This window comes from Burkholderia sp. AU30280, assembly GCF_020420125.1.
Taxonomy (GTDB): Bacteria; Pseudomonadota; Gammaproteobacteria; order Burkholderiales; family Burkholderiaceae; genus Burkholderia.
The window spans coordinates 1-230,686 of sequence record NZ_JAIZRY010000004.1; the positions used below are offsets into that span (position 1 = coordinate 1).

The 230,686-nt window shown below is 66.7% G+C and carries 197 protein-coding genes, 11 tRNA genes and 3 pseudogenes (1 of these 211 cut by a window edge); 139 read left to right on the plus strand and 72 right to left on the minus strand.

The features are described 5' to 3' along the window. Positions 1-170: 170 nt before the first annotated feature. Positions 171-261 (minus strand) — tRNA-Ser (locus tag LGN17_RS10235). A 148-nt stretch (positions 262-409) separates the two neighbouring features. On the opposite strand from LGN17_RS10235, the gene LGN17_RS10240 reads away from it, so the two are divergent. The 7 genes from LGN17_RS10240 (at position 410) to LGN17_RS10270 (ending at position 6,495) form a co-directional block, all read left to right on the plus strand. Next, on the plus strand, positions 410-715 hold the full coding sequence (locus LGN17_RS10240; protein WP_226196481.1) for a hypothetical protein: 306 nt from the start codon (positions 410-412) through the stop codon (positions 713-715). A 411-nt stretch (positions 716-1,126) separates the two neighbouring features. Further along, complete coding sequence (locus LGN17_RS10245; RefSeq protein WP_226196483.1) at positions 1,127-2,218, plus strand: toxic anion resistance protein; 1,092 nt, start codon at positions 1,127-1,129, stop codon at positions 2,216-2,218. 20 nt (positions 2,219-2,238) lie between these two features. Next, positions 2,239-2,985, plus strand: a complete 747-nt coding sequence (locus tag LGN17_RS10250) for a VWA domain-containing protein (RefSeq protein ID WP_226196495.1) — start codon at positions 2,239-2,241, stop codon at positions 2,983-2,985. Between the two features lie 46 nt (positions 2,986-3,031). Then, complete coding sequence (locus tag LGN17_RS10255; RefSeq protein WP_226196497.1) at positions 3,032-4,048, plus strand: DUF475 domain-containing protein; 1,017 nt, start codon at positions 3,032-3,034, stop codon at positions 4,046-4,048. A 100-nt stretch (positions 4,049-4,148) separates the two neighbouring features. After that, a complete protein-coding gene (locus LGN17_RS10260) occupies positions 4,149-4,805 on the plus strand; it encodes a TerD family protein (protein WP_174941756.1) in 657 nt (218 codons plus the stop codon). A 51-nt stretch (positions 4,806-4,856) separates the two neighbouring features. After that, positions 4,857-5,729, plus strand: coding sequence for a hypothetical protein (locus tag LGN17_RS10265; protein WP_226196499.1), 873 nt, complete (start codon positions 4,857-4,859; stop codon positions 5,727-5,729). Between the two features lie 145 nt (positions 5,730-5,874). Further along, a complete protein-coding gene (locus LGN17_RS10270; RefSeq protein ID WP_226196502.1) occupies positions 5,875-6,495 on the plus strand; it encodes an HAD family hydrolase in 621 nt (206 codons plus the stop codon). Positions 6,496-6,504: 9 nt separating this feature from the next. On the opposite strand, the gene LGN17_RS10275 is transcribed toward LGN17_RS10270, so the two are convergent. Beyond that, entirely contained in the window at positions 6,505-7,614 is a 1,110-nt protein-coding gene (locus tag LGN17_RS10275; RefSeq protein WP_226196504.1) for a fatty acid desaturase, read from the minus strand. Between the two features lie 205 nt (positions 7,615-7,819). Between LGN17_RS10275 and LGN17_RS10280 the strand changes: the two genes are divergently transcribed. Then, the gene (locus LGN17_RS10280; RefSeq protein ID WP_226196506.1) at positions 7,820-8,857 is read left to right on the plus strand and encodes an AraC family transcriptional regulator; all 1,038 of its coding nucleotides are present in this window, start codon (positions 7,820-7,822) and stop codon (positions 8,855-8,857) included. Positions 8,858-8,918: 61 nt separating this feature from the next. Here LGN17_RS10280 and LGN17_RS10285 read toward each other — a convergent pair whose 3' ends face one another. From LGN17_RS10285 to LGN17_RS10300, 4 genes and pseudogenes are all read right to left on the minus strand, one after another. Continuing rightward, positions 8,919-9,968 (minus strand): lactonase family protein, encoded by a 1,050-nt coding sequence (locus tag LGN17_RS10285; protein ID WP_226196509.1) that lies wholly within the window; start codon positions 9,966-9,968, stop codon positions 8,919-8,921. Continuing rightward, positions 9,955-11,322 (minus strand): MFS transporter, encoded by a 1,368-nt coding sequence (locus tag LGN17_RS10290; RefSeq protein WP_226196511.1) that lies wholly within the window; start codon positions 11,320-11,322, stop codon positions 9,955-9,957. The genes LGN17_RS10285 and LGN17_RS10290 overlap by 14 nt, the downstream gene beginning before the upstream one ends. Positions 11,323-11,623: 301 nt before the next feature. Beyond that, positions 11,624-11,908, minus strand: a pseudogene (locus tag LGN17_RS10295) (helix-turn-helix transcriptional regulator); the annotation flags it as partial. Positions 11,909-11,920: 12 nt separating this feature from the next. After that, positions 11,921-12,157, minus strand: a complete 237-nt coding sequence (locus LGN17_RS10300; protein ID WP_226196516.1) for a hypothetical protein — start codon at positions 12,155-12,157, stop codon at positions 11,921-11,923. Between the two features lie 105 nt (positions 12,158-12,262). Here LGN17_RS10300 and LGN17_RS10305 point away from each other — a divergent pair, with 105 nt between their 5' ends. Together LGN17_RS10305 and LGN17_RS10310 are read left to right on the plus strand one after the other, a co-directional pair. Further along, positions 12,263-12,472 (plus strand): hypothetical protein, encoded by a 210-nt coding sequence (locus LGN17_RS10305; RefSeq protein ID WP_226196519.1) that lies wholly within the window; start codon positions 12,263-12,265, stop codon positions 12,470-12,472. 17 nt (positions 12,473-12,489) lie between these two features. Next, positions 12,490-13,470, plus strand: coding sequence for an acetyltransferase (locus LGN17_RS10310; RefSeq protein ID WP_226196521.1), 981 nt, complete (start codon positions 12,490-12,492; stop codon positions 13,468-13,470). Positions 13,471-13,715: 245 nt separating this feature from the next. On the opposite strand, the pseudogene LGN17_RS36460 reads toward LGN17_RS10310, so the two are convergent. Further along, positions 13,716-13,913, minus strand: a pseudogene (locus tag LGN17_RS36460) (nuclear transport factor 2 family protein); the annotation flags it as partial. Between the two features lie 63 nt (positions 13,914-13,976). Between LGN17_RS36460 and LGN17_RS10320 the strand changes: the two are divergent. Next, complete coding sequence (locus LGN17_RS10320; RefSeq protein WP_226196524.1) at positions 13,977-15,455, plus strand: cryptochrome/photolyase family protein; 1,479 nt, start codon at positions 13,977-13,979, stop codon at positions 15,453-15,455. Positions 15,456-15,477: 22 nt separating this feature from the next. On the opposite strand, the gene LGN17_RS36465 is transcribed toward LGN17_RS10320, so the two are convergent. The 3 genes from LGN17_RS36465 to LGN17_RS10330 all read right to left on the minus strand — a co-directional run bounded on the left by LGN17_RS36465 (position 15,478) and on the right by LGN17_RS10330 (position 17,947). After that, complete coding sequence (locus LGN17_RS36465; RefSeq protein WP_264165899.1) at positions 15,478-15,600, minus strand: hypothetical protein; 123 nt, start codon at positions 15,598-15,600, stop codon at positions 15,478-15,480. After that, entirely contained in the window at positions 15,591-16,820 is a 1,230-nt protein-coding gene (locus LGN17_RS10325; protein ID WP_226196526.1) for an MFS transporter, read from the minus strand. The genes LGN17_RS36465 and LGN17_RS10325 overlap by 10 nt, the downstream gene beginning before the upstream one ends. Before the next feature lie 185 nt (positions 16,821-17,005). Continuing rightward, positions 17,006-17,947 (minus strand): LysR substrate-binding domain-containing protein, encoded by a 942-nt coding sequence (locus LGN17_RS10330; protein WP_226196529.1) that lies wholly within the window; start codon positions 17,945-17,947, stop codon positions 17,006-17,008. Positions 17,948-18,298: 351 nt separating this feature from the next. Here LGN17_RS10330 and LGN17_RS10335 point away from each other — a divergent pair, with 351 nt between their 5' ends. Together LGN17_RS10335 and LGN17_RS10340 are read left to right on the plus strand one after the other, a co-directional pair. After that, positions 18,299-19,339, plus strand: coding sequence for an alpha/beta fold hydrolase (locus LGN17_RS10335; protein WP_226196538.1), 1,041 nt, complete (start codon positions 18,299-18,301; stop codon positions 19,337-19,339). A 156-nt stretch (positions 19,340-19,495) separates the two neighbouring features. Continuing rightward, positions 19,496-20,251, plus strand: a complete 756-nt coding sequence (locus LGN17_RS10340; RefSeq protein WP_226197145.1) for a 4'-phosphopantetheinyl transferase family protein — start codon at positions 19,496-19,498, stop codon at positions 20,249-20,251. Between the two features lie 21 nt (positions 20,252-20,272). On the opposite strand, the gene LGN17_RS10345 is transcribed toward LGN17_RS10340, so the two are convergent. Continuing rightward, positions 20,273-21,193, minus strand: coding sequence for a glutamate/aspartate ABC transporter substrate-binding protein (locus tag LGN17_RS10345; RefSeq protein WP_226196541.1), 921 nt, complete (start codon positions 21,191-21,193; stop codon positions 20,273-20,275). Between LGN17_RS10345 and LGN17_RS10350 the strand changes: the two genes are divergently transcribed. The 11 genes from LGN17_RS10350 (at position 21,192) to LGN17_RS10400 (ending at position 33,827) form a co-directional block, all read left to right on the plus strand. Next, complete coding sequence (locus LGN17_RS10350; protein WP_226196543.1) at positions 21,192-21,347, plus strand: hypothetical protein; 156 nt, start codon at positions 21,192-21,194, stop codon at positions 21,345-21,347. The genes LGN17_RS10345 and LGN17_RS10350 overlap by 2 nt on opposite strands. A 59-nt stretch (positions 21,348-21,406) precedes the next feature. Then, on the plus strand, positions 21,407-22,930 hold the full coding sequence (gene hutH, locus LGN17_RS10355; protein ID WP_226196545.1) for a histidine ammonia-lyase: 1,524 nt from the start codon (positions 21,407-21,409) through the stop codon (positions 22,928-22,930). A gap of 4 nt (positions 22,931-22,934) precedes the next feature. Next, positions 22,935-23,630, plus strand: coding sequence for a histidine utilization repressor (gene hutC, locus LGN17_RS10360; RefSeq protein WP_059578316.1), 696 nt, complete (start codon positions 22,935-22,937; stop codon positions 23,628-23,630). A 39-nt stretch (positions 23,631-23,669) separates the two neighbouring features. After that, positions 23,670-25,358, plus strand: a complete 1,689-nt coding sequence (gene hutU / locus LGN17_RS10365) for a urocanate hydratase (RefSeq protein ID WP_027786936.1) — start codon at positions 23,670-23,672, stop codon at positions 25,356-25,358. 2 nt (positions 25,359-25,360) lie between these two features. Further along, a complete protein-coding gene (locus tag LGN17_RS10370; protein WP_226196548.1) occupies positions 25,361-25,972 on the plus strand; it encodes a HutD family protein in 612 nt (203 codons plus the stop codon). Between the two features lie 4 nt (positions 25,973-25,976). After that, positions 25,977-27,200 (plus strand): imidazolonepropionase, encoded by a 1,224-nt coding sequence (gene hutI / locus LGN17_RS10375; protein WP_226196551.1) that lies wholly within the window; start codon positions 25,977-25,979, stop codon positions 27,198-27,200. Positions 27,201-27,204: 4 nt separating this feature from the next. Next, a complete protein-coding gene (locus tag LGN17_RS10380; RefSeq protein WP_226196554.1) occupies positions 27,205-28,581 on the plus strand; it encodes a formimidoylglutamate deiminase in 1,377 nt (458 codons plus the stop codon). Between the two features lie 59 nt (positions 28,582-28,640). Further along, positions 28,641-29,438, plus strand: a complete 798-nt coding sequence (gene hutG, locus LGN17_RS10385; protein ID WP_226196556.1) for an N-formylglutamate deformylase — start codon at positions 28,641-28,643, stop codon at positions 29,436-29,438. A gap of 758 nt (positions 29,439-30,196) precedes the next feature. Next, positions 30,197-31,003 (plus strand): gamma-glutamyl-gamma-aminobutyrate hydrolase family protein, encoded by an 807-nt coding sequence (locus tag LGN17_RS10390; RefSeq protein ID WP_226196559.1) that lies wholly within the window; start codon positions 30,197-30,199, stop codon positions 31,001-31,003. 12 nt (positions 31,004-31,015) lie between these two features. Beyond that, entirely contained in the window at positions 31,016-32,353 is a 1,338-nt protein-coding gene (locus LGN17_RS10395; RefSeq protein ID WP_226196561.1) for a glutamine synthetase family protein, read from the plus strand. Positions 32,354-32,390: 37 nt separating this feature from the next. Next, entirely contained in the window at positions 32,391-33,827 is a 1,437-nt protein-coding gene (locus tag LGN17_RS10400; protein WP_226196564.1) for an aspartate aminotransferase family protein, read from the plus strand. Positions 33,828-33,858: 31 nt separating this feature from the next. Here the strand turns inward: LGN17_RS10400 and cysC are convergent, their stop codons facing one another. The 3 genes from cysC to LGN17_RS10415 all read right to left on the minus strand — a co-directional run bounded on the left by cysC (position 33,859) and on the right by LGN17_RS10415 (position 35,397). Further along, positions 33,859-34,428 (minus strand): adenylyl-sulfate kinase, encoded by a 570-nt coding sequence (gene cysC / locus LGN17_RS10405; RefSeq protein WP_226196566.1) that lies wholly within the window; start codon positions 34,426-34,428, stop codon positions 33,859-33,861. Between the two features lie 329 nt (positions 34,429-34,757). Beyond that, positions 34,758-34,832: transfer RNA gene (locus tag LGN17_RS10410), tRNA-Val, on the minus strand. An 82-nt stretch (positions 34,833-34,914) separates the two neighbouring features. Continuing rightward, positions 34,915-35,397: an Lrp/AsnC family transcriptional regulator gene (locus tag LGN17_RS10415; RefSeq protein ID WP_174917730.1), complete on the minus strand. Its 483-nt coding sequence runs from the start codon at positions 35,395-35,397 to the stop codon at positions 34,915-34,917. 191 nt (positions 35,398-35,588) lie between these two features. On the opposite strand from LGN17_RS10415, the gene LGN17_RS10420 reads away from it, so the two are divergent. The 4 genes from LGN17_RS10420 (at position 35,589) to LGN17_RS10435 (ending at position 39,876) form a co-directional block, all read left to right on the plus strand. Further along, positions 35,589-36,803 carry an amino acid aminotransferase gene (locus tag LGN17_RS10420; RefSeq protein WP_226196569.1) on the plus strand — a complete coding sequence of 405 codons (1,215 nt, stop codon included), beginning with the start codon at positions 35,589-35,591 and terminating at the stop codon, positions 36,801-36,803. A gap of 32 nt (positions 36,804-36,835) precedes the next feature. Continuing rightward, positions 36,836-37,222, plus strand: a complete 387-nt coding sequence (locus LGN17_RS10425) for a RidA family protein (RefSeq protein WP_226196571.1) — start codon at positions 36,836-36,838, stop codon at positions 37,220-37,222. 70 nt (positions 37,223-37,292) lie between these two features. Continuing rightward, positions 37,293-38,363 carry a porin gene (locus LGN17_RS10430; protein WP_413227018.1) on the plus strand — a complete coding sequence of 357 codons (1,071 nt, stop codon included), beginning with the start codon at positions 37,293-37,295 and terminating at the stop codon, positions 38,361-38,363. A 91-nt stretch (positions 38,364-38,454) separates the two neighbouring features. Further along, complete coding sequence (locus tag LGN17_RS10435) at positions 38,455-39,876, plus strand: amino acid permease (protein ID WP_226196574.1); 1,422 nt, start codon at positions 38,455-38,457, stop codon at positions 39,874-39,876. A 21-nt stretch (positions 39,877-39,897) separates the two neighbouring features. Here the strand turns inward: LGN17_RS10435 and LGN17_RS10440 are convergent, their stop codons facing one another. Further along, the gene (locus LGN17_RS10440; RefSeq protein ID WP_226196576.1) at positions 39,898-40,800 is read right to left on the minus strand and encodes a LysR family transcriptional regulator; all 903 of its coding nucleotides are present in this window, start codon (positions 40,798-40,800) and stop codon (positions 39,898-39,900) included. A 173-nt stretch (positions 40,801-40,973) separates the two neighbouring features. Here LGN17_RS10440 and LGN17_RS10445 point away from each other — a divergent pair, with 173 nt between their 5' ends. From LGN17_RS10445 to LGN17_RS10455, 3 genes are all read left to right on the plus strand, one after another. Next, a complete protein-coding gene (locus LGN17_RS10445) occupies positions 40,974-42,725 on the plus strand; it encodes an acyl-CoA dehydrogenase family protein (protein ID WP_226196578.1) in 1,752 nt (583 codons plus the stop codon). Beyond that, on the plus strand, positions 42,722-43,918 hold the full coding sequence (locus LGN17_RS10450) for a CaiB/BaiF CoA transferase family protein (protein WP_226196580.1): 1,197 nt from the start codon (positions 42,722-42,724) through the stop codon (positions 43,916-43,918). Before LGN17_RS10445 ends, LGN17_RS10450 begins: the two co-directional genes overlap by 4 nt. A gap of 102 nt (positions 43,919-44,020) precedes the next feature. Then, a complete protein-coding gene (locus LGN17_RS10455) occupies positions 44,021-45,436 on the plus strand; it encodes an MFS transporter (protein ID WP_226196583.1) in 1,416 nt (471 codons plus the stop codon). A gap of 138 nt (positions 45,437-45,574) precedes the next feature. On the opposite strand, the gene LGN17_RS10460 is transcribed toward LGN17_RS10455, so the two are convergent. After that, positions 45,575-45,850 (minus strand): oxidative damage protection protein, encoded by a 276-nt coding sequence (locus LGN17_RS10460; RefSeq protein WP_006478357.1) that lies wholly within the window; start codon positions 45,848-45,850, stop codon positions 45,575-45,577. A gap of 51 nt (positions 45,851-45,901) precedes the next feature. After that, positions 45,902-47,281 carry an amino-acid N-acetyltransferase gene (gene argA, locus LGN17_RS10465; protein ID WP_175941547.1) on the minus strand — a complete coding sequence of 460 codons (1,380 nt, stop codon included), beginning with the start codon at positions 47,279-47,281 and terminating at the stop codon, positions 45,902-45,904. 23 nt (positions 47,282-47,304) lie between these two features. Here argA and hrpA point away from each other — a divergent pair, with 23 nt between their 5' ends. The 5 genes from hrpA (at position 47,305) to LGN17_RS10490 (ending at position 55,424) form a co-directional block, all read left to right on the plus strand. Continuing rightward, positions 47,305-51,513, plus strand: coding sequence for an ATP-dependent RNA helicase HrpA (hrpA, locus tag LGN17_RS10470; RefSeq protein WP_226196593.1), 4,209 nt, complete (start codon positions 47,305-47,307; stop codon positions 51,511-51,513). A gap of 179 nt (positions 51,514-51,692) precedes the next feature. After that, positions 51,693-52,682, plus strand: a complete 990-nt coding sequence (locus LGN17_RS10475; protein WP_226196595.1) for a beta-propeller fold lactonase family protein — start codon at positions 51,693-51,695, stop codon at positions 52,680-52,682. 16 nt (positions 52,683-52,698) lie between these two features. Continuing rightward, positions 52,699-53,673: a sterol desaturase family protein gene (locus LGN17_RS10480; protein ID WP_226196598.1), complete on the plus strand. Its 975-nt coding sequence runs from the start codon at positions 52,699-52,701 to the stop codon at positions 53,671-53,673. A gap of 111 nt (positions 53,674-53,784) precedes the next feature. Next, positions 53,785-54,612: an EI24 domain-containing protein gene (locus LGN17_RS10485; protein ID WP_175953564.1), complete on the plus strand. Its 828-nt coding sequence runs from the start codon at positions 53,785-53,787 to the stop codon at positions 54,610-54,612. Beyond that, complete coding sequence (locus LGN17_RS10490; protein WP_175969420.1) at positions 54,609-55,424, plus strand: competence/damage-inducible protein A; 816 nt, start codon at positions 54,609-54,611, stop codon at positions 55,422-55,424. Before LGN17_RS10485 ends, LGN17_RS10490 begins: the two co-directional genes overlap by 4 nt. Positions 55,425-55,539: 115 nt before the next feature. Here LGN17_RS10490 and LGN17_RS10495 read toward each other — a convergent pair whose 3' ends face one another. After that, positions 55,540-56,004, minus strand: a complete 465-nt coding sequence (locus LGN17_RS10495; RefSeq protein WP_175953560.1) for a rhodanese-like domain-containing protein — start codon at positions 56,002-56,004, stop codon at positions 55,540-55,542. 405 nt (positions 56,005-56,409) lie between these two features. Between LGN17_RS10495 and glnA the strand changes: the two genes are divergently transcribed. The 4 genes from glnA to LGN17_RS10515 all read left to right on the plus strand — a co-directional run bounded on the left by glnA (position 56,410) and on the right by LGN17_RS10515 (position 62,898). After that, positions 56,410-57,825, plus strand: coding sequence for a type I glutamate--ammonia ligase (gene glnA, locus LGN17_RS10500; RefSeq protein ID WP_175953558.1), 1,416 nt, complete (start codon positions 56,410-56,412; stop codon positions 57,823-57,825). A 160-nt stretch (positions 57,826-57,985) separates the two neighbouring features. Further along, complete coding sequence (glnL, locus tag LGN17_RS10505; protein WP_226196599.1) at positions 57,986-59,128, plus strand: nitrogen regulation protein NR(II); 1,143 nt, start codon at positions 57,986-57,988, stop codon at positions 59,126-59,128. A gap of 48 nt (positions 59,129-59,176) precedes the next feature. After that, positions 59,177-60,694, plus strand: a complete 1,518-nt coding sequence (gene ntrC, locus LGN17_RS10510; RefSeq protein WP_226196601.1) for a nitrogen regulation protein NR(I) — start codon at positions 59,177-59,179, stop codon at positions 60,692-60,694. Positions 60,695-60,783: 89 nt separating this feature from the next. Beyond that, positions 60,784-62,898 carry a prolyl oligopeptidase family serine peptidase gene (locus LGN17_RS10515; RefSeq protein ID WP_226196603.1) on the plus strand — a complete coding sequence of 705 codons (2,115 nt, stop codon included), beginning with the start codon at positions 60,784-60,786 and terminating at the stop codon, positions 62,896-62,898. Between the two features lie 23 nt (positions 62,899-62,921). Here LGN17_RS10515 and xth read toward each other — a convergent pair whose 3' ends face one another. Next, positions 62,922-63,698, minus strand: coding sequence for an exodeoxyribonuclease III (xth, locus tag LGN17_RS10520; protein WP_175953552.1), 777 nt, complete (start codon positions 63,696-63,698; stop codon positions 62,922-62,924). Positions 63,699-63,875: 177 nt separating this feature from the next. Between xth and LGN17_RS10525 the strand changes: the two genes are divergently transcribed. Next, positions 63,876-63,952: transfer RNA gene (locus LGN17_RS10525), tRNA-Met, on the plus strand. A 97-nt stretch (positions 63,953-64,049) separates the two neighbouring features. Here LGN17_RS10525 and LGN17_RS10530 read toward each other — a convergent pair. Next, entirely contained in the window at positions 64,050-64,742 is a 693-nt protein-coding gene (locus tag LGN17_RS10530; protein WP_226196604.1) for an aspartate/glutamate racemase family protein, read from the minus strand. A 137-nt stretch (positions 64,743-64,879) separates the two neighbouring features. Between LGN17_RS10530 and dinB the strand changes: the two genes are divergently transcribed. Beyond that, a complete protein-coding gene (dinB, locus tag LGN17_RS10535) occupies positions 64,880-66,043 on the plus strand; it encodes a DNA polymerase IV (protein WP_226196610.1) in 1,164 nt (387 codons plus the stop codon). Between the two features lie 60 nt (positions 66,044-66,103). On the opposite strand, the gene LGN17_RS10540 is transcribed toward dinB, so the two are convergent. The 4 genes from LGN17_RS10540 to fixL form a co-directional block, all read right to left on the minus strand. Next, on the minus strand, positions 66,104-68,191 hold the full coding sequence (locus LGN17_RS10540) for a M3 family metallopeptidase (protein WP_226196613.1): 2,088 nt from the start codon (positions 68,189-68,191) through the stop codon (positions 66,104-66,106). A 243-nt stretch (positions 68,192-68,434) separates the two neighbouring features. Then, positions 68,435-69,295, minus strand: a complete 861-nt coding sequence (folD, locus tag LGN17_RS10545; protein ID WP_226196616.1) for a bifunctional methylenetetrahydrofolate dehydrogenase/methenyltetrahydrofolate cyclohydrolase FolD — start codon at positions 69,293-69,295, stop codon at positions 68,435-68,437. 227 nt (positions 69,296-69,522) lie between these two features. Further along, positions 69,523-70,161 carry an oxygen response regulator transcription factor FixJ gene (fixJ, locus tag LGN17_RS10550; protein ID WP_006493245.1) on the minus strand — a complete coding sequence of 213 codons (639 nt, stop codon included), beginning with the start codon at positions 70,159-70,161 and terminating at the stop codon, positions 69,523-69,525. Then, on the minus strand, positions 70,158-72,674 hold the full coding sequence (gene fixL / locus LGN17_RS10555; RefSeq protein ID WP_175953542.1) for an oxygen sensor histidine kinase FixL: 2,517 nt from the start codon (positions 72,672-72,674) through the stop codon (positions 70,158-70,160). Before fixL ends, fixJ begins: the two co-directional genes overlap by 4 nt. 273 nt (positions 72,675-72,947) lie before the next feature. Here fixL and aceE point away from each other — a divergent pair, with 273 nt between their 5' ends. The 3 genes from aceE (at position 72,948) to lpdA (ending at position 79,398) form a co-directional block, all read left to right on the plus strand. After that, on the plus strand, positions 72,948-75,644 hold the full coding sequence (gene aceE, locus LGN17_RS10560; RefSeq protein WP_226196618.1) for a pyruvate dehydrogenase (acetyl-transferring), homodimeric type: 2,697 nt from the start codon (positions 72,948-72,950) through the stop codon (positions 75,642-75,644). A 68-nt stretch (positions 75,645-75,712) separates the two neighbouring features. After that, positions 75,713-77,356, plus strand: coding sequence for a dihydrolipoyllysine-residue acetyltransferase (gene aceF, locus LGN17_RS10565; RefSeq protein ID WP_226196621.1), 1,644 nt, complete (start codon positions 75,713-75,715; stop codon positions 77,354-77,356). A 275-nt stretch (positions 77,357-77,631) separates the two neighbouring features. Next, entirely contained in the window at positions 77,632-79,398 is a 1,767-nt protein-coding gene (lpdA, locus tag LGN17_RS10570) for a dihydrolipoyl dehydrogenase (RefSeq protein WP_226196624.1), read from the plus strand. 202 nt (positions 79,399-79,600) lie between these two features. Here the strand turns inward: lpdA and LGN17_RS10575 are convergent, their stop codons facing one another. Continuing rightward, entirely contained in the window at positions 79,601-80,167 is a 567-nt protein-coding gene (locus LGN17_RS10575; protein ID WP_039364780.1) for a phasin family protein, read from the minus strand. Positions 80,168-80,819: 652 nt separating this feature from the next. On the opposite strand from LGN17_RS10575, the gene pbpG reads away from it, so the two are divergent. Then, the gene (gene pbpG, locus LGN17_RS10580; protein ID WP_226196627.1) at positions 80,820-81,986 is read left to right on the plus strand and encodes a D-alanyl-D-alanine endopeptidase; all 1,167 of its coding nucleotides are present in this window, start codon (positions 80,820-80,822) and stop codon (positions 81,984-81,986) included. A gap of 90 nt (positions 81,987-82,076) precedes the next feature. Here pbpG and LGN17_RS10585 read toward each other — a convergent pair whose 3' ends face one another. Continuing rightward, positions 82,077-82,886: an IclR family transcriptional regulator gene (locus LGN17_RS10585; RefSeq protein WP_175969433.1), complete on the minus strand. Its 810-nt coding sequence runs from the start codon at positions 82,884-82,886 to the stop codon at positions 82,077-82,079. A gap of 183 nt (positions 82,887-83,069) precedes the next feature. Between LGN17_RS10585 and LGN17_RS10590 the strand changes: the two genes are divergently transcribed. The 12 genes from LGN17_RS10590 to iscX all read left to right on the plus strand — a co-directional run bounded on the left by LGN17_RS10590 (position 83,070) and on the right by iscX (position 92,195). Then, positions 83,070-83,792: a (Fe-S)-binding protein gene (locus LGN17_RS10590; RefSeq protein WP_226196629.1), complete on the plus strand. Its 723-nt coding sequence runs from the start codon at positions 83,070-83,072 to the stop codon at positions 83,790-83,792. Between the two features lie 35 nt (positions 83,793-83,827). Beyond that, positions 83,828-85,240, plus strand: a complete 1,413-nt coding sequence (locus LGN17_RS10595; protein ID WP_226196631.1) for a lactate utilization protein B — start codon at positions 83,828-83,830, stop codon at positions 85,238-85,240. 129 nt (positions 85,241-85,369) lie between these two features. Beyond that, positions 85,370-85,597, plus strand: coding sequence for a hypothetical protein (locus LGN17_RS10600; protein ID WP_069248357.1), 228 nt, complete (start codon positions 85,370-85,372; stop codon positions 85,595-85,597). A 101-nt stretch (positions 85,598-85,698) separates the two neighbouring features. Then, positions 85,699-86,181: a low molecular weight protein-tyrosine-phosphatase gene (locus LGN17_RS10605; protein WP_226196634.1), complete on the plus strand. Its 483-nt coding sequence runs from the start codon at positions 85,699-85,701 to the stop codon at positions 86,179-86,181. 114 nt (positions 86,182-86,295) lie between these two features. Next, positions 86,296-86,835 (plus strand): Fe-S cluster assembly transcriptional regulator IscR, encoded by a 540-nt coding sequence (gene iscR, locus LGN17_RS10610; RefSeq protein WP_009691731.1) that lies wholly within the window; start codon positions 86,296-86,298, stop codon positions 86,833-86,835. A gap of 64 nt (positions 86,836-86,899) precedes the next feature. Beyond that, positions 86,900-88,123, plus strand: coding sequence for an IscS subfamily cysteine desulfurase (locus LGN17_RS10615; RefSeq protein WP_175953522.1), 1,224 nt, complete (start codon positions 86,900-86,902; stop codon positions 88,121-88,123). Positions 88,124-88,191: 68 nt separating this feature from the next. Further along, positions 88,192-88,599 (plus strand): Fe-S cluster assembly scaffold IscU, encoded by a 408-nt coding sequence (gene iscU, locus LGN17_RS10620; protein ID WP_006481982.1) that lies wholly within the window; start codon positions 88,192-88,194, stop codon positions 88,597-88,599. Between the two features lie 65 nt (positions 88,600-88,664). After that, complete coding sequence (gene iscA, locus LGN17_RS10625) at positions 88,665-88,988, plus strand: iron-sulfur cluster assembly protein IscA (RefSeq protein WP_011885413.1); 324 nt, start codon at positions 88,665-88,667, stop codon at positions 88,986-88,988. A 97-nt stretch (positions 88,989-89,085) separates the two neighbouring features. Further along, positions 89,086-89,613, plus strand: a complete 528-nt coding sequence (gene hscB, locus LGN17_RS10630) for a Fe-S protein assembly co-chaperone HscB (protein ID WP_175238573.1) — start codon at positions 89,086-89,088, stop codon at positions 89,611-89,613. A gap of 54 nt (positions 89,614-89,667) precedes the next feature. Next, positions 89,668-91,536: a Fe-S protein assembly chaperone HscA gene (gene hscA / locus LGN17_RS10635; RefSeq protein ID WP_226196636.1), complete on the plus strand. Its 1,869-nt coding sequence runs from the start codon at positions 89,668-89,670 to the stop codon at positions 91,534-91,536. A gap of 88 nt (positions 91,537-91,624) precedes the next feature. Continuing rightward, positions 91,625-91,966, plus strand: a complete 342-nt coding sequence (gene fdx / locus LGN17_RS10640; protein ID WP_006478392.1) for an ISC system 2Fe-2S type ferredoxin — start codon at positions 91,625-91,627, stop codon at positions 91,964-91,966. 19 nt (positions 91,967-91,985) lie between these two features. Next, on the plus strand, positions 91,986-92,195 hold the full coding sequence (gene iscX, locus LGN17_RS10645) for a Fe-S cluster assembly protein IscX (RefSeq protein WP_021157676.1): 210 nt from the start codon (positions 91,986-91,988) through the stop codon (positions 92,193-92,195). A 121-nt stretch (positions 92,196-92,316) separates the two neighbouring features. Here the strand turns inward: iscX and LGN17_RS10650 are convergent, their stop codons facing one another. The 5 genes from LGN17_RS10650 to LGN17_RS10670 form a co-directional block, all read right to left on the minus strand. Continuing rightward, the gene (locus LGN17_RS10650; protein WP_226196638.1) at positions 92,317-93,045 is read right to left on the minus strand and encodes a glycine zipper 2TM domain-containing protein; all 729 of its coding nucleotides are present in this window, start codon (positions 93,043-93,045) and stop codon (positions 92,317-92,319) included. A gap of 348 nt (positions 93,046-93,393) precedes the next feature. Then, complete coding sequence (lysS, locus tag LGN17_RS10655; protein WP_175953513.1) at positions 93,394-94,920, minus strand: lysine--tRNA ligase; 1,527 nt, start codon at positions 94,918-94,920, stop codon at positions 93,394-93,396. A gap of 81 nt (positions 94,921-95,001) precedes the next feature. Then, a protein-coding gene (prfB, locus tag LGN17_RS10660; protein ID WP_105749870.1) for a peptide chain release factor 2 occupies positions 95,002-96,106 on the minus strand; the annotation gives its coding sequence in 2 pieces (ribosomal slippage) (positions 95,002-96,024 and positions 96,026-96,106; 1,104 coding nt in all). Positions 96,107-96,255: 149 nt separating this feature from the next. Continuing rightward, a complete protein-coding gene (gene recJ, locus LGN17_RS10665) occupies positions 96,256-97,953 on the minus strand; it encodes a single-stranded-DNA-specific exonuclease RecJ (protein ID WP_226196641.1) in 1,698 nt (565 codons plus the stop codon). 14 nt (positions 97,954-97,967) lie between these two features. Beyond that, on the minus strand, positions 97,968-99,032 hold the full coding sequence (locus tag LGN17_RS10670) for a regulator (protein WP_226196644.1): 1,065 nt from the start codon (positions 99,030-99,032) through the stop codon (positions 97,968-97,970). A 162-nt stretch (positions 99,033-99,194) separates the two neighbouring features. Here LGN17_RS10670 and LGN17_RS10675 point away from each other — a divergent pair, with 162 nt between their 5' ends. From LGN17_RS10675 to ftsB, 9 genes are all read left to right on the plus strand, one after another. After that, positions 99,195-100,448: a lipoprotein-releasing ABC transporter permease subunit gene (locus LGN17_RS10675; protein ID WP_226196647.1), complete on the plus strand. Its 1,254-nt coding sequence runs from the start codon at positions 99,195-99,197 to the stop codon at positions 100,446-100,448. After that, positions 100,441-101,199: a lipoprotein-releasing ABC transporter ATP-binding protein LolD gene (gene lolD / locus LGN17_RS10680; RefSeq protein ID WP_084636025.1), complete on the plus strand. Its 759-nt coding sequence runs from the start codon at positions 100,441-100,443 to the stop codon at positions 101,197-101,199. Before LGN17_RS10675 ends, lolD begins: the two co-directional genes overlap by 8 nt. 67 nt (positions 101,200-101,266) lie before the next feature. Beyond that, the gene (locus LGN17_RS10685) at positions 101,267-102,055 is read left to right on the plus strand and encodes a TatD family hydrolase (RefSeq protein ID WP_226196649.1); all 789 of its coding nucleotides are present in this window, start codon (positions 101,267-101,269) and stop codon (positions 102,053-102,055) included. A gap of 57 nt (positions 102,056-102,112) precedes the next feature. Further along, positions 102,113-104,596: a DNA internalization-related competence protein ComEC/Rec2 gene (locus LGN17_RS10690; protein ID WP_226196651.1), complete on the plus strand. Its 2,484-nt coding sequence runs from the start codon at positions 102,113-102,115 to the stop codon at positions 104,594-104,596. A 240-nt stretch (positions 104,597-104,836) separates the two neighbouring features. After that, positions 104,837-105,682 carry an alpha/beta fold hydrolase gene (locus LGN17_RS10695; RefSeq protein ID WP_226196653.1) on the plus strand — a complete coding sequence of 282 codons (846 nt, stop codon included), beginning with the start codon at positions 104,837-104,839 and terminating at the stop codon, positions 105,680-105,682. A gap of 180 nt (positions 105,683-105,862) precedes the next feature. Continuing rightward, positions 105,863-107,521, plus strand: a complete 1,659-nt coding sequence (locus LGN17_RS10700; RefSeq protein WP_175953495.1) for a CTP synthase — start codon at positions 105,863-105,865, stop codon at positions 107,519-107,521. Continuing rightward, positions 107,518-108,372 (plus strand): 3-deoxy-8-phosphooctulonate synthase, encoded by an 855-nt coding sequence (gene kdsA / locus LGN17_RS10705; RefSeq protein WP_226196656.1) that lies wholly within the window; start codon positions 107,518-107,520, stop codon positions 108,370-108,372. Before LGN17_RS10700 ends, kdsA begins: the two co-directional genes overlap by 4 nt. Before the next feature lie 106 nt (positions 108,373-108,478). Continuing rightward, entirely contained in the window at positions 108,479-109,762 is a 1,284-nt protein-coding gene (eno, locus tag LGN17_RS10710; RefSeq protein WP_011352544.1) for a phosphopyruvate hydratase, read from the plus strand. A gap of 81 nt (positions 109,763-109,843) precedes the next feature. Then, positions 109,844-110,269 (plus strand): cell division protein FtsB, encoded by a 426-nt coding sequence (gene ftsB / locus LGN17_RS10715; RefSeq protein WP_043190303.1) that lies wholly within the window; start codon positions 109,844-109,846, stop codon positions 110,267-110,269. An 89-nt stretch (positions 110,270-110,358) separates the two neighbouring features. Here the strand turns inward: ftsB and LGN17_RS10720 are convergent, their stop codons facing one another. The 3 genes from LGN17_RS10720 to LGN17_RS10730 form a co-directional block, all read right to left on the minus strand. After that, on the minus strand, positions 110,359-110,721 hold the full coding sequence (locus LGN17_RS10720; RefSeq protein ID WP_226196658.1) for a hypothetical protein: 363 nt from the start codon (positions 110,719-110,721) through the stop codon (positions 110,359-110,361). Between the two features lie 134 nt (positions 110,722-110,855). Then, the gene (gene hslO / locus LGN17_RS10725) at positions 110,856-111,806 is read right to left on the minus strand and encodes an Hsp33 family molecular chaperone HslO (RefSeq protein ID WP_226196661.1); all 951 of its coding nucleotides are present in this window, start codon (positions 111,804-111,806) and stop codon (positions 110,856-110,858) included. A 25-nt stretch (positions 111,807-111,831) separates the two neighbouring features. Beyond that, positions 111,832-112,356, minus strand: coding sequence for a gamma carbonic anhydrase family protein (locus tag LGN17_RS10730; RefSeq protein ID WP_175969450.1), 525 nt, complete (start codon positions 112,354-112,356; stop codon positions 111,832-111,834). 148 nt (positions 112,357-112,504) lie between these two features. Between LGN17_RS10730 and LGN17_RS10735 the strand changes: the two genes are divergently transcribed. From LGN17_RS10735 to LGN17_RS10785, 11 genes are all read left to right on the plus strand, one after another. Further along, positions 112,505-113,362, plus strand: a complete 858-nt coding sequence (locus LGN17_RS10735) for a ferritin-like domain-containing protein (RefSeq protein WP_226196663.1) — start codon at positions 112,505-112,507, stop codon at positions 113,360-113,362. 188 nt (positions 113,363-113,550) lie between these two features. Next, positions 113,551-114,441: an alpha/beta fold hydrolase gene (locus tag LGN17_RS10740; RefSeq protein ID WP_226196666.1), complete on the plus strand. Its 891-nt coding sequence runs from the start codon at positions 113,551-113,553 to the stop codon at positions 114,439-114,441. 81 nt (positions 114,442-114,522) lie between these two features. Beyond that, positions 114,523-115,353 carry a 3',5'-nucleoside bisphosphate phosphatase gene (locus tag LGN17_RS10745; protein ID WP_226197147.1) on the plus strand — a complete coding sequence of 277 codons (831 nt, stop codon included), beginning with the start codon at positions 114,523-114,525 and terminating at the stop codon, positions 115,351-115,353. Between the two features lie 73 nt (positions 115,354-115,426). Further along, positions 115,427-116,059: an L-threonylcarbamoyladenylate synthase gene (locus LGN17_RS10750; protein WP_175953478.1), complete on the plus strand. Its 633-nt coding sequence runs from the start codon at positions 115,427-115,429 to the stop codon at positions 116,057-116,059. 49 nt (positions 116,060-116,108) lie between these two features. Continuing rightward, positions 116,109-116,771 carry a site-2 protease family protein gene (locus LGN17_RS10755; RefSeq protein ID WP_226196668.1) on the plus strand — a complete coding sequence of 221 codons (663 nt, stop codon included), beginning with the start codon at positions 116,109-116,111 and terminating at the stop codon, positions 116,769-116,771. 8 nt (positions 116,772-116,779) lie between these two features. Beyond that, on the plus strand, positions 116,780-117,982 hold the full coding sequence (locus tag LGN17_RS10760; protein WP_175953474.1) for a tryptophan--tRNA ligase: 1,203 nt from the start codon (positions 116,780-116,782) through the stop codon (positions 117,980-117,982). A gap of 8 nt (positions 117,983-117,990) precedes the next feature. Next, entirely contained in the window at positions 117,991-118,593 is a 603-nt protein-coding gene (locus tag LGN17_RS10765) for a class I SAM-dependent methyltransferase (protein ID WP_226196670.1), read from the plus strand. A 48-nt stretch (positions 118,594-118,641) separates the two neighbouring features. After that, positions 118,642-119,547: a 4-hydroxy-tetrahydrodipicolinate synthase gene (dapA, locus tag LGN17_RS10770; RefSeq protein ID WP_226196672.1), complete on the plus strand. Its 906-nt coding sequence runs from the start codon at positions 118,642-118,644 to the stop codon at positions 119,545-119,547. A 111-nt stretch (positions 119,548-119,658) separates the two neighbouring features. Then, entirely contained in the window at positions 119,659-120,804 is a 1,146-nt protein-coding gene (bamC, locus tag LGN17_RS10775) for an outer membrane protein assembly factor BamC (protein WP_226196674.1), read from the plus strand. Between the two features lie 4 nt (positions 120,805-120,808). Then, positions 120,809-121,585, plus strand: a complete 777-nt coding sequence (locus LGN17_RS10780) for an MBL fold metallo-hydrolase (protein ID WP_175953465.1) — start codon at positions 120,809-120,811, stop codon at positions 121,583-121,585. A 49-nt stretch (positions 121,586-121,634) separates the two neighbouring features. Then, positions 121,635-121,964, plus strand: a complete 330-nt coding sequence (locus LGN17_RS10785; protein ID WP_226197158.1) for a hypothetical protein — start codon at positions 121,635-121,637, stop codon at positions 121,962-121,964. On the opposite strand, the gene LGN17_RS36680 is transcribed toward LGN17_RS10785, so the two are convergent. After that, positions 121,892-122,137, minus strand: a complete 246-nt coding sequence (locus tag LGN17_RS36680; RefSeq protein WP_075122947.1) for a hypothetical protein — start codon at positions 122,135-122,137, stop codon at positions 121,892-121,894. The two genes, LGN17_RS10785 and LGN17_RS36680, sit on opposite strands and share 73 nt — an antisense overlap. Before the next feature lie 56 nt (positions 122,138-122,193). Then, positions 122,194-123,414: a cupin domain-containing protein gene (locus LGN17_RS10790; RefSeq protein WP_226196676.1), complete on the minus strand. Its 1,221-nt coding sequence runs from the start codon at positions 123,412-123,414 to the stop codon at positions 122,194-122,196. A gap of 32 nt (positions 123,415-123,446) precedes the next feature. Between LGN17_RS10790 and LGN17_RS10795 the strand changes: the two genes are divergently transcribed. Continuing rightward, a complete protein-coding gene (locus LGN17_RS10795) occupies positions 123,447-123,989 on the plus strand; it encodes an FKBP-type peptidyl-prolyl cis-trans isomerase (RefSeq protein ID WP_175953461.1) in 543 nt (180 codons plus the stop codon). On the opposite strand, the gene LGN17_RS10800 is transcribed toward LGN17_RS10795, so the two are convergent. The 4 genes from LGN17_RS10800 to LGN17_RS10815 all read right to left on the minus strand — a co-directional run bounded on the left by LGN17_RS10800 (position 123,969) and on the right by LGN17_RS10815 (position 130,805). Then, positions 123,969-125,216 (minus strand): hypothetical protein, encoded by a 1,248-nt coding sequence (locus tag LGN17_RS10800; protein WP_226196678.1) that lies wholly within the window; start codon positions 125,214-125,216, stop codon positions 123,969-123,971. The genes LGN17_RS10795 and LGN17_RS10800 overlap by 21 nt on opposite strands. After that, the gene (mutS, locus tag LGN17_RS10805; protein ID WP_226196680.1) at positions 125,197-127,854 is read right to left on the minus strand and encodes a DNA mismatch repair protein MutS; all 2,658 of its coding nucleotides are present in this window, start codon (positions 127,852-127,854) and stop codon (positions 125,197-125,199) included. The genes LGN17_RS10800 and mutS overlap by 20 nt, the downstream gene beginning before the upstream one ends. A 211-nt stretch (positions 127,855-128,065) precedes the next feature. After that, positions 128,066-129,688: an NAD(P)/FAD-dependent oxidoreductase gene (locus LGN17_RS10810; RefSeq protein WP_226196682.1), complete on the minus strand. Its 1,623-nt coding sequence runs from the start codon at positions 129,686-129,688 to the stop codon at positions 128,066-128,068. A gap of 313 nt (positions 129,689-130,001) precedes the next feature. Next, positions 130,002-130,805: an inositol monophosphatase family protein gene (locus tag LGN17_RS10815; RefSeq protein WP_039364710.1), complete on the minus strand. Its 804-nt coding sequence runs from the start codon at positions 130,803-130,805 to the stop codon at positions 130,002-130,004. Positions 130,806-131,085: 280 nt separating this feature from the next. Here LGN17_RS10815 and LGN17_RS10820 point away from each other — a divergent pair, with 280 nt between their 5' ends. Both LGN17_RS10820 and cysE read left to right on the plus strand, forming a co-directional pair. Then, positions 131,086-131,910 (plus strand): RNA methyltransferase, encoded by an 825-nt coding sequence (locus tag LGN17_RS10820; protein ID WP_226196684.1) that lies wholly within the window; start codon positions 131,086-131,088, stop codon positions 131,908-131,910. A 302-nt stretch (positions 131,911-132,212) separates the two neighbouring features. Then, entirely contained in the window at positions 132,213-132,986 is a 774-nt protein-coding gene (gene cysE / locus LGN17_RS36685; RefSeq protein WP_319000818.1) for a serine O-acetyltransferase, read from the plus strand. 52 nt (positions 132,987-133,038) lie between these two features. Here the strand turns inward: cysE and LGN17_RS10830 are convergent, their stop codons facing one another. From LGN17_RS10830 to LGN17_RS10845, 4 genes are all read right to left on the minus strand, one after another. After that, on the minus strand, positions 133,039-133,839 hold the full coding sequence (locus LGN17_RS10830) for a UDP-2,3-diacylglucosamine diphosphatase (protein WP_226196686.1): 801 nt from the start codon (positions 133,837-133,839) through the stop codon (positions 133,039-133,041). A gap of 27 nt (positions 133,840-133,866) precedes the next feature. Continuing rightward, complete coding sequence (locus LGN17_RS10835) at positions 133,867-134,358, minus strand: peptidylprolyl isomerase (protein WP_069257039.1); 492 nt, start codon at positions 134,356-134,358, stop codon at positions 133,867-133,869. An 88-nt stretch (positions 134,359-134,446) separates the two neighbouring features. Further along, positions 134,447-135,028 (minus strand): peptidylprolyl isomerase, encoded by a 582-nt coding sequence (locus LGN17_RS10840; protein ID WP_011352517.1) that lies wholly within the window; start codon positions 135,026-135,028, stop codon positions 134,447-134,449. 39 nt (positions 135,029-135,067) lie between these two features. Then, positions 135,068-135,790, minus strand: a complete 723-nt coding sequence (locus LGN17_RS10845; protein WP_226196687.1) for a tetratricopeptide repeat protein — start codon at positions 135,788-135,790, stop codon at positions 135,068-135,070. A gap of 234 nt (positions 135,791-136,024) precedes the next feature. On the opposite strand from LGN17_RS10845, the gene cysS reads away from it, so the two are divergent. From cysS to LGN17_RS10875, 6 genes are all read left to right on the plus strand, one after another. Next, entirely contained in the window at positions 136,025-137,422 is a 1,398-nt protein-coding gene (gene cysS, locus LGN17_RS10850; RefSeq protein ID WP_226196689.1) for a cysteine--tRNA ligase, read from the plus strand. 43 nt (positions 137,423-137,465) lie between these two features. Next, positions 137,466-138,293 carry a DNA-3-methyladenine glycosylase family protein gene (locus tag LGN17_RS10855; RefSeq protein WP_175953444.1) on the plus strand — a complete coding sequence of 276 codons (828 nt, stop codon included), beginning with the start codon at positions 137,466-137,468 and terminating at the stop codon, positions 138,291-138,293. A 103-nt stretch (positions 138,294-138,396) separates the two neighbouring features. Further along, complete coding sequence (locus LGN17_RS10860) at positions 138,397-139,368, plus strand: acetyl-CoA carboxylase carboxyltransferase subunit alpha (protein ID WP_006478433.1); 972 nt, start codon at positions 138,397-138,399, stop codon at positions 139,366-139,368. 46 nt (positions 139,369-139,414) lie between these two features. Continuing rightward, positions 139,415-140,836, plus strand: a complete 1,422-nt coding sequence (tilS, locus tag LGN17_RS10865) for a tRNA lysidine(34) synthetase TilS (RefSeq protein WP_226196691.1) — start codon at positions 139,415-139,417, stop codon at positions 140,834-140,836. A gap of 342 nt (positions 140,837-141,178) precedes the next feature. Next, positions 141,179-142,432, plus strand: coding sequence for an aspartate kinase (locus LGN17_RS10870; protein WP_027787050.1), 1,254 nt, complete (start codon positions 141,179-141,181; stop codon positions 142,430-142,432). Between the two features lie 110 nt (positions 142,433-142,542). After that, positions 142,543-142,636, plus strand: a tRNA-Ser gene (locus LGN17_RS10875). Between the two features lie 551 nt (positions 142,637-143,187). Here LGN17_RS10875 and zwf read toward each other — a convergent pair. From zwf to LGN17_RS10910, 7 genes are all read right to left on the minus strand, one after another. Continuing rightward, positions 143,188-144,663 (minus strand): glucose-6-phosphate dehydrogenase, encoded by a 1,476-nt coding sequence (gene zwf, locus LGN17_RS10880; RefSeq protein WP_226196694.1) that lies wholly within the window; start codon positions 144,661-144,663, stop codon positions 143,188-143,190. 74 nt (positions 144,664-144,737) lie between these two features. Then, on the minus strand, positions 144,738-147,266 hold the full coding sequence (ptsP, locus tag LGN17_RS10885; protein WP_226196696.1) for a phosphoenolpyruvate--protein phosphotransferase: 2,529 nt from the start codon (positions 147,264-147,266) through the stop codon (positions 144,738-144,740). A gap of 52 nt (positions 147,267-147,318) precedes the next feature. Then, positions 147,319-148,557 carry a carbohydrate porin gene (locus tag LGN17_RS10890; protein ID WP_226196698.1) on the minus strand — a complete coding sequence of 413 codons (1,239 nt, stop codon included), beginning with the start codon at positions 148,555-148,557 and terminating at the stop codon, positions 147,319-147,321. Positions 148,558-148,605: 48 nt separating this feature from the next. Beyond that, positions 148,606-150,018: a glycoside hydrolase family 32 protein gene (locus LGN17_RS10895; protein WP_226196699.1), complete on the minus strand. Its 1,413-nt coding sequence runs from the start codon at positions 150,016-150,018 to the stop codon at positions 148,606-148,608. A 1-nt stretch (position 150,019) separates the two neighbouring features. After that, positions 150,020-151,417 (minus strand): sucrose-specific PTS transporter subunit IIBC, encoded by a 1,398-nt coding sequence (locus LGN17_RS10900; RefSeq protein WP_226196700.1) that lies wholly within the window; start codon positions 151,415-151,417, stop codon positions 150,020-150,022. Between the two features lie 129 nt (positions 151,418-151,546). After that, positions 151,547-152,866: a LacI family DNA-binding transcriptional regulator gene (locus tag LGN17_RS10905; protein ID WP_226196701.1), complete on the minus strand. Its 1,320-nt coding sequence runs from the start codon at positions 152,864-152,866 to the stop codon at positions 151,547-151,549. Continuing rightward, positions 152,836-153,096, minus strand: coding sequence for a hypothetical protein (locus tag LGN17_RS10910; protein ID WP_226196702.1), 261 nt, complete (start codon positions 153,094-153,096; stop codon positions 152,836-152,838). Before LGN17_RS10910 ends, LGN17_RS10905 begins: the two co-directional genes overlap by 31 nt. A 483-nt stretch (positions 153,097-153,579) precedes the next feature. On the opposite strand from LGN17_RS10910, the gene LGN17_RS10915 reads away from it, so the two are divergent. From LGN17_RS10915 to cyoD, 5 genes are all read left to right on the plus strand, one after another. Beyond that, positions 153,580-155,109, plus strand: a complete 1,530-nt coding sequence (locus tag LGN17_RS10915) for a complex I subunit 4 family protein (RefSeq protein ID WP_226196710.1) — start codon at positions 153,580-153,582, stop codon at positions 155,107-155,109. 275 nt (positions 155,110-155,384) lie between these two features. Continuing rightward, positions 155,385-156,272 carry a ubiquinol oxidase subunit II gene (cyoA, locus tag LGN17_RS10920; RefSeq protein WP_175953431.1) on the plus strand — a complete coding sequence of 296 codons (888 nt, stop codon included), beginning with the start codon at positions 155,385-155,387 and terminating at the stop codon, positions 156,270-156,272. 3 nt (positions 156,273-156,275) lie between these two features. Next, positions 156,276-158,282, plus strand: coding sequence for a cytochrome o ubiquinol oxidase subunit I (cyoB, locus tag LGN17_RS10925; RefSeq protein WP_175953428.1), 2,007 nt, complete (start codon positions 156,276-156,278; stop codon positions 158,280-158,282). Further along, positions 158,282-158,890, plus strand: a complete 609-nt coding sequence (gene cyoC, locus LGN17_RS10930) for a cytochrome o ubiquinol oxidase subunit III (protein WP_226196712.1) — start codon at positions 158,282-158,284, stop codon at positions 158,888-158,890. The genes cyoB and cyoC overlap by 1 nt, the downstream gene beginning before the upstream one ends. Continuing rightward, complete coding sequence (gene cyoD / locus LGN17_RS10935; RefSeq protein ID WP_006759069.1) at positions 158,891-159,223, plus strand: cytochrome o ubiquinol oxidase subunit IV; 333 nt, start codon at positions 158,891-158,893, stop codon at positions 159,221-159,223. A 49-nt stretch (positions 159,224-159,272) separates the two neighbouring features. On the opposite strand, the pseudogene LGN17_RS10940 reads toward cyoD, so the two are convergent. Further along, positions 159,273-160,152: pseudogene (locus LGN17_RS10940) on the minus strand (efflux RND transporter permease subunit); the annotation flags it as partial. Between the two features lie 306 nt (positions 160,153-160,458). Here LGN17_RS10940 and LGN17_RS10945 point away from each other — a divergent pair. The 6 genes from LGN17_RS10945 to LGN17_RS10970 all read left to right on the plus strand — a co-directional run bounded on the left by LGN17_RS10945 (position 160,459) and on the right by LGN17_RS10970 (position 167,475). After that, positions 160,459-160,800: a hypothetical protein gene (locus LGN17_RS10945; RefSeq protein ID WP_226196714.1), complete on the plus strand. Its 342-nt coding sequence runs from the start codon at positions 160,459-160,461 to the stop codon at positions 160,798-160,800. A gap of 141 nt (positions 160,801-160,941) precedes the next feature. Then, a complete protein-coding gene (locus LGN17_RS10950) occupies positions 160,942-162,813 on the plus strand; it encodes an extracellular solute-binding protein (RefSeq protein ID WP_226196715.1) in 1,872 nt (623 codons plus the stop codon). Between the two features lie 50 nt (positions 162,814-162,863). Beyond that, the gene (locus tag LGN17_RS10955) at positions 162,864-163,907 is read left to right on the plus strand and encodes a microcin C ABC transporter permease YejB (protein ID WP_226196717.1); all 1,044 of its coding nucleotides are present in this window, start codon (positions 162,864-162,866) and stop codon (positions 163,905-163,907) included. Positions 163,908-163,955: 48 nt separating this feature from the next. Continuing rightward, positions 163,956-165,053 (plus strand): ABC transporter permease, encoded by a 1,098-nt coding sequence (locus LGN17_RS10960; RefSeq protein ID WP_226196719.1) that lies wholly within the window; start codon positions 163,956-163,958, stop codon positions 165,051-165,053. Beyond that, a complete protein-coding gene (locus tag LGN17_RS10965; RefSeq protein ID WP_226196721.1) occupies positions 165,050-166,672 on the plus strand; it encodes an ABC transporter ATP-binding protein in 1,623 nt (540 codons plus the stop codon). The genes LGN17_RS10960 and LGN17_RS10965 overlap by 4 nt, the downstream gene beginning before the upstream one ends. 128 nt (positions 166,673-166,800) lie before the next feature. Continuing rightward, complete coding sequence (locus LGN17_RS10970; protein ID WP_175969483.1) at positions 166,801-167,475, plus strand: C40 family peptidase; 675 nt, start codon at positions 166,801-166,803, stop codon at positions 167,473-167,475. Positions 167,476-167,622: 147 nt separating this feature from the next. Here the strand turns inward: LGN17_RS10970 and LGN17_RS10975 are convergent, their stop codons facing one another. Next, positions 167,623-168,549, minus strand: a complete 927-nt coding sequence (locus LGN17_RS10975) for a patatin-like phospholipase family protein (RefSeq protein ID WP_175969484.1) — start codon at positions 168,547-168,549, stop codon at positions 167,623-167,625. A 280-nt stretch (positions 168,550-168,829) separates the two neighbouring features. Between LGN17_RS10975 and gltX the strand changes: the two genes are divergently transcribed. From gltX to LGN17_RS11020, 9 genes are all read left to right on the plus strand, one after another. Then, positions 168,830-170,239 carry a glutamate--tRNA ligase gene (gltX, locus tag LGN17_RS10980; RefSeq protein ID WP_175969485.1) on the plus strand — a complete coding sequence of 470 codons (1,410 nt, stop codon included), beginning with the start codon at positions 168,830-168,832 and terminating at the stop codon, positions 170,237-170,239. Between the two features lie 128 nt (positions 170,240-170,367). Continuing rightward, a tRNA-Ala gene (locus tag LGN17_RS10985) sits at positions 170,368-170,443 on the plus strand. A 141-nt stretch (positions 170,444-170,584) separates the two neighbouring features. Beyond that, positions 170,585-170,660, plus strand: a tRNA-Glu gene (locus LGN17_RS10990). A 79-nt stretch (positions 170,661-170,739) separates the two neighbouring features. After that, a tRNA-Asp gene (locus LGN17_RS10995) sits at positions 170,740-170,816 on the plus strand. Between the two features lie 63 nt (positions 170,817-170,879). Beyond that, positions 170,880-170,955, plus strand: a tRNA-Glu gene (locus LGN17_RS11000). Positions 170,956-171,033: 78 nt separating this feature from the next. After that, positions 171,034-171,110 (plus strand) — tRNA-Asp (locus LGN17_RS11005). Positions 171,111-171,176: 66 nt separating this feature from the next. Beyond that, a tRNA-Glu gene (locus tag LGN17_RS11010) sits at positions 171,177-171,252 on the plus strand. A 73-nt stretch (positions 171,253-171,325) separates the two neighbouring features. Continuing rightward, positions 171,326-171,402 (plus strand) — tRNA-Asp (locus LGN17_RS11015). 354 nt (positions 171,403-171,756) lie between these two features. Next, positions 171,757-172,221, plus strand: coding sequence for a GNAT family N-acetyltransferase (locus tag LGN17_RS11020; protein ID WP_175953419.1), 465 nt, complete (start codon positions 171,757-171,759; stop codon positions 172,219-172,221). Between the two features lie 26 nt (positions 172,222-172,247). On the opposite strand, the gene LGN17_RS11025 is transcribed toward LGN17_RS11020, so the two are convergent. Then, positions 172,248-173,123: an AraC family transcriptional regulator gene (locus tag LGN17_RS11025; protein ID WP_226196722.1), complete on the minus strand. Its 876-nt coding sequence runs from the start codon at positions 173,121-173,123 to the stop codon at positions 172,248-172,250. A 256-nt stretch (positions 173,124-173,379) separates the two neighbouring features. On the opposite strand from LGN17_RS11025, the gene LGN17_RS11030 reads away from it, so the two are divergent. Beyond that, complete coding sequence (locus tag LGN17_RS11030) at positions 173,380-173,793, plus strand: gamma-glutamylcyclotransferase (RefSeq protein ID WP_047850702.1); 414 nt, start codon at positions 173,380-173,382, stop codon at positions 173,791-173,793. A 125-nt stretch (positions 173,794-173,918) separates the two neighbouring features. Here LGN17_RS11030 and aceB read toward each other — a convergent pair whose 3' ends face one another. Next, a complete protein-coding gene (gene aceB, locus LGN17_RS11035) occupies positions 173,919-175,511 on the minus strand; it encodes a malate synthase A (protein ID WP_226196723.1) in 1,593 nt (530 codons plus the stop codon). A gap of 67 nt (positions 175,512-175,578) precedes the next feature. Further along, on the minus strand, positions 175,579-176,340 hold the full coding sequence (locus tag LGN17_RS11040; protein WP_226196724.1) for a haloacid dehalogenase type II: 762 nt from the start codon (positions 176,338-176,340) through the stop codon (positions 175,579-175,581). A gap of 154 nt (positions 176,341-176,494) precedes the next feature. Here LGN17_RS11040 and LGN17_RS11045 point away from each other — a divergent pair, with 154 nt between their 5' ends. Next, positions 176,495-177,400, plus strand: coding sequence for a LysR family transcriptional regulator (locus LGN17_RS11045; protein ID WP_226196726.1), 906 nt, complete (start codon positions 176,495-176,497; stop codon positions 177,398-177,400). A 159-nt stretch (positions 177,401-177,559) separates the two neighbouring features. Beyond that, entirely contained in the window at positions 177,560-177,994 is a 435-nt protein-coding gene (locus LGN17_RS11050) for a universal stress protein (protein ID WP_031399397.1), read from the plus strand. Between the two features lie 199 nt (positions 177,995-178,193). Here LGN17_RS11050 and aceA read toward each other — a convergent pair whose 3' ends face one another. From aceA to LGN17_RS11065, 3 genes are all read right to left on the minus strand, one after another. Then, complete coding sequence (gene aceA, locus LGN17_RS11055) at positions 178,194-179,501, minus strand: isocitrate lyase (RefSeq protein ID WP_175953413.1); 1,308 nt, start codon at positions 179,499-179,501, stop codon at positions 178,194-178,196. Positions 179,502-179,912: 411 nt separating this feature from the next. Beyond that, entirely contained in the window at positions 179,913-181,454 is a 1,542-nt protein-coding gene (locus LGN17_RS11060) for a DEAD/DEAH box helicase (protein WP_226196728.1), read from the minus strand. Between the two features lie 359 nt (positions 181,455-181,813). Continuing rightward, on the minus strand, positions 181,814-182,083 hold the full coding sequence (locus tag LGN17_RS11065) for an acyl-CoA-binding protein (RefSeq protein WP_011352486.1): 270 nt from the start codon (positions 182,081-182,083) through the stop codon (positions 181,814-181,816). 148 nt (positions 182,084-182,231) lie between these two features. Here LGN17_RS11065 and tsaB point away from each other — a divergent pair, with 148 nt between their 5' ends. Genes tsaB through LGN17_RS11085 form a run of 4 tightly spaced genes read left to right on the plus strand, consistent with a single transcriptional unit; the run spans position 182,232 to position 185,479 of the window. Continuing rightward, on the plus strand, positions 182,232-182,999 hold the full coding sequence (gene tsaB / locus LGN17_RS11070; protein WP_226196730.1) for a tRNA (adenosine(37)-N6)-threonylcarbamoyltransferase complex dimerization subunit type 1 TsaB: 768 nt from the start codon (positions 182,232-182,234) through the stop codon (positions 182,997-182,999). Beyond that, the gene (gene rimI / locus LGN17_RS11075; RefSeq protein ID WP_175969496.1) at positions 182,996-183,496 is read left to right on the plus strand and encodes a ribosomal protein S18-alanine N-acetyltransferase; all 501 of its coding nucleotides are present in this window, start codon (positions 182,996-182,998) and stop codon (positions 183,494-183,496) included. Before tsaB ends, rimI begins: the two co-directional genes overlap by 4 nt. Continuing rightward, the gene (locus LGN17_RS11080) at positions 183,483-184,517 is read left to right on the plus strand and encodes a uracil-DNA glycosylase (RefSeq protein WP_226196732.1); all 1,035 of its coding nucleotides are present in this window, start codon (positions 183,483-183,485) and stop codon (positions 184,515-184,517) included. The genes rimI and LGN17_RS11080 overlap by 14 nt, the downstream gene beginning before the upstream one ends. Next, complete coding sequence (locus LGN17_RS11085; protein ID WP_226196734.1) at positions 184,514-185,479, plus strand: DUF1853 family protein; 966 nt, start codon at positions 184,514-184,516, stop codon at positions 185,477-185,479. Before LGN17_RS11080 ends, LGN17_RS11085 begins: the two co-directional genes overlap by 4 nt. Before the next feature lie 18 nt (positions 185,480-185,497). Here the strand turns inward: LGN17_RS11085 and thiD are convergent, their stop codons facing one another. Beyond that, positions 185,498-186,307, minus strand: a complete 810-nt coding sequence (gene thiD, locus LGN17_RS11090; protein ID WP_226196736.1) for a bifunctional hydroxymethylpyrimidine kinase/phosphomethylpyrimidine kinase — start codon at positions 186,305-186,307, stop codon at positions 185,498-185,500. A 58-nt stretch (positions 186,308-186,365) separates the two neighbouring features. Then, the gene (lplT, locus tag LGN17_RS11095) at positions 186,366-187,673 is read right to left on the minus strand and encodes a lysophospholipid transporter LplT (protein ID WP_226196738.1); all 1,308 of its coding nucleotides are present in this window, start codon (positions 187,671-187,673) and stop codon (positions 186,366-186,368) included. Positions 187,674-187,891: 218 nt separating this feature from the next. Here lplT and alr point away from each other — a divergent pair, with 218 nt between their 5' ends. The 3 genes from alr to LGN17_RS11110 all read left to right on the plus strand — a co-directional run bounded on the left by alr (position 187,892) and on the right by LGN17_RS11110 (position 190,763). Then, the gene (gene alr / locus LGN17_RS11100; protein WP_226196740.1) at positions 187,892-188,962 is read left to right on the plus strand and encodes an alanine racemase; all 1,071 of its coding nucleotides are present in this window, start codon (positions 187,892-187,894) and stop codon (positions 188,960-188,962) included. 11 nt (positions 188,963-188,973) lie between these two features. Next, on the plus strand, positions 188,974-190,350 hold the full coding sequence (gene radA / locus LGN17_RS11105; protein ID WP_175953404.1) for a DNA repair protein RadA: 1,377 nt from the start codon (positions 188,974-188,976) through the stop codon (positions 190,348-190,350). 146 nt (positions 190,351-190,496) lie between these two features. After that, entirely contained in the window at positions 190,497-190,763 is a 267-nt protein-coding gene (locus tag LGN17_RS11110; RefSeq protein ID WP_226196742.1) for a DUF2866 domain-containing protein, read from the plus strand. Between the two features lie 164 nt (positions 190,764-190,927). Here the strand turns inward: LGN17_RS11110 and LGN17_RS11115 are convergent, their stop codons facing one another. After that, positions 190,928-192,859: an ATP-binding cassette domain-containing protein gene (locus tag LGN17_RS11115; protein ID WP_226196744.1), complete on the minus strand. Its 1,932-nt coding sequence runs from the start codon at positions 192,857-192,859 to the stop codon at positions 190,928-190,930. A gap of 136 nt (positions 192,860-192,995) precedes the next feature. On the opposite strand from LGN17_RS11115, the gene LGN17_RS11120 reads away from it, so the two are divergent. After that, a complete protein-coding gene (locus tag LGN17_RS11120) occupies positions 192,996-193,475 on the plus strand; it encodes a glutathione peroxidase (RefSeq protein ID WP_226196746.1) in 480 nt (159 codons plus the stop codon). A 63-nt stretch (positions 193,476-193,538) separates the two neighbouring features. Here the strand turns inward: LGN17_RS11120 and cls are convergent, their stop codons facing one another. The 6 genes from cls to dapC form a co-directional block, all read right to left on the minus strand. Beyond that, complete coding sequence (gene cls, locus LGN17_RS11125) at positions 193,539-194,987, minus strand: cardiolipin synthase (protein ID WP_226196748.1); 1,449 nt, start codon at positions 194,985-194,987, stop codon at positions 193,539-193,541. Positions 194,988-195,095: 108 nt separating this feature from the next. Continuing rightward, positions 195,096-196,004 carry a 50S ribosomal protein L3 N(5)-glutamine methyltransferase gene (gene prmB, locus LGN17_RS11130; RefSeq protein ID WP_226196750.1) on the minus strand — a complete coding sequence of 303 codons (909 nt, stop codon included), beginning with the start codon at positions 196,002-196,004 and terminating at the stop codon, positions 195,096-195,098. Between the two features lie 11 nt (positions 196,005-196,015). Then, complete coding sequence (dapE, locus tag LGN17_RS11135) at positions 196,016-197,155, minus strand: succinyl-diaminopimelate desuccinylase (protein WP_226196752.1); 1,140 nt, start codon at positions 197,153-197,155, stop codon at positions 196,016-196,018. Positions 197,156-197,252: 97 nt separating this feature from the next. Beyond that, positions 197,253-197,621 (minus strand): ArsC family reductase, encoded by a 369-nt coding sequence (locus LGN17_RS11140; RefSeq protein ID WP_011352471.1) that lies wholly within the window; start codon positions 197,619-197,621, stop codon positions 197,253-197,255. Further along, a complete protein-coding gene (dapD, locus tag LGN17_RS11145) occupies positions 197,621-198,448 on the minus strand; it encodes a 2,3,4,5-tetrahydropyridine-2,6-dicarboxylate N-succinyltransferase (protein WP_014896723.1) in 828 nt (275 codons plus the stop codon). The genes LGN17_RS11140 and dapD overlap by 1 nt, the downstream gene beginning before the upstream one ends. A gap of 43 nt (positions 198,449-198,491) precedes the next feature. Then, entirely contained in the window at positions 198,492-199,724 is a 1,233-nt protein-coding gene (gene dapC / locus LGN17_RS11150) for a succinyldiaminopimelate transaminase (protein ID WP_226196754.1), read from the minus strand. A gap of 159 nt (positions 199,725-199,883) precedes the next feature. On the opposite strand from dapC, the gene LGN17_RS11155 reads away from it, so the two are divergent. From LGN17_RS11155 to def, 5 genes are all read left to right on the plus strand, one after another. Continuing rightward, on the plus strand, positions 199,884-200,825 hold the full coding sequence (locus LGN17_RS11155; RefSeq protein WP_175953691.1) for a DMT family transporter: 942 nt from the start codon (positions 199,884-199,886) through the stop codon (positions 200,823-200,825). A gap of 139 nt (positions 200,826-200,964) precedes the next feature. Further along, positions 200,965-204,477, plus strand: coding sequence for a chromosome segregation protein SMC (gene smc, locus LGN17_RS11160; protein WP_226196756.1), 3,513 nt, complete (start codon positions 200,965-200,967; stop codon positions 204,475-204,477). 85 nt (positions 204,478-204,562) lie between these two features. Then, a complete protein-coding gene (locus LGN17_RS11165) occupies positions 204,563-205,837 on the plus strand; it encodes a cell division protein ZipA C-terminal FtsZ-binding domain-containing protein (RefSeq protein WP_226196758.1) in 1,275 nt (424 codons plus the stop codon). A 166-nt stretch (positions 205,838-206,003) separates the two neighbouring features. Beyond that, a complete protein-coding gene (ligA, locus tag LGN17_RS11170) occupies positions 206,004-208,079 on the plus strand; it encodes an NAD-dependent DNA ligase LigA (RefSeq protein ID WP_226196760.1) in 2,076 nt (691 codons plus the stop codon). Continuing rightward, the gene (gene def / locus LGN17_RS11175; protein ID WP_226196762.1) at positions 208,076-208,609 is read left to right on the plus strand and encodes a peptide deformylase; all 534 of its coding nucleotides are present in this window, start codon (positions 208,076-208,078) and stop codon (positions 208,607-208,609) included. The genes ligA and def overlap by 4 nt, the downstream gene beginning before the upstream one ends. Positions 208,610-208,710: 101 nt before the next feature. On the opposite strand, the gene LGN17_RS11180 is transcribed toward def, so the two are convergent. From LGN17_RS11180 to map, 3 genes are read right to left on the minus strand one after another with little or no spacing between them, the layout of a single operon-like run. Then, positions 208,711-210,744 (minus strand): pseudouridine synthase, encoded by a 2,034-nt coding sequence (locus LGN17_RS11180; protein WP_226196764.1) that lies wholly within the window; start codon positions 210,742-210,744, stop codon positions 208,711-208,713. 16 nt (positions 210,745-210,760) lie between these two features. Next, on the minus strand, positions 210,761-213,337 hold the full coding sequence (locus tag LGN17_RS11185; RefSeq protein ID WP_226196766.1) for a [protein-PII] uridylyltransferase: 2,577 nt from the start codon (positions 213,335-213,337) through the stop codon (positions 210,761-210,763). 45 nt (positions 213,338-213,382) lie between these two features. Beyond that, positions 213,383-214,198: a type I methionyl aminopeptidase gene (gene map, locus LGN17_RS11190; RefSeq protein ID WP_021159103.1), complete on the minus strand. Its 816-nt coding sequence runs from the start codon at positions 214,196-214,198 to the stop codon at positions 213,383-213,385. 377 nt (positions 214,199-214,575) lie between these two features. Between map and rpsB the strand changes: the two genes are divergently transcribed. The 16 genes from rpsB to LGN17_RS11270 all read left to right on the plus strand — a co-directional run bounded on the left by rpsB (position 214,576) and on the right by LGN17_RS11270 (position 230,209). After that, the gene (gene rpsB, locus LGN17_RS11195; RefSeq protein ID WP_006483818.1) at positions 214,576-215,316 is read left to right on the plus strand and encodes a 30S ribosomal protein S2; all 741 of its coding nucleotides are present in this window, start codon (positions 214,576-214,578) and stop codon (positions 215,314-215,316) included. A 162-nt stretch (positions 215,317-215,478) separates the two neighbouring features. Continuing rightward, complete coding sequence (gene tsf / locus LGN17_RS11200) at positions 215,479-216,360, plus strand: translation elongation factor Ts (protein ID WP_021159104.1); 882 nt, start codon at positions 215,479-215,481, stop codon at positions 216,358-216,360. Between the two features lie 163 nt (positions 216,361-216,523). Then, complete coding sequence (pyrH, locus tag LGN17_RS11205; protein WP_011352459.1) at positions 216,524-217,237, plus strand: UMP kinase; 714 nt, start codon at positions 216,524-216,526, stop codon at positions 217,235-217,237. 91 nt (positions 217,238-217,328) lie between these two features. Beyond that, entirely contained in the window at positions 217,329-217,889 is a 561-nt protein-coding gene (frr, locus tag LGN17_RS11210; protein WP_021159105.1) for a ribosome recycling factor, read from the plus strand. Between the two features lie 47 nt (positions 217,890-217,936). Continuing rightward, the gene (uppS, locus tag LGN17_RS11215; protein ID WP_034207662.1) at positions 217,937-218,719 is read left to right on the plus strand and encodes a polyprenyl diphosphate synthase; all 783 of its coding nucleotides are present in this window, start codon (positions 217,937-217,939) and stop codon (positions 218,717-218,719) included. Then, positions 218,713-219,534, plus strand: a complete 822-nt coding sequence (locus LGN17_RS11220; RefSeq protein ID WP_226196768.1) for a phosphatidate cytidylyltransferase — start codon at positions 218,713-218,715, stop codon at positions 219,532-219,534. The genes uppS and LGN17_RS11220 overlap by 7 nt, the downstream gene beginning before the upstream one ends. Before the next feature lie 15 nt (positions 219,535-219,549). Next, a complete protein-coding gene (locus tag LGN17_RS11225; protein ID WP_226196770.1) occupies positions 219,550-220,746 on the plus strand; it encodes a 1-deoxy-D-xylulose-5-phosphate reductoisomerase in 1,197 nt (398 codons plus the stop codon). A gap of 11 nt (positions 220,747-220,757) precedes the next feature. Next, on the plus strand, positions 220,758-222,128 hold the full coding sequence (gene rseP, locus LGN17_RS11230; RefSeq protein ID WP_226196772.1) for an RIP metalloprotease RseP: 1,371 nt from the start codon (positions 220,758-220,760) through the stop codon (positions 222,126-222,128). Between the two features lie 61 nt (positions 222,129-222,189). Next, on the plus strand, positions 222,190-224,499 hold the full coding sequence (bamA, locus tag LGN17_RS11235) for an outer membrane protein assembly factor BamA (RefSeq protein ID WP_175969519.1): 2,310 nt from the start codon (positions 222,190-222,192) through the stop codon (positions 224,497-224,499). Positions 224,500-224,563: 64 nt separating this feature from the next. Beyond that, a complete protein-coding gene (locus tag LGN17_RS11240; RefSeq protein WP_040144479.1) occupies positions 224,564-225,061 on the plus strand; it encodes an OmpH family outer membrane protein in 498 nt (165 codons plus the stop codon). A 16-nt stretch (positions 225,062-225,077) separates the two neighbouring features. Next, positions 225,078-226,172, plus strand: a complete 1,095-nt coding sequence (gene lpxD / locus LGN17_RS11245; RefSeq protein ID WP_226196774.1) for a UDP-3-O-(3-hydroxymyristoyl)glucosamine N-acyltransferase — start codon at positions 225,078-225,080, stop codon at positions 226,170-226,172. A 129-nt stretch (positions 226,173-226,301) separates the two neighbouring features. Next, positions 226,302-226,769: a 3-hydroxyacyl-ACP dehydratase FabZ gene (fabZ, locus tag LGN17_RS11250; RefSeq protein WP_011352450.1), complete on the plus strand. Its 468-nt coding sequence runs from the start codon at positions 226,302-226,304 to the stop codon at positions 226,767-226,769. Between the two features lie 58 nt (positions 226,770-226,827). Further along, positions 226,828-227,616 (plus strand): acyl-ACP--UDP-N-acetylglucosamine O-acyltransferase, encoded by a 789-nt coding sequence (gene lpxA / locus LGN17_RS11255; RefSeq protein ID WP_226196777.1) that lies wholly within the window; start codon positions 226,828-226,830, stop codon positions 227,614-227,616. A gap of 3 nt (positions 227,617-227,619) precedes the next feature. Beyond that, positions 227,620-228,789, plus strand: a complete 1,170-nt coding sequence (lpxB, locus tag LGN17_RS11260; protein ID WP_226196779.1) for a lipid-A-disaccharide synthase — start codon at positions 227,620-227,622, stop codon at positions 228,787-228,789. Then, positions 228,786-229,430, plus strand: coding sequence for a ribonuclease HII (gene rnhB / locus LGN17_RS11265; RefSeq protein WP_226196781.1), 645 nt, complete (start codon positions 228,786-228,788; stop codon positions 229,428-229,430). Before lpxB ends, rnhB begins: the two co-directional genes overlap by 4 nt. After that, on the plus strand, positions 229,427-230,209 hold the full coding sequence (locus LGN17_RS11270) for a TrmH family RNA methyltransferase (protein ID WP_226196783.1): 783 nt from the start codon (positions 229,427-229,429) through the stop codon (positions 230,207-230,209). The genes rnhB and LGN17_RS11270 overlap by 4 nt, the downstream gene beginning before the upstream one ends. A gap of 78 nt (positions 230,210-230,287) precedes the next feature. Here LGN17_RS11270 and LGN17_RS11275 read toward each other — a convergent pair whose 3' ends face one another. Then, a protein-coding gene (locus LGN17_RS11275) for a pyruvate, water dikinase regulatory protein (RefSeq protein ID WP_006483812.1) crosses the window boundary here: on the minus strand, positions 230,288-230,686 show its 3' end. Its footprint extends 417 nt past the window's final position; the window shows 399 of its 816 coding nt (coding positions 418-816); its start codon lies off the right edge, out of view; its stop codon occupies positions 230,288-230,290.

The window sequence follows — 230,686 nt, forward strand, 5'->3', positions numbered from 1 at the left end:
CAGCAACCCAGTGCCTGAAGCGCCTTGCGATCGAGCAATTCTTCCTCCTGACCTCCTTAAAGTCAGGCGTCAGGTTACGCAATCGCTCTCAAACCCTCCACGATTTTCCGCGATGAACCAAACAAAAAGCCCCGCAAGTCATTGATTTTGCGGGGCTTTTTTGATGTCTCTGGCGGAGAGAGGGGGATTCGAACCCCCGATAGGCGATTAACCTATACACGCTTTCCAGGCGTGCGACTTAAACCACTCATCCATCTCTCCGGAAGACCGAGAGTATAGCAAACTCTGGTGACAGCCCGCCACTCCCTTCCGTGATCGTCAAAAATCCGTCGTCATCGACAGCCACACCGAGCGCGGATCGCCCTGCGTCAAGTATCCGCCGGTTGTCGACGACCAGTACGACTTGTTCGTGACATTGCGCACTCATGTGCTCGTGAACGGCGAGCGTTGCGGCCTCACTGTTTCCGGCTATGTGCTGCTTCGCCGGTTCGAGTCGCCGGCCGCCTATCCGCTAGTCATCGCCTACGACTACCCGTTCGAGAAGGCCGTCACGTTCACGCTCGTGTCGAAGGACCCGTTGAAGCAACTCGCACGGCACACGGTCGGCTCGATGTACGCGTCGTGCTATCTGGACGACATGACGTGGGCCGACGACCGTCATTTCAGCGCGACAGCTCGTCGACATCGACGGGCGACGGGATTTCACGATTCGTGACCGATCGGTACCGTTCGTGTTACCGCGGCTCGGGATGAATCGCGTACAGGGTCGGTAATGTGCGATCGGCGCTTGCGAGTGCGTTGCCCGAGCGTGTGCGCCGTCTGAAACCAGACAAAACGGGCGGTTTCATTTCTCTTTCGCATTGGTCGGACATGTAAGTTTTGATGTGTCCGAATCCTGCACGACCAACGTGCACGGCGGCAGGAACGGCGACGGTCGGCCATTGTGCTCACCCGGCACATTACAAAATGAATGGAAATTGAAAGAATTCCTTCCCTTGACGCAAGGCGCTCGAGCCATTTATTGTCCGTCTGCCGCCCGTGAGAGAGCACGGCGGCAATCGCGGATGCGCGCCTTGCGCGCATGACAACACGCAGCAAAAAGCAGAAAAGGAAACGTGGTAGCCACATGAAGCCGCTATTCGACGACAAGAACGCCAATGCGGTCAGCGATCGTCCTTCCACCCCGTCTTCGTCTCCCGTCGTCATGCCTGCCGCCGCTGTTGCCGTGCCGGCGGCACGCCCGGCGGAGAACGTTCGCCTGATCACCGTCGACGAGATCGACCAGCTCGGTGCGACGCAGGGCACGCGGATCGCTGCCTTCTCCCAGCAGATTCTCGCGAGCGTCCGCGCGTCGGATGCCGACCAGTTCGGCGACAAGCTCAACGAACTGATCGCGACCGCGAAGGGGCTCGATCCGCGCGGCGCCGACAAGGGCGGGCTGCTCACACAGGTCACGCGGCTGTTCCGTTCGACCAAGGAGAAGCTGCTGTCGCAATACGAGTCGGTGAGCAAGCGGATGGACACGCTCGTCGTCGAGCTCGAGAACCATGCGCAGCGCCAGAAGGCCGGCATCGACGAGCTCGAGCGGATGTACAACGACAACTACGCGCTGCACCAGGAGCTGGCGCAGTCGAAAGCGCACGGCGAAGCCGCGCTCGCGACGCTGCGCGCGCATCTCGCGGCCGGCCAGCAGCCGCTGGACGACGCGTTCGCCGCGCAACGCCTGCTCGACGTGAAGCGCAAGGTCGACGCGCTCGAAAGCAAGCTCGACGACCTCGACCGCGCGATGCTGATGTCGAAGCAGCTCGCGCCGCAGATCCGGATGGAGCAGGACCAGAAACGCACGCTGACGTCGAAGTTCATGACGATCAAGACCGTGCTGATCCCCGCGTGGACCAATGCGTTCGCGCTCTACCTCGAGCAGCTCAGCACGAAGCGCGCGGCAGCGCTCGCGAACGCGACGTACGACGCGGCCGACGAGGCGATCCGCGCGCAGGCCGACCTGAACCGCCAGAACGCGCAGGAAGTCGCGAAGCTCGGCCAGCGTCCGGTGATCTCGACCGACACGTTTGAATACGCGCAGCAGCAGCTGTTCGGCGCATTCGACGACATCACGCAGATCATCGCCGACGGCAAGCGCCAGCGCGAGCAGGACGCGCCGCGCCTGCGCCAGCTCGAACAGGACCTGATCACCCGATTCGCTCCGAAGCACAACTGAAAGAACCGAGAGAACTCCGCATGATTACGCTTGAGAAACGCGCGGCGAAGGTCGCGATCGTCCTCGAAAAACGCCAGATCCTGAAGCCGCCCGTCGTGCGCGTCGGCGCGGCGCTCGACATCTCCGGCTCCGCGAAGCCGCTGTACCAGTCGGGCGTGATTCAGGACACGCACGACCGGATCCTCGGCATCGCACTGAAGTTCGACGACAACGGCGAAGTCGACACGTGGACCTTCACCGAAGGCTACGACCGCCTGCCGACCGCGACGCCGGACAACTACGGTTCATACATCTCCGATCACGTGCTCAACGCGCGGATCGACAAGTGGGGCGGCACGCAGTACGCGCCGGTGATGAACGACATCGTCGACTTCTTCTTTCGCGCGCCGGAGCCGTCGCCGAAACGCGAAGAAAAGCGAGGCTTCCTGAGCCGGCTGTTCGGCGGTGCGGACGAGACGCCCGCGCCGGCCGCTTCCGCGCCGGTGAACGGCCATCTGCCCGCGTGGGTGTTGTTCGTCACCGACGGCCAGAACCCGAAGAACGATCGCAAGCGCGTGCGCCAGCTGCTGGCCGAGTCGCAGCACTACCCGCTGTACTGGTCGCTCGTCGGCGTCGGCGATCCGAGCGAATTCGGCTTCCTCGCGGAAGTCGCGGACGAGATGCCGAACGTCGGCTTCCTGCATCTCGAATCGCTCGACGTCAGCGACGAACAGATCTACGAACAGCTGATCACGCAGGAATTCTGCGACTGGGTGCGCGCGAAGTAAGCGCGGCCCGCACGCCTTTTATCCGGAACTCGATTACCCCCCTATCATGTTGAAAGACTTCAAGATCCCGTTGTCGCTCACGGTGCTCGCACTCGTCGCGGCCTATCTCCTCGGCGGCGTGAAGGACATGCTGATCGTCGCGGTCCTGTCCGTGCTGGAAATCTCGCTGTCGCTCGACAACGCGGTCGTCAATGCATCGGTGCTCAAGAACTGGTCGGAGAAGTGGCGCAACCGCTTCATGGTGTTCGGCCTGCCGGTCGCCGTGTTCGGCATGCGGCTCGTGTTCCCGCTGCTGATCGTTGCCGTGATCGGCCACATCGGAATGTGGGACGCGCTGAAGCTCGCGATTGAGTCGCCGGAGCAGTACGCGGCGATCCTCACGTCCGCGCATCACCAGGTATCCGCATTCGGCGGCGCATTCCTGCTGATGGTGTTCTTCAAGTTCATGCTCGACACCGAGAAGGACGAGCACTGGATCGGCTTCCTGGAAGGCCCGATGAGCCACCTCGGCCGCATCACGGCGCTGGAAGTGGCGCTGACGCTCGCGATCATCATCATTGCGTCGCTCTACGTGCCGGCGGTCGAGCAGGTGGGCTTCCTGCTCGCGGGCGCGTTCGGCGTGATCAGCTTCGTGATCGCGCACGGCATCGGCGACCTCATCGGTGGCGAGGAGACGGGCACGCGCGTGGTGCGCGAAGGCGTCGCGGGTTTCATGTATCTCGAAGTGCTCGATTCGTCGTTCAGCTTCGACGGCGTGATCGGCGCATTCGCGCTGTCGAACAACATCTTCCTGATCGCGCTGGGCCTCGGCGTCGGCGCGGCCTACATCCGGGAGATGACGCTCGTGCTGCTGAAGAAGGGCACGCTCGCGCAGTATCGCTTTCTCGAGCACGGCGCCTTCTGGGCGATCGGTGCGCTCGCAACGATCATGTTCCTCGGCGTGAAGTTCGAGGTGCCCGAGGTCGTCACCGGCCTGATCGGCGCGGCGATGATCGCCGCGGCCGTGTGGTCGTCGATCGTCGTGCAACGCAGGGAAAACCGGACGGCCGTGGCGGGCGAGTAATCACGCGCGACGCGCGGGTCGAACACCATCAACGAGGGGCCGCGCAGGGCGGCCCGGCATTGCCGCCGGCGCAACGGCGGTTCCAGCAGAAGAGGTTCAAATGATCAATTTGTCGAAAGGCGGTCGCGTCAACCTGTCGAAGGAAGCGCCCGGCACGCAGAAGTTCCGCATCGGTCTCGGCTGGGACGCGAACGCGACGGACACGGGTACGGACTTCGATCTCGACGTGTCGGTGTTCCTGTGCAAGTACGACGCGCAGAGCAACCCGAAGCTGATCTCGGATCAGCACTTCGTGTTCTACAACAGCGAAGTGCGCACGATGGAGCGCAAAGACACCTTTATCCAGCCGGGCGACGATTTCCCGAAGCGCGGGATGCCCGCGTCGAAGTGCCTGGGTGTCGTGCATAGCGGTGACAACCGCACGGGCAGCGGCGACGGCGACGATGAGGTGATCTTCATCGACGTGACGAAGCTCGCGGCCGACGTCGAGGAAATCTCGGTGGTCGTGACGATCGACCAGGCCGAAGCGCGTCGCCAGAATTTCGGCCAGGTGCGCAACAGCTACATCCAGATCGCCGACGAAGTGTCGGGCGCGGTGATCGCGAAGTACGCGCTCGAGGAAGATTTCTCGATGGAGACGTCGGTGCAGGTCGGCAGCTTCTATCGCCGCGACGGCCACTTCATGTTCAAGGCGGTTGGCGCCGGCTACAACCGGGGCCTGGGCGACTTCGTGCGCGCGTACGGCGGCGCGGTCTGACTGGCGGCAGCCCGGCGGGCGGGATACCGCCGCGCCGGGCGGGAAGCAGCGATGACGAATCCGTCAGACGAGCCGAAGCGGCTCGAGTTCGATACGACGCCCGAGCGCACGCCCGGGCGTCTTGCGTTCGACGCGCCGCCCGCGTCCGCGGCGCCGGTTGCGCGCGGGCCCGAGCGGCCGGCGCCGCAGGCGCTCGACTTCGGGCCCACGCCCGCGTCCGATAAAGCCGTGCGCACGGCACCGGCCGAGGCGGTCGGCCGGGCGGTGTTCGGCGAGTCGAACCATCCGCAGCTCGAAGCGTGCTTCCGCGCCGCGCAGGCCCGCTTCCCGAATCTCTACCCCGACTACGCGCCGCGCATCGAGCGGCACATCCGGCAACTGGTGCCGCTCAAGCTCGCGACGGTCGCGACGATCGGCGACGGCGCGCTGGAGACGGCGGGCAACCTCGTCGAAGCCGTCGCGGCAACGACGCGCGAATTCAATGAACTCGGCGCGGCCGACATGATGGCCGGCATGCTCGCGCAGGCGACACGCAAGGCCGGCATGTTCGAACGCTGGTTCGGCGCGGCGACGGGCCATGTCGACTACCGTGCGGCGATCGGGGCGCTCAAGCAGTCGCTCGGCTTTTTCCCGCGCCGTACCGAGGAGCTTGCCGCGAAGGTTCGCCACGCGGAAGAAAACCTCGTGGTCGTGCTCGCGGCGCTGAGCGCGGTGTCGGATGTCGTGCGCGCGCCGGACGATGCGGGTGTCGAGCGCACGCTGTTCGACCGCCGCAACATCGTCGGGCAGGCGGTGCAGCAGATCCGCATGCAACCCGCGCAATTGCGCGGGCTCGACGAGCGCGTGACCGATCTGCTGTCGCGCGCCGATCACCTGATGAACGTCGTGCTGCCGGCGGCATTGGCGGCGCGGCCGCAGCGCTGAGGGAACGGCGCGAAGGGTACGAACGCGTGCGCCGTGGCGGCGCGCGCGTTCGCTGCGCAGGCCGCGCTGCGTCGCGTCATTTCACGTGCACCGGCGCGAGTCTGCTATCTTCCCGGGCATCTCATCGCTTTCCCGCCGATTCTCCATGACTGACCGCATCGTTGCCGCATTCGATTTCGACGGCACCATCACGACGACCGACAGCTTTCGCCATTTCGTCCGCTATGCGGTCGGCACGCCGCGCTTCGCGTGGGCCGGATTGCGCGCACTGCCGTGGATCGTCGCGATGAAGGCCGGCCTGATGTCGCGCGGCGACGCGAAGGCGAAGTTCGCGTCGTTCGCGTTCGGGCCGGTGCGCGAAGACGCGCTCGATGCGCAGGCGCGCACCTTCGTCGACAGCTATCTGCCGAGCCTCGTGCGTCCGGAAATGCTCGAGCGCATCCGCGAGCATCGGGCCCGTGGGCACGAAGTCGTGCTGGTGAGCGCGTCGCCGTCGCTGTATCTGGAGAAGTGGGCGAAGACGGCCGGCTTCGATGCGGTGCTCGCGACGCGGCTCGCGTTCGAGCGCGGCACCTTCACCGGGCGGCTCGACGGCGAAAACTGCTGGGGGCCGCAGAAGGTCGTGCGGCTGCGCGGGTGGTGGGGCAACCGGCCGCCGAAACAGCTGTTCGCGTATGGCGACAGCCGTGGCGACAAGGAAATGGCCGAGCTCGCGAACTGGTCGTGGATCCGCGGGCAAGGGCCGATGCCGCCGATCGGTGGTTGAGGTGGCGCGTTATGCGTCGGCCCGAGCCTGGCGCGTATCACGCGCCGGGCGATAACCGCCCCAGCGATTCGCCCGCGCGAACGTGCCGGTATCGTTGAAGCGCACGCCGACTTCACGCAGCGCCGCATGCGCGGTGCGCGCGGTCAGCTGGCGGATGTAGAACGGGTCGCGCACCACGAAGTGATGAATCGCGTGCGTGCTGCCGAAGTTGAAGCAGAACAGCTGGAGCGGCAGCATCCACCACGGGTTGAGCACCTGCGTCTGCTGGATCACGTTGCGCGAATCGATGTCGCCGAAGTAATGCATGTTCGAGCTGACGAAGTTGATGCAGAAGCTGCGCACGAAGTTCGGCCCGAGCCACACCACGGCCAGGAAATCGACGACGCGCATCACGCGCTCGACGACGGCCGGCACCGTCACCGGGTAGCCGAACGCATGCAGCGCGAACAGGCCGACGTGATAGACGATGAACGCATGCCACAGCACGTAATACACGTGACCGACCGGCATGTAAGACGATACTTGCTCGACGCGCAACTGCAGGCGCTCGGACGGATCCTGTACCGGCTGCGCGGCCACGTACTGCTTCACCTTGCGGCGCATCGCGGCCGGCCGCAGCACGACGGCGAGCATGCCGTCCGCGATCATCAGCAGGCGCTTCACGCCCCAGCGCTCGCCGTTCGTGATGCCGAATTCCTCGAGATCCGATTCGCCGCCCGATACCTTGTGGTGATGCAGGTGCATGCGCCGCCGCGTCCACGGGTTGATCGTGCCGGGCCGCGTGAGCCAGCACAGCGCCATCATCAGGTGATAGGCCCACGGCGTCTTCTTGAAGTACATCAGGTGGATCAGGTCGTGCTCGAGCTCGTGGATCAGCGACGTGACGAACGCGGCGAGCGGCAGCGCGACGTACCACGCGATCGCGCCGCGCGCATACAGCCACGCGATCGCGAGCATCGCGGCGACCGAGACGGCCATCACGGTCGCGCCGACGAGGTTCTGGTTGTCGAGCAGCGGAAAGCGTGCGCGGATCGCGTCGCTCGCGGCGTTGACCTCGCGGCGGACGTACGCGACCTTGTCCGCGTCGTTGCGAAAGGCGGTTCGTGCGGGTTGGCTCATCGACCGGGATTCCTGCGGAAAGAGTGGGGCGCAATGCCGATGTGACAAGCATAGGCGTGCACCGGAGCACACGCGAGGGCCGCGGGTGCCAATGGTGGTGTCATTTCGGGCCACGATGGCCGGCCGGCGCGGCTAGAGTCTCGCCCCGGTGTCATTGCGGGCCAGCGACGCTACAATCCGCCGAAACCGCTCCGGAGTCCGCCGCATGGTCCTGTCCGTCCCGGATGCCGCCCGCCAGCTGAACAAGGCGACGGTGTCGTCCGCGTATGCGCTGTTCATGCTGATGCTGGCGGAGGAGCGCGGCATCGACGGCAGCCGCGTTCTCGCCGGCTCGGGCGTCGAGCGCGAGCGGCTCGCGCAGCCCGATGCGCGCATCACGCCGCTGCAGCAGGCGGCGATCGTGTTCAACCTGCTCGACGCGACGGACGACCCGTCGATCGCGATCGAGATCGGCCTGCGCAGCAGCCTGACGAAAGCGGGACTGATCGGCTTCGGGCTGATGAGCTGCGCGACGCTCGGCGAGGCGATCTCGCTTGGCATCCGCTATCTGCCGACACGCGTGCCGTTCTTTTCGGTGCGGCTCACGCAGCTCGACGGGACCGTCGACATCGACGTGTTCGAAGCGTTTCCGCTCGGCCGGCTGCGGCAGTTCGCGGTCGAGAACTTCCTGGTCGAGACGGCGATCCTGTTCAATTCGCTGCTGTATCCGGTGCCGGGTCGCACGCTGCAGTCGCGTGCCGAACTCCATTTCGAATGGCCCGAACCGCCGTGGTTCGAGCGTTATCGTGGGCGGCTGCCGCGCTGCCATTTCGACGCGAGCGCGAACCGCATCCGCTGCGACGCCGCGCTGCTCGACGAACCGATCGGCACCGCGAACGCGCACACCGCGCAGATGATCGTGCAGCAGTGCGAGGCCGAACTCGCGCGGCTCGGCTATGCGGAAAGCATCGTCGAGCGCGTGCGCAACCTGCTGATCTGCGGCGAGGGCGGCTATCCATCGGTCGACGACGTCGCACGCGAACTGCACGTATCGGCGCGTACGCTCAAGCGCAAGCTCGCCGAGTACGGCGCGACTTATTCGGCACTGCTCGACGAGATCCGGCTGCGCGACGCGCTGCGGCTGCTTGAGGGGACGCGGCTGCCGGTCGACGAGATCGCCGCGCGGGTCGGCTATACGGATCGCGCTAACTTCACGCGTGCGTTCAAGCGCTGGACGGGCGTCGCGCCGAGCGAGCGGCGCTGAACGCGGGCAAGCGCGCGCCTGCGTGGCGGGCCTGCCGAGTCATGCTCCGCGTGTCACGGCTTCAGATGATCGCGACCCAGTTCGCACCGTGCCCGCCCGGCACGCGCGCGTGCGGCGACAGCGCACCGTCGTCCGGCGCGATCGCATACACCGACACGTATTCCGACTGTTCACCGCAGGCGACGAGCCAGCGCCCCGACGGGTCGATTGCGAACCCGCGCGGCTGCGTCTCGGTGGTCGTCGCGTGTGCGGGCTCGAACGTTCCGTCTTCGGTGCGGCGATAGCAGAGCAGGCGGCTCGACGTGCGTTCGCTGACGTAGGCGAAACGCTCGTCGGGCGTCAGGTGCAGGTCGGCGGCCCAGACGGACGGCTCGGCGGGCGCGGGCGGCCGAGCGTGGCCTTGCGCGAGTTCGGCGACGGCCGGATGGCGTGCGCTCACGCGTGCATCGCCCAGCCGGCCGGTGTCGGGGTCGCGCGCGAACGTCGCGAGCGTGGCCTGGAATTCGCTGACGACGACGAGCTTGCGGCCGTCTTCCGCAAATTGCAGGTGACGCGGGCCGAACCCGGCCGGCACGCGCGTTTCGCCGTGTTCGAGTGCGCGCAGGCCGGCCGCGTCTTCGACGAGCGCGAAGCTGAACACGCGATCCGAGCCGAGTGAGCTGACATAGGCGAAACGATCGTCCGCCGACACGATCACCGAATGTGCGTTCGCGATGCCGCCCGCGACCTGCAGCGGCGTGCCGTCGCCGTCGCGCACGCGCGCGGCGTCGTAGAGGCTCAGCGAATTTCCGCCGTACGACGCGCCGAGCAGCCAGCGGCCGCTGCGGTCGAGCGACAGATAGGCGTGGCTGGCGTCGATCGCGGTCGCACCGATGCGCACGAGCGCGCCGGTGGCCGGCACGATGCGGAACGCGACGATCGTCGGCTGTTCGCCGCGCGTCGCGACGTACAGCCCCGCACGGTCGGCCTGCACGGCGATCGGCATTGCAACGTCGGCCGCCGGGTAGCGGGCGAGCGGCGCGAGCGTGCCGTCGGTCGTGAGGGAGAACGTGGCGAGGTCGCCGTCGGCGGCATTCGAGACGACGACGGTCAGGCGGTCAGTGTTCGGCATGGCGGAGCATCGAAGCGTTCGTGAAGGAGTCGTCGGCCGGCAGGCCGCGCGGCGGGTCGCTGCGCCGGTGGGTGCGCGCGAACAGCGCGGCGACCGCGGCGACGAGCGAAGCGATCGCGAGCGCATACAGTCCGCCCGTGATCGAACCCGTATGTTGCTTCAGGTAGCCGAAAGCCGTCGGCGCGACGAAGCCGCCGAGGTTGCCGACCGAGTTGATCAGCGCGATCACGGCCGCGGCCACGCGCGTGTCGAGATAACCCTGCGGGATCGGCCAGAACAGCGACGCCGCGGCCTTGAAGCCGAGCGCGGCGAAGCAGATCGACGCGAACGACCAGACCGGCTCGTGCGACGTCGACGCGAACAGCCCGCATGCGGCGAGCACGAGCGCGACCGCGAGCCAGCGCTGCGGATGCTTCCACTTCGACGACAGCACCGCGAAGCCGTACATCGCGCCGATCGCGATCATCCACGGAATCGTGTTGTACAGGCCGACCTGGAAATCGGTGAGCCCGCCCATCTTGCGGATGATCGTCGGCAGCCAGAACGTGGCAGCGTAGATCGTCAGCTGGATCGAGAAATACAGGAAGCAAAACAGCATGATCTGCGGATCGCGCAGCAGCGCGGTGGCGCGCACCGGCACGTTCGAGCGGACGTCGCGCGTCGCGCGCTCCTCGTCGAGCGCGTTCTGCAGCGCCGTGCGTTCCTCGGCCGTGAGCCACGTCGCGTCGCGGATATGCGATTTCAGCAGCAGCCAGCTCGCGCCGCACAGTGCGACCGAGAACAGCCCTTCGATCAGGAACATCCATTGCCAGCCTTCGAGGCCGAAGCCGCGGATCGACAACAACGCACCGGTGACTGGCCCGGACAGCACCGACGCGAACGCGGAGCCGCCGAGGAAGATCGCCATCGCCTTGCCGCGCTCCTGCGGCGGCAGCCATTGCGACAGGTACAGCACGACGCCGGGGAAGAAACCGGCCTCGGCCGCGCCGAGCAGGAAGCGCAGCGCGTAGAACGACGTGTCGTTCCACACGAACGCCATCGCGGCCGCGACGATGCCCCACGTCGCCATGATCCGGGCAAGCCATACGCGTGCGCCGTAGCGCTGCATCAGCAGGTTCGACGGCACCTCGAACAGCGCGTAGCCGACGAAGAACAGCCCGGCGCCGAGGCCGTACGCGGCCGCGCCGATGCCGATCGATGCCTCGAGGTGGCGATCGACGAAGCCGACGTTCACGCGGTCGATGTAGTTCGCGATGAACATGATCAGCACGAGCGGCAGCACGTGCCACTTCACTTTCGAGACGGCGGACGCGAGCGGATCGGGTCCGGGCAAAGCGGGCGAGGGCGGGTTCAAGCGTGTCTCCGGTCGGGCGGCGGCGGACGGGGCGGTTGCTCGCTTCTGCGTCCGGGTGGTGGTCTATGTAGTATGTCGTCGTATAACATGGTACGCCTGAGTTCGGAGGAAGGCGTCGCGGGTTTACCCGGTAATTGCCTATATATTGGGGAATTTCTTGAGATGCGTCGGTTGTTCATTCATGTCTGATGACGTATGACATGAAATGAAATGAGAGTTCGCCGGTCACTGGATACCCGATCGCTACCCGCGCGCGGGGGGTATCGACCGGGCGCCCGTTTGGCGACTGCCGTCGCGGCCGCTACGTCATCGACTCGACGCTGTCGAGCAGCGTCGTCACGAGCATGGCCTGCCGCGTCGCGCCCGTTTTCGCGAAGATGCCGCGCAGGTGCGCGTGGGCCGTGTTCTTTGTGATGCCGGTCGCGGCGGCCGCCTCGTCGAGCGTCAGCCCGTCAACGCGTCGCAGCGCGATTTCGATTTCCATCGGCGTGAGCCGGAACAACCGGTGCAATAAGTCACGCGATGTCTGCGGAGACGCCGGCGGATCGCGGACGAACACCGCGACGGCCGGCCGGTGCTGGCGGTCCTCCCCGCCGCGTTAGGGCGCGAGCGGGCGCAGCAGCACGCTCAACGGCATCGCGCCGCCGGGGCGCGGCAGCGTCCTGGCTTCGATGCGTGCGAGCGGGCCCGAGCGGAAATGCTCGAGCGCGGCCTGCAACGCCTTCTGCAGCCGGCGCTCGTCGAGCGGGCACGACCCATGGAGCCGCTCCTGGCGCACGCACAGCCCGTCCGGCTGCTCGATCAACCGCTCGGCAATGCGGTTGCGCTTGATCACGTGGCCGTCCTCGTCGACGATTGCGGTTGCGGCAAAATACCTGGCACGCGAATTCGGCGTGCACGGCATTCGCGCGAACAGCATCCACATGGGGCGATGTGGGGCGTGCCGACCCAGACGTATTTCCGGCAGGCAGCCGCCGAGTCCGGCATGACGGAGGAGCAGATCATCGCGCCGATCGCGTCGAACCTCGCGCTCGCGAAGCTGCCGATCGACGACGATTGCGCGAGGGCCGCGCGGTTCCTTGTGTCGGACTACGCGAACGCGGTGACGGGCGCGACGCTCGGCGCGAACGGCGGCGATTTCATGCGTTGACGATGGAGCAATGGATCATGCAGGACAATCAACACGCGCGGCATTTCTTCGCGTTCAATGGCGATGCGGACGGCCTGTGCGCGCTTCAGCAACTGCGGCTCGCGGAGGGCGAGCACGGCACGCTCGTGACCGGCGTGAAGCGCGACATCAAACTGCTCGAGCGGATCGACGCGCGCGCGGGCGACAGCGTCACCGTGCTCGACGTGTCGCACGACCAGAATCGCGACGCGTGCGCGCGGCTGCTGCGCGATGGCGTGACGGTCCGCTATTTCGACCATCACTTCGCGGGCGAACTGCCCGACGATGCGCGTTTCGACGCGCATATCGATACGACGGCCGACGTCTGCACGAGCGCGATCGTGAACCGTTATCTCGGCGGCCGGCACGCGCGCTGGGCGATCGTCGCGGCGTTCGGCGACGAGTTGCCGGCGCTCGGCAATGCGCTCGCGCGCGAGCACGGGCTGGGCGACGCCGAGCGCGACACGCTCGCCGAGCTCGGGCTCTACCTGAACTACAACGCGTACGGCGAGTGTGTCGGCGATCTGCATTTCGACCCGGCCGCGCTCGCCGACGCGATGCTGCCTTGCATCGACCCGCTCGATTTCGTGCGCGAGACGGCCGTGTTCGCCGCGTTGCGCGACGGCTACCGCGACGACATGGCGCGCGCGTGCGCACTTGTGCCGCTGCGCGAAGTGCCCGGCGCGACGCTGGTCCGGATGCCTGATCATCCATGGGCGCGGCGCGCGACCGGCATGCTCGCGAACGAGCGGATGCGCAACGCGCCGCATGCGGCGCTCGCGGTGCTGTCTCCGCGCGCGGACGGCGGCCTCGTCGTGAGCGTGCGCGTGCCGGACGGTCGGCCGCTCGGTGCCGACGAGTTCTGTCGCGGCTTTCCGACCGGCGGTGGGCGCAAGCGCGCGGGCGGCATCAACCATCTGCCGGAAACCGAGTTCGACGCGTTCGCCGAGCGATTCGAGGCGGCGTTCCGGCTCGATTGACGCAGCGGCCGGCTGCGATGACGCGCACGCCGTGCCGCCATCGCACGGCGTGCGCATCGTGGCCGGATCAACCGGTCGCGTCCGCGAGCGCGGCCCGCGCGTTGCGACCGTAGCAGCGCGCCTCGACACGCTCGGCGATGCGCGAACCCCGTGCGGTGCGCACGAACTGGTCGACGTACCGCAAGCCCGAGACACATCACCTGCGTGCCGCCGTCCGGCAGCGCGACCTCCATCGGATTGAAGCAGATCGTGCGGCGGCGTGCGGTATTGCTGCCGTCAGGTCGGATCGACAGGTTGCCGACCATGTGCCGGTATTGCGGAAGCGGCGGCAGCACGGTGCGCAGCCATGCCTTCACCTCCAGATAGCGGCCGGCGATGCCGCCCATCGCGCGATAGTCGATCGCGGCATCGGGTGTGAACACCGCGTCGTGCTCGTCGAACATCGACACCTCGCAGCGCAGCCGCGACAATACGCGTCTCTTTCCGCTTTCGTCATCGAGGTGCCCGTGCCCGCCAAGTCGTCCATTGCTCCCGCGATCGTCTGGTTCCGCGACGATCTGCGCGTGACCGACCAGCCCGCGCTGACGCGCGCGGTGGCGTCGGGCCGGCCGCTCGTGTGCGTATTCGTCGACGACACGGGCGCCGGCGCCGGGCGGGCGCTCGGCGGCGCGGCGCGCTGGTGGCTGCACGGGTCGCTGGCCGGGCTCGACGCGGCGCTGGTGCGTCATGGCGGACGCCTGCTGCTGTTGCGCGGCGACGCGCCGCGCGAGATCGAGCGCATCGTGCACGACACGGGCGCGGAAGCCGTGTACTGGAACCGCCGCTATGCGCAGCCGCAGCGCGACGCCGACGCGGCGCTGAAGGCGTCGCTCAAGGCGCGCGGCGTCACGGTCGAGAGCAGCAACGGCAGCCTGCTGAACGAGCCGTGGGAGGTGCTGACGGGCAGCGGCGGGCCGTACCAGGTGTTCACCGCGTACTGGCGCGCGGCGCGCCGCGACCGCACGGTCGCCGCGCCGTTGCCGGCGCCCGAGCGGATCGCGTTTCATCCGTGGCCGAAAGCCGTGCGTGACCGCGCGCTGGCGCTGGACGCGCTGGCTTTGCGTCCGCCGGTGCCGGATTGGGCCGGCGGCCTGCGTGATGCGTGGCCCGCGCCCGACGAAGCCGGGGCGCACGCCCGACTCGACGCATTCCTGACGACATCGCTCGCCGGGTATGCGGATGCGCGCGACCTTCCCGACCGTCCCGCGACGAGCCGGCTTTCGCCGTTCCTGCGCTTTGGCAACGTGTCGCCGCGACAGGTGTGGCACGCGGTGCAGGGCGCCGCGAGTGCAGGCGGCGCGGCGGTCGCCGCGGACGCTGACAAATTCCTGAGCGAGCTCGGCTGGCGCGAGTTCAGCTACACGCTCCTGTACCACTTCCCGGCGCTCGCGACCGACAATTTCCGCGCGCAGTTCGACGCGATGCCGTGGCGCGACGATTCCACCGCGCTGCACGCATGGCAGCGCGGGCTGACCGGCTATCCGCTCGTCGATGCAGGCCTGCGCGAACTGTGGACGACCGGCTGGATGCACAACCGCGTGCGGATGGTCGTCGCGTCGTTCCTGATCAAGCATCTGCTGATCGACTGGCGTGCGGGCGAAGCGTGGTTCTGGGACACGCTGGTCGATGCCGATCCCGCGAACAACGCGGCGAGCTGGCAGTGGGTGGCCGGTTGCGGCGCCGACGCCGCGCCGTATTTCCGCATCTTCAATCCGGTCGCGCAGGGGCAGAAGTTCGATCCCGACGGCGCGTACGTACGGCGCTGGGTGCCCGAACTCGCCGGCGTCGACAATGCATCGATCCATGCGCCGTGGGAAGCCTCGCCGCTGGAACTCGACGCGGCCGGCGTGCGGCTCGGCGTCGACTATCCGGAACCGCTCGTCGAGCATGCGGCCGCGCGTGCCCGTGCGCTCGATGCGCTGGCAGCGTTGCCGAAGCGCCGCTGACCTTCTGCTGCGGGTTGCTGCATCAATTGCAGAACGCGACGTGTTCGAGCAGCGCGTACGCGACGCCAGAACCGAAATAGGCCGCGCCGCACCACGCGACGAAGGCGAGCGCGACGGCGGCCAGTGCCGTGCGGATCATGCCCATGCCGCATTGCCCGATGCCGGACGCGCGACGCGCGCGTCGTCGATCGGCAGGTGCAGCAACGCCGCGAGCACGCCGAGCGCGATCGAGCCGATCCACAGCGGCATGTACGAGTGTGTCGCGTCGTACACGAGCGCACCCAGCCAGACGCCGAAGAAGCTGCCGAGCTGATGCCCGAAGAACACGAAGCCGAACAGCGTCGCGATGTAGCGCACGCCGAACACCTGCGAGATCACGCCGTTCGTCAGCGGCACGGTGCCGAGCCACGTGAACCCCATGACGGCTGCGAACACATAGACGCTCGCGGGCGACAGCGGCGCGGCGACGAATACCGCCATCGTGAGCGCCCGCACGAGGTACAGCGCCGACAGCACGTACTTGCGCCGCAGCAGCCCGCCGAGATGGCCGCACGCATAGGTGCCGGCCACGTTGGTCAGCGCGATCAGCGCGAGCGCGACGCTCGCGTGGCGTGCCGCCAGGCCGTGGTCGAGCAGGTAGGCGGGAAGATGCGTCGCGATGAACGCGAGCTGAAAGCCGCACGCGAAGAAGCCCGCGTTCAGCAGCCAGAAGCCGCGATGCGCGAACGCCTCGCGCACGGCTTCGCCGATCGACTGGTCGGGGCCGGCGGTGGCGCCGGCAGCCTGCGGCCGGTCGCGCAGCAGCACGGCGAGCGGCGCGAGCAGCACCGCGACGAGCGCCAGCGCGAGGAACGCATGCCGCCAGCCGATGCCGCCGATCAGCTCCTGCGCGACGGGCACCATGCAGAACTGGCCGAGCCCGCCGATCGCGCCGGCGACGCCAAGCGCCCAGCCGCGCCGGTCGGGCGGAAACAGGCGGCTCAGCGCGCCATAGATCGACGCGAACGCCGAGCCCGACAGTGCGATGCCGATCACGAGCCCCGCGCCGATCGTGAACATGCCGGTCGATGCCGCATGGGCCATCGTGACGAGCCCTGCCGCGTACAGCAGCATCCCGGCGACGATCACGCGCAGCGAGCCGAAGCGATCGGCGACCATCCCCGTGAACGGCTGCGCGACGCCCCAGATCAGGTTCTGCAGCGCCAGTGCGAGGCCGAATGCTTCGCGCGACCAGCCGTGGTCGAGCGACACCGGCGCGAGGAACAGGCCCTGCACGTGGCGGATGCCGAGCGCGGCGCCCATGATCAGGCCGCCAGCCAGGACGGGCAGCCAGCGGCGGCGGACTTCCTGTTCGATCGGGGTCATGCGTGTCTCCGGATGAAGGCGCGGCAAAGCGGCCGCGCTCGATCCGATTAGACGATCGGGCCCGTCGTCGCTCAAGCAATCATTCGGTCAGGTTGGCATGCGTGCAGGGAATGCGATGCGGGGCGTGCCGGGTGAGGCGGGAGCGCTCTGAAACGGTCGGGCTTGTTCGCAAAGACCGCGCCGGCTTACGCCGACGCAATATCGTGCGCACGCATCGCGGCATCGCATTCGGCCGCTTCGGCGAGCATCCAGTCGCGGACGTCGGCCACTTCGCGGCGCGGGGCCGGATCGTGCTGGAACAGCCAGTAGCCGTACGCATCCGACAGTGCCTGCGTGTGCGGCCCGAGCACCGCGAGCCGCCCGTCCGCGAGCATCGGCGCGACGAGCGCGAGCCGGCCGAGTGCGACGCCCTGGCCCGCGATCGCGGCCTGGATCACCTGGTCGTACTGGTTGAAGCGCAGCACGCCTTTCGGGCGCGCGTCGCCGAGCCCGGCCGCGTGCAGGTGCGCGCGCCACTGCAATTGCGGCTGCGGCGGCCCGTCGAATTCGAGCAGCACGTGGTCGGCGATCGCGGCTGCGTTCGTGACGGGCCGCGCGGCGAGCGCCGGATGCGCGACCGGCACGACGATCTCGTCGAACAGGCGCAGTGCGCCGGCCGGCGCGCGGTCGCGCGGACAATAGCGGATCCCGAGGTCGATGCCTTCGGTGCGCAAATCGAGTACCTTGTCGTTCGCGGCGACGCGCAGGTCGATCTCGGGCAGGCGCGCCTGCAGCCGCCCGAGCCGCGGCAGCAGCCACAGTGCGGTGACGCCGATGCTCGCGGTGATCGTGACCGGCTGGCGCTCGCGCGCGGCGGCGAGCGACGCGACGGTGTCCTGCAGGCCGTGCAGTGCCGCATCCGCGACGCGAAACAGCCGCTCGCCTTCCGGAGTGAACGCGATCTTCCGGTAGCCGCGCTGCAGCAGCGCGACGCCGAGATGCGCTTCGAGCGCGTGCACCTGCCGGCTGACCGCCGATTGCGTGACGCACAGGTCCTGCGCGGCGAGCGTGATGCTCATGCGGCGACCGACGGCGACGAAACCGCGGACGAGGTCGAGAGATGGGAGACGGACGAGCGGCGTTGACATGCGCGTGACTCATGCGAACGGAGCAGCAAGATTGGTTGAGAACGCGGGGCGCGTCAAGTTCAATGGAGGCAGGCGTGGGGGGCTCGTCGGTTGACGTCCCGGCCGGGCTGCGAAGCATGGGGGCCGAGTAAGCGCTGAAGCGCTAACTGCGGTCGACCGCCGTGGGGGTGGAGTAAGCGCTGAAGCGCTAACTTCACTCAGCCACGCCATGGAACCGCAGTAAGCGCTAAAGCGCTAACTTCGGTCGACCGCCGTGGGGGTGGAGTAAGCGCTGAAGCGCTAACTCCACCCAACCACGCCATGGGACCGCAGTAAGCGCTTAAGCGCTAACTGCGGTCGACAGGAGACAAGATGACGATTTCGAACGAAGGCAGCGAGACGACACAGGACACCCGCGCGGCGGACGCATTGCCACCCGAGCCGGTGACGCTGCGCGCGGCCGACGGCTACGAATTGCGCGGCCATGTGTGGCGCCATCGCGGCGGCAGCGTCGCGCGGCCCGTCACGGTCATCAATTGTGCGACTTCGGTGCGTTGCGACTACTACTTTCGTTTTGCAGCCTGGCTGTTCGCACAGGGACGCGACGTGCTCGCCTACGACTATCGCGGCATCGGCGGGTCGCGCCCGGCGCGGCTCGCGAAGCTGCGCGCGAACTGGCTCGACTGGGGGCGGCTCGATTGCGAAGCCGCGCTGCAATACGCACGTGACGCGTTTGCCGGCCAGCCGATCGACGTCGTCGCGCACAGCATCGGCGGGTTCGCGCTCGGGCTCGCCGCATCGAACGCTCACGTGCGACATGCGGTAACGGTCGGTGCGCAGTATGCGTACTGGCGCGATTACTTGCCGGCCGAACGGCGGCGCATGTGGTGGAAGTGGCACGTCGCGATGCCGGTGCTCGCGGCCGCGTTCGGCTATGTGCCCGCGAAGCGGCTCGGCTGGATGGAGGACACGCCGCGCGGCGTCGCGTTGTCGTGGGTACGCTCGCGGGCGCGCTTCGAGGAGGGCTATACGAGCGGCCCGCTCGCCGAACCCGCCGCGAGTCGCGCCGCGTTGCCCGCCCGCTTCGCACGGCTGTCGGCGCCGATGCTCGCGATCGGCCTCGACGACGACGGGTTCGGCACGGTCGAGGCGATCGAGCGGCTGGTCGGCTACTACACGGGCAGCGACGTCACGCATCTGCGGATCGCGCCGGCCGACATCGGCGCCGAAGCGATCGGCCATTTCGCGTTTTTCCACAGCCGCTTCACCGATACGCTGTGGCCGCTGGCGCTCTACTGGCTGCAACACGGCGTGCTGCCTGCCGATGCACCGGGCAACGTGCATGCGATTCACCCGGCATCGCGCGGGCGTGGGCATGGCAGCGGTGTGCCGGGCGTAGCCGCGAACGGGTGACAGACGGCGGCCGCGTCGCGCTGGCGCATGCCGGGAGGACAAACGTCAGCGCGGCGCACGGTGCCGGCACCGTTGACGCCGGCGGGTCGCAACGGCTCGCCGCACCGCGTGATCGATTAACATCGGACGTTTCGTTCCACAGGCCGCCGCATGTCGATGCCAGCCCCGCCCGATTTCGCTTCCCCGTCCGACACACCTCGCGCCTGGAGCGTGCACGAACTTGATGCGCCGCCTGCGGCGTCCCACGCCGGCGTGCGGATCGCACGTGTCGATTTCGACTGGCGCGTGCCGCTTGCGTCGCCCGCGTATGCGGCGCTCAGCGATGACGAGCGGGCGCGTGCCGCGCGCTTCATGCGGCATGAGGATGCAGTGCGCAGCGCCACGACCCGTGCCGCGCTGCGCGATGTGCTCGGCACGGCCCTCGGCATCGCGCCGCAGGCGGTGGCGATCGTCGTCGACGCATCGGGGCGGCCGTCGCTGGACGGCGTGCACCGTGCATTGCTCGACTTCAACGTGTCGCATGCGGGCGATCATGCGTTGCTTGCGTGGGCACCCGCGGGCCGCGTCGGCGTCGATATCGAGTGCTGCAATCGCGCGGCCGACTGGCGCGCGCTGACGCGCGAAGTCTGCGCGCCGGCCGAGGCCGCCTATCTCGACAGCCTGCCGGCGGCCGCGCGCGCCGGCGAATTCATGCGCGTCTGGAGTGCCAAAGAGGCGCTGCTCAAGGCGCTCGGCACGGGCATCGTCGGCGGGCTGAGCGCGTTCGCGGTCGTGCCGCCGCGCGATGTCGCGACCCCGGCGACGACGATCGTCGACCCGGCCGCGCCCGCCGCCGGTGTCGCGGCGTTTGAGGCGGCGTGGCTCGACGCGGCGCCCGGCTACGCCGCGTGCGTCGCGTGGACGCGTGCGTGAGCCGGGATCAGCGCGCGGCGCTCATTCGAGCGGCGCGTCGTTCGGTGCCGCGTAGCGCGCCTTGATCGCGTCGTTCATCGCGAAGTCGAACGACAGCCCCTTCGGCGGCACCGGCTTCGTGAACCACTTGTCGTACAGCGCGTCGATCTCGCCGTGCTTCATCAACTGCGTCAGCACGCCGTCGACGAGCGCCTTGAACTGCGGATCGTCCTTGCGCAGCATGAACCCGTAGGCTTCCGACGATTGCGGCGTGCCGACGATCTGCCAGTCGGCCGGCTTCGCGGCGAGCTGGCGCACGCCCGCGAGCAGCACGTCGTCCATCATGTACGCCACCGCGCGGCCCGATTCGAGCGTGAGGCGCCCTTCGCCGTAGTCCTTCGCGCTGATGATCCGCATGTTCATCTTCTTTTCCTCGTTCATCTTGCGCAGCAGGCGCTCGGACGTCGTGCCCTGGTTGGTGACGACCGTCTTGCCGGCGAGGTCGGGAAAGTCGCGGATGCCCGAGCGCGTGCGCGTGAGCAAGCGCGTCGTCGCAACGAAGAAGGTGGTCGAGAACGCGATCTGCGCGTGACGCGCGGCGAGGTTCGTGGTGACACCGCATTCGAGATCGACGGTGCCGTTCTGCACGAGCGGGATGCGGTTCTGCGACGTGACGGGGATGAAGCGCACCTGCAGGTCGGGCTTGCCGGTGCGCGCCTTCATCGCGGCGATCACGCGGTCGCACAGGTCCTGCGAGAAGCCGATGACCTTGCCGTTCGCATCGACGTAGGAGAACGGCACCGACGTTTCGCGGTGGCCGATCGAGATCAGGTTGCCCTGCCGGATCTTCTCGAGCGTACCCGAGAGCGGCTCCGCGGCGAGCGACGCGCCGCATGCGAGTACGCACGCGGTGAAGAGCAGGGGGCGGCCGAACCGGGTGGCAAATCGGGACGGGAAGGACATGGCGGTCTCCGTGGCGGATGGTGATCCGTATGTTGCCAAGTACAAAATAACTGAAACAAATGTTAAGAACCGGATCACGCTGACCGATGCGGCGGGCCGCGCCGGACATCAGGGAAACTCCCGAGTCGAAATCGATGAAAAACGGGTTGTCTAGACAAGTTGGCGTAGCTACACTTCAATCCATTCCGAACTTGTCTAGACAGGATTGCTCACATGATTACGTTGACCCCCGGCCACCTCACCCTCCCGCAACTGCGCCAGATCGCACGCGAATCCGTGCAGCTGACGCTCGATCCGGCCAGCTTCGCGAAGATCGACGCCGGCGCAAAGGCCGTCGCCGACATCGCCGCGAAGGGCGAGCCGGCCTACGGCATCAACACGGGCTTCGGCCGCCTGGCCAGCACGCACATCCCGCACGACCAGCTCGAACTGCTGCAGAAGAACCTCGTGCTGTCGCACGCGGTCGGCGTCGGCGAGCCGATGGCGCGCTCGTCGGTGCGTCTGCTGATGGCGCTGAAGCTGTCGAGCCTCGGCCGCGGCCACTCGGGCATCCGTCGCGAAGTGATGGACGCGCTGATCAAGCTGTTCAACGCGGACGTGCTGCCGCTGATCCCGGTGAAGGGCTCGGTCGGCGCATCGGGCGACCTCGCGCCGCTCGCGCACATGTCGGCCGTGCTGCTGGGCGTCGGCGAAGTGTTCATCCGCGGCGAGCGTGCGAGCGCGCTCGACGGTCTGCGCGCCGCGGGCCTCGCGCCGCTGACGCTGCAGGCGAAGGAAGGCCTCGCGCTGCTGAACGGCACGCAGGCATCGACCGCGCTGGCGCTCGACAACATGTTCGCGATCGAAGACCTGTACCGCACCGCGCTCGTCGCGGGTGCGCTGTCGGTCGACGCGGCTGCCGGCTCGGTGAAGCCGTTCGACGCCCGCATTCATGAACTGCGCGGCCATCAAGGCCAGATCGACGCCGCCGCGTCGTATCGCGAGCTGCTCGACGGCTCGCCGATCAACCAGTCGCACCGCGACTGCGACAAGGTGCAGGATCCGTACAGCCTGCGCTGCCAGCCGCAGGTGATGGGCGCGTGCCTGGACCAGATGCGTCATGCGGCCGACGTGCTGCTGATCGAAGCGAACGCCGTGTCGGATAACCCGCTGATCTTCCCGGATACCGGCGAAGTGCTGTCGGGCGGCAACTTCCACGCGGAACCCGTCGCATTCGCGGCCGACAACCTCGCGCTCGCCGCCGCGGAAATCGGCGCGCTGGCCGAACGCCGCATCGCGCTCCTGATCGACGCGACGCTGTCGGGCCTGCCCCCGTTCCTCGTGAAGGACGGCGGCGTGAACTCGGGCTTCATGATCGCCCACGTGACGGCGGCCGCACTCGCATCGGAAAACAAGACGCTCGCGCACCCGGCTTCGGTCGACTCGCTGCCGACCTCGGCAAACCAGGAAGACCACGTGTCGATGGCGACGTTCGCCGCGCGCAAGCTGGCCGACATCGCGGACAACACGAAGCACATCCTCGCCATCGAACTGCTGGCCGCCGCACAAGGCGTCGACCTGCGTGCGCCGCACCACACGAGCCCGAAGCTCGCGCCGGTGATGGAGACGATCCGCAGCAAGGTGGCGCACTACGAACTCGACCACTACTTCGCACCGGACATCGCTGCGGTCGCGAAGCTCGTCGGCGAGCGCGCGTTCGCGAAGGTCGCACCGTTCTCGTTCGCGTCGGAACAGTAAGCCAATGAGCGCGCCGGTCTACCAGGAGATCAAGGATTTCATCCTGGCCCGCATCCACGCCGGCGAGTGGGAGGAGGGCGACCAGGTGCCGTCCGAGAACGAGCTGGCGCGCGAATTCAAGGTGGCGCGCATGACCGTCAACCGCGCGCTGCGCGAGTTGACGGCCGAGCAGGTGCTCACGCGCATGAAGGGTGCGGGCACCTACGTCGCGCGGCCGAAGTACGAGTCGACGCTGGTGGCGATCCGCAGCATCTCGGAGGAAGTCGGTGCACGCGGGCATGCGTATCGCGCCAGCGTGCTCGGCCTCGACACGATCCGCGCCGACGAGGCGCTCGCCGACGAGATGCAGGTGGCCGTGCGCACGAAGCTGTTTCATTCGCAGGTGCTGCACTTCGAGAATGACGAACCCGTGCAGCTCGAAGAACGATGGGTGAATCCGGCGGTCGCGCCGGATTACGCCGAGCAGGATTTCACGAACACGACGCCGAACCTGTACCTGATGCGCGCGGCTCCGCTGCAGCGCGTCGAGTACCGGATCGAAGCGGCGGCCCCGGCGCCGGAGCGGCGCGAGCAGCTGCGGATGGACGACGTCGAGCCGTGTCTGGTTTTACATCGACGCACCTGGTCGCAGGGCGTCGTCGCCTCGGTGGCGAATCTGTGGCATCCCGGCAGCCGTTATCGCTTCACCGGGCATTTCTGATTCCTATTTGATAGTCATTTTCCTTCGGGAGCAGTCGTCATGAACCATCCGAAACACATCGATCCCCGTCTCGATCCCACGCGCACGATCCGCGCGCCGCGCGGCAGCGAGAAAGTCTGCAAGACCTGGCTGGCCGAAGCGGCCTACCGGATGATCCAGAACAACCTCGATCCGGAAGTCGCCGAGCATCCGCATGCGCTCGTCGTGTACGGCGGCATCGGCCGCGCGGCACGCAACTGGGAATGCTACGACCAGATCCTCGCGTCGCTGAAGGATCTCGAAGAGAACGAGACGCTGCTGATCCAGTCGGGCAAGCCGGTCGGTGTGTTCCGCACGCACAAGGATGCGCCGCGCGTGCTGCTTGCGAACTCGAACCTCGTGCCGCACTGGGCGAACTGGGATCACTTCCACGAGCTCGATCGCAAGGGCCTGATGATGTACGGCCAGATGACGGCCGGCAGCTGGATCTACATCGGCAGCCAGGGCATCGTTCAGGGTACCTATGAAACGTTCTTCTCGGTCGCGAACCAGCACTTCAACGGCGATCCGTCGGGCCGCTGGATCCTGACGGGCGGCCTGGGCGGCATGGGCGGTGCGCAGCCGCTGGCCGCGACGATGGCCGGCTTCTCGATGATCGCGGTCGAATGCGACGAGACCCGCATCGACTTCCGCCTGAAGACGCGCTACGTCGACAAGAAGGCGACGACGCTTGACGAGGCGCTCGGCATGATCGAGGAAGCGAAGCGCACCGGCAAGCCGGTGTCGGTTGGCTTGCTCGGCAACGCGGCCGACGTGTTCGCGGAACTCGTCACGCGCGGCATCACGCCGGACTGCGTGACCGACCAGACGAGCGCGCACGACCCGATCAACGGTTACCTGCCGCAAGGCTGGACCGTCGCGCAATGGCGCGAAGCGCAGAAGGTCGATCCGCAGAGCATCGTGAAGGTCGCGAAGCAGTCGATGGCCGTCCAGGTGCGCGCGATGCTGGCGCTGCAGGAACGCGGCGCGGCGACGCTCGACTACGGCAACAACATCCGCCAGATGGCGCTGGAAATGGGCGTCGAGAACGCATTCGACTTCCCGGGCTTCGTGCCGGCGTACATCCGCCCGCTGTTCTGCGAAGGCAAGGGCCCGTTCCGCTGGGTCGCGCTGTCGGGCGATCCGGAAGACATCTACAAGACCGACCAGAAGGTGAAGGAACTGATCCCCGACGATCCGCACCTGCACAACTGGCTCGACATGGCGCGTGAGCGCATTGCGTTCCAGGGCCTGCCGGCACGGATCTGCTGGGTCGGCGTGAAGGATCGCTATCGCCTCGGCCAGGCGTTCAACGAGATGGTCAAGAACGGCGAACTGAAGGCGCCGATCGTGATCGGCCGCGACCACCTCGATACGGGTTCGGTCGCCAGCCCGAACCGCGAGACGGAATCGATGAAGGACGGTTCGGACGCAGTCAGCGACTGGCCGCTCCTGAACGCACTGCTGAACACCGCAGGCGGCGCATCGTGGGTGTCGTTGCACCATGGCGGCGGCGTCGGGATGGGCTTCTCGCAGCACTCGGGTGTCGTGATCGTCGCCGACGGTACCGCCGAAGCGCACGAGCGTCTTGGCCGCGTGCTGCTGAACGATCCGGCGACGGGCGTGATGCGCCATGCGGATGCCGGCTACGAACTCGCGCAGCAGACGGCCCGCGAAGCCGGCCTGAAGCTGCCGATGCTCGGCCGCTGAGCATGACGGCGCTCCACCAGGCGCCGGTGAACGTGACGATGATCCGCGCTGCGGATCTCGTCGCGTCGCCATGGAAGAACGGCGGTGGCGTGACGCGCGAAATCGGCGCGTTCCCGCCGGGCGCCGCGCTCGACGCGTTCGCGTGGCGCGTGAGCGTCGCCGACGTCGGCACGGCCGGGCCGTTCTCGCGTTTCGACGGGATCGACCGCACGCTGGTGCTGCTGTCCGGCGCGGGCATGACGCTCGCCGAGGAAGGCGGTGCCCGCCACGTGCTCGACGCACCGCTGACCCGCGCGGATTTCGCTGGCGAGGCGGCGATCGACGCGACGCTGCACGACGGCGAGACGCGCGACTTCAACCTGATGACGCGCCGGTCGGCCGCGCGCGGCGCGCTCGACGTGTGGCGCACAGGCGCGCACCGCATCGAGCATGCCGATACCGTGCTGCTGTTTTGCGCGGCCGGTGCGGTCGGCGTTGAAATCGACGGCACGCACTACACACTGGAAGAAATGGACACGTTGCGGCTCGACGGGCCGCGGCGTGCGTTTGACGTCGTCGTGAGCGGCAGCGGCGCGTTGCTCGCCGTGTCGCTCGCCATCGGCGAACGAGACTGAACGCATGAAACCGACTGTCTGGCATCACCTGAGGCTGTGTCCGCACGGCCATCCTGACGAGACGATCGACGACGCGGCGATCGCCGTCGACGAAACCGGCACGATCGTCTGGCTCGGCGCACTGTCCGCGCTGCCGCACGGTTATGCCCACTGGCAGCGCGAGGATCTGCACGGCGCGTGGGTGACGCCGGGCCTCGTCGACTGCCATACGCACCTCGTATACGGCGGCACGCGCGCCGACGAATTCGCGCAGCGTCTCGCGGGCGTCAGCTACGAGGAAATCGCGCGGCAGGGCGGCGGGATCGTGTCGACGGTGCGCGCGACGCGCGCGGCCGACGAGACGACGCTGTTCGTGCAGGCCGCCGCACGCCTGCAGCCGTTGCTCGCCGAAGGCGTGAGCGCGATCGAGATCAAGTCGGGCTACGGGCTCGACCTCGCGAGCGAACGCAAGATGCTGCGCGTCGCACGCCAGCTCGGCGAACGCTTTCCGGTCACCGTCTACACGACGTTCCTCGGCGCGCACGCGCTGCCGCCCGAATATGCGGGCCGTGCGGACGCGTACATCGACGAAGTGTGCGACCGGATGCTGCCGGCGCTGGCCGACGAAGGCCTCGTCGACGCGGTCGACGTGTTCTGTGAACGCATCGGCTTTTCGCTCGCGCAGACCGAGCGCGTGTTCGAGGCCGCGACGCGGCGAGGGTTGCCCGTGAAGCTGCATGCGGAGCAACTATCGAACGCGGGCGGTACGGCGCTTGCCGCGCGTTATCGCGCACTGTCCGCCGACCACCTCGAATTTCTGGACGAAGCCGGCATCGAGGCGATGAAGGCGGCGGGGACGGTTGCCGTGCTGCTGCCCGGCGCGTATTACTTCATCCGCGAGACGCAACTGCCGCCGATCGAGCTGCTGCGCAAGCACGGCGTGCCGATCGCGCTCGCGACCGATCACAATCCCGGCACGTCGCCGCTCGAATCGCTGCTGCTGACATTGAACATGGGCTGCACGCTGTTCCGCATGACGGTGCCCGAGGTGCTGCAGGGCGTCACGCGCCATGCGGCCGCGGCGCTCGGCCGCGCGGATCGCCACGGCGCGCTCGAGGTCGGCCGCCAGGCCGACTTCGCCGTGTGGTCGGCCGGCTCGCTGGCGGAGCTCGCCTACTGGATCGGCCGGCCGCTGTGCGAGCAGGTCGTACGCGGCGGCACGACCGTGTTTCGCCGGATGAATGGATAGCCTCATGACCGACACCACGTTGTTTGCTGACCATGCGTACCTGCCCGATGGCTGGCGCCGTAATGTACTGCTGCGCTGGGACGCGGCCGGCACGCTGACCGAAGTGACGCCCGACACCGACGCGCCGGCGGGCGTCGCGCGCGCGGCCGGGCCGGTGCTGCCGGGCATGCCGAACCTGCATTCGCACGCGTTCCAGCGCGCAATGGCGGGGCTCACCGAATACCGTGCGAATCCGGCCGACAGCTTCTGGAGCTGGCGCGACCTGATGTACCGCTTCGCGCTGAAAATCACGCCCGACGCGCTCGCTGCAATCGCGCGCTGGCTGTATGTCGAGATGCTCAAGTGCGGCTACACGTCGGTATGCGAATTCCACTACGTGCATCACACGCAGGACGGCTCGCGTTATCCGCAGATCGCGGAACTCGGCACGCGCGTGATCGACGCCGCGCGCGCGGCCGGCATCGGCATCACGATGCTGCCCGTGTCGTACCAGTTCGCCGGCTTCGGCGACAGGCCGCCGCGTGACGACCAGCGCCGCTTCATCAACACGCCGGACGGCCTGCTCGAACTGCTCGACGCGATGCGTCGCGTGGCACCGGAGCACGGCGGGCTGCGCTACGGCGTTGCACCACACTCGCTGCGCGCAGTATCCGAGAACGGGTTGCGCGTGCTGCTGAATGGGCTGCCCGACGATGCGCCCGTGCACATCCATATCGCCGAGCAGACGGCCGAAGTCGACGACTGCGTGCGCGCCTACGGTGCGCGCCCCGTGCAATGGCTGCTCGATCGCTTCGACGTCGATGCGCGCTGGTGTCTCGTGCACGCGACGCACGTCGACGCCGCCGAAACGGCAGCGCTCGCGAAGCGTCGCGCGGTCGCGGGCCTGTGCCTGACGACCGAAGCGAATCTCGGCGACGGCGTGTTCCCGGCCGTCGACTATCTCGCGCAGGGCGGCGTGATCGGCGTTGGTTCGGACAGCCACGCGTCGGTCGACTGGCGCTCGGAATTGCGCCTGCTCGAATATGGGCAACGGCTCGTGCATCGCGCGCGCAACGTGCTGGCGAGCGATACGCAGGCGCATGTCGCCGATCGCCTGTTCGACGCTTCGCTTGCGGGCGGCGCGCAGGCCAGCGGGCGGCGCGTCGGTGCGCTGCGCGAAGGGTGCCGCGCCGACTGGCTCGTGCTCGATCCCGATCATCCGGCGATCGCCGAACACGACAGCACGTCGTGGTTGTCGGGTATCGTGTTCGCGGAACACGGCGAGACGCCGGTGCTCGACGTCTACACGGGCGGCGAGCGCGTCGTGAGCGGCCGCCGTCATCGCGACGAAACCGCCGCGTATGCCGACTACCGCGCCGCGCTGGCGCAACTGCTGCGCTGACGCGCGCAACCGGCGCACGCCGCAAGCGTGCGCCGGCAGACCTCCAACGGTGATGTGACATGACTGAACAACCGGCTGTATTCACGCTGAAGCAGGGCACGCTGCCGCTGCTGATCTCGATTCCGCACGCAGGCACGCACATCCCCGCCGACATCGCCGCGACGATGACGGCCGACGCGCGTTTCGTCGACGATTGCGACTGGCATCTCGAACGGCTGTACGGATTCGCGGCCGACCTCGGCGCATCGATCCTCGTACCTTCGCACGCGCGTTACGTCGTCGACCTGAATCGTCCGCCCGACAACGAGAACCTGTACCCGGGGCAGGACACGACGGGGCTCGTGCCGGTCGATACGTTCGACAAGGTGCCGCTGTATCCGGCGAACGCGCTGCCCGGCAACGACGAGGTCATGCGTCGCCGCGACCGCTACTGGCTGCCGTATCACGAGGCGCTGCAAAGCGAGGTGGCGCGCCTGAAGCGCGAGCATGGCCGCGTGCTTGTGTGGGAAGCGCATTCGATCCGCTCGCACGTGCCGCGCTTCTTCGACGGCCGCCTGCCTGACTTCAACTTCGGCACGTCGAGCGGCGCGAGTGCGGCACCGGGCCTGGCAGAGGCGCTGGCCGCACGCGTGCTCGAACATGGCGGCTATACGGCTGTCGCGAACGGGCGCTTCAAGGGCGGTTACATCACGCGTCACTATGGCGTGCCCGATACCGGCGTCGAGGCCGTGCAACTCGAGCTCTCGCAGATCACCTACATGGAAGAGACGCGCCCTTACACGTATGACGAAACGCGCGCGGCGCGGATTGTGCCGCTATTGCAGACGCTCGTCGAGACCGCGCTCGCGCATCGTTGAACGCGGGCCGCTCGGATGCGGCAGCGCGGTGGCGCAGGTGCGCCGCAGCCCGCCGGCACGCAGCCTGCCGCACCGATGCAATGCACCACGCGGCATCGATCCACGGGATCGATGCCGTTTTTTTCGTGTGGCTTTAGTCTGACCGATGTCGTCATCGGCACCTGAAAATTTGACGCCATTTTTAGGTGATATAAGCTGAATGTCAGGAAATCGTCACGCGCGCACGTGCGGCGGGGCCATCGATCGTGGCCGCACCGCGCCGGAATGCGCCGCGAGACGCCTCGCCGACGTGTCGCCGCGCGGCATTGCGGCATGCGCTTCGTTGCGACACGTGTCCTGCATTCATCAGTCAGTCGAGTACGATCGTGAAAGCCGCCAGCCCTTCGATACGCCGGACGCGAAGTCCGTCGGCGGGCGCGCCGCCTCAGGCCGGGCCGATCCGGCATGCTGATCGCGGCACGCGAGCCGCCCCTTTGCGCAAGCCTCGTTGCTTCGCCATTTCCCATCGCGGCCTGCGCCGCTTCAATCTCGTGACCGCGCACGTCTTCAGCGCGGTGCAGTGCGACGGCAGCGCATCGTTGTTGCCCTAGCGTCGTTTTCCGCTTCCGTTCCGAGTCGCACCGCCTGATGCCGCATCGTCCGCGCGGCAGGGTCGCGCATGGGCATGCGTCGCGTCGTGGTGCGCGCGTGCGGCGCCGGCGCGACCCTTCATCGTCCCGCGTGCGGACGTATCGCGCGCGATTACCGGAGAGACACCCATGCGTGCGCGCCCGATCGTAGCCGTCACCGCCGACCGCATCCTGCGCGGTGCGCATCCGAACCACGCGGCGGGGGAGAAGTACCTGGCCGCACTCGTCGACGGCGCCGGCGCGCTCGCCTTCGTGCTGCCCGCGCTCGGCGCGCGCCAGCCGGCCGACGCGATCGTCGCGGCGATCGACGGGTTGCTGTTGACCGGCAGTTATTCGAACGTCGAACCGCATCACTACGGCGGCGCCGCGAGCGCGCCCGACACGCTGCACGATCCCGCGCGCGACGCGACCGCGTTGCCGCTGATCCGTGCGGCGATCGATGCGGGCGTGCCCGTGCTCGCGATCTGTCGTGGCATGCAGGAGCTGAACGTCGCCTACGGCGGCACGCTGCATCAGCGGCTGCACGCGACGACCGGCTTCGACGATCACCGCGAGCGGCCCGCCGATCCGCTCGAACGGCAGTACGGTCCCGCGCATGTCGTGCGGTTCGCGCCGGGCGGCCTGCTGCAGCGGGTCGCGCACGGCGCGCAGGAGGCGACGGTCAATTCGCTGCACGACCAGGGCATCGCGCAGCTCGGCGCGGGGCTCGTCGTCGAAGCCAGCGCACCCGACGGGCTGGTCGAGGCCGTCAGTGTGCGCGGCGCACGCGCGTTCGCGCTCGGCGTGCAGTGGCATCCCGAATGGCGCTACGCGGAACAGCCGCTGTCGCGCGACATCTTCGCGGCATTCGGCGCGGCGTGCCGCGCGCGCATGACGCATCGCATTCATGCAGCCGGTGGCGCGATGCCGTCGCCGGCCGCATCCGACGTCGACTGATAGAGGCCGATCATGCAACCCGAACTGAGCGAATTCCTGCGACAGCACCGCATCACCGAGGTCGAGGCGATCATTCCCGACATGGCCGGCATTGCGCGCGGCAAGATCATTCCGCGCAACAAGTTCGAATCCGGCGAATCGATGCGCCTGCCGCAGGCCGTGATGGTGCAGACCGTCACCGGCGACTATCCGGAAGACGGCACGCTGACCGGCGTGACCGATCCCGACATGGTGTGCGTGCCCGATCCGTCGACGATCTGCCTGATTCCGTGGGCCGTCGATCCCACCGCGCAGGTGATTCACGACTGCGTGCACTTCGACGGCTCGCCGGTCGAGATCTCGCCACGCTACGTGCTGCGACGCGTGCTCGACCTGTACCAGGCGAAAGGCTGGCAGCCGGTCGTTGCGCCCGAGCTCGAGTTCTATCTCGTCGACGTGAACGCTGATCCCGACCTGCCGCTGCGTCCGCCCGTCGGCCGCACCGGGCGTGCGGAGACCGGCCGGCAGTCGTATTCGATCGAGGCCGTGAACGAGTTCGATTCGCTGTTCGAGGACATCTACGAATACTGCGAGATGCAGGGGCTCGATATCGAGACGCTGATCCACGAGGTCGGCGCCGCGCAGATGGAGATCAACTTCATGCACGGCGATGCGCTGTCGCTGGCCGACCAGGTGTTCCTGTTCAAGCGCACCGTGCGCGAGGCGGCGCTGCGCCACAACATGTACGCGACCTTCATGGCGAAGCCGATGCAGGACGAGCCGGGCTCGGCGATGCATATCCACCAGAGCCTGGCCGATGCGCGCACGGGGCGCAACCTGTTCTCCGACGAGGACGGCGCCGTGTCGCCGATGTTCCACAGCTATCTCGCGGGGCTGCAGAAGTACACGCCCGCGTTGATGCCGATCTTCGCGCCGTACATCAACTCGTATCGCCGCCTGTCGCGCTTCATGGCTGCGCCGATCAACGTGCAGTGGGGCTACGACAACCGTACGGTCGGCTTCCGCATCCCGCAGTCGGACCCGTCGGCGCGCCGTATCGAGAACCGGATCCCGGGCGTCGACTGCAACCCGTACCTTGCGTTCGCCGCGACGCTCGCGGCCGGCTATCTCGGCTTGACCCAGCAGCTTGCACCGACCGAGCCGATCGCGTCGGACGGCTACAACCTGCCGTACCAGCTGCCGCGCAATCTCGAGGAGGGCATCTCGCTGATGGCGGCCTGCGCACCCCTGGCCGGCATTCTCGGCGACAAGTTCGTGAAGGCCTATCTGGCGCTGAAGGAAACCGAATACGAAGCGTTCTTCCGCGTGATCAGCTCGTGGGAACGCCGCCATCTTCTGCTGCACGTCTGAGCGTGCACACAACCGAATACGGAATCACGGAGGAAACATGACTTACCGCAACGACTCTGCCTGGATCCAGCCGGCCGCGCCGAGCGCCACGGCCGCAGCGCCCCGCGCGACGCAGGCACGCACGACCGCCGAATACCGCGCGCTCGATGCCGCGCACCACATTCACCCGTTCTCCGACATGGGCGCGCTGAACCGCGCGGGCAGCCGCGTGATCGTGAAGGCCGACGGCGTCTACCTGTGGGATTCGGACGGCAACAAGGTGATCGACGGGATGGCCGGCCTCTGGTGCGTGAACGTCGGCTACGGCCGCAAGGAACTCGCCGACGCCGCGTATCGCCAGCTCCAGGAATTGCCGTTCTACAACACGTTCTTCAAGACCACGCACCCGCCGGTGATCGAGCTTTCCGCGATGCTCGCGGAAGTCACGCCCGCCAGCTTCAACCATTTCTTCTATTGCAACAGCGGCTCGGAAGGCAACGACACCGTGCTGCGCCTCGTGCACCAGTACTGGCGCGTGCAGGGCCAGCCGCAGAAGAAATATGTGATCTCGCGCAAGAACGGCTATCACGGCTCGACGATCGCCGGCGGCACGCTCGGCGGGATGGGTTACATGCACGAGCAGATGCCGTCGAAGGTCGAGCACATCGTGCATATCGACCAGCCGTATTTCTTCGGCGAAGCGGCCGCCGGCGAAACGCCGGAAGCGTTCGGCCTGGCCCGCGCACAGCAGCTCGAAGCGAAGATCCTCGAACTCGGCGCGGAGAACGTCGCCGCGTTCATCGGCGAGCCGTTCCAGGGCGCGGGCGGCGTGATCTTCCCGCCGTCGACGTACTGGCCGGAAATCCAGCGGATCTGCCGCAAGTACGACATCCTGCTGGTGGCCGACGAAGTGATCGGCGGCTTCGGCCGCACCGGCGAATGGTTCGCACACCAGCATTTCGGCTTCGAGCCCGATCTGATCACGATGGCGAAGGGCCTCACGTCGGGCTACGTGCCGATGGGCGCCGTCGGCATTCACGAGCGCGTGGCGCGACCGATCATCGACAACGGCGAATTCAACCACGGCCTCACGTACTCGGGCCACCCGGTTGCAGCGGCCGTCGCGGTCGCGAACCTGAAGCTGCTGCGCGACGAAGGGATCGTCGAGCGCGTGAAGAACGATATCGGGCCGTACTTCCAGCGTCGGCTGCGCGATGCGCTGGGCAGTCATCCGATCGTCGGTGAGATTGCGGGAGCGGGGCTGGTCGCGGGCGTTCAGCTTGCGCGCGACCGGAACCGGCGCGAGCGGTTCGGTGCGAACGTCGATATCGGCACGATCTGCCGCGACTTCTGCTTCAACGGCAACCTGATCATGCGCGCGACCGGCGACCGGATGCTGCTGTCGCCGCCGCTCGTGATTCGCGAGGCGGAGGTCGACGAGATCGTCGACAAGGCGAAGCGCGCGTTCGATGCGACGGCGGAGCGGGTGGGGTAGTCCGCGTGAGTCGTCGTCGCGCCCACCATGGTTACACGTGGTCGTAGCGCTGCAGATCGAATTCGATGATGCGTGCGACGCAAGCCGTGATGGTCGTCGTTCCGGTCTCGAGGACGAGGTCGGCGGAGACAGGTGCTTCGTATGGATCGGAAATGCCGGTGAACTGGCGTGTCTGGCCGGTCATCGCTTTTGCGTAGAGGCGCTTTGGATCGCGGGCAGAGCAGGTCTCGATGTCGGTCTGCAAGTAGATTTCCACGAAGCGCTCGCTGCCGATGATGTCTCGTGCAAGTTGCCGGTCCGCGGCGTAGGGCGAGATCAGCGCAACGATCACCGTGATCCCCTGGGCGTTCGGCAGCTTCGCTATTTCGGCCGTGCGTCGACAGTTCTCTGCGCGGTCTTCGCGCGTGAAGCCTAGATCGGGCGACACGCCCGTGCGGAGTTCGTCGCCGTCGAGAATGCATACGGGAATCTGGTGTTCGCGAAGGTGGGCAGCGACCTGGCGCGAAAGAGTAGATTTGCCGGCGCCGCTCAGGCCGGTTAACCACAAGGTGTGTGACGTGGACAGTGTCTTGGCTTCGTCGGAACGGTGCGCACGGGTCACGTTGTGCCGTGATCCTGCTCACCCGGTCGTGTTGACTGGAGTGGGGGCCGGCGCCGCCTCGGTCGGCCGTTATTGTGGGTCGATTCTATTCAGCCACTAGCAGATAGATGTTACAGATTAGTTACCGCGTATTACGAATACTCGATTGTTGGGGCGACGCGGTGCGGTGCCGCGCAATCGAGAGGTTGGGGATGTGTGGTGTGCGCGTGCGATGCGCGGCGTTCGGCATGAATTGGTGGCGTCGTGCCAACTCGGGCGATCCAGTCATGAAATCAGCGACGCCAAAACGAAAAGGCCCTGCGTCATGAGACGCAGGGCCTTGAATTCTTTGGTGGGCGGTACTGGGATCGAACCAGTGACCCCTGCCGTGTGAAGGCAGTGCTCTACCGCTGAGCTAACCGCCCAAAGAAGCTGAAATTATGTCAGAGCTTTTGGGGTTCGTAAAGCCCTTTCTGCAAATTTTTTCCAGACCCGCGCAACGACCGGTCAGCCGGCCGTGGACGGCTCGACGAGATCGAGGATCGACCCGTCGCGCTTGAGCGTCGCGAGCACGATGCTCGAGTTGATCGACATCACGCCCGCGGCGCGGTGCAGACGGTTGATCACGAAATCCGAATAGTGATCGAGGTCGCGCGCGCGCACCGTCAGCACGTAGTTCGACCCGCCCGTGACGATCTGCGCCGCGATGACCTCCGGCCACTGCTGGATCGCCTCCACGAACCGGTCGTGCCACTCGGGTACGTCCGGCCGCATCGACACATGCACGAGCGCCTCGAACGCGACACCGACCTTCTTCGGCTCGATCGCGCAGCGATACCCGGCAATGGCGCCACGTTCCTCCAGCAGTTTCACGCGCCGCAGGCATGCCGACGGCGACAGTGCGACCGCGTTCGCGAGGTCCTGATTGCTGATGCGTCCGTCCCGTTCGAGGTGCCGGAGGATCCGCATGTCGGTTCGATCCAGGGTCATTTCGCAGAATCCGGTGAATTTTTAGATGAGATCCGCAGACTTTACTGAAATCTGGCAGGTTCGTCATCGAAAAGTGAAGCTCATTCTATTTCGTCCTCGATAACATGCGCCCCATGTCCTGGCCGCTCATCCCGACGCAACGTGATGCCTCCGGTTGTCCCGCCGCCTTCAACCTTTACCGTCATTCCGCCATGTACGAACACATTCCCGCCTACCCGGGCGATCCGATCCTGTCGCTGTTCCAGGCATTCCAGCAGGATGCGCATCCGCACAAGGTCAACCTGAGCATCGGCCTCTACTACGACGACTCGGGCCGGATTCCGGTCCTCGACAGCACCGGCATCGCGGCCGCGCGGCTACGCGAGGCCGGTGCGCCGCACACGTACCTGCCGATGGAAGGGCTCGCCGCGTACCGGCAGGGTGTGCAGCGCCTCGTGTTCGGCGACGACTGCGCGGCGCTCGCGGAAGGGCGCATCGCGACGCTGCAGACGCTCGGCGGATCGGGCGCGATCCGGCTCGGCGCGGAATTCGTGAAGCGTTATTTCCCCGACAGCGCGATCTGGATCAGCGACCCGACGTGGGACAACCACCGCGTGATCTTCTCGGCCGCCGGCCTCGATGTGCACACGTATCCGTACTACGACGCGTTGCGCAACGGCATCCGCGTCGACGCGATGCTCACCACGCTCGATGCGTTGCCGGCGCGCAGCGTCGTGCTGCTGCAGCCGTGCTGCCACAACCCGACGGGGCTCGACCTCGACCGCGACGCATGGCGCGCGGTGATCGACGTGCTCGCGCGGCGCGGGTTGATTCCGTTCCTCGACATGGCATACCAGGGGTTCGGCGACGGTCTCGCCGACGACGCGTGGGCTGTGCGCGCGATCGTCGATGCCGGGCTGCCCGCGATCGTCGGCAATTCGTTTTCGAAGAACTTCTCGCTGTACGGCGAGCGTGTCGGCGGGCTGTCGGTCGTCTGCGCGAACGCGGGCGAGGCCGCGACCGTGCTGAGCCAGTTGCAGGCCGGCGTGCGTCGCACCTATTCGAGCCCGCCGCTGTTCGGCGCACAACTCGTGTCGACCGTGCTGAACGACGACGCGTTGCGCGTGCGCTGGGACGACGAGGTCGCGCAGGTGCGCGCGCGCATCAAGCGGATGCGCGGCGAACTGAAGGCCCGGCTCGACGCGCGGCTGCCGGACCGCGCGTTCGATGCACTCGTCACGCAGCGCGGGATGTTCAGCTACACGGGCATGGCCGCGACCGACGTCGACCGGTTGCGTGCCTCGCACGGCGTCTATCTGCTGCGCTCAGGGCGCATGTGCATCGCGGGCCTGAACGATGCAAACGTCGACCACGTCGCGAACGCGATCGCCGACGTGCTCGGCGGCGCGTCGCGGCAGGCCGCCTGAATTTCTCGACCCCGATCCAAAAGGAGGACACGATGGCTGAAACGATCCCGGTCGACCTGCCGCAACTCGCGCAACCGTTCTCGTGGGCGACCCGCGCGGGCGGGTTGATGTTTACGGGGCACGGGCCGGTCGACGCGTCCGGCGCGATTGCCGGCGACACGATGGGCGAACAGGCGCGCATTACGCTCGCGAATCTCGCGAAGGCCGTCGCGGCGGCCGGCGCGACGATGGACGACGTCGCGCAGGTGCTTGTCTACCTGTCCGACGTGAACGCCATGCCCGAATTCGATACCGAATACCGGCGCCACTTCCGCGAACCGTATCCGAACCGGACGTGCGTCGGCGTACAGGGTTTCGCCCATCCGGCGATGCGCGTCGAACTCGTCGCGTACGTCGCGCTGCCCGCGGCGCGCACCTAGCAGGAACACCGCATTGCGCGGTGTGCATTCACGCAATCATCAATAAACAAGAGCAGGACTGGAGGAGAACATGAGGACAATCAATCGATTCGCACTACCAATGATGACGGGTGCGCTTGCCGCGAGCGGTGCGATGGCGCAGAGCAGCGTGACGCTGTACGGGATCGTCGACCAGAGCATTCGCTATACGACGCATGCCGACGCGTCGAACGATGCCAGCGTGCAGATGACCAACGGCGCGATCACGAACAGCCGCTGGGGGCTGAAGGGCAGCGAGGCGCTCGGCGGCGGGCTGCAGGCGATCTTCCGGCTGGAGAGCGGTTTCGAGCCGCAGAACGGGCAACTCGACGGCGCGCTGTTCGGCCGCGACGCGTATGTCGGCCTCGCGAGCGATTGGGGTACCGTGAAGCTCGGCCGCCAGGCGACCGAGGCGTTCAACCTGTTCGGCGATCTCGATCCGCTGACGGTCGGCAACTACACGGCCAACATGTGGCCGTATTTCCTCACGCAAGGGCGTGCGAGCAACGTCGTCAGCTACGACGGCACGTTCGGCGGGCTGAACGTCGGCGCGAGCTACGGCTTCGGTGGCGTCGCGGGCAGCCTCGGCGCGAATGCGTACTGGGGCACGCACGTGTCGTACACGCAGGGCGGGCTGATGGTCGGCGCGACGTACCAGCAGGTGCGCGACCTGAACAGCCGCGCGCAGCAGGCGTGGGGCGCGGGCGCACGCTACGCGTTCGGCGCGGCGACCCTGTACGCGGGCTATCTCGGCGGCATCGACCGCACGGGCATGCTCGACCAGCAGTTGCTGAACGCGCCGGGCCGCGACGTGACCTACGGTGCATTCGCGGACAACCCGCGTCGCGACGCGATCTTCTACACGGGCGCGAGCGTCAAGGTCACGCCGGCCGTGTCGGTGACGGGCGTCGCGTATTACGACGACATCCGCGACGTCAACGGCGTCGCCGGCAACGGCGGCAAGCGCTATACGGGCGTGCTTGAGGCCGAGTACGCTTTGTCGAAGGCAACGCAGGTCTACGCGACGCTCGACTACAACCGCGTGACGGGCGGCGCGTTCACGGAATTGCCCGGACGCGGCAACCAGACCGGCGTGGCGGCCGGCCTGCGCCACCTGTTCTGAGCACGCGGCGCGCAGCGGCCGGCCGGTCCGGCACCGGCCCGCGCGCCGTCGACGTTCCGACCGGACAATCGCTTTCGAACGAGGTCATTCGATGCAACCAGAAGGGCAATTCCAGCATATCGCGGCGCGCGAGCAGGGCCTGCGTCGCACGCTTTCCGCACGGCAGATGGCGATGATCGCGATCGGCGGCGCCATCGGCACCGGTCTCTTTCTCGGCAGCGGCTTCGCGATCGGCTTCGCGGGCCCGAGCGTACTCGTGAGCTACGCGATCGGCGCGTTCATCTCGCTGCTGCTGATGGGCTGTCTCGCGGAGATGACGGTCGCGCACCCGACCTCCGGTTCGTTCGGCGCGTATGCCGAACATTACGTGAGCCCGTGGGCCGGATTCCTCGTGCGCTACGCGTACTGGGCGTGCATCGTGCTCGCGGTCGGCACCGAGGTCACCGCGATCGCGCTGTACATGAAGTACTGGTTCCCGGGCGTGCCGGGCTGGCTGTGGATCGTCGGGTTCTCCGCGCTGCTGGTGTTCGTCAATGCGCGCAGCGTCGACGTGTTCGGCGCGGTGGAGTACGGCTTCTCGGTCGTGAAGATCGCGGCGATCGTTGCCTTCATCCTGCTCGGCGCCTATGTCGTGTTCGGCAATCCGGGGCTGGTCGGCGACGGCGCCGCACGCGCGGGATTCCACCATTACACCGATCACGGCGGCTTCTTTCCGAAGGGGGCGTGGGGCACGTGGGTCGCGGTGATCGTGTCGATCTTCAGCTACCTGAGCATCGAGATGATCGCGGTCGCGGCCGGTGAAGCCGAGGATCCCGAGCGCGCGGTCACGCGTGCGTTCCGCTCGACGATCGTGCGGCTCGTGCTGTTCTACCTCGTCACGCTCGCGCTGATGCTCGCGATCGTGCCATGGACGGCGGCGGGGCGCGACGAAAGCCCGTTCGTGAAAGTGATGGAGGCGATTCACCTGCCGGGCGCGGCCGGGCTGATCAACTTCGTCGTGCTGATCGCCGCGCTGTCCGCGATGAACAGCCAGCTCTACATCACGACGCGGATGATGTTCAGCCTGTCGCGTGCGGGCCATGCGCCGAAGGCGCTCGGCGAAGTGAACGCACGCGGCGTGCCGTTCGGCGCGCTGATGCTGTCGACGCTCGGCATCGCGCTGGCGACCGTGCTGAGCGTGCTGTATCCGGACGCGTCGTTCACGATCATGATGGCGGTGTCGATGTTCGGCGCGCTGTTCACGTGGATGATGATCTTCGTCACGCACTATTGTTTCCGGCGTCGCCGGGCGGCGCTCGGCTTGCCGGCGCCCGCGTTCCGGATGCGCGGTTTTCCGCTGCTGACGCTGCTCGGCGCGGGCCTGATGCTCGCGGTGATGGTGACGACCTACTTCACGGCGGAATTCCACATGACGCTGATCTTCGGCATTCCGTTCCTGGTTGCGCTGTCGGTCGTGTACGCGGTGTGGTATCGGCGTGCGCAGCCGGTACTCCAGCCCGACGCGAAGTTGTGACGTAGCGGTGGGTGCGTGCGCTCAGCCCGCGAGTGCGGGCAGTGCGTCGATCGACGCGCGGACGTAATCCGCGAAGCGCAGCGCAACCGGTTCAGTGGCGCCGCTGCGCTTCAGCGCGAGCGTGCGCGATTCGAGCGACGCATCCTTCAGCGGCCGGAATGCGAGCCGGTCACTCTTTACCTGCTGCAACACGCGCGGCACGAGCGCGAGCCCCATCCCGAACTCGATCATCGACAGGATCGTCTGCCACAGCCGTGCCTCGTGGCGGATCAGCGGGCTGAAACCGGCGTTCACACACTGCGCGATGATCAGGTCGTGATAATGCGGCGCCGCTTCGCGCGGGAACAGGATGAACGGTTCCGCGGCCAGCGAGGCGAGCGCGACCTGCTTGCGCCGCGCGAGCGGATGCGCGGCCGGCAGGCAGCACACGAACGGTTCCGCATAGACGGGCGTCGATTCGACCTCGGGCGGGAAGTGGCCCCAGTGCGCGTAGCCGAGATCGATCTGGCCGCGCTGGATCGCCTGCACCTGCGACTGGGTGTTCATTTCGCTCAGCACGACCTCGACGCCCGGATAGTCGGCCTCGAAGCGCCGCACGGCATCGGGCAGCCCGCGATACAGCATCGAATGAACGAAGCCGATCCGCAACCGCCCCGCGAGACCCGATGCGGAGCGCACCGTCAGGCGTTCGGCCTCGGCCGCCTGCAGCAGCAGCCGGCGCGCTTCGCGGAGCAGTACCTCGCCCGCGTTGGTCAGTGCGACGGTCTTGTTGGTGCGTGAGAACAGCTGGACGCCGAGTGCGTCCTCGAACTTGCGGATGTCGAAACTCAGCGCCGGCTGCGAGATGAACAGGCGCTTCGCCGCGCGCCCGAAGTGCAGCTCCTCGGCGACCGCCACGAAGTAGCGCAACTGCCTCAGTTCCATGGTGTCTCCTCGCGGCGTCGGTATCGATAAGCGATATCTATCGTACCGGATAAATCCTGTATTGGACGCTTATCGAACGCGCGCCTACGCTCTGCGGAAGGCTTTGCACGGGACTGGCCGGGCGCCGCGGCGCGCCCTCCAGCCGACGTGCAGGCAACCCAGGAGACGCACGCATGAACGACACCGCTCGCACGCCGGACGCCGGCGCATCCAACATCCCCGACAGCCGGGGCATCAATTTCTTCACGGTCGATCCCGATTTCGGTGCGTTGCTGAAGCTGCATCTCGGCGATGCGCACTATGCCGATCTGGAGCCGCAACTGCGCGCGCTCGGCGCACGCGTGTCGGGCGAGCTCGACGAATGGGCGTCGCGCGCGGACAAGCACCCGCCCGTGCTCGAGCATCGCAACCGGCGCGGCGAGGCCGTGCAGCGGATCGACAAGGATCCCGCGTATGTCGCGCTCGAACGCGTCGCGTATTCCGAGCTCGGGCTCGCGTCGCTGAGCCACGGGGCCGGATCGGTGCCGCCGCTCGTCAAATACGCGCTGACGTTCCTGTTCGTGCAGGCGGAATTCGGGCTGTGCTGCCCGGTCAGCATGACCGATTCGCTGACGCGCACGCTGCGCCGTTTCGGCGATCCGGCGCTCGTCGCGCGCTACCTGCCGATGCTTGCGTCGCGCGACTTCGACACGCTGTACCAGGGCGCGATGTTCATGACCGAGCAGGCGGCCGGTTCCGACGTCGGCCGGATCGCGACGCGGGCGACGCGCGAGACGGACGCGCACGGCGAGACCGTCTGGCGCCTGACCGGCGACAAGTGGTTCTGCTCGAACGCGGACGCCGATCTCGCGATGGTGCTCGCGCGGCCCGACGGCGCGCCGGACGGCATCAAGGGCCTCGCGCTGTTCCTGCTGCCGAAGACGCTGCCGGACGGCACGCGCAACCGCTACCGGGTCGTGCGCCTGAAGGACAAGCTCGGCAGCCGTTCGATGGCGAGCGGCGAGATCGCGCTCGAAGGCGCGCAGGCGTACCTGATCGGCGAGATCGGCCGCGGCTTTCACCAGATGGCCGACATGATCAACATGTCGCGACTGTCGAACGGCGTGCGCGCGGCCGGGCTGATGCGGCGTGCGCTGAACGAAGCGCTGCACGTCGCCGCGCATCGCGAGGCCTTCGGTCGCAAGCTGATCGAGATGCCGCTGATGCAGCGCCAGTTGCTGAAGATGCTGTTGCCGGCCGAGGCCGCGCGCGCGATGTTCATGCAGATCGCGCTGCTGCTGCCGCAGGCCGATGCGGGCGACGAGCAGGCCGCGCGCTGCGTGCGGATCCTGACGCCGCTGATCAAGTTCCGCGCGTGCCGCGATGCGAGGCGCGTGACGGGCGATGCGATGGAAGTGCGCGGCGGCACCGGCTACATCGAGGAATGGAGCGACGCGCGCGTCGTGCGCGACGCGCATCTCGGCTCGATCTGGGAGGGCACGAGCAACATCGTCGCGCTCGACGTCGCGCGGGCCGCGCAGCGCGAACAGTCGCTCGATGCGCTGCGCGCGTTTCTCGGCGACCGGCTCGGCGGGGCGCCGCTGCCCGATGCGAGCCGTGCGGCGCTGCGGCGCATTCTCGCGCGCGCTTGCGACGCGCTCATGCGGGTCGCGGCCGAAGGCGACGACGCTCGCGTGCGGCAGGCCGCGTCCGCGCTGTACTACGCGAGCGCTGCGGTGCTGATGGCGTGCGAGGGCGTGCGGCTCGCGCCGGATTTCCGGCGGCTCGCGCTCGCGCACCTGATCGTGCGCCACAAGCTGCTGCCGGTCGATCCGCTTGCGCCGGCATCGCGCGACGACGAATCGGCCGCCTATGGCGCGCTGCTGCGCGGCACGCCGATCGCGCTCGATACCGCGCTCGACCTGCTGCCGGAGGTCGAACGATGAGCACGACGCGTGGCGCACTGGACGGCCTGAAGGTCGTCGACCTGAGTCGCGTGCTCGGCGGTCCGTACTGCACGCAGGCGCTTGCCGACCACGGGGCGACGGTGGTCAAGATCGAGCCGCCGGACGGCGACGAGACGCGCGGCTGGGGGCCGCCGTTCCTCGGCGATACCGCGTGGTACTTCATGGGCGTGAACCGCAACAAGGAAGGGCTCGCGCTCGACCTGTCGCGCGACGAAGGCCGCGCGATCCTGTGGCGCTTGCTCGACGAAGCCGACGTGCTCGTCGAGAACTTCAAGCCGGGTACGCTCGCGCGCTGGGGGATGGACTATGCGCGCGACCTGCAACCGCGCTTTCCGTGGCTGATCCACTGCGCGGTGACGGGCTTCGGCGCGGACGGTCCGCTCGGCGGGCTGCCCGGCTACGACGCGGTGATCCAGGCGATGGCGGGGCTGATGAGCGTGAACGGCGAGCGCGACGGCGACGCGACGCGGATCGGCCTGCCGATCGTCGACATGGTCACGGGCCTCAACGCGCTCGCGGGCATCCTGCTGGCGCTCGCGGAGCGCGAGAAGAGCGGGTGCGGGCAGTCGATCGACATCGCGCTGTACGACTGCGGCGTGTCGCTGCTGCATCCGCACCTGCCGAACTTCTTCGGTTCCGGACGCGTGCCGGCGCGCAGCGGCAACGCGCATCCGAACATCGCGCCGTACGACAGCTACCGCACGGCGACGGTGCCGATCTTCCTCGCGATCGGCAACGACCGGCAGTTCGCGCGGCTCGTCGCGCATCTCGGCGTGCCGGCGCTCGCAAGCGATCCGCGCTTCGTCGACAACCGCAGCCGCTGCGCGCACCGGCCCGAGCTGAAGGCCGAGCTGGAGGCACGGCTCGCCGCGCACGCCTGCGAGCCGCTCGCGCGCGACCTGATGGCGGCCGGCGTGCCGTGCGGCCCCGTGCGAACGGTGGCCGACGTCGCGCACGATCCGCATGCGCTGCACCGGAACCTGTTCGTCGAGATCGGCGCGTATCGCGGCACGGCGTCGCCGGTGAAGCTGTCGCGCACGCCGGCCACCTATCGTTCGCCGCCGCCCGCGCTCGGCGGCGACACGCGCGCGGTGCTCGATCGCCTCGGCGTCGATCCCGCGCTCCAGCAGCAACTGCTCGACGCCGGCGTGCTGAGGGAGACCCCCGGCTAGGCGCCCCCGACTGACACGACGCCGCCGGCCGGCGGCGCGATGCCGGCCACCCGGGAAAGGCGCGCGACAGTCGCGCCCCCGAAACCCAACATGGAGACATCGATGAGCCGTCAGCAATCCCCGACCGCCGCGCCGCAACCGCGGCCCGGCCGTGCCGCCTTCGCGGCGTTCGTCGGCACCACGATCGAGTGGTACGACTTCTACATCTACGGCACGGCCGCGGCGCTCGTGTTCGGCAAGGTGTTCTTTGCGAGCACGATGGATCCCGGCGTCGCGACACTGCTGGCATTCGTCACGTTCTGGGCCGGCTTCGCCGCGCGGCCGCTCGGCGGGATCGTGTTCGGGCATCTCGGCGATCGTGTCGGCCGCAAGACCGCGCTCGTGATCACGCTGGTGATGATGGGGCTGGCCACGACCGGCATCGGCCTGTTGCCCGGCTATGCGCAGATCGGCGTCTGGGCGCCGGCCGGCCTCGTCGTGCTGCGCGTACTGCAGGGCATCGCGGTCGGCGGCGAATGGGGCGGCGCGGTGCTGATCGCGAGCGAGAACGCGCCGAAGCATCGCAGTATCCTGTATGCGGCGTTCGCGCAGCAGGGCTCGCCCACCGGCAACCTGCTGGCCACGGCCGCGTTCTTCGCGCTGAGCGCGCTGCCGACACCGTCGTTCCTGATGTGGGGCTGGCGCATTCCGTTCCTGCTGTCGGCCGTGCTCGTGATCATCGGCATGGTGATCCGGCTGAAGCTCGAGGAATCGGTCGAGATGCAGCGCGTGCTCGCGCGCAAGCGCACGGTGAAGCTGCCGCTGCGCGATGTCGTGCGCGATCACTGGGTGGTCGTGCTGCTCGCGGCCGGCACGCTGCCGGTGATCAACGTCACGTACTTCCGCAGCACGTTCGCGCTGTCGTGGGCGACGAAGGAGCTCGGCTACGCGCAGGGCACGTTCCTCGGCATCCTGTCGATCTCGCTCGTCGTGCAGTTCCTGATGCAGCCGGTCGGCGCGTGGTTCGTGTCGAAGGTCGACATGCGTCGCGCGATGTGCTGGATCCTGATTCCGGAAATCGTGCTGATGCCCGTGATGTTTCATGCGCTCGCGACCCGTTCGTACTGGGTGGCCGTCGCGGGCATGTGCATCTCGACGATTCCGTCAGCGATGTTCTACGGTGCGGTCGGCGGCGTGCTCGCACGCGTGTTCCCGGCGAACATTCGCTACACGGGCCTGTCGCTCTCGTACCAACTGAGCGCGCTCGTCGTCGGCGGCGGCACGCCCGTGCTCGCGCAGGCGATTCTCAACGCGACCGGCAGCATCGTCGGCGTCGCGGTCGCGTCGGGGCTTTACGCGTTCGTGTCGCTCGTCTGCATGCTGGCGCTGCTGAACCGCACCGGGTATCGCGCGGATGAACTGTCGACGGCCGAACGCAGCGACGCGGCTGAATGGGGCACCGAAGGCGGCAACGCGGAAGCCGCGGCCGACGGGCGCGCGCAGCCGGGTGAGGGCGGCGCGCTGAAGCCGGCCGGCTGAGCCGCACGGAATACCGCCCCGCGCGAGGCCGGAACGCGCGGGACGCGCATCCCAAAAGAAAACGGCACCGTGCGAAACACGATGCCGTCTTTCCCGGAGTGCGCGGCCGGCAGCCTGCCGGCCGCGCGCATCGCGTCATCAGCCTTCCGTCGGCGGCACGTAGCCGGACGCCTGGTCCGCGCCGTCACCGAAGAAGTACTTCTCGGTCTGCTTCATCAGGTACTGGCGCGCACGCGGATCGGCCATGTTCAGGCGGTTTTCGTTGATCAGCATCGTCTGCTGCTTCAACCAGCCTTGCCACGCTTCCTTCGAGACGCTTTCATAGATGCGCTTGCCGAGTTCGCCCGGCAGCGGCGGGAAATCGAGACCTTCGGCTTCCTTGCCGAGCTTCGCGCATTGAATCATACGGGCCATCGTGTACTTCTCCTGTAATCGGACTGGGGGAGGGCGGGCGTCTTGCGCCGCTCAGAGCTGCTTCATCAGCACGAGCGACTTGCGCTGCCAGTTATAGAGTTTGCGGCGGTCTTCCGGCAGGTCGTCGACGCTGACCTTGACGAAGCCGCGCTTGAGGAACCAGTGCTCGGTGCGCGTCGTGAGCACGAAGATATGCGTGAGGCCGCGCGCGCGCGCGCGCTGCTCGATGCGCTTGAGCAGGCGTTCGCCGTCGCCCGAGCCCTGCGCTTCCGGCGCGACCGTCAGGCACGCCATCTCGCCGATCTTCTCCTGCTGGTACGGATACAGCGCCGCGCAGCCGAACAGCACGCCATCGTGCTCGATCACCGAGAAGTGGTCGATGTCGCGTTCGATCTGGTGGCGGCCGCGGCGCACCAGCGTGCCGTCCGACTCGAGCGGCTCGATCAGCGACAGGATGCCGCCGACGTCGTCCGGCGTCGCTTCGCGCAGGCTTTCGAGGTTCTCGTACGAGATCATCGTGCCGACGCCGTCGTGCAGGAACAGTTCGAGCAGCATGCTGCCGTCGAGCGATTGCGGGATCAGGTGCGCCCGGGTCACGCCGCCGCGGCACGCGCGGATCGAATGCTTCAGGAAAAACGCGTCGTCGCCCTGGATGTTGCCGGAATCGAGCAGCTCGGCCGCCGCGTCGAGCGACATTTCGCGGATCAGCCCGCCTTCGTCGTCGACGATGCCGGGGCCGTCGGTCAGGAACACGATCTTGTCGGCGCGCAGCGCGATCGCGGCGGCCGACGCCACGTCTTCCATCGACAGGTTGAACGCTTCGCCGGTCGGCGAGAAGCCGAGCGGCGACAGCAGCACGAGCTTGCGGCTCGCGAGCGAATGACGGATCGATTCGGCGTCGATCTTGCGCACGATGCCCGTATGCGCGAAATCGACCCCGTCGAGAATCCCCACCGGCCGCGCGGTCACGAAGTTGCCCGACACGACGCTGATGTGCGCGTGCGCCATCGGCGAGTTCGGCAGCCCCTGACTGATCGCGGCCTCGATGTCGAGACGTACTTCACCGGCCGCTTCCTTCGCGGATTCGAGCGCGCGCGCATCGGTAATGCGCAGGCCGTGCGAAAACTCGGATTCGACACCGTGCAGGCTCAGCTGCTCCTCGACCTGCGGGCGCGAACCGTGCACCAGCACGATCTGGATACCCATCGCCTGCAGCAGTGCGATGTCGGACACGAGCGCGTTCAGCAGCCCCTGCTGCACCACCTCGCCGCCAAACCCCACGACGAACGTGCTGTTGCGGAACTTGTGGATATAGGGCGCGACGGAACGCATCCAGTCGACGAACTGCGCGTGGCTGGCGGCCGAATCGTCGGCGGCCGGCGGCGTCGCGGCGCCGGTCTGGGCGGGAGGGAGGTCGGTTTGGGAATTCATGGGCGGGATTATAATGCGCCCCCATGTCGAATGTACCTAAAAGTCCCGCGCCGACGCGGGCCAAAGCGCCGTCGGCCCGGCACCCGGATGGTGCGGCCGATGCACGCCAGCAGCAGGGCCAGCCGCCGCGCCGGCCGCAGCAACAGCAGGCGGGCCAGCCTGCGCAAGCGCCGCGCGGGCCGCGCGGCGACGAATCGCGCGGCGACGCGCGCCAGCCGGCCGCGAAGGACGCGTCCGCTGCGACGGGCGAGCGCGCGCCGCGCCGCGAGCGTGCGCCGCGCGCCGTCGTCGCACCGAACCCGGTCCCGCCGATCACGTACCCCGAAAGCCTGCCCGTGTCGGGCAAGCGCGACGAAATCGCGCGCGCGATCGCCGGTCATCAGGTTGTCATCGTCTGCGGCGAAACCGGTTCGGGCAAGACCACGCAGCTGCCGAAGATCTGTCTCGATCTCGGCCGCGGCCTCGGCGCCGGCGGCACGGGCCTGATCGGCCATACGCAGCCGCGCCGCCTCGCCGCGTCGTCCACCGGCCGCCGGATCGCCGAGGAACTCGGCACGCCGTTCGGCGAAGTGGTCGGCTACAAGGTGCGCTTTACCGACAACCTCGCGCCGGGCGCGTCCGTGAAGCTGATGACGGACGGGATCCTGCTCGCCGAGACGCAGACCGACCCGTTGCTGAAGGCGTATGACACGCTGATCATCGACGAGGCGCACGAGCGCAGCCTGAACATCGACTTCCTGCTCGGCTACCTGAAGGAAATCCTGCCGAGGCGGCCGGACCTGAAGCTGATCGTCACGTCCGCGACGATCGACGCCGATCGCTTCGCGCGCCATTTCGGCACTGACGAGCGTCCCGCGCCCGTGATCGAGGTGAGCGGGCGGCTGTATCCGGTCGAGATGCGCTACCGGCCCGTGGCCGAGGATCGCCCGGCCGTGAAGAACGCCGAGGGCACGGCCGGCCGCGACCGCGTGAAGACCGCGCGCGAAGCCGAGCGCGACCTGATGGATGCGATCGTCGACGCCGTCGACGAGCTGTGCCGCGAAGGCCCCGGCGACGTGCTGGTGTTCCTGCCCGGCGAGCGCGAGATTCGCGAGGCGGCCGAGGCGCTGCGCAAGCACCACCCGCCGCACACCGAGATCCTGCCGCTGTTCGCGCGGCTCTCGGCGGCCGACCAGGACAAGGTGTTCAAGGCGTCGAACGCGCGCCGGATCGTGCTCGCGACCAACGTGGCCGAAACCTCGCTGACGGTGCCGGGCATCCGCTACGTCGTCGATACGGGCCTCGCGCGTGTGAAACGCTATTCGTACCGGAACAAGGTCGAGCAGCTGCAGGTCGAGTCGATCTCGCAGGCGGCCGCGAACCAGCGCGCGGGCCGCTGCGGCCGCGTGGCCGACGGCGTCTGCATCCGCTTGTACGAGGAAAGCGATTACCAGGCGCGCGCGCGCTTCACCGATCCGGAAATCCTGCGCTCGTCGCTCGCGTCGGTGATCCTGCGGATGAAGTCGCTGCACCTGACGGCGATCGAATCGTTCCCGTTCCTCGAACCGCCGCCCGGCCGCGCGATCGCGGACGGCTACCAGTTGCTCAACGAGCTCGGCGCGGTCGACGACGACAACGCGCTGACGCCGCTCGGCCGCGAACTCGCGCGGCTGCCGCTCGACCCGCGCGTCGGCCGGATGATTCTTGCCGCGCGCGACCAGAAGTCGCTGCGCGAGGTGCTGATCATCGCGAGCGCGCTGTCCGTGCAGGACCCGCGCGACCGCCCGATCGAAGCGCAGGAGCAGGCCGACCAGGCGCACCGCCGGTTTGCCGACGAGCGTTCCGAATTCCTGCAGTGGCTGAAGATCTGGGCGTGGTTCGAAGAGGCCGTCGCGCACAAGAAGTCGAACCGCCAGCTGGTCGACGCGTGCCGGCAGAACTTCCTGTCGCACCTGCGGCTGCGCGAGTGGCGCGACGTCCATTCGCAGCTGCTGACCGTCGTGCGCGAGCACGGCTGGCGCCTGAACGAAGTCGAGGCGACCTACGAACAGGTCCATCTGGCCCTGTTGACGGGCCTGCTCGGCAACCTTGGCCTGAAGGCCGACGACGATCCGCACTATCTCGGCGCGCGCGGGATCAAGTTCTACCTGTGGCCGGGCTCCGTGCTCGCGAAGAAGGCCGGCCGCTGGGTGATGGCGGCCGAGCTCGTCGAGACGAGCCGGCTGTACGCGCGCTGCCTCGCGAAGATCGAGCCCGAATGGGTCGAGAAGATCGGTGCGCACCTGCTGAAGAAGTCGCTGTCGGAGCCGCACTGGGAAAAGCGCCCGGCGCAGGTCAGCGCGTACGAGCGCGCGACGCTGTACGGGCTGCCGATTTATCACCGCCGGCGCGTCGCGTTCGGCAAGCAGGATCCGTCGCGTGCACGTGAGTTGTTCATCCGCGGCGCGCTGGTCGAAGGCGAGTTCGACACGAAGCTTGCGTTCTTCGCGCACAACCGCAAGCTGCTCGCCGACATCGAGCAGCTCGAGCACAAGTCGCGCCGGCAGGACGTGCTGGTCGACGACGAGCTGATCTATGCGTTCTATGACCAGGCGATTCCGGCGGGCATTCACACGGGCGCCGCGTTCGAGCGCTGGTATCGCGACGAGGTGAAGCAGGGCGGCCAGCCCGAGGACAAGCTGCGGCTGCTGTACCTGTCGCGCGACGACCTGATGCGCCACGAGGCGGCCGGCGTGACGACCGAGCTGTTCCCGAAGCGCGCGACGATGGCCGGCGTCGAGATGGCACTGACGTATCACTTCGAGCCCGGCACGCCGCGCGACGGAGTGACGCTCGCGGTGCCGCTGTATGCGCTGAACCAGGTCGACGCGCGCCGCTGCGAGTGGCTCGTGCCCGGGATGCTGAAGGAAAAGGTGCAGTTGCTGCTGAAGTCGCTGCCGCAGAAGCTGCGCCGGCATTGCGTGCCGCTGCCCGAATACGCGGCCGGCTTCGTCGAGCGGATGGGCCGCGAGCGCTTCGGTGCGGGCGGGCTGGTCGAGGCGCTGATCGCCGATGTGCGCGGCGAGACGCAGGTCGCGATGAAAACGGCCGACTTCAAGCTCGAGACGCTGCCCGCGCACCTGTTCATGAACTTCAAGGTGATCGACGAGCACGGCCGCCAGCTCGCGATGGGGCGCAATCTCGCGCAGCTTCGCCAGGAGCTCGGCGCGCAGGCGCAGCAGCAGTTCCAGAAGATCGCGGCGGCGTCGACGATCGCGGCCGGCGGCGATGCCGATGACGGCCAGGCCATGGGCCAGGCGCCGGCGCCGGCCGCCGCGACCGGTACGGCCGCCCGCAACGCGAAGGCCGGCAAGGGCGCGGTGCCGCAGACGGCCGCTGCGGCGGAAGCCGGCGCGACGGCGCTGTACGAGAACCTGACGACGTGGAATTTCGGCAAGCTGCCCGAGCTGCTGGAGATCCGCCGGCGCGGCCAGACGCTGTACGGCTACCCGGCGCTCGTCGATCGCGGCACGCATTGCGACGTCGAAGTGTTCGATTCGCCGGAGGAGGCCGCGCGCATCCACCGGGCCGGCCTGCGGCGGCTGTTCGCGCTGCAGCTGAAGGAGCCGATCAAGTTCCTCGAGAAGAACCTGCCGGGCCTGCGCGAGATGGCGATGCAGTACATGTCGCTCGGCACGCAGGACGAGCTGCGCGACCAGCTGATCGACACGGCGCTCGACCGCGCGTGCCTGCAGGATCCGCTGCCCGACGACGACGCGAGCTTCCACGCGCGCCGCGACGAGGGCCGGAGCCGCCTGAACCTGCTCGCGCAGGAAATCGCGCGGCTGGTCGGGCAGATACTGGCCGAATACGCGGGGCTCGTGAAGAAGCTCGCGCAGGCGAAGCCGTTCGCGCAGGCGCATGCGGACCTGCAGCAGCAGCTCGCCGCGCTGGTCGGCAAGCGCTTCGTGATCGATACGCCCTACGCGCAACTGGCGCACTTCCCGCGCTACCTGAAGGGCATCGCGCTGCGGATCGACAAGCTGAAGGCCGATCCGGCGCGCGACGCGAAGCAGTCGGCCGACCTGTTGCCGCTCGCCCAGCAGTACCAGCGCGCGGTGTCGCAGCGCGGCGGCGTCGCCGATTCGCGGCTCGCGGAATTCCGCTGGCTGCTCGAGGAACTGCGGATTTCGCTGTTCGCGCAGGAACTGCGCACGCCGATGCCTGTCTCTGTCAAGCGTCTGCACAAGGTCTGGGAGTCGATGCAGCGCTAGCGCAACATCGGTTGCCGGGCCCGCACCGGCGGGCGGCCCCGGTCGGCCGCGCGGCGCCTGCCGCGCCGGCCGACAGGGCCGCCGCGGCGTGCGTCGAAGGGGCGCAATGCCGGCTTCGGTCAACCGGCCGGGCCGGTTGAACGTTTTACAATGACGGTTGTTCCACGACGTGAGTCTTCATGCGCACTTTCCTTTCCCTCGGCCGCACGCTCGCGCTGGCCGCCGCCGTGCTGGCGCCCGCCGCACACGCCAATAACGTGATCGTCCTCAATTCGGCCGAAGCGACGCTTTCCCTGATCGACCAGCAGACCCGCCAGGTCGTCGGCACGATGCCGACCGGCAAGGAACCGCATCACCTGATGATCACGCCCGACAATTCGTCGCTGATCGTCGCGAATTCGGTCTCGAACAGCCTGATGTTCCTCGATCCCAAGACGGGCAAGCTGCAGCGCACCGTCGAAGGGATCGACGATCCTTACCAGCTCGGCTTCTCGCCCGACCGCAAGTGGTTCGCGGCCGCCGGCCTGCGCCTCGACCGCGTCGACATCTACAGCTACGACGGCCGCGACCTGAAGCTCGCGAAGCGCGTGCCGCTCGAGGTGATGCCGAGCCACCTCGCGTTCACGAAGGACAGCAAGACCTTGCTCGTATCGCTGCAGGTCTCCGGCGAGATCGCGGCGATCGACCTGCCGACGCAGACGGTCAAATGGAAGATGAAGGTCGGCAAGGTGCCGGCCGGCCTGTGGCTCACGCCGGACGACAAGTACCTGCTCGTCGGGATGACGGGCTCGGATTACGTCGCGGTGGTCGACTGGCGCAACCAGAAGGTCGTCAAGCAGATCGTCACGGGCAAGGGCGCGCACAACTTCCGTTCGCTCGCCGACGGCACGCACGTCGCGGTGACGAACCGGGTCGCGAACACGATCAGCATCATCGACGAGAACACGCTCACCAACGTCGGCGACATCACCGGCCTGCTGCCGGGCCCGGACGACATGGAACTGTCCGCCGACAAGAAGACGCTGTGGGTGACGTTCCGCTTCGCGAAGAAGGTCGGGATCATCGACCTGCCGTCGCGCAAGCTGGTGCAGACGATTTCCGTCGGCCGGTCGCCGCACGGCATCTACTTCTACGACCGTGCGCCGTGGCGCGCGGCGAACGGCGCCTGACGGACGGAGGTTCGCGATGCTTCACCTGATCGATACCTTCGTGTCGAACATCCAGACCTGGCTGTACGTCGACGTCGTGCAGCCGCTCCTCTTCAAGTTCAACATGATGGACTACGACGAGGACACCTACGACGCGCTGTACTGGGTGATCATCGGTGCGCTGCAGATGATCGTGATGTTCGTGCTGCTGCGCCCGCTCGAGGCGCTGCGGCCCCTCGAGGACTGGAAGGACCGCAAGGCCGTGCGGGTCGACGTGATCTACACGGCGATCTCCAAGCTCGGGATCTTCTCGCTGCTGTTCTTCTTCGCGTTCCAGCCGCTGTTCGACAACTTCCAGGCATGGTTGCGCCTGCACGGCATCGCGAACTTCGACCTCGACTACCTGTGGCCGGGCGTCACGTCGCAGCCGATCGTCACGTTCGCGATCTATCTCGTCGTGCTCGATTTCGCCGGCTACTGGTATCACCGCTGGCAGCACAAGATCGGCATCTGGTGGGAGCTGCATGCCGTGCATCACAGCCAGCGCCAGATGTCGCTGTGGTGCGACGACCGCAACCACCTGCTCGACGACGTGATCCAGGCCGGCTTCTTCGCGGCGATCGCGCTCGTGATCGGCGTGTCGCCGTCGCAGTTCGTCGTGCTGACCGCGTTCACCAACTTCATGCAGAGCATCCAGCACACGAATGCGCGGTTGTCGTTCGGCTGGCTCGGCGAGCGCCTCGTCGTGAGCCCGATCTTCCACCGCCGCCACCACGCGGTCGGCTACGGTCACGAAGGCACCAAGTACGGCTGCAACTTCGGCGTGCTGTTCCCGTGGTGGGACATGATGTTCGGCACCGCGTCGTGGAACCGCACGGTCGAGCCGACCGGCATCCGCGACCAGGTCGAAGGCGTGTCCTACGGCGAAGGCTTCTGGGCGCAGCACGGCCTCGCGTTCGTGCGGATTTTCCGGCGCCTGTTCCCTGCCAAGCGCGGCGCGGCATCGGCCTGATCCGGCCATTTTCACGTTGAGCGGCTCTCCCACGCGGCCCGCATGTGCTTTGGCGCATGCGGGCCGCGTGGTTTATCCTTTCCCCGTTTTTCTCCGTCGATACAGGCTCGCATGAACGACTTGCTGCGTTCCTTCGTCCGGGCATTGGCGAGCGCACTGCATCCGCGCATGCTTTGGCTCACCCTGATGCCGTTTCTCGTCTCGGCCGTCCTGTGGGGCGTCGTGCTGTGGTTCTCGTGGCAGACGCTGCTGGATCTCGCACGCGGCGCGCTCGACGGCTTCGTGCTGACGGCCATGCTGTACCGCGCGTTCGACGCGATCGGCATGTCGCAGCTGCACGCGGTCGTTGCGCCGTTCGTGGTCGTGTCGCTCGCGATTCCGCTCATCGTGCTGACCGTGCTGCTGCTGATCGCGACGATTTCGATGCCGGTCGTGATCAAGCACCTGTCGAACCGGCAGTTCGCGGCGCTCGAGCCGAAGCGGGGCGGCACCTTCTTCGGCAGCGTGTTCAATTCGCTGGGGGCGGCGCTGGCCGGCGTCGTCGTGCTGGTCGTCACGATCCCGCTGTGGCTGATCCCGCCGTTCTTCGCGCTGCTGCCGCCCGTGATCTGGGGCTGGCTCACGTACCGCGTGATGACCTACGACGCGCTCGCGCTGCACGCGAGCCGCGACGAGCGCCGGGCGCTCGTGCGGCAGCACCGCTGGCCGCTGATCGGCATCGGCGTCGCGACCGGGTTGCTCGGCACCGTGCCGACCTTCGTATGGGTATCGTCGGTCTGGATGATGGTGCTGTTCCCATTCGTCGCGGCGGCCATGATCTGGGTTTACGCTTTCATCCTCGTCTTCTCGGCGCTGTGGTTCGGGCATTACTGCCTGCGCGCGCTGGAGGACCTGCGTGCGAGTTCGCGCGCCACCGCAATCGACATGGGGCAGGCATGAGCATCGGCATCATCATCATCGGCGACGAAATCCTTTCGGGCCGCCGGCAGGACAAGCATCTGGCGAAGGTCATCGAGTTGCTCGGCGCGCGCGGCCTCACGCTCGACTGGGCCGAATACGTCGGCGACGATCCGGCGCGCATCACGGCGACCCTCGCACGCGCGATCGCGTCGGGCGACATCGTGTTCTCGACGGGCGGCATCGGCGCGACGCCGGACGACCACACGCGCCAGTGCGCGGCCGCCGCGCTCGGCGTGCCGCTCGAGCTGCATCCGGAAGCGAAGGTGCTGATTTCGGAACGGATCCGCGAAACGCACACCGATCCGGCCACGCCGGTCGACTTCGATTCGCCGGAGAACCAGCACCGCTTCAACATGGGTGTGTTCCCGGCGGGTGCGACGATCATCCCGAACGGCTACAACCGGATTCCCGGCTTCTCGGTCGGCGACCTGCACTTCGTGCCGGGCTTCCCGGTGATGGCGTGGCCGATGATCGAATGGGTGCTCGATACGAAGTACGCGCACCTGCATCACGCGACGCCGCACGCGGAGCGCTCGCTGTACGTGTTCGAGCTGCCGGAATCGACGCTCACGCCGCTGATGGAGCGCATCGAGCGCGATTTCCCGGGCGTGCGCGTGTTCAGCCTGCCGAGCGTCGGCGATGCGGAGCGCGGCGGGATCTATGCGCGCCGTCACATCGACCTCGGCGTGAAGGGCGAGCCGGAAGCGGTCGCGGCCGCGTACGTGAAACTGCGCGAAGGCGTGCACCTGCTCGGCGGCGACGTCGTCGAACCCGATACGCCGCGCGCCTGAGCGCCCACTCGATCAGCCGTACAAAAGCCACGGGCCGCGCAACGCGGCCCGTCATCGGCATGTCATCGCCCGGTCCGACGATGGGGTTGTCGTCACCGGCGGGAGCGGCGTGCCGTCAGGCGCCGATCCACGGCAGTTTCCGGAAGCACCAGCCGTCGACCGTCTTGCGGTGGCCTTCGGCGTCCTTTGCGCCCTCGAAGCCTTCGAGCAGATCGAACGCCTTCGTGAAGCCGGCCTGCGTGGCGGCGACCGCGGCGAGCTTCGAGCGCGCGGCACTGCGGCACAGGAACAGGATGGGCGTATCGGCCGGGAGGGCTGCCTTCAGTTCGTTGACGAATTCGGCGTTCGGCACGCCGCCCGGGTAGCGCGTCCATTCGAGGTGCAGGTACTGAGCGTCGCCGACGAGCGGGCGGCCGATCCAGTCGAGTTCGGCGCGGGTGCGCACGTCGACGAGGCGCGCCGACGGATCGAGCTGCAGCAGTTCGAAGGCCTCGGCCGGCAGCAGCGCCCCGGCGTAGTTGAGCGCGGCTTGTGCGCGGCGTTCGTCGGCCTTCGCATAAAGCTGGTCGAGCGTACTCATGGCAGGGAGTCTCCTATCGGTCAAACGAACATTCTAGCGCGGCGTCGCGGCACGGATGGCCGTGTGCGGTACGGTGCGCGCGCCTCACACTCGTTCACCAAAAAAGTGCAGAATGGCACGTGTGCACCAGAATGATTCGGCGGGCGCGGCGCGTTGCTGCGATTGCACCATCGCGGTGCCTTCGGTTGGCAGGCGGTGCGAAGCCGAGCCCCGGAATTGCGCAGCACAGCCCCGTCGAGACGAGCGCTGGCGCGATTCGCGCCAACCTTGCGCATAGGTGGCACGGAAGCTGCTTTATAGGAATCGGTCGAATCGGGGCGCGCTGCGCCAAAGCAAGATCCCGATCAGCTCGATAAACGAGGCGGTTCCCAGTCCGCCGGAATTGTTCAATCAGGAGAAGAGGTTATGAGTAAAACCGTCGCCGACGTCATGCAGCTCGTGAAGGACGAGGACGTCAAGTTTGTCGATTTCCGCTTCACGGATACGCGCGGCAAGGAACAGCACGTGTCGGTGCCGGTTTCGGCGTTTGACGAAGACAAGTTCGAAAGCGGCCATGCATTCGACGGCTCGTCGATCGCGGGCTGGAAGGGCATCGAGGCGTCGGACATGCTGCTCATGCCGGATCCGAACGCCGCATTCGTCGACCCGTTCTATGAAGAGTCGACCCTGGTCCTGACCTGCGACGTGGTCGAGCCGGCCGACGGCAAGGGCTACGAGCGCGATCCGCGTTCGCTCGCGAAGCGCGGCGAAGCGTACCTGAAGAGCACGGGCATCGGCGACACGGCGTACTTCGGTCCGGAGCCGGAATTCTTCATTTTCGACTCGGTCCAGTGGAACACGGACATGTCGGGCTGCTTCGTGAAGATCAACTCGGAAGAAGCGCCGTGGTCGGCAGGCAAGGAATTCGAAGGCGGCAACACGGGCCACCGTCCGGGCACGAAGGGCGGCTACTTCCCGGTCGCGCCGGTCGACACGTTCCAGGACATCCGTTCGGAAATGTGCCTGCTGCTCGAACAGCTCGGCATCCCGGTCGAAGTGCACCACCACGAAGTGGCGGGCCAGGGCCAGAACGAAATCGGCACGAAGTTCTCGACGCTCGTGCAGCGCGCCGACTGGACGCAATGGTCGAAGTACATCATCCATAACGTCGCGCACTCGTACGGCAAGACGGCGACGTTCATGCCGAAGCCGGTCGTCGGCGACAACGGTTCGGGCATGCACGTTCACCAGTCGATCTGGAAGGACGGCCAGAACCTGTTCGCGGGCAACGGCTACGCCGGCCTGTCGGAACTGGCGCTGTTCTACATCGGCGGCATCATCAAGCACGCCCGTGCGCTGAACGCGATCACGAACCCGACGACGAACTCGTACAAGCGTCTGGTCCCGCACTTCGAGGCACCGGTCAAGCTGGCCTACTCGGCACGCAACCGTTCGGCATCGATCCGCATTCCGCACGTGTCGAACCCGAAGGGCCGCCGCATCGAAACGCGCTTCCCGGATCCGATGGCGAACCCGTACCTGTGCTTCACGGCGCTGATGATGGCCGGCCTCGACGGGATCCAGAACAAGATCCATCCGGGCGAAGCAGCGGACAAGAACCTGTACGACCTGCCGCCGGAAGAAGATGCAAAGATCCCGACCGTGTGCGCGGGCCTCGACCAGGCACTCGAAGCACTCGACAAGGATCGCGAGTTCCTGACGCGCGGCGGCGTGTTCACGGACGGCATGCTGGACGCGTACCTTGCGCTGAAGGAGCAGGAGCTGGCGAAGTTCCGCATGACGACGCACCCGATCGAGTTCGAGATGTACTACTCGCTCTAATCGGCGATGGCGCTGCGATTCAGCGCCGTCTTGCCGGTTCGTTCCCGTCGCGCGGCCTGCGGCGGGAACGGCGGAGTCTGAAAGGGGCGGCGTCCAGCCGTCCCTTTTTTGTTCCGGTGATTTTCCTTTTCTGGCCCGTAGAGGCACGACAAGCACGCAGATGGTTCTGAAGAATCTGATCAAGGCGAAAACGGGGCAGCCCGAGCGACTGACGGACGACGATCGGCTCGCACGCTCGGGCCTGCTGGCGGGGCTGGAAGCGCTGCCGACGGTCGTGATCGTGCTCGACCGCAAGACGCTGCGGATCGCGTTCGCGAACCCGTCTGCCGAGGCGATGCTCGACATTTCGCGCCGGCAGCTCGCGCAGCGGCCGTGGGGCGAGATTTTTCCGAATGCGAACGAGCTTGCGTCGACGATCACCGCGATCGGCGAGGAACGCTTTCACGCGACGCACCTCGATACCGTGCTCGACCGGCCCGGCCGCGAACCGCTGCATGTGCATGCGATCGTCGGCTTCCTCGAGACCGCGCCCGATTTCGTGCTCGTCGAGTTGTTCGAGAACGAGCGACAGTCGCGCACCGATCGCGAGGAGCGCATCCACGACCTGACCGCGGTCAACAAGCAACTGATCCGCAACCTCGCGCACGAGATCAAGAACCCGCTCGGCGGCATTCGCGGCGCAGCCCAGTTGCTCGAATTCGAGCTCGGCGAGCGCGAGCGTGGCGAGTTGCGCGAATACACGCAGGTGATCATCAAGGAGTCCGATCGCCTGCAGACGCTCGTCGACCGGTTGCTGGAGCCGCACCGGCATCCGCACATCGTCGGCGACGTGAACATTCATGAAGTATGCGAACGCGTGCGCGCGGTGATGCTCGCGGAATTTCCGCGCGGGCTCACGATCGAGCGCGACTACGACGTGAGCGTGCCGGACCTGCGTGGCGACAAGGAGCAACTGATCCAGGCGCTGCTGAACATCGTGCGCAACGCCGCGCAGGCGCTGCGCGAACGGATTGCGCAGGGCGACGCGAAGATCGAGCTGCGCACGCGCATCGCGCGCAAGGTGACGATCGCGAAGCGCCTGTACCGGCTGGCACTGGACTTGCACGTGATCGACAACGGGCCCGGCATTCCGGAAGAAATCCGCGACCGGATCTTCTACCCGCTCGTATCCGGGCGCGACGACGGCAGCGGTCTCGGCCTGACGCTCGCGCAGACGTTCGTGCAGCAGCACGACGGGATGATCGAGGTCGAAAGCCGGCCCGGACGTACCGAATTTCAGATCCTGCTGCCGCTCGACCATTGAGCGGCGGCATGGCGCGATTCACCAGATTCACCAATATCTGACCGACCTATGAAGCCGATCTGGATAGTAGACGACGACCAATCGATCCGCTGGGTGCTCGAAAAGGCGCTCGCCCGCGACAGCTTCGCGACGAAGAGCTTCGCGAACGTGCGTGACGCGCTGGCCGCGCTCGACCACGAGACACCGCAGGTGCTCGTATCCGACATCCGGATGCCGGGCGGCTCGGGCCTCGAGTTGCTGCAGGCGATGCACGAGCGCCTGCCGGGCCTGCCCGTCATCATCATGACGGCGTTTTCCGATCTCGACAGCGCTGTTGCGGCGTTCCAGGGCGGCGCGTTCGAATATCTCGCGAAGCCGTTCGACGTCGACAAGGCGGTCGAGCTGATCCGACGCGCGGTCGAGGAAAGCCTGCGCGGCGGCGCGCCGCTGGACGAGCGCGTGGCCGAGGCGCCCGAGATGCTCGGCCAGGCGCCCGCGATGCAGGACATGTTCCGTGCGATCGGCCGCCTGTCGCATTCGGCGGCGACTGTGCTGATCACCGGCGAATCGGGCACCGGCAAGGAGCTCGTCGCGCGTGCGCTGCACCGTCACAGCCCGCGTGCGAACGGGCCGTTCATCGCGCTGAACACCGCGGCGATTCCGAAGGACCTGCTCGAATCCGAACTGTTCGGCCACGAGCGCGGCGCGTTCACCGGCGCGCAGACGACGCGGCAGGGCCGCTTCGAGCAGGCCGAGAACGGCACGCTGTTCCTCGACGAAATCGGCGACATGCCGTTCGACCTGCAGACGCGCCTGTTGCGCGTGCTGTCGGACGGGCAGTTCTATCGGGTCGGTGGGCACAACCCGTTGCGCGCGAACGTGCGCGTGATCGCCGCGACGCACCAGAATCTCGAATCGCGCGTGCGGCAGGGGCTGTTCCGCGAGGATCTTTACCACCGGCTCAACGTGATCCGGCTGCGCTTGCCGCCGCTGCGCGAACGCAGCGAGGACATCGCGCTGCTCACGCGCCACTTCCTGCAGAAGAGCGCGCGCGATCTCGGCGTCGAGCCGAAGCGCGTGTCCGACGAAGCGCTGGCTTACCTCACGTCGCTGGCGTTTCCCGGCAACGTGCGCCAGCTCGAGAATCTCGCGAACTGGCTGACGGTGATGGCGCCCGCGCAAACGGTCGAGATCAAGGACCTGCCGCCCGACCTCGTGCCGGCCGGTGCGCCGGTGTCCGCGACGGGCGACGGTGCGGAGGCGCACGCCGGTGGTGGCGATACGGCGTTTTCGCCGCCGGCGATCGGTGCGGCACCGGCGGTGCCAGCGCCTGTCGCGTCGGCGCCGAACGGCAGCGCGCCGGCCGGCTATCCGTTGTGGGAGCATGGCCTGCGCACCGAGGTTGCACGACTGTTGCGCGAGAACTCGGCCGACGTGATGGACGAACTCGCACGCCGTTTCGAGGCGGCCGTGATTCGCGAGGCGCTCGATTTCACGCGTGGCCGCAAGGTCGAAGCCGCGGAACGGCTCGGCATCGGCCGCAACACGATCACGCGCAAGATCCAGGAACTCCATCTGGAGCCCTGAGCACGATTTGCGGCATGCGCGGGTATCGCGCATGCCGCGATCGGACATAATCGCGGTTTGCACGCAGCTTGCCATTCCGCCCATCCGCAATGTCCGATTCCTTCCGCTGGCCCGCCGGGGCCGACCCGTTCCGTTTCCTCGAAGCCCTCGACAGCAAGCGCGCCCGCACGTGGGTCGACGAGCAGAATGCGCGCACGCGTGCCGCGCTGCGTGACGACGACGCCTATCGCGCGCTGACGGCGCGCCTTGCCAAAGCGTACCTGCCGCGCGAGCGCCCGGTGATTCCGACCCGCTGGCGCGACTGGGCCTACGACCTGTGGCAGGACGATCTCCATCCGAAAGGGCTGTGGCGCCGCACGCGCTGGGACGACTGGCGCGCGGGAAAACCGGCGTGGCAAACGCTGCTCGACGTCGACGCGCTCGGTGTGGAGGAGGGCGAGTCGTGGGTGTTCGAGCAGGACTCGATCCTGTATCCGGACGGCGATCGCGCACTGCTGTCGCTGTCGCCGGGCGGCGCCGACGCGGTCGTCGTGCGCGAATTCGATCTCGTCGAACGGCGTTTCGTCGACGGCGGCTTCACGATCGACGAGCCGGGGCATCACACGGTCGGCTGGATCGACCGCGATACCGTCTACGTAAGCTGGGATCGCGGCGAAGCGCATGCGACTGCGGCCGGTTATCCGTATGAAGCGCGGCGTTGGGTGCGCGGCACGGCGCTCGCGGATGCGCCCGTCGTCTTCCGTGGCGAACCCGACGACATCAGCGCGGGTGCGGGCTACGATCCGATCGACAACCGCCACGTCGCGTGGCGCAGCGTCGATTTCTTCGACGCGCATGCGTACCGGCTGACCGAGACGGGCGAGTGGGCGCGCTACGACGTACCGCCCCATGTCGAGGTCGGGTTCTGGGAAGGCTGGCTCGTGCTGGAGCCGCGTCTCGACTGGGATTGCGACGGCGTGCGCCATGCGGGCGGTTCGCTGCTCGCGATCCGCGAGCAGGCGTTCCTGGCCGGGTCGCGCGAACTCACGACGCTGTTCGCGCCACAACCGTCGACGTCCGCGTGCACGTGGACGAACACGCGCACGACGCTGATCGCGAGCTGGCTCGACGACGTGCACAACCGCACGATGCTGTGGCAGCCGAGCCAGGCCGACGACGGCACGTGGACGTGGGATGCCCGGCCGTTCGAGTGGCCGGGACCGGGCGATGCGCAGATCGACGTCGAGCCCGTCGAAGCGACGCTGAACGACGAGATTTACGTGGACGTCGATACCTATCTCGATCCGCCCGAATGCTGGCTGGCCGATCTTGCCGATCGCGCGGACGATGCGCCGTCGCGCCGCGTGCTGCTCGACCGGCCGCCGGTGCAGTTCGACGCGGCCGGGCTCGTCGTGCGTCGCGCGAGCGCGCGTTCGCGAGATGGCACGATGGTGCCGTACACGCTGATCGGGCCGCGCGATGCACTCGACGTGGCCGACGGCGCTGCCCGCGTTGCGCGGCCGTGCCTGCTGTCGGGCTATGGCGGTTTTGCGATTCCGAACCTGCCGGGCTACAGCGATGCGTTCGGTATCGGATGGCTCGAGCGCGGCGGCGTGATGGCGTTCGCGCATATCCGTGGCGGCGGCGAGTTCGGGCCGCGCTGGCACGTCGATGCGCAGCGCGAACATCGCCAGCGTTCGTTCGACGATTTCATCGCGGTGGCCGAGGATCTGGCCGCGACCGGCGTGACGACCGCCGCGCAGCTCGGCATCGAGGGGGGCAGCAATGGCGGACTGCTGGTCGCCGCGTGCATGGTGCAGCGGCCGGAGCTGTTCGGCGCGGTGCTCTGCCGCGTGCCGCTGCTCGACATGCGGCGCTATCCGAAGCTGCATGCGGGCGCCGCATGGCTCGACGAATATGGCGACCCGGACGATCCGCACGAGGGCGCGGCGCTGGCCGCGTACTCGCCGTATCACCGCGTGCGCGACGGCGTCGCGTATCCGCCGTTACTGCTGACGACGTCGACGCGCGACGACCGCGTGCATCCCGCGCATGCGCGCAAGATGGCTGCGCGCATGCATGCGCTCGGTCATGAACGGGTGTGGTACTGGGAGAACACCGACGGCGGCCACGGCAGCGCCGACGATCTGGAACGCGCGGAAGCCGATGCGGCGGAATTCGGGTTCCTGTGGGCTCATCTCGGGCCGGCGCCCGCACGTCGCTGAACGCGCGCGGGCTGCCCGAGCGATCAGCCGACGACCGCGACGACGGGCGTGTGGTCGGACGGCTGTTCCCACGTGCGCGGCGTGCGATCGACTTCGCACGACGTGCAGGTTTCCGCGAGCGCCGGCGACAGCAGCACGTGGTCGATGCGCAGCCCCGCGTTGCGACGGAACGCCATCATCCGGTAGTCCCACCACGTGAAGGTCTTCTCCGGCTGTTCGAAGCGGCGGAACGCATCGACGAAGCCGAGCTCGATCAGTTGCGCGAAGTGTGCGCGTTCCTGCGGCGACACGAGGTTCTGGCCTTCCCATTTCGCGGGGTCGTGCACGTCGCGGTCTTCCGGCGCGATGTTGTAGTCGCCGAGCAGCGCGAGCTTCGGGTAGCGCTGCAGCTCGGTGCGCAGCCATGCCTGCAGCGCGTCGAGCCATTGCATCTTGTAGACGAACTTGTCGGAGTCGGGCGCCTGGCCGTTCGGGAAATACGCGGACACGATGCGCACGCCGTCGATCGTCGCGGCAATCACGCGCTGCTGCGGATCGTCGAAGCCGGGGATGTTGCGCACCACGTCCGACTCGTCGAACGGCAGCGTGTCGCGCGCGAGGATCGCGACGCCATTGTAGGTTTTCTGGCCCGTGAACCAGCTGCGGTAGCCGGCCGCCTCGAGGTCGGCGCGCGGGAATTTCTCGTCCGGCAGCTTCAGTTCCTGCAGGCACAGCACGTCGGTTCCGCTTTGCGCGAGCCAGTCGAGCACATGCTGCTTGCGGACGTTGAGCGAGTTGACGTTCCAGGTGGCGATTTTCATGAACGGGAGTGTGCGTGCGGGGTAAATGCGAAGGCCGCCATCTTACCGCGAGCACGCGGCGCGAACGCGCGCATCGTGCGGGGCGCCGCCGCGCGCGGCGGTTTCGATGGGCCGAGAAGAAATTGTGACAAAAGTATTGACGTGAGTACTCCCTCACCCTATAATTTATTTCTCTGACGCGGGGTGGAGCAGTCTGGCAGCTCGTCGGGCTCATAACCCGAAGGTCGTAGGTTCAAATCCTACCCCCGCAACCAAGCACACCAGACGATGTGCAGCGCATATGACCGATGCGCGCTTCGTCGACAAGAACCCGGCCTCGTGCCGGGTTTTTTGTTTTCCGCGCGGCTGTGATCAGCGCGCCGCCCACTCGACCGCCGCCTTCGCGTGCAGCGCGGTCGTATCGAACACGGGCAGCGGCGAGTCGTTCGCGCCGATCAGCAGCGTGATTTCCGTGCAGCCGAGGATCACGGCCTGCGCGCCGCGCCGGGCCAGTTCCTCGATGATCGTCACGTACGTCGCGCGCGATTCCGGCGAGATGATGCCGTGGCACAGCTCGTCGTAGATGATCCGGTGCACGTCGTCGCGCCCGCGTTCGTCCGGCACGAGCACGTCCAGCCCAAATTTGCCGCGCAGCCGTTCAGCGTAGAACGGCAATTCCATCGTGTAGCGCGTGCCCAGCAGCGCGACGCGCTCGACGCCGGCATCGCGCAGCGCGTCGCCGGTCGGATCGGCGATATGCAGGAACGGCAGCGTCACCGCGGCTTCGATCGCATCGCAGACGCGATGCATCGTATTGGTGGTCAGCACGACGAGATCGGCGCCGGCCGCTTCGAGCTGCCGCGCGGCGCCGGCCATCCGCTCGCCGAGCGCGGCCCAGTCGTGCGTGCGCTGCAGCGCTTCGATCTCGGCGAAATCGACCGTGACCAGCACGCTCTTCGCGTTGTGGTGCCCGCCGTGCAGCGCCTTCGAATGCCGATTGATCATCCGGTAGTATTCGGCCGACGATTCCCAGCTCATCCCGCCGATCAGTCCGATCGTCTTCATCCGTAACCTTTGCGTTTCATGTATTGCGGCAGACGAGTATAGGCGTCGCTGTCCGCGCCCGGCCGGTACGATCCGCGCAAAGCGGGCCAGTACGGCGCCGCCTGGCGAGGCCGCACGAGACAGTTGAAACCGGCACTGTGTTTTTGTACAGTATCGGCACCGTGAACCCGACCATCATTCCGCCTGCCGATCCGCACGTGCCGCCGCCGGGCGACGCGCTGCCGCGCATGCGCAAGATCATTCACTGCGACTGCGACTGCTTCTACGCGTCGGTCGAGATGCGCGACGACCCGTCGCTGCGCAACCGGCCGCTCGCGGTCGGCGGCCGGCCCGACCAGCGTGGCGTGATCGCGACCTGCAACTACGAGGCGCGGCGCTACGGCGTGCATTCGGCGATGTCGTCGGCGCTGGCGATGCGCAAGTGCCCGGACCTGCTGATCCTGCCGTCCGCGATGGACAAGTATCGCGCGGCGTCGCGGCAGATCATGGCGATCTATCGCGACTACACGCCCGAGGTCGAGCCGCTGTCGCTCGACGAGGCGTATCTCGACGTCAGCGGGTCGGAGCGGTGCCAGGGTAGCGCGACGCTGATTGCACGGGAGATCCGCCAGCGCGTGTTCGACACGGTCGGCGTGACCGTGTCGGCCGGGGTCGCGCCGAACAAGTTCATCGCGAAGATCGCGTCCGACTGGAACAAGCCCGACGGGTTGTTCGTCGTGCGGCCGCACGAGATCGACGCGTTCGTCGCGGCGCTGCCGGTGCGCAAGCTGCACGGCGTCGGCAAGGTGACGGCCACGCGGCTCGACCGGCTCGGCATCCAGACCTGCGCGCAGTTGCGCGACTGGCCGCTGATCGACCTGCACCGCGAATTCGGCGCGTTTGGGCGGCGGTTGTACGAACTGTCGCGCGGGATCGACGAGCGGCGAGTGCAGGCCGACCAGGAGCGCAAGTCGGTCAGCGTCGAGACGACCTACGTGACCGACCTGACGACGCTTGAGCAGTGCGCGGCGGAAATCCGCCGCCTCGTCGTGCAACTCGACGCGCGGATCGAACGGGCGGGCGCCGCGCGGTCGATCCGCAAGCTGTACGTGAAGATCCGCTTCGCCGATTTCCAGCGCACGACGGTCGAGTGCGTGGCCGATGCGACGAACGCGGACACGGCCGTCACGCTGCTCGCGAAGGGGCTGCAACGGCGTGCGCAGGCGGTGCGCTTGCTCGGCGTCGGCGTACGCATCGACGAGGATACGGCCGAGCGCCACGGGCAGTTCTCGCTGTTCGACGACGAATCGCCCGCGCCATGAAAAAAGGCACCGCCGAAGCGGTGCCTTTGCTTGCATGCAGCCGAAAAGGCCGGGCGGCGCTCAGCGCGCGGGCGCAGCCATCCCGTTGTGGCGCAGCAGCGCATCGATCTGCGGCTCGCGGCCGCGGAATGCCTTGAACGAATCCATCGCCGGGCGGCTGCCGCCGACCTCGAGGATTTCGCGGCGATAGCGCGTGCCGGTCGCCGCGTCGAGCACGCTGCCGCTCGCGGCGGCCGCTTCCTCGAACGCTGCGTACGCATCGGCCGACAGCACCTCGGCCCACTTGTAGCTGTAGTAGCCGGCCGCGTAGCCGCCCGCGAAGATGTGGCTGAACGTGTTCGGCCAGCGCGAGAACGGAGCTTGCGGGATCACGTGATAGCGTTCGTTGATCTCGCGCGCGAATGCGGTCACGTCGGTGGCGCCCGCCGGGTCGAAGTCGACGTGCAGCAGCATGTCGAACATCGAGAATACGATCTGGCGCAGCGTGCCGAGCCCGCTCTGGAAGTTCTTTGCCGCGATCATCTTGTCGAACAGCTCGCGCGGCAACGCGGCGCCCGTGTCGACGTGCGACGACATCGACGACAGCACGTCCCATTCCCAGCAGAAGTTTTCCATGAACTGCGACGGCAGCTCGACGGCATCCCATTCGACACCGTTGATGCCCGACACGCCGAGTTCGTCGACACGCGTGAGCATGTGGTGCAGCCCGTGGCCGAATTCATGGAACAGCGTGATGACTTCGTCGTGCGAGAAGCAGGCGGGCTTGCCGCCGACCGGCGCCGAGAAGTTGCAGGTGAGATAGGCGACCGGCGTCTGCACGCTGCCGCCGCGCTTCGCGCGCGAACGCGCGTCGTCCATCCATGCGCCGCCGCGCTTGCCTTCGCGCGCGTACAGGTCGAGATAGAACTGCGCGACGAGCGAGCCGTCGCGGTTCTCGACGCGGAAGAAACGCACGTCCTTGTGCCACACCGGCGCGTCGTCCGGCTTGATCTGCACGCCGAACAGCGTCTCGGTGACGGTGAACAGGCCCTTCAGCGCGGCCGGCTCGGGGAAGTACTGCTTGACCTCGTTTTCCGAGAACGCGTAGCGCTGCTGGCGCAGCTTCTCGGCCGCAAATGCGACGTCCCACGGCGCGAGTTCGGCGAGGCCGAGTTCCTTCGCGGCGAACGTGCGCAGCTCGTCCCAGTCCTTGTCCGCGTGCGGGCGCGCGCGCGTCGCGAGATCCTCGAGGAACGCGATCACCTGCTGCGGCGATTCGGCCATCTTCGGCGCGAGCGACACTTCGGCGAAGTTGCGGTAGCCGAGCATCAGCGCCTCTTCGCGGCGCAGCTTCAGCGCGTCGGCGACGATCGCCGTGTTGTCCCATTCGGCCTTGCCGTCGCCGTACTGCGGCCCGAGTTCCGACGCGCGCGTCGCATAGGCGCGGTAGAGCGTCTCGCGCAGTGCGCGGTTGTCGGCGTATTGCAGCACCGGGAAGTACGACGGGAAGTGCAGCGTGAATTTCCAGCCTTCCTTGGCATCCTTTTGCGCGGCTTCGCGGGCGGCCTCGATCGCGTCGCCGGGCAGGCCGGCCAGGTCGGCCTCGTCCTGCACGAAATACGCGTACGCGTTGGTTGCGTCGAGCACGTGATCGGAGAATGCCTTCGACAGTGCGGCCTGCTGTTCCTGCAGTTCGGCGAAGCGCGGTTTCTGGTCCTCGGGCAGCTCGGCGCCCGACAGGCGGAAATCGCGCAGCGCGTTGTCGAGGATCTTCTTGCGTTCGGTGGACAGCGTCGCGTATTCGGCGCTCGCGGCGATCGCCTTGTATTTCTCGTACAGCGCGAGGTTCTGGCCGACGCTCGACCAGAATTCGGTCACGCGCGGCAGGTTCTCGCCGTAGGCGGCCCGCAGTTCGGGGGTATCGGCAACCGCGTTCAGGTGGCCGACGATGCCCCACGCGCGACCGAGCGGCTCCGTTGCGCGCTCGACCGTCTCGACGACTTCCGCCCAGGTTGCCGGCGTCGCGGCCGCGCTTGCCGTCTCGACCGCGCGGTTGGCGGCATCGAGCAGCGTGTCGAGCGCGGGCGTCACGTGTTCCGGGCGGATCTCGCCGAAGCGGGGCAGCCCCGAGAAATCGAGAAGCGGGTTGGTGTTGGCGCTGGCGGACATAAGACTCCCTGTCTGTTGCCGGATGAACCGGAGTGAAAAGGGTAAGGCGCGCAAGGCAACGCGGCGCCCGATATCGACATTATTGGGGCGCATCGCGCGCTTTCCAATCGTTAGTTTCTAACGATGCGATTGACGCGGGGTCGAATGCGGGGCGGAGGCGTCTGACGGCGCGGCCGACGCGGCGCGGTGCGGCCGGCGAGGCACCGGCGCGCGGAATCGCGCGCCGGCTGAACGGGCAGGCGCTCAGGCGGCCGCGTCGGCGGCGCGCTCGGCGGCTTCGATCGTGTTGATCAGCAGCATCGTGATGGTCATCGGGCCGACACCGCCCGGCACCGGCGTGATGTGACCGGCCACTTCCTTCACGCCCGCGAAATCGACGTCGCCGCACAGCTTGCCGGCGTCGTCGCGGTTCATGCCGACGTCGATCACCGTCGCGCCGGGCTTTACCATGTCGGCGGTCAGGATGTTGCGCTTGCCGACGGCGGCGACCACGACGTCGGCCTGCCGCGTGTGCGCGGCGAGGTCGCGCGTCTTGCTGTGGCAGATCGTCACGGTCGCGCCGGCGTCGAGCAGCATCATCGCCATCGGCTTGCCGACGATGTTCGAGCGGCCGATCACGACGGCGTTCGCGCCCTGCAGCGCAATGTCGTGTGCCTCGAACATCTTCATCACGCCGTACGGCGTGCACGGGCGGAACAGCGGCTTGCCGGTCATCAGCGCGCCGGCGTTCGCGACGTGGAAGCCGTCGACGTCCTTCTCCGGCGCGATCGCCTCGAGCACCTTGTGGCTGTCGATGTGCTTGGGCAGCGGCAGCTGGACGAGGATGCCGTGGATCTTCGGATCGCGGTTCAACTCGTCGATGCGCGCGAGCAGGTCCGCCTCCGACAGCGTGTCCGGGTACGCATCCTTCAGCGAGAAGAAGCCGTTGTCCTCGCACGCCTTGATCTTGTTGCGCACGTAGACTTCGCTTGCCGGGTTGGCGCCGACGAGGATCACCGCGAGACCGGGCTGGTGGCCGCGTGCGGTCAGGGCGGCGGCGCGTTCGGCGGCCTGTGCGCGCAGGGTCTTCGAAAGGGCGTTGCCGTCGATGAGGAGGGCTGTCATGGTGGTGGTCCTGCCGGGAAGTTGGAATGCGATCGTGCGGCGCCCGAAGCGTCGCAGCAAAGCACGCGATTATACCGTTCGCCTGCTGCCGTCCGACAGCAAATCAACAGGAAGCGTCATGACCGCGGCGCTCGCGCGCCGGGAGGAACGGCCGCCGCCGCGCGAGTGGGCCGCATCGCGCGGGGCGGCCAGGCCGGGCGGGCAGTGCCGCCGCGGCCCGCGAACGCTCAGGCTTGTTTCTTCGACAGCGCGAGGCGCAGCAGGTCGGCCACCGTGTTGACGTTGAGCTTTTCCATGATGTTCGCGCGGTGCGCTTCGACCGTCTTGATGCTGATGCCGAGATCGTCGGCGATCTGCTTGTTCAGGCGGCCCGCGATGATCCGTTCGAGCACCTGCTGCTCGCGCGCGGTCAGCTTCGACAGGCGTTCGCTCGCGGCACGCTGTTCCTGGACGCTCTTGCTTTCGCTTCGGGCCTTGTCGAGCATCCGCTCGACGAGCTTGCGCAGCTCGGCTTCGTCGAACGGTTTCTCGATAAAGTCCATCGCACCCTTTTTCATCGTCGAGACGGCCATCGGTACGTCGCCGTGACCCGTGACGAAGATGATCGGCAGCGCGGCATTGTCGGCGATCAGGCGTTCCTGCAGTTCGAGGCCGCTCATGCCCGACATCCGTACGTCGAGGATCAGGCACGCGATCTGGCCGGCCTGCTGGGCTGGCTGGTAGGCATCGAGGAATTGCTCGGCGCTCGAGAAGCATTGAACGCGATAGCCGTTCGCCTCCAGCAGCCAGCGCAGCGAGTCCCGTACGGCCTCGTCGTCGTCAACGACAAAGACGGTTTCCTGAGTGGTGGTGACAGGGCTATTCATAGTTCTCCCGTAACGGTATGTGATGCCGATGCCTCGCGCCCCCCTTGGCCGAGATCAGCGGGTTCCCCAATGGGCAAGCTGCAGTGGAACGTTGCGCCGGATATGCGGCCATCCGGCTCGACGTTGTTGACCACCCACAGACGCCCCCGATGCGATTCGATGATCGAACGGCAGATATTCAGCCCCATGCCCATGCCATCGGACTTGGTGCTGTAAAACGGTTCAAACAGGCGCTCGGCGGTCGCTTCGTCGACGCCCGGGCCCTGGTCGATCACGCGGATGTCGACGAAGCCCGCCTCGATGTCGGCGACGACGCGGATCACGCCGTCCGCCGACGCCGGCTTCACGTCGGCCATTGCTTCGGCCGCGTTCTTCATCAGGTTCACGAGCACCTGCTCGATCAGCACGGGGTCGACATAAATAATAGGCATTCTTGCGAGGATTTCCGTGACGATCCGGATCCTGCGCTTCCTCGCCTCGATTTCGGCGAGCCCCACCGCGTCGGCGACGATGTCGGCGACCCGCGCCGGCTGGCGCTTCGGCTCGCTGCGTTTCACGAATTCGCGGATCCGCTTGACGATCATCCCCGCGCGCAACGCTTGCTGCGCGGTCTTTTCCAGCGCGGGCTGGAGCGTCTCCGGCGTGCCGCGGCCGCTCTTCACGAGTGCGAGCGTGCCCGAGCAGTAGTTGTTGATCGCGGCGAGCGGCTGGTTCAATTCGTGAGCAATCGACGACGCCATTTCACCCATCGTCATCAATCGGCTCGTGAACTGCAGCTTCTCTTCCTGCTGGTGCGCGAGTTCCTGCGCCTTCTTGCGGGTCGTGATGTCGGTCGCGATCTGCATCTGCGCGAGGTGGCCGTCCACCCACTGGATGTACTGGCGGCGCACCTCGAACCACTTCTGGATGCTCTCGACGTACACCTCCTGCGCATCGGCGGTGCTGCTCGTCAGCGCGGCGGCCGGCAGGCCCGCGAACGCGTCGACCATGTCGATCGAGTCGGACGATGCCTGCGCACGGTCGAAGCCGCCGCCCGACAGCTCGAGATGGCCGTCCGGGCGAATCCCGAACAGGTGGCGGTAGTAGCGGTTCGCGAACAGCAGCTCGGCCTCGTCGGCAGCCAGCACCGACACCGCGGCGTCGAGGCTTTCGAGCACCGTCGTGAAGCGCTCGTGCGCGGCCGCGAGTTCCTCGCGCGCTCGCTTCGGCTCGGTGATGTCGGTCATCGACGACATCCAGCCGGTCTGGCGGCCCGAGCTGTCGATCAGCGGCGACACGTACAGGCGCGCATGGAACAGCGTGCCGTTCTTGCGCCGCACGCGCAGCTCGAAGCCCGAGCTCGGCGCCTTGCCGCGCAGCGTCATGTCGAGCTGGCGCTGCATTTCCGGGTACGCGTCGCGCGGCCAGTACGGGAACGGCGCGACCTTGCCGACGAGGTCCGTTTCGTCCCAGCCCGTCATCCGGCAGAACGCGGGGTTCACGTGCGTGATGCGGCCGTGCATGTCGAGCACGCGCATGCCGATCAGCACCGAATTTTCCATCGCGCGGCGGAAGAACGCTTCCGCGTACAGCGCCTGCTGCGCCTCGAAGCGCTGGCGCGTGTGCTTCCACAGGCTCCAGAGGCTCCACAGTACGAAGCACGACAGGCCTGCGACGAGCCACACGAGCGTGTTGTTGGTCAGGTTCGTGAGCTGCGGGAATGCGTACACGCGCACGGTCAGCCCCTGGCCGGGCGGATCGAGCGGCAGGTCGTAGTGCGAGTCGCGCGGCAGGCGCGGGCGCGTCGACGTGGACGACAGTTCGCGGTTGTTCGCGTCGGTGATCGAGATCTTGTACTTCGACGACAGCTCCTGCGGGATATCGTGCTTCAGGATGCCTTCGACCGAGAACACCGCGGCGATCGAGCCGAGGTACTCGCGATCGCCGCGCATCACGGGTGTCTGCAGCGTGATGAAGCCGTTGCCGAAGTCGTCGTAGAGCAGCGGCGAATAGGCCTGGCGGCGCGTGCTGCGCGCCTCGTCGTAGGCGCCGCGCACGGCGTCCTGCATCTGCGCATCGCCGGGCTTCGCGAGCCGCTGGCCGAGCAGCGGCGGATGCACGGTCGGCCAGCGCTGCACGCCGGGCGTCGTGTACCAGTTCAGGTAGAGGATTTCCGGATGCGTTTGCATCACGTCCGCGACGGCCATCTGGAACGCGTTCTGATCGAGGCGGCCGGCTGCGAGATCGCGCGACAGCGCCTGGAGCTGTTCCTGCGCACCCGTCATCGACAGGCGAATCTGCTGCTGCGCCCACGCGACGTTACGGAAGAGGGTGTCTTCCTGCTGTTGCTGCTCGCGACGATTGAGGCTCCACAGGATGAGGCTCATCACCACCAGGAACACGAGGATCGACAGCAGTGGCGTCAGCAAATAGGAATTGGACCACCACGGTCCGTGGTGCCAACGGGACGGCTGCGACTCCGCCGGCGGGCCCGACGGTCGCGCCGAGCGTGCGAAAAGCCGATCGGTCAACATGGCAGGATTGTAGCGCAGCGCAATACATGGAAAACCTGTACCGGATATGTTGAACGGAAACGGATTTGTTCAGCGGAGACGCGCCGGAGAGCCCCGGAATATGGGTGCAGCGCAGCAATATTCCGCATTGCGAGAAAAGATCTCACAATTCGAAAATTTTGTTGCGCACGCCCGCGCACGCTCATTACAATCCGTCGGAGCTTGCCCGCAGCCGGTCGCGTCGCGTCGTCTGCACGAGAGCGATCCTCACATTCCAGGACCCAGGAGACGAGAATGTCCGCTGTACCGAACGAAGTGATGAAATATGTCGCCGCCGAACGTGACGACGACCCGCAAGAAACCGTCGAGTGGCTGGAGTCGCTCGATGGCGTGATCTCCTCCGTGGGCACCGGCCGCGCGCATTACCTGATCGAAAAGCAGATCGAGTTCGCACGCATGCATGGCGAGCACCTGCCGTTTTCCGCGAATACCCCGTACATCAACACGATTCCGGTCGAAGCCCAGGCGAAGATTCCGGGCGATCAGGATATCGAGCACCGCATCCGTTCGTACACGCGCTGGAATGCGCTGGCGATGGTGCTGCGCGCAGGCAAGGATACGAACGTCGGCGGCCACATCGCATCGTTCGCGTCGGCCGCGACGCTTTATGACGTCGGCTACAACCACTTCTGGCACGCGGCGTCCGACCAGCACGGCGGCGACCTCGTGTTCGTGCAGGGCCACTCGTCGCCGGGCGTGTACTCGCGCGCGTTCCTGCTCGGCCGCCTGAAGGAAGAGCAGCTCGACAACTTCCGCCAGGAAGTCGACGGCAACGGCATTTCGTCGTACCCGCACCCGTGGCTGATGCCGGACTTCTGGCAGTTCCCGACCGTGTCGATGGGCCTCGGCCCGATCATGGCGATCTACCAGGCGCGCTTCATGAAGTACCTGCAGGCGCGCGGCATCGCGAAGACGGAAGGCCGCAAGGTGTGGGCGTTCCTCGGCGACGGCGAGACGGACGAACCGGAATCGCTCGGCGCGATCGGGATGGCGAGCCGCGAGAAGCTCGACAACCTCGTGTTCGTGATCAACTGCAACCTGCAGCGTCTCGACGGCCCGGTGCGCGGCAACGGCAAGATCATCCAGGAACTCGAATCGGAATTCCGCGGCGCCGGCTGGAACGTGATCAAGGTCATCTGGGGCAGCCGCTGGGATGCGCTGTTCGCGCGCGACAAGACGGGCGCGCTGATGCGCCGCATGATGGAAGTGGTCGACGGCGAATACCAGACGTACAAGTCGGAATCGGGTGCGTTCGTGCGGGAGCACTTCTTCAACACGCCTGAACTGAAGGCACTCGTCGCCGACTGGTCGGACGACGACATCTGGGCGCTGAACCGCGGCGGCCACGATCCGCACAAGATCTACGCGGCTTTCCACGAAGCCACGAACACGAAGGGCGCGCCGACCGTCATCCTCGCGAAGACCATCAAGGGCTACGGGATGGGCGAGTCGGGCCAGGCGATGAACATCACGCACCAGCAGAAGAAGCTGCCGGTCGAGCAACTGAAGAAGTTCCGTGACCAGTTCCGCCTGCCGATCACCGACGAGCAGATCGCCGACGTGCCGTACCTGAAGTTCGAGGAAGGCTCGAAGGAGCTCGAATACATGCGCCAGAAGCGCATGGACCTCGGCGGCTACCTGCCGCATCGCCGCGAGAAGGCGACGTCGCTGCCGGTGCCGGCACTCGATGCATTCGAGCCGCTGCTGAAGGGCACGGGCGAAGGCCGCGAGATCTCGACGACGATGGCGTTCGTGCGGATCCTGAACATCCTGCTGAAGGACAAGGCGCTGGGCAAGCGCGTCGTGCCGATCGTCCCGGACGAATCGCGTACGTTCGGCATGGAAGGCCTGTTCCGCCAGATCGGTATCTGGAACCAGGAAGGCCAGAAGTACGTGCCGGAAGATTCCGACCAGCTGATGTTCTACAAGGAATCGGAAACCGGCCAGATCCTGCAGGAAGGCATCAACGAAGCGGGCGGCATGTGCGACTGGATCGCTGCGGCGACGTCGTACTCGACGCACGGCGAGATCATGGTGCCGTTCTACATCTTCTATTCGATGTTCGGCTTCCAGCGGATCGGCGACCTGGCATGGGCCGCGGGCGACATGCGTTCGCGCGGCTTCCTGCTCGGCGGTACCGCGGGCCGCACGACGCTGAACGGCGAAGGCCTGCAGCACGAAGACGGCCACTCGCTCCTGTGGGCGGCATCGGTGCCGAACTGCGTGAGCTACGACCCGACGTTCGGCTACGAACTCGCGGTGATCGTCCAGGACGGCCTGCGCCGCATGGTGCAGGACCAGGAAGACGTGTACTACTACATCACGGTGATGAACGAGAACTACGAGCACCCGGCGATTCCGCAGGGCGAGCACGTGGCGGCCGACATCATCAAGGGCATGTACGCGTTCAAGAAGGCCGACGCCGACAAGAAGGCGCCGCGCGTCCAGCTGCTCGGCGCGGGCACGATCTTCAACGAAGTGATTGCCGCCGCCGATCTGCTCAAGAACGATTGGGGCGTCGCCGCCGACCTGTGGAGCGTGCCGAGCTTCACCGAGCTGGCGCGTGAAGGCCACCAGGTCGAACGCTGGAACCTGCTCCATCCGACCGAAGAGCGTCGTCTGTCGCACGTGCAGAAGTGCCTGAAGGACACGCAGGGCCCGGTCATCGCATCGACCGACTACGTCCGCGCGCTGGTCGACCAGATCCGCGGCCAGATCGATCGCCGCTTCGTCGTGCTGGGCACGGACGGCTTCGGCCGCTCGGATACCCGCGAGAAGCTGCGTCACTTCTTCGAAGTCGACCGTCACTGGGTCACCGTCGCCGCGCTCAACGCGCTGGCCGACGAGGGCACGATCGAGCGCAAGGTGGTCGCGGAAGCGATCGCCAAGTACAACCTCGATCCGTCGAAGCCCAACCCGATGACCGTTTAACGCACACGCCGTGTGATGCCGTGCGCCGCCTTAGCGAGGGGCGCGCGCGGCCATGGAGACAGAAACAGATGAGTCAAGCGATCGAAGTGAAGGTGCCGGATATCGGCGATTACAAGGATGTGCCGGTGATCGAGATCGGCGTGAAGGTCGGCGATACCGTCGAGCCGGAGCAGTCGCTCGTCACGCTCGAATCGGACAAGGCGACGATGGACGTGCCGAGCCCGGTGGGCGGCGTCGTGAAGGAAATCAAGGTCAAGGTGGGCGATTCCGTGTCGGAAGGCTCGCTGATCATCCTGCTCGAAGGCGCCGCAGCGGCGCAGGCGAACGGCGCGGCCGCGCCCGCACCGGCTCCGGCGGCAGCGCCGGCACCGGCGGCCGCTGCTGCTGCACCGGCGGCCGCACCGGCTGCAGCCGGCGGCACGCTCGAAGTGAAGGTCCCTGACATCGGCGACTACAAGGATGTGCCGGTGATCGAGATCGGCGTGAAGGTCGGCGACACGGTCGAGAAGGAGCAGTCGCTCGTCACGCTCGAGTCGGACAAGGCGACGATGGACGTGCCGAGCCCGGCCGCGGGCGTCGTGAAGGACATCAAGGTCAAGGTGGGCGATTCGGTGTCGGAAGGCACATTGATCGTGCTGCTCGAAGCCGCAGGCGCGGCTGCCGCGCCGCAGGCGAGCGCACCGGCTCCGGCCGCTGCCGCGCCGGCGCCGGCACCCGCCGCTGCTCCCGCGAAGGCCGCGCCGGCACCGGCTGCTGCTGCGCCGGCCCCGGCCGCCGCGTCGGGCGAATACCGCGCCAGCCACGCATCGCCGTCGGTGCGCAAATTCGCGCGCGAACTCGGCGTCGAGGTTGCACGCGTGCAGGGTTCGGGCCCGAAGGGCCGCATTACGAAGGAAGACGTCACGGGCTTCGTGAAGGGCGTGATGACGGGCCAGCGCGCAACGCCGGCCGCGGCAGCCGCGCCGGCAGGCGGCGGCGAGCTGAACCTGCTGCCGTGGCCGAAGGTCGACTTCTCGAAGTTCGGCCCGTTCGAGGCGAAGCCGCTGTCGCGCATCAAGAAGATCTCGGGCGCGAACCTGCATCGCAACTGGGTAATGATCCCGCACGTCACGAACAACGACGAAGCGGACATCACCGAACTCGAAGCACTGCGCGTGCAGCTGAACAAGGAGCACGAGAAGGCGGGCGTGAAGTTCACGATGCTCGCGTTCGTGATCAAGGCGGTGGTCGCCGCGCTGAAGAAATTCCCGACCTTCAACGCGAGCCTCGACGGCGACAACCTGGTGTTCAAGCAGTACTACCACATCGGTTTTGCCGCGGACACGCCGAACGGTCTCGTCGTGCCGGTGATCCGCGATGCGGACAAGAAGGGTCTCGTCGATATCGCGAAGGAAATGGCCGAGCTGTCGAAGGCCGCACGCGACGGCAAGCTGAAGCCGGACCAGATGCAGGGCGGCTGCTTCTCGATCTCGTCGCTCGGCGGGATCGGCGGCACGAACTTCACGCCGATCATCAACGCGCCGGAAGTGGCGATTCTCGGGTTGTCGCGCGGCCAGATGAAGCCGGTGTGGGACGGCAAGCAGTTCGTGCCGCGTCTGACGCTGCCGCTGTCGCTGTCGTATGACCATCGCGTGATCGATGGCGCGGAAGCCGCGCGGTTCAATGCGTATCTCGGCGCGTTGCTCGCGGATTTCCGTCGCATCATTCTTTGATGAGCGGGGAGTGGCTCGCGGGGGCGTGGGTATGTTGTCTGTTATCCACGCTTCGTCGTTGAACTGGCTTTCTTGACGGTCTGCTAGTGTCGCCCCTGCGCGGGGCGGCGGTCACTTTTCTTTGTCTTCCAAAGAAAAGTAACCAAAAGAAAGGCGAGTCCTTGAGCGGACAGCAAAGGTGGTTCTGCTCCGGTTCGCGTTCTTTTGTCAGGCCGTAACAGGGTCATCGCGGGTTTCTCCCCCTCTGTCTGCAGCTAATCAAGAAGGGGACAGTAATGAGTCTCATCGAAGTCAAGGTTCCGGATATCGGCGATTTCAGCGGCGTCGATGTCATCGAAGTCAATGTGAAGCCGGGCGACGTGATCGAAAAAGAGCAGACGCTCATCACGCTCGAATCGGACAAAGCCTCCATGGAAGTGCCCAGCGACGTCGCCGGCACCGTCAAGGAAGTCAAGGTCAAAGCCGGCGAGAAAGTCTCGCAAGGCACCGTCATCGCCATCGTCGAAGCAACGGCCGGCGCCGCCGCGCCCGCGAAAGCACCCGAAGCTGCCAAGCCCGCAGCCGCTGCGCCGGCACCGGCCGCAGCCGCTCCGGCGCCCGCGCCGCAAGCCGGCAGCTACGCAGGTGCCGCCGACATCGAATGCGACATGCTCGTGCTCGGCGCCGGCCCCGGTGGCTACTCGGCCGCGTTCCGCGCAGCCGATCTCGGCATGAAGACGGTGCTCGTCGAACGCTACTCGACGCTCGGCGGCGTGTGCCTGAACGTCGGCTGCATCCCGTCGAAAGCGCTGCTGCATACGTCGCTCGTCGTCGAAGAAGCCGCGGCGCTCGCGTCGCACGGCATCACGTTCGGCAAGCCGGAAGTCGATCTCGACAAGCTGCGGGACTTCAAGGGCGGCGTCGTCAAGAAGCTGACGACGGGCCTCGCCGGCATGGCGAAGGCACGCAAGGTCGAAGTGGTCACGGGCGTCGGCGCATTCGTCGATCCGTATCACATGGAAGTGCAGGGCGAAAACGGCAAGAAGGTCGTGAAGTTCAAGCAGGCGATCATCGCCGCGGGCTCGCAGGCCGTGAAGCTGCCGTTCATGCCGGAAGACCCGCGCGTCGTCGATTCGACCGGCGCACTCGAACTGCGCCAGTTGCCGAAACGCATGCTCGTGATCGGCGGCGGCATCATCGGCCTCGAAATGGCAACGGTGTACTCGACGCTCGGCGCCGAGATCGACGTCGTCGAAATGATGGACGGCCTGATGATGGGCGCGGACCGTGATCTCGTGAAGGTCTGGGAAAAGTACAACGCGAAGCGTTTCGGCAACGTGATGCTGAAGACCAAGACGGTCGGCGCGGAAGCGAAGGAAGACGGCATCTACGTGAAGTTCGAGGGCGAGAAGGCGCCGGCGGAAGCGCAGCGCTACGACCTCGTGCTCGTCGCGGTGGGCCGCAGCCCGAACGGCAAGAAGATCGGCGCCGACAAGGCCGGCGTCGCGGTCACGGATCGAGGCTTCATCGACGTCGACAAGCAGATGCGCACGAACGTCCCGCACATCTTCGCGATCGGCGATATCGTCGGCCAGCCGATGCTCGCGCACAAGGCCGTGCATGAAGGCCACGTCGCAGCGGAAGCCGCACACGGCGAGAAGGCATACTTCGACGCACTGCAGATCCCGTCGGTGGCGTACACCGATCCGGAAGTGGCCTGGGCCGGCAAGACGGAAGACCAGTGCAAGGCCGAAGGCATCAAGTATGGCAAGGCCGTGTTCCCGTGGGCCGCATCGGGCCGCGCGATCGCGAACGGCCGTGACGAAGGCTTCACGAAGCTGATCTTCGACGAGGAAACCCATCGCGTGATCGGCGGCGCGATCGTCGGCCTGAACGCGGGCGACCTGATCAGCGAAGTGTGCCTCGCCGTCGAGATGGGCGCGGACGCGGAAGACATCGGCAAGACGATCCATCCGCACCCGACGCTCGGCGAATCGGTCGGCATGGCCGCCGAGCTGTACGAAGGCGTCTGTACGGACCTGCCGCCGCAACGCAAGAAGTAACGCGGCCGGCTCGGCCGGCAATCTGCCGGCCATGAAAAAACGCCGCCTCCCGGGCAATCCGGGCGGCGGCGTTTTCTATTGCATGCGGCTGGGGCTCAAACGACCGTTCGAGAACGGTCGGCAACGTGCCGGTTCCAGCGTGTTCCGGCATCACCAACGAAAAAGCCGCGCTGGGCGCGGCTCTTTCAGGAGCAGGGGGCGCTTACGCGGCCGGCTTGCTGGTACGACGTGCCGCAGCGGCGGTAGCAGCCTTCGTTGCGACGGCAGCAGCAGCGTTGAAGTTCGTTTCAGCGATTTCGACGGCTTGCTTCGTTGCCTTCTGAACCGTTTCGTACGTGGTGTTCGCAGCGTTCAGAGCCGACTTCAGTGCAGCGACAGCCGTTTCCGAACCAGCCGGGGCGTTCTTCGCGACGTTGTCGACGAGCGCCTGGACCTTCTTGTTCTGCTCCTCGAATTGCGCTTCGGCAACCTTCGCGAACTCGGCTTGCGTCGACGATGCGATTTCATACAGGTGACGGCCGTACGACAGCACTTTTTCCGCGACCGGCTGCGACAGGCTGGCTTGCAGCGCGATCAGTTCCTGTGCGTCCTTCACCGACAGCAGGCGCTGTGCGTTTTCCTGGCCTTCGGCCAGCGTCGACTTCACGACCTGCAGGTTGAGTTCGATCAGCTTTTCGACGCCTTCGAATGCCTTGGTCGTCAGACCGAACAGGCTTTCGAGGTTGGCTTTCTGGGCGGCGGCGATTTGCTCGGGGGTCAGCAAGGACATGTCAAGCTCCTGAAAAGCGATCGCGTCGATCGCAGGATAAAGGGCACTACGCTGGGGAACCTCGGATGCGCGTGCTTTGTGCAACGCAGCAATGAGGCTTATTTTAGGGCAGAGAAAACCATTGTCAAGTATTTTTTGTGCGTTGCACAATCGCGACAAATTATCGATAAAACAACAAGTTATCGTGCCCGCTCGGAATCGGTTTCATGCGTGATCCCAGATGGTGCGCACGGCGGCGGGGCAGGCGCGGCGCACCATGATCACGCACAGGTAAACCTGACAGGCCCGTGGAACGTTATCCTTCTGTTCCTGTCGAAAACGCGCCGTTTCGATGCGCGTACCGTGGCGACATGCCGCCGCCGCGGCCGAGACCGGCGCCCCTGGCACCCCGAGCGCCGGATACGTAGTTTCCCCGCTTTAAATCGCCTCCGAAGTGACGTTATCTCAATTAACCGTGTGTAATCGGGAGACGGGTACTGTCGGGCAGCGCATCCCATGAATTTTTTCGATGGGAGCGGGAGGGTTCATTGGTCAGAGGTTGGCCGACCCTTACATTCCGGTTTAACGACGATCGGTAAGTGCCTAATATTGCTCTTTTTTTCAGCTTTAACTACACTTGCGGAAACCTCCCGCCCGCTTTGTCCAGACCCCAATGAAAGCCGAATCGTTTTCACCGCGCAGATTGTTGCAGAGCATGACGCTCGGCACGGCTGTGTCGGTCGCAGTCGCCTTGCTGGCGACCACCGCGTCCGTCGCGCCTGCTGACGCCTTTGCCGCCACTGCGAAAACCCAGCAAGCTGCCAAGAAAAAGGCTGTCGCTCCTGCTTCGTCCGCGAAGAAGAAGTCGGCCAAGGCCAGCTCCGACAAATCCGCGAAGGTTGCGGCCGCCGACGCGCCGCGCGCGAAGGCGTCGCGCAAGCGCGTGACGCTCGCGTCGAACGTGCACGGCGGCCATCACGGCGCAGTTCGCAAGGTCGCGTTCCAGCCGCGCCGGCCGACCGTCGGCCAGGCTTTCGGCCTGCACGACACGCCGGACGCGCTCGCGCTGCGTTCGAGCGTTGCATACGTCGTCGACCAGAACTCGGGCGAGCCGCTGTTCGACAAGAATTCGCACGCCGTCGTGCCGATCGCGTCGATCTCGAAGCTGATGACGGCGATGGTCGTGCTCGACTCGAAGTCGCCGATGACCGACCAGATCGAAGTCACCGACGAAGACCGCGACTACGAGAAGGGCACGGGCTCGCGCCTGTCGGTCGGTTCGGTGCTGTCGCGTGAAGACATGCTGCACATCGCGCTGATGGCGTCGGAAAACCGTGCGGCCGCTGCGCTGTCGCGCTACTACCCGGGTGGCCGTCCGGCGTTCATCGCCGCGATGAACGCGAAGGCGAAGTCGCTCGGCATGACCGATACGCACTTCGAGAATTCGACGGGCCTGTCGAGCTCGAACGTGTCGAGCGCGCGCGACCTCGTGAAGATGGTCAATGCGGCGTACCAGTACCCGATGATCCGCCAGTTCTCGACCGATCGCACCTACGAGGTGTACACGGGCAAGCGCAACCTGGTCTACAACAGCACGAACGCGCTGATCCGCGGCAACGGCTCGTGGGACATCGGTCTGCAGAAGACGGGCTTCATCAACGAAGCCGGCGAATGTCTCGTGATGCAGGCAACGATTCACGGCAAGCCGATGGTGATGGTGCTGCTTGATTCGTTCGGCAAGTATTCGCGCTTCGCCGATGCGGCGCGCCTGCGCAACTGGCTCGATGCCGGCGGCGGCGAGCGCCTGACGGCGGCCAACACGCCGAACGGCGGGACCTGATCGCACCATGGGCGGCGGTTCGCCGCCTCGCCGGCGGCCAAAAAAAGCCCCGCAATCGCGGGGCTTTTTCGTTGGGAGCGCGGGAGCGGTTTACGCCTGCCGCTGCAGCCCGTCCGTCTCCTTCGCGGGCGCCGGCCGGTAGCCGAGCGATTCCGAAATGGTGAGGGCCGTGCGGCTCAACTGGCCGAGCCATGCATCCTGCAGACGATCGGCCGGCGCCGACAGCGACAGGCCCGCGACGAGCTTGCCCGAATCGTCGTAGATGCCGGCCGCGATACAGCGCACGCCGAGCTCCAGCTCCTCGTTGTCGCGTGCGCACGATTGCTGGCGGACGATCGTCAGCTCGCGCTCGAGCTTCGCGATGTCGGTGATGCTGTTCTGCGTGTGGCCGGATAGCCCCGTGCGCGTCGCATAGGCGCGTACGCGCGACGTTTCGTCTGCCGCGAGGAACAGCTTGCCGACCGACGTGAGGTGCAGCGGCGCACGGCCGCCGATCGCGCGGACGACCTGCATCCCCGAGCGCTCCGAATATGCCCGCTCGATGTAGACGATTTCATCGCCCTGGCGCACCGACAGGTTCACGGTCTGCCCGGTGAGACGGTGCAGCTCGCGCATCGGCATCAGCGCCGCGTCGCGTACCGACAGGCGCGCCTTCACGAGGTTGCCGAGCTCCAGCAGCCGCATGCCGAGGCGGTACGTGCCGGGATCGGAGCGATCGACGAGACGGCAGGTCACCATGTCGTTGAGGATGCGGTGCGCGGTCGACGGGTGCAGCTCCGTGCGCTGCGCAAGCTCCTTCAGGCTGACAGGGTCACTGTGCGCGGCGAGCGCGTCCAGCAACCGCATCATGCGTTCGATCACCTGGATCGACGTTTTTGAATCCGGGGTGGGTTGGCTCATGTCGGGGGAGAAATCGGTTGACGCGTCAAGCGGAGTTGCGCCGATTGTATCTCGTATTGTGAAAAAAGCGAACGCCGTTCGAGGAAGTCCTCGTTTCGTGCAGTGCGGGCTTGCGCGCAAGCCCGCGTTGGTCTTGCCGGCCAAACGGCGGATAATGAGAGCCGTTTTCTCGAAGGAGCACGTATGCGAGTCGGTTTGTTCGTGACCTGCCTGGTCGATCTGATGCGCCCCGAAATCGGTTTTTCGGCGCTCAAGCTGATTCGCGACGCCGGCTACGAGGTGATCGTGCCGCCCGCGCAGACTTGCTGCGGCCAGCCGGCCTACAACTCGGGCGACCGCGCGCTCGCACGCGATCTCGCGGAAAAGACGCTGCGCGAGTTCGAGCAGTTCGATTACGTCGTCGCGCCGTCGGGTTCGTGCGGCGGGATGATCCGCGCGCACTACGGCGACCTGTTCCGCGACGACCCCGAATTGATGGGGCGCTACCTGCGGTTCCAGCAGAAGGTCTACGAACTGACCGACTTCCTGGCGAACGTCGCGAAGGTGTCGCTCGCGCCGGGCGAATTCACGGGGCCCGTCACCTACCACGATTCGTGCTCGGGCCTGCGCGAGCTCGGCGTGAAAGCGCAGCCGCGCGCGCTGCTCGCGCAGCGCGGCATCGCGGTCACCGAGATGAAGGACTGCGAGCACTGTTGCGGCTTCGGCGGCACGTTCGCGATCAAGTACGGCGACATTTCGGCGGCCATCGCGGACGAGAAATGCGCGAACGTGCGCGCGTCCGGTACGGGCGCCGTCGTGCTCGGCGATCTCGGCTGCATGCTGAACATCGAAGGGCGGTTGCGCCGCACCGGCGACCGCGACACGCGCGTGCTGCACGTCGCGCAGGTGCTGGCGGGCGACGTCTGACGCCCGGTTCCGCTCACTTTTCCCCCGATACCGCGATGCAAGTCCAATCGATGCATTTCAAGGCGCGCGCCGGCCAGAAGCTCGCCGACCAGCGCCTGCAGCAGAACCTGAAGAAGCTGTCGACGAAATTCGTGTCCGCGCGCGCCGACGCGATGACCGCGATCGACTTCCCGGCCACGCGCGCCGCACTGAAGACCCGCCGCGACCGCGCGCTGGAGAACCTCGACGTGTGGCTCGAGGCGTTCGAGCGCGAGGCGACGCGGCGCGGCACGACGGTGCTGTTCGCCGAAACGACCGCGGATGCCGCGCGGCTCGTGGCCGACATCGCGCGCCGTCACGACGTGAAGAAGGTCATCAAGACCAAGTCGATGGTGTCCGAGGAAATGCGCCTGAACGCGGTGCTCGCGGAGATGGGCGTGCAGTCGATCGAGACGGATCTCGGCGAATACATACTGCAGATCAATGACAACGAGCCGCCGAGCCACATCATTGCGCCCGTCGTGCACAAGGACAAGGACGAGATTGCCGACCTGTTCGCGCGCACGCACCATCGCGAGCGGCTCACCGAAATTCCGGACATGACGCGCGAGGCGCGCGAGGTGCTGCGCCCGCATTTCATGTCGGCCGACATGGGCGTGACGGGCGGCAACTTCGTGATCGCCGAGACGGGTTCGGTCGCGATCGTGACGAACGAAGGGAACGAGGGGATGTGCACGGTGATGCCGCGCGTGCATGTGGCGGTGACGGGCATCGAGAAGGTGCTGCCGACGCTCGAGGATCTCGCGACCGCGATGCGCCTGCTGCCGCGCTCCGCGACGGGGCAAAAGACGTCGAACTACTTCTCGCTGCTGACCGGGCCGCGCGGGCCGGACGACGAGGACGGTCCCGAGCACAACTACGTGGTGCTCGTCGACGGCGGCCGCACCGGGCTGATCGGCGGCGAATTCCAGGCGATGCTGCGCTGCATCCGCTGCGGCGCATGCATGAACCATTGTCCGGTTTACCAGAAGGTTGGCGGCCATGCGTACGGCTGGGTCTACCCGGGGCCGATGGGGTCCGTGCTGACGCCGAGCTACGTCGGGCTCGATCGCTCGCTCGACCTGCCGCAGGCGGCCACCCTATGCGGGGAATGCGACAGCGTGTGCCCGGCCGGGATTCCACTGTCGCACCTGTTGCGCACGCTGCGCGAGAAGCAGGTCGAGCGGCATCTGCGGCCGTGGCGCGAGCGCGCGGCGCTCGCCGCGTGGGGCTTCGTCGCGCGGCGGCCGATGCTGTACGCGCTGACGACCAAGCTCGCGGTACGCATCCTCGAGCGGCTGGGCGGCAACGGCGGCACGCTGCGACGCCTGCCGATGATGGGCGGCTGGATGGACACGCGCGACATGCCGACGCCGACCGGGCGCACGTTCCGCGAACTGTACGCGGCGTCGCAAAGCCACCTCGGCTGACGACTGTTCATCCGGCGACAACAGTGCGTTCGCTATTTGCATATTTATCTCGATAGATGCGGTCTATAGAATCCCGTCTGTAGTCCCCGGAATTGGGTTCCGGGGTACGGGGTCAAGGAGGTCCGCATCATGAAAAAGACAATATCGATGTACTGGCCGCTGGCAATCGTCGTTCCGCTGGCCGCGGCTGCCTATCTGCATGCGATGGCCGAGGCGCCGTCGCGTGGTCCGCTCGCGGTTCACCAGGCTTCCGCCGAGCTGGCGCGCGCGGTGTCGTTCGGGCTGGTCGGCGACGCGGCGACGCCGCTGCCGGCGGCATCCGGCGACGTCGTGCTCGCCGCGCCGAAGGCGCTGTAACGCATGGCGCCGTCGCTTTGCGCGGCGGCGCGATTTCGGCCGCCTTTGTATAATGGCGCGTTGTTCTCCCACGCGGCTTGCCGCGGCTTTGCGATAGTGCGATGACCCGCGTTTCGATCTGCTTCGTCTGTCTCGGCAACATCTGCCGTTCGCCCACCGCGGAAGGCGTGATGCGTCACCAGGTCGACGCGGCCGCGCTGGCCGACCGGATCGCGATCGATTCGGCCGGGACGGGCGACTGGCACGTCGGCGAGTCACCCGATACGCGTGCGCAGGCTGCCGCACGTGGCCGCGGCTACGACCTGTCGGCGCTGCGCGCACGACAGGTGAGCGCGGCAGATTTCGAGCGCTTCGACCTGCTGCTCGCGATGGACGAGGCGAATCTCGCGGAGTTGCGTCGCCGCTGTCCGCCGCAGTATCAAGACAAAGTGCGCCTGCTGATGGAATTCGCGCCGGATTCGACCGAAACCGAAGTGGCCGATCCCTATTTCGGCGGTGCGCAGGGCTTCGAGCAGGTGCTCGATCAGGTCGAGCGCGCGTGCGCGGGCCTGCTGGAGACGCTCCGGGCCCGCACGGAGCGCTGATCGCGCGGTATTCAGCGGTCTGCGAATACCCTTTCAAAGACATGGATACTTGACTAAAATCGTCAAATATTTATACTTGACCAAAATCGTCAAGATTGCAGTCCCCTAGACACCATGAGACTCACCACCAAAGGCCGTTTCGCCGTCACGGCGATGATTGACTTGGCACTGCGCCAGGAGCAGGGCCCGGTGACGCTTGCAGGCATCAGCCAGCGCCAGCGGATTTCGCTCTCGTATCTCGAACAGCTGTTCGGCAAGCTGCGCAGGCATGAAATCGTCGAATCCGTGCGCGGCCCCGGCGGCGGCTACAACCTCGCGCGTCGCGCGCAGGACGTCACCGTTGCCGACATCATCATCGCGGTCGATGAACCGCTCGACGCCACGCAGTGCGGCGGCAAAGGCACGTGCGACGGCTCGAAGCAGCCCGACGGCCATTGCATGACGCACGAGCTGTGGTCGACGCTGAACCAGAAGATGGTCGAATACCTCGATTCGGTGTCGCTGCAGGATCTCGTCGATCAGCAGCGCGCTCGCGAGGGCGCCCCTGCGGTGCTGCGCGACCGGCGCACGCCGGAGCCCGTCGCCGCGCCGGCCGAACCGGTGCGCACGATGCCGCTCGGCCCCAATTCGGTGTTCAACATCGCGAGTTCGTGAGCGCGAAGGCGCCGCCATACCCCATAACGCACATAGTCCCTGCACAGAATTCCCGGAGCGACAGATGACCCAAGACACTCTCCACCTGCCCATCTATATGGATTACAGCGCGACGACGCCGGTCGACCCGCGCGTGGTCGACAAGATGGTGCCGTACCTGCGCGAGCAGTTCGGCAACCCGGCGTCGCGCAGCCACGCGTATGGCTGGGACGCGGAGCGTGCGGTCGAGGAAGCGCGCGAGAACGTGGCCGCGCTCGTGAACGCGGATCCGCGCGAGATCATCTGGACGTCCGGTGCAACGGAATCGGACAACCTCGCGATCAAGGGCGCCGCGAACTTCTACAAGGGCAAGGGCAAGCACATCGTCACGGTGAAGACCGAGCACAAGGCCGTACTCGACACGTGCCGCGAGCTCGAGCGTGACGGTTTCGAAGTCACCTACCTCGACGTGAAGGATGACGGCCTGATCGACCTCGACGTGTTCAAGGCCGCGCTGCGCCCGGACACGATCCTCGTGTCCGTGATGCACGTGAACAACGAGATCGGCGTGATCCAGGACATCGAGACGATCGGTGAAATCTGCCGCGAGAAGGGCATCGTGTTCCACGTCGACGCCGCCCAGTCGACCGGCAAGGTCGGGATCGACCTCGCGAAGCTGAAGGTCGACCTGATGTCGTTCTCGGCGCACAAGACCTACGGCCCGAAGGGCATCGGCGCACTGTACGTGCGTCGCAAGCCGCGCGTGCGCATCGAAGCGCAGATGCACGGCGGCGGCCACGAGCGCGGCATGCGTTCGGGCACGCTGGCGACGCACCAGATCGTCGGCATGGGCGAAGCGTTCCGTATCGCGCGCGAAGAAATGGCGACGGAAAACGAGCGCGTCCGCATGCTGCGCGACAAGCTGCTGCGCGGCCTGTCGCAGATCGAGGAAACGTACGTGAACGGCGACATGGAGCGCCGTGTCCCGCACAACCTCAACATCAGTTTCAACTTCGTCGAAGGCGAGTCGCTGATCATGGCGATCAAGGACGTCGCGGTGTCGTCGGGCTCCGCATGCACGTCGGCGTCGCTGGAGCCGTCGTACGTGCTGCGTGCACTCGGCCGCAACGACGAGCTGGCACACAGCTCGATCCGCTTCACGGTCGGCCGCTTCACGACGGAGCAGGAAGTCGACTTCGTGATCAACCTGCTGAACAGCAAGATCGCGAAGCTGCGCGAACTCTCGCCGCTCTGGGAAATGCACCAGGAAGGCATCGATCTGTCGACGATCGAATGGGCCGCACACTGAGCGCCGGATTGAACATACCCGCGGGCGGATTCGCGCACGCAGACGTAACGAGTCAAGGAGTCTGAGTCATGTCTTACAGCAACAAGGTTCTGGATCACTACGAAAACCCGCGCAACGTCGGTTCGTTCGCGAAGGACGACGACACGGTCGGCACGGGCATGGTCGGCGCGCCGGCCTGCGGCGACGTGATGAAGCTGCAGATCCGCGTCGGCGCGGACGGCGTGATCGAAGACGCGAAGTTCAAGACCTACGGTTGCGGTTCGGCGATCGCGTCGAGCTCGCTCGTCACCGAGTGGGTGAAGGGCAAGACGCTCGACGAAGCACTGTCGATCAAGAACACGCAAATCGCCGAGGAACTCGCGCTGCCGCCGGTGAAGATTCACTGCTCGATCCTCGCGGAAGATGCGATCAAGGCAGCCGTGGCGGACTACAAGAAGCGTCACGACACCAAGGAAGGCGATCAGGCAGCGGCCTGAGCGGCATCGAGCACGCGAGTGAAGGAACGCGGCGGGCCCCTGTGGCGCGTCGCGGCAAGGACATCATGGCAATTACACTGACCGAAAAAGCAGCACAGCACGTCCAGAAATACCTCGTCCGTCGCGGCAAGGGTGTGGGCCTGCGGCTTGGCGTTCGCACGACCGGGTGCTCGGGGCTCGCGTACAAGCTCGAGTATGTCGACGAGCTGGCTCCCGAGGATCAGGTGTTCGAAAGCCATGGCGTGAAGGTCGTCGTCGATCCGAAGAGCCTGGCCTACATCGACGGCACCGAGCTCGACTTCGCACGCGAAGGCCTGAACGAGGGGTTCAAGTTCAATAACCCGAACGTGAAGGACGAGTGCGGCTGCGGCGAATCGTTCCGCGTGTGACGACGCGGATCTCCGCGCGATGCGGGCAAGAGGCGGCACGGGCCGCCTTTTTAATGTGCGGCGTTTGCCGTGCGACGAACCGGAATTGAACGCGACGATGGTCTCGCTGAAAGACAGCCACTTCGACCTGTTTCACCTGCCGGCGCAATTCGCGCTCGACGAGACGACGCTCGACGCCGCCTATCGGACGGTGCAGACGCAGGTGCATCCGGACCGCTTCGCGGCGGCCGGCGACGCGCAGAAGCGCATCGCGATGCAATGGGCAACCCGCGCGAACGAGGCGTATCGCACGCTGCGCGATCCGCTGAAGCGCGCGTCGTATCTGCTGTCGCTGCGCGGCGTCGATATCGGCGCGGAAAACAACACCGCGATGGAGCCTGCGTTCCTGATGCAGCAGATGGAGTGGCGCGAGGGCATCGAGGATGCCGCGGCCGCCCGCAACGTCGATGCGCTCGACGCGCTGCTCGCCGAGTTGCGCGAAGAGCGGCGCGTGCGCGTGGAGCGCCTCGGCACGCTGCTCGACAGCGGCGCCGATCAGGCGGCCGCCGAGGCCGTGCGCCAGCTGATGTTCATCGAACGGGTCGCGTCGGAAGTGGGCGCGCAGATCGAGCGCCTCGAAACTTAACCGCGTGCCTTGCGGCACGCGCAGCAAACGGGCCGAGCGCCCGAACGAACCAAGATGGCTTTACTGCAAATTTCCGAACCGGGCATGGCGCCGGCGCCGCATCAGCGGCGACTCGCCGTCGGGATCGATCTCGGCACGACGAATTCGCTCGTCGCGGCAGTGCGCAACAGCGTGCCCGAAGTCCTGCCGGACGAAGCGGGCCGCGTGCTGCTGCCGTCGGTGGTCCGCTATCTCGAGAAGGGCGGCCGCCGCATCGGCCATGAGGCGAAAGAGCAGGCCGCGACCGATCCGCGCAACACGATCGTGTCGGTCAAGCGCTTCATGGGCCGCGGCAAGGCCGAGGTCGAAGGCGCGGCGAACGCGCCGTACGAATTCGTCGATGCGCCGGGCATGGTGCAGATCCGCACCATCGACGGCGTGAAGAGCCCGGTCGAAGTGTCGGCCGAGATTCTCGCGACGCTGCGCTATCGCGCGGAAGATTCGCTTGGCGACGACCTGGTCGGCGCGGTGATCACGGTGCCCGCGTATTTCGATGAAGCGCAACGCCAGGCGACCAAGGATGCCGCGCGCCTCGCGGGCCTCAACGTGCTGCGCCTGCTGAACGAACCGACCGCCGCGGCGATCGCCTACGGTCTCGACAACGGGGCCGAAGGCCTCTACGCGGTTTATGACCTCGGCGGCGGTACGTTCGACCTGTCGATCCTGAAGCTGACGAAGGGCGTGTTCGAAGTGCTGGCCGCGGGCGGCGATTCCGCGCTCGGCGGCGACGATTTCGACCATGTGCTGTTCGATCACGTGCTCGCGCAGGCCGGCATCGATGCGAGGACGCTCGCGCCCGAGGACGTGCGCCTGCTGCTCGATCGTGTGCGCGTGCTGAAGGAAGCGCTGTCGTCCGCCCCGCAGGCGTCGCTCGACGTCACGCTGTCGGGGGGCGCGCATCTCGTGCAGACGATCTCCCACGATACGTTCGCGTCGCTCGTCGAGCCGCTCGTGCAGCGCACGCTCACGCCGACCCGCAAGGCGCTGCGCGATGCGCAGGTGACGCCGGCCGACATCAAGGGTGTCGTGCTCGTCGGCGGCGCGACGCGCATGCCGGTGATCCGCGATGCGGTCGCGAAATATTTCGGCCAGCCGCCGCTCGTGAACCTCGATCCGGACCAGGTCGTCGCGCTCGGCGCGGCGATCCAGGCCGACCTGCTCGCGGGCAATCGCGGCACCGGCGACGACTGGCTGCTGCTCGACGTGATTCCTCTGTCGCTCGGTGTCGAGACGATGGGCGGCCTCGTCGAGAAGATCATTCCGCGCAACTCGACGATTCCGATCGCACGCGCGCAGGAATTCACGACCTTCAAGGATGGCCAGACCGCGATGGCGATCCACGTGGTGCAGGGCGAGCGCGAACTCGTCGCCGATTGCCGGTCGCTCGCGCGCTTCGAGCTGCGCGGCATTCCGCCGATGACGGCCGGCGCCGCACGCATTCGCGTGACGTACCAGGTCGACGCGGACGGCCTGCTGTCGGTGTTCGCCCGCGAACAGCTGTCGGGCGTCGAGGCATCGGTCGTCGTGAAGCCGTCGTACGGTCTTGCCGACGACGACATCGCGAAGATGCTCGAGGACAGCTTCAAGACCGCCGAAATCGACATGCGCGCACGTGCGCTGCGCGAAGCGCAGGTCGAGGCCGAACGGATGCTCGAGGCGACGCAGGCTGCGCTGGCGGCCGACGGCGAACTGCTCGATACGGACGAGCGCACGCAAGTCGACACGTTGGCCGCGGCGCTGCGTGCGGTCGCGCAAGGCGACGATACGAACGCGATCGAAGCGGCGACCAAGGCGCTGGCCGACGGCACCGACGAATTCGCGGCGCGCCGGATGGACAAGAGCATCAAGCGCGCGCTGTCGGGCCGCCGGCTCGACGAGATCTGAACTCACGAACTGCGCATCGGCCGGCGACGGCCCGCGCGATAATGAACCGTGCGGCGCCTGGCGCCGCACCCTGACTGACGGAACGGACATGCCTCAACTGGTGGTGCTGCCTCACGTCGAACTGTGCCCGGATGGCGCAGTGATCGACGCGACGCCCGGCAAGAGTATCTGCGACAACCTGCTCGACCACGGAATCGAGATCGAGCATGCATGCGAGAAGTCGTGCGCGTGCACGACGTGCCACGTGGTGATCCGCGAGGGCTTTAACGATCTGACGCCGTCCGAGGAGGACGAGGACGATCTGCTGGACAAGGCGTGGGGCCTCGAGCCGACGTCGCGCCTGTCGTGCCAGGCGATCGTGAAGGAAGATTCGGACCTGGTGGTCGAGATTCCGAAGTACTCGATCAACCACGCGAAGGAAAACCACTGACCGGAACCGGAGGCAGGCGATGAAATGGACCGATTCGCGTGAAATAGCCATTGCGCTGGCTGACAAGCACCCGGACATCGACCCGCAGCGGATCAACTTCGTCGACCTGCGCCAGTGGGTGCTCGAGCTCGACGGCTTCGACGACGATCCGAAGCATTCCGGCGAGAAGATCCTCGAAGCGATCCAGGCGCACTGGATCGACGAATCGGACTTCGACGACGAAGATTGAGCGCGGCGTGTGCCGCCATGGCGCACGCCGGCTCAAATGAGAAAACGGCTCGTGAGCGATCGCTCACGAGCCGTTTTCGTTTTCAGGTCGCTTGCCCGTGCGACGCGCGGGCAGCGGGCGCTTATGCGCCGACCAGCGTGCCGTTCTCGATCCGCACGCGCTGGCCCTGGCCGAACGGCGGCGGGTTGTGGTACGTGAACGTGCGCGTCGCGCCGCTTTCCATCTGTACCTGCACCTGATAATCGGTTTCCGCGCGTACCTGCTTCTCGACCTGGTTGCCGGCGAGACCGCCGCCCAGCGCGCCGATGATCGTCATCGCGGTGCGGCCGTTGCCGTGGCCGAACTGGTTGCCGAGCAGGCCGCCGGCAGCCGCGCCGCCAACGGCGCCGATCCCGGAGCTCTGCCCCGGCGTGCGCGTCTGCGTGATCGCGACGACCGTGCCGCAGCTCTGGCAGTAGGCCGCCTGGGCAGGCGCCGACGGCTGTTGCGCGTATTGCGGCGGCTGCGGCGCCGACGTGTGACGGCGGTGCGTCGTCGCCGGGCGCGGCGCGGGCTTCGGTTCGGCCTGCGCAAGCGCCTTCTGCTGCGCGGCGGCCTGTTCGGCTGCCTGCTGCTGGGCTTGCGCGGCCAGCGCGGCGCTCGCGGCCGCGGCCGTATCGACGGCCGGCTGCGATGCGATCAGCGCGGCCTGGGTCTGGCCGTTCTGTTCGTTGCTGCTGCTGGCCTTCGGGAACACACCGGTGATCGCGGCGGTCGCCGCGAGGCTGGCGACGATGACGGCGCCGGCGGCGGTGGCGATGAGCGGGTGGAGGCGTTGCTTTTGCGGCGTGGTCTGATTCTGGTTGTCCATTTTTTTCTCCGATGTCGATTCGGATCGGCGCATCGGCGCCGGGCCGGATCCCACGCTTCGGGGTCGAGCAGACTCGGCGTTCCGGTGCCTCGTTCTGGTCCCGTGGTCATGCGTGGTGACGCAAAAGGAGTGTCGTCGAGCGGCGACGGGCGCGCCGTATCAAGGTGTAACGAATTGCAGCGGGGCGCGGGCGATCGTTACCGGGAAAACCCGGGGTAGGCCGTCGCAACGAGGGGATAAAACGGGGTAGGATCGAAAGCCGGCGGACGCCGGCGGGCGGGATTTACGCGTCGTTACAAAGCTGACGCGTGCGCGCCGCAGGGCGCGGCGCACACGCGGGCGCAGCGATCAGTCCTCGCGGCGCAGATGCGGGAACAGCAGCACGTCGCGGATCGTCGGGCTGTCGGTCAGCAGCATCACGAGACGGTCGATGCCGATCCCGCAGCCGCCGGTCGGAGGCATCCCGTATTCGAGCGCGCGGATGTAGTCGGCGTCGAAGAACATCGCTTCCTCGTCGCCCGCATCCTTCTGCTCGACCTGCTTCTTGAAGCGCGCGGCCTGGTCTTCCGGATCGTTCAGCTCCGAGAAGCCGTTCGCGATTTCGCGGCCGGTCATGAACAGCTCGAAACGCTCGGTGATGCCCGGCACCGTATCCGATGCGCGTGCGAGCGGCGACACTTCGACCGGATAGTCGATGATGAAGGTCGGCTCCCACAGCTGCGCTTCGGCCGTTTCCTCGAACAGCGCGAGCTGCAGCGCGCCGATACCCGCGTTCAGGAACGCCGGCTGCGAGACGTCGACGCCGAAGCGCTTCAGTTCGGTGCGCAGGAACGCGTCGTCCGACAGCTGGCCGTCGGTGTACTCCGGTGCGTACTTCTGGATCGCCTGCGTGATCGTCAGGCGGTGGAACGGCTTCGCGAGGTCGAGTTCACGGCCCTGGTACTGGATCGTCGCGGTGCCGAGCGCATCGATCGCCGCCTGGCGGATCAGTTGCTCGGTGAAGTCCATCAGCCAGCGATAGTCGGTGTACGCGGCGTAGAACTCCATCATCGTGAATTCCGGGTTGTGACGCGGCGACACGCCTTCATTCCGGAAGTTGCGGTTGATTTCGAACACGCGTTCGAAGCCGCCGACGATCAGGCGCTTCAGGTACAGCTCCGGCGCGATGCGCAGGAACATCTGCATGTCGAGCGCGTTGTGATGCGTGACGAACGGCTTCGCGGCCGCGCCGCCCGGGATCGGGTGCAGCATCGGCGTCTCGACTTCCATGAAGTCGGCCGAATCCATGAACTTGCGGATCGACGCGATCGTCTTGGTGCGCGCGCGGAACGTGTCGCGCGTTTCCGGCGTGACGATCAGGTCGACATAGCGCTGGCGGTAGCGCATTTCCTGGTCCGACAGGCCGTGGAACTTGTCCGGCAGCGGGCGCAGCGCCTTCGACAGCAGGCGCAGTTCCTTGCACTGGACCGACAACTCGCCCTTGTTGGTGCGGAACAGCACGCCACGCGCGGCCACGATGTCGCCGAGGTCCCACTTCTTGAATGCGTCGTAGGTTTCCGCGCCGACGTCGTTCGGCGTCACGAAGAACTGGATCTGGCCCGAACCGTCCTGCACCGTCGCGAAGCTCGCCTTGCCCATCACGCGCTTGAGCATCATGCGGCCGGCGACCGACACCTCGACCGGGTTCGCTTCGAGCGCGGCCTTGTCCGAGTCGGCGAATGTCGTCTGCAGATCGGCTGCGTGATGCGTCGGGCGGAAATCGTTCGGGTAGGCGACGCCTTGCTCGCGCAGGGCGCGCAGCTTCTCGCGGCGCTCGGCGATGATCTGGTTTTCGTCCGCGGTGACGGCGGGCTGCGTTTGGGTCGGTTCGGTCATGATGGTCGGAATTCGGAGTGGTGCGGCAACGCAAACGGGAAGGGCAAGGGGGCGCGACCCGGCAGGGTCGCGCCGCGGCGCTTACACGCCCTGTTTGAGGCTCGCGCTGATGAAGTCGTCGAGGTCGCCGTCGAGGACGGCTCGCGTGTTGCTCATTTCGACGTTCGTGCGCAGGTCCTTCACGCGGCTCTGATCGAGCACGTACGAACGGATCTGGTGGCCCCAGCCCACATCGGTCTTGCTCGATTCGAGCTTGTCCTGTTCGGCCTGGCGCTTGCGCATTTCAACTTCGTACAGGCGCGATTTCAGCATCGCCATCGCTTCGGCGCGGTTGCGGTGCTGCGAGCGGTCGTTCTGGCACTGCACGACGATACCGGTCGGCATGTGCGTGATCCGCACCGCGGAGTCGGTCTTGTTGATGTGCTGACCGCCCGCGCCAGATGCGCGGTACGTGTCGATGCGCAGGTCGGCCGGGTTGATCTCGACTTCGATCGAGTCGTCGATTTCCGGATACACGAACACCGACGAGAACGACGTGTGGCGGCCGCCCGACGAGTCGAACGGCGACTTGCGCACGAGGCGGTGGATGCCCGTTTCGGTGCGCAGGAAGCCGTATGCGTATTCGCCCGACACCTTGACCGTCGCGTTCTTGATGCCGGCGACGTCGCCGTCGGACTCTTCGAGCACTTCGGCCTTGAAGCCCTTGCGTTCGCAGTAGCGCAGGTACTGGCGCAGCAGCATCGACGCCCAGTCGCACGCCTCGGTGCCGCCGGCGCCGGCCTGGATGTCGATGAAGCAGTTGTTCGGGTCGGCCGGGTTCGAGAACATCCGGCGGAACTCGATGTCGCCGACGCGTGCCTCGAGCTTCGCGGCGTCTTCTTCCGACGCGACGAGGGTGTCCTCGTCGCCTTCCTCGCGGGCCAGCTCGAACAGGTCGAGCGCGTCGCGCAGGTCGCTATCGAGCGCGGTGAGCGTCATGACGACGCCCTCGAGCAGCTTCTTCTCGCGACCGAGCGCCTGGGCGTTCTTCGAATCGTTCCAGACGTTCGGGTCTTCGAGTTCCTTGTTGACTTCGGTCAGACGCGCAGCTTTGGCGTCGTAGTCAAAGATACCCCCGGAGCTCGCCTGCGCGGTTGCGCAGGTCGAGCAGGGAGCTTTCGATCGCGTTGAGACGTTCCGCTTCCATGATCGCTCGCTATTCTTGCTTCGTAAAAAAGCGGAATTATAGCCGATCGGCAGGGTTGCCCGGTGGCGCAAACCGTGCCTGCCCGCGCGCGGCGGCGTCCGGCGCGGTGCGCATGCGTCGACGGGCGTCGCGGGCCGGGCGGCCCGCGCTCAGCCGGCTGCGTGTTCGACGATCAGCTGGACGCGCGTGACGCCGTTCCACGTGTCGGCGACGAGGCGGTAGGCGACCAGTGCGCTCTCCGGCAGCGGCTCCGTGTGGTTGAACCAGATCGCGTTGAAGCGCTGCCGGCCGCGTGCAAGCTGCAGCTTCAGGTGCTTTTCCTTCACGAGCGACTGCGACACGACGTCGAATTCGCCCGAGAAAAGCGGGGCCGGAAAACCCTGCCCCCAGACGGCTTCGTCGAGCAGCCCGACGAACTGCGGCGTGAAGTACGCGTCCTCGAGTTCGCCGTCGGTCTCGATCACGCGGGCAAGCGCATCGTCGGACAGCCACTCGCGCGCCACGGCCTCGAACGCGGCCGCGAAGCGTGGCACGTTCTCGGTGTCGAGCGTGAGGCCGGCCGCCATCGCGTGGCCGCCGAACGCGACGATCAGGTCCGGCTCGCGTTTCGACACGAGGTCGAGCGCGTCGCGCAGGTGGAAACCGGGAATCGAGCGGCCCGAACCCTTTACCCGCTTGCCCTCCTCGTCCGCGTGCGCGAACGTGAACGACGGGCGGTGGAATTTTTCCTTGAGCCGGCCGGCGACGATGCCGATCACGCCCTGGTGCCACTCGGGGTTGAAGAGGGTGATCGTGCACGCGTCGGCAGGATCGACATCGGCGAGATCGGCGAGCGCCTGCTGCTGCATGCCGGCCTCGATCTCGCGGCGTTCGCGGTTCATCACGTCGAGCTGCTGCGCGAGATCCCACGCGCGGCCGATGTCGTCGGTGATCAGGCACTCGATACCGAGCGACATGTCGGAGAGCCGCCCGGCGGCGTTCAGGCGCGGGCCGAGGCCGAAGCCGAGATCGAAGCCCGATGCCGTGCGCGCCTCGCGCGCGGCGGCGCGGAACAGCGCTGCGACGCCCGGCTGCATGCGGCCGTTGCGGATGCGCTGCAGTCCCTGCGCGACGAGCACGCGGTTGTTGCCGTCGAGCCGCACGACGTCGGCGACGGTGCCGAGCGCGACGAGATCGAGCAGGCCGTCGAGGCGCGGCTCGGCTTCCTTGCTCGCGAAGGCGCCGCGGCGGCGCAGCTCGGCGCGCAGCGCGAGCAGCACGTAGAACATCACGCCGACGCCGGCGAGGTGCTTGCTCGGGAACGCGCAGCCGGGCTGGTTCGGGTTGACGATCGCGCGCGCGGCGGGCAGCGCGTCGCCGGGCAGGTGGTGATCGGTCACGAGCACGTCGATGCCGCGTGCGTTCGCGGCTTCGACGCCCGCGACGCTCGCGATCCCGTTGTCGACGGTGATCAGCAGGTCGGGCTTGCGCGCGGCGGCGAGTTCGACAATCTCGGGCGTGAGGCCGTAGCCGTATTCGAAACGGTTCGGCACCAGGTAGTCGATCTGCGCGCCGAACATCCGCAGCCCGCGCACCGCGACCGCGCAGGCGGTCGCGCCGTCGCAGTCGTAGTCGGCGACGACGAGCAGGCGCCGCTTGTCGGCGATTGCATCGGCGAGCAGCGATGCCGCGTCGGCGCAGCCTTTCAGCTCGGTGGGCGGAACGAGCCGCGCCAGTGCGGTCTCGATGTCGGCGGGGGACTGCACGCCGCGCGACGCGTACAGGCGCGCAAGGACGGGATGCAGGCCGTGGCGCGCGAGCACTTCGGCGTCGGCGGGCGCGACGGGGCGGGTAACGATCCGGGTCATACGGGGTCTGCTTGTTATTCGAACAGGGAGGCCAGCGCGCGGCGGCGCCAGAACTTGCGCAGGTCGCCGCGCGTCGCGTGCAGCGTTACGGAACTCGTGTCGCCGCACAGCGTGAAATCGACGCTCGCGAGCTCGCCGCTCTGCAGTGCGGCGAGGGCCGGCGCGAACCAGTCGCGCTCGAGCGCGGCGAGTCCGTCGTGCCAGCGCGCCCAGTCCTGCGCGATGAACGGGGTGGTCAGCGCCGGCAGTTCGACGAGCGTCGCGCCATCGGCGGCGGGCAGCGTGCCGAACGCGGCAGGCGGCGCACCGGCGTCGGCGTGCGCGGCGCGCGCGAGGCCGAGCGCCGAGGGCGAGGCCGACAGCACGCGCGCGAACGGCTTGCCGACCGGCTTCAGCGTGCCTTGCGCATGGAACCAGATCGAATTGACGGCCGGCAGGCCACGCGCCTCGCGGGCCTCGTTGACCGGGTGCTGGAACCACGCCATCTGCACTTCGTTCTGCAGCTTCATCCACATCCGCGAGCGCTCGCCCGTATGTGCCTCGTGCGGCAGCCAGATCTCGATGTTGCGGCCGCTCGCGCGCAGCGGCGCGGCGCCGGCGAGGCGGACGAGCTGCTCGCTCGACAGATACCAGCGTGACGGGTTCGGGGCCTCGAGCCGGACGCCGAGTTCCTCGATCAGCGGCCGCGCGACCGCGAGCAGCGCGGCTGCGTCTCCGTCGTCGAGCGCGAGGGCCGCCGGATCGACGAGCACCAGGTGATCGTGCGCGATTTCGACGTGGACGGGCTCGACGCAGGCCCACGCGTGTGCGCCGGGGTCGCCGCCGTCCGCCAGCAGCATGTAGGGCGCGAGCGGCGCCTCGTCGGCGGCGTTGCCGTGGGTTGCGCCGAACTGGCGGGCCAGCCAGCGCTCGTGTGGCAGCGTGCGCTGGAAGTCCTCGCCGGTCACGCGCTCGACGAGGCTCGCGCGGGCGAGCAACTTTTCGAGCGCGGGGCTGTCCAGCGTGTGCAGGGACGAGGCCGCGTCGGCCGCCGACGGCAGCGCGAACGGAACGAGAAAATGGAGGCGTCGGTCGTGCATGATGGTGCGCATTGTATGGCAAACTGCGCGCGTGATCGGGCCGGCTGACGGCCCGTTCGCGTCCGGCGGCCGTTTTTCGACCGTGCCCGGGCCGGTGGCCGCCACCGGGCGGCGGTCCGGCTGCGGGGCGCCTCCCCGCCGTAACCAGCAGAAAGGATTCGCTTGAAACTTCCGTACGAATGGCAGATCGGCTGGCGCTACACGCGCGCCGGCAAACGCACGACCGGTAACGGCTTCATTTCCTTCATCGCGCTCGTGTCGATGCTCGGGATCGCGCTCGGCGTCGCCGCGCTGATCGTCGTGCTGTCGGTAATGAACGGCTTCCAGAAGGAAGTGCGCGACCGCATGCTGTCGGTGCTCGCGCACGTCGAGGTGTTCTCGCCGACGGGTTCGATGCCCGACTGGCAACTGACCGCGCAGGAAGCGCGCCGCAATCCGTCGGTGATCGGCGCGGCGCCGTACGTCGACGCGCAGGCGCTGCTGACCCGCCAGGACGCGGTGAGCGGCGTGATGCTGCGCGGCGTCGAGCCGACGCTCGAGCCGCAGGTGTCGGACATCGGCAAGGACATGAAGGCGGGCCAGCTCGGCGCGCTCGTGCCGGGCCAGTTCGGCATCGTGCTCGGCGATGCGCTCGCGGGCAACCTCGGCGTGACGGTCGGCGACAAGGTCACGCTGGTCGCGCCGGAAGGGTCGATCACGCCGGCCGGCATGATGCCGCGGCTGAAGCAGTTCACGGTGGTCGGCGTGTTCGAGTCGGGCCACTACGAATACGACAGCACGCTCGCGATGATCAACATCCGCGACGCCGAGGCACTATTCCGGATGACGGCGCCGACCGGCGTGCGGCTGCGGCTGAAGGACATGCAGCAGGCGCCGCAGGTTGCGGTCGAGCTGTCGCATACGCTGTCGGGCAGCCTGTACATCCGCGACTGGACGCAGCAGAACAAGACGTGGTTCTCGGCCGTGCAGATCGAGAAGCGAATGATGTTCATCATCCTCACGCTGATCATCGCGGTGGCCGCGTTCAACCTCGTGTCGTCGCTCGTGATGACGGTGACCAACAAGCAGGCCGACATCGCGATCCTGCGCACGCTCGGCGCGCAGCCGGGGTCGATCATGAAGATCTTCGTCGTGCAGGGCGTGACGATCGGCTTCGTCGGCACGGCGTCCGGCGTCGCGCTCGGCTGCCTGATCGCCTGGAGCATCCCGTGGCTGATCCCGATGATCGAGCATCTGTTCGGCGTGCAGTTCCTGCCGCCGTCCGTGTACTTCATCAGCGAGCTGCCGTCCGAACTCGTCGCGAGCGACGTGATCCGGATCGGGCTGATCGCGTTCGCGCTGTCGGCGGTCGCGACACTCTATCCGAGCTGGCGCGGCGCGAAGGTGAAGCCGGCGGAGGCGCTTCGCTATGAATGATCGCGCGACCGCATTCGCGGATTCACGACAACACAACAGACAGGATTCGGCAGGTATGCAGGAATACGTGCTTCAGGCGCGCGGGATCACGAAGGCGTTCGTGCAGGGCGGCTTCAACGTGCAGGTGCTCAACAATACCGAGTTGACGGTACGGCGCGGCGAGAAGCTCGCGGTCGTCGGTGCGTCGGGTTCCGGCAAGAGCACGCTGCTGCATGTGCTGGGCGGGCTCGACGAGCCGAGCGCGGGCGAGGTGTCGCTGCTCGGCAAGCCGTTTACGCAACTTGCCGAGCGCGAGCGCAACGAACTGCGCAACCGTGCGCTCGGCTTCGTGTACCAGTTTCATCACCTGCTCCCCGAGTTCACCGCGCTCGACAACGTCGCGATGCCGCTGCGCATCCGCCGGATGACGACCGAGGACGCACGCGAGCAGGCCCAGGCGATGCTCGAGCGCGTCGGTCTCGGCCCGCGTGCGAAGCACCGTCCGGGCGAGCTGTCGGGCGGCGAGCGGCAACGCGTCGCGATCGCGCGCGCGCTGGTCACGAAGCCCGCGTGCGTGCTCGCCGACGAGCCGACCGGCAACCTCGACGGCACGACGGCCGATACAGTGTTCAACCTGATGCTCGAACTGTCCGAGACGCTCGAAACGAGCTTCGTGATCGTCACGCACGATCCCGATCTCGCCGCGCGCTGCGACCGCATCATGCGGCTGCGCGACGGCGTGCTGCACGAGGAGCCGGCGCTGCCGGTGTAAGAAGCGAACGCGCTTGGCCGGCTGCCGGGTTCGTCCCCGTGCGGCGCCAGGGCGCAGGACTGCCGCCATGTGGATCGACACGCACTGCCATCTCGATGCCGCCGAGTTCGACGCCGACCGCGACGCGGTCGCGCACGCGGCGCGCGCGGCCGGCGTGTCGCGCATCGTGATCCCGAGCGTCGGGCGCGACAACTTCACGACGGTGCGCGAGCTCGCGCAACGCACGCCGGGCGCGGCCTATGCGCTCGGCATCCATCCGATGTATACGCCACGCGCACGCGACGAGGATCTCGACCTGCTGCGCATGGAGATCGAGGCGAGCCTCGACGATCCGCGCTTTGTCGCGATCGGCGAGATCGGGCTCGACTATTTCGTGCCGGGGCTCGACGAAGACCGGCAGCAGTTCTTTTACCAGGGGCAACTCAAGCTCGCGCGCGAATTCGACTTGCCCGTGCTGTGCCATGTGCGCAAGTCGCAGGATCGTGTGCTCGCCGGGCTGCGCCGTTTCGGCGTGCGGCGCGGCATCGCGCATGCGTTCAACGGCAGTTTCCAGCAGGCCGAAGCGTATCTCGCGCACGGGCTGCATCTCGGCTTCGGCGGCAACGTGACCTTCACGCGTGCGCTGCAGATCCGCCGGCTCGCGGCGCAGTTGCCGCTCGAGGCGATCGTCGTCGAGACGGACGCACCCGACATCGCGCCCGAATGGGCCTACAAATCCCGCAACTCGCCCGACCAGGTGCCGCGCATCGGCGACGCGCTTGCCGAATTGCGCGGGATCGACGCCAGTTCACTTGGCCTATCCACTTCGGCTAACGCGCTCGTCGCGTTGCCGCGACTCGCACTTTCGTCCGCATAATCGTTGCCGGAAGGCGCCGTATTCTCTATGGCGGTGCCGGGTCGACGAGGAGGGGCGATGCGCGTGTGGTGGATCGCGTTCGCGCTCGGCGTGGTCGTACTGCAGCGGCAGGCGGCGCTGCCGGGTGCGCTCGCATGGACGATCGGAGCGGCCGTGCTCGCGGGCTGCGTGGTGCTGGGCGCGTGGAGCATGCGCCGCCGGCGCACGCGTACGACCGTCGCGTTCGGACGGATGCTGTGCGCGCTCGCGGCCTGCGTCGTCGGGTTCGGCTATGCGGCCGCGCGGGCCGAATGGCGGTTGGCCGACAGCCTGCCCGTCGAGTGGGAAGGGCGCGACATCGTCGTCACGGGCGTGATTCGAGGGCTGCCCGTGGTCGACGAGACAGGCGCGCGGCTGCTGTTCGCGGTCGAGTCGAACGATGCGGGGCTGGCCCGCTTTCCGCCGTTGATCAGGCTGTCGTGGCGTGCCTATGGCGCAGGAGCGGCACGCGACGCGCTGCCCGATCTGCGCGCCGCACAGCGCTGGCGTTTCGTCGTGCGCCTGAAGCGCCCGCATGCCGAGGCCAATCCCGGCGTGCGCGACAGCGAGGCGGCGTGGCTTGCCGCAGGCATTCGCGCGATCGGGTATGTCAGCGCGCCCCGGCGGGCGGTATTGCTCGATGCGTGCGCATCGGGATGGCGTGCGTCGATCGATCGGCTGCGCGACGCGCTGCGCGCACGTATCGGCGAGACGCTGGGAGACGACGCGGGTCATCGCGGCATCGTCGCCGCGCTCGCGATCGGCGATCAGTCCGGCATTGGCGACGACGACTGGCGTGTGCTGCGCAGCACGGGCACGAGCCACCTGGTCGCGATCTCGGGTCTGCATGTCGGGCTCGTCGGCGCGATCGCGGGCGGGCTCGTGTCGATGGTCTGGCGCCGTCTGCGCTGGCGCGCACGGGCCGCGACCCTCGTGCTGCCGGCACCGTACGCGGCCGCGCTCGCCGCGCTGGCGGCCGCGGCCGGCTACGCGGCGCTTGCCGGCTTCAACGTGCCGGCGCAGCGCGCGTGGTGGATGATCGCGGCCGGCGGCATCGCGTACCTGGCCGGGCGCAGCGTACCGGCTTCCGCAGTGCTGTGCACGGCGCTCGGCGGCGTGCTGCTTGCCGACCCGTGGGCCGTGCTGTCGGCCGGATTCTGGTTGTCGTTCGGGGCGGTTGCCGTGATCCTGCTGGCCGTCGCCGGCTGGCGGGCCGCGCGCGAGGCCGATGCGCAAAGCGAGGAGGACGCCGGCGCGGCCGGTTTGTCGAGCCGATTGCGTGCGTGGGGTGCACGCGCCGGGCGCCGTATCGCCGAGGCCACGCGCGTGCAGTACGCGGTGACGATCGGTCTCGCGCCGTTGACGGCCGCATGGTTCGCGCAGATGTCCCTGTCGGGACCGTTCGGCAATGCGTTCGCGATTCCCTGGGTCAGCTCGGTCGTCACGCCGGTCGTGCTGACCGGCATCGCGCTGCCCGCACCGCTCGATGCGTACGCGTTCCGGCTTGCGCATGCGGCGCTCGAACCGATGATGACGCTGCTCGGGCACCTCGCCGACTGGCCGGCCGGCGTGTTCTGGCTGCGCATGCCCGACTGGCCGGTACTCGCGCTTGCGTGCGTGGGCGTCGCATGGGTGCTGATGCCGCGCGGCTGGCCGTTGCGCTGGGCGGCGCCGCTCACGTGGCTGCCGCTCGTCGCGCCGGCATCCGATGCGCCGCCGCCGGGTGGCTTCCGGCTCACCGTGCTCGACGTCGGGCAGGGCGCGTCGGTGCTGGTGGAGACCGCGCGGCGAACCTTGCTGTTCGATGCCGGGCCGGGAGCGGAGTCGACTCATGCCGGCGCACGGATCGTCGCGCCGGCATTGCGGGCACGCGGCATCGCGGTGATCGATTCTCTCGTGCTCAGTCACGCGGATGCCGATCACGCGGGCGGCGCACCGGCCGTCTATGCGGCGGCCGACGTGCGCCAGTTGCTGGCCGGCATCCCGCCGAAGAGCCGGCTGTGGCGCGAGGCGGCGGCCGCCGGCGTGGCCGACCGTCTGCCGTGCGCGACCGGGCAGCGCTGGACCTGGGATGGCGTCGTCTTCACGATGCTCTGGCCATCGGGCGGCCCGGGGACGGGCGCGTCGAACGGGCAATCGTGCGTGCTGCGCATCGATGCGGGCGGCACGTCCGCGCTGTTGACGGGGGACATCGAGGCACGCGCCGAACGCCAGCTCGTGGACGCCGCACGCGACGCGCTGGCCGCGCAGATCCTGGTCGTTCCGCACCACGGCAGCCGCACGTCGTCGGTCGAGCCTTTCCTCGATTCGGTCGGGCCGCGCGTCGCAGTATTTCCTGTAGGCTATCGCAATCGTTTCGGGCATCCGCACCGCACGGTTCTCGCCCGTTACGCGGCGCGCGGGATTCCGTTGCCGCGCACCGATCGAGATGGCGCGGTGCGGTTCGACGTCGCGCCGGCCGACGGCGGGTTTGCGTTCGAGCGTCATCGTGACGTTCGGCGACGGTACTGGATGGATCGGTGAGCGCGGCGAGAGCCGGCGTATCGGGAAACGAGGCCAGGGCTCCGCGCACGATGCCGAAGCATGGGCCCGGCAGGCCGCGAAGCATAAGACCGGAGTAAGCGCTAAAGCACTAACCCCGGCCGACAGCGAAGCATGGGGGCGAGAGTCAGTGCTGAAGCGCCAACTCCCGCCAACAGCGAAGCATAAGACCGGAGTAGGCACTCAAGCAACCACTCCGGTCGACAAAGGAGACATCGGCGTTTGAAGGACATCCTCCATTTCTCGCATGCGAACGGCTTTCCGGCGTCGACGTACAGGACGATCTTCGCCGAACTGGCCGACGACTACGAGCTGCGCTACATCGAACGGATCGGCCACGACCGCCGCTACCCGGTGACGCGCGACTGGCCGCATCTCGTCGAGCAACTGCTCGACGACATCGGCAGCCGCTACGAGCGTCCCGTCTGGCTCGTCGGCCATTCGCTCGGCGGCTACCTGTCGCTGATGGCTGCGCTGAAGAAGCCGCAATGGGTGCGCGGCGTCGTGATGATCGATTCGCCGATCATCGCGGGCTGGCGCGCCGGCGCATTGCGTGCGAGCCAGTGGGCGGGGCTCGACGAGCGGCTGTCGCCGGCGGCCGCGACGCGCAACCGGCGCACGCGCTGGGCGAGCCGCGACGAAGCCTGGCGGCACTTCCGCGAGAAACCGGCGTTCGCGCGTTGGGACGAACGGATGCTGGCCGACTACATCGACTACGGGATTCCTCAAGCCGGCGCCGACGGCGAGCGGGCGCTCGCGTTCGACCGGCAGGTCGAATACCTGATCTACCGGACGCTGCCGCACACGCTCGGCCCGCGGCTCGCGCGCGGCGCGCCGGTGCCGCTCGGTTTTCTCGCCGGCACGCGGTCGCGCGAGGTGCGCCAGGTCGGGCTCGATGCGACGCGCCGCGCGGCGCGCGGCCGCGTCGAATGGCTGGAAGGCAGTCACCTGTTCCCGATGGAGCGGCCGCTCGAGACCGCCCGCGCATTGCAGCGGATGCTGAATTCGCTGAAGGCGGTCGAGGGTGAAGTGTCACAGGGCGCCACCCCGCTCGCGAAGCGCGCCTGACGCGCGATGCGGCGGCCGGGCGCGCGCCCCGGCACGCACGGTTGCACCGGCCGGCGGGCGGCTTGGCCCCGGCGCGCACGGCCGGTTCGGGTGGGCGGGAAAGGGCGCGATCATCGAGTCAATTGCTGAGAGAAGGGCGGGCTTTACGGTATAATCCGTTTTTCCCGCGAGCATCCAGCGATGACCAAATATGTTTTCGTCACCGGCGGCGTAGTTTCTTCCCTTGGCAAGGGTATTGCCGCCGCTTCCCTCGCCGCGATCCTTGAATCGCGCGGTCTGAAAGTCACCCTCCTCAAACTCGATCCCTACATCAACGTCGACCCCGGCACGATGAGCCCGTTCCAGCACGGGGAAGTGTTCGTGACGGAAGATGGAGCGGAGACCGACCTCGACCTCGGCCACTATGAGCGCTTCATCAGCACGAAGATGCGCAAGGCCAACAACTTCACGACCGGCCAGATCTACGAATCGGTGATCCGCAAGGAACGCCGCGGCGACTATCTCGGCAAGACCGTGCAGGTCATTCCGCACATCACGAACGAAATCCAGGCGTTCATCGAGCGTGGGGCCGCGTCGGCCACCTGCGGTGAGCCGGACGTCGCGATCGTCGAGATCGGCGGCACGGTCGGCGACATCGAATCGCTGCCGTTCCTGGAAGCCGCGCGCCAGATGAGCCTGCGCCTCGGCCGCAACAGCGCGTGCTTCGTGCACCTGACGCTGGTGCCGTACGTCGCGACGGCCGGCGAGCTGAAGACGAAGCCGACCCAGCACAGCGTGCAGAAGTTGCGCGAGATCGGCATTCTGCCGCACGTGCTGCTGTGCCGTGCGGACCGCCGCATTCCGGACGACGAATCGAAGAAGATCTCGATGTTCTCGAACGTGCCGGAAGACGCCGTGATCTCGGTGTGGGACGCCGACAGCATCTACAAGATTCCGCAGATGCTGCACGACCAGGGCCTCGATCGCATCATTTGCGAGGAACTGAAGCTGTCGCCGAAGGACGCCGACCTGACCATGTGGTCGGAGCTCGTCGAGAAGCTCGAGAACCCGAAGCACGAAGTGACGATCGGCATGGTCGGCAAGTATGTCGACCTGACCGAGTCGTACAAGTCGCTGATCGAAGCGCTGCGCCATGCATCGCTGCACACGTCGACCAAGGTCAACATCGAGTACATCGACTCGGAAGAGATCGAGACGAACGGTGTCGACAGCCTGAAGCACCTCGACGCCGTGCTGGTGCCGGGCGGTTTCGGCCGTCGCGGCACGGAAGGCAAGATCGCTGCGATCCGCTATGCGCGTGAAGCCAAGGTGCCGTATCTCGGCATCTGCCTCGGCATGCAGCTCGCGGTGATCGAGTTCGCGCGCGACGTCGTCGGCCTGAAGCAGGCGAACAGCACGGAATTCGAACCGGATACGCCGGAACGCGTGGTCGCGCTGATCACCGAGTGGTACGACCGCGACGGCAAGGTCGAGACGCGCACCGAGGAATCCGATCTCGGCGGCACGATGCGCCTGGGTTCGCAGCGCTGCCCGATCAAGCCGGGCACGATGGCGGAAGAAATCTATGGCAAGGACGTGAACGAGCGCCATCGCCACCGTTATGAAGTCAATAACCGCTTCGTGCCCCAGCTCGAAGCCGGCGGCCTTATCATCAGCGCCCGTACCCCGAGCGAGGATCTGCCGGAAATGATGGAATTGCCGCGTTCGATGCACCCGTGGTTCGTCGGCGTCCAGTTCCACCCGGAATTCACGTCCACCCCGCGTGACGGTCATCCCCTCTTCAAGTCGTTCGTCGAAGCTGCGCTTGCCAACAAGCAAGCGCGCGGAGTGCAAGCATGAAGCTGTGCGATTTCGAGGTCGGTCTCGACCAGCCTTTCTTCCTGATCGCGGGTACCTGCGTTGTCGAATCGGAGCAAATGACGATCGACACGGCAGGCCGCCTGAAGGAGATCTGCGCGAAGCTGAACGTTCCGTTCATCTACAAGTCGTCGTATGACAAGGCGAACCGCAGCTCGGGCAAGTCGTTTCGGGGCCTTGGAATGGACGAGGGCCTGCGGATTCTTTCCGAGGTGAAGCGCCAGCTCGGCCTGCCGGTGTTGACCGACGTGCACTCGATCGAAGAGATCGAGCAGGTCGCGTCGGTGGTCGACGTGCTGCAGACGCCGGCCTTCCTGTGCCGCCAGACCGATTTCATCCATGCGTGCGCACGCTCGGGCAAGCCCGTCAACATCAAGAAGGGCCAGTTTCTCGCGCCGCACGACATGAAGAACGTGATCGACAAGGCGCGCGAAGCGGCGCGTGAAGCGGGGCTGTCGGAAGACCGCTTCATGGCGTGCGAGCGCGGTGTCTCGTTCGGCTACAACAATCTGGTGTCGGACATGCGTTCGCTCGCGATCATGCGCGAGACGGGCGCTCCGGTCGTGTTCGATGCGACCCACTCGGTGCAGCTGCCGGGCGGGCAGGGCACGAGCTCGGGCGGCCAGCGCGAATTCGTGCCGGTGCTCGCACGTGCGGCGGTCGCGACGGGCGTCGCGGGCCTGTTCATGGAGACGCACCCGAATCCGGCCGAAGCAAAGTCGGACGGCCCGAACGCGGTGCCGCTGAACCGGATGGGTGCGCTGCTGGAGACCCTCGTCACGCTCGACCAGGCGGTGAAGCGCAATCCGTTCCTGGAAAACGATTTCAATTAAAGATCGAATGAACCTTGCGACGGCTTCGCGCGTCAGTAGCGAAAGCGGTTCAGGCGCGCGCGCCGTTGCAGTTTGAAGAATCCATCGTCATTCTCAGAGGAAACCCATGAGTGCAATCGTAGATATCATCGGCCGCGAGATTCTGGATTCGCGCGGCAACCCCACCGTCGAATGCGACGTGCTGCTCGAATCGGGCACGATGGGCCGCGCGGCGGTGCCGTCGGGCGCGTCCACCGGCTCGCGTGAAGCGATCGAACTGCGCGACGGCGAAGCCGGCCGCTACAACGGCAAGGGTGTGCTGAAGGCAGTCGAGCATATCAACACCGAAATCTCCGAAGCCATCATGGGCCTCGACGCGTCGGAACAGGCGTTCCTCGACAAGACGCTGCTCGAGCTGGACGGCACCGACAACAAGTCGCGCCTCGGCGCGAACGCGATGCTGGCCGTGTCGATGGCCGTCGCGAAGGCAGCCGCCGAAGAGGCAGGCCTGCCGCTGTACCGCTACTTCGGCGGCTCGGGCGCAATGCAACTGCCGGTGCCGATGATGAACATCGTCAACGGCGGCGCGCACGCGAACAACAGCCTCGACATCCAGGAATTCATGATCGTCCCGGTGAGCCAGCCGACGTTCCGTGAGGCCCTGCGTTGCGGCGCTGAAGTATTCCACGCACTGAAGAAGATCCTGAGCGACCGCGGCATGAGCACGGCAGTCGGCGACGAAGGCGGCTTCGCGCCGAACTTCGGCAGCAACGACGAGTGCCTGTCGACGATCCTGCAGGCGATCGAGAAGGCCGGCTACCGTGCAGGCGAAGACGTGCTGCTCGCGCTCGACTGCGCGGCATCCGAGTTCTACCACGACGGCAAGTACCAGCTCGCGGGCGAAGGCCTGCAACTGTCGTCGGCCGAATTCACCGATTACCTCGCGACGCTCGCCGACAAGTTCCCGATCGTGTCGATCGAGGACGGCATGCACGAAAGCGACTGGGAAGGCTGGAAGCTGCTGACCGATCGCCTCGGCAAGAAGGTTCAGCTGGTCGGCGACGATCTGTTCGTCACGAACACGCGCATCCTGAAGGAAGGCATCGAGAAGGGCATCGCGAACTCGATCCTCATCAAGATCAACCAGATCGGTACGCTGACCGAAACGTTCGCGGCAATCGAAATGGCGAAGCGCGCAGGCTACACGGCCGTGATCTCGCACCGCTCGGGCGAAACGGAAGATTCGACGATCGCGGACATCGCGGTCGGCCTGAACGCCGGTCAGATCAAGACGGGTTCGCTGTCGCGCAGCGACCGTATTTCGAAGTACAACCAGCTGCTGCGCATCGAGGAAGATCTCGGCGACATCGCAAGCTACCCGGGTAAATCGGCTTTCTATAACCTGCGCTAACGCGCTACTATCGGGTTCGTCATATCGACGCCGCTCTGTGCATGTGCGCGGAGCGGCGCTTCTTATATCTGCGGTTCTTACATGCGGCTTGTAACTGTCGTCCTGATTGCCTTGCTGGCGCTCATTCAGTACCCCCTATGGTGGGGACACGGCGGCTGGCTGCGGGTGCATGAATTGCGTCAGCAGCTCGACGACCAGCTCCAGAAGAACGCGGACGAGAAGCTGCGCAACGAGCGCACCGCAGGCGAAGTGCAGGATCTGCAGAGCGGCACCGCGGCCATCGAAGAGCGCGCGCGCTACGAGATGGGCATGGTGAAGGACGGCGAGGTATTCGTGCAGTTCGTGTCGCCGAATGCGCCTGCCGCACCGCTGAACAACACGCCGTCGAATACGTCGACGCGCGGTGCCGTATCGGCGGCACCGGTGCGTGTCGTGCCGAATCCGCAGTCGATCGCGAAGCCGTCGCGGCATCATGGCGGCGACAAGGGCAAGGCCGCGCATCACTGAGCACGATGGCTCGAATCCATTGAAAAAGCGCGGGAAATGCCGCGCTTTTTTATTTCCTGCTGGTAGTCAATCGGCTGAGCGATGCACGCTCACCACCACCATCCCGGGTAGCCGTAGCTGATGCCCGTGCCCCAGCGATTGCCCCATCCGCCGTAATACCCGCCGTAGACGGTCACGGGCGGCGGCGAGTAATAGGCCCACGCGCGCGCGGCGGCCTCGGCTGCCATCGCGTTGTTCTGTTCGCGCAGCACCTGCTGGTCGATCTCGTCATAGCGCTTGCGTTCGGCGCTCGACAGTGCGGGCTGCTGGCCGCCCGATGCAGCGGGTTCGGGCAGGCGGCTCAGGATCGTGGAAGTCGGCGGCGGCATCGCGCAGCCGGCAAGCGCGAGCGTGCCGGCGGCAATGCTCGTCAGGACGATGGTGCGAAACGGTCGATGAAGCGGGCGATTCATGTGTTTCTCCTGCAGCGCGCCGACGACGGGAAGCGGCTTGCGCCGAAGTGCGCGACTTCGGCGCCGGGGCCGTGCGTGCGACGCTCGTGCATGATTATGCGCCCGCGCCCGGACGGCGGGCATCGGGCTCCTGCTCAGTGGCGCTGCTCGGTCGCGGGCGCGATGCCCGTCTCGACGCCGGGTGCCGCGAACAGCTGCGCAACGTCGACCGGATCGAATTCATAGCGCTGATTGCAGAACTCGCAATGGATCTCGACGTGGCCGCGCTCGACGATCACGCTGTCGACTTCTTCACGGCCGAGCATGCGCAGCATCGCACCGACCTTCTCGCGCGAGCACGAGCACTGGAAGCGCGTGCCGGCCGGTTCGAAGTGCTGCACGTTCTCCTGCCAGAATAGCCGGCGGAACACGACTTCCGGTTCGACCTCAAGCAGTTCCTGCGCGGACAGCGTGCCGCCTAGCGTGCAGACGCGCTCCCACGTATCGATATCGGTTTCGGCGTTACGCGGCACGATGCCGCCGTCGCCCGGCAGCTTCTGCAGCAGCATCCCGACCGCGCGGTCGCGATCGGCCGCGAGCCACATCCGCGTGTCGAGCTGCTCCGAGTGATGCATGTAGTGCTCGAGCACCTGCGAGACGGATTCGAGCGGGCCGTCGACGCCGTTCAGCGGCACGATGCCCTGGTATGGCTGCTGGCCCGGCAGCTTGTCGGCCGGGTCGAGCGTGATCACGCAGCGGCCGTGACCGCTCGCATTGACGAGCGACGCGAAGCGCGTGTCGTCGCCGATCGTCTGGGCGGCCTCGCCGGCGAACTTCGCGGTGGCCCGCATCGACAGATCCGAACCGCACTGGACGACCAGCATCTGGACCGGCCCGTCGCCGAAGATCTGCATGATCAGGGTGCCGTTGAATTTCAGGTTCGCGGACAGCAGCGCGCACGCGGCCATCATCTCGCCGAGCACCGTGCGCACGGGGGCGGGGTAGTCGCGGCGGGAGAGCACTTCCTGCCACGTATTGCGCAGCGAAACGATCTCGCCGCGCACGGGCGCCGCATTGAACATGAATTTCTGTAACTGGTCGCTCACTCTTCTTCCTTGAAATCCGTGCGAATCACCCGATCCGCACGAGTTGCTCCTTGAAATGCGCACGCCGCTCGACGTAGGTCTTCGCGTTCGTGCGCAGTCGCGCAATGTCTTCCGCCGACAGCTCGCGCACGACTTTCGCCGGTGCGCCGAGAATCAGCGAGTTGTCCGGGAACGTCTTGCCTTCCGTCACGACCGCGCCGGCACCGACCAGACAGTTGCGGCCGATCACCGCTCCATTCAAGACCACCGCCTGGATACCGACCAGCGAGCCTTCGCCGATCGTGCAGCCGTGCAGCATGGCCTGGTGCCCGATCGTCACGTTGTCGGCGATCGTCAGCGGAAAGCCGGGATCCGTGTGCAGGACCGCACCTTCCTGGACGTTGCTGCCTGCACCGACGCTAATCGTCTCGTTGTCGCCGCGAATCGTCGCGCCGAACCAGACGCTCGCGTTCTCCTCGAGCACGACCTTGCCGATGATGGCCGCCGTATCGGCGACGAATACGCTTTCGTGGATCGTCGGGGCCGTATCGCCCAGCTTGTAGATCGTCACGGAGTCTCCTTGTCTCTTCGATGAAGGGCGCCGGTAGAATGGCGCGTCTGGTTTCCCCGGCGCATTCGCATGCGCCGCGGAACAATCGCCTATTGTAAACCGTCGCGTGCATGCGCTCCCGCGATGCGCGCGCAGGGTGTCCCCGTTTATGAGCATGGAGTCTTCTTCTTCCGGTAACGCGCGTGCCTGCGTGCGTCGCGCCGCGCTTGCCGCGCTGCGTGACGCCGAGCCCGCGACCAAGGCCGCACAGGTGCGCGCGCTCCACGATGCACTGCTGGCCGGGCAGGCGGCGATCGCCCCGTCGCTCGCATTGCCCGAGCCGGCCGATCTGCCCGGGCGCCCGGCGCGGCCGCCGCTCGTCGAGCCGCGCCAGCTCGAGCGACGCAGCATGCGTTCGCCCGAAGGGCGCGCCGTGCTGCTGCACGCGCTTGCCCATATCGAATTCAATGCGATCAATCTGGCGCTCGACGCGGTCTGGCGGTTCGCGGGCCTGCCGGATGCGTTTTATGCGGACTGGCTGAAGGTCGCGGCCGAGGAGGCCTATCACTTCACGCTGCTGTCCGACCGGCTGGCGGCATTCGGGCATGCGTACGGCGATTTTCCCGCGCACAACGGCCTGTGGGAGATGTGCGAACGGACCAAGGGCGATGTGCTGGCGCGCATGGCGCTTGTGCCGCGCACGCTCGAGGCCCGCGGGCTCGATGCTTCGCCGCCGATCCGCGCGCGGCTCGTGCAGGCGGGCGACGAGGCGTCGGCCGCGATCCTCGACGTGATCCTGCGCGACGAGGTCGGTCACGTCGCGATCGGCAACCGCTGGTTCCGGCATCTGTGCGACGAAGCCGGCCGCGATCCGGTGCCGGCCTATCGTCAGCTCGCCGAGCAATACCATGCGCCGCGGCTGCGCGGCCCGTTCAATTTCGATGCGCGTCGCGATGCCGGATTCGAGCAGGCCGAACTCGACGAACTGGCCGCGCTGGACGCCGCGGACGGAAACGCGGCGCGTTAGCCGGATCGTGTCCAGCGGCGTGTCGCCTGCCGCCAGGCCGGCCCGCGCACCCGGCTGATGGCGCTTCCCGGCCGTTTCGTCGGACCTTCGAGCCGCCGCACCGCTAGAGAGGGGACTCGACTGCCGGCCGCCGAAATGGAGGCGGCGCCGCTATAATCGAACGACCATTCTTTTTTCTGGCGGCTGCAATGAGTGCCTCGAGTTCTGTTTCCGATTTCGTCACGGTGCGCGGCGTCCAGCTGCATGTCCGGCGCTGGGGCCGGCCCGATGCGCCGACGCTGTTCATGCTGCACGGCTGGATGGACGTCGCGGCGTCGTTCCAGTTCGTCGTCGATGCACTCGCGGGCGACTGGCAGGTGATCGCGCCCGATGCACGCGGTTTCGGGCTGTCCGACTGGCCGGTCGCCCGGCAGGGCGGCGGTCACTACTGGTTCCACGAATACCTGGGCGACCTCGATGCGCTCATCGACCACTATGCGCCGACCGGCGAAGTCAATCTGGTCGGGCACAGCATGGGCGCGAACGTCGTGTGCCTGTATGCCGGCGCGCGGCCGGAGCGCGTGCGGCGCGTGGTCGATCTCGAGGGTTTCGGGCTGGCGCCCGCGCGGGCCGAACAGGCGCCGCGCCGGCTGCGCGCCTGGCTCGACGAGTTGCGCGAACCGCCGGCCCTGCGTCCTTATGCGTCACTCGACGACGTGGCGGCGCGCCTGACCAAGACCAATCCGCGCCTCGACCCGCGCCGGGCGGCGTTCCTCGCCGCGCACTGGTCGAAGCGCGGCGACGACGGCCTCTACCACCTGCTGGCCGACCCCGCGCACAAGATGCCGGGCCCGCAGTTGTACCGGCTCGACGAAGTGATGGCCACCTGGGCACAGGTACGCGCGAAGGTGCTGCACGTCGAGGCCGTCAATTCGCCGACGCTGGCACATATCGCTGGTGACATCCCGCTGCCGGAATTCAAGGCCCGTTTCAATGCGTTCCCCGACTGGCGCGAGAAGCTCGTCGAAGATGCCGGCCACATGGTGCATCACGACCAGCCCGAGCAGATCGCGGCGCTGATCGAGGCGTTCTGCGCGTAAGCGCACGGCGGCAGCGGCGGAGCAGGCGGGCGGCGCATTGCCGCGTTGCAGTAGAATGAAGCCTTACCTGCCATGCCTACAATGAACGCCGATCTCCACTGCCATTCGAATGTTTCCGACGGGTTGCTGCCGCCTGCCGACGTCGCGCGCCGCGCCCATGCCGGCGGCGTGACCCTGTGGGCGTTGACCGACCACGACGAGATCGGCGGCCAGGCGGCGGCGCGCAGCGAAGCGGAAGCGCTCGGCATGCGCTACCTGAGCGGCGTCGAGATTTCGGTCACGTGGGCGTCGCGCACCGTGCACATCGTCGGCCTGAATGTCGACCCCGCGAATCCGGTGCTGGTCGACGGCCTGTACCGCACGCGCCACGGCCGTGCGGCGCGCGCGGTAGCGATCGGCGAGCAGCTCGCCACGCTCGGCATTCCCGGGGCGTACGAAGGCGCGTTGAAGTATGTGTCGAATCCCGACCTGATCTCGCGCACGCACTTCGCCCGCTTTCTCGTCGAGAACGGTCACGCCACGTCGACGTCCGATGTGTTCGATCGTATGCTCGGCGACGGCAAGCCCGGGTTCGTCCCGCACCGCTGGGCGACGCTGCCCGACGCCGTCACATGGATTCGGGCGGCCGGCGGCGAAGCCGTGGTCGCGCATCCGGGCCGTTACCGCTATACGCCCGTCGAATTCGACGCGTTCTTCGGCGAGTTCATCGATCTGGGCGGCCGCGCGATCGAGGTCGTCACGGGCAGCCACACACCCGACCAGTACCGCGAATACGCGGACGTCGCACGCCGCTTCGGCTTTGAAGCGTCGCGCGGCTCGGATTTCCATGCGCCAGGCGAGGGCCGTGTCGAGCTCGGCAGCCTGCCGCCGTTGCCGCCCGACCTGACGCCGGTCTGGGAGCGCTGGCTCTGACACCGGGCGGCGGCCTGCCACCCGCGTTGCTGTTGGCCGCGCGCACCCGACTTCTCCCCCTTTACGTACCCCCATGTCCCAGTTCTTCAGGATTCATCCGGATAATCCGCAGCCGCGCCTGATCAAGCAGGCCGTGGAAATCGTCAGCAAGGGCGGCGTGATCGCGATGCCGACCGATTCGAGCTATGCGCTCGCTTGCCATCTCGACGACAAGGACGCGGTCGAGCGCGTGCGCCGGATTCGCGGCCTCGACGAGAGGCAGCACCTGTCGCTGCTCGTGCGCGACCTGTCGGAGCTCGCCAACTTCGCGATGGTCGACAACCGCCAGTACCGGCAGATCAAGTCGGTGACGCCGGGCCCGTACGTCTTCATCCTGCAGGCCACGAAGGAAGTGCCGCGCCGGCTGTCGCACCCGTCGCGCAAGACGATCGGGCTGCGCGTGCCCGATCACGCGATTACGCTCGCGTTGCTCGAATCGCTCGGCCAGCCGCTGCTCGGCACGACGCTGATCCTGCCGCCGGACGACGAGCCGCTCAACGATCCCGAAGAAATCCGCATGCGGCTCGAGAAACAGGTCGACCTCGTGATCGACGGCGGCGCATGCCCGCGCGAGCCGTCGACGGTGATCGACCTGACTGGCGACGAACCCGAGCTCGTGCGTGCGGGGCGTGGCGCGCTCGAACCGTTCGGACTCTCGGCGGCGTAAGCGCGCCGTTCCATTTTTTGCGCGAGTGCGCTTGTTACAATAACGCGATATGGATGCTTCCCTGATACAGACCATCGCTGTCTACGCGCTGCCCGTGATCTTCGCGATCACGTTGCACGAGGCCGCGCACGGCTACGCCGCCCGCCTGCTGGGCGACAACACCGCCTACATGATGGGGCGCGTGTCGTTCAACCCGATGCGTCACATCGATCCGCTCGGCACGATCGCGATCCCGCTCGCGATGTATTTCCTGACGGGCGGCGCGTTCCTGTTCGGCTATGCGAAGCCGGTGCCGGTGTCGTTCGGCAACCTGCGCAATCCGCGCTGGGGCAGCCTGTGGGTATCGCTCGCGGGGCCGGCCTGCAACTTCGTGCAGGCGCTGATCTGGGGCGTGCTGACCCTCGTTCTGCCTGCCGTCGGCATCGACGAGCCGTTCTTCACGCGGATGGCGTTTGCGGGCGTCAGCGCGAACCTCGTGCTCGGCGTGCTGAACCTGTTTCCGTTGCCGCCGCTCGACGGCGGCCGCATCCTGGCGGCGCTGCTGCCGACGAAGCAATCGATCGCGCTGTCGCGCATCGAGCCGTACGGTTTCATCATCGTCCTTCTGCTAGTCGCGACGGGCGTACTGACGAACTTCTGGCTGCGCCCGCTCGTCAACGTCGGCTATGCCGTCCTGAGCGCCATCCTGTCCCCATTCGCTTCGCTTCTCTAACGACAATCATGTTCCCTGAACGTATTTTCTCCGGCATGCGACCCACCGGGTCGCTGCACCTCGGTCATTACCACGGCGTGCTGAAAAACTGGGTGAAACTGCAGTCCGAGTACCCGTGCTTCTTCTGCGTCGTCGACTGGCATGCGCTGACGACGCACTACGAGACTCCCGAGGTCATCGAGAAGAACGTGTGGGACGTGCTGATCGACTGGCTCGCGTCCGGCATCGATCCGGCGCAGGCCACGCTGTTCATCCAGAGCAAGGTGCCGGAGCATGCCGAACTCGCGCTGCTGCTCGGCATGAGCACGCCGCTCGGCTGGCTCGAACGCGTGCCGACCTACAAGGAGCAGATGGAGAAGCTGAAGGACAAGGATCTGTCGACCTACGGCTTCCTCGGCTATCCGGTGCTGATGGCGGCCGACATCCTGCTGTATCGCGGCTCGCTCGTGCCGGTCGGTGAAGACCAGGTGCCGCACGTCGAGATGACGCGCGAGATCGCGCGCCGCTTCAACTACCTGTACGGCCGCGAGCCGGGCTTCGAGGAGAAGGCGCTCGACGCTGCAAAGAAACTCGGCGGCAAGCGCGCGAAGATCTATCACGAGCTGCGCAACGCGTATCAGCAGGAGGGCGACGACGAGGCGCTCGAGCAGGCGCGCGCGATGCTGCAGGAATCGCAGAGCCTGTCGATGAGCGACCGAGAGCGCCTGTTCGGCTATCTCGAAGGCGCGCGCAAGATCATCCTGGTCGAGCCGCAGGCGCTGCTGACCGAAGCATCGCGGATGCCCGGCCTCGACGGGCAGAAGATGTCGAAGTCGTACGGCAACACGATTGGCCTGCGCGAGGACGCCGAGACGATCACGAAGAAGGTCCGCACGATGCCGACCGATCCCGCGCGCGTGCGCCGCACGGATCCGGGCGATCCCGACAAGTGCCCGGTGTGGCAACTGCACCAGGTCTATACCGATGAAGCGACGCACGACTGGGTGCAGAAGGGCTGCCGCTCGGCGGGCATCGGCTGCCTCGACTGCAAGCAGCCGGTCGTCGAAGGCATCCTGCGCGAACAGCAGCCGATGCTCGAGCGCGCCCAGAAGTACATGGACGATCCGTCGCTGCTGCGCGCGATCGTCGCGGACGGTTGCGACAAGGCGCGCAAGTACGCGACGGAAACGATGCGCGACGTGCGCGACGCGATGGGCCTGTCGTACAACTGATCGACCGCATGAGTGCATCCGTCATCGCCGCCGCGGGCGGCCACGTCGCCCAGGCCGAGCCGTCGCGCTGGGTCGCGCAATGGTCGCGGCTCGTGCCGTCAGGCGGCGCGGTGCTGGATGTTGCTGCGGGCGGCGGCCGCCATGCGCGCTGGTTCGCGTCGCACGGGCATCCGGTCGTCGCACTCGATCGCGATCTGGCCGCACTGGCCGCATTGCGGGCGATATCGGGCGTCGATGCACGCGACGCCGATCTCGAAGGCGCGCCTTGGCCGCTGCCGGCCGGCGAGCAGTTTGCGGCGGTGGTTGTTACGCATTATCTGCATCGTCCGCTCTGGCCCCATCTGCTCGATGCGGTGGCGCCGGGCGGCGTGCTCATCTACGAAACCTTCGCGCAAGGAAACGAAACGGTCGGGAAACCGTCCAATCCCGCGTTCCTGCTCGCCCCGGGCGAGCTGCTGGACGCCGTGCATGGCCGCCTGCGGGTGGTTGCGTACGAGGACGGGTTCGTCGCCGCGCCGCGCGAGGCGTTCGTCCAGCGTCTCTGCGCAGTGCGCGAGGGCGCGACCCCGAAGGCGGGGGCGGGAATTCCACGTTACGAACTGCCCGGCTAATCCGCTACAATCTCAATGTTTACCGGTACATAACCTCAATCGCGTTTCATGGCTAACGGCACCCAAGACGGCATTCAAATCCGCGGCAGCATCCCCGCGATCGTCACCCCGATGCTCGAAGACGGCAGTCTCGACCTGCCGGCGTTTCGCAAACTGATCGACTGGCATATCGCGGAAGGCACCGATGCGCTCGTCGTGGTCGGCACGAGCGGCGAGTCGGCAACGCTCAACGTCGAAGAGCACATCCTGATGATCCGCACGGCGGTCGAGCATGCGGCGAAACGCATCCCGATCATCGCGGGCGCGGGCGGCAACTCGACCGCCGAGGCGATCGAGCTGACGAAGCACGCGAAGGCTGTCGGCGCGGACGCGACGCTGCAGGTCGTGCCGTACTACAACAAGCCGACGCAGGAAGGCATGTACCGTCACTTCAAGACGATCGCCGAAGCGGTCGATCTGCCGGTGATCCTGTACAACGTACCGGGCCGCACGGTCGCGGACATGGCGAACGAGACGATGCTGCGCCTCGCGGACGTGCCGGGCATCATCGGTGTGAAGGAAGCGACCGGCAACATCGATCGCGCCGCGCACCTGATCAAGGCCGCGCCGAAGCATTTCGCGATCTACAGCGGCGACGATCCGACCGCGATCGCGCTGATGCTGCTCGGCGGCCACGGTAACATCTCGGTGACGGCGAACGTCGCACCGCGTGCGATGAGCGACCTGTGCCGCGCGGCGCTGGCCGGCGACGTACAGACGGCCCGCGCGCTGCACATGAAGCTGCTGTCGCTGCACAAGAACCTGTTCATCGAGGCGAACCCGATTCCCGTGAAGTGGGCGCTGCAGGCGATGGGCAAGATGCAGGGCGGCATCCGGCTGCCGCTCACGGCGCTCGACGAGCGCTGCCACGAAGCCGTGCGTTCGGCCCTCGCCGAGGCCGGCGTCCTCGCCTGATGCCGAGGCGGCCGCGTCCTGCGGCCGCCGGCTCGAACCCTGATCAACCCGCACCGGCCGGCTCCGTCCGGCGCCGCTCCTGACGAGCGTTCTAGCAAGACGAAGGATTTCATGAAACGTTTCGCCTTTTCCTCTCGCGCCATCCAGATGTCGGTGGTGGTGCTGGCGCTGGGCGCGCTCGCCGGCTGCGATACGCTGAACGACTACCTGGCCCCTGACCGGGTCAACTACAAGAACACCGGTTCGGCGCCGCCGCTCGCGGTGCCGAGCGACCTGAAGCCGGTGCCGACGACCCAGCAGTTCGTCGCGCCGCCGACCAACGCCGGGCTCGGCACGCTGCCGCCGCGCGTCACGACGCAGGCCGGCAACGCGACCGACGGCATTCCGAGCGCGCAGGATCCGCTGGGCATGCACATCGAGCGCGACGGCGACCGCCGCTGGCTTGTCGTCGATGGCCGGACGCCCGAGCAGTTGTGGCCGATCCTGAAGGAGTTCTGGCAGGAAAACGGCTTCTCGCTGAAGACCGATGCACCGTCGACGGGCATCATGGCGACCGACTGGGCTGAAAACCGCGCGAACATTCCCGACGACTGGTTCCGCCGGACGATCGGCAAGGTCATCGATTTCGCGTATTCGTCCGGCACGCGCGACCGTTTCCGTACGCTCGTGAACCGCACGTCGGACGGCAACACCGATATCTCGATCACGCACAGCGCGATGGAAGAAATGATGGTCGGCCCGCAGGGCGGCACGTCGTCGCGCTGGGAAGAGCGTCCGCGCAACCCGGTGCTCGAAGCCGTATTCCTGTCGAAGCTGATGCAGAAGTTCGGCCTGACCGATGCGCAGGCGAAGCAGCTGCTGACCGATGCACGTCCCGCGACGGCGCCGGCGCAGGTCAGCGACACGAGCAGCGGCGGGGCGACGCTGCAACTGGCCGAGTCGTTCGACCGCGCATGGCTGCGTGTGGGCCTGGCGCTCGACCGCACCAACTTCGCGGTCGACAATCGCGATCGCGAGAAGGGCGTGTACACCGTGCGCTATGCGAACACGATGGAAGAACTCAAGCGTGACGGCCTGTTCGGCAAGCTGTTCTACGGCGGCCCGTCGGCCGCGAAGCCGGGCAAGGAATTCCTGGTCAACGTGCGCGCACAGGGCAATGGCGGCACGCTGGTCGCAGTGGTCGGCGCAGACGGCCAGGTCGACAACTCGTCGGACGCGCAGCGGATCATTTCGCTGCTCCACGCGCAGCTGAACTGAGCGCGTGCGATTCTCCAGCCTCGGAAGCGGCAGCGAAGGCAACGCGCTGGTCGTCGAGGCCTCGAGCGGCACGACGACCACCCGCGTGCTGCTCGACTGCGGCTTTTCCGCCAAGGAGGTCGAGCGCAGGCTCGGCCGACTGAATCTCTGCATCGGGGATCTCGATGCGATCCTCATTACTCACGAACACAGCGACCACGTCGGCAGTGCGCTGACGCTCGCCCGTCGCGCATCGCTGCCGCTCTACATGAGCTGGGGTACCGCGCGCGCGGTCGGCGCGGACGAGGCGGATGTCGATCTCCACGTGCTGTGGGGCGACGAGACGGCCGCGATACGCGATCTGGCCGTGATGCCCTATACGGTCCCTCACGATGCGCGCGAACCGCTCCAGTTTGTCTTTATGGACGGGTCCAGCCGGCTCGGCGTGCTGACGGACGTCGGGATGGCCACGCCTCACATCACGGCCGTGCTGAGCGGCTGTGACGCGCTGGTGCTCGAATCCAACCACGACACCGCGATGCTGGCCGCGAGCCGCTATCCGCAGTCGCTGAAGGCACGTATTGGCGGCAACCACGGCCACCTGAGCAATGACGCGGCGGCGGACATCCTTGCGTCGCTTGAACGCAGCCGCCTCAAGCACCTGGTCGCGGCGCACCTGAGCCAGCAGAACAATCTGCCGGAGCTGGTCCGTCAGGCGTTTGGCGGCGTATTGGGGACGACCGGGGAAGACGTGGTCGTGGCCACGCAGGACGCGGGCTTCGACTGGCTGGCGCTCGGATGAGCGGGGCAGGGCCGCTGCAGCGGCCGCGTGTGGCTGCCGTGCGACAGACGTGGAAACGGCAGACGTAAAAAAACCGGCCCTCGGGCCGGTTTTTTTTCAGCTGACGCTGAGGCTTACTGGCTTGCGCCCGAAGCCGGAGCAGCCGTCGCTGCCGAAGCAGCCGACGCCACTGCAGCAGCAGCGTCGCTCGCAGCAGCCGTTGCCGACGAAGCAGCAGCCGAAGCGTCGCTCGCAGCACCAGCAACTGCCGAAGCAGCCGACGAAGCAGCAGCAGCCGCGTCGCTTGCAGCCGACGAAGCAGCTTGATCAGCGCTCTTGTTGCAAGCAGCCAGTGCAACAGCAGCCAACAGGGAAGCTACGAGGAGGGATTTCTTCATGATCACGTCCTTTTATGGTTAAAGGTAAGCAACAGCGCGAAACAATACCGGTAATGTGCTCCAACACCGACCTGGGCCGCTGGTGGAGATGCACTTCTAGAGCGTGAATCTTCCCTACGGCTTGGGCGGAAATTATATGCACTTTCCTATCGACCGTCGACAAATGCGGGGTCAATACGTTGTCTTTCCCATACAGAATTTGATCCGTACGGGTATACGGGGCGACTCACACTAATTCCGGCTTCCGACCCGTATCCAGCCCGCACAATACCACTCGTGCAACAAGGCTGTCATCGAGGGAACCCGGGATAGTGTTACAAACCGTTTCGCCTCCATCTTGCGTTGATTGGCCAGTTCGGGCAGCCATTCGCCGGCCTGCTCGAGTGATCCTTCTTCGCCATTAATGAAGTACGAGCGCGCGTTATACATCAATGCGGCCCTTCTGTCGAGACACACGCCGCGACGTGATGCTTGCGCGACGAATGCGGCCTCGGACAGCGGGCGGGCGGGCGGGTCGAAAACGACGTTCGGCTTGGGCTCGCTCAGGTAGCAGCCGAGGAATTCGGCGACGTCCCGCTTGCGCCAGCGGATCGCGTCGACGATCTCGGCAACGCGCTCGACCATCGCCGGCGGCAACTGCGCGGGCGTGTCGACGGCCGGCTGCTTCGGATCGCGGTAAAGGTCGTCGCCGCAGCCGTCGCGCAGGCCGCCACGCTCCGCGAGATAGTACAGGAACTGGGCGCCCAGTTCGCCGGCGGACGGGGCCCGGAAGCCGATCGAGCAGGTCATGCATTCGCCTTCGGCGACGCCATCGTGCGCGATGTGCGGCGGCAGGTAGAGCATGTCGCCGGGTTCCAGCACCCATTCGTCGCTCGGCTCGAAGTTTTCGAGGATCTTCAGCGGCACGTCCGGCTGCAGCGACAGGTCCTTCTGCGCACCGACGCGCCAGCGGCGCCGGCCTTCGACCTGCAGCAGGAATACGTCATATGAATCGAAGTGCGGGCCGACGCCGCCGCCGTCCGTCGCATACGAGATCATCAGGTCGTCCAGACGCGCATCGGGGATGAAGCGGAAGCGGTCGAGCAGTGCGCGCGCGGCATCGACGTGCAGGTCGAGCCCCTGCACGAGCAGCGTCCAGGCCTTGCGCGTGACGGCCGGCAGCGTGTCGGGCTCGAACGGGCCGTGCTTTAGTTGCCACTTGTTACGAAAATGGGTGATCAGTCGCGATTCCGCGTCATAGTCTGCTGCGAGCTCGAACAGCGCGTCGCGCGAGACCGGCGACGCGACGCCGGGGATCGCCTGGCGGATCAGGAGCGGCTTCTTCTGCCAGTAGCCGCGCATGAATTGCGCCGGCGTAAGACCGCCGAGCAGCGGTGTGGGAAGATCGGAAGGCGGCGCGCCGAGCGGGGCGGCAGCGGCATCCCGCGGTTCGGCTTGAGACCGGTTGCGCATCGTATAATGAGAGTTGTATTTGGGAGAATTGGATGAAAATCGCAAAAAACACCGTCGTGTCGGTCACTTACAAGCTGTCGGACGTACAGGGCAATCTGATCGAGGAAAGCGACGAGCCGATGGTCTATCTGCACGGCGGCTATGATGGCACGTTCCCCAAGATCGAGGAACAACTCGACGGCCACGAGCCCGGCTACGAGGCGCAGGTTCAGCTCGAGCCGCAGGACGCGTTCGGCGACTACGATCCCGAACTCGTGAAGATCGAGCCGCGCGACCGTTTTCCCGAGCCGCTCGAAGTGGGTATGCAGTTCGAAGGCACGCCGGAAGACGGCGACGAGGAGGTCGATTCGCTGATCTACACGGTCACCGATATCGCCGAAGACAAGGTCGTGCTCGACGGCAACCACCCGCTGGCAGGCATGGCGCTGCGTTTCGCACTGACCGTGAAGGACGTTCGCGAAGCAACCGAAGACGAAATCGAGCATGAGCACGCGCATGGCGCAGAAGGGCTCGAAATCGTCGACGAGGACGAAGACGAAGACGGTGAAGCGCCGTCAGGGCGCACCCTGCACTGAGCTCGCAGGCAGGCCGGGCGCCGGCCCCGACGCGCCGCCCGGTGCGGCGCTGTCACCCTGCAACGGCGGCGCGACCGACGACGAGTCGGGCAGCGCCGGCAACGCGGGGATTTCCGGCATCTGCGGCAGCGGCACGTCGTCATGCGGCACGAGCGGCAGCGCGGGCGGCACGGGGAGGTTCTTCGGCACCTCCTGCAGGCTTACGTTGAAGATCGTCTGCCGTGCCGGCGACACGCTCACCTTGATCCACTGATTCGCCGGATGGCGCGGTCCGATCGCGACGCGCGTGACGTTTCCTACCAGTTCACCGTCGTCTGCGCGCAGCGGACGGTCGATCAGAAAGCCGTTCGCAAGCGGTTCGCCGCTTGCGTGCATCACGAGTATCGGGCCGCGGAACGTCGCCGCCGCCTTCACCAGCGTTCGTTTCAACTCACGGAAGCCGTCGCGCACGCGCGGCCGGTTGAAGTGCAGCCATGCGAAGCGTTCCGCGCGTTCATAGCGTTCGAACCGTGGATCGCCTTCGAACATCACCACCATCGCGCGTGCCTCGCGCCGCTTCGCGTATTCGGCCGCGTGGTCGATCCAGAAACCGTTCGCGATGATGCGATCCTCGAATTCGCCGTTGCGGCCGCCGGCCGTCAGGTAGTGGTTGTTCGGCGCCGGCGCGTTGAGCGCGACGTAGACGATGTCGTCGCGCATCCAGCGGGTGTTTTCCCGATACGGCCGGAACCGTGCGACTTCGCTTTCCCGCGTGATCTGCAGTGCGCCGGGGCCGGGCAGTGCCGAATCGGCGAGCAGCGTCTGCCGCAGGAAGTCGAGCCGCTCGACCGGGTCGTAGCCGCCGCCGGTCGCGGTGTTGCACGTTACCCAGTCGTCGTGGCCGGGAACGAACACGAGCGGCACGCGTGCCGCGTCCAGGATCGCGCCGCGCTGCGAATACAGCGCATCGCGGCACGCTTCCTTCGAACCCTTGAGATTGCCCGCATAGACGACGAACGCGAGGTTGCGCTCGCGCGCGATCGCATCGAGCAGCCGCTGGGCGGCCGGTTCGTCCGCAGGGGCGTTGATCACACCCGACACGACCGCGAACGAGTAGGGCGCGGTGCCGCGCTTCGGCGGCGCGGCCGAAGCGGTGGCTTGCGCGAGCGCGAGCACGGCTGCGACGAGCGCGGCCGCCGTGCGAGCCGGCACGCCGCGCGGGGCGCGCTTACGCGTGTCCGTCGACATCGTGCGTCCGGACCAGCGTGCGCAATTCGTACAGCAGGTCGAGCGCCTCGCGCGGCTTGAGATCGTCGGGATCGATGTCGCGCAGTTTTTCGAGCGCCGGATGCGGTGTGTCGGGCAGTGCCGGTGCGTCCGCGCATTCGAGATCGTCGGCGGCCACCGGCGGCGCGCTGAACAGGTCGAGTTGCGGCGTGTGCTGCGACGCCGACTGCTGTTCGAGATACGCGAGGTGCTTGCGCGCGGCGCGGATCACGGGCGCCGGAACGCCCGCGAGTTGCGCGACCTGCAGGCCGTAGCTCTGGTTGGCCGGGCCTTCGTTGACCGCGTGCAGGAACACGATGCCGTGGCCGTGCTCGACGGCCGACAGGTGGACGTTGGCCGCTTGCGGGAATTCGGCCGGCAGTTGCGTCAGCTCGAAGTAGTGCGTCGCGAACAGTGTGTAGCACGCGTTGTGCGCCAGCAGGTGGCGCGCGATGGCCCACGCGAGCGCGAGGCCGTCGAACGTCGACGTGCCGCGGCCGATCTCGTCCATCAGCACGAGGCTTTGCGGCGTCGCGTCGTTGAGGATCGCAGCGGCTTCGGTCATCTCGACCATGAACGTCGAGCGGCCGCCCGCGAGATCGTCCGCCGCGCCGATGCGGGTGAAGATCCGGTCGATCGGGCCGAAGCATGCCGACTTGGCCGGCACATAGCTGCCCACGTACGCCATCAGTGCGATCAGTGCGGTTTGCCGCATGAACGTCGACTTACCACCCATGTTCGGGCCGGTGATCAGCAGCAGCTTGCGCTCGGTGCCGAAGCGGCAGTCGTTCGCGATGAACTGTTCGACCTGCGCTTCGACGACCGGGTGGCGGCCCTGTTCGATTTCGATGCCGATCTCGTCGGTGAAGGTCGGTGCGACCCAGTCGAGTGCGCGGGCGCGTTCGGCGAATGCGGCGAGCAGGTCGAGTTCGGCGAGCGCCGAGGCGACGCGCTGGCACTCGGGGATGAACGGCAACAGCGCCTGCAGCACCGAGTCGTACAGCGCGCGCTCGCGCGCCAGCGCGCGTTCCTGAGCGGACAGCGCCTTATCCTCGAAGGTTTTCAGTTCGGGCGTGATGTAGCGCTCGGCATTCTTCAGCGTCTGGCGGCGGCGGTAGTCGTCGGGCACCTTGTCGGTCTGGCCGCGCGTGACCTCGATGTAGAAGCCGTGCACCTTGTTGTATTCGACGCGCAGGTTCGCGATGCCGGTGCGCGTGCGTTCGCGCGCTTCGAGATCGATCAGGAACTGCCCGCAGTTCTCCGAGATGTCGCGCAGCTCGTCGAGCTCGGCATCGTAGCCGCGCGCGATTACGCCGCCGTCGCGCACCATCGCGGCCGGCTCGGGTGCGATCGCGCTCGTCAGCAGGTCGAGGCATTCGGCGGGCGGTGCGAGCGCCGCATCGACACGTGTGAGCGCATCCGCATTCGCGACGATCGCGCTGAGGCGCTCGCGCAGCGCCGGCAGTGTGGCGAACGTGTCGCGCAGGCTCGACAGGTCGCGCGGGCGCGCCGAGAGCAGCGCGAGACGCCCGGTGATCCGTTCGACGTCGGCGATCTGGCGCAGCGCGCTGCGCAGCGCATCGAGGCTTGCGTTTGCCGGTGCGTCGAGCAGCGCACCGATCGCCTGCTGGCGCGACTGCGCGGCGACCGACGCGCGCGGCGGGTGATGCAGCCAGTGACGCAGCAGACGGCTGCCCATCGTCGTGCAGCAGGTGTCGAGCAGCGAATACAGGGTCGGCGACTCGGTGCCGCGCAACGTCTCGGTCAGTTCGAGGTTGCGGCGCGTGGCCGGATCGAGACCGATGTACTCGGTTTCGTTCTCGACCTTCAGGCTGCGCACGTGCCGCAGTTGCTGCCCTTGCGTGGCCGCTGCGTAGAGCAGCAGCGCGCCGGCTGCGCCGCACGCGCTCGTGAGTGAATGCGCACCGAAACCGTCGAGGCTTGCGACATCGAGCTGGTCGCACAGGCGCTGCGTGCCCGACGCGATGTCGAAGTGCCATGCCGGTACGCGCTTGCTTGCGCCCGCGCCCGCGGGTAAGGCGTCGGTCGCGCCGTCCGGCGTCAGGATCTCGGCCGGCCGGATGCGCTCGAGCGCGGCAGCGAGCTGGTCGGGTTCGATTTCGGCGAGGCGCAACGCGCCGCTCGCGAGGTTGAGCCACGCAAGGCCGATGTTCACCGCCACGCCGCGCTTGTTGTGGCCCGTGCACATCGCAAGCAGGTAAACGTCGTTCTTGTCGGACAGAAGCGCGGCATCGGTCAGCGTGCCGGGCGTGACGACGCGCACGACCTTGCGTTCGACGGGGCCCTTTGATGTGGCCGGGTCGCCGATCTGTTCGCAGATCGCGACCGACTCGCCCATCTTCACGAGCTTCGCAAGATACTGCTCGACCGCGTGATGCGGTACGCCGGCCATCTTGATCGGTGTGCCGGCCGACGCGCCGCGTTGCGTGAGGGTCAGGTCGAGCAGGCGAGCGGCTTTCTCCGCGTCTTCGAAGAACAGCTCGTAGAAGTCGCCCATCCGGTAGAAGACAAGCGTGTCGGGATGGTCGGCCTTGATGCGCAGGTACTGCTGCATCATCGGGGTGTGGCCGGCGAAGGCGTCGGGCGACAGCGTGGTCATAAGTCAGGCGTGAAGTTGTTGCTTTGGTTGCCCGAGTTTACCAGTGGCTTCGGCATGCACGCGTGAAGTTCGCCATTCGGCCAGGTTGCCGGAGATTGCGTGACCGGCGGCGGTCGTTCTCATGCCGCTGTCCAACCGCGCTCACGAGCGGCCAAGCGAAAGTCGGCGCCGCTCAGGTCGAGAACCTTTGCGCGCCGACTCGTTTCGTCCATCAGGCCGCGTGCGCCGACGTCATGCTGAGCGCCACCGCCTGCGCGACTTCGATTCCGTCGATGGCTGCCGAATAGATGCCGCCTGCATACCCCGCACCTTCACCAGCCGGATACAGGCCTTCGACGTTCATGCTCTGGTAATCGTCCTTGCGTCGAATCCGGATCGGTGACGACGTGCGCGTCTCGACACCGGTGAGCACCGCATCGTGCATCGCGAAGCCGGCGATCTTCTTGTCGATCTGGGGCAGGGCTTCGCGGATCGCTTCGATCACGTAGTCCGGCAGCGCGGTGCTGAGATCGGTCGGGTTCACGCCCGGCTTGTACGACGGCTCCACGGAGCCGAGCGACGTCGACGGCCGGCCCGCGATGAAATCGCCGACCAGCTGGCCCGGCGCGCGGTAATCGCCGCCGCCGAGTTCGAACGCGCGCTCTTCCCATTTGCGCTGGAACGCGATGCCCGCCAGCGGGCCGCCCGGATAGTCGTCCGGCGTGATGCCGACGACGATGCCCGCATTGGCATTGCGCTCGGCCCGCGAATACTGGCTCATCCCGTTGGTGACCACGCGGCCCGGCTCGGAGGTCGCCGCGACCACCGTGCCGCCCGGGCACATGCAGAAGCTGTAGACGGCGCGGCCATTGCTGCAGTGGTGCACCACCTTGTAGTCGGCCGCACCGAGCTGCTTGTGTCCCGCGAACTTGCCGAAGCGGCTGCGGTCGATCAGCCCCTGCGGATGCTCGATGCGAAAACCCAGCGAGAACGGCTTGGCTTCGATATAGACGCCGCGATCGTGCAGCATCTGGAAGGTGTCGCGCGCGCTGTGGCCCACGGCCAGCACCACGTGGTCGCACCGCAGCGTTTCGCCGTTCGAGAGCTTCAGCGAGCGCACCTTGCCCTGATCGATCTCGATGTCGTCGACCCGCGTTTCGAAACGCACTTCACCACCCAGTTCGTGGATGGACGCGCGCATCTTTTCCACCATGCTGACGAGTCGGAACGTGCCGATGTGCGGCCGGCTCAGGTACAGGATGTCGTCCGGTGCACCCGCCTTGACGAATTCGTCCAGCACCTTGCGGCCGTAGTGGTTCGGATCCTTGATCTGGCTGTACAGCTTGCCGTCGGAAAACGTTCCGGCCCCGCCTTCGCCGAACTGCACGTTGGATTCGGGGTTGAGCACGCTCTTGCGCCACAGGCCGAAGGTGTCCTTGGTGCGCTCGCGCACGGCCTTGCCGCGTTCGAGGATGATGGGGCGGAAGCCCATCTGCGCGAGGATCAGCCCCGCGAACAGGCCGCACGGCCCCATGCCGATCACGACCGGGCGCAGGAAATTGCCGTGCTCGGGCGCCTTCGTGACGAAGTGGTACGTCATGTCGGGCGTCACGCCGCAATGCGGCTTGCCGGCGAGGCGCTTGATCGCGGCCGCTTCGTCGGCGACTTCCACATCGACGATGTACGTGAGCTTGATGTCGGCGCGCTTGCGCGCATCGTGCGCACGGCGAAACACGGTGTAACGGAGGAGCCCGTCCTCGGCCACGCCAAGCTCCGCGAGGCGCTCGCGAATCGCGGCCTCAAGCGCGCTTTCGGGGTGGTCGAGGGGGAGTTTAATTTCGCTTAGCCGTAACATGGGGACTCGGATGCGATTGCCACGGCGTCGTGGCGGTGTTGATACGGTCAGGGGCCGGGAGGCCGGCGGTGTTCTCCGCCGTGCGGGCATGCCGGACGCAAACCATTCGCTGTCATTGCGGGGAAAGCGGTGCAAGCGGCAGTACGACGACCGGCCCGAACCACTCAAGCAACTTCAGGATAGGCGCACGAAGCGACCCTTGTGCGGGAAGATTGTCCCGCCTCCCGGCAACCGGGAGGCGAACGGTGCGCCGTCACGAAGGTGCCCGCGAGCGGTATGCGCGAAAGCCGCGCCATGCAGGCGCGGCCGGGGCTTACTCCGCCGCCGGATGCACGTGGGTGTAACCTTTCAGGATCGGGATCATCTGCGCGTAGATCTTCGGGTTCGCGGCGACGATTTCATGGCGATGCAGGAAATCGGCGTCGCCCGTGTAGTTGCCCACGAGCCCGCCGGCCTCGGTGATCAGCAGGCTGCCCGCTGCCATGTCCCACACGTTGATGCCCTGCTCGAAGAATGCGTCGAGGCGGCCGGCCGCGACGTTCGCGAGATCGAGTGCGGCCGCGCCCGGACGGCGCAGGCCCGTGCAGGCCTGCGTCATTTCGGTGAAGAGGCGCGCGTAGGCATCGAGGCCGTCCTTTTCGCGGAACGGGAAGCCCGTGCCGACCAGTGCGTCCGACAGGCGGTCGCGGCGGCCGACGCGGATGCGGCGGTCGTTCAGGTACGCGCCGCGGCCGCGGGTGGCCGTGAACAGGTCGTTCTTGTTCGGGTCGTAGACGACAGCCTGCGTGACGACGCCCTTGTGCTCGAGCGCGATCGATACGCAGTAGTACGGGAAGCCGTGGATGAAGTTGGTCGTGCCGTCGAGCGGATCGATGATCCACTTGAATTCGGATTCGTTCTCCGACTCGCCCGATTCTTCCGCGAGGATCGCGTGGTCGGGGTAGGCGGTCTTCAGCGTCTCGATGATCGCGTCTTCGGCGGCCTTGTCCACTTCGGTGACGAAGTCGTTCTGCTGCTTCTTGCGGATCTCGATCAGGTCGAGATCGAGGGACGCGCGATTGATGATCTGTCCGGCGCGGCGCGCAGCCTTGACAGCAATGTTGAGCATGGGATGCATGAGCCTGGATCCTGTAGCCGGCGGCATGGGCCGCCACGAAGTGGAACAACCGCCCGGCACGGCGCAAGCGCGGCAGGCGAGGTGAGACGCGAATTGACAAAGAACGGGGTACGACCCGCGCCGCACGGTGCGCGACGCGTAAAGGCATGATTTTACCCGATTTTCGGCGGTTTCAGGCGGCCGGAATACGGGGAAACCCCCACTATCCGTCCGGACGAGTGGGTTTGCCGCGGCGATGGCGATACCATACTGCCATTCTGATGAACCGAGTCGTATCGTAGTGGAAACCCCGCAGATCACCGCCACGCCGTCCGAGCCGGGCGCGGCCTCGTCCTGGCCGCCGTCCGGCGGCTTCACGTCCACCCGTTTCGTGCTCGTCGAGCCGAGTCATCCCGGCAATGTCGGGGCGGCCGCCCGCGCGCTGAAGACGATGGGCTTTTCGCGTCTCGTGCTGGTCGCGCCGCGCGTGCCGCACGTGCAGAGCGATCCCGAGGCGATCGCGATGGCCAGCGGCGCGGACGACGTCCTCGCGTCCGCCCATGTCGTGCCGACGCTCGGCGACGCGCTGTCCGGCGTTCACTGGTCGATCGCGCTGACCGCGCGCACGCGCGAATACGGGCCGCCGCGCCTGGCGCCGCGTGCCGCTGCCACGCAGGCGTGCGCACAGGTCGGCACGGGCGACATCGCGCTCGTATTCGGCAACGAGCGCACGGGCCTCGCGAACGAGCATGTCGAGCAGTGCAGCGCGCTGGCGCATATCCCGGCGAACCCGGCCTACAGTTCGCTGAATCTCGCACAGGCCGTGCAGGTGCTCGCGTACGAGCTGCGTGTCGCGTTTCTCGAACAGGCGAGCGAGCCGTCGACGCAACCGTCGGCCGAAGCCGGCACGCTTGCGCAGAGCGACGAGATCGAGCGGATGTACGTGCACCTCGAGAACGCGCTGATCGCGCTCGATTTCCTCGATCCACGCAACCCGAAGAAGCTGATGCCGCGGCTGCGGCGCCTGTTCGCGCGCACGGGTCTCGAGCGCGAGGAGGTCAACATCCTGCGCGGCGTCGCAAAGCACATCCTGCTGAAATCGGGCAAGCCCGACGGCGACGCGTAAGCGGCCGGCGCACGGGTTGCCGGATGTCTCGGCGCGCGGGGCAACGCCCCGTCGGGCCGGTGCGACGTCGGCCGCCGCAAGCGCCGGGGCCGATCGTTCCACCCGGTCGAGCACCCCCGCAAACTCCGCAACAGCCAAGCGTTTCGCCCGAATACCCTCGCCAGCGGCGGGGTGAACTTGCGAGCTCGTGCGGCCGTTCGTGACTCGCCCTACAATCGCCGAACGTCATAAATAAATTACCTGGCGCGATAACGGCCCGTCATTGTCGGCGGTGCGCGCCGGCCTTTTCCCAGACCACAATCATGTTCACGAGACTGCGCGAAGACGTTGCAACGATTCGCGAGCGGGATCCCGCCGCTCGCAGTGCATGGGAAGTGCTGACCTGTTATCCGGGGTTGCATGCGCTCGTGCTGCATCGTTTCGCGCACGCCTGCTGGCGCGCGAAGCGCTACTGGCTCGCGCGTTTCGTGTCGCAGGCCGGCCGGTTCCTGACGGGGATCGAGATCCACCCCGGCGCGACGATTGGCCGACGCGTGTTCATCGATCACGGGATGGGTGTCGTGATCGGCGAGACGGCGATCGTCGGCGACGACTGCACGATCTATCAGGGCGTGACGCTGGGCGGCACGTCGCTCACGCGCGGCGCCAAGCGCCACCCGACGCTCGAGGCCGGCGTGATCGTCGGTGCGGGCGCGAAGGTGCTCGGCGGCTTCACGGTCGGTGCGGGTGCGAAGATCGGTTCGAACGCAGTCGTCGTGAAGCCGGTGCCGGCGGGCGGCACGGCGGTCGGCAATCCGGCGCGCGTCGTCATGCCGGCGCAGCCGAAGCCGCAGCCTGAACGTGCGGCATTCTGCGCATACGGGATCACGCCGAATGCCGACGACCCGATGTCACTCGCGATTCACGGGCTGATCGATCATGCGGCGAAGGAAAGCCGCCGCGTCGACGAGATCGTCGCCGCGCTCGAGCGGCTCGGTACGCATCTGGAAACGCTGCAGGGCGCCGATGCGGCGCGTCTCGACCTGCGCCGGCTGTCGGCGGTGCTGGAAGGAAAGACGGTCGAGCGCCAGGCGTAATGCGAAGTACGCCCACGGCTACCCGTCGGTACGACGGCAGCGGCGGGCGGCGTCAGTCGAGCGGCATCGCGTGGATGCCTTCCGCGTCGACGCGCAGGTAGCCGCCGCGCGGCCTGCCGTGGTCGAGATCCCAGTCGGGCAGCACCCAGCGTATGCCGCCCGGTTCGGCGTGGCTCGCCGGGCGGTGCGTATGGCCGTGAATGATCACGGCCGCGCGGCTCTTTCGGAACAGTGCGGCCACGCCTTCGCGCGTGACATCGTAGATCGCCGAAGCGGGGCGCATCCGGCCCGCTTCGCTGTTCGAGCGCATGCGTTGCGCGAGCGCGCGGCGCATGCGCAACGGCCACGCGAGAAACAGCCATTGCGCGACGCGGTTGCGTGCGAAGCGGCGGAACACCTGGTAGCCGCGGTCGGCCGTGCATTGCGCGTCGCCGTGCGCGAGCACGATGCGCTGGCCGAACGCCATGATCAGCGAAGGGTCGGGCAGCAGCATCGCACCGGCTGCCTTCATGAAGCGCCTGCCGAGCAGGAAATCGCGGTTGCCGTGCATCACGTAGAGCGCGATCCCGCGTTCCGAGAGCGTGTGCATCAGCGCGGCCATGCGTGCCGCGAACGGATCGTCGTCGAGGATGTCGTCGCCGATCCAGTATTCGAACAGGTCGCCGAGGATGAACACCGAATCGGCGCTGTCGGCGGTGTATTTCACGAAATGCTCGAACGCGGCGACGGTCTTCGGAATCGCTTCGCTCAGGTGCAGATCGGAGAGAAACAGGAACGGGCGTGCGGCTTGCGCGTATTCGCGCTCGCCCGGCACGCCCGCGGAGACGCTTCGCGGCGGACTCTCCTGCAACATCGAAGTGCCTCCGTTACTTGCTGCGCGTCAGACTACGACGGCCTTCTCGATCACGACGTCGTCAGTCGGCACGTCCTGGTGGAAACCAGCGTTGCCCGTCTTGACGCCCTTGATCTTGTCGACCACGTCCTGGCCTTCGACGACCTTGCCGAACACCGCATAGCCCCAGCCTTGCGGCGTCGGCGACGAGTGGTTCAGGAAGTCGTTGTCGTTCACGTTGATGAAGAACTGGGCGGTCGCCGAGTGCGGATCGTTCGTGCGCGCCATCGCGACCGTATAGTTGTCGTTCTTCAGGCCGTTGTTCGCCTCGTTGTCGATCGGCGCGTCGGTCGGCTTTTGCTTCAGGCCCGGCTCGAAGCCGCCGCCCTGGATCATGAAGCCGTTGATCACGCGATGGAACACGGTGCCGTCGTAGTGGCCCTTCTTCACGTAGTTCAGGAAGTTCTCGACCGTCTTCGGTGCCTTCTCGGCGTCGAGCTCGAGCTTGATCACGCCGTGGTTCGTATGCAGTTCAACCATGATGAATTCCTTCGGTGAGGCGGTTTAAATGGCACGCGGCCGGTCGTGCGACGCGGCCGCGTGAGTCGCCGGACGGGCCGGCAGGTTCTTACTTCGAGACGATGCTGGCCGATTCGATCACGATCGGTTGCGCGGGCACGTCCTGCATCGGGCCGCGCGAGGTCGTCGCGACGCCTTCGATCTTCTTCACGACGTCGAGACCCGACACGACCTTGCCGAACACCGCATAGCCGTTGCCGTCCGGGTTCGGGTAGTCGAGGCCGCTGTTGTCGACCGTGTTGATGAAGAACTGCGCGGTGGCCGAGTTCGGATCGCTCGTGCGTGCCATCGCGATCGTGCCCGTCAGGTTCTTCAGACCATTGCGGCTCTCCAGCGGGATCGGCGCGCGGGTCGGCTTCTCCTCGAAGTTGGTCTTGTAGCCGCCGCCCTGGATCATGAAGCCCTTGATCACGCGATGGAAGATCGTGCCGTTGTACTGGCCGGCCTTCACGTAATCGAGGAAGTTGGCGACGGACTTCGGCGCCTTCTCCGGGTAGAGCTCGACGCGGATGTCGCCCTGCGAGGTCTTCAGCTGCACGACGGGGTGCGCGGTAGCCGATTGCGCGAACGCAGGGGCGGTCGCGGTCGCGAGAAGGGCGGCGCCGCCAAGCGCCAGCAACAGACGTTTCATTGCGATCCTCAGGTTGGGAGGGAAAGAAGGCCGCGCCGCTTATTGCGACGGCGCGACGTACGGCGCCGCCAGTGCGCCCGACGGACCGCTGAACTGGAACGTCGGCGACATCGGCAGCGTGGTGGTGCTCACGTTCGCGGCTGCGCGGTCGGAGTAGTCGCGCGTGGCCGGTGCGGCTGCGCGGGCATTTGGCGCGGGCTTCGACGGCGACACGATCTTCTGGAGATCGGCGAGGCGCTGCGCGGTCGCGCCGCTCGTGCGGCCGAGCGATTGCGCACGCTTGTACGACTCGGCCGCGAGGCGCAGGTAGAGATCGCCAAGGTTTTCGTACGCGAGCGAGTAGCTCGGGTTCGATTGCGTCGCCGTGACGAGCGCGGTGCGCGCTTCGTCGTAACGGCCATGCTTCGCGTAAAGCGCCGCAAGGTTGTTGTACGGCTCGGGCAGTTCGGGGTAGGCCTGCGTGATCGCGACGAACTGCTGGATCGCGTCGTCATCGCGGTTCAGGCGTGCCAGCACGGTGCCGCGCTTGAACTGCGCCTGCACGTCGTGCGGGTTCGATGCGATGCGCGCGTCGAGCTGCGCGAGCGCCTGCTTCCACTGCTTGCCGGCGATCGACGAGTCGATTTCGGGCGTGCCGTCGGCGGTGGCCGGGGCCTTCTGCGCATGCGCCGCGGGGGCCGCGAAAAGCGTCAGCGCGACGCCCATGACGGTGGTCGCAACGAGGGTCGCAGCGCTCTGCGCGCGGCCGCGATGAGGTTTCATAGGCGTAAATCGGAATGTTATACTCCGAGCCATTCTAACAAAACGTCTGCGCGTTCCGGCGAGCGGCAGACAGTCTTTCTTTGCCTCTCGTGGCCGTCACCGCTGTGCTTGCAGCCTGACCGCCCCATGTGATATCGAGGACGCTCGGCCTGGTGCCGCAGCAGATGGTCCGTCCGTTTCGCATGCTGGGCGAGCTTCGCCAGGGCGGTTTCCTTCGGCTCACGGTTCATCTCTATGGAATCACTGCGCATCTACAACACGCTCGCGCGTGACAAGCAAGTTTTCGTGCCGCGCCAGTCCGGCGAAGTGCGGATGTACGTATGCGGAATCACCGTATACGACTATTGTCACGTGGGCCACGCGCGCATGCTGGTCGTGTTCGACCTCGTCCAGCGCTGGTTGCGTGCGATCGGTTACCGGGTCACGTATGTGCGCAACATTACCGACATCGACGACAAGATCATCCGCCGCGCGGTCGAGAACGGCGAAACGATCAAGTCGCTGACCGACCGGTTCATCGGCGCGATGCACGACGATGAAAGCGCACTCGGCATCCAGCGGCCCGACATCGAGCCGCGCGCGACCGAGTTCATTCCACAGATGCTCGGCATGATCGAGACGCTCGAGACGAACGGCTACGCGTACCAGGCGACCGACGGCGACGTCAATTACTCGGTGCGCAAGTTCGCGAACTACGGGAAGCTGTCGGGCAAGTCGCTCGATGATCTGCGCTCGGGCGAGCGCGTCGCCGCGAACGACGCAAAGGAAGATCCGCTCGATTTCGTGCTGTGGAAACGCGCGAAGCCGGAAGATCCGGAAGGCGCGTCGTGGGCGTCGAAGTACGGGATGGGTCGCCCGGGCTGGCACATCGAGTGCTCGGCGATGGGCTGCACGCTGCTCGGCGCGCATTTCGACATCCACGGCGGTGGGCAGGACCTGCAATTCCCGCACCACGAGAACGAGATCGCGCAGAGCGAAGGCGCGACCGGCCAGACGTTCGTCAATTACTGGATGCACAACGGCTTCGTGCAGGTCGACAACGAGAAGATGTCGAAATCGCTCGGCAACTTCTTCACGATCCGCGAAGTGCTCGAGCGCTACGATGCCGAAGTCATGCGCTTCTTCATCGTGCGCACGCACTACCGTTCGCCGCTCAATTACAGCGACGTGCATCTCGACGATGCGCGCGCGTCGCTCACGCGTCTCTATACCGCACTGAAAGATGTTGAAGCCGACCCGCTCGCGCTCGACTGGAACGAGCCGCACGCGCAGCGTTTCGCGGCCGCGATGAACGACGACTTCAACACGCCGGTCGCGGTGGCGACGCTGTTCGAGCTGGCGGGCGAGGTGAATCGCACGCGCGACGCGTCGCTCGCGCGGCAACTGAAACAGCTGGCGGGCCTGCTCGGCCTGCTGGGCCGCGAACCGCGCGCGTTCCTGCAGCAGGCGTTGGGCGCCGCGCAGGCGGGCGGGCTTGCCGCCGACGAGATCGAAGCGAAGATCGCCGCGCGCGTCGCGGCGAAGCAAGCGAAGGACTATGCCGAAGCGGACCGGATCCGGGCGGAACTGCTCGAGACCGGTATCGCACTTGAAGACAAACCGGGCGGATCGACCGAATGGCGTCGCGTATGAGCGCGGTGCGTTCCACTGACCGATCCGTCAGGTAGGAGGCAAGATGGCAACGGCCAGAAAAGCGCCGGTCAGGCGCGCGACCCCGGTCGCCGCGCGTCCGGCAGCCAAGCGCGTGCCGCCGGAGAAGACGGACGCGACGCGCGCCGTGCCGAACGGCGCGCTCAACGGTCATGCGCAGCCGGTGGCTGCGCTGCCGGCCGCCGACGCGGCCCGCAAGGCCCGTGCGTCCGAAGCGGACCGCGAGGAGGTCGTCGTGCGTCCTGCATACTGGGACAAGGCATGCGCCGACCTCGTCAAGCGCGACCGGATCCTGAAGAAACTGATTCCGAAGTTCGGTCCCGCGCATCTCGTGAAGCGCGGCGACCCGTTCGTCACGCTCGCACGCTCGGTCGTCGGCCAGCAGATTTCGGTGCCGTCGGCGCAGTCGCTGTGGGCGCGCATCGGGGATGCCTGTCCGAAACTCGCTCCGCAGCCGGTGATCCGGCTCGGCGCGGACAAGCTGATCGCGTGCGGGCTGTCGAAGCGCAAGACGGAATACATTCTCGATCTCGCGCAGCATTTCGTGTCGGGCGCGCTGCACGTCGACAAATGGACGTCGATGGACGACGAGGACGTGATCGCGGAACTGACGCAGATCCGCGGCATCAGCCGCTGGACGGCCGAGATGTTCCTGATCTTCAACCTGTCGCGGCCGGACGTCCTGCCGCTCGACGATCCTGGCCTGATCCGTGCGATCAGCGTCAATTACTTCAGTGGGGAACCCGTTACGCGCAGCGAGGCGCGCGAGGTGGCGGCCAACTGGGAACCGTGGCGTACCGTCGCGACCTGGTACATGTGGCGCAGCCTCGATGCGCCCGACGGCGACGCCTGAGCGTTGGCTATCGGGTTTTAAACATCAATAGTTGAGAGCCGGTTTTGAGCGTCGCCCGCGCGGGTAGAATACGCGCTGCCGCAAGACCCAAGGATTCGAACACATGAAGACCACGTTTCTGGATTTCGAACAGCCGATCGCCGAACTCGAGGCCAAGATCGAAGAGCTGCGATTCGTGCAGGACGACTCGGCTGTCGACATTTCGGAAGAAATCGAGCGGCTGTCGAAGAAAAGCCAGCAACTGACGAAAGACCTCTACGCGAACCTGTCGCCGTGGCAGGTTTCGCAGATCGCGCGGCACCCGCAGCGCCCGTACACGCTCGATTACGTTGCGGAACTGTTTACCGATTTTCACGAGCTGCACGGCGACCGGGCGTTCGCGGACGATCTGTCGATCGTCGGCGGTCTCGCGCGCTTCGGCGGCCATCCTTGCATGGTGATCGGCCACCAGAAGGGCCGCGACACGAAGGAGCGCGCCGCGCGCAACTTCGGGATGCCGCGTCCGGAAGGCTATCGCAAGGCCGAACGCCTGATGCGTCTCGCCGAGAAGTTCGGGCTGCCGATCTTCACGTTCGTCGACACGCCGGGCGCGTACCCGGGCATCGGCGCGGAAGAGCGCGGCCAGTCGGAGGCGATCGGCCGCAACCTGTACGTGATGGCCGAGCTGAAGACGCCGATCATCACGACGGTGATCGGCGAGGGCGGTTCGGGCGGCGCGCTCGCGATCGCGGTGGCCGACACGGTGATGATGCTGCAATTCTCGACCTACTCGGTGATCTCGCCGGAAGGCTGCGCGTCGATCCTGTGGAAGAGCGCCGCGAAGGCGCCGGAAGCAGCGGAAGCGCTGGGCCTGACCGCACACCGGCTGAAGGCGCTGGGCCTGATCGACAAGATCATCAACGAACCGCTCGGCGGCGCGCATCGCGATCCGAAGGGCATGGCTGCGCTGCTGCGCCGTGCGCTGGCCGATTCGCTGCGCCAGTTCCAGGGCATGAGTATCGATGCGCTGCGCGAGCGCCGCTTCGAGCGCCTGATGGCCTACGGCAAGTTCAAGGAAACCACGCCGGGCGCATGACCGGCTGCGTCCTCCATTCGCGCGCCGCTGCGCGCGCATTCCTCTCGTGATTCCGCCAACCGAATTCTCCGCCGACCGCGTCGTCCTCGACGCGGTCGGCGTTGCGCTTTCCGGCATGCCGCCCGATGCACGCATCGCGATCGCGTACAGCGGCGGCCTCGACTCGACGGTGCTGCTCGACGCGGCAGTGCGCGTCGCGGGCGCGTCGCGCTGTGTCGCGCTGCACGTGCATCACGGGCTGAGTGCGAATGCCGACGCGTGGGTTGCGCATGCCGAGGCGAGCGCGGCGCGGCTCGGGGTCGCATTCGAGTCGATGCGCGTCGACGTGCCGCGCGACAGCGGCCTGGGTGTCGAGGCGACGGCGCGCGAGCGACGCTATGCGGCGCTCGACGAGATGTGCGAACGCCACGGCGCGGCTGCGCTGTGGCTCGCGCAGCATGCGGACGACCAGGCCGAGACCGTGTTGCTGCAGTTGTTGCGCGGCGCGGGGATCGCGGGGCTTGCCGCCATGGCGCCGCGTTACCGCCCTGACGGCGTGAGCGTCGAGCGTGTGCGCCCGCTGCTGCGACTGTTGCGAGCGCAACTCGAGCGCTATGCGACGCAGCACGACCTGGCATGGATCGACGACGAATCGAACAACGACACGCGCTACGCGCGCAATGCGCTGCGCATCGACGTGCTGCCGGCGCTGGCCGTGCATTTCCCGGGCTTTCGCGACGCGCTTGGCCGTGCGGCCCAGCATGCGGCGGCCGCACAGCGACTGCTCGACGATCTGGCCGAACTCGACTTTGCCGCGGCCGCGCGCGACGACGGGCAGGCGTTGTCGCGCGACGCGCTGGTCGCGTTCGACGATACGCGCGGCGCGAACCTGCTGCGCTTCTGGATGCGCCGGCTCGGTCTGCCGGGTGCGTCGGCCGCCCGGCTCGCCAACATGATGCGGCAGTTGCGTGCCACACATGTCGCCCATGCGCTGCGCGTCGATCACGCGGGGCAATGCCTGCGCCTTTATCGCGATGTCGTCTACTGGGAAGCGGGCGACAGCAGCGAACCGGCCGATGACGGCACCGGGAGCCCGTATCCGGAAGCGGTGCTCGCGTGGGACGGGCAGGAAGTCTGGCACCTGCCGGGTTGGCGCGGCACGTTCGTGTTCGCGCCGGCCGATCCGGGAAGCGCCGATGCGGTGCCGGAGGCGCTGCTGCGCGACGCGCGGCTCGCGGCGCGTGCCCGCACGGGCGGCGAGCGGATGCGCACGTCGCCGGGCGGCCCGGGCCGTACGCTGAAGAACCTGTTCCAGGAGCGCGGCGTGCCCGCGTGGCAGCGCGACGTGCCGCTGCTGTTCGCTGGCGACTTGCTGATCTACGTGCCGCGCCTCGGCGTGAACCGCGATGCCGGCGTGACCGGTGGCGGGGCGCCCGGCGACGGCGCGTGGCGCCGGATCGAGTGGCGTCCGGACCTGCTGATCGCATGACGGCGGCAGGCCGCCCGCGGCCCGATGGCACGCCGATTTTCACCATTTGGTAAACAGCGCCGGAACGGCCCCGGACGCCGCGAGCGGCTTGTCAAGCGGGCCTCTATCGGGTACGCTCGGTCGTTTGCTCGGCTCGATTTTTGAGCGATTTGTGCAGGTTTTCCGCGTGACGTACCCGGTTTGCGCGGCCTGATCGGCCTTCCGGGCAAAATCCGTCACGCTTGCGTGTTGCGTCCCAGCCGTCCCCCTCGTCGTCCGTCCACAGCCACAAGCCGCGTGACCGAACGGCTACGCGGCCTGCCCAGCGCGCCCGTGCGGTTTCTCCTCCAGTTCAGAACGACAATGGCACTCATCGTACACAAATACGGCGGCACTTCGATGGGCTCGGTCGAGCGCATCAAGAACGTCGCGAAACGCGTCGCAAAATGGCATCAGGCCGGGCACCAGATGGTGGTCGTGCCTTCGGCGATGTCCGGCGAAACCAACCGTCTGCTCGGTCTTGCGAAAGAGATTTCGAGCCAGCCGAGCCCGCGCGAGCTCGACATGATCGCGTCGACGGGCGAGCAGGTCAGCGTCGGCCTGCTGTCGATCGCGCTGCAGGAAATCGGCGTCGAGGCCGTGAGCTACGCCGGCTGGCAAGTGCCGATCAAGACCGACAGCGCGTTCACGAAAGCGCGCATTCACTCGATCGATGACGAGCGCGTGAAGGCCGATCTGAATGCAGGCAAGGTCGTGATCATCACGGGCTTCCAGGGCGTCGATCCGGACGGTCACATCACGACGCTGGGCCGCGGCGGCTCGGATACGTCGGCGGTGGCGGTCGCGGCTGCGCTGGGTGCCGAAGAGTGCCTGATTTATACGGACGTCGACGGCGTCTACACGACGGATCCGCGCGTCGTCGAAGAGGCGCGGCGCCTCGATCGCGTGACGTTCGAGGAAATGCTGGAAATGGCCAGCCTCGGCTCGAAGGTCCTGCAGATCCGCTCGGTCGAATTCGCTGGCAAATACCAGGTGAAGACGCGTGTGCTGTCGAGCCTGACCGATCCGCTGATTGCGCTCGACGAAGAAATGCGCTCGGGCACCCTGATTACTTTTGAAGAAGACGAGACCATGGAAAAGGCAGTCATTTCCGGCATCGCGTTCCAGCGCGACGAAGCACGCATTGCTGTGATGGGCGTGCCCGACAAGCCGGGCATCGCGTATCAGATCCTCGGCCCGGTCGCGGATGCGAACGTCGACGTCGACATGATCATCCAGAACCAGAGCGTCCAGGGCAAAACCGACTTCACGTTCACGGTCGGCCGCGGCGACTACCAGAAGGCGATGGACATCCTCACCAACCAGGTGAAGGGCCATGTGAATGCCGAGCAGGTGCAGGGCGACCCGAAGGTGTCGAAGGTGTCGGTCGTCGGCGTCGGCATGCGTTCGCACGTGGGCGTCGCGAGCAAGATGTTCCGCACGCTGTCGGAAGAGGGCATCAACATCCAGATGATCTCGACGTCCGAAATCAAGATTTCGGTGCTGATCGACGAGAAATACATGGAACTGGCCGTCCGCGCGCTGCACAAGGCATTCGAACTCGACCAGGCATCGTGAATTTTTCGTGATGCATTGAAGAAAATGCATCACGGAAATTGACGGGCGGTTCGAAACCCTATATTATTTCGTTCTCGTCGCACTGCCTCCCTGGTGCGAGCGAAAGTTTGGGAGACGTGGCCGAGAGGTCGAAGGCACTCCCCTGCTAAGGGAGCATCTGGGCCAAAACCTGGATCGAGGGTTCGAATCCCTCCGTCTCCGCCAAAAGCGGTGACAAAGCCCCGCAAGTTCTCGGACTTGCGGGGCTTTTTCTTTTTCAGCCCATCGGTCGCGTCGGCCTATCAGCTTCCAGCGACACGCATCGCTTGAGCTTGAATGGCAGGTCGTTGTCGAGTTTGCTGTGCGCGGCCGGCTGGCTCGGGAAGAAGCGTGCGATGGTGAAAGGCCAAGGTCGGTGGGCGGGACGCTGAAGTTCTCACGCCCGGGACACCGTATTCACGGTCATGCGCCGTCGCAATTGCGAAAAACTCTAACTCACCGCTTGAGCTCGCGAAGGAAGCGCCGCGCGGCAAGGGCGCGACGAAGGGCGCGCGGAGCAAGGCGGGGTAGGGTCGACCGGCGCGGCGCAAGCCGGTGGCCGGCGTCGTCGTCGCGCCATGGGCAGAGCGTATGGCGGCGGCGGTGCGGGCGCGGCGGCTTCGCTCGCCGATGTGCCCCGGAGCGGCGTCGCGCGGCGCGATGCTCCGCCGCTTGCCGCATCCGACAACCCGGCGAGCCGCGCGAGCCGCCTCCACCCCGGCATTGCCGCCGCGCGCTCAGATCTCCTCGGACCAGACCATGTTTTCGCGCGCCATCAGCGCGGACGATGCCGCCGGTCCGAAGGTGCCGGCGATATAGCTGCGCGGCTTGTCGCCGAGTGCCTTCCAGCCCTTGAGGATCGGATCGACCCAGGCCCAGGCCGCCTCGAGTTCGTCGCACCGCATGAAATGCGTCAGGCGGCCGCGAATCACGTCGATCAGCAGGCGCTCGTACGCTTCGGCCCGGCGCCCGGCGAGCGCCTGCTGCAAATCGAGATTCAGGCTGACCGGCAGCACCTGCAAGCCGCTGCCCGGCTCCTTCGCGAGCATCTGCAACTGGATCGATTCCTCGGGCTGGAGCTGGATCACGAGGCGGTTTCCGTGACTGTACGGCCCGCGTGGAATGATCGAGAACGGCATGTCCGCGAACTCGATGACGATCTCCGAACGCCGCTCGCGCAAGCGCTTCCCGGTCCGCAGAAAGAACGGCACGTTGGCCCAGCGCCAGTTGTTGATCTGCGCGCGCAGGGCGACGAAGGTTTCCGTGCCGCTGCCGGCCGGCACGTCGGTCTCGTCCGGGTACCCCTTGACCGATTCGCCGTCCACCGCGCCCGCCGTATACTGGCCGCGCACCGTGTCGCGGGCGATCGTCTCGGGCGTCATCGGCCGCAGCGAACGCAGCACCTTCAGTTTCTCGTCCCGGACCGCATCGGGATCGAGCGAGACCGGCGGCTCCATCGCGACGATGCACAGCAGTTGCAGCAGGTGGTTCTGAACCATGTCGCGCATCGCGCCGGTGTCGTCGTAGAAACCCGCCCGGCTGCCGACGCCGACCGATTCCGCGACCGTGATCTGCACGCTCTTGATATACGGCGTCTGCCACAGCGGCCCGAAGATCGCGTTGCCGAAGCGCAGCACCATCAGGTTCTGCACGGTCTCCTTGCCGAGGTAGTGGTCGATCCGGTAGATGCGGTCTTCCGGGAAGTGGCGCCCGACCGATGCGTTGATGGCCTTCGCCGACGCGAGGTCGTGTCCGAGCGGCTTCTCCAGCACGACCCGTGCGCGGTCGTCGACCAGTCCGCAGCGGGCCAGGTTGTCGCACACCGTCTCGAACAGGCTCGGCGCGGTCGCGAGATAGAACACGCGCAACGCGTCGCCGCGCATCTTCCCGGCGAGATGGCCATACGCGTCCGCGACGCCGGCGTCGACGCACGCGTAGTCGAAGCGCGACAGGAAGCTGTCCCACGCTTGCGGATTCAGCGCGTGATCGTCGACGAACGGCCGCGAGTGCTGCTCGACGAAGTCCAGGTAGCGCTCGCGCGACCAGTCGCTGCGGCCCACCGCGACGATGCGTGTCGCGTCGGGCAGGCTGCCGTGCAGGTGCGCCATGTAGAGCGCCGGCAGCAGCTTGCGCGCGGACAGGTCGCCGGCGCCGCCGAAGATCACCATGTCGAGCGGCTGATCGAGCGCGGATGAAGAAGCGGAAGTAGTCATCGTGCAGGTATTGTCCATGTTGACAAACGGGGGGAGTGGACGCGCGCCACGCGCGTCGTGGCGCGTCCGCCCGGTCAGCTCGCGATTGCGTGGCGCACCTGTGCCGCGCTGCCGAGCGTCAGCGCGTGCCGGGCCAGCGTCCGGCAGGCATCGAAATCGAGCGTCGCCAGTTCTGCCTTGATCGCGGCGATCGCCGGCACGCTGACCGACAGCTCGTCGACACCGAGTCCGACGAGAAGCGCGGTCGCGGCGGGATCGGAAGCCATCGCGCCGCAGACGCCGACCCATTTCCCGTGCGCGTGCGCGCCCGACACCGTCAGGTCGATCATCTTCAGCACGGCCGGATGCAGCGTATCCACCTGCGCCGACAGCTTCGCGTGGCCGCGATCGATCGCCAGCGTATATTGCGCAAGGTCGTTGGTGCCGATCGAAAAGAAATCGACCTCCTGCGCCAGCGCCTCGACGATCGCGACGGCGGCCGGTACTTCGACCATCACGCCGATCTTTACAGGATGCGGACACGTTTGCTGTTCCTCCCGCAGGATACGTTTCGCCGCCAGCACCTCGTCGAGATCGGACACCATCGGGAACATGACGTGGAGATCCCCATGGGGCGCCGCACGCAGCATCGCGCGCAACTGGCTGCGGAACAGATCCGGGTAGGCGAGGCTCACGCGGATGCCCCGCAGGCCGAGAAACGGATTGGTCTCCTTCGGCAGCGGCAGGTAGCGCAGCGGCTTGTCGCCGCCGACGTCGAGCGTGCGGACCACGCACTTCCGGTGCCGGCCGAGTTCGGCCGCGACCGCCTCGTAGGCGGCCGCCTGCTCGTCCTCGCCCGGCGCGGCCGCCCGATCCTCGAACAGGAATTCCGAACGCAGCAGCCCGACGCCTTCGGCGCCGGCCGCCAGCGCCTGCCTGGTGTCCGCCGCGTCGCGCACGTTCGCGACGACCTCCACGCGATGGCCGTCGCGCGTGCTGCCGATCCGGTGCGCGTCCCGCTCGTTCGCGCTGCGCTGCGCGGCGGCGGCGTCCATGCGCCGCGTCACGTCGGCGAGCAGCGCCGGATCGGGATCGATCCGGAGCGTGCCCGCCGTGCCGTCGAGCACCGCGGTCACGCCGTCGCTCAGCGATAGCGCCGCCGTATCGATTCCGCAGATCGCCGGGATTCCCATCGACCGCGCCAGAATCGCCACGTGACTGGTCGGTCCGCCCGATACCGTGCACAGGCCGACGACCCGGTCGCGATCCAGCGCGACCGTGTCCGACGGCGTCAGGTCGTCGGCCAGCACGATCGACTGCGCGTTCAGCACCGGCAGCGCGCGTCGCACGCCGGTCAGCAGGGACGTCACGCGCAGGCCGACATCGCGGATGTCCGACGCCCGTTCGCGCAGCAGCGGGCTCGCATGCGCGGCCAGCCGCCCGGCCACCGCCCGGCATGCCTGGTGCCACGCGCCCGGCGCGTTCGAGCCGGCGCGCAACGCGGCTTCCGCGGCATCGATCAGCGCCGGATCGTCGAGCAGCGCGAGATGCGCTTCCATGATCTCGGCCTGACAGGCGCCGGCTTCGCCGCGACCGGCCACCAGTGCCTGTATCTGCTCGCCCGCCTGCCGCAGCGCCGCGAACAGGCGCGCCCGTTCTTCGTCGAAGGTGCCGCCGGTCTCGTCGAATTCGAGTTCGGCGGCGCGCCACTGCACGATGCGGCCGACCGCGAGCCCCGGCGACGCGGGCACGCCCGCGAATGCGCCGTCAGCCGGATCGGTTGCTGCCGCCGCGCTGCGCGTCGTGGCCAGTCCGGACGGCCCGGCCGCGGCGACGCGCTCGAGACGCTCGCCGCAGCCATCCCGCAGCACGCCCACGAGCCGGTCGAGCGCCTGCGCGGCGTCGGGGCCGCGCGCGCTCAGCCGGACTGGATCGCCTTGCCGCGTTGCGAGCGCCATCACCTCGACGGCCGATTTGGCATCCGCGCCGAGCGTCCCGCACGACAGCACGATGTGCGCGGAGAATGACCGGGCTTCCCTGGCCAGCACGGCGGCCGGCCGCGCATGCAGGCCCGCCGGATTCGGCAGTTCGACGAACGGCGCGTACAGCCACTCGCCGTCCGGTTCGGGCGCCGGACCTTCGTTCCCGCGCGCCGCGAGATGCAGCGTCAGCAGCACGCTCTTGCCGGCTTCGACGAGGCCGTCGCGTTTGTCGATTTGCGATACGCATTCGCCGTTGACGACGACGATTTCCGTCAGCACGCTCGCCGCGTGCGCGGCGACGTGCGCGAAGTCGACGCGCAACAGGGGTTGCCCGGCGCGCACGTCGTCGCCCTTGCGCACGAGCGCCTCGAAACCTTCGCCGTCGAGCATGACCGTGTCGATGCCGACATGCACCATGATCCTGATGCCCCCGTCGCCTTCGATGACGACCGCGTGCCGGGATGCGTGCAGATCGATGACCCGGCCGTCGATCGGTGCCAGGACGATGTCGGTTTCGGGATCGATCGACAGGCCGTCGCCGACCATTTTTTGCGCGAAGGCGGGATCCGGCACGTTCTCGATCGGGACGATTGTCCCGGAGAGCGGCGCCAGCACGGTGACGTGATTCGGTTGAGTCGACATATTGCACTCCAGATGAATTGCATCGTGAATATGAAACTGCTGCATTGACGGATCACCACCAGCTTTCGACCTGAACCCCGAACATGTTTGTCGATTGCCGGCCGGCCGACCACGAACCCCAGTTCGCGCCCTGCGCGTCGAGTGCGGCCTGATTCCACGCAACACGGGTCGCGTAGAACCGCAGTTCGGGGCGGGTCATGAACTCGGGGCCGGTGCTGAACGCGATCGCCGCTGTATATTTGTCGAGCTTCTGCAGCGGGCCGCCGTTGACGCGCAGCGTCGACCAGCCGCACTCCGACAACAGCTTCACGTAGCGCGCGACCGCGTACGACACCCGTCCGCCGAACGAGGTGCCCGTCGTGCTCCCCGAACCATGCGCGCCTTGCCCGCGCTGGTACTCGGCAAGCGCTTGACCGCCGAAGCGGCCGAGCTGCCAGGTCACGGAGTCGAGCAGTCGCACGCTGCGCGTGCCGTTCGGCTGGGTCAGATCGCCGAATCCCGTTTCGAGCGACGCATAGCCGGTGCTGCCTTGCAGCCACACCGAATTCGTGATGCCGGGCAGCACGAAATTGGCCTTGTCGTACTTGAGCGTCAACGCGCTGCCGAACGAGCCGCCGGGGAAATCGCCGCGCAGCACCTCGCCGATCACGCGAAGCTTGCCCTCCGACCCAACGGGAATGTCGTAGACGTCGACGTTCATGCGGGTCGCGTCCTTCCGGTTCAGGGTCGGGCTGTAATGCTGCTGGCTGCGGAACACGCTGACGCCGAGCCGGGCCGACGTGCCGAGCGGAATGTTGGTCGCGCCGATGCCGGGATCGATCGTCGGGCCGCCGACGCTATAGAAGAAGTGATCGACGATATGGACATCCTCGCGCTCGATATAGCGTTTGCCGGCCCAGAAGATCGTCGACGGCGAGAACGCGTAGCCGCTCGTCGTCACGTACGCCTCCTTGGCGAAGTACTGTCCGTGGCTGCTCACGAAGCGGTTCGCTTCGGGATTCCAGTAGGTCGCGGTATACGCGGCGGACCACGTGATGCCGCCGTCGAAATGAAACGTCTTCCTGAGGCCGAGTTCCGTGTACGTATCGCCTTCGTTGCCGAGGCGGAACTCTTCGCCGCCGTTGCCGAGCGCGTATTTATTGACGTCGCCGCCGTTGGTCCTGCGCTCCGATACGAAGCCCGCGCGGACATAGCCGTTGAACTGGAAATCGTCGCCGAGATCCACCGCGAATGCGCTTGCGCACGGGTAAAGCGATACGGACGCGATCAGCGCGCCGATCCACGTTTTCATGTCTGTCTCCAAACCTCTGATGGGTATTGATTGGCGAGAACGGCGTTGCTACGCGTCTCTTTTTTGTAGGGGCCACATACGGGTGTCGTGCAGCGTCAGCGGCCGGGTGGCGGTCACGCGTGGCGACGTTGTTGCCGATGTCGGGTAGCAGCGCGTCGTGAAGACCGCTTCGCCGTCGTTGACGAACAGCTCGACCGCACTGCCGTCGACGAACAGCCGCAGCCGGGTGAGGTCCGATGCGGTTTCATAGGCCGCGTGTTCGTCGAACTGCCCGGCCGCGGGACAGTGCCGGACGAGCGTGAGCCGGCCGCGACGACCGTCTCGAACGACGCGCAATGCTTGCGCGTCGCTGTCGAACAGGTGCAGTACCCAGTCCGCGCCGGCTTCCGCGCGGATCGACATGTCCAGCTCCCACGCCGCGCCCGGTGATGGCGGCAGCGTCAACGATTCGCCGGCGGCAAGCCGGGTCTCCGGCACCCCGACGAGCGGCCCGCGCAGACGCTCGAGTTCGCGCAGCGGTTGCTGCCGCAACTGCCCATTCTCGACGCGCAGTTCGCGCGGGAGCGTCAGGCAGTGCGTCCAGCCGGCCGCGACGGTCGGCGTATCCGGCCGGGACGGTAGCCCCATCCAGCCGATCATCAGCCGACGCCCGTCTGGCGCGTGCAGCGTCTGCGGCGCATAGAAATCGAAGCCGTGGTCGAGCATCCGGAAGCCGCCGTGCGCGAACGTCGCGGCATTCACGTCGAGTCGGCCGACCAGATAGCCGGCCCGATCCTCGCGGTACGAGGCGCCGCTGCGCGCTTCCTCGATCTGCTGGCAGCAGATCAGTACGTGTTCGTCGTCCAGCGCGAACAGATCCGGGCATTCGATCATGTAGCAGGCATCGGTCGGCGCGAGCAGCTCGCCGACGATGCGCCACGCACGCAGGTCCGGGCTCGTCGCGAGCACGACGGTTCCCTTCAGGTCGTTGCGCTGGGCACCGAAGACGGCATGCCATGCACCGTTCTGCCGCCACACTTTCGGATCGCGGAAATGATCGGTGTAGCCGGACGGCGCGCCGTCGATCACCGGCCCGAGCTTCTCGAACCGCACGCCGTCGGACGAGCGCGCGAGGCACTGATGGCTCGCGCGGCCGCCCGAGTCGTCGCGCACGTTGCCCGTGTACATCAGCAGCATCGCGTCGTCCACGTCGATCGCGCAGCCCGAATAGCAGCCCTGCGCGTCGTACGGTTTATCCGGCGCCAGCGCGATCGGCAAGGACTGCCAATGAATCAGGTCGGTGCTGACAACATGCGCCCAATGCTTGTTCTGATGCACGCAGCCGTCCGGATTCCATTGGTAGAAGACGTGGTAAGCGCCTTGCCAGTAAATCAGGCCGTTCGGGTCGTTGATCAGTCCGTACGGCGGGCACAGATGGAACGACGGCCGCCAGCGGTCGTCGCGGATGTCGAGCTTGGTCATGTCACGCACCGGACAGCTCTCCATAGGGCTTCTTCATGCCGACGCTGCGCAGCCAGGTCCCGGCGAATGCGACCGAAAACGCAAGCACACCGCCGATCACGTAGTTGAGCAGGCCATCCGGGCGCACGATCGCGAGCCCGGGCAAAGCCGTCAGGCCGAGCCCCGTCATGCCGACGTGCGTCGCCACCACCCAGCCGCCGCCGACCGCGCCGCCGATCGCCGCGAACACGAATGGCCAGAAGAACCGCAGGTTGACGCCGAAGATCGCGGCTTCGGTGATGCCTGCCAGGCACGACAGCGCGGCGGGTATCGCAACCTGGCGGATCTTGTCGTCGCGCGTGGTGAAGAACACGGCGAGCGCCGCGCCGCCTTGCGCGACATTGGCCATCGACCAGATCGGCAGCAGGAAATTGACGCCGATCGCCGGACTGGCGAGCAGGCCCGCCTCGATCGCATGGAAGCTGTGGTGGATGCCCGTGATGACGATCATCGAATACAGGCCGCCGAACAGGATGCCCGCAAGCGCGCCGCCGTGCTGGTAGATCGCCTGCAGGCCGAACGACAGGCCGTCGCCGAGCGCGCGCCCGATCGGGCCGACCACGGTCAGCGCGATCGCGCCCGAGATCAGCAGCGTCAGGAACGGCGTGAAGATCAGGTCGATCGAGGCCGGGATGCACCGCTTCAGGCCCCGCTCGATCCACGACATCATCCAGACGGCCAGCAGGATCGGCAGGACGGTGCCCTGATAGCCGACCTTCGCGATATGCAGCCCGAACAGATCCCAGTATTCATGGACGCCGGTGCCGAGCGTCCACGCATTCTGCAACTCGGGATGGATCATGATGCCGGCGAGCGCCGCCGCGAGAAACGGCGAAACGCCGAAATCGCGGGCCGCCGAGAAAGCGATCAGGATCGGCAGGAACACGAACGCCGTGCTCGCGAAGATATTCAGGATCTGGAAGCCGGCGCTGTCGCCGGCGACCCAGCCCACGCTTTTCAGCATGCCGAGCAGACCCATCAGCAGGCCGGATGCGACGATCACCGGAATGATCGGTACGAAGATGTTCGACAGCGTGCGCGCCAGCTTCTGTGCCGGGTTTTGCCGCGCCACGGCCTCCTGCTTCAGCGCGTCGAGCGAACCGGCGGCCGACGCGCCCAGCAGCGGCTGCAGGGCGTCGTGGACTTTTTCCACGATGCCCTGGCCAATGATGATCTGAACCTGTCCGGCGCCGCTGAACGACCCTTTCACGAGATCGATCGCGCCGATCGCGCCATGGTCGACCTTGTCCGCGTCGTGGACGACGAGCCTCAGCCGGGTCGCGCAGTGCGAGAGCCGCGCGACGTTCGCGGCGCCGCCGATCAGCGGCAGCAACGCATGTGCGGTTTCGATTTCAGTCATGTTCTCCTCCTTGAGTGGGTCGATGTGGTATCGATGCCATATGGTATCGATACCACATCATCGTCTCCGATGCCCGGATCGGATCGTTCCTCGGGCTTTCAGCCGGACGCCAGTGTTCTGCGCGTCCGGTCAGGTACTCCGGCGCAGCACGAGCCGGTACGGCATCACGGCACGCGACACCTTGGCGTTCTTGGTCTCGCGCATTTCCAGCATCAGCCGGGCTGCCTCCGCGCCCGTGTCGGCGTAGTCGTAATGCACGGTCGACAGGGCAGGGCGCACCATGCGCGCCATGTCGCTATCGCCCATGCCCGCGACCGCCATGTCGTCGGGTACGCGGATGCCGCGGTCGTGCAGGCAGGCCATCACGCCGACCGCGAGCCGGTCGGTCACCGCCAGAATCGCCGTGCAGCGCGCGTCGCCCGTCATCCGCAGCAGGCGTTCCGCCGCTTCCTCGCCGGCCTCGGCCCGGAAACTCGCGCGGACGATCAGCTCCGGATCGACCGGCATGCCCCGCGCCCGCAATGCGTCGCCATAGCCCGCCGTTCGCTCGCCGCCGACCTGGAGATCCTCTTCGCCCACCGTCACGAGCCCGATGCGCGTATGCCCGCGGCCGAGCAGATGCTCGGTCATCTGGCATGCCGCCGAGCGCTCGTTCTGAATCACGCTCGTGATGCCGAGATGGCTCGCGTCCTGCCCGATCATCACGATCGGCAGGCCCGCTTCGCGGATCGCGTCGACGAGGCCGCCGTTGACGGTCGTCCCAAGGTGCAGGACGCCCGCGACCCGCTGCCGGCGGAACAGATCGTAGGCCGCGGCTTCTTCCGCGACCGAGTTGTTCGTATTGGCCAGCAGCATCTGGTAGCGCAGTGGTTCGAGCGTCGACGAGATGCCTGCCACGATTTCTCCCGTGGTATAGGAGTTGATCTTCGGAATGATCACGCCGATCAGCCCCGAGCGATGGGACTTCAACTGCTTCGCCAGTTCCGACGGGGTGTAGTGCGTCTGCGATATCACGGTTTCGATGCGTTCGCGTACCTCGGCCTTCACGTAACCGGAGTTGTTCAGCACGCGCGAGACCGTGGACGTCGACACACCGGCAAGCGTGGCGATGTCGCGAATGGTCAATCTCTTTTGTGGTATCGTTACCATGTGCAGATGGTACGGGACGCGGATCGGTCTGTAAATAGGGGAAACACGGAAGCGGGCGCGGAGGGATCGCCGCGACGGATGCCCGAGGCGCCCGACGGACCGGTTCGGATCGTCCGGGACGATACGCGCGTTGCCCGGCATGCGGTACCGGCATGCGACAGTCGCCAGCATATACGCGTATGGCGAGCGCCAGCAGATCGTGCGCAAGTGTCGAGAGATCATCGCACAGCGTGTCGCGCTGGAGCCCGGCAAGCGTTGCAACTCGTGCTCTATCCGTTTCCTTTCGCGTTCGACACGCACGCCGCGTTGCAGGATGTCTTCATGGCGACGACGCGCTCGTCACGGCGCCCGCATCGAAGTCGGCACAGCTCGCCGCAAGCGGCATGATCGGCGAACTCCATGGCGCCGGAGCGATGACGCTCGCTTTGGCGCCGGTCCATGCCACGCGCGACAGCCGCTTCGTCCAATTTCCTGCGCAACGCGATCATCGTCGCGGGATGACGCTGAACATATGGGATCGCCTGAGTCATCAGCGATCGCGGTCGGAAACATGAAGGCGAGGGTTGAGCAACCGTTCCCACGACCTGCATCGAACAAGGTGAAATGAAATACAAATGAAAGTGTGTGCGTAAGGATTGAGAGCCGCACACGCGCTGTCCCGGCGAGCGTCGATTCGCTCGTTTCGACCCTCAGGAATAGACCGCCAGTGTCAAAAATGCGGCGCTGCGACGAATTCCATGATCGGCGTGGTCGAGCAACACAAAAAATTACTCATAAAAATCATCGGCATAGGCTGTTGCAAAAAAATGATGCTCTGCTGCGCTGCAGAAAATAATCAATCGCCTTATGCTGGTTAACCCGATCGCGTTTGAGCGGCGTCAAGTTTTCCGGTGATGCCGCTTTACATTTTGCCAACACTGGCGATTCACGAAATCTATCTGTCGAATTGATTTCGTTCCTTTCGTCTCGCCTGTCCCCGATGCAGTGCGCGACTTCATCTAGGCCTTGTTGACATGCATGATTTTCCCTTCCTGAGCCTGGCCATCTGGGCTCCGATCCTGTGCGGCGCGTGCCTGCTGCGCGCCGGTTCCGATCATCATCCACGCCGTACGCGGCTGATTGCGCTCGTCGGCGCGCTGGTGGGGCTTGCGGCGGTCGCGCCGCTGGTTGCCGGTTTCGATGCGCACTCGGCCGCGATGCAGTTCGTCGAAAGCCGCAACTGGCTGGCGGCATTCAATTCCGGATGGCGGGTCGGCATCGACGGCGCGTCGCTGTGGCTCGTCGTGCTGACCGCGTTCACGACGCTCGTGGTGGTGGTGGCGTCGTGGGAGTCGGTCACGGTACGCGTCGCGCAGTACTACGCGTCGTTCCTGATCCTGTCGGGGCTGATGGTCGGTGTGTTCGTCGCACAGGACGGGCTGCTGTTCTTCATCTTCTTCGAGGCGACGCTGATCCCGCTGTACCTGCTGATTGGCACGTGGGGGCGCGAGCGGCGCGTGTACGCGGCCGTGAAATTCTTCTTCATCTCGTTCGCCGGCTCGCTGTTGCTGCTGATGGCGATGCTGTACCTGTACGCGCAGTCGCATACGTTCGACATGGCCGTATGGCGCACGCTGCAGCTCGGCTTCGCACCGCAGTTGCTGGTGTTCCTCGGCTTCTTCGCCGCATTCGCGGTCAAGGTGCCGATGTGGCCGGTCCACACGTGGCTGAGCGACGTCTACACCGACGGCCCGACCGGCGCCGCGCTGATGCTCGCGATGCTCAAGCTCGGCGGCTACGGGTTCCTGCGCTTCGCGCTGCCGGTCACGCCCGATGCGAGCCACTTCTTCGCGCCGGCCGTGATCGCGCTGTCGCTGTTCGCGATCATCTATGCGAGCCTGATCGCGCTCGCACAGACCGATCTCGGCAAGCTGCTCGCGTATTCGACGGTCGCGCACATGGGGATCGTCACGCTCGGGCTCTTCCTGTTCAACCGGATCGGTGTCGAAGGCGCGATCGTGCAGCTCGTGTCGTACGGCTTCGTCGCGGGCGCGATGCTGTTGTGCGTGAACGTGCTCGTCGATCGCACGAAGCAGCGCGAGATTGCCGCATATGGCGGCGTCGCGGGCGTGATGCCGCGTTTCGCGACCTTCACGGTGCTGTTCGCGATGGCCAACGTCGGCCTGCCGGGCACGTCGGGGTTCGTCGGCGAGTTCATGGTCATCATGGGCGCGATCCGCTTCAACTTCTGGATCGGCGCCATCGCGGCGCTCACGCTGATCCTCAGCGCGTCGTACACGCTGTGGATGCTCAAGCGCGTCGTGTTCGGCAAGGTCGCGAGCCAGCGGATCGCGAAGCTCGCCGACCTGAACCGTCGCGAGATCGTGATGTTCGCGTCGCTCGCACTGGTCGTGCTGGCGGTCGGCATCGATCCGAAGCCGTTCACCGACGCGATCGATCCGACCGTCGGCAGGCTGATCGAGGACGCGAGCCATTCGAAGCTGCCGACAGGGGACGGCCCCGCGCAGCCGCAGCCGTCGTACATGGCATCGACGCACGGCTGATCGCGGCACGCCGCGCGAGCGGGGCGCATCGCACGGCGGTGCGGCCGTCGTACGCACATCGATCCGATCCTGGCCCGGCGCAGGCGGCGCCGGGCCAGCTTTTGGCTGCGTGAAATTGCCCCGCGACAATCTGTCTCACAGCAGATTCTGCAATGATGATTTTCCGCATTAGCTGGTTTTTCATCGCACTCGCGCGACGTATGATGCGGCCACTTTCGTGGATCGAATGCGCATCGGGCATACGCAAACGGATTCAATGACCCTCGGGCTGTGTGATGAAAAGAAAAGCTTCAAAAGGCGGGGCGGCGCTGATGTCGATCGGCGCGGCTTTGAGCCTGTCAGGCTGTAATTTAGATGTACTAAATCCGAAAGGAAGCGTGGGCGCTGCCGAAAAGGCGCTGATCGCGACGTCCACCTGGGCGATGCTGATCGTCGTCGTGCCGGTGATTCTGCTCACGCTGTGGTTCGCGTGGCGTTACCGCGCGTCGAACCGCAACGCCACCTACGCGCCGAACTGGTCGCACTCGACCGCGATCGAGGTCGTGATCTGGACGGTGCCGACGCTGATCATCCTGTTCCTCGGCGTGCTCACGTGGAAGACCACGCACGAGCTCGACCCGTACAAGCCGCTCGAGTCGTCGGTGAAGCCGATCGACGTCGAGGTCGTCGCACTCGACTGGAAGTGGCTGTTCATCTATCCGGAACTCGGCATCGCGTCGGTGAACCAGCTCGCGATTCCGGTCGGCACGCCGGTGAACTTCCGCATCACGTCGGATTCGGTGATGAACTCGTTCTTCATCCCGCAGCTCGGCGGCCAGGTCTATGCGATGGCCGGCATGCAGACGCGCCTGCACCTGATCGCCGACGAACCCGGCAACTTTGCGGGCACGTCGGCCAACTTCAGCGGTCGTGGCTTCTCCGACATGAAGTTCCGCACGCTGGCCGAGCCGCGCGAACAGTTCGATGCATGGGTGCAGAAGGTGAAGGCGTCGCCGGAGCGGCTCGACGCGACCGTGTACGGCACCGTCGCGCAGCCGAGCGAGAAGGCGCCCGTACGCTACTTCTCGTCGGTCGATCCGCGGCTCTTCCACAACATCATCGCGAAATACAACGATGGCCACGTCCTCGACCTGAAGGACGCCGCCTGCGGCACGAAGGGGTAACGCATGTTCGGCAAACTCACACTCTCGGCGATCCCGTTCGACCAGCCCATCATCATGGGGGCCGGTGCCTTCATGGGGCTGGTCGTGCTGGGCATTCTCGCCGCGCTGACGATCACCGGCCGGTGGAAATGGCTGTGGACGCAATGGCTGACCACGGTCGACCACAAGAAACTCGGCGTGATGTACATCATCGTCGCGCTGATCATGCTGCTGCGCGGCTTCGCCGACGCGATCATGATGCGCATGCAGCTCGCGCTCGCGTACAACGGGCCCGGCTACCTGCCGCCGCACCACTATGACCAGGTCTTCACGGCACACGGCGTGATCATGATCTTCTTCATGGCGATGGTGTTCATGGTCGGCCTGATGAACCTGGTCGTGCCGCTGCAGATCGGTGCGCGCGACGTCGCGTTCCCGTTCATCAACTCGCTCTCGTTCTGGATGACGGCCGTCAGCGCGATCCTGATCAACATCTCGCTCGTGATCGGCGAATTCGCACAGACGGGCTGGCTCGCGTATCCGCCGCTGTCGGAGTTGCAGTTCAGTCCGGGGGTAGGGGTCGACTACTACCTGTGGGCGCTGCAGATCTCGGGCGTCGGCACGCTGCTGACCGGCGTCAACTTCTTCGTGACGATCATCAAGATGCGCGCACCGGGCATGACGCTGATGAAGATGCCGGTGTTCACGTGGACGGCGCTCTGCACGAACGTGCTGATCATGGCGTCGTTCCCGATCCTGACCGCGACGCTCGCGCTGCTCGGCCTCGACCGTTACCTCGGCATGCACTTCTTCACGAACGAAGCCGGCGGAAACGCGATGCTGTACCTGAACCTGATCTGGGCATGGGGGCACCCCGAGGTGTACATCCTGATCCTGCCGGCGTTCGGTATCTTCTCGGAAGTCATCGCGACGTTCGCGAGGAAGCCGCTGTTCGGCTACAAGACGATGGTGTACGCGACCTGCGCGATCATGGTGCTGTCGTTCCTCGTCTGGCTGCACCACTTCTTCACGATGGGCTCGGGTGCGAACGTGAATGCGTTCTTCGGCATCATGACGATGATCATCGCGATCCCGACCGGCGTGAAGGTGTTCAACTGGCTGTTCACGATGTACCGCGGCCGGATCGAATTCACGACTCCCGTGCTGTGGACGATCGGCTTCATGGTCACGTTCACGCTCGGCGGCATGACAGGCGTGATGATGGCGATTCCCGGTGCGGACTTCGTGCTGCACAACAGCCTGTTCCTGATCGCGCACTTCCATAACGTGATCATCGGCGGCGTGCTGTTCGGCTATCTTGCAGGCTTCAACTACTGGTTCCCGAAGGCGTTCGGCTTCAAGCTGAACGAGAAGCTCGGCAAGGCGGCGTTCTGGTTCTGGCAGATCGGTTTCTACGTTGCATTCGTGCCGCTCTACGTGCTCGGCTTCATGGGCATGACGCGCCGGATCAACCACTACGACAACCCGGCCTGGCATCCGTGGCTGCTGGTCGCCGCGTTCGGCGCCGTGCTGATCGCGATCGGCATTGCGTGCCAGCTGCTGCAACTGGTGGTCAGCATCCGCAACCGCAACCTGCCCGAGTACCGCGATACAACGGGTGATCCGTGGGGCGGCCGCACGCTGGAGTGGGCGACCTCGTCGCCGCCGGCCGACTACAACTTCGCGCTGATCCCGCAGGTGCGCACGCTCGACGCGTATGCGGACATGAAGGCACGCGGCGAAGGCCGGCCGAACCCGGCCGCGATTCGCGACATCCACATGCCGTCGAATACCTGTGCGGGCCTCGTGGTGGCGATCTTCAGCCTGGTGCTCGGCTTCGCGCTGGTGTGGCACATCTGGTGGATGGCGATCGGCGGGCTCGTCGGGATCGTCGCGACGCTCGTGATCTACAGCTCGCGCGATAACGACGGCTATTACATCCCCGCGTCGACGGTGCGGAAGATCGAAGACAAGCAGCCGACGAAGCGCGTGGCCGCGCGCGTCGACGACGTGGAACTGGAGGCCAACTGATGTTGCAGAAAACCTTGAGCGCAACCCTGCTCGAGCACGACGACCATCCGCCGTCGCATTCGGTGTTCGGGTTCTGGCTGTACCTGATGACCGACTGCGTGATCTTTGCGGCGCTGTTCGCGACGTTCGCGGTGCTCGGCCAGCAGGTTGCGGGCGGGCCGACCGCGAAAGACCTGTTCGACATTCCGGGCGTCGCGGTGGAAACCGCCGCGCTGCTGCTGTCGAGCATCACGTACGGTTTCGCGATGCTCGCCGCGTACAAGCAGCGGCGCGGTGCGCTGCTCGCATGGCTCGCGGTGACGTTCGTGCTCGGCGCGGCGTTTCTCGCGATGGAGCTGCGCGAGTTCTCGCACCTGATCGCGGAAGGCGCGGGTCCGCAGCGCAGCGCGTTCCTGTCCGCGTTCTTCACGCTGGTCGGCACGCACGGGCTGCACGTGACGGCCGGCCTGCTGTGGATGATCGTGCTCGCCGGCCAGATCGTGTTGCGCGGCGGCGACCTGACCGATCGCGACCTGCGACGCTTGACGTGCCTGAGCCTCTTCTGGCACTTCCTCGACATCGTGTGGATCTGCGTGTTTTCCTTTGTCTATCTCGCGAGCGTGATCTAAATGGCCCATTCGCATTCGTCTCAACTCGAAGAAGGGCACGGCAGTGTCGGCGGCTATGTCGCCGGTTTCATCCTGTCGGTGCTGCTCACGGCCGCGTCGTTCGGCCTCGTGATGGGCGGCGTGCTGTCGCCGCATGCGTCGCTGATCGCGCTTGCCGCACTCGCGTTCGTGCAGATCGTCGTGCACCTCGTGTACTTCCTGCACATGAACGGCTCGTCGGGACAGCGCTGGAACGTGATGGCGTTCAGCTACACGGTGCTGACCGCGGCGATCCTGATCGTCGGCACGCTGTGGGTGATGCATAACGTCAGCATGAACATGATGTCGCGCTGAGCGGCATCGCGGCGCAGCGGTTGGTATCCATGCGCTTTCATGCAACAAAAAGGCGGCACGCGAGTGCCGCCTTTTTGTTTTTCATCGGCACCGCGCGACGGCCGTCGACGCGCACGATGTTGCCTTGCGGCGGATAACCGTCGCGTACGTGCGCCACGTCGCGCATGAAGATCACCGCGCCGTTCACGCTCCGGATCGGCGGCGCGTTGATTGGGTCGATGGTCAACGGGCTGTCGTTGAGCCGGTGTATTCGAAGCCGCCGATCTTCTGCGTGCCGGCCGGGATGATCTGGTTCTGCTGCGCCGGCGCGGTCCCGACGTCCTGCGCGGACAGCCCCTTGGCCTGCAGCGCCTGCGGATCGAGATCGATCTGCACCTGACGCACCTTGCCGCCATACGGTGACGGAATCGCGACACCCGCGACAGATAGCAGCTGAGGCTGGATCACGTTGGTCGCGTAGTCACCGAGCCGCTGTTCGTTCGGTGCGTCGCTCGTCAGCGCCAACTGCAGTACGGGCACGGTCGATGCGTTGTGTCGAGGATCTGCGGCGGCGTGGTGCCCGGCGTCATCTGCTTGAGCACGGTGTGCGAGATCGACGTGACCTGCGCGGTCGCGGTGCGGATGTCGACGCTCGGCTGGAAGAAGATCTTGACGATCCCGAAGCTGCGGAACGACTGCGACTCGATGTGCGCAACGTCGTTGACCGGCGTGCCGAGCGTGCGCTCGTAGTAGGTGACGATGCGCCCGGCCATGTCGGCCGGCTGCAGGCCCGCGTCATTCCACACGACGCTGATGACCGGAATCCGGATGTCGGGGAAGATGCCGGTCGGCGTGCGCAGTGCCGCGAGCGGCCCCGCGATCAGGATCAGCAGTGCGAGGATGATGAACGTGCAGGGGCGCGCGAGCGCGAGTCGGACGAGTTTCAGCATCGGCGAGGTCTCCGCCGGCGCGGGGCGCCGGCCCGACAGCGAATTGCCGAAGCGTGGCGGGAGCCCGGTTCGGCTCGCGCAGTGTGTGTTGGCGCCGCTTGACGCGGGCCGCGGGGCAGGATGGAAGGTGTTTTGGGAACTGGGCGCGACGGGCAGGGCGGGCAGGGCGGGCGCCGATTGTTACAAGACGTTAGCGCAGGCTTCCCGTTGCGATGCCGCGCATCAGTTCTTACAAAGTGGAAATATGCGGAGACGGCGCTTGCCGTTATAGTCGAATCACACATGACACAACCAGAAGAGGAATCCATGAAGACCTTGCGTGTTGCCTCGCTCTTGACCGGTATGACGGCCTTGCTCGTGTCGGGCGCAGCAATGGCGGGAGTCAATGTCGGGATCAATCTCGGCGTTCCGGCGCCAGTCTACGTCGCGCCCGCACCCGTGTATGCGCCGCCGCCTCCGCCGCCGGTCGTCTATCAGCCGGCCCCTGTCTACGCGCCGGCGCCGGCCATCGTGATCGGCTGGCATGGCGACCGCTACTGGGACGGCCGTCGCTACTGGGGCCGTGACGAGTGGTACCGCCATCACGGCCGTGGCTGGGGCGGCGATCGTGGCCGCTGGGACAACGGCCGCCACAACGGCTGGCACTGATCGGCTGGGCGCGCCCGCCTGATGCGCGCCCCCGATCCGCTCGTGGAGAAACCGCCCGCGTGGCGGTTTTCTTTTGGCTCGCAGGCTTGAATGGGTAGAATCGTCCCTCGTTACTACCCTCATTCGACCGACAGGGCCTCTATGACGAAGGGTTCGCCCCGGGCCGCCGTCGCGCGTGCCCGCCGTGCCATAAAGGTTGCAGGCCGCACGGCCGTGGTGTTCGCGTTGCAGGCGGCGCTGGCCGCGACCGCTGCACACGCGGCCTACGCCATCGCGCAGTATGGCGAGCCGAAGTATCCGCCGGGCTTCAAGCATTTCGACTACGTCAACCCCGACGCGCCGAAGGGCGGCACGCTGGTGCTCGCGAACCCGAACCGGCTGACGTCGTTCGACAAGTTCAACCCGTTCACGATGCGCGGCAATCCCGCGCCGGGCATCGACATGCTGTTCGAGAGCCTCGCGACCGGCAGCTCGGATGAGCCGGCATCCGCGTACGGGCTGCTCGCCGACGACATCGACATCGCGCCGGACCGCCGTTCGGTCACGTTCCACCTGAATCCGCGCGCGCGCTTCTCGAACGGCGACCGCGTCACCGCCGACGACGTCAAGTTCTCGTTCGACACGCTGAAGAGCAAGCAGGCCGCGCCGCAGTTCGGCGCGTATTTCGCGGAGATCGCGAAGGCCGTGGTCGTCGATCCGGCCACCGTGCGCTTCGAGTTCCGCAGCGCGAACCGTGAATTGCCGCTGATCGCCGGCGGCGTGCAGGTGTTTTCGCGCAAGTGGGGATTGCGCGCGGACGGCTCGCGCATCCCGTTCGACCAGCTCGCGTTCGAGCAGCCGATCGGCAGCGGCCCGTACCTGATCGAGCGCTACGACAACGGGCGCACCATTACTTACCGGCGCAACCCGGCGTATTGGGGCGCCGATCTGCCCGTGCGGGTGGGCACCAACAACTTCGAGCGGATCGTCTACAAGCTGTATGGCGACGGCGTCGCGCGGCTCGAGGCGTTCAAGGCCGGCGAATACGACGTGCTCGTCGAGTACATCGCGCGCAACTGGACGCGCCGCGACGTCGGCAAGCGTTTCGACAACGGCGAGCTCGTCAAGCGCGAATTCCGCCAGCACAACGGCGCCGGCATGCAGGGCTTCTTCATGAACCTGCGTCGGCCGTTGTTCCGCGACGTGCGCGTGCGCCAGGCGCTCGACCTGGCGTTCGACTTCGAATGGCTGAACCGCCAGCTGTTCTACAGCGCCTACACGCGCCTGAACAGCTACTTCGCCGACACCGACCTGCAGGCGACCGGCACGCCCGGCCCCGGCGAGCTGAAGCTGCTGGAGCCGCTGCGCGCGCAGCTCGACCCGGCCGTGTTCGGCCCGATGGTCACGCAGCCGGACACGAACCCGCCGGGCTCGCTGCGCGCGAATCTGCTGAAGGCGCGCGCGCTGCTTGCGCAGGCCGGCTGGACCTATCGTGACGGCGCGCTGCGCAACGCGAAGGGCGAGCCGTTCACGTTCGAGATCCTCGACGATTCCGGCGCGGCGATGGAAGGAATCGTGGCGGCGTACCAGCGCAACCTGGCGAAGCTCGGCATCGACGCACGTTTTCGTACGGCCGATTTCGCGCTGCTGCAAAAGCGTCTGGACGCGTTCGACTACGACATGACGACGATCCGCTTGCCGGGCGTGCAGGTTCCGGGGGCCGAGCAATACTCGCGTTACGCGAGCAAGTTCGCCGACGAGCCGGGCTCCGACAACTTCATCGGGCTGAAGTCGCCGGCCGTCGATGCGTTGCTCCATTCGCTGGGTACCGCGCAGACGCGCGAAGACCTGCTCGACGCGACCCACGCGCTCGACCGCGTGCTGATGCACGGCTACTACGCGGTCCCGCAGTGGTACAGCACGACGCACCGGATCGCGTACAAGCGCACGCTCGCCTATCCGCAGACGCTGCCGCTGTACTATTCGGCCGAGGGCTGGGTCGTGTCGACCTGGTGGGCGAAGCCCGATCACTGAGCCACGCCGCCCCAAGTCCAATCCCGCTTACCGATCGCGAGTCGACGCCCATGTGGAGCTACATCCTCAAACGCCTGCTGCTGATGATCCCGACGCTCATCGGCGTGCTGACCCTCACGTTCGCGGTGATCCAGTTCGTGCCGGGCGGCCCCGTCGAACAGGCCGTGCAGGAATTGCGCAAGGGTGCATCGGAGCAGGGTGCGGTGCCGTTCGGGATGCGTGCGCACACCGGCGTCGACGCGCAGCAGCTCGCGCAGCTCAAGGCGCTGTACGGCTTCGACAAACCGCCGCTCGAACGCTACTGGCTGATGCTGAAGCGCTTCGCGCGCTTCGATCTCGGCGACAGCTACTTTCGCCACCAGAGCGTGTGGTCGCTGGTCGTGCAGAAGCTGCCCGTGTCGATCAGCATCGGGCTGTGGACGTTCTTCCTCACGTACCTCATATCGGTGCCGCTCGGCATCGCGAAGGCGGTGCGCAACGGTTCGCCGTTCGATGTCGCGACGAGCCTCGTCGTGCTCGTCGGCTATGCGATTCCGGGCTTCGTGCTCGGCGTGCTGCTGCTCGTGCTGTTCGGCGGCGGCTCGTTCTGGCAGCTGTTCCCGCTGCGCGGGCTCACGTCGGACAACTTTGCGCAGCTGTCGCTCGCGGGCAAGGTGCTCGACTACCTGTGGCACATCGCGCTGCCGATCACGGCGTCGGTCGTCGGCAGCTTCGCGGTCGTCACGATGCTCACGAAGAATGCGTTCCTCGACCAGATCCGCCGGCAATACGTGCTGACCGCGCGCGCGAAGGGGCTCTCCGAGCGCAACGTGCTGTGGAAGCACGTGTTCCGCAACGCGATGCTGCCGCTGATCGTCGGCTTCCCGGCGGCGTTCATCGGCGCGTTCTTCACGGGCAGCCTGCTGATCGAGACGCTGTTCTCGCTCGACGGCCTCGGGCTGCTGTCGTACGAATCCGTCGTGCGGCGCGACTATCCGGTCGTGCTCGGCACGCTGTACCTGTTCACGCTGATCGGCCTCGCGACCAAGCTGATCTCCGATCTCTGCTATGTGTGGGTCGATCCGCGCATTCAGTTCGACACCCTGGAGCGCTGACATGAAACCTTCCGTCTGCATGCCCGGCGTCACCGGGCGAGGTGCGCGATGAGCCGGGCCGTCGCATCGTCCCGCATCGACGCGGCGCGCGCCCGCGTGTCGCCGTCGCCCGCGCGCCGCGTATGGCAGCGCTTCAGGCAGCAGCGCCTCGGCTACTGGAGCTTCGTGATCTTCGTCGTCGCGTTTGCCGCGAGCGTGGCGGCGCCGCTGTGGTCGAACGACAAGCCGCTCGTCGTGCGTTACGACGGCCAGACCTATTTCCCGATGTTCCATGCGTATCCGGAGACGACCTTCGGCGGCGATTTCCCGACGCCGGCCGACTATCTCGATCCGTATGTGCGCAAGCGGCTCGAGGCGCCCGGCAACTTCGTCGTCTACCCGCCGAACCATTACTACTACGACACGCTGAACTACTTCTCGAACGTGCCGAATCCCGCGCCGCCGTCGCGCGCGAACTGGCTCGGCACCGACGCGCAGGGGCGCGACCTGCTCGCGCGGCTCGTGTACGGGTTCCGCGTGTCGGTCGAGTTCGGGCTGATCCTGACCGTGATCGGCACGCTCCTCGGGATCGCCGCGGGCGCCGTGCAGGGCTTCTTCGGCGGACGCATCGACATCGTCGGGCAGCGGCTGATCGAGATCTGGAGCTCGCTGCCCGAGCTGTACCTGCTGATCATCTTCGCGTCGATCTTCGAGCCGAGCTTCCTGCTGCTGATCGTGCTGCTGTCGCTGTTCGGCTGGATCGGGCTCGCCGACTACGTGCGTGCGGAATTCCTGCGCAACCGTACGCAGGACTACGTGCGCGCCGCGCGCGCGATGGGCCTCACGAACTGGCAGATCATCTGGCGCCACGTGCTGCCGAACAGTCTCACGCCGGTGATCACGTTCCTGCCGTTCCGGATGAGCGGTTCGATCCTCGCGCTCACGAGCCTCGATTTCCTCGGGCTCGGCGTGCCGCCGCCGACCCCGAGCCTCGGCGAGCTGCTCGCGCAGGGCAAGGGCAACCTCGACGCATGGTGGATCTCGCTGTCGACGTTCGGCGTGCTGGTTGCGACGCTGCTGCTGCTGACCTTCATGGGGGACGCGCTGCGCAATGCACTCGACACACGGATCGCCGATTCGGTGCGGGCGGCGGGAGGCCAGCGATGAGCGAACCGGTCGTATCGACGCAGCGAGAGCCGCTGCTGGCGCTCGAGCATCTGCATGTACGTTTTGGCGACACGGTCGCGGTGGACGACGTGACGCTCGCGATCGGCCGCGGCGAGCGCGTCGCGCTGGTCGGCGAGTCGGGTTCGGGCAAGAGCGTGACCGCGCTGTCGATCCTGCGGCTTCTGCGCGACGCCGACGTGAGCGGCGCGATCCGCTTCGCGGGGCAGGATCTGGCGGCCAAGAGCGAGCGCGAGATGCGCGGGCTGCGCGGCTCGGACATCGCGATGATCTTCCAGGAACCGATGACCGCGCTCAACCCGCTGTATACGATCGGCGTGCAGATCGGCGAGACGATCGTGCTGCACGACGGCGTATCGGCCGTCGAGGCGCGCAAGCGTGCGATTGCGCTGCTCGCACGCACGGGCATCGCGGAGCCGGAGAAGCGCGTCGACAGTTATCCGCACCAGTTGTCGGGCGGCCAGCGGCAGCGCGCGATGATCGCGATGGCGCTCGCCTGCCGGCCGCGCCTGCTGCTGGCCGACGAGCCGACCACCGCGCTCGACGTGACGATCCGCGCGCAGATCGTCGAGCTGCTGCTGGAGCTGCAGCGCGAGGAAGCGGAAAAGCGCGGGATGGCGATCCTGCTGATCACGCACGACCTGAATCTCGTGCGGCACTTCGCGGATCGCGTCGCGGTGATGGAGCACGGCCGGCTCGTCGAGAGCGGGCCCGTCGAGCGGATCTTCGCGCAACCCGAGCATCCGTATACGCAGCGGCTGCTGAACAGCCGGCCGCAACGCGCGGTCACGCCGGTGATGCCGATCGCGCCCGTCGTGCTCGACGCGCACCACGTGAGCGTGCAGTTCGCGCGCAAGCGGCCGGGCATCGCGGGCTGGTTCGGCTCGGTGCCGGTGACGGCCGTCGCGGACGTGTCGGTGTCGGTGCGGCAGGGCGAGACGCTCGGTATCGTCGGCGAATCGGGGTCGGGAAAGTCGACGCTCGCGATGGCGCTGCTCGGGCTGCAAAAGACGGCCGGCGGCACGATCGAATTCCAGGGGCGCGCGCTGTCGACCTATCGCGGCCGCGAGCAAACCGCGCTGCGCTCGAACATGCAGGTGGTCTTTCAGGATCCATTCAGTTCGCTTTCGCCGCGTCACACGATCGAGCGGATCGTCGGCGAGGGGCTCGAGCTGCATCGTCCGGACATGGCGCCCGATGCGCGCCGCGCGAAGTCGCTCGCGGTGCTGCGCGAAGTCGGCCTCGACCGCACCGTGCTGCACCGTTATCCGCACGAATTCTCGGGCGGCCAGCGCCAGCGGATCGCGATCGCGCGGGCGCTGGTGCTGGAGCCGCGCATCCTGATCCTCGACGAGCCGACGTCCGCGCTCGACGTGTCGATCCAGCAGCAGGTGCTGAAACTGCTTGCGAATTTGCAACAGAAATACAACCTCGGCTATGTGTTCATCAGCCACGACCTCGAGGTGATCGGTGCGATGGCGCACCGCGTCGCGGTGATGCAGGACGGCGCCGTCGTCGAGTCCGGAGAGGTGGCCGACATCTTCACCCGGCCGTCACATCCTTACACACAAAAGCTGTTGAAAGCGGTCTGGAAAGCGTGATAGGCCGCCAATGGTCTGACCATCTCGATTGTATTTATTAATTTGTTTTGACAAACGATTACGCGCTGGCTAGTATCGACCGAAATTTTCCGCCAATCAGCTGATTTTTAAGCAAATTCCATCGACCAATGCAGCATCGATCCCTGACCCAGGCATGCGCGCGCACCATCGCCGGGCTGTTCATCGGCGCCCTGTTCGCAGCAGCACCCGGCGTGTTCGCCGACGAAGTCAGCAGTTTTAACCAGAATGTCACGAATTCGACGCAGAACGCGTCGAATTCCTCCCTCCAGCAGACCAGCGCCCAGCCGTCGAGCGGCGGCGCGAAGTCGTTCCTCGCCGGCATGGCCGGCAAGGCTGGCGACGTGGTCGTCGGCGCGCTGAACATGATCGGCGTGCGCTATCGCTGGGGCGGCAACTCGCCGGATTCGGGCCTCGACTGCAGCGGCTTCGTGCGCTACGTGTTCCAGGACACGCTCGGCATGTCGCTGCCGCGCCGTGCGGAAGAGATGAGCCGCGTCGGCGAGAAGGTGAGCATGAGCAACCTCAAGCCGGGCGACCTCGTGTTCTTCAACACGATGCGCCGCACGTTCTCGCACGTCGGCATCTACATCGGCGACAACAAGTTCGTGCACTCGCCGTCGACGGGCAGCACCATTCGCGTCGACGATCTCGACAGCGGCTACTGGGAAAAGCGTTTCACCGGCGCGCGCCGGATCGAATCGGAGTTTCCGATGAAGCCGGAAGACCTGCGTCAGCGCGTGCGCGCGACGATCGGCGACGATTCGGCGAACGGCAACAACTGACGTTCGACGGCCCGTCCGGCCGGATCGAAAAAACCCTGTCACCGAAAGGCGGCAGGGTTTTTTGTTTTGGGGCGGTGCAAGCGGCGAGTGGAAAGCCGTTCCGCCGTTGGCGGGCCGGCGGCGCGCGCCGGCCTGCGCATCGCGTGCTTACGCGGCGGCCACGCCGCGCGCTGCCGCAAGCTTGCGCTGCAGTTCCGGCATGATGCGCGCGACGGCTTCCTCGCCCGCGAGGATTGCCGCGTTGCGCTGGTTGAAGTCGCTGCCCCCCATCGCGTTGAGGTTCGGGCGGATGACGACGTCCGCGTACTTGTCGAGCTCGTAGGTCTTGATGGTCTGGCCCATGATCGTGAAAGTCTGCAGCAGCATCTCGATCGGGTTGTTGGTTGCCGCGCCGTCCGGCCGGGCCGAGATGTCGACCGCGATCACGAAGCTCGCGCCCATCTTGCGTGCATACGACGCGGGCACCGGGCTCACGAGGCCGCCGTCGACATACTCGCGGTTGCCGATCTTCACCGGTTCGAACACCGACGGCACGCTGCACGACGCGCGCACCGCGAGCCCCGTATTGCCTTGCTGGAACAGGATCGGCTGACCGCTCTGCAGATCGGTTGCGACGATGCCGAGCGGCTTCGCCATCTTCTCGATCGGCCGGTTGTTGAGCGTCTTGTTCAGGAAGTTCTGCAGCGCGACGCCTTGCAGCAGCCCGCGCGAGCGGAACGGCAGCGCCCAGTCGCTGATCGCCGCCTGGTCCATGTCGAGCGCGATCTTGTTGATCTGCAGCGCGCTCATGCCCGACGCGTAGAGTGCGCCGACCACCGAGCCCGCGCTCGTGCCCGCGACGATTTCGACCGGGATGCCGCGGGCCTCGAGGGCCTTCAGCACGCCAATGTGCGAGAAGCCGCGCGCGGCGCCGCCGCCGAGCGCGATGCCGATCTTCACCGGCTTCTCGTGCGACTGCGTGGCGCCGGACGCATTGTCCGGGCGGGATTTGTCGCCGAACGACGTGCAGGCGGCGAGGCTGGCGGACGCGGCGGCGATCGTGAAGTGGCGGCGCGACAGGCGAGGGGACGACATCGAATGGTTCTCCGGCGGCTTGGCGGCGGGTCACACGGCCCGCGGCGGCGATAGGTTCCGAGCGGCCGCGCGGCAGGTTCCGGGCGGCCGGTGCCGCGCCGGCTGGCGGCCGCGGCGCGCACATCATAAAGCAAGCGGCGCGCTTGGCGCGAAGTCCGGCGCGAGTATAATTCCGGCTTCTTTCCCGTTCCGGGCGTCGCCGGCCCCGTTGCTGTCCGGGCTGCCGCCGTCGATCCCGCGTCGAATCATTCATGCGCCCCAGGCGTTCGAGTTACCGTTTATGACCCGTCCTGTCCGTACCCGCTTCGCGCCGAGTCCCACCGGCTTCATCCACCTCGGCAACATCCGCTCCGCGCTCTATCCGTGGGCGTTCGCCCGCAAGATGAAGGGCACGTTCGTGTTGCGCATCGAGGATACCGACGTCGAGCGCTCGTCGCAGGAAGCGGTCGACGCGATCCTTGAAGGGATGCAGTGGCTCGGCCTGGATTTCGACGAAGGCCCGATTTATCAGATGCAGCGGATGGACCGCTATCGCGAGGTGCTCGCGCAGATGCTGGAGAAGGGGCTCGCGTACCCGTGCTACATGTCGGCCGAGGAGCTCGACGCGCTGCGCGAACGCCAGCGCGAGGCGGGCCTGAAGCCGCGCTATGACGGCACGTGGCGTCCGGAGCCCGGCAAGGTGTTGCCGGAGCCGCCGGCTGGCGTGAAGCCGGTGCTGCGCTTCCGCAATCCGCTGACGGGCACGGTTGTGTGGGACGACGCCGTGAAGGGGCGTGTCGAGATCTCGAACGAGGAACTCGACGACCTCGTGATCGCGCGCCCGGACGGCACGCCGATCTACAACTTCTGCGTGGTGGTGGACGACATGGACATGGGCATCACGCACGTGATTCGTGGCGACGATCACGTGAACAACACGCCGCGCCAGATCAACATCCTGAACGCGCTCGGCGGCGAGCCGCCAGTCTATGCGCACCTGCCGACCGTGCTGAACGAGCAGGGCGAGAAGATGAGCAAGCGGCATGGCGCGATGAGCGTGATGGCGTACCGCGACGCGGGCTTCCTGCCTGAAGCCGTCGTCAACTATCTCGCGCGCCTCGGCTGGTCGCACGGCGACGCCGAGATCTTCTCGCGCGAGCAGTTCGTCGAATGGTTCGATCTCGAGCATCTGGGCAAGTCGCCCGCGCAGTATGACCACAGCAAGCTGAGCTGGCTGAACGCGCATTACATCAAGGAAGCGGACAACGCACGCCTCGCCGAGCTGGCGAAGCCGTTCCTCGCCGCCCTCGGCATCGATGATGCGGCGATCGCGACGGGCCCTGCGCTCGAAGCGGTGGTCGGGCTGATGAAGGATCGCGCGACGACGGTCAAGGAGATCGCGGAAGGCGCCACGATGTTCTACCGGGTGCCGGCGCCGGAAGCCGATGCGCTTGCGCAGCACGTGACCGATGCGGTGCGTCCGGCGCTGGCCGATCTCGTCGTTGCGCTGAAGGCGGCCGACTGGACGAAGGAGGCCGTGTCCGCCGCGCTGAAGGCGACGCTCGGCACGCACAAGCTGAAGATGCCGCAGCTCGCGATGCCGGTGCGTCTGCTGGTGGCGGGTACGACGCACACGCCGTCGATCGATGCGGTGCTCGTGCTGTTCGGTCGCGATGTCGTGGTGTCGCGCATTGAGGCCGCGCTGGCCTGAGGCACGAGGGCGAGTGAGGCTGCCCGTGCGTGACATCACGGAAGCTTCGCAAAAAATTTCGCTCGAATCGCAAAAAGGGTATTTACAAGTTCAAAGTAGCTCCATATAATCTCATTTCTGTTCTGCAAGGGGGTATAGCTCAGCTGGGAGAGCGCTTGCATGGCATGCAAGAGGTCAGCGGTTCGATCCCGCTTACCTCCACCATCAGAACAAGCTGAGTTGATTTGCGAAGCAGCAGTGGTAGTAATAAATGCTTCACAAAATGATTCAAAGCAGTTAGAATTTCGGCCTTCGCTGTTGACTGAAAAGTGAATGGCGAAAGTCAGACAGATCTGAAAAGATTTTGTCCCCTTCGTCTAGAGGCCTAGGACATCACCCTTTCACGGTGAGTACAGGGGTTCGAATCCCCTAGGGGACGCCAGATTCAGCGGCGTTTCATAGAAGTGTCGCAACGCTTGCAGGAACGTAACCGACGTCCTGCGGGTGAGGGTAAGAAAGCTGGAGCGGTAGTTCAGTCGGTTAGAATACCGGCCTGTCACGCCGGGGGTCGCGGGTTCGAGTCCCGTCCGCTCCGCCAGAACGAAGCCCGTTCAAGACGTCTTTGAGCGGGCTTTTGTATTAAGGATGTAGGCAGTACGTTGTCCCCTTCGTCTAGAGGCCTAGGACATCACCCTTTCACGGTGAGTACAGGGGTTCGAATCCCCTAGGGGACGCCAGATTCAGCGGCGTTTCGTAGAAGTGTCGCATCACCCGCAGGAACGTGACGATGTCCTGCAGGTGGGAGTAGGAAAGCTGGAGCGGTAGTTCAGTTGGTTAGAATACCGGCCTGTCACGCCGGGGGTCGCGGGTTCGAGCCCCGTCCGCTCCGCCAGAACGAAGCCCGTTCAAAGAACGTTTTTTGAACGGGCTTTTGCATTAAGGATGTAGACAGTACGTTGTCCCCTTCGTCTAGAGGCCTAGGACATCACCCTTTCACGGTGAGTACAGGGGTTCGAATCCCCTAGGGGACGCCAGATTTCGGCGTCGTTCGAACAAACGATGCGCCGGCAGGAAGCAACCGACGCCTGCCAGGCAAGCAGCAAGACTGGAGCGGTAGTTCAGTCGGTTAGAATACCGGCCTGTCACGCCGGGGGTCGCGGGTTCGAGTCCCGTCCGCTCCGCCAAAAAATGAAGAAGCCCGCCTTGCGCGGGCTTTTTCATTTGCGTTTCCGGTTGCGCCCGCTGGCGGGCGCGTGGCTGTGGAGTGGAGGAAGCCGCCTGCGCGGCTTCCGGCGGGACTCGAAGGGATGCGCGTGCACGCGCATCCGCGGCCTGCGGGGTGTAGGCGAGTCCCGTCCGCTCCGCCAAAAAATAAAGAAGCCCGCCTTGTGCGGGCTTCTTTATTTGCGTTCCCGGTTGCGCCCGCCGGCGGGCGCGTAACCTCCGGTCATCCGGCATCTGGCCGCTACGAGAAATCCGCGATTGCATCCGCACGCGACTGCGCTATCGTGGCGGCATGCGTTCTTGACCCCTGTGCGATGCTCGATCCGACCGACCTGCGACTCCTGTATCAACTCCGGCCCGCGGAGGCCGGCGATTTTCCGTTTGCCGAAGCGCTGACGCACGGCAACATGGGCGGCTATTACAAGCGCCATGGGCTCGTGTGGCGCAGCGACCTGTTCTACGCGAGCTGGCGCGAATCCGAAAACTTCATCCTCGAGGCCGACGGCGAGCGCATCGGCGTGCTGCGCGTGACGGAGGAGGACGACTCGCTGCACATCCGCGACGTACAGATCGCGGCCGGCCATCGTGGACAGGGCGCCGGCACCTACCTGCTCGACATGTCGCACCGCTGGGCGCGAGCGCGCGGGCTGCACGAACTGCAACTGCGCGTGTTCGTCGACAATCCAGCCGCGCGTCTCTACTTGCGCATGGGCTATCAGGTTGCCGGGTCGCGGCTCGCGCAACTTGGCTCGATCCGCCACATGGTGAGGCCAGTCTGAAGACCTGACGACCCGGAGCCAGATATTCAGCGGAAAGCGTCGATCGCATCGTCGTCCGGGGTTTCATCGTCCGCGAGGCTGCCTTCCGGGCCGCGGTGCTCGTAGCCGCGCAGCATGAATGCGCGTGGGCTTTCGCCGAATGCGCGCCGAAACATCGCTGAAAAGGCGCTCTGGCTCTGGTAGCCGAGTTCGCGCGCGATATGCGACAGCGGGCGCCCCTGGTTCAGCAGCGGAATGGCCCGCGCCAGCAGCGCCTGCTGGCGCCACTGCGAAAAGCTCACGCCCAGCTCCTGCTTGAAGAGCCGCGAAATCGTGCGTGTGCTGGCGCCGACTTCGCTGGCCCAATGCTCGAGCGACTCCGCGTGCGCCGGATGCGCGAGGACCGATTCGCACAGCATGCGCAGCCTTTTTTCGTCGGGCATCGGCACCGCGAGCGGCAGCGGTTCGGCGTGGCTCAACTCGTCGAGCACGAGCCCGCACAGCAGGCGTTCGCGCGTGGCGCTCAGGTCGCGTGCATCGAGTGCGACGATCAGTTCGCGCAGGAGCCCCGTCACTTCGACGACGCGGCACGCGTCGAGCCCGCCCGGCACGATCGACTCGTCGATATACAGCGTGCGCAAATATGCCTCTTCGACGATCACGACCTCGTGCGTCACGCGCGGCGGTATCCAGATCGCGCGGGACGGCGGGACCATCCATGTCGTGCCGGTCGTCGCGATGCGCAGCACACCGCGCGATGCGTACGCGAGCTGCGCCCATGCATGCGTATGCAGCGGGATGCGGTGCCCGGTATTGACCTGCCTTGCGCGTACGCGCATCGGATGGACGGCGGTCGGCGCGAATTCGGGCGGAATGTCGATGACGTACGGGTTCGGTACGTCGGCTTGGAACGGCGGGTTCATGGACGATTCGGACAGCGCGGCGGCGATGCCGTTATTGTAGAAGGCGCCGCGAAAGCGCATGCGGCGGTTTGTGGGGCGATCATGCCGCGTTCAAATGAACTTTGTGTGGGAGCCTGGCGATTTCGGGGCTGCCGGAGGCCGGACGCGCTTGCGGGAGCGAACCATCGAGCCGGTATCGTGGTCTATCGATGCTCAGGCGATTTCGCTCGCATGACGCGCGAACACGGCAACATACGAATCAAAGAGGAGAACCACGATGCGTTACGTATTCGTCTACGGCACCTTGAGAAACGGGGAGGCCAACGACATCGGCCACGCGGCCGCCAGGCACGGGATTGCCGCGCCGACGCTGCTCGGTGCCGCCGCGCTGCCGGGCGAACTGTACGATTTCGGTACGTATCCGGGGATGATCGCCGGGTCGGCCGGCAAGTCGCTGGTCTGGGGCGACGTCTACGAGGTCGACGACCAGCTCGTTCCCGTGCTCGACGAGATCGAGCGCGTGTATCCGGGCGTCGACTCGCTGTTCAAGCCGGAAGACGTGACCGTCGAGCTCGGCGGCCGGCAGTACGCCTGCCTTTACTATCCGGTCGCCGCGCATGCGATAGCCGGGCGTCCGCGCATTGCGTCGGGCGACTGGGTTCAGCACCGGCGCGAGCGGGAAGCCGTCTGACCGGATGCGCGGCAGCCGGTCCTGACGCAAATGAAAAAGCGCCCCTTGGGGCGCTTTTTTGATGCCGTGATCGCGTGCGATCGGCGCCGACGCGGGGCCGGCGTTCATCGAGGCGGGCAGCTGCGTCAGATTTCCTCGTACAGCGGCAGCGTCAGGAATTCGGTGAAGCCTTCCGACGTCGACATCTGCTCGAAGATCGCCGCGGCGCGCTCGTACGGCTGCGTGTTGCCGCCGACCGACCGCTTCACGTTGTCCAGCTCGGCCTTCGCGAATTCACGCACGAGTTCGGCCGTGACCTTGCGGCCGTCATCGAGCACGCCCTTCGGCGAGCGGATCCATTGCCACACCTGCGAACGGGAGATCTCGGCCGTGGCCGCATCTTCCATCAGGTTGTGGATCGGCACGCAGCCGTTGCCGTCGAGCCATGCGCCGAGGTAGTGGATGCCGACGTTGATGTTATTGCGCAGGCCGGCTTCGGTGATCGGCGTTTCAGGCTGGAAATCGAGCAGGTTCTTGCCTTCGACCTGCACGTCGTCGCGCTGCTTCGCGATCTGGTTCGGCTTGTCGCCGAGCACCTTGACGAACTCTTCCATCGCGATCGGCACGAGTCCCGGGTGCGCCACCCAGCCGCCGTCGTAGCCGTCGGTCGCGTCGCGCTGCTTGTCCGAGCGCACGCCGCCCATCGCCTTGTCATTCGCTTCCGGATCGTTCTTGATCGGGATCAGCGCGCTCATCCCGCCGATCGCCGGCGCGTTGCGCTTGTGGCAGGTCTTCAGCAGCAGCAACGCGTACGCGCGCATGAACGGCACCGTCATCGTGATCCTCGAACGCTCGGCGAGGCAGAAGTCGCGATCGTTCTTGAACTTCTTGATGGCCGAGAAGATGTAGTCCCAGCGGCCGGCATTCAGGCCCGAGCTGTGTTCGCGCAGTTCGTACAGGATCTCGTCCATCTCGAACGCGGCGAGGATCGTCTCGATCAGCACCGTCGCGCGGATCGTGCCGCGCGGCACGCCGACGGCTTCCTGCGCGGCGACGAAGATGTCGTTCCACAGGCGCGCCTCGAGATGGCTTTCCATCTTCGGCAGGTAGAAGTACGGGCCCGAGCCGCGCGCGAGCAGTTCCTTCGCGTTGTGGAACAGGAACAGCGCGAAATCGAAGATGCCGCCGGACACGCGCTGGCCGTCGACCGTCACGTGTTTCTCGTCGAGGTGCCAGCCGCGCGGACGCACGATCAGCGTCGCGACCTTGTCGTTCAGCTGGTACGACTTGCCGTTCTGCTCGAGCGAGATCGTGCGGCGCACCGCGTCCTTCAGGTTGATCTGGCCGTCGATCTGGTTCGTCCAGCTCGGCGCGTTCGAATCCTCGAAGTCCGTCATGTACGAATCGGCACCCGAGTTCAGCGCGTTGATGATCATTTTGCGCTCGACGGGGCCAGTGATCTCGACACGGCGGCATTGCAGGTCGGCCGGCAGCGGCGCGACCTTCCAGTCGCCTTCGCGGATCGCCTTCGTCTCGGCCAGGAAGTCGGGGCGCTCGCCCGCGTCGAGGCGTTTCGTGCGCTCGACGCGCGCCTGCAGCAGCGCCTGGCGGCGCGGCTCGAACGTGCGGTGCAGCGCCGCGACGAGTGCGAGCGCTTCGGGCGTCAGGATTGCTTCGTAACCCGGCTTGATTTCGCCGGTGATCGCCATGCCTTGCGGCAGCGTGATCGGGGTGCTCATGAGTCTCATCTCCTTGGTCGGTCAGTTGCGGTTTCGGTGAAGGGGGAAGGCGGCAGCGCTGCGAACGTCATGCACCCGGGCTGGGGCGCGTGCGGTTTGCGGGTCTGCCGGATGGAGCCGGGGTGGCGAGGAATGCGAGCAGGTCGGCCATGCTGGCGCCGGTGCCGTCGGGCGGCGCGCCGAGTTCCTCGGCGGGCGCGCCCGTGCGGTTGAGCCAGAACGTCGTGTAGCCGAACCAGACGGCGCCGGCGACGTCCCATGCGTTCGACGACACGAACACGATGCCGCGCCGGTTTGGCCCGAACGCGTCGGTGCCAAGCGCGTAGGCAGCCGGGCTCGGCTTGTACGCGCGCACGGTGTCGGCCGACAGCACGCGATCGAACAGCCCGGACATGCCGGCGCTCTTGATCGCGATGTCGAGCATCTGCGGCGTGCCGTTCGACAGGATCCCGAGCGGCGGGCGCGGGTCGAGCGCGCGCAGCTTGCGCAGCGCGGGCACCGTGTCGGGATAGGTGGACAGGCACGCGTATTCGTCCATCAGCCGCTTCTCGGCCGCGCTGTTCAGCACGAGCCCGAGCCGGCGCGCGGCGAACCGCAGCGCGTCGAGCGTGATGTCCCGGAACGGGCGATAGCGCGCGCCGGCAGGATCGGCGAGCGTGCGCAACTGCGAGTATTCGATTTGCTTGCGTCGCCACAGCTGCGACAACCGTTCCCCGTGACCGGGAAACATCTGCTCCGCCGCGGCCAGGACCGCACGCACGTCGAACAACGTGCCGAATGCGTCGAAGAGGATTGCGTCGGGAGAGGAGAGTGTCGTTGTGGCCGACATAGCCTTGCGCTCCAGTTTCAGAGGTCAGGTGAATTCTATTCGTGATCGGATGTACTAAAAAAGGCGCTAAACATCACTTGATCTTTTACTTTCATATACCTAATCTTGAGCGATTCAAGCTATTTGAAGGGCGGTAGCGCCGCCCCTGCGAGTGATGGACCGGTTCAAGCAGATCGAAACGTTTGCCGCGGTCGCGGCGAAGGGCAGCCTGTCGGCGGCCGCGCACGCGGAAGGCGTCGCACCGGCGATCATCGGCCGCCGCCTCGACGCACTCGAGGAGCGGCTCGGCGTGAAGCTGCTGGTGCGCACGACGCGCAAGCTCACGCTGACGTTCGAGGGCTCGGCGTTTCTCGAGGATTGCCAGCGCATCATCAACGACATGCAGAACGCAGAGGCGAGCGTGTCCGCCGGCGGCGTCAAGGCGAGCGGCCACCTGCGCATTTCCGCGCCGGCCGGTTTCGGCCGGCGGCACGTCGCGCCGCTCGTGCCCGAATTCAGCGTGGGCCATCCGGACGTGTCGGTTACGCTCGACCTGTCCGACCGGATGGTCGATCTCGTCAACGAGGGGTTCGATTGCGCGGTGCGGCTCGGCGAACTGCCCGATTCGTCGCTCGTGTCGCTGAAGCTCGGCGAGAATCGCCGCGTGTGCGTCGCGTCTCCCGGGTATCTCGCACGGCGCGGCACGCCCACTTCGCTCGCGGAGCTGGCGCGGCACAACTGCCTCGCGCTCGCGGCAAACGCGAACCAGCAACGCGGCTGGGCGTTCCAGGAGGACGGCAAGGTCGTGTCGATCCGCGTGAACGGCACGATGGAATGCTCGGACGGCGCAGTGCTGCACGAGTGGTGCCTCGCAGGCCATGGGCTCGCGTGGCGCTCGTGGTGGGAGGTCGGCGACGACATCGCGGCCGGCCGGCTCGTGAGCGTACTCGACGCATTCGCCGCACCGCCGATCGGCATCCACGCGGTGTTTCCGCAACGCCGGCATCTGCCGCTGCGCGTGCGGTTGTTTCTCGATTATTTGAAGCACACCTACGAACAGCCTGGATATTGGGGCGAGTAGGCCGCGCGTGCCCGCGCGTTTCCGATATGAGGGCGAACCCGCTGCCGGCGCCGGTTGGGCGGTTTCGCGCACTACACTCGTAGGAAGCATGTCCGACACGCCGCGGCCGGCTCGGATGGGGTCGCGACGTGCGGAGTGCAATTGACGAAGGAGGGCGCGATGTTCCGGCACATCCTCGTTCCAACCGACGGTTCTGAACTGTCGCAGAAGGCGATCGACGGCGCGATCGACCTGGCGCGCGCGGTCGGTGCGCGGGTCACGGCCTACGCGTGCCTGCCGCAGTATCCGTACTCGCCGTTTTCCGAAGTGATCATCGAGCCGCCCGCCGATTTCCGGGCGCGCAGCGAGCGCGAGGCGCGCGCGCACCTCGACGAGGTCGAATCGGCCGCGAAGGCGGCCGGCGTCGATTGCGACACCTGGACGAGCGTGCATCCGTCGCCGTATCTCGGCATCATCGAGGCGGCCGAACGCGGCGGCTGCGACGTGATCTTCATGGCGTCCCACGGACGCCGCGGGCTCGGCAGCTTGCTGATCGGCAGCGAGACGCAGCGCGTGCTGACCCATACGAAAATTCCGGTGATCGTGTATCGGTAGGGCGGCGCCCTGGAAAAAGGGCGCGCCGGACGGAGCCGGCGCGCGTCGTTGCTGGCGGCCCGCAGGCCGCGCGGCCGGTCGCGCGATCGGTATCGCACGCCTGCCGTCTCCTCCCTGATTTTTGTTCGGTGGCCGATGCCGCGCCGTCGCGAGACGGGGCGGCCATCGGCATGACGCGTGGCGCGTCGTGTTTTTCTGCTTACGCGACCTTCTTGCCGTCGAAGAACTGCTCGTCTTCGGTCGAGCCGTGCAGTGCGGTCGTCGATGCTTCGCGCTCGACCGTCTGCGTCACGGCGTCGAAGTAGCCGGTGCCGACTTCGCGCTGGTGCTTGACCGCCGTGAAGCCCTTGTCCGCCGCCGCGAACTCGGCCTGCTGCAGTTCGACGAACGCGCTCATCTGCGTGCGGGCATAGCCGTGCGCGAGGTTGAACATCGAGTAGTTGAGCGCATGGAAGCCGGCCAGCGTGATGAACTGGAACTTGTAGCCCATCGCGCCGAGTTCCTTCTGGAACTTCGCGATCGTCGCGTCGTCGAGGTTCTTCTTCCAGTTGAACGACGGCGAACAGTTGTACGACAGCAGCTTGCCCGGGAACTGCTTGTGGATCGCTTCCGCGAACTTCTTCGCGTACTCGAGATCCGGTTTGCCCGTTTCGCACCAGACCAGGTCGGCGTACGGCGCGTAGGCGAGACCACGCGAGATCGCCTGTTCGATGCCCGGCTTCGTGCGGAAGAAGCCTTCCACCGTGCGCTCGCCCGTCAGGAACGGCTTGTCGTTGTCGTCGATGTCGGACGTGATCAGGTCGGCCGCTTCCGCGTCGGTGCGGGCGACCAGCACGGTCGACGTGCCCATCACGTCGGCCGCGAGGCGCGCGGCCGACAGCTTCGCGACGGCCTCGCGCGTCGGCACGAGCACCTTGCCGCCCATGTGGCCGCACTTCTTCACCGAAGCGAGCTGGTCCTCGAAGTGGACGCCCGACGCGCCGGCTTCGATCATCGCCTTCATCAGTTCGAATGCGTTCAGCACGCCGCCGAAACCGGCTTCCGCGTCAGCGACGATCGGTGCGAAGAAATCGACGTAGCCTTCGTCGCCCGGGTTCTTGCCCTCCGACCACTGGATCTGGTCGGCACGCGTCAGCGTGTTGTTGATGCGCTTCACGACGAGCGGCACCGAGTTTGCCGGGTACAGCGACTGGTCAGGGTACATTTCGCCCGCGACGTTCGCGTCGCCGGCCACTTGCCAGCCGGACAGGTAGATGGCCTTCAGGCCGGCCTTCACCTGCTGCATCGCCTGGTTGCCGGTCAGGGCGCCAAGTGCGTTGACGAACGGCTCGTTGTTGACGAGGCTCCACAGTTTTTCCGCGCCGCGCTTCGCAAGCGTGTGCTCGATCGGGATCGAACCACGCAGGCGGACCACGTCCTCAGCCGAGTAGCTGCGCTTGATGCCTTTCCAGCGCGGATCGGTTTCCCATTGCTTTTGCAGTTCCTGTGCCTGTTGCTGACGCGACATGATGAGCTCCTTGATGCGGTGCGATGCCTGATGGGTTGAATCTGACGGTGGTGAGGCTGTTCTCGAAGCCGGGAGCGGTGTGTTCCGGTTCGTGAGGTCTTGTATAAGAGTCTAGGCAAATCGACCAAGGCAGGACAGGGGGCTTTCCAAGGGATGGCGTAAATTTTTAGTTGTTTTAAATCAATGTGTTGAAATCGTTATTTCGGGATAAGAAATGCTCTTTCCCATCCCGCAATCGCTCGGGTTGTGCCACGCAGCATGATTTTTTACGACACAAAAAAATTTTCCGTATTGTGAAATGTAGGGCGAGACGAAAAAAAACCGGCGCGGATGCGCCGGTTGGCTGGATGGGCAGGGCGGCTATCCGCGGGTCTGCCCTCCGTGGAGCGGCCGGTGGCCGCCCGTGCGTGCTTACGACGCGGAGTTGCTGCGACGCGGGCCGCCGCTGCGCTGACCGTCGCGACGCGGGCCGCCGTCACGGCTGCCGCCCGGCTTGCCGCTCCAGCCGCCGCCATTGCCGCTGCCGTAGCTGCGGCCGTTGCCGCCATGGCCACCGCCCGGCTTGCCGCCGAAACGTCGACCGCCGCTGTTACCGCCGCCCGGACGGCCACGGCCGCCGGTGCCGCCGTTGCGCGGGGGAGCCTTGCGCGGCTCGAAACCTTCGATCACGTTGACCGGCAGCGGTGCGCGCACGAAGCGTTCGATGCGCTTGAGCGCACCCTGTTCGGCGTGGTGCACGAGGCTCACCGCGATGCCCGAACGGCCTGCGCGGCCCGTGCGGCCGATACGGTGCACGTAGTCTTCAGCGAACTTCGGCAGGTCGTAGTTGAACACGTGCGTGATGCCCGGGATGTCGATACCGCGTGCCGCGACGTCGGTGGCTACCAGCACGCGCACGCGGCGCTCGCGCAGCGCACGGATCGTGCGGTTGCGCGCGCCCTGCGGCAGGTCGCCGTGCAGCGCGGCCGATTCGAAGCCGGCGTCGGCGAGGCGGCCGGCGAGCTGGTCGGCGTCGATCTTGGTTGCCGTGAAGATGATCGCCTGGTCGAGCGCGTCGTCGCGCAGCAGGTGATCGAGCAGGCGGTCCTTGTGGTCGCGGTCGTCGACGTAGTGCACGGTCTGCGCGATGTTCGCGCGCGACTCGAGGCGCTGCTGGATCTCGATGCGCTCGGGATCCTTCAGCAGGCGGCTCGTCAGCGAACCGATCTTGCCGTCGAGCGTCGCCGAGAACAGCATCGTCTGGCGCGTCGCGGGCGTCGCGGCGACGATCGTTTCGATATCGTCGATGAAGCCCATGTCGAGCATGCGGTCGGCTTCGTCGAGCACGAGCATCTTCAGCTCGGACAGGTCGATACGGCCACGCTCGAGGTGGTCGAGCAGGCGGCCCGGCGTGGCGACCAGGATTTCGGGGTTCTTCGCGAGCAGCATCAGCTGCTGGCCGTAGGCGACGCCGCCGAGGATGCTGACCGTGCGCAGGCGCTTCAGGTGCTTGCCGTAGGTCGATGCGGCCGTGGTGACCTGCATCGCGAGTTCGCGGGTCGGCGTCAGCACGAGCAGGCCCGGGCGCGCGACGGGTTGCGGGCGGCGCACGCGGCGGTCGCCCTGGCTTGCTTCGCGCGGCGCGCGCGGTTGCTGCGCGAGCGTCTTCTGGAGCTGCGCGAAACGTTCGATCGCGGGCAGCATGAATGCGGCCGTCTTGCCCGAACCGGTCGGGCTCGACACCAGCAGGTCGCGGCCGGCGATGCCGGCCGGAATCGCGCGCTGCTGGACCGGCGTCGGCTTCACATAGCCGGCGGCCTGCAGCGCGGAGACGATCTCCGGCGACAACCCGAGCGACGCGAAGCTCGGCTCGTCCGACGCCGGTTCGACCGCGGCCGGTGCGGCGGCGTCGTCGAGACCGAGCGCCTGGTCGGCGATCGCGTTGAGCGGGCTGGAGTTGATGCTCGAAGTCATAACAATCCTTGAAACACAGTGGGTGAAACGTCGGCGCCAATCGCGCATACCCAAGTCGTCGGATTCAGCGAGCAAATCGGGAAACGGGTGCAATCCGCCGAACAGTCGGCGGATGAGGCATTAGAAGCTGTTTTGGGTGCGGCGCGCTTCAGGAGCGGGGCCGCCAGCCTGATAAGTGACGACCGCTAGGGTCGAAGCAGGAGGGGACAGGTTCTAAACCGGATTGGAGCTTAACGCTACGAGGCGTCGGGCCGGAACGGCATGCGAGCCGAGCGCGGAGGTGACGCAGGCCGCATTATAAAGAGATTTGCTGCGCTGCGCCACTGATTTGATTGCCTATTGCGAAGGGCGTGGTTCGGTCAGGAAGCCGTGCCGTTCTTCAGCGATTCGACGAGTTCGATGTACTGCTGCTTTGCCGCATCCTGCGACGTGCCCTTCAGCGCATCCCAAGCGTCGTACTTGTATTTGCCGACGATGTCGGTGAAACCCGGCTTGTCGCCATGGGCGTCGCCGTCGGTCGCCTGCTTGAAGAGCGCGTAAAGGCGCAGCAGGGTCAGGTTGCCCGGACGCTCCGTCAGTTGCTTGACGTCGATCTGGGCCTGGTCGAATTGGGCGGTGAGTTCGCTCATCGGGTGTCTCCGTAAGGGTTTCAGGTCGGGCGATCTTAACAAGCGGACCGCCGCGCGGGGTCGAGCGATCCTTCCAAACCGCGACCCCGTGCCGCGCGCACGCACGGATCGGGCCCGATCGCCCGTGGGAGCGGGGCGTCGCATTACAATGTCGCCCATGACGCAAACAGTGCTCCTCGCCATCGATACGTCGACCGAATACTGCTCGGTCGCGCTGCTGCGCTCGGCCCATGCCGATGACGCCGTTTCCACCCCGCAAACCTGGGTCCGCCACGAACTGACGGGCGCCGCGTCGAGCACGCGCGTGCTGCCGGCCATCCAGGAGCTTTTCGCTGAATCGGGGCTGACGCTCGCCGATTGCGATGCGATCGCGTTCGGCTCGGGCCCCGGCTCGTTCACGGGCCTGCGCACCGCGACAGGCATCACCCAGGGTCTCGCGTTCGGGCGCGGGCTGCCGGTCGTGCCGATCGGCACGCTGCTCGCGTGCGCCGAGCACGCGCGGCTGCGCGCGCCCGGCGCGACCCGCGTGCTGGCCGCGCTGGATGCGCGGATGGACGAAGCCTACTGGGCGGATTTCGCATGGGACGACAGCGCCGGCGACTGGCGCACGCTGCATCCGGCTTCGCTCGATGCGCCGGGTGCCGTCGGCGTGCCCGATGCGCCGTTCACGCTCGCGGGCAATGCGGCTGCCGCGTTCGGCGCCCAGTTGCCGGCCGCGGCGCACGCGGCCGTGATCGACGCTGACGCGATGCCGCATGCGCTGGCGGTCGCCCATGCCGCTTTGCGTGCGTTCCGCGCCGGCCGCGCGGTGCCGGCCGATCAGGCCGCGCCGGAGTACGTGCGCGACAAGGTTGCACAGACCACTGCCGAGCGCGTCGCGGCACGGGCCGCGCAGGCGGGCGGAGCGAAGGGATGACAGGCGTACTGTTGAGCGACCGTTATCTGGCGCCGATGACCGATGCCGATCTCGACGAGGTCGTCTCGATCGAACGCGTCGCGTACGAATTTCCGTGGAGCCGCGGCAATTTCGAGGATTCGTTGCGCAACGGCTATCTGGGCGTGTGCCTGCGGCACGTGACGGGCTCGCTGATCGGCTATTGCGTGCTGATGCCCGTGATCGACGAAATGCACCTGCTGAACCTGTGCGTCGCGCCGGCCGCGCAGCGCGCGGGCGCGGGCCTGGCGCTGCTGCGCGAGGCCGTGCGCATTTCGCGCGCGGAAGGGCTCGGCGGCGTGCTGCTCGAAGTGCGGCCGTCCAACCCGCGCGCGATTCACCTGTATGAGCGCTTCGGCTTCTTGACGATCGGCCGGCGCAAGAATTATTACCCGGCGAAGCATCGCGGTCGGGAGGACGCGATCGTGATGCGTCTGACGCTGAACAAGGACGAAGGGGACGCGCATGGCATGGGCTGAAGCGGCGCTCGAGGAAATGGGCCTCGCGCAGATCTGGGTGCGGCGCGGGCAAAGCGCGAACGAAGGCGCGGACGAGGGCGCGGCAACCGACGCGCACGCCGCCGCGCAAACCGGTGCGGCGGACGCGGCGCCGGCCGTCGCGACCGAGCGGCCTGCACGCACCGCGCGTACGCCGGTGCAGGACGATGCACCGCCGGCAGTGGCGCGGCGCGTCGATGCTCCGCCGGCTCGCGAGCCTGTCGCTCCGGCGCGGCGTGTCGACGATGGCGATCGCGCGCCTGCACCGGTTGCGCCGGTCGCGTCGGCCGACACGATGCCGCCGATCGACGACATGCCGCCTGCCGGACCCGACGATTTTGCGTGGTTCGATGCGGCGCCGCCGGGCGACCCCGTGCCGGTGGCCGAATCGCGTCCCGTCGGTGCGCCGGTTGCCGCGCTCGACTGGGATGCGCTGGCTGCACGCGTGTCGAACTGCACGCTTTGCCGGCTGTGCGACAAGCGGACCAACACCGTGTTCGGCGTCGGCGACCGCGAGGCGGACTGGATGCTGATCGGTGAAGCGCCGGGCGAGAACGAGGACAAGCAGGGCGAGCCGTTCGTCGGCCAGGCCGGCAAGCTCCTCGACAACATGCTGCAGTCGCTGTCGCTCAAGCGCGGCGACAACGTGTACATCGCGAACGTGATCAAGTGCCGGCCGCCCGGCAACCGCAATCCGGAGCCGGACGAGGTCGCGAGCTGCGAGCCCTATCTGCAGCGTCAGGTCGCGCTCGTGAAGCCGAAACTGATCGTCGCACTCGGCCGTTTCGCCGCGCAGACCCTGCTGAAGACGGACGCGAGCATTGCGTCGCTGCGCGGCCGCGTGCATGCATACGAAGGTGTGCCGGTGATCGTGACCTACCACCCGGCGTACCTGTTGCGCAGCCTGCAGGACAAGTCGAAGGCGTGGGCCGACCTGTGCCTCGCGCGCGACACGTTCCGGCGTGCAGAGGGCGGCGACGCGAACGAGCCGGCCGGGCAATGACGACCGGCGCGGCGGTCGCATTCGTCGATATGCTGCACGACGTCGCGGTCCGGGATCTGGGCTGGCTGCTGGCCAGCCCGAGCCTGCTGACCGCGGTGCCGGCCGCGCCGCTTGCGCGCCCGTGGCTGGATGCGGCCGGGCAATCGGCTGTCGAAACATGGCTCGCCGCGCTCGATGCGCAGCCCGAGCCGCTGCATCGCGCACTTGACGGGTTCCGGCCGACCCGGCTCGGCCGCTACGCCGAATGCCTGCTCGAGTATTTCCTGACGCATGGGCCGTCGCTGCGGCTCGTCGCGGCCAATCTGCCGCTGCGCAGCAACGGCAAGACGCTCGGCGAGGTCGATTTTCTCGTCGATGCACCGGACGGGCAGCGCCTGCACTGGGAGCTCGCGGTGAAGTGCTATTTATGCGCGCCGGTGCAAGCCGGTGCATCGCTCGCCGATTTCGTCGGCCCCAACCTCGTCGACCGGTTCGACCGCAAGCGCAGCCGGTTGCTCGAGCACCAGTTGCGGCTCGGCGATCGGGACGCGTTCGCGCGGCTCGGCTACGGCGCGCCGTCCGATGCGCAGATGTTCATCAAGGGCTGGCTGTTCTATCCGCACGGTGCTCCTTTGCCGCCCGTGTCCGCCGAAATCGCGCCGGATCACCCGCGCGGATTCTGGCTCACGCACGCGCAGTGGCCGGCTTGGGCGGCCGCGCAGCGTGCCGGCGTTGCGTGGGGTGTGCTGCCGCGGCTGGCGTGGCTTGCGCCGCGGCGCGCTGCAGCCGACGCCGGCTTCGAACCCGAACCGCTCGCGGCCGCACTCGAGCTGCCGCCCGTGCTGGCGAAGCGTCAGGCCCCCGAACTGATCGGCATCCATGAGAAGGGGGGCGATGGCATGTGGCGCGAGACGGCGCGCGGCTTCGTCGTGCCGGACGACTGGCCGGCGCGCGCACAGGCGTTCGCGGCGCAGGATCACTGACGCAGCGCTAGCCGGCGCCTACCACCAGCGATGGAAGTGATGGACGGGGCCGACGCCGTGCCCGACGTCGAGGCGGCCACTCGCGGCGATCGCGCCGGTCAGGTAGATCTTGGCCTCGCGCACCGCGCTTTCGAGGTCGGGCTGCTGCGGCAGCAGCGCGGCAATCGCCGACGACAGCGTGCAGCCGGTGCCGTGCGTGTTGCTGACCGGTACGCGTGCGCCGTCGAGCCGCACGGTGCGCGCTGCTTCGACGAGCCAGTCGGGGCTCGCGGACGCGTCGGGCAGGTGGCCGCCTTTCATCAGCACGGCGCGCGCGCCGGTCTGTAACAAGGCCTGTCCTTGCCGGACCATGTCGTCTTCGGTGGTTGCGGGCGCATCGTTCAGCAGGGCGGCCGCTTCGGGCAGGTTCGGCGTCACGACCGTCGCGAGCGGCAGCAGCGCGTCGCGCAACGCGTCGACGGCATCGGGCGCGAGCAGCGCGTGCGAGCTCTTCGAGATCATCACCGTGTCGAGCACGACGAAGCGTGGCGCGTAACGGCGCAGCGCATCGGCCACCGCGTGCACGATCGCGGCATTCGCGAGCATCCCGATCTTGACCGCATCGATGCGGATATCGCCGAACACCGCGTCGAGTTGTGCCGCCACGAACGCCGCGTCCGGCGCATGCACACCCGTCACGCTGCGCGTGTTCTGAGCGGTCAGCGCGGTGATCACGCTCGCGCCATATGCGCCGAGCGCGGAAAAGGTCTTCAGGTCGGCCTGGATACCTGCGCCGCCACCCGAATCGGAGCCGGCGATCGTCAGGATGTTGGGTATCGGGTGCGTCATGAGGGCAACGCGCCGGTTCGAGGACCGGCGCCGGCGGACGGAAACGGGAAGTGTAGCGTCAGTGCCGCGATTCGCCGATCAGCGCGACCGAGTCGAACTGGCGCTGGTTCGCCTGGTGACGGCGCATCACGAGCCACATCGTCAGGCAGACGAACGTGCCGAACAGCACGATCACGACGCCGACCGGCACGTCGAGCCACACGAGCACCGCATACAGGCACAGCATCACGAGCACCGACAGGTTCTCGTTGAAGTTCTGCACCGCGATCGAGTGGCCGGCCGACAGCAGCACGTGGCCGCGATGCTGCAGCAGCGCATTCATCGGAACGACGAAGTAGCCGGACAACGCGCCGACGCAGATCAGGAAGATGTACGCAACGATCAGGTAAACCGGCAGGCGCAGGTGACCCAGGTGCACGGCCCAGTGCGGCGGGAACAGGTCGCGCGAATAGAACGCCATCAGCATCACCGCGATGCCCATGATGATGCCGACCGGCAGTACGGTCAGCGACTTTTTGAGCGGCACCCGGCTGGCTGCGGCGATCGCACCGGCCGCGACGCCGAATGCGACGACCGCCTGCAGCAGCGCACCCTCGGACAGCGACATGCCGAGCGACACCTCGGCCCATTTCAGCACGATGAACTGCAGCGTCGCGCCCGCGCCCCAGAACAGCGTCGTGACCGCCAGCGAGATCTGGCCGAGCTTGTCGCGCCAGAGCACCATGAAACAATCGGCGAAGTCGGCCACCAGCTTGATCGGCCCATGTTGCTGTTTCGGGTAGCGCGCCCCTGTATCGGGAATGCGCAGATTGAACAGCGCGGCGATCACATAGATCGACAGGATGACCGCGATCGCGGCTTCGGCTGGCGTATTGATCCACGTCGGCGTATGCGCGATGACGTGCGACGCGATATGCGGGCTGATCAGCGCGCCGCCGAGCACGGTGCCGAGGATGATCGAACTGACGGTCGTGCCTTCGATCCAGCCGTTCGCCGCGACCAGCCGGTCGGCCGGCAGCAGCTCGGTGAGGATGCCGTATTTGGCGGGCGAGTAGGCCGCCGCGCCGAAGCCGACGATCCCGTACGCGATCAGCGGGTGGGCCCCGAACAGCATGATCAGGCAGCCGATCACCTTGATCGAGTTGGTGATGAACATCACGTGGCCCTTCGGGCGCGAATCCGCGAAGGCGCCGACATACGCCGCCAGCACCACATAGGACAACACGAAGAACAGCTTCAACAGCGGTGTCATCCAGTTGGGTGCATGAAGGTCTTTCAGCAGGGCAATGGCGGCGATGAGGAGCGCACTGTCGGCCAGCGACGAGAAAAACTGCGCGGCCATGATGGTGTAAAAACCTTTTTTCATCTGATGCGATGCTTTCGTCGCTGCGGCAGGGCCGCGTAGGCCGCCTGGTATGCGATCGGCTTATTCCGTTCGAAATGGGTTGTGCGCACGGCTTTATAACATGAAAATACGCCAGTTCGGACTAGCAAGATTCCCCGATCGTTCCGCAAATTGTCGGCTTCAGTGCTCAAAAGGCGCGGTAAGCTGATGATTCGCAAGCGTCTTTACGTAAATTTCCCATGCCGCGCCCGATCTCCGCCACCATCCATACCGCCGCTCTCGCGAACAATCTCTCCGTCGTCCGCCGCTTTGCCGGCCCGTCCAAGGTCTGGGCGGTCGTCAAGGCCAACGCGTACGGTCACGGTCTCGCGCGTGCGTTTCCCGGCCTGCGCGGCACCGACGGCTTCGGCCTGCTCGACCTCGACGAGGCCGTCAAGCTGCGCGAGCTCGGCTGGGCCGGCCCGATCCTGCTGCTCGAAGGGTTCTTCCGCTCGACCGACATCGACGTGATCGACCGCTATAGCCTGACGACGACCGTCCACAACGACGAGCAGATGCGGATGCTGGAAACGGCGCGGCTGTCGAAGCCCGTCAACGTGCAGCTCAAGATGAACAGCGGGATGAACCGGCTCGGCTACCTGCCGGAAAAATACCGCACTGCATGGGAGCGTGCCCGCGCGTGCCCGGGCATCGGCCAGATCACGTTAATGACCCATTTTTCGGATGCGGACAACGAGCGCGGCGTCGCCGAGCAGCTCGCGACGTTCGAGCGTGGCGCGGAAAACATCGCCGGTGCGCGCAGCCTCGCGAACTCCGCGGCCGTGCTGTGGCATCCGGACACGCACTTCGACTGGGTGCGCCCGGGGATCGTGCTGTACGGCGCGTCGCCGTCCGGGTTGTCGTCCGACATCGCCGATACCGGGCTGAAGCCTGCGATGACGCTCGCGTCCGAGCTGATCGCGGTGCAGACGATCGGGAAGGGCCAGGCCATCGGCTATGGTTCGACGTTCTCCGCGCAGGCACCGATGCGGATCGGCGTGGTCGCGTGCGGTTACGCGGACGGCTATCCGCGGGTCGCGCCCGAAGGCACGCCCGTGATCGTCGACGGCATCCGCACGCGGATCGTCGGTCGCGTATCGATGGACATGATCACCGTCGACCTGACCCCGTGCCCGCAGGCCGGTGTCGGCGCGCGCGTCGAGCTGTGGGGCAACGCGCTGCCGATCGACGACGTCGCCCGCCATTGCGGGACGATCGGTTATGAGCTGATGTGCGCGGTCGCCGGCCGCGTGCCCGTGCGAGCGGAATAAGGGCGTCGCGCGTGGCCAAACAGAAAACGGTATACGTCTGCAGCGAGTGCGGCGGACAGACCCCCAAGTGGCAGGGCCAATGCCCGTCGTGCCAGGCCTGGAACACGCTGGTTGAATCGGTTGCCGAGGCGCCGTCGGCCCATCGTTTCCAGTCGCTCGCGAAGCGAGCGCCCGTCCAGCGTCTCGTCGACATCGAAGCGGCCGACGTGCCGCGCTTCTCGACCGGCATCGGCGAATTCGACCGCGTGCTCGGCGGCGGGCTGGTTGCCGGCGGCGTCGTGCTGATCGGCGGCGACCCGGGCATCGGCAAGTCGACGCTGCTGCTGCAGTCGCTCGCGGACATCGCGAGCGAGCGGCGCGCGCTCTATATCAGCGGCGAGGAATCGGCCGCGCAGATCGCGTTGCGCGCACAACGGCTTGCGCTGCTCGACGGCGGCGCGCCGGCGGATGAACTGAAGCTGCTCGCCGAGATCCAGCTCGAGAAGATCCAGGCCGCGATCGACACGGAACGGCCGGATGTGGCCGTGATCGACTCGATCCAGACCGTCTATTCGGAAGCGCTCACGTCGGCGCCGGGCTCGGTCGCGCAGGTCCGCGAGTGTGCGGCGCAGCTCACGCGCATCGCGAAGCAGTCGGGCACCGCGATCATCATGGTCGGGCACGTGACGAAGGAGGGCAACCTGGCCGGCCCGCGCGTGCTCGAGCACATCGTCGACACGGTGCTGTACTTCGAAGGCGACACGCATTCGTCGTTCCGGCTCGTGCGCGCGTTCAAGAACCGCTTCGGTGCGGTCAACGAACTCGGCGTGTTCGCGATGACCGAGCGCGGCCTGCGCGGCGTCACGAATCCATCCGCGCTGTTCCTGTCGCAGCACGAGCAGGTCGTGCCCGGCTCGTGCGTGCTCGTCACGCAGGAAGGTACGCGCCCGCTGCTCGTCGAAATCCAGGCGCTTGTCGATACGGCGCATGTGCCGAACCCGCGCCGGCTCGCGGTCGGCCTCGAGCAGAACCGGCTCGCGATGCTGCTCGCGGTGCTGCACCGGCATGCGGGTATCGCGTGCTTTGACCAGGATGTCTTTCTCAATGCGGTTGGCGGCGTGAAGATCACCGAGCCGGCCGCCGACCTCGCGGTGCTGCTCGCGATCCATTCGTCGATGCGCAACAAGGCGTTGCCGAAAGGGCTGATCGTGTTCGGCGAAGTGGGGCTGGCGGGCGAGATCCGGCCGTCGCCGCGCGGGCAGGAGCGGTTGCGCGAGGCCGCGAAGCTCGGCTTCACGTCCGCGCTGATTCCGAAGGCGAATGCGCCGAAGCAGCCGATCGAAGGGCTGAACGTGATGGCCGTCGATCGGCTCGAACAGGCGATCGACCGCGTTCGCGATCTCGAGTGACCGGCCCGGCAGGCGCCCCGACCATCCGTGCGGGCGATCTGTCGCGTAATTCCCTGTAAAGAAGATGTAGGGTTATGTAACCCGACGGACATTGCTTTTCCCTATCCTTTGCCGGATTGTCGAACCGCGCAATGCGAAGGGAACCTATGTTGAAATCGTATGGGGAAGCGCCGAGCGGACGCCTTTACAACCTGCGTGGCTGTCGCGTGTCGGAGCCGATTCGCCAACCCTGGGGCGGCGGATGCCGGATCGTCGAATGGATCGACGAAGAGGGGCGCCTGGCGCGCAAGGTCGTGTCCGAGGACGTGACGGAAGAGGAGGTGGCCGCGGCGATCAGGCGGCCGACCGAAGGGCGCCGGTACCTGATGAGTGACGACGAGCAGATGCCGCGCGACACGTTGCCGCGACGCTGAGCTGGCAGCGCGGCGAGCGGCCGGCAAACGACGGTAATAACAAGGCCGGGCCAATGTGCCCGGCCTCGTTGCATCCGGGCCCTGTACGGGCCTGATGGTTTGTCGAAGAACCCGTCGCCGGCGTGCCGGGCTGGCGGCACCGGCAGGCGGTACAGCGGCTGCGGTCAGCCGATCTGTTCGAGTTCTTCGTGCGCGGCGAGCCAGTCGGCCTCGACCGTTTCGAGACGCGTGTTGACGTCGCCGAGCTTGCGGATCGCATCGGTCAGTTCCGTCTTGCGCTCGGCTTCGTAGCTCGCCGGATCGGCGACGAATGCGTCGAGGCGCGCCTTCTCTGCGTGCAGCGTCTCCATCTCCTTCTCGAGCTTCGTGATGCGCGTCTGCAGCGGTTTCTTCAACACCGACAGGCGTTGCCGCTCCTCGGCGGCCTGACGCTTCTGGTCCTTGCGGTTGGTCGCGGCGCCCGCGCCCGGCGAAGCCGCGCTGTCGGCCTTTGCGGCGGCGCGCTGCTCGGCCGCGTGCTGCAGCAGCCAGTCGCGGTAGTCGTCGAGGTCGCCGTCGAACGGCTGCAGCCGGTGCTTCGCCACCAGCATGAACTGGTCGGTCGTTGCGCGCAGCAGGTGGCGGTCGTGCGAGACGAGGATCAGCGTGCCTTCGAACTGCGCGAGCGCCATCGTCAGCGCATGACGCGTTTCGAGGTCGAGGTGGTTGGTGGGTTCGTCGAGCAGCAGCAGGTTGGGCTTCTGCCAGATGATCAGCGCGAGCGCGAGGCGTGCTTTTTCGCCGCCCGAGAACGGCCCGACCGGGGTGGTCGCCATGTCGCCCGAGAAGTTGAAGCCGCCGAGGAAGTCGCGCAGTTCCTGCTCGCGCGTGTCGGGCGCGAGCCGCGCCAGATGCGCGAGCGGCGAATCGTCCTCGCGCAGCGTTTCGAGCTGGTGCTGGGCGAAATAGCCGATCGTCAGCCCCTTACCGTCTCGGACGTGCCCCGACAGCGGCGCGAGCGTGCCGGCCAGCGTCTTGATCAGCGTCGACTTGCCCTGGCCGTTCGCGCCGAGCAGGCCGATGCGCTGGCCGTTCTGGATCGACAGCGCGACCCGCTCGACGATCGGAATCTCTGCTCCGCCGTCGGCGCGGTAGCCGCAGCGGACGTCTTCCATCACCATCATCGGATTCGGCGCGGCGTCGGGCGTACGGAATTCGAACGTGAACGGAGACGCGATGTGCGCGGGCGCGATCAACTCCATCTTCTCGAGCGCCTTCATCCGGCTCTGGGCCTGCTTGGCCTTGGTCGCCTTGGCCTTGAAGCGGTCGACGAAGCTCTGCAGGTGTTCGATCGTCTTCTGCTGCTTTTCGTAGGCACTTTGCTGCAACGCCAGTTGCTGTGCGCGCAGCACTTCGAACTGCGAGTAGTTGCCGCCGTAGCGCTTCACCTGGCGGTTTTCCAGATGCAGCGTGACATTGCAGATCGAATCGAGGAATTCGCGGTCGTGCGAAATCACGACGAGCGTGCCGGGGTAGCGGTGCAGCCAGTATTCGAGCCAGACGATCGCGTCGAGGTCGAGGTGGTTCGTCGGTTCGTCGAGCAGCAGCAGGTCGGAACGGCACATCAGCGCCTGCGCGAGGTTCAGGCGCATGCGCCAGCCGCCGGAGAAGCTGGCGACGGATTCGCGCGTCTGCGCGAGCGTGAAGCCGAGCCCGAGCAGCAGCGCCTCGGCACGGGCGGGTGCGGTGTAGCCGTCGGCGTCGGCGAACGCCGCGTGCGCATCGGCTTCGGCGGCGCCGTCATGCGCGGCGGACGCGGCGGCGATGCGCGCTTCGATCTCGCGCAGCGCGGCGTCGCCGTCGAGCGTGTAGTCGAGCGCCGAGCGGTCGACGGCGGGCGTTTCCTGCGACACATGGGCGATCCGCCACGACGGCGGCATCGAGAAATCGCCGCCGTCCGAGTGCAGCTCGCCGCGCAGGACCGAGAACAGGGTCGACTTGCCGGCGCCGTTCGCGCCGATCAGGCCGGCTTTCTCGCCGGGATTGAGTACGAAGGAGGTCGACTCGAACAGCGGCTTGGTGCCGCGCGCAAGGCTGAACTGATTGAAACGGATCACGGCGGAGATGACTGGCCAAAACCGCTATTCTAGACTGCGCGCCGCTCGCGCCGGGCATTGGCCGTTCGGCGGATGCCGCAACGGGGCAATTTCGCCTAGACTTCACGTCGATCTGGTTTCGTAAGAGGAGTGCCCGATGTCCACCCTGTATTCGTTCAGCGCAGAGACGCTCGCCGGCGCGCCGGCCTCGCTCGACGCGTATCGCGGCAAGGTGCTGCTGATCGTCAACACCGCGAGCGAGTGTGGTTTCACGCCGCAGTACGCGGGGCTGCAGAAGCTGTACGACCAGTACGCGGCACGCGGCTTCTATGTGCTCGGCTTTCCGTGCAACCAGTTCGGCAAGCAGGAGCCCGGCGACGCCGCGCAGATCGGCGCGTTCTGCGAGCGCAATTACGGCGTCACCTTCCCGATGTTCGCGAAGATCGACGTGAAGGGCGACCATGCGCATCCGCTGTACCGCTACCTGACCGACGAGGCGCCCGGCATCCTCGGCCTCAAGGCGATCAAGTGGAATTTCACGAAATTCCTGATCGATCGCGAAGGGCGCATCTTCAAGCGCTACGCGCCGTCGACCAAGCCCGACGAAATCGCCGCGGATATCGACAAGCTGCTGTGACGGCTGCCGGCGGCGTTCGCGGCGCCGGTGCGGATCGCACGGGCGCCGCCACCGTCCCGGCCGTCAGAGGATCGGTGCGAACAGCCGCGCGACGTGCATCGCGATGCGCCGCCAGGCGGGCGACCGGCGGTATTCGTTCGCATCGACCTCGTACGCCTGCGCGAAATCGGCATCCAGCATCGTCTCGACCTCATCGGCGAACGTGCGGTCGACGGTCAGCACCATGATCTCGAAATTGAGGCGGAACGAGCGGTTGTCGAGATTCGCGCTGCCGATCGCCGCCGCGATGCGGTCGATCAGCACGACCTTCTGGTGCAGGAAGCCGGGCCGGTAGCGGAACACCTTGACGCCCGCATCGACCAGGTCGCGTGCATACAGCTTCGACGCTTCGAACACCACGTAGTGATCGCGCCGGCTCGGGATCAGGATGCGCACGTCGACGCCGCGCATCACGGCGAGCTTCAACGCGGAGATCACGGCTTCGTCGGGGACGAGGTACGGCGTGGTGATCCAGACCCGCTCGCGCGCGGCGTTGATCGCCTCGACGAAGAACAGCGAGCCTGTCTCCTGCTTGTCGGCCGGCCCCATCGGCACCGCGAGGCAATGCATGTTGTCGCCGGGCTGCGCGGGCGGCGGCAGCGCGAGGGGCGGCAGTTTCTGCGTCGCCCAGTGCCAGTCTTCGGCGAACACGTACTGGATGCTCGCGACCACCGGGCCGCGGATCTCGATGTGCGTGTCGCGCCACGGCGACAGGCGCGGCTTCGCGCCGAGATACTCGACGCCGACGTTGTGGCCGCCGACGAACGCGCGATTGCCGTCGACGACGACGATCTTGCGATGGTTGCGGAAGTTGAGCTGGAAACGGTTGACGAACTTCCGGTTGGTCGCGAACGGATGCACTTCGACGCCACCCTGGCGCAGCATGTCGACGTAGCTGTGCGGCAGGTCGAAGCTGCCGATGCTGTCGTACAGCAGGCAGCAGCGCACGCCGGCTGCCGCACGCGCGAGCAGCGAGTCGCGCAGCATCCGGCCGAGCGCATCGTCGCGCACGATGAAGAACTGCACCACCACGTAGTCACGCGCGGCGTCGATGGCCGCCAGGATCGCCGAGAACGTCGCGTCGCCGTTCACGAGCGTGCGTACCGAGTTGCCGCCGAGGAACGGCATGCCGCCGAGCCGCGTGAGCGCGAGCACGGCGGCCTGGCCGAGCGCGTCGGCGGCCGGCCCGTCGGTCGCGTCTGCCGCGTCGGTGCTGAGCCATGGCGAGCGCGGTGTGTGCGTGCGCAACAATTCCAGCTCGTGGCGCCGTGCGTCGACGTAGCCGGAGAACTTGCTGCGGCCGAGGAACAGGTACGGAACGAGCGTCAGGTACGGCATCGCGGCGAGCGAGACGGCCCACGCGATCGCGCCTTGCGACGTACGCGTATTCATGATCGCGTGGCACGCCGCGACGATCCCGAGCACGTGGATGGTCAGGATCAGGGTGCCGAGATGTAGCCAGTCGAGGGTCATGGGCGCGTGACGGACTCCTGAGGTCGCGCGGCCGGGCGGCCGCCTACGCGCATCTTACCCAACCGTGCGGCGCAACGGTGCACCGCACGGTGGGCAAGCCGGACAGGTTCAGCCCTTGCGCGGCAGGTCCGACGCCTGGATCAGGAATACGGCGTCGTCGCCCGCGCTGGTGGGCAGCCACGTGAGTTCGAGGCCACCGAACGCGGCTTCGACGTTTTCGCGCTCGTTGCCGATCTCGACGACGAGCACGCCGTCGTCGTGCAGCCAGCGATGGGCCTCGGCGACGATGCGTCGCACGATGTCCATCCCGTCATCGCCACCCGCGAGCGCCATCTCCGGCTCGTGCCGGTACTCGGGCGGCAGCGCGGCCATCGACGATGCGTTCACGTACGGCGGGTTCGTCAGGATCACGTCATAGCGAGAGCCCGGGTCGGTGCGGAACGCGGGAAGCGGCGCGTAGAGGTCGCCGCGATGCAGTGCGATGCGGTCTTCGAGGCCGTAGTCGCGCACGTTGATCTCGGCGACTTCGAGTGCCTTGTCGGACAGGTCGACCGCATCGATCTCGGCGTTCGGGAACGCGCTCGCCGCGAGGATCGCGAGGCAGCCGGAGCCCGTGCACAGCTCGAGCACCGCGCCGACCTGCTCGGGATCGGCGACGTACGGCTGCAGCCCGTCGTCGAGCAGCTCGCCGATGAACGAGCGCGGCACGATCACACGTTCGTCGACGTAGAAGCGGTGGCCGTGCATCCACGCTTCATGCGTGAGGTAGGCGGCCGGCACGCGGTCGGTCGCGCGCCGTTCGATCACCGCGAGCACGGCCGCGATTTCGTCGGGCAGCAGCCGCGCGTCGAGGAACGGCTCGAGCGTGTCGAGCGGCAGGTCGAGCGTGCGCAGCACGAGGTAGGCTGCTTCGTCGTACGCATTGTCGGAGCCGTGGCCGAACGCGAGCTTCGCTTTCGAGAAGCGCGTGACCGCGTAGCGAAGCAGGTCGCGAACAGTGGCAAAAGGTGTCGTCATGCGAGGCTCCATCAGGCGATCAGTTGTTCGAGCACGCGGCGGTACACGTTCTTCAGCGGGTCGACGAAGCGCACTTCGATGTGCTCGTCGATCTTGTGGATGCTGCCGTTCGGCGGGCCGAACTCGATCACCTGCGGGCAGATGCGCGCGATGAAACGGCCGTCCGACGTGCCGCCCGTCGTCGACAGTTCGGTCGTGATGCCGGTCTCGGTGCGGATCGCGTTTTCCAGCGCGCCCGACAGCTCGCCGCGCGGCGTGAGGAACGGCAGGCCGCTTACCGACCATTTCAGCGTGTATTCGAGGCCGTGCTTGTCGAGGATCGCGTGCACGCGCGCCTGCAGGCCCTCGACCGTGCTCGCGGTCGAGAAGCGGAAGTTGAACAGCAGGTCGGCGTGGCCGGGAATCACGTTGGTCGCGCCGGTACCGGCGTGCAGGTTCGACACCTGCCAGGTGGTCGGCGGGAAGTACTCGTTGCCTGCGTCCCACTGCTCGGCGGCGAGCTCCGCGAGCGCCGGCGCGAGCAGGTGGATCGGGTTCTTCGCGAGGTGCGGGTACGCGATGTGGCCCTGTACGCCCTTGACGACGAGTTCGCCCGACATCGAGCCGCGGCGGCCGTTCTTGACGACGTCGCCGAGCTCGGTGGTCGACGTCGGCTCGCCGACGATGCAGTAGTCCATGCGTTCGCCGCGTGCTTCGAGCAGCTCGACGACCTTCACGGTGCCGTCGGTGGCGGGGCCTTCCTCGTCGCTCGTGATCAGGAACGCGATCGCGCCGCGGTGGCCGGGATGGGCCGCGACGAATTCCTCGGACGCGACGACGAACGCCGCGAGCGACGTCTTCATGTCGGCCGCGCCGCGGCCGTACAGCTTGCCGTCGCGATGGGCGGGGATGAACGGCGGCGAGCTCCACTGCTCGAGCGGGCCGGTCGGCACGACGTCGGTGTGGCCCGCGAACGCGAGCAGCTTGCCGTCGCGGCCGTCGGTGCCGCGCTTGACGGCCCACAGGTTGGTCACGCCGTGCGACGAGATGGTCTCGCATTCGAAGCCGAGCGCGGCGAGGCGCTCGATCATGATCTGCTGGCAGTGCTGGTCGTCGGGCGTCACGGACGCGCGGGCGATCAGCTGTTCGGTAAGGGCTAGGGTGGCGGACATGGTTCGGACCACTTTCGATAAAAAATGCCGGCGCGGTGGCCGGCAGCGATGAGACGTCGTGCGCTGCGCGAACGGGCGCCGCGCAGCGCGGGCAGCCCTATGCGGCAAACAGCGCCGCGTATTGATCGGCGGCGAAGCCGAGCGATTTCACACGGCCGTTGACCACCAGCACGGGGCGCTTGATGACCGACGGCTTGTGGATCATCAGCGCGACCGCGCCGGCCTTCGTTTCGGCGGCCGCCTTCATCGCGTCGTCCAGGCCGCGCCACGTCGTGCCGCGCTTGTTGACGAGCGCGTCGAGCGACACGTCCTTCAGCCAGTCCTCGACGAGCGGTGCGCTGACACCGAGCTTCTTGAAGTCGTGAAACTCGAATTCGACGCCGTGATCGTCGAGCCACACGCGGGCCTTCTTCACGGTGTCGCAGTTCGGAATGCCGTAGACGACCACGGTGTGCGGCTTTGCCATCAGTCGCCTCGCAGCAGCTCGTTCAGGCCGACCTTCGCGCGCGTCTTGGCGTCGACCTTCTTGACGATTACCGCGCAGTACAGGCTGTGCGAGCCGTCCTTCGACGGCAGGTTGCCCGCGACGACGACCGAGCCGGCCGGGATGCGGCCGTAGCTGACTTCGCCCGTTTCGCGATCGTAGATCTTGGTGCTCTGGCCGAGGTAGACGCCCATCGAGATCACCGAGTTTTCCTCGACGATCACGCCTTCGACGACTTCCGAGCGCGCGCCGATGAAGCAGTTGTCTTCGATGATGACCGGGTTCGCCTGCAGCGGCTCGAGCACGCCGCCGATGCCGACGCCGCCCGACAGGTGCACGTTCTTGCCGATCTGCGCGCACGAACCGACCGTTGCCCAGGTGTCGACCATCGTGCCTTCGTCGACGTACGCGCCGATGTTGGTGTACGACGGCATCAGCACGACGTTCTTCGCGATGAACGAGCCGCGGCGCGCGATGGCCGGCGGGACGACGCGGAAGCCGCCTGCGGCGAAATCTTCAGCGGTGTAGTTCGCGAACTTCGACGGCACCTTGTCGTAGAACTGCGAGTAGCCGCCCGCGGGCATCGGTGCGTTGTCCTCCAGGCGGAACGACAGCAGCACGGCCTTCTTCAGCCACTGGTGCACGGTCCAGTTGCCGTCGATCTTCTCGGCAACGCGCAGCGCGCCTTTGTCGAGCTGCTCGATCGCGTGCGCGACGGCTTCGCGGACGTCGGCCGGTGCGGCCTTCGGCGACAGCTCGGCGCGGTTGTCCCAGGCGGTATCGATGATTTGCTGAAGTTGTTGCGACATGTTCGTTTTCGCAGGAGATGGATGGAATTGATCGGATGGACGATTACCGCGCGAGAGACCGGCAGAAATCGACGATGCGTTGCGCGCCCTCGACGCATTCGGGGGTGCCCGCGACGAGCGCGATCCGGATGAAATCGCGGCCCGGATTCGTGCCGTGCGCATCGCGCGCCAGGTACGAGCCGGGCAGAACCGTCACATTATAGTCGGCGTACAGTTGGCGGGCGAACTCGGTGTCCGACAGCCCGGTGCGCGACACGTTGGCCCACAGGTAGAACGCCGCGTCCGGCAGCTTCACGTCGATCACGTCGGCCAGCATCGGCGTGACGGTATTGAACTTCTGCAGGTACAGCGCGCGGTTCTCGCGCACGTGCGCCTCGTCGTTCCACGCGGCGATGCTCGCGTGCTGCCAGACCGGCGACAGCGCCGCGCCGTGATACGTGCGGTACAGCAGGAATTTCTTCAGCAGCGCCGCGTCGCCGGCGACGAAGCCCGAGCGCATGCCCGGCACGTTCGAGCGCTTCGACAGGCTCGACAGCATCACGAGTCGCTCGAAGCCGCGGCCGAGGCGGTGCGCGGCCTCGAGGCCGCCGAGCGGCGGCGCCGCTTCGTCGAAATAGATCTCCGAATAGCACTCGTCGGATGCGATCACGAAACCGTGGCGGTCGGACAGCGCGAACAGCTCGCGCCAATCGTCGAGCGTCAGCACGGCGCCCGTCGGGTTGCCCGGCGAGCAGACATACAGCAATTGCGTGCGCGCCCAGACTTCGTCGGGCACGGACGCGTAGTCGCACGCGAAGTTGCGGGCCGGGTCGCTGTTCGCGAAATAGGGTTCGGCACCGGCCAGCAGCGCCGCGCCTTCGTAAATTTGATAGAAAGGATTCGGACAGAGTACGATCGCTTTCTCGCCCCGTTCGGACGGGCGTGCGTCGATCACCGTCTGCGCAAGCGAGAACAGTGCTTCGCGGGACCCCGACACGGGCAGCACCTGCGTCGCCGGATCGATGGCCGGAAGCCCGTAGCGGCGCTCGAGCCAGTGCGCGATCGACGTGCGCAGCGCGTCCGAGCCGGCAGTGGCCGGGTACGATGCGAGACCGTCGAGCGCGGCCACCACGGCGTCGCGGATCAGCGCGGGAGTCGCATGTTTGGGCTCGCCGATGCCGAAGCTGATCGGTTTGAGGGCGCCGGAGGGCGTCACGTCCTTGAACAGGGCGCGCAGCTTTTCGAAGGGATAGGGCTGGAGCGAGTCGAGTCGAGGGTTCACGGGCGAAGCGGCCATCGCGGCCGGTTGGAGCGAAAGAAGCGGCGGGCGCGCCGCGCGGCTGCGAACGGGCGCCGATGGCGCGCGGGTCGCAACACACGATTATAGCGTGACGGAATGCGGTCGCGGCCCGCCGGAACGGCGGCCGGGCCAGTCGGATAAAGGGTATTGAACCAAATGAATAACGCGGTACGCGGCAGCCTGCCGACGCTGGCCATCCTGATCGGCGCATCGGTATGGGGCCTGATCTGGTATCCGCTGCGGATCCTGGCGTCGCTGGGCGTGACGGGCACGCTGGCGAGCGCGCTGACGAGCCTCGTCGCCTTCCTGTTCGTGATATTCGCGCGGCACCGCACGATCTCGACGCTGCGCTGGCACTGGGTGCTGCCCGGCATCGCGGTGACGGCCGGCGTGACGAACCTCGGGTTCGTGTGGGGCACGATCCACGGCGAAGTGCTGCGCGTGATGCTGCTGTTCTACCTGACCCCCGCGTGGACCGCGATCTACGCGCACTTCCTGCTGCGCGAGCGGCTGACCTGGGCCGGCGCAGGGCTCGCGGCGCTGTCGATCGGCGGTGCGATGCTGATGCTGTGGTCGCCGAAGCTCGGCCTGCCGCTGCCGGCCACCCCGGCCGAATGGGCCGGTCTCGCGGCCGGGTTGAGCTTCGCGATGAGCAACGTGCTCGTGATCAAGGCGAGCCGCGAGTTGCCGGAGATGCGCGCCGAGATGCGCACCGCGACGCTGTTCGGCGGCGCGGCCGTGTTCGGCGCGATCGCGTCGCTGTTCGAGGGGATACCGGCGGCGCCAGCGGGCGGCCAGCTCGGCACGGCCGCGCTGATTATCGTCGCGATCGGCGTGACGATGGCGTCGAACAACCTGCTCGTGCAATACGGGCTGGCGCGCGTGCCGGCGAACCGTGCGTCGATCATCATGCTGTTCGAGATCGTGATCACCGCGCTGTCGGCATGGGTGTTCGCGAACGAGCTGCCGAGCGCGCGCGAGTGGGCGGGCGGAGCGTGCATCGTGCTGGCGACGCTGCTGTCGAGCCGGGTCCATCGCGCCGCGCCTGCACCGGACAAACCCGGCGACGGTCGGGACGGTGCACGCGCGATGGTATGATGGAAGCCGTTTGCGGGGCCCAACGCTGGATGCGCGCGGCCCCGCTTTTGAATTCCGGGGCGCATCGCGCGCATGGGCCGTCCGGCCTCGCGCAGTGCGGCTCCGTCCGTTTCACACCTTCTTCACATCCGATACCGCCGTGCGTCTGAGCTCGATCAAACTCGCTGGCTTCAAATCCTTTGTCGATCCCACGCATTTCCAGGTTCCGGGCCAGCTTGTCGGCGTGGTGGGCCCGAACGGGTGCGGCAAGTCCAACATCATCGACGCCGTGCGCTGGGTGCTCGGCGAGTCGCGCGCTTCCGAGCTGCGCGGCGAGTCGATGCAGGACGTGATCTTCAACGGCTCGACCGCCCGCAAGCCCGGCAGCCGGGCCAGTGTCGAACTGATCTTCGACAACTCCGACGGCCGCGCGGCCGGCCAGTGGGGCCAGTACGGCGAGATCGCCGTGAAGCGCGTGCTCACGCGCGACGGCACGTCGAGTTACTACATCAACAACCTGCCGGCGCGCCGCCGCGACATCCAGGACATCTTCCTCGGCACCGGCCTCGGGCCGCGTGCGTACGCGATCATCGGGCAGGGCATGATCGCGCGGATCATCGAGGCGAAGCCGGAAGAGCTGCGCGTGTTCCTCGAGGAAGCCGCGGGCGTGTCGAAGTACAAGGAACGCCGCCGCGAAACCGAGAACCGCCTGCACGACACGCGCGAGAACCTGACGCGTGTCGAGGACATCGTCCGCGAACTCGGCGCGAACCTCGAGAAGCTCGAGGCACAGGCCGTCGTCGCCACCAAGTACAAGGAACTCGTCGCCGACGGCGAGGAGAAGCAGCGCCTGTTGTGGCTGCTGCGCAAGAACGAGGCCGCCGGCGAACAGCAGAAGCAGCAGCGTGCGATCGAGCAGGCGCAGATCGACCTCGAAGCGCAAACGGCGAAGCTGCGCGAGGTCGAGGCGCAGCTCGAGACGCTGCGCGTCGCGCATTACTCGGCAAGCGACGCGATGCAGGGCGCGCAGGGTTCGCTCTACGAGGCGAACGCCGAGGTGAGCCGCCTCGAAGCCGAGATCAAGTTCATCGTCGAATCGCGCAATCGCGTGCAGGCGCAGATCGCCGCGCTCAATGCGCAACGCGAGCAATGGCGCGCGCAGGCCGAGAAGGCGCAGGACGAGCTCGAGGAAGCCGAGGAAGCGCGCGCGATGGCCGACGAGAAGGCCGCGCTCGCCGAAGACAACGCGGCCGCGAAACACGACGCGCTGCCGGCGCTCGAGGCGAAGTGGCGCGACGCGCAGGCGCAGCTCAACGACGAGCGCGCGCGGATCGCGCAGACCGAACAGTCGCTGAAGCTCGAAGCCGCGCACCAGCGCAACGCCGACCAGCAGCTCCAGCAGCTTCAGCAGCGCCATGAGCGCCTGAAGAGCGAAGCGGGCGGGCTCGACGCGCCGGACGAAGCCCAGCTCGAAGAACTGCGCATGCAGCTCGCCGAGCAGGAAGAGATCCTGGCCGAAGCGCAGGCGCGTCTCGCCGACGCGCAGGAAACGGTGCCGCGCCTCGACGGCGAACGGCGTGCCGCGCAGGAGCGCGTGCAGGCCGAAGCCGCGCAGATCCACCAGCTCGAGGCGCGTCTCGCCGCGCTGAAGCAGTTGCAGGAAAACGTGCAGACCGAAGGCAAGGTGCAGCCGTGGCTCGACAAGCACGAGCTCGGCGCGCTGCCGCGTTTGTGGAAGAAGCTGCATGTCGAAGCGGGCTGGGAAGCCGCGCTCGAAGCCGTGCTGCGCGAGCGCCTCGCCGCGCTCGAAGTGTCGAATCTCGACTGGGTGAAGGCTTTTGCCACCGACGCACCGCCCGCGAAGCTTGCGTTCTACGCACCGCCTGCGGCCGGCGAACCGCCCGCGGCCGTGGCCGGCCTGCGTCCGGTGCTGTCGCTCGTGCGCATCGACGATGCGGGCATCCGCGCGGTGCTGAACGACTGGCTCGGCAGCGTGTACGTCGCCGACGACGTCGCGCAGGCGCTCGCGACGCGCGCGCAGCTGCCGGCAGGCGGCGCGTTCGTCGTCAAGGCCGGCCATATCGTCACGCGCGTCGGCGTGCAGCTGTATGCGGCCGATTCGGAGCAGGCCGGGATGCTGGCCCGTCAGCAGGAAATCGAAAACCTGACGCGCCAGGTGCGCGCACAGGCGCTGCTCGCCGACGAGGCGCGCACGGCAGCCGTGCGTGCGGAAGCCGCGCACACGCAGGCCACGCAGGCGCTCGGCGACGTGCGAGCGCAGGCCGAGCGTGCGACGCAGCGCGTGCACGCGCTGCAGATGGACGTGCTGAAGCTCGCACAGGCGCACGAACGTTACACGCAGCGCAGCACGCAGATCCGCGAGGAACTCGAGGAAATCGGCGCGCAGATCGAAGAGCAGCGCGCGATGCGCGCGGAGTCGGAAGCGAATTTCGAGCGTTTCGACGGCGAACTCGCGGAACTGCAGGCGCGCTTCGAGGACAACCAGCTCGCGTTCGAAGCGCTCGACGAATCGCTGACGCAGGCGCGTCAGGAAGCGCGCGATCTGGAGCGCGGCGCGAACGATGCGCGCTTCGCCGCGCGCAACGCGGTGACCCGGATCGACGAGCTCAAGCGCAGCATCCAGGTCGCGCACGAGCAGAGCGAGCGTGTTGCCGGATCGCTGGAAGACGCCCGCGCCGAGCTCGAGACGATCAACGAGCAGACCGCGCACACGGGCCTGCAGGACGCGCTCGAGATTCGTGCGGTGAAGGAAGAGGCGCTGCAGGCCGCACGGATCGAACTCGACGACCTGACTGCAAAACTGCGCGCGTCGGACGAGCAGCGGCTTGTCGCCGAGCGCTCGCTGCAGCCGCTGCGCGACCGCATCACCGAATTGCAGTTGAAGGAGCAGGCCGCGCGCCTGTCGGTCGAGCAGTTCGCCGAGCAGCTCGCGACGGCCGAGGTCGACGAGGCCGCGCTGAGCGAGAAGCTGACGCCGGATCTGAAGCCGTCGTACCTGCAGGGCGAGGTCACGCGCCTGAACAACGCGATCAACGCGCTCGGCCCGGTGAACATGGCCGCGCTCGACGAGTTGAAGGCCGCGAGCGAGCGCAAGGTGTTCCTCGATGCGCAGTCGGCCGACCTGATCGACGCGATCACGACGCTCGAGGATGCGATCCACAAGATCGACCAGGAAACCCGCACGCTGCTGCAGGGCACCTTCGACGAGGTCAACCGTCACTTCAGCGACCTGTTCCCGCGCCTGTTCGGCGGCGGTCAGGCGAAGCTGATCATGACGGGCGACGAAATTCTCGACGCCGGCGTGCAGGTGATGGCGCAGCCGCCCGGCAAGAAGAACGCAACGATCCACCTGCTGTCGGGCGGCGAGAAGGCGCTGACCGCGACCGCGCTGGTGTTCGCGATGTTCCAGCTGAACCCGGCGCCGTTCTGTCTGCTCGACGAGGTCGACGCGCCGCTCGACGACGCGAACACGGAGCGTTTCGCGAATCTCGTGCGCGCGATGTCCGACAAGACGCAGTTCCTGTTCATCTCGCACAACAAGATCGCGATGGAAATGGCGCAGCAGCTGATCGGCGTGACGATGCAGGAGCAGGGCGTGTCGCGGATCGTCGCGGTGGACATGGAAACCGCCGCGGGTTTTGCCCAGAATTGACGTTTGACGAAACCGGACCGCGTTCGCGCGGCGCATGGGCGCCCGTTCGCGGTTCCGACGAACAAGAATTGCTGATGGAGCGTGCATGGACGAGTTGACACTCGGTTTGATCGGCGCGGGCGCCGTCGTGGTGGGCGGCGTCGTGGTCTACAACGCATGGCAGGGCGCGAAGGTGCGGCGCAGGATGCCGCGCCCGATGCCGGAGGAAGCGGTCGAGGCGATGAACCGCCCCGAACGCGAGGAAGAACTGCCGTTCATCGAGCCGGTGCGTCAGCCGGTGCGGCGCGAGCCCACGGCACCGGCTTCGGCGGCCGCCACGCCGGCCGAAGTCGCGCGCGTCGAGCCGACGTTCGGCGGCGCAGCGCCGGCCGACATGCCGGCCGATCTGCAGGCCGAGGCGACCGGCGTCGATACACCGGCCGAATCGGTCGAGCCGGTTGCCGGCGAAGAAGCCGCACCGGCCTCCGCGCACGAAACGCATGCCGAACCGGCCGAGCCGGCCGAACCCGTGCTGCCGGCCGCAACGACGATCTCGTCGGCGCCGCCGGCGATCGTCGACCGCCGGATCGACTGCATCGTGCCGATCCGCCTCGGCGGGTCGCTGCCGGGCGACAAGATCCTGCCGGCCGCGCAGCGGCTGCGCCGCGCGGGCAGCAAGCCGGTGCACATCGAAGGCAAGCCGGAAGGCGGCCAGTGGGAGTTGCTGCAGAACGGCGTGCGCTACGAGGAACTGCGTGCGGCCGCGCAACTCGCGAACCGCAGCGGCGCGCTGAACGAGCTCGAGTTCTCCGAATTCGTGACGGGCGTCCAGCAGTTCGCCGACGCGATCGACGGCGCGCCCGAATTCCCGGACATGATGGAAACGGTCGCGATGGCGCGCGAGCTCGACGCGTTTGCCGCGCAATGCGACGCGCAACTGTCGATCAACGTGATGTCGGACGGCGCGCCGTGGTCGGCGAACTACGTGCAGGCGGTTGCATCGCAGGACGGGCTGTTGCTGTCGCGCGACGGCACGCGTTTCGTGAAGCTCGACGCGAAGCAGAACCCCGTGTTCATGCTGCAGTTCGGCGACACGAACTTCCTGCGTGACGACCTCACGTACAAGGGCGGCAACATGATCACGCTGGTGCTCGACGTGCCGGTTGCCGAAGAGGACATCCTGCCGTTCCGGCTGATGTGCGATTACGCGAAATCGCTGTCAGAACGGATCGGCGCGCGCGTGGTCGACGATTCGCGCCGGCCGTTGCCGGAGTCGACGCTGCTGGCGATCGAGCAGCAGCTGATGAAGCTGTACGCGAAGCTCGAGGAAGCCGGCATTCCGGCCGGTTCGCCGGTCACGCGCCGACTCTTCAGCCAGTAACGCGAACGCGCGGACGGCGGGCGTCGGCGCCGCCGTTCGTCGCTGCGGCGCACACCTTGCCGTTTGCGCTGCAGCACGCGCGTCGGGCGCGCATTGCACGCCCCGCCACGGCGGCAAACTGAGATAATCGGGCATCCGATTTTCTCAGAACGAATCTGCCGCCAGCATGGCCCGAACCCAAGCCGAACCGCCAGCCAGCCAGCCCGACGCGCGCGCCGCGTGGCTGCGCGATCAACTCGAGCGGGCGAACTACGCCTACTACGTGCTCGACCAGCCGGATCTGCCCGACGCCGAATACGACCGGCTGTTCCGCGAACTGCAGCAGCTCGAAACCGACCATCCCGAACTCGTGACGCCCGATTCGCCGACGCAGCGCGTCGGTGGCGAGGCGGCCGGCGGCTTCACGCCGGTCGTCCATGACGCGCCGATGCTGTCGCTCAACAACGGCTTCGCCGACGAGGATATCGTCGCATTCGACAAGCGTGTCGCCGACGCGCTCGACAAGACGACCGATCTCGCCGGCTCGGTAACGGAGCCCGTCGAATACGCATGCGAACTGAAGTTCGACGGTCTCGCGATCTCGCTGCGTTACGAGCAGGGCGTATTCGTGCAGGCGTCGACGCGCGGTGACGGGACGACGGGCGAGGACGTGACCGAGAACGTGCGCACGATCCGCTCGATTCCGCTGAAGCTGAAGGGCACGAACGTGCCGGCCGTGCTCGATGTGCGTGGCGAGGTGCTGATGTTCAAGCGCGATTTCGCACGCCTGAACGAACGCCAGCGCGCGGCCGAGCAGCGCGAATTCGCGAACCCGCGCAACGCGGCGGCCGGCAGCCTGCGCCAGCTCGACTCGAAGATCACCGCGCAGCGCCCGCTGTCGTTCTTCGCGTACGGGATCGGCGTGCTCGACGGGATGCCGATGCCCGACACACACAGCGCGCTGCTCGACTGGTACGAGTCGCTCGGCCTGCCCGTGAACCGGGAGCGCGCGGTCGTGCACGGCGCCGAAGGCTTGCTCGACTTTTTCCGCAAGATCGGCGAGAAGCGCGAGTCGCTGCCGTACGACATCGACGGCGTCGTCTACAAGGTCAACCGGCGCGACGAGCAGGAGCGCCTGGGCTTCGTGTCGCGCGCGCCGCGCTTCGCGCTCGCGCACAAGTTTCCCGCGCAGGAAGCGCTGACCAGGCTCGTCGCGATCGACGTGCAGGTCGGCCGGACGGGCGCGATCACGCCGGTCGCGCGCCTCGAGCCCGTGTTCGTCGGCGGCGCGACCGTCACCAACGCGACGCTGCACAACGAGGACGAAGTGCGCCGCAAGGACATCCGGATCGGCGATACCGTGATCGTGCGCCGCGCGGGCGACGTGATCCCCGAGGTGGTCGGCGCGCTGCTCGACCGGCGCCCGGCCGATGCGGTCGAATTCGTGATGCCGACCGAATGCCCCGTGTGCGGCTCGAAGATCGAGCGCCTGCCGGACGAGGCGATCGCGCGCTGCACGGGCGGCCTGTTCTGCCCGGCGCAGCGCAAGCAGGCGCTGTGGCACTTCGCGCAGCGCCGCGCGCTCGACATCGACGGGCTCGGCGAGAAGATCATCGACCAGCTCGTCGAGCTGAATCTCGTGCGCACGCCGGCCGACCTGTTCAATCTCGGCTTCGCGACGCTCGCCGAGCTCGACCGTTTCGCCGAGAAGTCGGCGCAAAATCTGCTCGACTCGCTCGAGAAGGCGAAGCATACGACGCTCGCGCGCTTCATCTACGGGCTCGGTATCCGTCACGTGGGCGAATCGACCGCGAAGGATCTCGCGAAGCATTTCGGCTCGCTGACGCCGATCATGGATGCATCGATCGAAGAGCTGCTCGAAGTCAACGACGTCGGGCCGATCGTCGCCGAGTCGCTGCATCAGTTCTTCGCGGAAGAGCACAACCGGACCGTGATCGAGCAATTGCGAGCGCCGGGCAAGGTGACGTGGCCGGAAGGGCCGCCCGCGCCGAAGGCGCCGCAGGGTGTGCTGGCCGGCAAGACGGTCGTGCTGACGGGCACGTTGCCGACGCTCACGCGCGATGCCGCGAAGGAAATGCTCGAAGCGGCCGGCGCGAAAGTGGCCGGTTCGGTATCGAAGAAGACGGATTACGTGGTCGCGGGCGCCGAAGCCGGCAGCAAGCTCGCGAAGGCCGAGGAGCTCGGCATCCCCGTGCTGGACGAAGACGGTCTGCACCAACTCCTGGAGGGCAATACGCCATGATTCGCGAGATCCTGAAGATGGGCGATCCGCGCCTGCTCGAAATCGCCAAGCCGGTCGAGCGGTTCGATACCCCCGAACTGCACGAGATCGTCGCGGACATGTTCGAGACGATGCACCATGCGAACGGTGCCGGCCTGGCCGCGCCGCAGATCGGCGTCGGGCTGCAGATCATCATCTTCGGCTTCGGTAACAACAACCGCTACCCGGACGCGCCGCCGGTACCCGAGACCGTGCTGATCAACCCGAAGGTCGAATACATGCCGCCGGACATGGAAGAGGGCTGGGAAGGTTGCCTGTCGGTACCGGGCATGCGGGGCGTCGTCAGCCGCTATGCGAAGGTGCGCTACAGCGGCTTCGACCAGTTCGGCGAGAAGATCGATCGCGTTGCCGACGGTTTTCACGCACGCGTCGTCCAGCACGAATACGATCACCTGATCGGTAAGCTGTATCCGATGCGGATCACCGACTTCACGCGCTTCGGCTTCACGGAAGTGCTGTTTCCGGGGCTCGATCCGGCTTCCGACGACTGATCCGCCGGCTTGCCCGGCGCTTGCCCGGTTTCTCGCAGGAAACGAAAAAGCCCGCTTACGCGGGCTTTTTCATTGCGTGGCGCACGTGTGTGCGCCCGCGGTCAGAACGTCTCGTCAGCCGACAGATAGCGCCATTGACCCTGCGGCAGCGCGCCGAGCATCACGCGACCCATGCGCACGCGCTTCAGGCCGATCACGTCGAGGCCCACCAGTTCGCACATGCGGCGGATCTGGCGCTTCTTGCCTTCGCGCAGCACGAAGCGCAACTGCTCGCCGTTCTGCCAGCTCACCATCGCGGGCTTCAGCGCGACGCCGTCGAGCTCGAGGCCGTGGCGCAGCTTCGCGAGCGATTCCGCGGGGAAGTGCTGGTCGATGTCGATGAGCCGCTCGCCGAAGCGCACGCGCACCAGGTATTCCTTGTCGATATCCGACTGCTCGCCGATCAACTGCTTCGCGATCACGCCGTTCTGCGTCAGCACGAGCAGGCCGGTCGAATCGATGTCCAGGCGGCCGGCCGGTGCGAGCGCGTGCAGGTGCTGCGGCGAGAAGCGCACCGGCGAATGGTCGCCGCTCCAGCGGTTCGCGCGCGTGATCAGCACGGCCGCGGGCTCGTAGCCGTCTTCCGCCTGGCCCGACACGTAACCGACCGGCTTGTGCAGCAGGATCGTCATTTGCGCGGCCTGCGCGGCGCTGGCCCGCTCGTCGATCTCGATCTTCTGGTCGGCGCGTACCTTGGTGCCGAGCGTGTCGATGCGTTCGCCGTCGACGAGAACCCAGCCCTTTTCGATCCATTCGTCGGCTTCGCGGCGCGAGCACATGCCGAGCTCGGACATCCGTTTCGACAGGCGCATCAGGCCCGATTCGTCACCGTAGTCGATGTCGGTGGCCGGCTTCTTGACGGGTTTCGCGGTCTTCATCCCCGTGCCGGACGAGCGGCGTTCGGTGCTGCCACGCTCGCCGTCGCGGGCGGGACGGGCAGGGCGGTCGCCGAAGCTGCGCTTGGCGCCTTCGCCGGCTGCCTTGTCGCGATAGGGGGCGCGAGCACCGCCTTCGCCGGCACTTGTGCGGCGCGGGCGTGCATCGTCATCGCGGCGGGGCGGGCGATCCGAGGATGTGCGACGGTCGCCAAAGCTGCGTTTCGCGCCTTCGCCGGATGCGTTGTCGCGATACGGTGCGCGTGCGCCGCCTTCACCGGCACCTGCGCGGCGCGGGCGTGCATCGTCATCGCGGCGGGGCGGGCGATCCGAGGATGTGCGACGGTCGCCGAAGCTGCGTTTTGCGCCTTCGCCGGCTGCCTTGTCGCGATAGGGTGCGCGAGCACCACCTTCGCCGGCACTTGCACGACGCGGACGTGCATCGTCATCGCGGCGGGGCGGGCGATCCGAGGACGTGCGACGGTCGCCAAAGCTGCGTTTCGCACCTTCGCCGGATGCGTTGTCGCGATACGGCGCGCGTGCGCCGCCTTCACCGGCCCCTGCGCGACGCGGGCGTGCATCGTCATCGCGGCGGGGCGGGCGATCCGAGGACGTACGACGGTCGCCAAAGCTGCGTTTCGCACCTTCGCCGGATGCGTTGTCGCGATACGGCGCGCGTGCGCCGCCTTCACCTGCGCCTGAGCGACGCGGACGTGCATCGTCATCACGACGGGGCGGGCGATCGGACGACGTGCGACGGTCGTCGAAGCTGCGCTTTGCGCCTTCGCCGGATGCGCTGTCGCGATACGGCGCGCGTGCGCCGCCTTCACCGGCACCTGCACGACGCGGACGTGCATCGTCATCGCGGCGGGGCGGGCGATCGGACGACGTGCGACGGTCGCCAAAGCCGCGCTTCGCGCCTTCGCCGGATGCGTTGTCGCGATAAGGGGCACGCGTGCCGCGTTCGGCACCGCCGTCACGCGGCGCCCGCTTGGACGGTGCGCGATCCGCGCCCGGGCGTTCGGCGCCCGCGGCAGCGCGCGGCTTGAACGTGCGCTCGCCGACGGCGGCCGGGGCCGCCTTCTTCGGTCGGGCCGGCTTGTCCCCTGCGGGCGGCGCAGCAGGGCGCACCGCCTTGCGGGCGACGAGGCTGCCGGAGCGGACAGGGGCGCGGGTCGGCGACGCCGGCTTCGGATTCTTGACGGTTAGTTTGGTGCGCATAAACGCTGGAATTCATTCAGACTGCGATCGCACGCAGCAATTCGGTTTCGAGCTGGATCTGCAGGCGGCTGTCGGACAGGCCGGCACCCGCGAGCAGAAAGATGTCCTCGACGCGTTCGCCGAGCGTATTGATCCGCGCCGCGTGGACGCCGATCCGGTGCTCGGCGAGTACGCGCGCGATCGAATAGAGAAGGCCCGGCCGGTCGTTGGCCGACACGGACAGGATGTAGTACTGGCCGCGCTCGTCGGCCCGCAGGTCGACGCGCGGCGTGATCGGAAACGTCCGGGACAGCCTCGACAGGCGGCCCTTGGACGGCTCCGGCAGCGGTGCGGTTTCGGTGAGCCGCGACGCGAGCTGTTGTTCGACGAGATTCGCGATGTCGCGGTACCGCACGTCACTTTCGGTCTGCGTGACAATGAAGTTGTCGAGCGCATAGCCGTGCCGCGTCGTGCTGACCCGTGCGTCGAGCACCGACAGCCCGTTGCGGTCGAAATACGCGCAGATGCCCGCGAACAGGTCGGGGCGATCCTTCACGTACACGAGGACCTGCAGCGCATCGCCGATCGGCGACGGTCGCGCGCGGACGATCGCGGTTTCGGCATTCACGTGCCGGTACAGCACGCGTGTCTGCCATGCGATGTCGGCCGCGTCGTGACGCAGGAAGAAGCCGACGTCGAGCTGATCCCACAGCGCGCGATGTGCGTCCTCGGGCACGGTCTCGAGACGAAGCAGCGCGAGCGCCTGCTCCTGCCGCGACTTCAGCTCCGAATGCGCGTCGGGGTTGGCCCCGCCGAGCACCGCGAGCGTGATGCGGTACAGATCCTCGAGCAGCTTGCCCTTCCACGTGTTCCACACCTTCGGGCTCGTGCCGCGGATATCGGCGACGGTCAGCAGGTACAGCGCGGTGAGGTACCGTTCGTTGCCGACGACTTCGGCGAAGCGCTTGATGACTTCGGGGTCGCTCGTGTCCTGCTTCTGTGCGACCTGGCTCATCGTCAGGTGATGCTGGACGAGCCACACGATCAGCGCCGCGTCGTCGCTGGCGATACCGTGCTCGCGGCAGAAGCGCCGTGCGTCGGCCATCCCGAGCGTCGAATGGTCGCCGCCGCGGCCCTTCGCGATGTCGTGGAACAGCGCCGCGACATACAGTACCCACGGGCGCTCGAAGTTGCCGATCAACTGGCTGCAGAACGGATATTCGTGCGCGTGCTCGGCCACCGCGAAGCGGCGGATGTTGCGCAACACCATCAGGATGTGCTGGTCGACCGTGTACACGTGGTACAGGTCATGCTGCATCTGGCCGACGATGCGGCGGAAGTTCAGCAGGTAGCGGCCGAGCACGCTCGTCTGGTTCATCAACCGGAACGCGTGCGTGATCCCTTCGGGTTGCTGAAGGATCCGCATGAACATGTCGCGATTCTGCGGATCGCGGCGCCACGTGTTGTTCATGATCTCGCGCGAGTTGTACAGCGCGCGCAGCGTGCGGGCGGACAGCCCCTTCACGCCGCGGGTCGTCTCGTACAACAGGAACGCTTCGAGGATCGCGTCGGGGTGGCGTTCGAACACGCCGTCGTCGACGATCTCGAGCATCCCCTGTTTCTCGACGAAGCGATCGGCCGACAGCACGCGCGTGATGCCGCTCGTCGCGGGGAAGAGCTGCGCCTCGATGTTCTGGATCAGGATCGTCGCGAGCTGCGTGACGGCTTTCGCGGCCCAGTAGTAGCGGCGCATCAGTTGCTCGCTGGCGCGCTTGGTCTGCGTCGGCTGGTAGCCGAAGCTCTCGGCAGCCTGCGTCTGCAGGTCGAACACGAGCATGTCCTGGCGGCGGCCGGCGATCACGTGCAGCCGCGCGCGCAGCGTCTTCAGGAAGCCTTCGTTGCGGCGCAGCTCCCGCGCTTCGCGATCGGTGATGAGGCCACGCGTGTCGAGTTCGCGCCAGCTGCTGCCGAAACCGGCCGCGCGCGCGATCCAGAGGATCGTCTGCAGGTCGCGCAACCCGCCGGGGCTTTCCTTCACGTTCGGTTCGAGGCTGTACGGCGTGTCCTGGAACTTCGCGTGGCGCTGGCGCATCTCGAGCACCTTCGCGGTGAAGAACGCGCGGGCGTCGAGCGCCTCGTGGTAGCGCACCGTGAAGCGTTCGAACAGCGCGGTGCTGCCAACGATGCGGCGCGCTTCCAGCAGCGAGGTCTGCACGGTGACGTCCTGCGACGCCTCCTCGATGCACTGCGCGACCGTGCGCACGCTGCTGCCGATCTCGAGGCCGAGATCCCACGCCATTCCGATGAAGCGTTCGATGCGTGCATCGAGCGCCGGGTCGTGCGCATCGGGCAGCAATACCAGGATGTCGACGTCGGAATAGGGCGCGAGCTCGCCGCGCCCGTAGCCGCCGACGGCGACGAGGGCGAGCGTCGCGGGCAGCCCGCAGTCGTCCCACACGCGCTTCAGCGCTTCGTCGGTGAGCTTCGACAGCGCGTGCATCAGCGACGCGACGTTCGCCGCGCGGCGAAAGCGCTCGAGCATCTCCGTCTTGGCGGCCTTGAATTCGGCGCGCCGCGACAGCGCTTCGGGCGAGGGGGCAGCGTGAGCGCTCATGGGCGGCCGTTCAGGTGCGGGTGGGGCGGGCTGGCGCGACGGCGCTCAGACGGCGGCGGCCGGTTGCGCGAACACGGGGCGCGCCGGCGTGCCGGCCGACACGGTCAGCACTTCGTAGCCGGTTTCGGTGACGAGCACCGTGTGCTCCCACTGGGCCGACAGGCTGCGGTCGCGCGTCTTGACCGTCCACTGGTCGGGCATCGTGCGGATGTCGCGCTTGCCGGCGTTGATCATCGGCTCGATCGTGAAGATCATCCCGGCCTTCAGTTCGATGCCGGTGCCCGGGCGGCCGTAGTGGACGACCTGCGGATCCTCATGGAACACCGTGCCGATGCCGTGGCCGCAGTATTCACGCACGACGCTGTAGCCCTGCGCTTCGGCGTGCTTCTGGATCGCGTAGCCGATGTCGCCGAGGTGCGCGCCGGGCTTGACCTGGTCGATGCCGAGCCACATGCATTCGTAGGTGGTCTGCACGAGGCGCTTCGCGAGGATCGAACCCTCGCCGACGATGAACATGCGGCTCGTGTCGCCGAAGTAGCCGTTCTTGATCACGGTGATGTCGATGTTCAGCGCATCGCCGTTCTTGATCACCTTCTCGCCGGGAATGCCGTGGCAGATCACGTCGTTGACCGAAATGCAGGTGGCCTTCGGGTACGGCGGGTAGCCGGGCGGCTGGTAGTTCAGCGGCGCGGGGATCGTGCCCTGTTCGTTGAGCATGAACTCGTGGCAGAGGCGGTCGAGTTCGGCGGTCGTGATGCCCGCGACAACGTGCGGCGTGATGAAGTCGAGCACTTCGCTCGCGAGACGGCAGGCGACGCGCATCTCGGCGATATCGTGTTCGTTTTTGAGCGTAATAGCCATCGAGGTATGCCTGGAATGCGGTGAATTGACGGATTATCGCACCTTCTGGCAGGCGTCGCAGCCCCTGCCGGCGGTGCGGGTGCGGGTTTTCGCGGATTGTCCGGCCGGCTGCCGCGCGGCAAGCGAAAGTGGCGGGCGACTTGAGAGCGGACAAATCGGCGTGCTATACTCTTTGGCTAAGTCGATATCCAAATGCCGATGTGCCCCGTTTTGGGGCGGCATGGCGGTGAAAGGCTTGCGGCACGCGCATTTCGCACGTGTCGAATCGCAAGCCGGCGCAACCAGGGTGCCGGCCGCGCGGCATTCGCGCCCTTCGGGGTGGGATCGCGCGGCGGTACGGCAGCCGGCTTAAGACCCAACCCTCGTGGAGAATTTACATGGCAGTTACGATGCGCCAAATGCTGGAAGCGGGTGTCCACTTCGGTCACCAGACGCGCTTCTGGAACCCGAAGATGGCCCCGTTCATTTTCGGTCACCGCAACAAGATTCACATCATCAACCTCGAAAAGACGCTGCCGATGTTCACGGACGCACAGAAGTACGTGCGCCAGCTGGCAGCGAACCGCGGCACGATCCTGTTCGTCGGCACGAAGCGTCAATCGCGTGACACGATCGCCCAGGAAGCGCAGCGCGCAGGCATGCCGTACGTCAACGCACGCTGGCTCGGCGGCATGATGACCAACTTCAAGACGCTGAAGGTTTCGATCAAGCGCCTGAAGGACATGGAAGCGGCAGTCGAGGCAGGCGAGCTCGAGAAGATGAGCAAGAAGGAAGCGCTGCTGTTCGAACGCGAAATCGCGAAGCTGCAGAAGTCGATCGGCGGCGTGAAGGACATGGGCGGCATTCCGGACGCAATCTTCGTCGTCGACGTCGGCTACCACAAGATTGCCGTGACCGAAGCGAACAAGCTGGGCGTGCCGGTCATCGCCGTGGTCGATACGAACCACTCGCCGGAAGGCGTGGATTACGTGATCCCGGGTAACGACGACTCGAGCAAGGCAGTTGCGCTGTACGCTGAAGGCGTGGCCGACGCGATCCTCGAAGGCCGTGCGAACGCGGTCAACGAAGTGGTCCAGGCTGCTCGCGGCGACGACGAGTACGTCGAGGAAAACGCGTAACTGGCCCCGAGCCGGCGCAAAAAGGGGGCTCTCAACAGGCCCCCTTTTTTTAAGCTTGTGCGCCGGACCTGATCGCGCCGAATCGGCGCGGGTCCGGAAACGAATCTCGGCCGTTCGCGTCCAAGCGGGCGGCGTTGTGAATACAGACTCAAGGAGCGAATGATGGCGGCAATTACCGCAAGCATGGTGGCAGAACTGCGCGCAAAGACCGACGCACCGATGATGGAATGCAAGAAGGCGCTGACGGAAGCTGACGGCGATCTGGCCAAGGCTGAAGAGCTGCTGCGCGTCAAGCTCGGCAACAAGGCGAGCAAGGCGGCATCGCGCGTGACGGCAGAAGGCGTCGTCGCATCGTTCGTCGGCGGCAACGCAGGCGCGCTGGTCGAACTGAACTGCGAAACCGACTTCGTCGCGAAGAACGACGACTTCCTCGCATTCTCGAAGACGGTTGCAGAACTCGTCGCGACGCAAAACCCGGCCGACGTGGCTGCGCTGTCGGCACTGCCGCTCGAAGGCTCGACGGTCGATGCAGTGCGTCTGGCGCTGATCGGCAAGATCGGCGAGAACGTCTCGATCCGCCGTTTCGTCCGTTTCGAAACTGCAAACAAGATCGCAACGTACCTGCACGGCGCGCGTATCGGCGTGATCGTCGAGTACACGGGCGCGGAAGAGCAGGTCGGCAAGGATGTCGCGATGCACATCGCGGCAATGAAGCCGGTCGCGCTGTCGTCGGCCGACGTGCCGGCAGAACTGATCGAGACGGAACGCCGCGTGGCCGAGCAGAAGGCTGCGGAATCGGGCAAGCCGGCCGAAATCGTCGCGAAGATGGTCGACGGTAGCGTCCAGAAGTACCTGAAGGAAGTGTCGCTGCTGAACCAGACGTTCGTGAAGAACGACAAGCAGACGATCGAGCAGATGCTGAAGGCAGCGAATGCCGCAGTGCAGAAGTTCGCGCTGTTCGTCGTCGGCGAAGGCATCGAGAAGCGCCAGGACGACTTCGCCGCCGAAGTGGCCGCGCAAGTCGCAGCAGCAAAGCAGCAGTAAGCCGTAAGCAGTCAGGCAGTATCCGCGGCGGGCGTCCGCTCCGCCGCGGTCGGCGCCGCCGCCGGCCGGCCGGGAAACCCGGTCCGACCGTCGGCGCTTGCCCGAATCAGTATTTCGCCCCTACAGTTCGTGGTTGTCATCCTCTCGTCGCTCGGAAGCCCCTATGTCCAATGCCTATAAACGCGTTCTCCTCAAACTCTCCGGCGAAGCACTGATGGGCGACGATGCCTTTGGCATCAATCGCGCGACGATCGAACGGATGGTGGCCGATATCGCCGAAGTCGTACGTCTCGGTACGCAGCTCGCGGTCGTGATCGGTGGCGGTAATATTTTCCGCGGTGTCGCGGGCGGCGCGGCCGGCATGGATCGCGCGACGGCAGACTACATGGGGATGCTTGCGACGATGATGAACGCGCTGGCGCTGCAGGACGCGATGCGCCACGCCGGCATCGAGGCGCGCGTGCAGTCCGCGCTGCGGATGGACCAGGTCGTCGAGCCGTACATCCGGCCCCGCGCGATCCGCCAGCTCGAGGAAGGCCGCGTCGTGATCTTCGCGGCCGGTACGGGCAACCCGTTCTTCACGACGGACACGGCCGCCGCGCTGCGCGGTTCGGAAGTGGGCGCCGAGGTCGTATTGAAGGCGACCAAGGTCGATGGCGTATATTCTGCCGATCCGAAGAAGGATCCGTCGGCCACGCGTTACACGACGATCACTTTCGACGAGGCGATCAGCCGCAACCTGCAGGTGATGGACGCGACGGCCTTTGCGCTGTGCCGCGACCAGAAGCTGCCGATTCGCGTGTTTTCGATCAACAAGCCGGGCGCGCTCAAGCGCATCGTGCTGGGCGAGGACGAAGGTACGCTCGTCCACGTGTAAACTCCCGCGGATGCGGGTCGTTGGCCGCGGCGCACCGGATGCGCCGGGCAGGGTCCGCGTTCTTTGAAGGTTAGAAGGTTCGGAGGTTGAAATGAGTGTCGCTGATACCAAGAAGGGCGTCGAGCAAAAGATGCAGCGCTCGATCGAAGCGTTCAAGAACGATCTGGCAAAGATCCGTACGGGCCGTGCACACACCGGTCTGCTCGATCACGTGCAGGTCGACTACTACGGGTCGATGGTGCCGATCTCGCAGGTCGCTAACCTGACGCTCGTCGATGCGCGCACGATCGGCGTGCAGCCGTGGGAAAAGAACATGGTCGCGAAGGTCGAGAAGGCCATCCGCGAAGCCGACCTGGGCTTGAACCCGGCCACCGCCGGCGACCTGATCCGCGTGCCGATGCCCGCGCTGACGGAAGAGCGCCGCCGCGAGCTGACCAAGGTCGTCAAGAGCGAAGGCGAAACGGCCAAGGTCGCGATCCGCAACCTGCGCCGCGACGCGAACGAAGCGCTCAAGAAGCTCGTGAAGGACAAGGAAATCTCGGAAGACGACGAGCGCCGTGCGAGCGACGACGTGCAGAAGCTGACCGACAAGCACGTCGCCGAAATCGACAAGCTCGTGCAGACCAAGGAAGCCGAGATCATGACGGTCTGACGACCGTCCTCGCGCGCCGCCTTCTTCCCGCAACTGTCTCAACGGCCATGACCTATACCAGCTCTACCGTTCGCGTGCCTGACGTCGGCGTCGTGCCGCGTCACATCGCGATCATCATGGACGGCAACGGCCGTTGGGCCACCGAACGCCGCTTGCCGCGCGTCGCGGGGCACACCCGCGGCGTCGATGCCGTGCGGGCGGTGGTCGAAGGCTGCGCGCGCGCCGGCGTCGAATACCTGACGCTGTTCGCGTTCAGTTCGGAGAACTGGCGCCGTCCGAACGACGAAGTGTCGTTCCTGATGCGCCTCTTCATCACCGCGCTCGAGCGCGAGGTCGGCAAGCTTCACGCGAACGGGATCCGCCTGCGTGTCGTCGGCGATCTCGAGCGCTTCGAGCCGCGCATCCGCGAACTGATTCGCCGCGCCGAAACCAAGACGGCGCGCAATACCCGTCTTACGCTCACCATCGCGGCCAACTACGGCGGCCGGTGGGACATCCTGCAGGCGACGAAGAAGCTCGTCGAGCAGGCCGTGCGCGAAGGTCGCGAGGTCGAGGTGACCGAGGACGCGTTCGCGCCGCACCTGGCGATGGCCTATGCGCCGGAGCCCGATCTCTTCATCCGTACCGGTGGCGAGCAACGCGTCAGCAACTTCCTGCTGTGGCAGCTCGCGTACGCCGAATTCTATTTCACCGACAAATACTGGCCGGATTTCGACGGCGCGGCACTGGCCGACGCAATGGCGTCGTATACGGAGCGCGAGCGCCGTTTCGGCCGCACGAGCGCACAGCTCGAACCACAATCGCAGAACGCCGACTCCCTTTCATGCTGAAAACCCGTGTGATCACGGCGATCGTGATGCTGGCGGTACTGCTGCCGGTGACGCTGTTCGCGCCGCTCACCGCGTTCGGCGCGCTGATCGGCGTCGTGCTCGTGTTTGCCGCGTGGGAGTGGGCGCGCCTGCTCAAGCTCGGCGGCGCCGGCCCGGTCGTCTATGCGGCCGTCGCGGCGCTGGCGCTCGCGGCAACGGTGCCGCTCGGCGTCGACGCGGCTTCGTCCCGTCCCCTTTTCATGGCAGCCGGCGTGTTCTGGCTGCTGGTCGGCCCGTTCGCGCTGCGGCGCAAGCCGGAGCTCGCGGGCGGCGTATGGCGGCCGTTCCTGCTCGCGGCCGGCCTCGTGGTCTTTGCGGCCTGCTGGCATGCGCTCGTCGCGGCCCGCGCGCAGGGCGTGCCGTTCGTGTTGTCGCTGCTTCTGGTCGTCTGGCTTGCCGATATCGGCGCATACTTCGCGGGCAAGGCGTTCGGAAAGCGTAAACTGGCCATCACGATCAGCCCCGGCAAGAGCTGGGAAGGCGCGATCGGTGGCTGGCTCGCCGTCATGGTCGTCGCCGGTGTCGCGATGGCCGCGCATGCGTTCGAGCCGACCCTGTTTTCAGCGTTCGCCGTGCGTTACGGGATGCCCGGCGCGTGGGCCGCACTGACGCTGCTGGTCGCGTACAGCGTGATCGGCGACCTGTTCGAGTCGTTGCTGAAGCGGCAGGCGGGCGTGAAGGATTCGAGCGGACTGCTGCCTGGCCATGGCGGCGTACTCGATCGTGTCGACGCGTTGCTGCCGGTGCTGCCGCTCGCGATGCTGCTGCTTGGTTAAACCATTAATTCTGTTATGCAAAAACGTCTGACATTGCTCGGTTCCACGGGCTCGATCGGAGACAGCACGCTCGACGTGGTCGCGCGCCATCCCGAGCGTTTCTCGGTCTATGCGCTGACCGCACATCGCAACGGCGACAAGCTGGTCGAGCAGTGCCTGCGCTTCGCACCCGAAGTGGCCGTGGTCGGCGATGCCGCGACGGCCGCGCAGGTCGACGCGAAACTGCGCGCGGCGGGCAGCAAGACGACCGTGCTGTACGGGCCGCAGGCGCTCGTCGACGTGTCGAAGAGCGATGGCTGCGATACGGTGGTCGCGGCGATCGTCGGTGCGGCCGGCATGGCGCCGAGCCTTGCGGCCGCGCGCGCCGGCAAGCGCATCCTGCTCGCGAACAAGGAAGCGCTGGTGATGTCGGGCGCGATCTTCATGGACGCCGTGCGCGACCATGGCGCGATCCTGCTGCCGGTCGACAGCGAGCACAACGCGATCTTCCAGTGCATGCCGCGCGACGCGGCCGAGCACGGCGGGATCGCGAAGATCATCCTGACCGCGTCGGGCGGCCCGTTCCGCACGCGCGAACCGGCTACGCTCGTCGACGTGACGCCGGACGAGGCGTGCAAGCATCCTAACTGGGTGATGGGCCGCAAGATCTCGGTCGATTCCGCGACGATGATGAACAAGGGCCTCGAGGTGATCGAGGCGCACTGGATCTTCGGGCTGCCGGGCGACCGGATCGACGTGCTGATCCACCCGCAGAGCGTGATCCATTCGCTCGTGTCGTATCGCGACGGCTCGGTGCTCGCACAGCTCGGCAACCCCGACATGCGCACGCCGATCGCACACGCGCTCGCATTCCCCGAGCGTGTCGATGCGGGCGTCGAGCAGCTCGATCTCGCGCAGATCGCCCAGTTGTCGTTCGAGAAGCCCGATTACGCGCGCTTCCCGTGCCTCGCGCTCGCGCTGAAGGCGCTTGAGGAAGGCGGTATCGCGAGCGCCGCATTGAACGCGGCGAACGAAGTCGCGGTCGAAGCGTTTCTCGAGCGCCGCATCGGCTTCATGGCGATTGCGGCGACGGTCGACGCCGTGCTCAACACGCTACCGAATCGTACGCCCGACGGGCTCGAGGACGTCCTGGCGGCGGATGCCGAGGCACGCCGCCTTGCCGCCGACATCATTGCGAAAGCGCCTGCGCCACGCGTGGAGCGCACTGTCTGAATGGAGTGCTCATGAACGTGCTGGTCGAACTGATCGCGTTTGCGGTGGCGATCGGGGTGCTGGTCGTCGTGCATGAGTACGGACACTATCGCGTCGCGCGCTGGTGCGGCGTGAAGGTGCTGCGTTTCTCGATCGGCTTTGGCCAGCCCGTCGCGCGCTGGGTCAGCCGCAGGACGGGCACCGAGTGGACGCTGTCGGCGCTGCCGCTCGGCGGCTACGTGAAGATGCTCGACGAGCGCGATCCCGGCCCCGGCATCCCGCCCGAGGAACTCGGCCAGGCGTTCAACCGGCAGTCCGTCTACAAGCGCATCGCGATCGTCGCGGCCGGACCGATTGCCAACTTTCTGTTGGCAATTGCGCTGTTTTCCATCGTATTCGCCACCGGTGTAACCGAGCCCGCCGCGATCGTCGCACCGCCGGCCGCCGGCACGGTGGCGGCGCGCGCGGGCTTCGACGGCAACGAGACGATCGTGTCGATCCGCAACGGGCAGGGCGGCGAGTCCGAGCCGGTGCGGTCGTGGTCGGACCTGCGCTGGAAGCTGCTGGCGGCTGCGTTCGATCACCGCGAGATCGTGCTGGGTGCACGAGACGGCAACACGACGTTCGATTTTCGCGTCGACCTGCGCAATGTTCCCGAAAGTCAGCTCGACGACGATTTCATGGCCCATCTGGGCTTCGAGACCGGCGGCGGCACGCTGTCGGTCGCGTCGGTGCAGCCCGGCAGCGCGGCGGAGCGGGCGGGGCTGAAGTCCGGCGACAAGCTGGTCGCGCTCGACGGCAAGCCGATCGGCGGCGCGTCGCGTTTCATCGATTTCGTGAAACACCATGCGGGCAAGCCGCTCGATCTGCAGATCGAGCGCGACGGCGCCGCGCAGACCGTGTCGATCGTGCCGCAGATGCAGCGCGACGACGAGTCGGGGCAGGAGGTCGGCCGTATCGGCGCGGCGCTGTCGATGCATGCGCCGTCCGTCGACGTACGGTACGGGCCGATCGAGAGCCTACGGCTCGGCGCGCACCGCACGTGGGACATCTCCGTGTATTCGCTGCGGATGTTCGGGCGCATGATCACGGGCAACGCGTCGCTGAAGAACCTGTCCGGCCCGGTAACGATTGCGGACTACGCGGGCAAGAGTGCGCGGCTTGGCCCGTCGGCGTTCCTGTCGTTCCTCGCCCTTGTCAGCATTAGCCTTGGCGTCCTGAACTTGTTGCCGATTCCCGTTTTGGACGGGGGGCATCTGTTATATTATGCGGTTGAAGCCGCGACCGGGAAAGCCGTCTCGGAGCGCTGGCAGCTGATTCTGCAAAGAGCCGGGTTGATCTGCATCGTCGCATTATCGGCGATCGCGCTGTTCAACGATCTGGCTCGGTTAATCCATTTCTGAAGCGTCAGGCGGCCGCCGCTGGGCAGCCGCCTGATTTGATGCAGCTAAATATTGGGGATGCATGTTGTTCAAACCTCATCGCTTTGTACCTAAGACAGTTGCAGCGGCCGCGCTCGCCGCGCACGGCCTCGCGGCGCATGCAGCGGCACCGTTCGTGGTGCAAGACATCAAGATCGAGGGGCTGCAGCGCGTCGAAGCGGGTTCGGTGTTCGCCTACCTGCCGATCAAGCAGGGCGATACCTTCACGGACGACAAGGCATCCGAAGCAATCCGCGCGCTGTACGCGACGGGCTTCTTCAACGACGTACGCATCGCCACGCAGGGCAACGTCGTGATCGTGCAGGTGCAGGAGCGTCCGGCCATCGCGTCGATCGACTTCACCGGCACGAAGGAATTCGACAAGGATAACCTGACGAAGGCGCTGCGCGCTGTCGGCCTCGCCGACGGCCGTTACTACGACAAGGCGCTCGTCGACAAGGCGGAGCAGGAGCTCAAGCGCCAGTACCTCACGCGCGGCTTCTACGCGGCCGAGGTCAAGACGACGATCACGCCGGTCGACGCGAACCGCGTGTCGATCCTATTCGCGGTGGCCGAAGGCCCGAGCGCGAAGATCCGCCAGATCAACTTCATCGGCAACAAGGCATTCAGCACCAGCACGCTGCGCGACGAAATGCAGCTGTCGACGCCGAACTGGTTCTCCTGGTACACGAAGAACGACCTGTACTCGAAGGAAAAGCTGACGGGCGACCTCGAAGCGGTGCGCTCGTACTACCTGAACCGCGGCTATCTCGAGTTCAACATCGATTCGACCCAGGTGTCGATCTCGCCCGACAAGAAGGACATGTACCTGACGGTCACGCTGCACGAAGGCGAGCCGTACACGGTATCGGGCATCAAGCTGTCGGGCAACCTGCTCGATCGCGAAGCCGAACTCAACAAGCTGATCAAGATCAAGCCGGGCGATCGCTTCTCGGCCGAAAAGCTGCAGCAGACCACCAAGTCGATCGTCGACAAGCTCGGCGAATACGGTTACGCATTCGCGACCGTCAACGCGCAGCCGGACATCGACCAGGCGAACCACAAGGTGAACCTGAACCTCGTCGTCGATCCGAGCCGCCGTGTGTACGTGCGCCGCATCAACGTCGTCGGCAACACGCGCACGCGCGACGAGGTGGTGCGCCGCGAAATGCGCCAGCTCGAAAGCTCGTGGTTCGACTCGAACCGCCTCGCGCTGTCGAAGGATCGCGTGAACCGTCTCGGCTACTTCACCAACGTCGACGTGACGACGGTGCCGGTCGAAGGCACGAACGACCAGGTCGACGTGAACGTGAAGGTCGACGAAAAGCCGACTGGCGCGATCACGCTGGGTGCCGGCTTCTCGTCGACGGACAAGGTCGTGCTGTCGGCCGGCGTGTCGCAGGACAACGTGTTCGGTTCGGGTACCAGCCTGTCGGTGAACGTCAACACCGCGAAGAGCTACCGCACGCTGACCGTCACGCAGGTCGACCCGTATTTCACGGTCGACGGCATCAAGCGGATCACGGACGTCTACTACCGCACGTACCAGCCGCTCTACTATTCGACGAGCTCGAGCTTCCGGATCATCAGCGCGGGCGGCAACATGAAGTTCGGCATCCCGTTCTCGGAAGTCGACACCGTCTACTTCGGCGCGGGCTTCGAGCAGAACCGTCTCGACGTCGATTCGAACACGCCGCAGAGCTACCAGGATTACGTGAACCAGTTCGGCCGCGTGTCGAACACGGTGCCGCTGACGGTCGCGTGGTCGCGCGACGCGCGTGACAGCGCGCTGATTCCGAGCCGCGGCTACTTCACGCAGGCGAACATGGAGTACGGCGTGCCGGTCGGCAAGATCCAGTACTACAAGGCCGACCTGCAGGCCCAGTACTACTATTCGTTCTCGCGCGGCTTCATTCTGGGCCTGAACCTGCAAGGCGGCTACGGTAACGGTATCGGCAACCCGTACCCGATCTTCAAGAACTACTACGCGGGCGGTATCGGCTCCGTGCGTGGCTATGAGCCGAGCTCGCTGGGCCCGCGCGACACGAAGACGAACGACCCGATCGGTGGTTCGAAGATGGTCGTCGGTAACATCGAACTGACGTTCCCGCTGCCGGGCACGGGCTACGACCGCACGCTGCGCGTGTTCACGTTCCTCGACGGCGGTAACGTGTGGGGCAACGCGCCGGGCGGCACGAGTACGGGCGCCAACGGCCTGCGTTACGGCTACGGCGTAGGTCTCGCGTGGATCTCGCCGATCGGCCCGCTGAAGCTGAGCCTCGGCTTCCCGCTGCAGAAGCACGAAGGCGACCAGTACCAGAAATTCCAGTTCCAGATCGGGACGGCGTTCTGACCGAACGCATGACAACAGCAACGAGAGGGTAATTTTGCTAACCGGTAAGTTTTCGAAACGAGTGATGTGCGCGCTGACCGTTGCGCTGGCCTTGGGCGCGGCAACGGCGCACGCACAGGACGTCGCCCGCATCGCGGCGGTCAATTCGGATCGGATCCTGCGCGAGTCGGCGCCCGCGAAGGCGGCGCAGACGAAGCTCGAAGCCGAGTTCGCGAAGCGCGACAAGGATCTGCAGGATCTGGCGGCGCGTCTGAAGTCGATGTCCGATTCGCTGGACAAGAACGGCGCGTCGCTGTCGGCGGCCGATCGCGCGCAGAAGCAGCGCGATCTCGCCCAGCTCGATACCGACTTCCAGCGCAAGCAGCGCGAGTTCCGCGAAGACCTGAACCAGCGCCGCAATGAGGAACTGGCGGCCGTGCTCGAGCGGGCGAACAAGGTCATCAAGCAGATCGCCGAGCAGCAGAATTACGACCTGATCGTGCAGGAGGCCGTGTACGTCAGCCCGCGCATCGACATCACCGACAAGGTGCTCAAGGCGCTCGCGTCCGGCTCGACGAACTGAACGGAGCAGACGACGAATGGCATTGACGCTTGAGGAACTCGTAAAGCGGTTCGGCGGCGAGATCGCCGGCGACGCACAGTGCAAGGTGAGCGGGCTCGCACCGCTCGACCAGGCAGGCCCGCAGCAACTCGCGTTCCTCGCGAATCCGAAGTACCTGTCGCAGGTCGAGTCGACCCGCGCCGGCGCGGTGCTGATCGCGCCGAAGGACCTGGAAAAGCTGGGCGCGGCCGCGAGCGGCCGGACGGCCGGCCCCCGCAATTTCATTGTCACGCCGAATCCGTACGCGTACTTCGCGCGCGTCGCGCAGATGTTCATCGACCTAGCCACGCCGCCGCGCGCCGCCGGCGTGCATCCGAGCGCGACGATCGATCCGGCCGCGCAGGTTGCCGCGAGCGCGGTGATCGGCCCGCACGTGACGGTCGAGGCCGGTGCGGTGATCGAAGACGGCGTGCAGCTCGACGCGAACGTATTCGTCGGCCGCGGCACGACGATCGGCGCGGGCTCGCACCTGTATCCGAACGCGTCGGTATACCACGGCTGCAAGATCGGCCCGCGCGCGATCATCCATGCGGGTGCGGTGATCGGCTCCGACGGCTTCGGCTTCGCGCCGGATTTCGTCGGTGACGGCGACGCGCGCACCGGCAGCTGGGTCAAGATCCCTCAGGTCGGTGGCGTGACGATCGGCCCGGACGTCGAGATCGGCGCGAACACGACGATCGACCGCGGCGCGATGGCGGATACCGTCATCGAGGAATGCGTGAAGATCGACAACCAGGTGCAGATCGGCCACAACTGCCGGATCGGCGCCTATACGGTGATCGCCGGCAGCGCCGGGGTCGCGGGCAGCACGACGATCGGCCGCCATTGCATGATCGGCGGCGCGGCCGGGATCGCCGGCCACGTGACGCTCGGCGACTATGTCATCATCACCGCGAAATCGGGCGTATCGAAGTCGCTGCCGAAGGCCGGCATCTATACCAGCGCGTTCCCGGCTGTCGACCACGGCGAATGGAACAAGAGCGCCGCGCTCGTGCGCAATCTCGACAAGCTGCGCGAGCGCATCAAGGCGCTCGAAGCCGCGCTCGCCGCCCAGGGCGGCATGGACGCCTGAGCGCATCATGCGAGCCCTCGAACCGGGCACGGCCAGCGCAACCGGCCCGGTTTGCCAGACTGGGCCGCACGGCGGCCCGCTTCAGCCTTTGCATCACCACCGCGCAGCCTCTGCGTGAGACGAACCATCATGAGCACTGAAAAAATCAATCTCGACATCCACAAGATCCTCACGCTGCTGCCGCATCGCTACCCGATTCTGCTCGTCGATCGCGTGCTCGAACTCGAACCGCACAAGGGAATCAAAGCGCTGAAGAACGTGTCGATCAACGAGCCGTACTTCCAGGGGCATTTCCCGAAGCGGCCCGTGATGCCGGGCGTGCTGATCCTCGAGGCGCTCGCGCAGGCCGCGGCGCTGCTGACCTTCTCGGAAGAGCAGCCGAAGGATCCGGAGAACACGCTGTACTACTTCGTCGGGATCGACGGCGCGCGCTTCAAGCGTCCGGTCGAGCCGGGCGACCAACTGATTCTGAACGTGACGTTCGAACGCTACATCCGCGGCATCTGGAAGTTCAAGGCGGTGGCGGAAGTGGACGGCAAGGTGGCGGCGGAAGCCGAATTGATGTGCACGGTCAAGACGACCGACGTGGCGCCCTGAGCGACGCGGCACGGACAGGCAACGCAACGCGACACATCACATCGAGAGGCAACGGCGCATGACCAGGATTCATCCCACCGCGATTGTCGAGGCGGGCGCACAGATCGACGAATCGGTCGAGATCGGCCCGTACGCGATCGTCGGTCCGCACGTCACGATCGGCGCGCGTACGACGATCGGCTCGCACAGCGTGATCGAAGGCCATACGACGCTCGGCGAGGACAACCGTATCGGCCATTACGCATCGGTCGGGGGTCGTCCGCAGGACATGAAGTACAAGGACGAGCCGACGAAGCTCGTGATCGGCAACCGCAACACGATCCGCGAATTCACGACGATCCACACGGGCACCGTGCAGGACGCCGGCGTGACGACGCTCGGCGACGACAACTGGATCATGGCCTATGTGCATATCGGTCATGACTGCACCGTCGGCAATCACGTGATCCTGTCGAGCAATGCGCAGATGGCCGGCCACGTCGAGATCGGCGACTGGGCGATCGTCGGCGGGATGTCGGGCGTCCACCAGTTCGTGCGCATTGGCGCGCACTCGATGCTGGGCGGCGCGTCGGCGCTCGTGCAGGACGTTCCGCCGTTCGTGATCGCGGCAGGCAACAAGGCCGAGCCGCACGGGATCAACGTCGAAGGGCTGCGCCGGCGCGGTTTCTCGCCCGACGCGATCTCCGCGCTGCGCAGCGCGTATCGCCTGCTGTACAAGAACGGCCTGTCGCTCGAGGAAGCGAAAGTGCAGTTGCGCGAGCTGGCGGCGGCGGGCGGCGAAGGCGACGCACCCGTGAAGGCGTTCGTCGAGTTCATCGACGCGTCGCAACGCGGCATCATCCGCTAAGCGATGCCGCTTCCGACCACTCAGCTCCGGCTCGCGATGGTGGCCGGCGAACCGTCGGGCGACCTGCTCGGCGCGTCGCTGCTCGGCGGGCTGCGCGAGCGGCTGCCCGAATCGGCCCAGTACTACGGGATCGGCGGGCAGCGGATGATCGCACATGGCTTCGACTCGCACTGGCAGATGGACAAGCTGACCGTGCGCGGCTACGTCGAGGCGCTGGGCCAGATTCCTGAGATCCTGCGGATTCGCGGCGAGCTGAAGCGCCAGTTGCTCGCCGAGCGGCCGGACGCCTTCATCGGCATCGACGCGCCCGACTTCAACTTCAACGTCGAACAGGCCGCGCGCGACGCGGGCATCCCGTCGATTCACTTCGTGTGCCCGTCGATCTGGGCATGGCGCGGCGGCCGGATCAAGAAGATCGCGAAGTCCGTCGATCACATGCTGTGCCTGTTCCCGTTCGAACCGGCGATCCTCGACAAGGCAGGCGTTGCCTCGACCTACGTCGGCCATCCGCTCGCCGACGAGATCCCGCTCGAACCCGACACGCACGGTGCGCGCATCGCGCTCGGACTGCCGGCCGACGGCCCGGTGATCGCCGTGTTGCCGGGCAGCCGGCGCTCGGAAATCGCGCTGATCGGCCCGACGTTTTTCGCGGCGATGGCGCTGATGCAGCAGCGCGAGCCCGGCGTGCGGTTCGTGATGCCGGCGGCGACGCCGGCGCTGCGCGCGCTGCTGCAGCCGCTCGTCGATGCGCATCCGCAGCTCGCGCTGACGATCACCGACGGCCGCTCGCAGGTCGCGATGACGGCTGCCGACGCGATCCTCGTGAAGAGCGGCACGGTGACGCTGGAAGCCGCGCTGCTGAAGAAGCCGATGGTGATTTCGTACAAGGTGCCCTGGCTGACCGGGCAGATCATGCGCCGGCAGGGCTACCTGCCGTACGTCGGCTTGCCGAACATCCTGGCGGGGCGTTTCGTCGTGCCCGAGCTGCTGCAGCATTTCGCGACGCCCGAGGCGCTCGCCGATGCGACGCTCACGCAGCTGCGCGATGACGCGAACCGCCGCACGCTGACCGAAGTATTCACCGAAATGCATCTTTCGCTGCGGCAGAACACGGCCGCGAAGGCGGCCGAAGCGGTCGTGCGCGTGCTCGAACAACGCAAGGGGCGCGCATGACCGCAGTACGTGCACCACGCCGTCGCGCGTCGAGCGACGGGCAGGGCGGTTTCGATTTCAGCCGTCCCGACGAGATCGTCTGCGGCGTCGACGAAGCGGGCCGTGGCCCGCTCGCGGGGCCGGTGGTGGCCGCCGCGGTGATCCTCGATCCGGCGCAGCCGATCGACGGGCTCGACGATTCGAAGGCGCTGTCCGCGAAGAAGCGCGAGGCGCTGTACGAGCTGATCGTCGCGCGCTCGCTGTCGTATTGCGTCGCATCGGCGAGCGTCGATGAGATCGACACGCTGAACATCCTGCACGCGACGATGCTCGCGATGAAGCGGGCGGTTGAGGGGCTGTCGGTCCTGCCGACGCTCGCGCAGATCGACGGCAACCGCTGCCCGACGCTGACGGTGCGTGCCGAAGCGATCGTCAGCGGCGATGCGCTCGTGCCGAGCATCTCGGCCGCGTCGATCCTCGCGAAGGTCACCCGTGACCGCATGCTCGTCGACCTGCACGAACGCTTCCCCGTGTACGGCTTCAACGTGCATGCGGGCTACGGCACCGCGAAACACCTTGCCGCACTGCGCGAGCACGGCCCGTGCGAGGCCCATCGGCGCTCGTTCGCACCGGTGCGTGCGGCGTTCGACCTGATTCGATGAAAAGCATTACTTCCCGCGACAACCCGCTGTACAAGCGCCTGAAGGCGCTCGCGGGTTCGACGTCCCATCAGCGCCGCGGCGGCCAGGCGCTGCTCGAAGGATTCCATCTCGCAAGCGCGTACCTCGACACGGGCGCGACGCCCGAGCTGTGCGTCACGACCGAAGGCGCACTCGGCCACGCCGAGGCCCAGGCGATCGTCGCGCGCATCGATGCGCAACGGATCGTCACGCTGCCCGATGCACTGTTCGGGCAGTTGTCGAACGTCGTCAGCGGCGTCGGCTTCCTGCTGCTCGTCGACCGGCCGGCGCAGCCGCTGCCGGCGCGCGTGACGCATACGTCGGTCGTGCTCGACGGCGTGCAGGACGCCGGCAACGTCGGCTCGATCCTGCGCAGCGCGGCGGCCGCGGGCGTGCGCCACGTGTTCTGTGCGCCGGGCACCGCGTACGCCTGGTCGTCGAAGGTGCTGCGCTCGGGCATGGGTGCGCATTTCCTGCTGTCGATCCACGAGGACGTCGAAGCCGCCGCGCTCGCCGAGCGCCTCGATGTGCCGGTCGCGCTGACCGACTCGCACGGTGCGCGGGCGGTCTACGACTGCGACCTGTCGGGGCCGGTTGCATGGGTGTTCGGCAACGAGGGTGCCGGCGTGTCGGCGTTCTGGCGCGACGCGGCCACGCTTCGCGTAACGATCCCGCAGCCGGGCGGGATGGAGTCGCTGAACGTCGCGGCCGCGGCTGCGGTCTGCCTGTTCGAGCAGGTGCGTCAGCAGCGGCGTGCGTGACGCCACGCGCGTGCGTGCTCCGCACCATGAAAAAGGCCGCGTTCGACGCGGCCTTGTTGTTTCCGGCGGCGGCCAGTCTTAGTACGACTGCCGGTCGAGGCGGATTTCCTGCAGGATCGTCGTCGCGATTTCCTCGATCGACTTGTGCGTCGACGACAGCCACTTGATCCCCTCGCGGCGCATCATCGCTTCGGCTTCGTTGATCTCGTAGCGACAGTTCTCGGGCGCCGCGTATTTGCTGCCCGGCCGACGCTCGTTACGGATCTCGGACAGGCGCTGCGGGTCGATCGACAGCCCGAACAGCTTCTCGCTGTACGGCGACAGCGCCGACGGCAGCTTGCCGCGCTCGAAATCCTCCGGAATCAGCGGATAGTTTGCTGCCTTCACGCCGTACTGCATCGCGAGATACAGGCTCGTCGGCGTCTTGCCGCTGCGCGACACGCCGACGAGGATCACGTCGGCTTCCGACAGGTTGCG

Coding starts and splice junctions, on each gene's coding strand:
- LGN17_RS10245 (WP_226196483.1), top strand. CDS start 1,127: ATGAAGCCGCTATTCGACGACAAGAACGCCAATGCGGTCAGCGATCGT.
- LGN17_RS10250 (WP_226196495.1), top strand. CDS start 2,239: ATGATTACGCTTGAGAAACGCGCGGCGAAGGTCGCGATCGTCCTCGAA.
- LGN17_RS10255 (WP_226196497.1), top strand. CDS start 3,032: ATGTTGAAAGACTTCAAGATCCCGTTGTCGCTCACGGTGCTCGCACTC.
- LGN17_RS10260 (WP_174941756.1), top strand. CDS start 4,149: ATGATCAATTTGTCGAAAGGCGGTCGCGTCAACCTGTCGAAGGAAGCG.
- LGN17_RS10265 (WP_226196499.1), top strand. CDS start 4,857: ATGACGAATCCGTCAGACGAGCCGAAGCGGCTCGAGTTCGATACGACG.
- LGN17_RS10270 (WP_226196502.1), top strand. CDS start 5,875: ATGACTGACCGCATCGTTGCCGCATTCGATTTCGACGGCACCATCACG.
- LGN17_RS10275 (WP_226196504.1), bottom strand. CDS start 7,614: ATGAGCCAACCCGCACGAACCGCCTTTCGCAACGACGCGGACAAGGTC.
- LGN17_RS10280 (WP_226196506.1), top strand. CDS start 7,820: ATGGTCCTGTCCGTCCCGGATGCCGCCCGCCAGCTGAACAAGGCGACG.
- LGN17_RS10285 (WP_226196509.1), bottom strand. CDS start 9,968: ATGCCGAACACTGACCGCCTGACCGTCGTCGTCTCGAATGCCGCCGAC.
- LGN17_RS10310 (WP_226196521.1), top strand. CDS start 12,490: ATGCAGGACAATCAACACGCGCGGCATTTCTTCGCGTTCAATGGCGAT.
- LGN17_RS36465 (WP_264165899.1), bottom strand. CDS start 15,600: ATGGGCATGATCCGCACGGCACTGGCCGCCGTCGCGCTCGCCTTCGTC.
- LGN17_RS10325 (WP_226196526.1), bottom strand. CDS start 16,820: ATGACCCCGATCGAACAGGAAGTCCGCCGCCGCTGGCTGCCCGTCCTG.
- LGN17_RS10330 (WP_226196529.1), bottom strand. CDS start 17,947: ATGTCAACGCCGCTCGTCCGTCTCCCATCTCTCGACCTCGTCCGCGGT.
- LGN17_RS10335 (WP_226196538.1), top strand. CDS start 18,299: ATGACGATTTCGAACGAAGGCAGCGAGACGACACAGGACACCCGCGCG.
- LGN17_RS10340 (WP_226197145.1), top strand. CDS start 19,496: ATGCCAGCCCCGCCCGATTTCGCTTCCCCGTCCGACACACCTCGCGCC.
- LGN17_RS10350 (WP_226196543.1), top strand. CDS start 21,192: ATGGCGGTCTCCGTGGCGGATGGTGATCCGTATGTTGCCAAGTACAAA.
- LGN17_RS10345 (WP_226196541.1), bottom strand. CDS start 21,193: ATGTCCTTCCCGTCCCGATTTGCCACCCGGTTCGGCCGCCCCCTGCTC.
- hutH (WP_226196545.1), top strand. CDS start 21,407: ATGATTACGTTGACCCCCGGCCACCTCACCCTCCCGCAACTGCGCCAG.
- hutC (WP_059578316.1), top strand. CDS start 22,935: ATGAGCGCGCCGGTCTACCAGGAGATCAAGGATTTCATCCTGGCCCGC.
- hutU (WP_027786936.1), top strand. CDS start 23,670: ATGAACCATCCGAAACACATCGATCCCCGTCTCGATCCCACGCGCACG.
- LGN17_RS10370 (WP_226196548.1), top strand. CDS start 25,361: ATGACGGCGCTCCACCAGGCGCCGGTGAACGTGACGATGATCCGCGCT.
- hutI (WP_226196551.1), top strand. CDS start 25,977: ATGAAACCGACTGTCTGGCATCACCTGAGGCTGTGTCCGCACGGCCAT.
- LGN17_RS10380 (WP_226196554.1), top strand. CDS start 27,205: ATGACCGACACCACGTTGTTTGCTGACCATGCGTACCTGCCCGATGGC.
- hutG (WP_226196556.1), top strand. CDS start 28,641: ATGACTGAACAACCGGCTGTATTCACGCTGAAGCAGGGCACGCTGCCG.
- LGN17_RS10390 (WP_226196559.1), top strand. CDS start 30,197: ATGCGTGCGCGCCCGATCGTAGCCGTCACCGCCGACCGCATCCTGCGC.
- LGN17_RS10395 (WP_226196561.1), top strand. CDS start 31,016: ATGCAACCCGAACTGAGCGAATTCCTGCGACAGCACCGCATCACCGAG.
- LGN17_RS10400 (WP_226196564.1), top strand. CDS start 32,391: ATGACTTACCGCAACGACTCTGCCTGGATCCAGCCGGCCGCGCCGAGC.
- LGN17_RS10415 (WP_174917730.1), bottom strand. CDS start 35,397: ATGACCCTGGATCGAACCGACATGCGGATCCTCCGGCACCTCGAACGG.
- LGN17_RS10420 (WP_226196569.1), top strand. CDS start 35,589: ATGTACGAACACATTCCCGCCTACCCGGGCGATCCGATCCTGTCGCTG.
- LGN17_RS10425 (WP_226196571.1), top strand. CDS start 36,836: ATGGCTGAAACGATCCCGGTCGACCTGCCGCAACTCGCGCAACCGTTC.
- LGN17_RS10430 (WP_413227018.1), top strand. CDS start 37,293: ATGAGGACAATCAATCGATTCGCACTACCAATGATGACGGGTGCGCTT.
- LGN17_RS10435 (WP_226196574.1), top strand. CDS start 38,455: ATGCAACCAGAAGGGCAATTCCAGCATATCGCGGCGCGCGAGCAGGGC.
- LGN17_RS10440 (WP_226196576.1), bottom strand. CDS start 40,800: ATGGAACTGAGGCAGTTGCGCTACTTCGTGGCGGTCGCCGAGGAGCTG.
- LGN17_RS10445 (WP_226196578.1), top strand. CDS start 40,974: ATGAACGACACCGCTCGCACGCCGGACGCCGGCGCATCCAACATCCCC.
- LGN17_RS10450 (WP_226196580.1), top strand. CDS start 42,722: ATGAGCACGACGCGTGGCGCACTGGACGGCCTGAAGGTCGTCGACCTG.
- LGN17_RS10455 (WP_226196583.1), top strand. CDS start 44,021: ATGAGCCGTCAGCAATCCCCGACCGCCGCGCCGCAACCGCGGCCCGGC.
- LGN17_RS10460 (WP_006478357.1), bottom strand. CDS start 45,850: ATGGCCCGTATGATTCAATGCGCGAAGCTCGGCAAGGAAGCCGAAGGT.
- argA (WP_175941547.1), bottom strand. CDS start 47,281: ATGAATTCCCAAACCGACCTCCCTCCCGCCCAGACCGGCGCCGCGACG.
- hrpA (WP_226196593.1), top strand. CDS start 47,305: ATGTCGAATGTACCTAAAAGTCCCGCGCCGACGCGGGCCAAAGCGCCG.
- LGN17_RS10475 (WP_226196595.1), top strand. CDS start 51,693: ATGCGCACTTTCCTTTCCCTCGGCCGCACGCTCGCGCTGGCCGCCGCC.
- LGN17_RS10480 (WP_226196598.1), top strand. CDS start 52,699: ATGCTTCACCTGATCGATACCTTCGTGTCGAACATCCAGACCTGGCTG.
- LGN17_RS10485 (WP_175953564.1), top strand. CDS start 53,785: ATGAACGACTTGCTGCGTTCCTTCGTCCGGGCATTGGCGAGCGCACTG.
- LGN17_RS10490 (WP_175969420.1), top strand. CDS start 54,609: ATGAGCATCGGCATCATCATCATCGGCGACGAAATCCTTTCGGGCCGC.
- LGN17_RS10495 (WP_175953560.1), bottom strand. CDS start 56,004: ATGAGTACGCTCGACCAGCTTTATGCGAAGGCCGACGAACGCCGCGCA.
- glnA (WP_175953558.1), top strand. CDS start 56,410: ATGAGTAAAACCGTCGCCGACGTCATGCAGCTCGTGAAGGACGAGGAC.
- glnL (WP_226196599.1), top strand. CDS start 57,986: ATGGTTCTGAAGAATCTGATCAAGGCGAAAACGGGGCAGCCCGAGCGA.
- ntrC (WP_226196601.1), top strand. CDS start 59,177: ATGAAGCCGATCTGGATAGTAGACGACGACCAATCGATCCGCTGGGTG.
- LGN17_RS10515 (WP_226196603.1), top strand. CDS start 60,784: ATGTCCGATTCCTTCCGCTGGCCCGCCGGGGCCGACCCGTTCCGTTTC.
- xth (WP_175953552.1), bottom strand. CDS start 63,698: ATGAAAATCGCCACCTGGAACGTCAACTCGCTCAACGTCCGCAAGCAG.
- LGN17_RS10530 (WP_226196604.1), bottom strand. CDS start 64,742: ATGAAGACGATCGGACTGATCGGCGGGATGAGCTGGGAATCGTCGGCC.
- LGN17_RS10540 (WP_226196613.1), bottom strand. CDS start 68,191: ATGTCCGCCAGCGCCAACACCAACCCGCTTCTCGATTTCTCGGGGCTG.
- folD (WP_226196616.1), bottom strand. CDS start 69,295: ATGACAGCCCTCCTCATCGACGGCAACGCCCTTTCGAAGACCCTGCGC.
- fixJ (WP_006493245.1), bottom strand. CDS start 70,161: ATGAATAGCCCTGTCACCACCACTCAGGAAACCGTCTTTGTCGTTGAC.
- fixL (WP_175953542.1), bottom strand. CDS start 72,674: ATGTTGACCGATCGGCTTTTCGCACGCTCGGCGCGACCGTCGGGCCCG.
- aceE (WP_226196618.1), top strand. CDS start 72,948: ATGTCCGCTGTACCGAACGAAGTGATGAAATATGTCGCCGCCGAACGT.
- aceF (WP_226196621.1), top strand. CDS start 75,713: ATGAGTCAAGCGATCGAAGTGAAGGTGCCGGATATCGGCGATTACAAG.
- lpdA (WP_226196624.1), top strand. CDS start 77,632: ATGAGTCTCATCGAAGTCAAGGTTCCGGATATCGGCGATTTCAGCGGC.
- LGN17_RS10575 (WP_039364780.1), bottom strand. CDS start 80,167: ATGTCCTTGCTGACCCCCGAGCAAATCGCCGCCGCCCAGAAAGCCAAC.
- pbpG (WP_226196627.1), top strand. CDS start 80,820: ATGAAAGCCGAATCGTTTTCACCGCGCAGATTGTTGCAGAGCATGACG.
- LGN17_RS10585 (WP_175969433.1), bottom strand. CDS start 82,886: ATGAGCCAACCCACCCCGGATTCAAAAACGTCGATCCAGGTGATCGAA.
- LGN17_RS10590 (WP_226196629.1), top strand. CDS start 83,070: ATGCGAGTCGGTTTGTTCGTGACCTGCCTGGTCGATCTGATGCGCCCC.
- LGN17_RS10595 (WP_226196631.1), top strand. CDS start 83,828: ATGCAAGTCCAATCGATGCATTTCAAGGCGCGCGCCGGCCAGAAGCTC.
- LGN17_RS10600 (WP_069248357.1), top strand. CDS start 85,370: ATGAAAAAGACAATATCGATGTACTGGCCGCTGGCAATCGTCGTTCCG.
- LGN17_RS10605 (WP_226196634.1), top strand. CDS start 85,699: ATGACCCGCGTTTCGATCTGCTTCGTCTGTCTCGGCAACATCTGCCGT.
- iscR (WP_009691731.1), top strand. CDS start 86,296: ATGAGACTCACCACCAAAGGCCGTTTCGCCGTCACGGCGATGATTGAC.
- LGN17_RS10615 (WP_175953522.1), top strand. CDS start 86,900: ATGACCCAAGACACTCTCCACCTGCCCATCTATATGGATTACAGCGCG.
- iscU (WP_006481982.1), top strand. CDS start 88,192: ATGTCTTACAGCAACAAGGTTCTGGATCACTACGAAAACCCGCGCAAC.
- iscA (WP_011885413.1), top strand. CDS start 88,665: ATGGCAATTACACTGACCGAAAAAGCAGCACAGCACGTCCAGAAATAC.
- hscB (WP_175238573.1), top strand. CDS start 89,086: ATGGTCTCGCTGAAAGACAGCCACTTCGACCTGTTTCACCTGCCGGCG.
- hscA (WP_226196636.1), top strand. CDS start 89,668: ATGGCTTTACTGCAAATTTCCGAACCGGGCATGGCGCCGGCGCCGCAT.
- fdx (WP_006478392.1), top strand. CDS start 91,625: ATGCCTCAACTGGTGGTGCTGCCTCACGTCGAACTGTGCCCGGATGGC.
- iscX (WP_021157676.1), top strand. CDS start 91,986: ATGAAATGGACCGATTCGCGTGAAATAGCCATTGCGCTGGCTGACAAG.
- LGN17_RS10650 (WP_226196638.1), bottom strand. CDS start 93,045: ATGGACAACCAGAATCAGACCACGCCGCAAAAGCAACGCCTCCACCCG.
- lysS (WP_175953513.1), bottom strand. CDS start 94,920: ATGACCGAACCGACCCAAACGCAGCCCGCCGTCACCGCGGACGAAAAC.
- recJ (WP_226196641.1), bottom strand. CDS start 97,953: ATGACCCGGATCGTTACCCGCCCCGTCGCGCCCGCCGACGCCGAAGTG.
- LGN17_RS10670 (WP_226196644.1), bottom strand. CDS start 99,032: ATGCACGACCGACGCCTCCATTTTCTCGTTCCGTTCGCGCTGCCGTCG.
- lolD (WP_084636025.1), top strand. CDS start 100,441: ATGAATGATCGCGCGACCGCATTCGCGGATTCACGACAACACAACAGA.
- LGN17_RS10685 (WP_226196649.1), top strand. CDS start 101,267: ATGTGGATCGACACGCACTGCCATCTCGATGCCGCCGAGTTCGACGCC.
- LGN17_RS10690 (WP_226196651.1), top strand. CDS start 102,113: ATGCGCGTGTGGTGGATCGCGTTCGCGCTCGGCGTGGTCGTACTGCAG.
- LGN17_RS10700 (WP_175953495.1), top strand. CDS start 105,863: ATGACCAAATATGTTTTCGTCACCGGCGGCGTAGTTTCTTCCCTTGGC.
- kdsA (WP_226196656.1), top strand. CDS start 107,518: ATGAAGCTGTGCGATTTCGAGGTCGGTCTCGACCAGCCTTTCTTCCTG.
- eno (WP_011352544.1), top strand. CDS start 108,479: ATGAGTGCAATCGTAGATATCATCGGCCGCGAGATTCTGGATTCGCGC.
- ftsB (WP_043190303.1), top strand. CDS start 109,844: ATGCGGCTTGTAACTGTCGTCCTGATTGCCTTGCTGGCGCTCATTCAG.
- LGN17_RS10720 (WP_226196658.1), bottom strand. CDS start 110,721: ATGAATCGCCCGCTTCATCGACCGTTTCGCACCATCGTCCTGACGAGC.
- LGN17_RS10735 (WP_226196663.1), top strand. CDS start 112,505: ATGAGCATGGAGTCTTCTTCTTCCGGTAACGCGCGTGCCTGCGTGCGT.
- LGN17_RS10740 (WP_226196666.1), top strand. CDS start 113,551: ATGAGTGCCTCGAGTTCTGTTTCCGATTTCGTCACGGTGCGCGGCGTC.
- LGN17_RS10745 (WP_226197147.1), top strand. CDS start 114,523: ATGAACGCCGATCTCCACTGCCATTCGAATGTTTCCGACGGGTTGCTG.
- LGN17_RS10750 (WP_175953478.1), top strand. CDS start 115,427: ATGTCCCAGTTCTTCAGGATTCATCCGGATAATCCGCAGCCGCGCCTG.
- LGN17_RS10755 (WP_226196668.1), top strand. CDS start 116,109: ATGGATGCTTCCCTGATACAGACCATCGCTGTCTACGCGCTGCCCGTG.
- LGN17_RS10760 (WP_175953474.1), top strand. CDS start 116,780: ATGTTCCCTGAACGTATTTTCTCCGGCATGCGACCCACCGGGTCGCTG.
- LGN17_RS10765 (WP_226196670.1), top strand. CDS start 117,991: ATGAGTGCATCCGTCATCGCCGCCGCGGGCGGCCACGTCGCCCAGGCC.
- dapA (WP_226196672.1), top strand. CDS start 118,642: ATGGCTAACGGCACCCAAGACGGCATTCAAATCCGCGGCAGCATCCCC.
- bamC (WP_226196674.1), top strand. CDS start 119,659: ATGAAACGTTTCGCCTTTTCCTCTCGCGCCATCCAGATGTCGGTGGTG.
- LGN17_RS10790 (WP_226196676.1), bottom strand. CDS start 123,414: ATGCGCAACCGGTCTCAAGCCGAACCGCGGGATGCCGCTGCCGCCCCG.
- LGN17_RS10795 (WP_175953461.1), top strand. CDS start 123,447: ATGAAAATCGCAAAAAACACCGTCGTGTCGGTCACTTACAAGCTGTCG.
- LGN17_RS10800 (WP_226196678.1), bottom strand. CDS start 125,216: ATGTCGACGGACACGCGTAAGCGCGCCCCGCGCGGCGTGCCGGCTCGC.
- mutS (WP_226196680.1), bottom strand. CDS start 127,854: ATGACCACGCTGTCGCCCGACGCCTTCGCCGGCCACACCCCGATGATG.
- LGN17_RS10810 (WP_226196682.1), bottom strand. CDS start 129,688: ATGTTACGGCTAAGCGAAATTAAACTCCCCCTCGACCACCCCGAAAGC.
- LGN17_RS10815 (WP_039364710.1), bottom strand. CDS start 130,805: ATGCATCCCATGCTCAACATTGCTGTCAAGGCTGCGCGCCGCGCCGGA.
- cysE (WP_319000818.1), top strand. CDS start 132,213: ATGTTCACGAGACTGCGCGAAGACGTTGCAACGATTCGCGAGCGGGAT.
- LGN17_RS10830 (WP_226196686.1), bottom strand. CDS start 133,839: ATGTTGCAGGAGAGTCCGCCGCGAAGCGTCTCCGCGGGCGTGCCGGGC.
- LGN17_RS10835 (WP_069257039.1), bottom strand. CDS start 134,358: ATGGTTGAACTGCATACGAACCACGGCGTGATCAAGCTCGAGCTCGAC.
- LGN17_RS10840 (WP_011352517.1), bottom strand. CDS start 135,028: ATGAAACGTCTGTTGCTGGCGCTTGGCGGCGCCGCCCTTCTCGCGACC.
- LGN17_RS10845 (WP_226196687.1), bottom strand. CDS start 135,790: ATGAAACCTCATCGCGGCCGCGCGCAGAGCGCTGCGACCCTCGTTGCG.
- cysS (WP_226196689.1), top strand. CDS start 136,025: ATGGAATCACTGCGCATCTACAACACGCTCGCGCGTGACAAGCAAGTT.
- LGN17_RS10855 (WP_175953444.1), top strand. CDS start 137,466: ATGGCAACGGCCAGAAAAGCGCCGGTCAGGCGCGCGACCCCGGTCGCC.
- LGN17_RS10860 (WP_006478433.1), top strand. CDS start 138,397: ATGAAGACCACGTTTCTGGATTTCGAACAGCCGATCGCCGAACTCGAG.
- LGN17_RS10870 (WP_027787050.1), top strand. CDS start 141,179: ATGGCACTCATCGTACACAAATACGGCGGCACTTCGATGGGCTCGGTC.
- zwf (WP_226196694.1), bottom strand. CDS start 144,663: ATGACTACTTCCGCTTCTTCATCCGCGCTCGATCAGCCGCTCGACATG.
- ptsP (WP_226196696.1), bottom strand. CDS start 147,266: ATGTCGACTCAACCGAATCACGTCACCGTGCTGGCGCCGCTCTCCGGG.
- LGN17_RS10890 (WP_226196698.1), bottom strand. CDS start 148,557: ATGAAAACGTGGATCGGCGCGCTGATCGCGTCCGTATCGCTTTACCCG.
- LGN17_RS10895 (WP_226196699.1), bottom strand. CDS start 150,018: ATGACCAAGCTCGACATCCGCGACGACCGCTGGCGGCCGTCGTTCCAT.
- LGN17_RS10900 (WP_226196700.1), bottom strand. CDS start 151,417: ATGACTGAAATCGAAACCGCACATGCGTTGCTGCCGCTGATCGGCGGC.
- LGN17_RS10910 (WP_226196702.1), bottom strand. CDS start 153,096: ATGACTCAGGCGATCCCATATGTTCAGCGTCATCCCGCGACGATGATC.
- LGN17_RS10915 (WP_226196710.1), top strand. CDS start 153,580: ATGCATGATTTTCCCTTCCTGAGCCTGGCCATCTGGGCTCCGATCCTG.
- cyoA (WP_175953431.1), top strand. CDS start 155,385: ATGAAAAGAAAAGCTTCAAAAGGCGGGGCGGCGCTGATGTCGATCGGC.
- cyoB (WP_175953428.1), top strand. CDS start 156,276: ATGTTCGGCAAACTCACACTCTCGGCGATCCCGTTCGACCAGCCCATC.
- cyoC (WP_226196712.1), top strand. CDS start 158,282: ATGTTGCAGAAAACCTTGAGCGCAACCCTGCTCGAGCACGACGACCAT.
- cyoD (WP_006759069.1), top strand. CDS start 158,891: ATGGCCCATTCGCATTCGTCTCAACTCGAAGAAGGGCACGGCAGTGTC.
- LGN17_RS10945 (WP_226196714.1), top strand. CDS start 160,459: ATGAAGACCTTGCGTGTTGCCTCGCTCTTGACCGGTATGACGGCCTTG.
- LGN17_RS10950 (WP_226196715.1), top strand. CDS start 160,942: ATGACGAAGGGTTCGCCCCGGGCCGCCGTCGCGCGTGCCCGCCGTGCC.
- LGN17_RS10955 (WP_226196717.1), top strand. CDS start 162,864: ATGTGGAGCTACATCCTCAAACGCCTGCTGCTGATGATCCCGACGCTC.
- LGN17_RS10960 (WP_226196719.1), top strand. CDS start 163,956: ATGAGCCGGGCCGTCGCATCGTCCCGCATCGACGCGGCGCGCGCCCGC.
- LGN17_RS10965 (WP_226196721.1), top strand. CDS start 165,050: ATGAGCGAACCGGTCGTATCGACGCAGCGAGAGCCGCTGCTGGCGCTC.
- LGN17_RS10970 (WP_175969483.1), top strand. CDS start 166,801: ATGCAGCATCGATCCCTGACCCAGGCATGCGCGCGCACCATCGCCGGG.
- LGN17_RS10975 (WP_175969484.1), bottom strand. CDS start 168,549: ATGTCGTCCCCTCGCCTGTCGCGCCGCCACTTCACGATCGCCGCCGCG.
- gltX (WP_175969485.1), top strand. CDS start 168,830: ATGACCCGTCCTGTCCGTACCCGCTTCGCGCCGAGTCCCACCGGCTTC.
- LGN17_RS11020 (WP_175953419.1), top strand. CDS start 171,757: ATGCTCGATCCGACCGACCTGCGACTCCTGTATCAACTCCGGCCCGCG.
- LGN17_RS11025 (WP_226196722.1), bottom strand. CDS start 173,123: ATGAACCCGCCGTTCCAAGCCGACGTACCGAACCCGTACGTCATCGAC.
- LGN17_RS11030 (WP_047850702.1), top strand. CDS start 173,380: ATGCGTTACGTATTCGTCTACGGCACCTTGAGAAACGGGGAGGCCAAC.
- aceB (WP_226196723.1), bottom strand. CDS start 175,511: ATGAGCACCCCGATCACGCTGCCGCAAGGCATGGCGATCACCGGCGAA.
- LGN17_RS11040 (WP_226196724.1), bottom strand. CDS start 176,340: ATGTCGGCCACAACGACACTCTCCTCTCCCGACGCAATCCTCTTCGAC.
- LGN17_RS11045 (WP_226196726.1), top strand. CDS start 176,495: ATGGACCGGTTCAAGCAGATCGAAACGTTTGCCGCGGTCGCGGCGAAG.
- LGN17_RS11050 (WP_031399397.1), top strand. CDS start 177,560: ATGTTCCGGCACATCCTCGTTCCAACCGACGGTTCTGAACTGTCGCAG.
- aceA (WP_175953413.1), bottom strand. CDS start 179,501: ATGTCGCGTCAGCAACAGGCACAGGAACTGCAAAAGCAATGGGAAACC.
- LGN17_RS11060 (WP_226196728.1), bottom strand. CDS start 181,454: ATGACTTCGAGCATCAACTCCAGCCCGCTCAACGCGATCGCCGACCAG.
- LGN17_RS11065 (WP_011352486.1), bottom strand. CDS start 182,083: ATGAGCGAACTCACCGCCCAATTCGACCAGGCCCAGATCGACGTCAAG.
- tsaB (WP_226196730.1), top strand. CDS start 182,232: ATGTCGCCCATGACGCAAACAGTGCTCCTCGCCATCGATACGTCGACC.
- rimI (WP_175969496.1), top strand. CDS start 182,996: ATGACAGGCGTACTGTTGAGCGACCGTTATCTGGCGCCGATGACCGAT.
- LGN17_RS11080 (WP_226196732.1), top strand. CDS start 183,483: ATGGCATGGGCTGAAGCGGCGCTCGAGGAAATGGGCCTCGCGCAGATC.
- LGN17_RS11085 (WP_226196734.1), top strand. CDS start 184,514: ATGACGACCGGCGCGGCGGTCGCATTCGTCGATATGCTGCACGACGTC.
- thiD (WP_226196736.1), bottom strand. CDS start 186,307: ATGACGCACCCGATACCCAACATCCTGACGATCGCCGGCTCCGATTCG.
- lplT (WP_226196738.1), bottom strand. CDS start 187,673: ATGAAAAAAGGTTTTTACACCATCATGGCCGCGCAGTTTTTCTCGTCG.
- alr (WP_226196740.1), top strand. CDS start 187,892: ATGCCGCGCCCGATCTCCGCCACCATCCATACCGCCGCTCTCGCGAAC.
- LGN17_RS11110 (WP_226196742.1), top strand. CDS start 190,497: ATGTTGAAATCGTATGGGGAAGCGCCGAGCGGACGCCTTTACAACCTG.
- LGN17_RS11120 (WP_226196746.1), top strand. CDS start 192,996: ATGTCCACCCTGTATTCGTTCAGCGCAGAGACGCTCGCCGGCGCGCCG.
- cls (WP_226196748.1), bottom strand. CDS start 194,987: ATGACCCTCGACTGGCTACATCTCGGCACCCTGATCCTGACCATCCAC.
- prmB (WP_226196750.1), bottom strand. CDS start 196,004: ATGACGACACCTTTTGCCACTGTTCGCGACCTGCTTCGCTACGCGGTC.
- dapE (WP_226196752.1), bottom strand. CDS start 197,155: ATGTCCGCCACCCTAGCCCTTACCGAACAGCTGATCGCCCGCGCGTCC.
- LGN17_RS11140 (WP_011352471.1), bottom strand. CDS start 197,621: ATGGCAAAGCCGCACACCGTGGTCGTCTACGGCATTCCGAACTGCGAC.
- dapD (WP_014896723.1), bottom strand. CDS start 198,448: ATGTCGCAACAACTTCAGCAAATCATCGATACCGCCTGGGACAACCGC.
- dapC (WP_226196754.1), bottom strand. CDS start 199,724: ATGGCCGCTTCGCCCGTGAACCCTCGACTCGACTCGCTCCAGCCCTAT.
- LGN17_RS11155 (WP_175953691.1), top strand. CDS start 199,884: ATGAATAACGCGGTACGCGGCAGCCTGCCGACGCTGGCCATCCTGATC.
- LGN17_RS11165 (WP_226196758.1), top strand. CDS start 204,563: ATGGACGAGTTGACACTCGGTTTGATCGGCGCGGGCGCCGTCGTGGTG.
- ligA (WP_226196760.1), top strand. CDS start 206,004: ATGGCCCGAACCCAAGCCGAACCGCCAGCCAGCCAGCCCGACGCGCGC.
- def (WP_226196762.1), top strand. CDS start 208,076: ATGATTCGCGAGATCCTGAAGATGGGCGATCCGCGCCTGCTCGAAATC.
- LGN17_RS11180 (WP_226196764.1), bottom strand. CDS start 210,744: ATGCGCACCAAACTAACCGTCAAGAATCCGAAGCCGGCGTCGCCGACC.
- LGN17_RS11185 (WP_226196766.1), bottom strand. CDS start 213,337: ATGAGCGCTCACGCTGCCCCCTCGCCCGAAGCGCTGTCGCGGCGCGCC.
- map (WP_021159103.1), bottom strand. CDS start 214,198: ATGGCTATTACGCTCAAAAACGAACACGATATCGCCGAGATGCGCGTC.
- rpsB (WP_006483818.1), top strand. CDS start 214,576: ATGGCAGTTACGATGCGCCAAATGCTGGAAGCGGGTGTCCACTTCGGT.
- tsf (WP_021159104.1), top strand. CDS start 215,479: ATGGCGGCAATTACCGCAAGCATGGTGGCAGAACTGCGCGCAAAGACC.
- pyrH (WP_011352459.1), top strand. CDS start 216,524: ATGTCCAATGCCTATAAACGCGTTCTCCTCAAACTCTCCGGCGAAGCA.
- frr (WP_021159105.1), top strand. CDS start 217,329: ATGAGTGTCGCTGATACCAAGAAGGGCGTCGAGCAAAAGATGCAGCGC.
- uppS (WP_034207662.1), top strand. CDS start 217,937: ATGACCTATACCAGCTCTACCGTTCGCGTGCCTGACGTCGGCGTCGTG.
- LGN17_RS11220 (WP_226196768.1), top strand. CDS start 218,713: ATGCTGAAAACCCGTGTGATCACGGCGATCGTGATGCTGGCGGTACTG.
- LGN17_RS11225 (WP_226196770.1), top strand. CDS start 219,550: ATGCAAAAACGTCTGACATTGCTCGGTTCCACGGGCTCGATCGGAGAC.
- rseP (WP_226196772.1), top strand. CDS start 220,758: ATGAACGTGCTGGTCGAACTGATCGCGTTTGCGGTGGCGATCGGGGTG.
- bamA (WP_175969519.1), top strand. CDS start 222,190: ATGTTGTTCAAACCTCATCGCTTTGTACCTAAGACAGTTGCAGCGGCC.
- LGN17_RS11240 (WP_040144479.1), top strand. CDS start 224,564: ATGTGCGCGCTGACCGTTGCGCTGGCCTTGGGCGCGGCAACGGCGCAC.
- lpxD (WP_226196774.1), top strand. CDS start 225,078: ATGGCATTGACGCTTGAGGAACTCGTAAAGCGGTTCGGCGGCGAGATC.
- fabZ (WP_011352450.1), top strand. CDS start 226,302: ATGAGCACTGAAAAAATCAATCTCGACATCCACAAGATCCTCACGCTG.
- lpxA (WP_226196777.1), top strand. CDS start 226,828: ATGACCAGGATTCATCCCACCGCGATTGTCGAGGCGGGCGCACAGATC.
- lpxB (WP_226196779.1), top strand. CDS start 227,620: ATGCCGCTTCCGACCACTCAGCTCCGGCTCGCGATGGTGGCCGGCGAA.
- rnhB (WP_226196781.1), top strand. CDS start 228,786: ATGACCGCAGTACGTGCACCACGCCGTCGCGCGTCGAGCGACGGGCAG.
- LGN17_RS11270 (WP_226196783.1), top strand. CDS start 229,427: ATGAAAAGCATTACTTCCCGCGACAACCCGCTGTACAAGCGCCTGAAG.